This window comes from Rhizobium sp. 862_C5_N1_2, from assembly GCF_051811205.1.
GTDB lineage: Bacteria > Pseudomonadota > Alphaproteobacteria > Rhizobiales > Rhizobiaceae > Rhizobium > Rhizobium leguminosarum.
This window is the reverse complement of the sequence record NZ_JBPWPT010000001.1, coordinates 2416154-2642994: the sequence shown is the minus strand read 5'-3', so window position 1 is coordinate 2642994 and position 226841 is coordinate 2416154. Positions and strand designations below refer to the sequence as shown.

216 protein-coding genes, 8 pseudogenes, 1 riboswitch and 1 other annotated feature (1 of these 226 cut by a window edge) are annotated in these 226841 nt (G+C 61.0%); of the genes and pseudogenes, 120 read left to right on the top strand and 104 right to left on the bottom strand.

Annotated elements, in window-relative coordinates; all coding sequences use genetic code 11:
- The 3 genes from ACD590_RS13335 to ACD590_RS13325 form a co-directional block, all read left to right on the top strand.
- Positions 1-806, top strand: partial view of a helix-turn-helix domain-containing protein gene (locus ACD590_RS13335; RefSeq protein ID WP_439002744.1) — the 3' portion only. 415 nt of this gene lie to the left of the window's left edge; only the last 806 of its 1221 coding nucleotides appear in the window; the start codon falls outside the window, past its left edge; it ends in the stop codon at positions 804-806.
- Between the two features lie 48 nt (positions 807-854).
- On the top strand, positions 855-1487 hold the full coding sequence (locus ACD590_RS13330) for a Vgb family protein (RefSeq protein WP_115157653.1): 633 nt from the start codon (positions 855-857) through the stop codon (positions 1485-1487).
- 318 nt (positions 1488-1805) lie between these two features.
- Positions 1806-2720: a phosphotriesterase family protein gene (locus ACD590_RS13325; RefSeq protein WP_439002743.1), complete on the top strand. Its 915-nt coding sequence runs from the start codon at positions 1806-1808 to the stop codon at positions 2718-2720.
- 110 nt (positions 2721-2830) lie between these two features.
- Here ACD590_RS13325 and ACD590_RS13320 read toward each other — a convergent pair whose 3' ends face one another.
- Positions 2831-3364 (bottom strand): GNAT family N-acetyltransferase, encoded by a 534-nt coding sequence (locus ACD590_RS13320; RefSeq protein ID WP_439002742.1) that lies wholly within the window; start codon positions 3362-3364, stop codon positions 2831-2833.
- 86 nt (positions 3365-3450) lie between these two features.
- Here ACD590_RS13320 and ACD590_RS13315 point away from each other — a divergent pair, with 86 nt between their 5' ends.
- Both ACD590_RS13315 and ACD590_RS13310 read left to right on the top strand, forming a co-directional pair.
- On the top strand, positions 3451-5196 hold the full coding sequence (locus ACD590_RS13315; protein ID WP_439002741.1) for an ATP-binding protein: 1746 nt from the start codon (positions 3451-3453) through the stop codon (positions 5194-5196).
- A gap of 10 nt (positions 5197-5206) precedes the next feature.
- Entirely contained in the window at positions 5207-5608 is a 402-nt protein-coding gene (locus tag ACD590_RS13310; RefSeq protein ID WP_018242699.1) for a response regulator, read from the top strand.
- Positions 5609-5673: 65 nt separating this feature from the next.
- Here ACD590_RS13310 and ACD590_RS13305 read toward each other — a convergent pair whose 3' ends face one another.
- From ACD590_RS13305 to ACD590_RS13295, 3 genes are all read right to left on the bottom strand, one after another.
- Positions 5674-6045, bottom strand: coding sequence for a DUF4440 domain-containing protein (locus ACD590_RS13305; RefSeq protein ID WP_439002740.1), 372 nt, complete (start codon positions 6043-6045; stop codon positions 5674-5676).
- Between the two features lie 189 nt (positions 6046-6234).
- Positions 6235-8058: a HAMP domain-containing methyl-accepting chemotaxis protein gene (locus ACD590_RS13300; protein WP_439002739.1), complete on the bottom strand. Its 1824-nt coding sequence runs from the start codon at positions 8056-8058 to the stop codon at positions 6235-6237.
- A 199-nt stretch (positions 8059-8257) separates the two neighbouring features.
- Positions 8258-9670, bottom strand: a complete 1413-nt coding sequence (locus tag ACD590_RS13295; protein ID WP_439002738.1) for a PLP-dependent aminotransferase family protein — start codon at positions 9668-9670, stop codon at positions 8258-8260.
- 102 nt (positions 9671-9772) lie between these two features.
- Here ACD590_RS13295 and ACD590_RS13290 point away from each other — a divergent pair, with 102 nt between their 5' ends.
- Complete coding sequence (locus ACD590_RS13290; RefSeq protein WP_439003534.1) at positions 9773-10636, top strand: DMT family transporter; 864 nt, start codon at positions 9773-9775, stop codon at positions 10634-10636.
- A gap of 60 nt (positions 10637-10696) precedes the next feature.
- Here the strand turns inward: ACD590_RS13290 and ACD590_RS13285 are convergent, their stop codons facing one another.
- The 4 genes from ACD590_RS13285 to ACD590_RS13270 form a co-directional block, all read right to left on the bottom strand.
- On the bottom strand, positions 10697-11032 hold the full coding sequence (locus ACD590_RS13285) for an antibiotic biosynthesis monooxygenase family protein (RefSeq protein ID WP_018242693.1): 336 nt from the start codon (positions 11030-11032) through the stop codon (positions 10697-10699).
- Positions 11033-11554: 522 nt separating this feature from the next.
- Positions 11555-12082, bottom strand: a complete 528-nt coding sequence (locus ACD590_RS13280; protein ID WP_018242692.1) for a cupin domain-containing protein — start codon at positions 12080-12082, stop codon at positions 11555-11557.
- A 200-nt stretch (positions 12083-12282) separates the two neighbouring features.
- Positions 12283-12669: a cupin domain-containing protein gene (locus tag ACD590_RS13275; RefSeq protein ID WP_130729196.1), complete on the bottom strand. Its 387-nt coding sequence runs from the start codon at positions 12667-12669 to the stop codon at positions 12283-12285.
- Between the two features lie 117 nt (positions 12670-12786).
- Positions 12787-14004 (bottom strand): ROK family protein, encoded by a 1218-nt coding sequence (locus ACD590_RS13270; protein WP_439002737.1) that lies wholly within the window; start codon positions 14002-14004, stop codon positions 12787-12789.
- Between the two features lie 195 nt (positions 14005-14199).
- Between ACD590_RS13270 and ACD590_RS13265 the strand changes: the two genes are divergently transcribed.
- The 6 genes from ACD590_RS13265 to ACD590_RS13240 all read left to right on the top strand — a co-directional run bounded on the left by ACD590_RS13265 (position 14200) and on the right by ACD590_RS13240 (position 21124).
- Positions 14200-15474, top strand: a complete 1275-nt coding sequence (locus tag ACD590_RS13265) for an ABC transporter substrate-binding protein (RefSeq protein ID WP_439002736.1) — start codon at positions 14200-14202, stop codon at positions 15472-15474.
- Between the two features lie 133 nt (positions 15475-15607).
- Positions 15608-16492, top strand: a complete 885-nt coding sequence (locus ACD590_RS13260; protein WP_018242688.1) for a carbohydrate ABC transporter permease — start codon at positions 15608-15610, stop codon at positions 16490-16492.
- A complete protein-coding gene (locus ACD590_RS13255) occupies positions 16492-17343 on the top strand; it encodes a carbohydrate ABC transporter permease (protein WP_439002735.1) in 852 nt (283 codons plus the stop codon). Before ACD590_RS13260 ends, ACD590_RS13255 begins: the two co-directional genes overlap by 1 nt.
- A 46-nt stretch (positions 17344-17389) precedes the next feature.
- Positions 17390-18535, top strand: coding sequence for an ABC transporter ATP-binding protein (locus ACD590_RS13250; protein ID WP_439002734.1), 1146 nt, complete (start codon positions 17390-17392; stop codon positions 18533-18535).
- Positions 18536-18552: 17 nt separating this feature from the next.
- Complete coding sequence (locus ACD590_RS13245; RefSeq protein WP_168298984.1) at positions 18553-20691, top strand: beta-galactosidase; 2139 nt, start codon at positions 18553-18555, stop codon at positions 20689-20691.
- Between the two features lie 211 nt (positions 20692-20902).
- Positions 20903-21124: a hypothetical protein gene (locus tag ACD590_RS13240; RefSeq protein WP_018446301.1), complete on the top strand. Its 222-nt coding sequence runs from the start codon at positions 20903-20905 to the stop codon at positions 21122-21124.
- Between the two features lie 272 nt (positions 21125-21396).
- Here ACD590_RS13240 and ACD590_RS13235 read toward each other — a convergent pair whose 3' ends face one another.
- The 5 genes from ACD590_RS13235 to ACD590_RS13215 form a co-directional block, all read right to left on the bottom strand.
- Positions 21397-21642: a hypothetical protein gene (locus tag ACD590_RS13235; protein WP_155256924.1), complete on the bottom strand. Its 246-nt coding sequence runs from the start codon at positions 21640-21642 to the stop codon at positions 21397-21399.
- A gap of 1055 nt (positions 21643-22697) precedes the next feature.
- On the bottom strand, positions 22698-23357 hold the full coding sequence (locus ACD590_RS13230; protein WP_439002733.1) for a hypothetical protein: 660 nt from the start codon (positions 23355-23357) through the stop codon (positions 22698-22700).
- A 190-nt stretch (positions 23358-23547) separates the two neighbouring features.
- Positions 23548-25749 carry a M48 family metallopeptidase gene (locus ACD590_RS13225; protein ID WP_439002732.1) on the bottom strand — a complete coding sequence of 734 codons (2202 nt, stop codon included), beginning with the start codon at positions 25747-25749 and terminating at the stop codon, positions 23548-23550.
- Between the two features lie 155 nt (positions 25750-25904).
- Positions 25905-26834, bottom strand: coding sequence for a citrulline utilization hydrolase CtlX (gene ctlX, locus ACD590_RS13220; protein ID WP_439002731.1), 930 nt, complete (start codon positions 26832-26834; stop codon positions 25905-25907).
- 10 nt (positions 26835-26844) lie between these two features.
- Positions 26845-27900, bottom strand: coding sequence for an ornithine cyclodeaminase (locus tag ACD590_RS13215; protein WP_439002730.1), 1056 nt, complete (start codon positions 27898-27900; stop codon positions 26845-26847).
- 139 nt (positions 27901-28039) lie between these two features.
- Between ACD590_RS13215 and ACD590_RS13210 the strand changes: the two genes are divergently transcribed.
- A complete protein-coding gene (locus tag ACD590_RS13210) occupies positions 28040-28477 on the top strand; it encodes an Lrp/AsnC family transcriptional regulator (protein WP_018242678.1) in 438 nt (145 codons plus the stop codon).
- A 161-nt stretch (positions 28478-28638) separates the two neighbouring features.
- Here ACD590_RS13210 and ACD590_RS13205 read toward each other — a convergent pair whose 3' ends face one another.
- From ACD590_RS13205 to ACD590_RS13175, 7 genes are all read right to left on the bottom strand, one after another.
- The gene (locus ACD590_RS13205; RefSeq protein ID WP_003560625.1) at positions 28639-28977 is read right to left on the bottom strand and encodes a slr1659 superfamily regulator; all 339 of its coding nucleotides are present in this window, start codon (positions 28975-28977) and stop codon (positions 28639-28641) included.
- Positions 28978-28984: 7 nt separating this feature from the next.
- Positions 28985-29545: a slr1658 superfamily regulator gene (locus tag ACD590_RS13200; RefSeq protein ID WP_018242677.1), complete on the bottom strand. Its 561-nt coding sequence runs from the start codon at positions 29543-29545 to the stop codon at positions 28985-28987.
- 3 nt (positions 29546-29548) lie between these two features.
- Complete coding sequence (locus tag ACD590_RS13195) at positions 29549-31909, bottom strand: SpoIIE family protein phosphatase (protein ID WP_115157270.1); 2361 nt, start codon at positions 31907-31909, stop codon at positions 29549-29551.
- Complete coding sequence (locus ACD590_RS13190; protein WP_018242675.1) at positions 31906-33078, bottom strand: class I SAM-dependent methyltransferase; 1173 nt, start codon at positions 33076-33078, stop codon at positions 31906-31908. The genes ACD590_RS13195 and ACD590_RS13190 overlap by 4 nt, the downstream gene beginning before the upstream one ends.
- Positions 33075-33584 carry a hypothetical protein gene (locus tag ACD590_RS13185; protein WP_439002729.1) on the bottom strand — a complete coding sequence of 170 codons (510 nt, stop codon included), beginning with the start codon at positions 33582-33584 and terminating at the stop codon, positions 33075-33077. The genes ACD590_RS13190 and ACD590_RS13185 overlap by 4 nt, the downstream gene beginning before the upstream one ends.
- 75 nt (positions 33585-33659) lie before the next feature.
- Positions 33660-35315, bottom strand: a complete 1656-nt coding sequence (locus tag ACD590_RS13180; protein WP_018242673.1) for a putative bifunctional diguanylate cyclase/phosphodiesterase — start codon at positions 35313-35315, stop codon at positions 33660-33662.
- A 212-nt stretch (positions 35316-35527) separates the two neighbouring features.
- Complete coding sequence (locus tag ACD590_RS13175) at positions 35528-36406, bottom strand: LysR substrate-binding domain-containing protein (RefSeq protein WP_115157271.1); 879 nt, start codon at positions 36404-36406, stop codon at positions 35528-35530.
- 130 nt (positions 36407-36536) lie between these two features.
- Between ACD590_RS13175 and ACD590_RS13170 the strand changes: the two are divergent.
- Positions 36537-36922 (top strand): annotated as a pseudogene (locus ACD590_RS13170) (ectoine synthase).
- A 228-nt stretch (positions 36923-37150) separates the two neighbouring features.
- Here ACD590_RS13170 and ACD590_RS13165 read toward each other — a convergent pair.
- Positions 37151-37630: a DUF4168 domain-containing protein gene (locus ACD590_RS13165; protein WP_439002727.1), complete on the bottom strand. Its 480-nt coding sequence runs from the start codon at positions 37628-37630 to the stop codon at positions 37151-37153.
- Between the two features lie 459 nt (positions 37631-38089).
- On the opposite strand from ACD590_RS13165, the gene ACD590_RS13160 reads away from it, so the two are divergent.
- From ACD590_RS13160 to ACD590_RS13150, 3 genes are all read left to right on the top strand, one after another.
- A complete protein-coding gene (locus ACD590_RS13160) occupies positions 38090-38782 on the top strand; it encodes a type 1 glutamine amidotransferase domain-containing protein (RefSeq protein ID WP_130729187.1) in 693 nt (230 codons plus the stop codon).
- 258 nt (positions 38783-39040) lie between these two features.
- Positions 39041-39454 (top strand): GFA family protein, encoded by a 414-nt coding sequence (locus tag ACD590_RS13155; protein ID WP_047623313.1) that lies wholly within the window; start codon positions 39041-39043, stop codon positions 39452-39454.
- Between the two features lie 114 nt (positions 39455-39568).
- On the top strand, positions 39569-40012 hold the full coding sequence (locus ACD590_RS13150) for an SRPBCC family protein (RefSeq protein WP_439002726.1): 444 nt from the start codon (positions 39569-39571) through the stop codon (positions 40010-40012).
- Between the two features lie 50 nt (positions 40013-40062).
- Here ACD590_RS13150 and ACD590_RS13145 read toward each other — a convergent pair whose 3' ends face one another.
- Entirely contained in the window at positions 40063-40986 is a 924-nt protein-coding gene (locus ACD590_RS13145; protein WP_210067658.1) for a hypothetical protein, read from the bottom strand.
- A gap of 175 nt (positions 40987-41161) precedes the next feature.
- Entirely contained in the window at positions 41162-41335 is a 174-nt protein-coding gene (locus ACD590_RS13140; protein ID WP_018446286.1) for a hypothetical protein, read from the bottom strand.
- A gap of 618 nt (positions 41336-41953) precedes the next feature.
- On the opposite strand from ACD590_RS13140, the gene ACD590_RS13135 reads away from it, so the two are divergent.
- On the top strand, positions 41954-55231 hold the full coding sequence (locus ACD590_RS13135) for a VCBS domain-containing protein (protein WP_439020865.1): 13278 nt from the start codon (positions 41954-41956) through the stop codon (positions 55229-55231).
- A 184-nt stretch (positions 55232-55415) separates the two neighbouring features.
- Here the strand turns inward: ACD590_RS13135 and ACD590_RS13130 are convergent, their stop codons facing one another.
- Positions 55416-55586, bottom strand: coding sequence for a hypothetical protein (locus ACD590_RS13130; protein ID WP_018242662.1), 171 nt, complete (start codon positions 55584-55586; stop codon positions 55416-55418).
- 191 nt (positions 55587-55777) lie between these two features.
- Between ACD590_RS13130 and ACD590_RS13125 the strand changes: the two genes are divergently transcribed.
- Both ACD590_RS13125 and ACD590_RS13120 read left to right on the top strand, forming a co-directional pair.
- Positions 55778-55978 carry a hypothetical protein gene (locus ACD590_RS13125; protein WP_018242661.1) on the top strand — a complete coding sequence of 67 codons (201 nt, stop codon included), beginning with the start codon at positions 55778-55780 and terminating at the stop codon, positions 55976-55978.
- Position 55979: 1 nt separating this feature from the next.
- Positions 55980-56189: a hypothetical protein gene (locus tag ACD590_RS13120; RefSeq protein ID WP_130729184.1), complete on the top strand. Its 210-nt coding sequence runs from the start codon at positions 55980-55982 to the stop codon at positions 56187-56189.
- A gap of 99 nt (positions 56190-56288) precedes the next feature.
- Here the strand turns inward: ACD590_RS13120 and ACD590_RS13115 are convergent, their stop codons facing one another.
- A complete protein-coding gene (locus tag ACD590_RS13115; RefSeq protein ID WP_439002724.1) occupies positions 56289-57179 on the bottom strand; it encodes an SDR family oxidoreductase in 891 nt (296 codons plus the stop codon).
- 91 nt (positions 57180-57270) lie between these two features.
- Between ACD590_RS13115 and ACD590_RS13110 the strand changes: the two genes are divergently transcribed.
- On the top strand, positions 57271-58095 hold the full coding sequence (locus ACD590_RS13110; protein ID WP_018242658.1) for a helix-turn-helix transcriptional regulator: 825 nt from the start codon (positions 57271-57273) through the stop codon (positions 58093-58095).
- Between the two features lie 286 nt (positions 58096-58381).
- Positions 58382-59923: an Ig-like domain-containing protein gene (locus ACD590_RS13105; RefSeq protein ID WP_439002723.1), complete on the top strand. Its 1542-nt coding sequence runs from the start codon at positions 58382-58384 to the stop codon at positions 59921-59923.
- Between the two features lie 59 nt (positions 59924-59982).
- Here the strand turns inward: ACD590_RS13105 and ACD590_RS13100 are convergent.
- Positions 59983-60192, bottom strand: a pseudogene (locus ACD590_RS13100) (cell division protein FtsZ); the annotation flags it as partial.
- Between the two features lie 204 nt (positions 60193-60396).
- On the opposite strand from ACD590_RS13100, the gene ACD590_RS13095 reads away from it, so the two are divergent.
- Positions 60397-60675 carry a hypothetical protein gene (locus tag ACD590_RS13095; protein ID WP_018074348.1) on the top strand — a complete coding sequence of 93 codons (279 nt, stop codon included), beginning with the start codon at positions 60397-60399 and terminating at the stop codon, positions 60673-60675.
- Between the two features lie 103 nt (positions 60676-60778).
- Here ACD590_RS13095 and ftsZ read toward each other — a convergent pair whose 3' ends face one another.
- From ftsZ to ACD590_RS13075, 4 genes are all read right to left on the bottom strand, one after another.
- Entirely contained in the window at positions 60779-61798 is a 1020-nt protein-coding gene (gene ftsZ / locus ACD590_RS13090) for a cell division protein FtsZ (protein WP_012758070.1), read from the bottom strand.
- Positions 61799-62056: 258 nt separating this feature from the next.
- Positions 62057-62707: a hypothetical protein gene (locus ACD590_RS13085; protein ID WP_439002722.1), complete on the bottom strand. Its 651-nt coding sequence runs from the start codon at positions 62705-62707 to the stop codon at positions 62057-62059.
- Between the two features lie 150 nt (positions 62708-62857).
- Positions 62858-64243 (bottom strand): sensor histidine kinase, encoded by a 1386-nt coding sequence (locus ACD590_RS13080; RefSeq protein ID WP_439002721.1) that lies wholly within the window; start codon positions 64241-64243, stop codon positions 62858-62860.
- Positions 64240-64929, bottom strand: a complete 690-nt coding sequence (locus ACD590_RS13075) for a response regulator transcription factor (RefSeq protein ID WP_439002720.1) — start codon at positions 64927-64929, stop codon at positions 64240-64242. Before ACD590_RS13075 ends, ACD590_RS13080 begins: the two co-directional genes overlap by 4 nt.
- 145 nt (positions 64930-65074) lie before the next feature.
- Here ACD590_RS13075 and ACD590_RS13070 point away from each other — a divergent pair, with 145 nt between their 5' ends.
- Entirely contained in the window at positions 65075-65563 is a 489-nt protein-coding gene (locus ACD590_RS13070; protein WP_247265153.1) for a hypothetical protein, read from the top strand.
- 69 nt (positions 65564-65632) lie between these two features.
- Positions 65633-66046, top strand: coding sequence for a hypothetical protein (locus ACD590_RS13065; protein WP_047621180.1), 414 nt, complete (start codon positions 65633-65635; stop codon positions 66044-66046).
- Between the two features lie 119 nt (positions 66047-66165).
- On the opposite strand, the gene ACD590_RS13060 is transcribed toward ACD590_RS13065, so the two are convergent.
- The 3 genes from ACD590_RS13060 to ACD590_RS13050 form a co-directional block, all read right to left on the bottom strand.
- On the bottom strand, positions 66166-67152 hold the full coding sequence (locus ACD590_RS13060; protein WP_193443599.1) for an aldo/keto reductase: 987 nt from the start codon (positions 67150-67152) through the stop codon (positions 66166-66168).
- A gap of 177 nt (positions 67153-67329) precedes the next feature.
- A complete protein-coding gene (locus ACD590_RS13055) occupies positions 67330-67866 on the bottom strand; it encodes an ATP-binding protein (protein ID WP_193443601.1) in 537 nt (178 codons plus the stop codon).
- A gap of 107 nt (positions 67867-67973) precedes the next feature.
- The gene (locus ACD590_RS13050; protein ID WP_439002719.1) at positions 67974-69986 is read right to left on the bottom strand and encodes a BTAD domain-containing putative transcriptional regulator; all 2013 of its coding nucleotides are present in this window, start codon (positions 69984-69986) and stop codon (positions 67974-67976) included.
- Between the two features lie 176 nt (positions 69987-70162).
- On the opposite strand from ACD590_RS13050, the gene ACD590_RS13045 reads away from it, so the two are divergent.
- The 3 genes from ACD590_RS13045 to ACD590_RS13035 all read left to right on the top strand — a co-directional run bounded on the left by ACD590_RS13045 (position 70163) and on the right by ACD590_RS13035 (position 71654).
- Positions 70163-70426, top strand: a complete 264-nt coding sequence (locus ACD590_RS13045; protein ID WP_439002718.1) for a DUF1127 domain-containing protein — start codon at positions 70163-70165, stop codon at positions 70424-70426.
- A 319-nt stretch (positions 70427-70745) separates the two neighbouring features.
- Entirely contained in the window at positions 70746-71126 is a 381-nt protein-coding gene (locus tag ACD590_RS13040) for a VOC family protein (protein WP_439002717.1), read from the top strand.
- A gap of 45 nt (positions 71127-71171) precedes the next feature.
- On the top strand, positions 71172-71654 hold the full coding sequence (locus ACD590_RS13035) for a cupin domain-containing protein (RefSeq protein WP_439002716.1): 483 nt from the start codon (positions 71172-71174) through the stop codon (positions 71652-71654).
- A gap of 102 nt (positions 71655-71756) precedes the next feature.
- Here ACD590_RS13035 and ACD590_RS13030 read toward each other — a convergent pair whose 3' ends face one another.
- The 4 genes from ACD590_RS13030 to ACD590_RS13015 all read right to left on the bottom strand — a co-directional run bounded on the left by ACD590_RS13030 (position 71757) and on the right by ACD590_RS13015 (position 74644).
- Entirely contained in the window at positions 71757-72101 is a 345-nt protein-coding gene (locus ACD590_RS13030; protein WP_128400411.1) for a response regulator, read from the bottom strand.
- 1 nt (position 72102) lies between these two features.
- On the bottom strand, positions 72103-72651 hold the full coding sequence (locus tag ACD590_RS13025; protein ID WP_439002715.1) for a sensor histidine kinase: 549 nt from the start codon (positions 72649-72651) through the stop codon (positions 72103-72105).
- Positions 72540-73523 carry a PAS domain-containing protein gene (locus tag ACD590_RS13020; RefSeq protein WP_439002714.1) on the bottom strand — a complete coding sequence of 328 codons (984 nt, stop codon included), beginning with the start codon at positions 73521-73523 and terminating at the stop codon, positions 72540-72542. Before ACD590_RS13020 ends, ACD590_RS13025 begins: the two co-directional genes overlap by 112 nt.
- 125 nt (positions 73524-73648) lie before the next feature.
- Positions 73649-74644 carry an AraC family transcriptional regulator gene (locus tag ACD590_RS13015; RefSeq protein WP_439003533.1) on the bottom strand — a complete coding sequence of 332 codons (996 nt, stop codon included), beginning with the start codon at positions 74642-74644 and terminating at the stop codon, positions 73649-73651.
- 90 nt (positions 74645-74734) lie between these two features.
- Here ACD590_RS13015 and ACD590_RS13010 point away from each other — a divergent pair, with 90 nt between their 5' ends.
- The 6 genes from ACD590_RS13010 to ACD590_RS12985 all read left to right on the top strand — a co-directional run bounded on the left by ACD590_RS13010 (position 74735) and on the right by ACD590_RS12985 (position 80617).
- Complete coding sequence (locus tag ACD590_RS13010; protein ID WP_018242638.1) at positions 74735-75103, top strand: DsrE family protein; 369 nt, start codon at positions 74735-74737, stop codon at positions 75101-75103.
- A 182-nt stretch (positions 75104-75285) separates the two neighbouring features.
- Complete coding sequence (gene blh / locus ACD590_RS13005) at positions 75286-76566, top strand: bifunctional sulfur transferase/dioxygenase Blh (protein WP_439002713.1); 1281 nt, start codon at positions 75286-75288, stop codon at positions 76564-76566.
- A gap of 141 nt (positions 76567-76707) precedes the next feature.
- A riboswitch (cobalamin riboswitch) is annotated at positions 76708-76962 on the top strand.
- A gap of 178 nt (positions 76963-77140) precedes the next feature.
- Positions 77141-78157 carry an ABC transporter substrate-binding protein gene (locus ACD590_RS13000; RefSeq protein ID WP_439002712.1) on the top strand — a complete coding sequence of 339 codons (1017 nt, stop codon included), beginning with the start codon at positions 77141-77143 and terminating at the stop codon, positions 78155-78157.
- A 5-nt stretch (positions 78158-78162) separates the two neighbouring features.
- Positions 78163-79194 carry a FecCD family ABC transporter permease gene (locus tag ACD590_RS12995; RefSeq protein WP_439002711.1) on the top strand — a complete coding sequence of 344 codons (1032 nt, stop codon included), beginning with the start codon at positions 78163-78165 and terminating at the stop codon, positions 79192-79194.
- Positions 79191-79955, top strand: coding sequence for an ABC transporter ATP-binding protein (locus ACD590_RS12990; RefSeq protein ID WP_018447109.1), 765 nt, complete (start codon positions 79191-79193; stop codon positions 79953-79955). The genes ACD590_RS12995 and ACD590_RS12990 overlap by 4 nt, the downstream gene beginning before the upstream one ends.
- Before the next feature lie 98 nt (positions 79956-80053).
- Positions 80054-80617, top strand: a complete 564-nt coding sequence (locus ACD590_RS12985; protein ID WP_018242633.1) for a hypothetical protein — start codon at positions 80054-80056, stop codon at positions 80615-80617.
- Here the strand turns inward: ACD590_RS12985 and ACD590_RS12980 are convergent.
- Complete coding sequence (locus ACD590_RS12980; RefSeq protein WP_130716991.1) at positions 80614-81111, bottom strand: HIT family protein; 498 nt, start codon at positions 81109-81111, stop codon at positions 80614-80616. The genes ACD590_RS12985 and ACD590_RS12980 overlap by 4 nt on opposite strands.
- A gap of 221 nt (positions 81112-81332) precedes the next feature.
- Here ACD590_RS12980 and ACD590_RS12975 point away from each other — a divergent pair, with 221 nt between their 5' ends.
- Positions 81333-82256, top strand: coding sequence for an MYG1 family protein (locus ACD590_RS12975; protein WP_018242631.1), 924 nt, complete (start codon positions 81333-81335; stop codon positions 82254-82256).
- A gap of 131 nt (positions 82257-82387) precedes the next feature.
- Here the strand turns inward: ACD590_RS12975 and ACD590_RS12970 are convergent, their stop codons facing one another.
- On the bottom strand, positions 82388-83032 hold the full coding sequence (locus ACD590_RS12970; protein WP_113543558.1) for a LysE family translocator: 645 nt from the start codon (positions 83030-83032) through the stop codon (positions 82388-82390).
- 267 nt (positions 83033-83299) lie between these two features.
- Here ACD590_RS12970 and ACD590_RS12965 point away from each other — a divergent pair, with 267 nt between their 5' ends.
- The 6 genes from ACD590_RS12965 (at position 83300) to ACD590_RS12940 (ending at position 88346) form a co-directional block, all read left to right on the top strand.
- Positions 83300-83689: a c-type cytochrome gene (locus tag ACD590_RS12965; protein WP_018242629.1), complete on the top strand. Its 390-nt coding sequence runs from the start codon at positions 83300-83302 to the stop codon at positions 83687-83689.
- 148 nt (positions 83690-83837) lie between these two features.
- A complete protein-coding gene (locus ACD590_RS12960; RefSeq protein WP_018242628.1) occupies positions 83838-84656 on the top strand; it encodes a cytochrome c oxidase subunit II in 819 nt (272 codons plus the stop codon).
- Positions 84657-84714: 58 nt separating this feature from the next.
- The gene (ctaD, locus tag ACD590_RS12955) at positions 84715-86508 is read left to right on the top strand and encodes a cytochrome c oxidase subunit I (RefSeq protein ID WP_168332092.1); all 1794 of its coding nucleotides are present in this window, start codon (positions 84715-84717) and stop codon (positions 86506-86508) included.
- Entirely contained in the window at positions 86505-87224 is a 720-nt protein-coding gene (locus ACD590_RS12950) for a cytochrome c oxidase subunit 3 (protein ID WP_210067642.1), read from the top strand. Before ctaD ends, ACD590_RS12950 begins: the two co-directional genes overlap by 4 nt.
- 11 nt (positions 87225-87235) lie before the next feature.
- The gene (locus ACD590_RS12945) at positions 87236-87955 is read left to right on the top strand and encodes a heme-copper oxidase subunit III family protein (protein WP_018242625.1); all 720 of its coding nucleotides are present in this window, start codon (positions 87236-87238) and stop codon (positions 87953-87955) included.
- Positions 87956-87980: 25 nt separating this feature from the next.
- Positions 87981-88346 carry a cytochrome C oxidase subunit IV family protein gene (locus tag ACD590_RS12940; protein WP_018242624.1) on the top strand — a complete coding sequence of 122 codons (366 nt, stop codon included), beginning with the start codon at positions 87981-87983 and terminating at the stop codon, positions 88344-88346.
- 62 nt (positions 88347-88408) lie between these two features.
- On the opposite strand, the gene ACD590_RS12935 is transcribed toward ACD590_RS12940, so the two are convergent.
- Entirely contained in the window at positions 88409-89446 is a 1038-nt protein-coding gene (locus tag ACD590_RS12935; protein ID WP_439002710.1) for an AraC family transcriptional regulator, read from the bottom strand.
- 121 nt (positions 89447-89567) lie between these two features.
- Between ACD590_RS12935 and ACD590_RS12930 the strand changes: the two genes are divergently transcribed.
- From ACD590_RS12930 to ACD590_RS12910, 5 genes are all read left to right on the top strand, one after another.
- Positions 89568-91019, top strand: a complete 1452-nt coding sequence (locus ACD590_RS12930) for an APC family permease (protein ID WP_439002709.1) — start codon at positions 89568-89570, stop codon at positions 91017-91019.
- A complete protein-coding gene (locus ACD590_RS12925; RefSeq protein WP_439002708.1) occupies positions 91016-91189 on the top strand; it encodes a hypothetical protein in 174 nt (57 codons plus the stop codon). The genes ACD590_RS12930 and ACD590_RS12925 overlap by 4 nt, the downstream gene beginning before the upstream one ends.
- A 75-nt stretch (positions 91190-91264) precedes the next feature.
- The gene (locus tag ACD590_RS12920; RefSeq protein WP_439002707.1) at positions 91265-93253 is read left to right on the top strand and encodes a primary-amine oxidase; all 1989 of its coding nucleotides are present in this window, start codon (positions 91265-91267) and stop codon (positions 93251-93253) included.
- Between the two features lie 75 nt (positions 93254-93328).
- Positions 93329-94114, top strand: coding sequence for an ATP-grasp domain-containing protein (locus ACD590_RS12915; protein WP_439002706.1), 786 nt, complete (start codon positions 93329-93331; stop codon positions 94112-94114).
- 73 nt (positions 94115-94187) lie between these two features.
- Entirely contained in the window at positions 94188-94769 is a 582-nt protein-coding gene (locus ACD590_RS12910; RefSeq protein WP_439020864.1) for a dienelactone hydrolase family protein, read from the top strand.
- A gap of 94 nt (positions 94770-94863) precedes the next feature.
- Here ACD590_RS12910 and ACD590_RS12905 read toward each other — a convergent pair whose 3' ends face one another.
- Both ACD590_RS12905 and ACD590_RS12900 read right to left on the bottom strand, forming a co-directional pair.
- Positions 94864-95238 (bottom strand): VOC family protein, encoded by a 375-nt coding sequence (locus ACD590_RS12905; RefSeq protein ID WP_439002704.1) that lies wholly within the window; start codon positions 95236-95238, stop codon positions 94864-94866.
- Positions 95239-95246: 8 nt separating this feature from the next.
- Positions 95247-95423, bottom strand: a complete 177-nt coding sequence (locus ACD590_RS12900) for a hypothetical protein (protein WP_018242615.1) — start codon at positions 95421-95423, stop codon at positions 95247-95249.
- A gap of 263 nt (positions 95424-95686) precedes the next feature.
- Here ACD590_RS12900 and ACD590_RS12895 point away from each other — a divergent pair, with 263 nt between their 5' ends.
- From ACD590_RS12895 to ACD590_RS12855, 9 genes are all read left to right on the top strand, one after another.
- Positions 95687-96667: an SDR family oxidoreductase gene (locus ACD590_RS12895; RefSeq protein WP_439002703.1), complete on the top strand. Its 981-nt coding sequence runs from the start codon at positions 95687-95689 to the stop codon at positions 96665-96667.
- Between the two features lie 262 nt (positions 96668-96929).
- A complete protein-coding gene (locus ACD590_RS12890; protein WP_439002702.1) occupies positions 96930-98003 on the top strand; it encodes a helix-turn-helix domain-containing protein in 1074 nt (357 codons plus the stop codon).
- 173 nt (positions 98004-98176) lie between these two features.
- Positions 98177-99457, top strand: a complete 1281-nt coding sequence (locus ACD590_RS12885) for an efflux RND transporter periplasmic adaptor subunit (protein WP_439002701.1) — start codon at positions 98177-98179, stop codon at positions 99455-99457.
- Between the two features lie 11 nt (positions 99458-99468).
- A complete protein-coding gene (locus ACD590_RS12880; RefSeq protein ID WP_439002700.1) occupies positions 99469-100173 on the top strand; it encodes an ABC transporter ATP-binding protein in 705 nt (234 codons plus the stop codon).
- Entirely contained in the window at positions 100170-101309 is a 1140-nt protein-coding gene (locus tag ACD590_RS12875; protein WP_439002699.1) for an ABC transporter permease, read from the top strand. Before ACD590_RS12880 ends, ACD590_RS12875 begins: the two co-directional genes overlap by 4 nt.
- A 4-nt stretch (positions 101310-101313) precedes the next feature.
- Positions 101314-102516 (top strand): ABC transporter permease, encoded by a 1203-nt coding sequence (locus ACD590_RS12870; protein ID WP_439002698.1) that lies wholly within the window; start codon positions 101314-101316, stop codon positions 102514-102516.
- 139 nt (positions 102517-102655) lie between these two features.
- The gene (locus tag ACD590_RS12865; protein WP_439002697.1) at positions 102656-103627 is read left to right on the top strand and encodes a DMT family transporter; all 972 of its coding nucleotides are present in this window, start codon (positions 102656-102658) and stop codon (positions 103625-103627) included.
- Between the two features lie 420 nt (positions 103628-104047).
- Positions 104048-105535 (top strand): right-handed parallel beta-helix repeat-containing protein, encoded by a 1488-nt coding sequence (locus ACD590_RS12860; RefSeq protein ID WP_439002696.1) that lies wholly within the window; start codon positions 104048-104050, stop codon positions 105533-105535.
- 593 nt (positions 105536-106128) lie between these two features.
- A complete protein-coding gene (locus ACD590_RS12855; protein ID WP_439002695.1) occupies positions 106129-107622 on the top strand; it encodes a right-handed parallel beta-helix repeat-containing protein in 1494 nt (497 codons plus the stop codon).
- Positions 107623-107719: 97 nt separating this feature from the next.
- Here ACD590_RS12855 and ACD590_RS12850 read toward each other — a convergent pair whose 3' ends face one another.
- The 3 genes from ACD590_RS12850 to ACD590_RS12840 all read right to left on the bottom strand — a co-directional run bounded on the left by ACD590_RS12850 (position 107720) and on the right by ACD590_RS12840 (position 109327).
- Entirely contained in the window at positions 107720-108001 is a 282-nt protein-coding gene (locus tag ACD590_RS12850; protein ID WP_193443666.1) for a nodulation protein, read from the bottom strand.
- 136 nt (positions 108002-108137) lie between these two features.
- Entirely contained in the window at positions 108138-108782 is a 645-nt protein-coding gene (locus ACD590_RS12845; RefSeq protein WP_439002694.1) for an NrsF family protein, read from the bottom strand.
- On the bottom strand, positions 108779-109327 hold the full coding sequence (locus ACD590_RS12840) for a sigma-70 family RNA polymerase sigma factor (RefSeq protein WP_439002693.1): 549 nt from the start codon (positions 109325-109327) through the stop codon (positions 108779-108781). The genes ACD590_RS12845 and ACD590_RS12840 overlap by 4 nt, the downstream gene beginning before the upstream one ends.
- A 234-nt stretch (positions 109328-109561) precedes the next feature.
- On the opposite strand from ACD590_RS12840, the gene ACD590_RS12835 reads away from it, so the two are divergent.
- The 3 genes from ACD590_RS12835 (at position 109562) to ACD590_RS12825 (ending at position 111532) form a co-directional block, all read left to right on the top strand.
- Positions 109562-109831, top strand: a complete 270-nt coding sequence (locus ACD590_RS12835) for a pentapeptide MXKDX repeat protein (RefSeq protein ID WP_113543572.1) — start codon at positions 109562-109564, stop codon at positions 109829-109831.
- Positions 109832-109916: 85 nt separating this feature from the next.
- Complete coding sequence (locus ACD590_RS12830) at positions 109917-110759, top strand: cytochrome b/b6 domain-containing protein (protein WP_439002692.1); 843 nt, start codon at positions 109917-109919, stop codon at positions 110757-110759.
- On the top strand, positions 110756-111532 hold the full coding sequence (locus tag ACD590_RS12825) for a molybdopterin-binding protein (RefSeq protein ID WP_018242599.1): 777 nt from the start codon (positions 110756-110758) through the stop codon (positions 111530-111532). The genes ACD590_RS12830 and ACD590_RS12825 overlap by 4 nt, the downstream gene beginning before the upstream one ends.
- Positions 111533-111623: 91 nt before the next feature.
- Here ACD590_RS12825 and ACD590_RS12820 read toward each other — a convergent pair whose 3' ends face one another.
- The 3 genes from ACD590_RS12820 to ACD590_RS12810 form a co-directional block, all read right to left on the bottom strand.
- Positions 111624-112400 carry a protocatechuate 3,4-dioxygenase gene (locus tag ACD590_RS12820; protein WP_439002691.1) on the bottom strand — a complete coding sequence of 259 codons (777 nt, stop codon included), beginning with the start codon at positions 112398-112400 and terminating at the stop codon, positions 111624-111626.
- 330 nt (positions 112401-112730) lie between these two features.
- A complete protein-coding gene (locus ACD590_RS12815; protein WP_157213656.1) occupies positions 112731-113135 on the bottom strand; it encodes a cupin domain-containing protein in 405 nt (134 codons plus the stop codon).
- A 48-nt stretch (positions 113136-113183) separates the two neighbouring features.
- Complete coding sequence (locus tag ACD590_RS12810) at positions 113184-113939, bottom strand: SDR family oxidoreductase (protein WP_439002690.1); 756 nt, start codon at positions 113937-113939, stop codon at positions 113184-113186.
- A gap of 543 nt (positions 113940-114482) precedes the next feature.
- Between ACD590_RS12810 and ACD590_RS12805 the strand changes: the two genes are divergently transcribed.
- Positions 114483-116066, top strand: a complete 1584-nt coding sequence (locus tag ACD590_RS12805; protein WP_439002689.1) for a Na+/H+ antiporter — start codon at positions 114483-114485, stop codon at positions 116064-116066.
- A gap of 96 nt (positions 116067-116162) precedes the next feature.
- Here the strand turns inward: ACD590_RS12805 and ACD590_RS12800 are convergent, their stop codons facing one another.
- Entirely contained in the window at positions 116163-118064 is a 1902-nt protein-coding gene (locus ACD590_RS12800) for a potassium transporter Kup (protein WP_018242594.1), read from the bottom strand.
- Positions 118065-118402: 338 nt separating this feature from the next.
- Here ACD590_RS12800 and tyrS point away from each other — a divergent pair, with 338 nt between their 5' ends.
- Positions 118403-119668, top strand: coding sequence for a tyrosine--tRNA ligase (tyrS, locus tag ACD590_RS12795; RefSeq protein ID WP_439002688.1), 1266 nt, complete (start codon positions 118403-118405; stop codon positions 119666-119668).
- A 166-nt stretch (positions 119669-119834) separates the two neighbouring features.
- Here the strand turns inward: tyrS and ACD590_RS12790 are convergent, their stop codons facing one another.
- Positions 119835-121151: an MFS transporter gene (locus ACD590_RS12790; protein WP_018242592.1), complete on the bottom strand. Its 1317-nt coding sequence runs from the start codon at positions 121149-121151 to the stop codon at positions 119835-119837.
- Positions 121152-121342: 191 nt separating this feature from the next.
- Here ACD590_RS12790 and ACD590_RS12785 point away from each other — a divergent pair, with 191 nt between their 5' ends.
- The 3 genes from ACD590_RS12785 to ACD590_RS12775 all read left to right on the top strand — a co-directional run bounded on the left by ACD590_RS12785 (position 121343) and on the right by ACD590_RS12775 (position 124676).
- Positions 121343-122242, top strand: a complete 900-nt coding sequence (locus ACD590_RS12785; protein ID WP_018242591.1) for a LysR family transcriptional regulator — start codon at positions 121343-121345, stop codon at positions 122240-122242.
- Positions 122243-122579: 337 nt separating this feature from the next.
- On the top strand, positions 122580-123755 hold the full coding sequence (locus ACD590_RS12780; RefSeq protein ID WP_018242590.1) for an MFS transporter: 1176 nt from the start codon (positions 122580-122582) through the stop codon (positions 123753-123755).
- 498 nt (positions 123756-124253) lie between these two features.
- Positions 124254-124676, top strand: coding sequence for a TIGR02594 family protein (locus ACD590_RS12775; RefSeq protein ID WP_018242589.1), 423 nt, complete (start codon positions 124254-124256; stop codon positions 124674-124676).
- Positions 124677-124733: 57 nt separating this feature from the next.
- Here the strand turns inward: ACD590_RS12775 and ACD590_RS12770 are convergent, their stop codons facing one another.
- The 3 genes from ACD590_RS12770 to ACD590_RS12760 all read right to left on the bottom strand — a co-directional run bounded on the left by ACD590_RS12770 (position 124734) and on the right by ACD590_RS12760 (position 127644).
- Positions 124734-125519 (bottom strand): class I SAM-dependent methyltransferase, encoded by a 786-nt coding sequence (locus ACD590_RS12770; RefSeq protein WP_018242588.1) that lies wholly within the window; start codon positions 125517-125519, stop codon positions 124734-124736.
- A 323-nt stretch (positions 125520-125842) separates the two neighbouring features.
- Positions 125843-126163, bottom strand: a complete 321-nt coding sequence (locus ACD590_RS12765; RefSeq protein WP_026188445.1) for a low molecular weight protein tyrosine phosphatase family protein — start codon at positions 126161-126163, stop codon at positions 125843-125845.
- A 77-nt stretch (positions 126164-126240) separates the two neighbouring features.
- Positions 126241-127644, bottom strand: a complete 1404-nt coding sequence (locus ACD590_RS12760; RefSeq protein WP_439002687.1) for a pyridoxal phosphate-dependent decarboxylase family protein — start codon at positions 127642-127644, stop codon at positions 126241-126243.
- 313 nt (positions 127645-127957) lie between these two features.
- Between ACD590_RS12760 and ACD590_RS12755 the strand changes: the two genes are divergently transcribed.
- The 3 genes from ACD590_RS12755 (at position 127958) to ACD590_RS12745 (ending at position 130043) form a co-directional block, all read left to right on the top strand.
- Complete coding sequence (locus ACD590_RS12755; RefSeq protein WP_028733215.1) at positions 127958-128383, top strand: hypothetical protein; 426 nt, start codon at positions 127958-127960, stop codon at positions 128381-128383.
- Between the two features lie 134 nt (positions 128384-128517).
- On the top strand, positions 128518-129024 hold the full coding sequence (locus ACD590_RS12750; RefSeq protein WP_439002686.1) for a GNAT family N-acetyltransferase: 507 nt from the start codon (positions 128518-128520) through the stop codon (positions 129022-129024).
- Between the two features lie 98 nt (positions 129025-129122).
- Entirely contained in the window at positions 129123-130043 is a 921-nt protein-coding gene (locus ACD590_RS12745) for an ornithine cyclodeaminase family protein (RefSeq protein ID WP_439002685.1), read from the top strand.
- 9 nt (positions 130044-130052) lie between these two features.
- Here the strand turns inward: ACD590_RS12745 and dapB are convergent, their stop codons facing one another.
- Both dapB and ACD590_RS12735 read right to left on the bottom strand, forming a co-directional pair.
- Positions 130053-130877 carry a 4-hydroxy-tetrahydrodipicolinate reductase gene (dapB, locus tag ACD590_RS12740; protein WP_439002684.1) on the bottom strand — a complete coding sequence of 275 codons (825 nt, stop codon included), beginning with the start codon at positions 130875-130877 and terminating at the stop codon, positions 130053-130055.
- A gap of 87 nt (positions 130878-130964) precedes the next feature.
- Complete coding sequence (locus tag ACD590_RS12735) at positions 130965-131180, bottom strand: hypothetical protein (RefSeq protein ID WP_028733211.1); 216 nt, start codon at positions 131178-131180, stop codon at positions 130965-130967.
- Positions 131181-131368: 188 nt separating this feature from the next.
- Between ACD590_RS12735 and ACD590_RS12730 the strand changes: the two genes are divergently transcribed.
- Complete coding sequence (locus tag ACD590_RS12730) at positions 131369-131755, top strand: VOC family protein (RefSeq protein WP_439002683.1); 387 nt, start codon at positions 131369-131371, stop codon at positions 131753-131755.
- 209 nt (positions 131756-131964) lie between these two features.
- The gene (locus ACD590_RS12725) at positions 131965-132969 is read left to right on the top strand and encodes a carbon-nitrogen hydrolase family protein (protein WP_439002682.1); all 1005 of its coding nucleotides are present in this window, start codon (positions 131965-131967) and stop codon (positions 132967-132969) included.
- 239 nt (positions 132970-133208) lie between these two features.
- On the opposite strand, the gene ACD590_RS12720 is transcribed toward ACD590_RS12725, so the two are convergent.
- The gene (locus ACD590_RS12720; RefSeq protein WP_115157327.1) at positions 133209-133811 is read right to left on the bottom strand and encodes a histidine phosphatase family protein; all 603 of its coding nucleotides are present in this window, start codon (positions 133809-133811) and stop codon (positions 133209-133211) included.
- A 240-nt stretch (positions 133812-134051) separates the two neighbouring features.
- Between ACD590_RS12720 and ACD590_RS12715 the strand changes: the two genes are divergently transcribed.
- Positions 134052-134525, top strand: coding sequence for a VOC family protein (locus ACD590_RS12715; protein WP_115157328.1), 474 nt, complete (start codon positions 134052-134054; stop codon positions 134523-134525).
- Between the two features lie 79 nt (positions 134526-134604).
- Here the strand turns inward: ACD590_RS12715 and ACD590_RS12710 are convergent, their stop codons facing one another.
- Positions 134605-135006 carry a GFA family protein gene (locus ACD590_RS12710; RefSeq protein ID WP_047621108.1) on the bottom strand — a complete coding sequence of 134 codons (402 nt, stop codon included), beginning with the start codon at positions 135004-135006 and terminating at the stop codon, positions 134605-134607.
- A gap of 227 nt (positions 135007-135233) precedes the next feature.
- Here ACD590_RS12710 and ACD590_RS12705 point away from each other — a divergent pair, with 227 nt between their 5' ends.
- Positions 135234-137114, top strand: a complete 1881-nt coding sequence (locus ACD590_RS12705; RefSeq protein WP_439002681.1) for an ABC transporter ATP-binding protein — start codon at positions 135234-135236, stop codon at positions 137112-137114.
- A gap of 309 nt (positions 137115-137423) precedes the next feature.
- Positions 137424-138020 carry a demethoxyubiquinone hydroxylase family protein gene (locus ACD590_RS12700; protein ID WP_439002680.1) on the top strand — a complete coding sequence of 199 codons (597 nt, stop codon included), beginning with the start codon at positions 137424-137426 and terminating at the stop codon, positions 138018-138020.
- Positions 138021-138076: 56 nt separating this feature from the next.
- On the opposite strand, the gene ACD590_RS12695 is transcribed toward ACD590_RS12700, so the two are convergent.
- Positions 138077-138853: a phosphodiester glycosidase family protein gene (locus tag ACD590_RS12695; protein WP_439002679.1), complete on the bottom strand. Its 777-nt coding sequence runs from the start codon at positions 138851-138853 to the stop codon at positions 138077-138079.
- Between the two features lie 37 nt (positions 138854-138890).
- Entirely contained in the window at positions 138891-139805 is a 915-nt protein-coding gene (ubiA, locus tag ACD590_RS12690) for a 4-hydroxybenzoate octaprenyltransferase (RefSeq protein WP_283185270.1), read from the bottom strand.
- Positions 139806-140022: 217 nt separating this feature from the next.
- On the opposite strand from ubiA, the gene ACD590_RS12685 reads away from it, so the two are divergent.
- Positions 140023-140406 (top strand): VOC family protein, encoded by a 384-nt coding sequence (locus ACD590_RS12685; RefSeq protein WP_018447160.1) that lies wholly within the window; start codon positions 140023-140025, stop codon positions 140404-140406.
- A gap of 41 nt (positions 140407-140447) precedes the next feature.
- Here ACD590_RS12685 and ACD590_RS12680 read toward each other — a convergent pair whose 3' ends face one another.
- Complete coding sequence (locus ACD590_RS12680) at positions 140448-141278, bottom strand: class I SAM-dependent methyltransferase (protein WP_439002678.1); 831 nt, start codon at positions 141276-141278, stop codon at positions 140448-140450.
- Between the two features lie 132 nt (positions 141279-141410).
- Between ACD590_RS12680 and ACD590_RS12675 the strand changes: the two genes are divergently transcribed.
- Complete coding sequence (locus ACD590_RS12675; protein ID WP_439002677.1) at positions 141411-142001, top strand: TetR/AcrR family transcriptional regulator; 591 nt, start codon at positions 141411-141413, stop codon at positions 141999-142001.
- A gap of 96 nt (positions 142002-142097) precedes the next feature.
- Here the strand turns inward: ACD590_RS12675 and ACD590_RS12670 are convergent, their stop codons facing one another.
- Positions 142098-142271: a hypothetical protein gene (locus ACD590_RS12670; protein ID WP_018242568.1), complete on the bottom strand. Its 174-nt coding sequence runs from the start codon at positions 142269-142271 to the stop codon at positions 142098-142100.
- A 245-nt stretch (positions 142272-142516) separates the two neighbouring features.
- Positions 142517-143726: pseudogene (locus tag ACD590_RS12665) on the bottom strand (argininosuccinate synthase).
- 124 nt (positions 143727-143850) lie between these two features.
- Between ACD590_RS12665 and ACD590_RS12660 the strand changes: the two are divergent.
- The gene (locus ACD590_RS12660; RefSeq protein ID WP_166480190.1) at positions 143851-144318 is read left to right on the top strand and encodes an Lrp/AsnC family transcriptional regulator; all 468 of its coding nucleotides are present in this window, start codon (positions 143851-143853) and stop codon (positions 144316-144318) included.
- 17 nt (positions 144319-144335) lie between these two features.
- On the opposite strand, the gene ACD590_RS12655 is transcribed toward ACD590_RS12660, so the two are convergent.
- Positions 144336-144704 (bottom strand): hypothetical protein, encoded by a 369-nt coding sequence (locus ACD590_RS12655; protein WP_018242565.1) that lies wholly within the window; start codon positions 144702-144704, stop codon positions 144336-144338.
- A gap of 117 nt (positions 144705-144821) precedes the next feature.
- Positions 144822-145661, bottom strand: coding sequence for an SDR family oxidoreductase (locus ACD590_RS12650; RefSeq protein WP_439002676.1), 840 nt, complete (start codon positions 145659-145661; stop codon positions 144822-144824).
- A gap of 132 nt (positions 145662-145793) precedes the next feature.
- Between ACD590_RS12650 and ACD590_RS12645 the strand changes: the two genes are divergently transcribed.
- Positions 145794-146171 carry a winged helix-turn-helix transcriptional regulator gene (locus ACD590_RS12645; RefSeq protein ID WP_439002675.1) on the top strand — a complete coding sequence of 126 codons (378 nt, stop codon included), beginning with the start codon at positions 145794-145796 and terminating at the stop codon, positions 146169-146171.
- An 84-nt stretch (positions 146172-146255) separates the two neighbouring features.
- Here the strand turns inward: ACD590_RS12645 and ACD590_RS12640 are convergent.
- Positions 146256-147151: pseudogene (locus ACD590_RS12640) on the bottom strand (hypothetical protein).
- Positions 147152-147213: 62 nt separating this feature from the next.
- On the opposite strand from ACD590_RS12640, the gene ACD590_RS12635 reads away from it, so the two are divergent.
- Positions 147214-148089, top strand: a complete 876-nt coding sequence (locus tag ACD590_RS12635) for a bifunctional helix-turn-helix transcriptional regulator/GNAT family N-acetyltransferase (protein ID WP_439002674.1) — start codon at positions 147214-147216, stop codon at positions 148087-148089.
- Positions 148090-148346: 257 nt separating this feature from the next.
- On the opposite strand, the gene ACD590_RS12630 is transcribed toward ACD590_RS12635, so the two are convergent.
- The gene (locus ACD590_RS12630; RefSeq protein ID WP_018242560.1) at positions 148347-149378 is read right to left on the bottom strand and encodes an aldo/keto reductase; all 1032 of its coding nucleotides are present in this window, start codon (positions 149376-149378) and stop codon (positions 148347-148349) included.
- Positions 149379-149508: 130 nt separating this feature from the next.
- On the opposite strand from ACD590_RS12630, the gene ACD590_RS12625 reads away from it, so the two are divergent.
- Positions 149509-150129: a TetR/AcrR family transcriptional regulator gene (locus ACD590_RS12625; RefSeq protein ID WP_018242559.1), complete on the top strand. Its 621-nt coding sequence runs from the start codon at positions 149509-149511 to the stop codon at positions 150127-150129.
- Between the two features lie 69 nt (positions 150130-150198).
- Here ACD590_RS12625 and ACD590_RS12620 read toward each other — a convergent pair whose 3' ends face one another.
- A complete protein-coding gene (locus ACD590_RS12620; protein WP_018516424.1) occupies positions 150199-150852 on the bottom strand; it encodes an O-methyltransferase in 654 nt (217 codons plus the stop codon).
- An 88-nt stretch (positions 150853-150940) separates the two neighbouring features.
- Between ACD590_RS12620 and ACD590_RS12615 the strand changes: the two genes are divergently transcribed.
- Positions 150941-151585, top strand: coding sequence for a TetR family transcriptional regulator (locus tag ACD590_RS12615; protein ID WP_018242558.1), 645 nt, complete (start codon positions 150941-150943; stop codon positions 151583-151585).
- Positions 151586-151745: 160 nt separating this feature from the next.
- Here ACD590_RS12615 and ACD590_RS12610 read toward each other — a convergent pair whose 3' ends face one another.
- Both ACD590_RS12610 and ACD590_RS12605 read right to left on the bottom strand, forming a co-directional pair.
- A complete protein-coding gene (locus ACD590_RS12610; RefSeq protein ID WP_047621227.1) occupies positions 151746-151949 on the bottom strand; it encodes a hypothetical protein in 204 nt (67 codons plus the stop codon).
- A 280-nt stretch (positions 151950-152229) separates the two neighbouring features.
- A complete protein-coding gene (locus tag ACD590_RS12605; protein ID WP_439002673.1) occupies positions 152230-152871 on the bottom strand; it encodes a dihydrofolate reductase family protein in 642 nt (213 codons plus the stop codon).
- 89 nt (positions 152872-152960) lie between these two features.
- Between ACD590_RS12605 and ACD590_RS12600 the strand changes: the two genes are divergently transcribed.
- A complete protein-coding gene (locus ACD590_RS12600) occupies positions 152961-153482 on the top strand; it encodes a winged helix-turn-helix transcriptional regulator (RefSeq protein ID WP_027684032.1) in 522 nt (173 codons plus the stop codon).
- 25 nt (positions 153483-153507) lie between these two features.
- On the opposite strand, the gene ACD590_RS12595 is transcribed toward ACD590_RS12600, so the two are convergent.
- From ACD590_RS12595 to ACD590_RS12585, 3 genes are read right to left on the bottom strand one after another with little or no spacing between them, the layout of a single operon-like run.
- Positions 153508-154311, bottom strand: a complete 804-nt coding sequence (locus ACD590_RS12595; protein ID WP_439002672.1) for an ABC transporter permease — start codon at positions 154309-154311, stop codon at positions 153508-153510.
- Between the two features lie 2 nt (positions 154312-154313).
- Positions 154314-155114: an ABC transporter permease gene (locus ACD590_RS12590; protein ID WP_439002671.1), complete on the bottom strand. Its 801-nt coding sequence runs from the start codon at positions 155112-155114 to the stop codon at positions 154314-154316.
- Positions 155111-156130 carry an ABC transporter ATP-binding protein gene (locus ACD590_RS12585; protein ID WP_439002670.1) on the bottom strand — a complete coding sequence of 340 codons (1020 nt, stop codon included), beginning with the start codon at positions 156128-156130 and terminating at the stop codon, positions 155111-155113. The genes ACD590_RS12590 and ACD590_RS12585 overlap by 4 nt, the downstream gene beginning before the upstream one ends.
- 157 nt (positions 156131-156287) lie before the next feature.
- On the opposite strand from ACD590_RS12585, the gene ACD590_RS12580 reads away from it, so the two are divergent.
- Positions 156288-156830 (top strand): NADPH-dependent FMN reductase, encoded by a 543-nt coding sequence (locus tag ACD590_RS12580; RefSeq protein WP_439002669.1) that lies wholly within the window; start codon positions 156288-156290, stop codon positions 156828-156830.
- 14 nt (positions 156831-156844) lie between these two features.
- On the opposite strand, the gene ACD590_RS12575 is transcribed toward ACD590_RS12580, so the two are convergent.
- Entirely contained in the window at positions 156845-156991 is a 147-nt protein-coding gene (locus ACD590_RS12575) for a hypothetical protein (protein WP_018242550.1), read from the bottom strand.
- Positions 156992-157131: 140 nt separating this feature from the next.
- On the opposite strand from ACD590_RS12575, the gene ACD590_RS12570 reads away from it, so the two are divergent.
- The 3 genes from ACD590_RS12570 to ACD590_RS12560 all read left to right on the top strand — a co-directional run bounded on the left by ACD590_RS12570 (position 157132) and on the right by ACD590_RS12560 (position 160254).
- The gene (locus ACD590_RS12570; RefSeq protein WP_439002668.1) at positions 157132-157803 is read left to right on the top strand and encodes a response regulator transcription factor; all 672 of its coding nucleotides are present in this window, start codon (positions 157132-157134) and stop codon (positions 157801-157803) included.
- Positions 157800-159155 (top strand): sensor histidine kinase, encoded by a 1356-nt coding sequence (locus ACD590_RS12565; RefSeq protein WP_439002667.1) that lies wholly within the window; start codon positions 157800-157802, stop codon positions 159153-159155. The genes ACD590_RS12570 and ACD590_RS12565 overlap by 4 nt, the downstream gene beginning before the upstream one ends.
- Positions 159156-159354: 199 nt before the next feature.
- Positions 159355-160254, top strand: coding sequence for a DUF3313 domain-containing protein (locus ACD590_RS12560; RefSeq protein WP_439002666.1), 900 nt, complete (start codon positions 159355-159357; stop codon positions 160252-160254).
- Positions 160255-160383: 129 nt separating this feature from the next.
- Here ACD590_RS12560 and ACD590_RS12555 read toward each other — a convergent pair whose 3' ends face one another.
- The 3 genes from ACD590_RS12555 to ACD590_RS12545 all read right to left on the bottom strand — a co-directional run bounded on the left by ACD590_RS12555 (position 160384) and on the right by ACD590_RS12545 (position 162899).
- Positions 160384-160974 (bottom strand): GNAT family N-acetyltransferase, encoded by a 591-nt coding sequence (locus ACD590_RS12555; RefSeq protein ID WP_439002665.1) that lies wholly within the window; start codon positions 160972-160974, stop codon positions 160384-160386.
- A 154-nt stretch (positions 160975-161128) separates the two neighbouring features.
- Positions 161129-161617 (bottom strand): BA14K family protein, encoded by a 489-nt coding sequence (locus tag ACD590_RS12550; RefSeq protein WP_130716907.1) that lies wholly within the window; start codon positions 161615-161617, stop codon positions 161129-161131.
- Between the two features lie 364 nt (positions 161618-161981).
- Positions 161982-162899, bottom strand: coding sequence for an acyltransferase family protein (locus ACD590_RS12545; RefSeq protein WP_439020863.1), 918 nt, complete (start codon positions 162897-162899; stop codon positions 161982-161984).
- A 577-nt stretch (positions 162900-163476) separates the two neighbouring features.
- On the opposite strand from ACD590_RS12545, the gene ACD590_RS12540 reads away from it, so the two are divergent.
- Together ACD590_RS12540 and ACD590_RS12535 are read left to right on the top strand one after the other, a co-directional pair.
- Positions 163477-163689, top strand: coding sequence for a hypothetical protein (locus ACD590_RS12540; RefSeq protein WP_018447183.1), 213 nt, complete (start codon positions 163477-163479; stop codon positions 163687-163689).
- Positions 163690-164051: 362 nt separating this feature from the next.
- Positions 164052-164755, top strand: a pseudogene (locus ACD590_RS12535) (terminase small subunit).
- A 23-nt stretch (positions 164756-164778) separates the two neighbouring features.
- Here the strand turns inward: ACD590_RS12535 and ACD590_RS12530 are convergent.
- The 3 genes from ACD590_RS12530 to ACD590_RS12520 all read right to left on the bottom strand — a co-directional run bounded on the left by ACD590_RS12530 (position 164779) and on the right by ACD590_RS12520 (position 166347).
- Positions 164779-164988 carry a hypothetical protein gene (locus tag ACD590_RS12530; protein WP_018242541.1) on the bottom strand — a complete coding sequence of 70 codons (210 nt, stop codon included), beginning with the start codon at positions 164986-164988 and terminating at the stop codon, positions 164779-164781.
- A 197-nt stretch (positions 164989-165185) separates the two neighbouring features.
- Positions 165186-165470, bottom strand: a complete 285-nt coding sequence (locus ACD590_RS12525; RefSeq protein WP_130716903.1) for a hypothetical protein — start codon at positions 165468-165470, stop codon at positions 165186-165188.
- A gap of 40 nt (positions 165471-165510) precedes the next feature.
- Positions 165511-166347, bottom strand: coding sequence for an alpha/beta fold hydrolase (locus ACD590_RS12520; protein WP_018447187.1), 837 nt, complete (start codon positions 166345-166347; stop codon positions 165511-165513).
- Positions 166348-166957: 610 nt separating this feature from the next.
- Here ACD590_RS12520 and ACD590_RS12515 point away from each other — a divergent pair.
- Entirely contained in the window at positions 166958-167914 is a 957-nt protein-coding gene (locus ACD590_RS12515) for a S1C family serine protease (protein WP_130652624.1), read from the top strand.
- A gap of 12 nt (positions 167915-167926) precedes the next feature.
- Here ACD590_RS12515 and dusA read toward each other — a convergent pair whose 3' ends face one another.
- The 7 genes and pseudogenes from dusA to ACD590_RS12480 all read right to left on the bottom strand — a co-directional run bounded on the left by dusA (position 167927) and on the right by ACD590_RS12480 (position 176640).
- Complete coding sequence (dusA, locus tag ACD590_RS12510; protein ID WP_018447189.1) at positions 167927-168928, bottom strand: tRNA dihydrouridine(20/20a) synthase DusA; 1002 nt, start codon at positions 168926-168928, stop codon at positions 167927-167929.
- Positions 168929-169120: 192 nt separating this feature from the next.
- A complete protein-coding gene (locus ACD590_RS12505; RefSeq protein WP_003540801.1) occupies positions 169121-169333 on the bottom strand; it encodes a cold-shock protein in 213 nt (70 codons plus the stop codon).
- A gap of 217 nt (positions 169334-169550) precedes the next feature.
- Positions 169551-169730, bottom strand: a complete 180-nt coding sequence (locus ACD590_RS12500; RefSeq protein ID WP_439002659.1) for a hypothetical protein — start codon at positions 169728-169730, stop codon at positions 169551-169553.
- Positions 169731-169865: 135 nt separating this feature from the next.
- Complete coding sequence (locus ACD590_RS12495) at positions 169866-170333, bottom strand: DUF3828 domain-containing protein (protein WP_439002658.1); 468 nt, start codon at positions 170331-170333, stop codon at positions 169866-169868.
- Between the two features lie 229 nt (positions 170334-170562).
- Positions 170563-173297 (bottom strand): annotated as a pseudogene (locus ACD590_RS12490) (metal-binding protein).
- A 66-nt stretch (positions 173298-173363) separates the two neighbouring features.
- On the bottom strand, positions 173364-175034 hold the full coding sequence (locus tag ACD590_RS12485; RefSeq protein ID WP_439002657.1) for a cadherin domain-containing protein: 1671 nt from the start codon (positions 175032-175034) through the stop codon (positions 173364-173366).
- Positions 175035-175450: 416 nt separating this feature from the next.
- A protein-coding gene (locus ACD590_RS12480) for an IS3 family transposase (protein ID WP_115156737.1) occupies positions 175451-176640 on the bottom strand; the annotation gives its coding sequence in 2 pieces (ribosomal slippage) (positions 175451-176388 and positions 176388-176640; 1191 coding nt in all).
- A gap of 161 nt (positions 176641-176801) precedes the next feature.
- On the opposite strand from ACD590_RS12480, the gene ACD590_RS12475 reads away from it, so the two are divergent.
- Positions 176802-177503 carry a hypothetical protein gene (locus tag ACD590_RS12475; protein ID WP_439002656.1) on the top strand — a complete coding sequence of 234 codons (702 nt, stop codon included), beginning with the start codon at positions 176802-176804 and terminating at the stop codon, positions 177501-177503.
- A gap of 62 nt (positions 177504-177565) precedes the next feature.
- Here the strand turns inward: ACD590_RS12475 and ACD590_RS12470 are convergent, their stop codons facing one another.
- Both ACD590_RS12470 and ACD590_RS12465 read right to left on the bottom strand, forming a co-directional pair.
- Positions 177566-177952, bottom strand: coding sequence for a GNAT family N-acetyltransferase (locus ACD590_RS12470; RefSeq protein ID WP_439002655.1), 387 nt, complete (start codon positions 177950-177952; stop codon positions 177566-177568).
- A gap of 69 nt (positions 177953-178021) precedes the next feature.
- Positions 178022-178471, bottom strand: coding sequence for a hypothetical protein (locus ACD590_RS12465; RefSeq protein ID WP_439002654.1), 450 nt, complete (start codon positions 178469-178471; stop codon positions 178022-178024).
- 298 nt (positions 178472-178769) lie between these two features.
- On the opposite strand from ACD590_RS12465, the gene ACD590_RS12460 reads away from it, so the two are divergent.
- From ACD590_RS12460 to ACD590_RS12445, 4 genes are read left to right on the top strand one after another with little or no spacing between them, the layout of a single operon-like run.
- Positions 178770-179462, top strand: a complete 693-nt coding sequence (locus ACD590_RS12460; protein ID WP_439002653.1) for an iron-containing redox enzyme family protein — start codon at positions 178770-178772, stop codon at positions 179460-179462.
- Positions 179459-180013, top strand: a complete 555-nt coding sequence (locus tag ACD590_RS12455; RefSeq protein WP_439002652.1) for a hypothetical protein — start codon at positions 179459-179461, stop codon at positions 180011-180013. Before ACD590_RS12460 ends, ACD590_RS12455 begins: the two co-directional genes overlap by 4 nt.
- A gap of 4 nt (positions 180014-180017) precedes the next feature.
- Positions 180018-181097, top strand: a complete 1080-nt coding sequence (locus ACD590_RS12450; protein ID WP_439002651.1) for an ImmA/IrrE family metallo-endopeptidase — start codon at positions 180018-180020, stop codon at positions 181095-181097.
- A gap of 1 nt (position 181098) precedes the next feature.
- Positions 181099-181584 carry a hypothetical protein gene (locus ACD590_RS12445; protein WP_439002650.1) on the top strand — a complete coding sequence of 162 codons (486 nt, stop codon included), beginning with the start codon at positions 181099-181101 and terminating at the stop codon, positions 181582-181584.
- Here the strand turns inward: ACD590_RS12445 and uvrB are convergent, their stop codons facing one another.
- On the bottom strand, positions 181585-184578 hold the full coding sequence (gene uvrB / locus ACD590_RS12440) for an excinuclease ABC subunit UvrB (protein ID WP_439002649.1): 2994 nt from the start codon (positions 184576-184578) through the stop codon (positions 181585-181587).
- A 337-nt stretch (positions 184579-184915) separates the two neighbouring features.
- A complete protein-coding gene (locus ACD590_RS12435) occupies positions 184916-185422 on the bottom strand; it encodes a hypothetical protein (RefSeq protein ID WP_439002648.1) in 507 nt (168 codons plus the stop codon).
- Between the two features lie 244 nt (positions 185423-185666).
- On the opposite strand from ACD590_RS12435, the gene ACD590_RS12430 reads away from it, so the two are divergent.
- Positions 185667-186107: a GNAT family N-acetyltransferase gene (locus ACD590_RS12430; protein WP_168331944.1), complete on the top strand. Its 441-nt coding sequence runs from the start codon at positions 185667-185669 to the stop codon at positions 186105-186107.
- 196 nt (positions 186108-186303) lie between these two features.
- Here ACD590_RS12430 and ACD590_RS12425 read toward each other — a convergent pair whose 3' ends face one another.
- Positions 186304-188094, bottom strand: a complete 1791-nt coding sequence (locus ACD590_RS12425; RefSeq protein WP_439002647.1) for a glycoside hydrolase family 15 protein — start codon at positions 188092-188094, stop codon at positions 186304-186306.
- A gap of 865 nt (positions 188095-188959) precedes the next feature.
- Between ACD590_RS12425 and ACD590_RS12420 the strand changes: the two genes are divergently transcribed.
- The 3 genes from ACD590_RS12420 (at position 188960) to ACD590_RS12410 (ending at position 190388) form a co-directional block, all read left to right on the top strand.
- Positions 188960-189250 carry a DUF982 domain-containing protein gene (locus ACD590_RS12420; protein ID WP_439003532.1) on the top strand — a complete coding sequence of 97 codons (291 nt, stop codon included), beginning with the start codon at positions 188960-188962 and terminating at the stop codon, positions 189248-189250.
- Positions 189251-189396: 146 nt separating this feature from the next.
- The gene (locus ACD590_RS12415) at positions 189397-189786 is read left to right on the top strand and encodes a hypothetical protein (protein WP_047621056.1); all 390 of its coding nucleotides are present in this window, start codon (positions 189397-189399) and stop codon (positions 189784-189786) included.
- Between the two features lie 224 nt (positions 189787-190010).
- Entirely contained in the window at positions 190011-190388 is a 378-nt protein-coding gene (locus tag ACD590_RS12410; RefSeq protein WP_115157360.1) for a hypothetical protein, read from the top strand.
- Between the two features lie 98 nt (positions 190389-190486).
- On the opposite strand, the gene ACD590_RS12405 is transcribed toward ACD590_RS12410, so the two are convergent.
- Both ACD590_RS12405 and ACD590_RS12400 read right to left on the bottom strand, forming a co-directional pair.
- Positions 190487-190939: a DUF805 domain-containing protein gene (locus ACD590_RS12405; protein ID WP_026230793.1), complete on the bottom strand. Its 453-nt coding sequence runs from the start codon at positions 190937-190939 to the stop codon at positions 190487-190489.
- Positions 190940-191105: 166 nt separating this feature from the next.
- Entirely contained in the window at positions 191106-191873 is a 768-nt protein-coding gene (locus tag ACD590_RS12400; RefSeq protein ID WP_439002646.1) for an adenylate/guanylate cyclase domain-containing protein, read from the bottom strand.
- A 234-nt stretch (positions 191874-192107) separates the two neighbouring features.
- Between ACD590_RS12400 and ACD590_RS12395 the strand changes: the two genes are divergently transcribed.
- Positions 192108-194324 (top strand): adenylate/guanylate cyclase domain-containing protein, encoded by a 2217-nt coding sequence (locus tag ACD590_RS12395; protein WP_439002645.1) that lies wholly within the window; start codon positions 192108-192110, stop codon positions 194322-194324.
- A gap of 19 nt (positions 194325-194343) precedes the next feature.
- Here ACD590_RS12395 and ACD590_RS12390 read toward each other — a convergent pair whose 3' ends face one another.
- Positions 194344-194850, bottom strand: coding sequence for a YHS domain-containing (seleno)protein (locus tag ACD590_RS12390; protein ID WP_028733173.1), 507 nt, complete (start codon positions 194848-194850; stop codon positions 194344-194346).
- A gap of 96 nt (positions 194851-194946) precedes the next feature.
- The gene (locus tag ACD590_RS12385; RefSeq protein ID WP_439002644.1) at positions 194947-195591 is read right to left on the bottom strand and encodes an ankyrin repeat domain-containing protein; all 645 of its coding nucleotides are present in this window, start codon (positions 195589-195591) and stop codon (positions 194947-194949) included.
- Between the two features lie 208 nt (positions 195592-195799).
- Between ACD590_RS12385 and ACD590_RS12380 the strand changes: the two genes are divergently transcribed.
- The 5 genes from ACD590_RS12380 (at position 195800) to ACD590_RS12360 (ending at position 199656) form a co-directional block, all read left to right on the top strand.
- Complete coding sequence (locus ACD590_RS12380; RefSeq protein ID WP_439002643.1) at positions 195800-196588, top strand: DUF899 domain-containing protein; 789 nt, start codon at positions 195800-195802, stop codon at positions 196586-196588.
- 238 nt (positions 196589-196826) lie between these two features.
- On the top strand, positions 196827-197084 hold the full coding sequence (locus ACD590_RS12375; protein ID WP_439003531.1) for a DUF4087 domain-containing protein: 258 nt from the start codon (positions 196827-196829) through the stop codon (positions 197082-197084).
- Positions 197085-197216: 132 nt separating this feature from the next.
- Positions 197217-197594 carry a response regulator gene (locus tag ACD590_RS12370; RefSeq protein WP_018242500.1) on the top strand — a complete coding sequence of 126 codons (378 nt, stop codon included), beginning with the start codon at positions 197217-197219 and terminating at the stop codon, positions 197592-197594.
- A 79-nt stretch (positions 197595-197673) separates the two neighbouring features.
- The gene (locus ACD590_RS12365) at positions 197674-197925 is read left to right on the top strand and encodes a hypothetical protein (protein WP_018242499.1); all 252 of its coding nucleotides are present in this window, start codon (positions 197674-197676) and stop codon (positions 197923-197925) included.
- 138 nt (positions 197926-198063) lie between these two features.
- Positions 198064-198119 (top strand) — a sequence feature (sul1 is cis-regulatory element that is thought to sense ions involved in sulfur or methionine metabolism; They are found in Alphaproteobacteria).
- A 70-nt stretch (positions 198120-198189) separates the two neighbouring features.
- Positions 198190-199656 (top strand): SulP family inorganic anion transporter, encoded by a 1467-nt coding sequence (locus ACD590_RS12360; RefSeq protein ID WP_439002642.1) that lies wholly within the window; start codon positions 198190-198192, stop codon positions 199654-199656.
- Between the two features lie 73 nt (positions 199657-199729).
- Here ACD590_RS12360 and ACD590_RS12355 read toward each other — a convergent pair whose 3' ends face one another.
- Positions 199730-200653, bottom strand: a complete 924-nt coding sequence (locus tag ACD590_RS12355; RefSeq protein ID WP_028733169.1) for a LysR family transcriptional regulator — start codon at positions 200651-200653, stop codon at positions 199730-199732.
- Between the two features lie 100 nt (positions 200654-200753).
- Between ACD590_RS12355 and ACD590_RS12350 the strand changes: the two genes are divergently transcribed.
- Positions 200754-201635, top strand: a complete 882-nt coding sequence (locus tag ACD590_RS12350) for an NmrA/HSCARG family protein (protein ID WP_439002641.1) — start codon at positions 200754-200756, stop codon at positions 201633-201635.
- 292 nt (positions 201636-201927) lie between these two features.
- On the opposite strand, the gene ACD590_RS12345 is transcribed toward ACD590_RS12350, so the two are convergent.
- A complete protein-coding gene (locus ACD590_RS12345; protein WP_439002640.1) occupies positions 201928-202665 on the bottom strand; it encodes an SDR family oxidoreductase in 738 nt (245 codons plus the stop codon).
- Positions 202666-202758: 93 nt separating this feature from the next.
- Between ACD590_RS12345 and ACD590_RS12340 the strand changes: the two are divergent.
- The 6 genes and pseudogenes from ACD590_RS12340 (at position 202759) to ACD590_RS12315 (ending at position 209937) form a co-directional block, all read left to right on the top strand.
- Positions 202759-203654, top strand: a pseudogene (locus tag ACD590_RS12340) (AraC family transcriptional regulator).
- Positions 203655-203736: 82 nt separating this feature from the next.
- Positions 203737-204546 (top strand): class I SAM-dependent methyltransferase, encoded by an 810-nt coding sequence (locus tag ACD590_RS12335; protein WP_439002639.1) that lies wholly within the window; start codon positions 203737-203739, stop codon positions 204544-204546.
- Positions 204547-205049: 503 nt separating this feature from the next.
- Positions 205050-206300 (top strand): MFS transporter, encoded by a 1251-nt coding sequence (locus ACD590_RS12330; protein ID WP_439002638.1) that lies wholly within the window; start codon positions 205050-205052, stop codon positions 206298-206300.
- Between the two features lie 267 nt (positions 206301-206567).
- Complete coding sequence (locus ACD590_RS12325; RefSeq protein WP_003560330.1) at positions 206568-206915, top strand: DMT family protein; 348 nt, start codon at positions 206568-206570, stop codon at positions 206913-206915.
- 210 nt (positions 206916-207125) lie between these two features.
- Positions 207126-208637 carry a DUF1800 domain-containing protein gene (locus tag ACD590_RS12320; RefSeq protein ID WP_026230796.1) on the top strand — a complete coding sequence of 504 codons (1512 nt, stop codon included), beginning with the start codon at positions 207126-207128 and terminating at the stop codon, positions 208635-208637.
- Positions 208638-208752: 115 nt separating this feature from the next.
- Positions 208753-209937 carry a DUF1501 domain-containing protein gene (locus ACD590_RS12315; protein WP_439002637.1) on the top strand — a complete coding sequence of 395 codons (1185 nt, stop codon included), beginning with the start codon at positions 208753-208755 and terminating at the stop codon, positions 209935-209937.
- A 101-nt stretch (positions 209938-210038) separates the two neighbouring features.
- On the opposite strand, the gene ACD590_RS12310 is transcribed toward ACD590_RS12315, so the two are convergent.
- Entirely contained in the window at positions 210039-211028 is a 990-nt protein-coding gene (locus tag ACD590_RS12310; RefSeq protein WP_115157372.1) for an aldo/keto reductase, read from the bottom strand.
- A 159-nt stretch (positions 211029-211187) separates the two neighbouring features.
- Between ACD590_RS12310 and ACD590_RS12305 the strand changes: the two genes are divergently transcribed.
- The 5 genes from ACD590_RS12305 to ACD590_RS12285 all read left to right on the top strand — a co-directional run bounded on the left by ACD590_RS12305 (position 211188) and on the right by ACD590_RS12285 (position 215041).
- Positions 211188-212087: a LysR family transcriptional regulator gene (locus ACD590_RS12305; RefSeq protein WP_018242487.1), complete on the top strand. Its 900-nt coding sequence runs from the start codon at positions 211188-211190 to the stop codon at positions 212085-212087.
- 137 nt (positions 212088-212224) lie between these two features.
- Positions 212225-213313 carry an alpha/beta hydrolase gene (locus tag ACD590_RS12300; RefSeq protein WP_439002636.1) on the top strand — a complete coding sequence of 363 codons (1089 nt, stop codon included), beginning with the start codon at positions 212225-212227 and terminating at the stop codon, positions 213311-213313.
- Positions 213314-213338: 25 nt separating this feature from the next.
- Entirely contained in the window at positions 213339-213755 is a 417-nt protein-coding gene (locus tag ACD590_RS12295) for a carboxymuconolactone decarboxylase family protein (RefSeq protein ID WP_204361346.1), read from the top strand.
- Between the two features lie 71 nt (positions 213756-213826).
- Positions 213827-214309, top strand: coding sequence for a cytochrome P460 family protein (locus ACD590_RS12290; RefSeq protein WP_018447220.1), 483 nt, complete (start codon positions 213827-213829; stop codon positions 214307-214309).
- A 33-nt stretch (positions 214310-214342) separates the two neighbouring features.
- Positions 214343-215041, top strand: coding sequence for a DUF4405 domain-containing protein (locus tag ACD590_RS12285; protein ID WP_439002635.1), 699 nt, complete (start codon positions 214343-214345; stop codon positions 215039-215041).
- Between the two features lie 100 nt (positions 215042-215141).
- Here the strand turns inward: ACD590_RS12285 and ACD590_RS12280 are convergent, their stop codons facing one another.
- The 3 genes from ACD590_RS12280 to ACD590_RS12270 form a co-directional block, all read right to left on the bottom strand.
- Positions 215142-215624 carry an SMI1/KNR4 family protein gene (locus ACD590_RS12280; protein WP_113541968.1) on the bottom strand — a complete coding sequence of 161 codons (483 nt, stop codon included), beginning with the start codon at positions 215622-215624 and terminating at the stop codon, positions 215142-215144.
- Positions 215625-215817: 193 nt separating this feature from the next.
- A complete protein-coding gene (locus ACD590_RS12275; protein WP_018447223.1) occupies positions 215818-216405 on the bottom strand; it encodes a hypothetical protein in 588 nt (195 codons plus the stop codon).
- A 19-nt stretch (positions 216406-216424) separates the two neighbouring features.
- Positions 216425-216811, bottom strand: a complete 387-nt coding sequence (locus ACD590_RS12270; RefSeq protein ID WP_003560314.1) for an acyl-CoA thioesterase — start codon at positions 216809-216811, stop codon at positions 216425-216427.
- A gap of 290 nt (positions 216812-217101) precedes the next feature.
- Here ACD590_RS12270 and ACD590_RS12265 point away from each other — a divergent pair, with 290 nt between their 5' ends.
- From ACD590_RS12265 to ACD590_RS12250, 4 genes are all read left to right on the top strand, one after another.
- A complete protein-coding gene (locus ACD590_RS12265) occupies positions 217102-218919 on the top strand; it encodes a methyl-accepting chemotaxis protein (RefSeq protein WP_026188429.1) in 1818 nt (605 codons plus the stop codon).
- Between the two features lie 151 nt (positions 218920-219070).
- Entirely contained in the window at positions 219071-220381 is a 1311-nt protein-coding gene (locus ACD590_RS12260; protein WP_439002634.1) for an extensin-like domain-containing protein, read from the top strand.
- Between the two features lie 136 nt (positions 220382-220517).
- Positions 220518-220865 (top strand): hypothetical protein, encoded by a 348-nt coding sequence (locus tag ACD590_RS12255; RefSeq protein WP_003560309.1) that lies wholly within the window; start codon positions 220518-220520, stop codon positions 220863-220865.
- Between the two features lie 123 nt (positions 220866-220988).
- Complete coding sequence (locus ACD590_RS12250; protein WP_018242479.1) at positions 220989-221609, top strand: hypothetical protein; 621 nt, start codon at positions 220989-220991, stop codon at positions 221607-221609.
- Between the two features lie 25 nt (positions 221610-221634).
- Here ACD590_RS12250 and ACD590_RS12245 read toward each other — a convergent pair whose 3' ends face one another.
- A complete protein-coding gene (locus ACD590_RS12245) occupies positions 221635-222432 on the bottom strand; it encodes a class I SAM-dependent methyltransferase (protein ID WP_439002633.1) in 798 nt (265 codons plus the stop codon).
- A gap of 268 nt (positions 222433-222700) precedes the next feature.
- On the opposite strand from ACD590_RS12245, the gene ACD590_RS12240 reads away from it, so the two are divergent.
- Both ACD590_RS12240 and ACD590_RS12235 read left to right on the top strand, forming a co-directional pair.
- Complete coding sequence (locus tag ACD590_RS12240) at positions 222701-223096, top strand: Ohr family peroxiredoxin (RefSeq protein WP_047621029.1); 396 nt, start codon at positions 222701-222703, stop codon at positions 223094-223096.
- A gap of 117 nt (positions 223097-223213) precedes the next feature.
- Complete coding sequence (locus tag ACD590_RS12235; protein WP_047621028.1) at positions 223214-224257, top strand: DUF3095 family protein; 1044 nt, start codon at positions 223214-223216, stop codon at positions 224255-224257.
- A gap of 40 nt (positions 224258-224297) precedes the next feature.
- On the opposite strand, the gene ACD590_RS12230 is transcribed toward ACD590_RS12235, so the two are convergent.
- Positions 224298-224714: an NUDIX hydrolase gene (locus ACD590_RS12230; protein ID WP_168331922.1), complete on the bottom strand. Its 417-nt coding sequence runs from the start codon at positions 224712-224714 to the stop codon at positions 224298-224300.
- A gap of 231 nt (positions 224715-224945) precedes the next feature.
- Between ACD590_RS12230 and ACD590_RS12225 the strand changes: the two are divergent.
- Positions 224946-226232, top strand: a pseudogene (locus ACD590_RS12225) (epoxide hydrolase family protein).
- A 32-nt stretch (positions 226233-226264) separates the two neighbouring features.
- Here the strand turns inward: ACD590_RS12225 and ACD590_RS12220 are convergent.
- Positions 226265-226738 (bottom strand): MarR family winged helix-turn-helix transcriptional regulator, encoded by a 474-nt coding sequence (locus tag ACD590_RS12220; RefSeq protein WP_439002632.1) that lies wholly within the window; start codon positions 226736-226738, stop codon positions 226265-226267.
- Positions 226739-226841 lie beyond the last annotated feature (103 nt).

The window sequence follows — 226841 nt, the reverse complement described above, 5'->3', positions numbered from 1 at the left end:
CGCTGCCGCCGGCGGCAAGGGCCGCTCATGAGCTGGTGGTCGCGGGCATCGCGATCCGGCGCCTGCAGACGAATACGGCGCACGAGGCTCTCGACCGGGCGAGGCGGGCTGCACGCGAGGCCGGTATGCCGGTATTGACGGCGGAGGTGGAAAATGCCGCCCACGTGCTCAGCGCGCCGGTGGCGCGGCTGATCTCGCGCTGGCGGGAAAGCCCGCTGTTGCTCGAGGAGGTGGAAGAGCTGCTGGGTTCGGGCACGCTTGTCGTCGATGCCTGCCGCCACGTCGTGCGCGACGACCAGCTGTCGGTGTCGCTGGCAACGCGGCCCGTGCTCTTCACGCTCGCCCGGACGCTTGCCGAAGCCTGGCCGACGGATGTGGCACGCGGCACACTCATCGCGCGCGCCTTCCGCGGCAAACATGCCGATGAATCGCATCGCGCCCGGCTGCGCGTCGAGATCGGCCGGCTGCGCGCCGAACTGCGGGGACTGGCGGAGGTTTCGGCGACGAAACGCGGCTTTGCGCTTTCGCCGCGGCGTGCCGAAGAGACCGCCGTGCTGGCGCCGCTGGTCGAAGGTCAACATGGGGCGGTACTTGCCTTTCTCGCCGATGGCGAGGCGTGGTCGAGCTCGGCGCTCGCGATCGCGCTCGGCGCCAGCCCGCGCACCGTGCAGCGGGCGCTGGATTCGCTCGCCGATGAAGGCAGGGCGCAGTCGTTCGGGCGCGGGCGGGCGCGGCGCTGGATGAGCCCGCCGCTACCCGGTTTCCCGACGATCTTGTTACTCCCGGGACCGTTGCCAAGCGATTAGTATGGCTTGACTGATGAGGATGGCCTACGGGCGAACAGGATGGAAGAGATGAAAAAATCGGCTGCGACGATCATCCGTGAATATGGACCTTTTCCCGGTGCCGAGCGCGTCAACGGCGTCACCTTCGACGGTGAGCACGTCTGGTTCGCATCGGGTGACAAGCTGAATGCGCTCGATCCCGCAAGCGGCGAGGTGGTGCGCTCGATCGAGGTCGCATCGCATGCCGGCACGGCCTTCGATGGCGAGTTCCTCTATCAGATCGCCGAGGATGTCATTCACAAGATCGACCCCAAGTCCGGTCGTATCCTTTCCACCATCCCGGCGCCGGGCAATGGTGGCGATTCCGGCCTTGCCTGGGCCGAAGGCTCGCTTTGGGTCGGCCAGCACCGCGGCCGTAGGATCCATCAGATCGACCCGGAAACCGGCAAGATCCTCCGCACCATTGAATCCAACCGCGTCGTGACAGGCGTCACCTGGGTCGACGGCCAGCTCTGGCACGGCACCTGGGAGGGTGATGACAGCGACGTCAGGCGCATCGACCCCGAAACCGGAGAGGTGCTGGAGCGGCTGGAGATGCCCGAGGGCACCGGCGTCTCCGGCCTCGAATCCGACGGCGGCGACTGCTTCTTCTGCGGCGGAGGCGGCAGCGGCAAGATCCGCGCGGTGCGCCGGCCGGGGTGAGCGCGATGCGCCACCGTGGTGAGGCCCGGTCCGGCGAAGCGGGAGCAATCGATCCAGTGAACCGATTGCAGGGCCGAACGCCCTGAGCCATGCGAAGGGTTGGGAGAGGCAAGTTGACATGGGGAAGTAGTCGATGCGGCGTATCTTCCCCCCGGCGACAGTCAGCTCGCTAAGCCGGACGTCGATATCAAGGTCAGTCGTAAGAATTTCGATCAAGTGAGCGATTGATTTCATCACGTCACGATCTACTTTCGCGGCAGTGTCGAGGCTTGGGTCGAAGGCTGTACGCAAAGCCGGTATGATCGCGGGGGAGAGACTTTGAAACATCTGCGCACGACGCTCGGGCCTAAGAGCAGATCCGAACTTGGGATGATCCTCCCGCATGAGCACGTCTTCGTCGACCTCAGGACGCCGGACCAGCCCGGTTATGCCGAAGCAGACGTCGAAGACGTCGTTCGGTTGATGGCCCCCGAGATCGAGCGGATCAAGAAGCTCGGGGTGACGGCACTGGTCGAATGCTCGACGGGCGGCGTTGGACGCCGTGCGGATATCGATCTTGCCGTGTCGCTCGCGACGGATTTTCCGATCGTCGTTCCCACCGGCAATTACCGCGAGCCCTGGATTCCCGAATGGGTCCGCCAGGCTTCCGAGAAAGAGCTGGAGGCGTGGATGCTTCGCGAGCTGACGGAGCAGATCGACGAGACCGGGTTCCAGGCAGGCTGGATCAAGCTCAGCGCCGGCGATGACGGTATGACGGCGCTCGAGACGAAAATCCTGCGGGCAGCCGCGCGCGCCGCGGCGCAGACGGGCGCCGTCATCGGCAGTCATACGATCAGGGGACGGGTCGTTATGGATCAGCTCGATGTCATCGAGGCAGAGGGCTACAGGGCTGACAGGTTCATCTCGATCCATACGCAGGAAGAAAAGGACTTCGCCTATAATGTCGCCGTCGCCGAGCGAGGCGCCTGGATCGAGTATGACCATGTCGGCCGGGGCGGAGACAACGAGGTGGCGGAGCTGGTGATCAAGGCGCTGGAGGCGGGCTGCGGCGATCGCCTGTTGTTGAGCCATGACCGTGGCTGGTTCGATCCGGCGCTGCCGATGGGCGGGATACCCAAACCGTACACCCATCTTTCCACCGTCTTGCTGCCCGAGCTGAAACGGCGGGGCGTAGACGACGGAACCCTGATGCGCCTGACCCACGACAATCCATTCGAGGCATTCGCCCGATAGGGGAGTGGCTGGCCTAATTGCTCGAAAGGGTATTTGTTTCAAGTTCAGGCCGAAATATTGATCAGCCGGGCTCGCGGGGGCCTATTCAGAAATCGACGCGATACCGGGATCTATGCCGTGCCGCGCTCGTCGAACAAGAGCGCCATGCTGATCGCATCGATGAACCGACCGTCGATGCGTGCCGCACGTCGGACGATGCCTTCGCGGGCAAATCCCATCTTTTCGTAGAGAGCGATAGCACGGGCGTTGTCTTCATAAACATCGAGTTCAACCCGCGCAAAATCGGCGTCCTGCGCGGCTCTCAATGTCGTCTCGATGAGCCTTCGTCCCAGACCCTTGCCCCGATAGGCGGGAAGAATCCCCATTCCGAGTTTTCCGCGATGCGCGTGGGACGGGAAAAAATGTCGGCTGATGTCGCACCAGCCGAGGACCTGGTTTTCAGCGGTGGCGACGAATTGCGGATTGCCTTTTGCAATCATGTCCATCACGAACTCACGCATCTGCGGCAGGGGCGTTGCTTCCAGCATGGACAGGTATTTTTTCTCCCGCGCGACCACGTCGAGCGCATGATGAAAGCTGTCGATATGGACGGCAGCGATCGGCTCGATCCTGATGCCTGATGTATCCGACGATGCAGCATCCATGTGCTTCTCCTTCAACGATTGCGATGCCTATGGGGGGACCTGCCGCAGACCCGCACGGGAGCGCATAATTCACGGTCCGTCAACCTTTGCGTGTCAATTTCTGGGCAGCGGGCGCCATCAAAAGGTTGCAGGTATTGAAGGTCGGGCTCACATCGCACATTACGTTCGTCCTGGTGACGCTCACCTGCGCGGCGGCTGTGTTGCTGTGCGGATTTGCGTGGCTCGCAGCGGTGAAGGTCGATGATCTCTCGCTCCGTCGGCAGGCCGATTTCGTCCGACAGGGACTGGAAGAGCAGATCGCGGCACTTCCGCGGGAGCAGGAAAGCGTCACCAAATGGGACGATGCCTTCCTCTATACCAAACAGCGGAACCATGAGTGGCTGCTCGACAATATCGGCCAGTGGACCAACCGGTATTTCGGGCACGACAGAACCTACATCTTCGACGACACCAATCGCCTGATGTTCGCCTTCCGTGACGGCGCCGATGCCATGCCGCCGCGGCTCGGTGACGACGACGGCCAAGAAATGACTGCTCTCGCCGGAGAGATTCGCGCCGTTCTCGTCGAGCGGGCTGCAAAGCCCGGCGCTGAAGCGCTTGGTCAACTGGCCAAGGTTCGGACGATTATGATCGGCAACAGACCGGCAATTGCCAGTGCGCGTCCCATTCTGCCGAGCTCGGCCAGGATGCAGATCGAGGCGGGCCAGGAGTTCATCGCCATCTCGGTCAAGTTCATCGATGGAAAAACTGCCGAAAACATCGCCCATCATGCGCTGCTCGAAGGGTTGCATTTCGCGCCTTCGAAAGGTGAGGACGAGCGGGCGCAAGTGTTGGTGTCGTCCCATAACGGCGGCACGATCGGCTATCTCGTGTGGCCGCCTATCCTGCCCGGTTTTATGCTGCTTCATCAAATCGCGCCGGCAGGGCTCGGTTGCCTGGCGCTGCTGATCACCGTGGTGTTCTGGCTCGGACGAGGTCTGCATCGCACCTCGCTGACCCTGCTGGACAGCCAAGAGCAGCTCACCCACCACCGCAACCATCTGGAAGAGATGGTGGCCGATCGAACGGCCGAGATCGAAAGGCAGAGAGAGGAACTGGACCGCCTGCTGGTGCACGAACGCCAGGTGAATGCGCTCCAGCGCCAGTTCGTCGCCATGGCCTCGCACGAGTTTCGCACGCCGCTCGCCATCATCGACGCCGCTGCGCAGCGGCTCTGCCGCTCGACCACCAACGTCAGCGGCGATTACGTTCACGAAAAGGCCGGCGTGATCCGCAGTGCGGTGGTGCGCATGGTCGATCTGATGGAGAGTATCCTCGCCAGCGGGCGGCTCGAAACCGGACAGATCACACTGAAGCGGAGCGAAGGTGACCTGAAAGCGGTGCTCGTCACGTGCTGCGACAGGCAGCGCCATCTCAGCCGCACGCATGTGTTCCATCTCGATCTTGAGCCCATACCGGATGTATTGACGTTCGACCGCAGCGCGATGGAACAGGTCTTCACCAACCTGATTTCGAACGCCGTCAAATATTCACCCAACGCGCCTGACATTCATGTTCGCGCCCGGGCCGACGACAAGACGGTGGAGATCGCCATCTCCGACAGCGGCATCGGCATGGATGCGGAGGATCTGCCGAAGCTGTTCCAGCCCTATTATCGCGCCCGCAGCGCGACGGGCATTGCCGGGACGGGCATCGGTCTCAACGTCGTCAAGCAGGTTATCGAACTACACGGCGGCACCGTCGAGGTGACGAGCGAGCTTGGCAAAGGCACAACATTTACCATTCTTCTGCCAATAGAGTTTCTATTGTCGGATCAACAAGTCGCAGCTTAAGGAAGAGCTCATGGTTACAGTCCTGTGCATAGAAGACGAAGTCGAGATCCGGAACCTCCTCGTCGAAGAGTTGAGCGAAGCCGGCTACAGGACGCTCGAGGCCTCGAACGGCGCCGAGGGACTGGAAATGATCCTGTCGAAATGGCCCGATATCGTCATTAGCGATATTTCGATGCCGGTCATGGACGGGCACCAGCTTCTGGCGGAAATTCAGATCAATCATCCCGAGCTCTCCAACATTCCCTTCATCCTGCTGACGGCACTGACCGACCGGGAAAACACGCTAGCCGGCCTGCGCGGCGGAGCGGCGGACTATCTGACGAAGCCGCTCGACTTCGATCTGCTGCTCGCCAAGCTCGAAGGCTGCGTGACGCGCCTTGCCAATGACAAAGCGGTCCACCGGTCGTTCTGATGATCGACGGGGTTAGGGGGCGGCTGCGTCAATTCCACGCCTCGCGCGATTTTGACATTGGCGGCTCAGCCGGCAATGGTTCCCTGATGGAAGACGATCTTCCAGCTCCCGCCAGAGCTTTGCCAGATGGTGGTTCTGAGCGTCGTTCTGCCGGGTTCGTCCAGCGTGTAGTTCAGCAGATAGAGGTTTTCGGCGAGTCGGCGGATCGAGAAGTCCCGGCAGGGCCAGTCATGCCTTTCCGGCTGCTGGTAGCGCTCCAGTAGGTTAGCGATGGCGAAGTCGCGCTGGTAGATCCTGCCACTTGCGCCAATCTCGAAGAAATCCTCCGCCGTCATGGCTTCCAGATCGTCACGGCTCGTGCCGAAGGCACGCCGATGGAATATCGGCTCCCTCTGCCGAAGTTCGCCTAGAATGGTTTCGAGATCGAGATCAGACATCGTCAAATTCTCTAAATACGCGCGAATGTCGAACGATATCACTTTGTTCTCTCGCGGCGCCTTCGCGACAGCCCGCCTGCTCAGCAACGTTAGCTCGGACCAGCATCGAAGGTCGCGCAGGGAGGCGGCCCGCATTCCTGTTCGCAAAGCCGGTAGACTCCGTGCTTCGTGATGCGATCGTCCTCCGGCTCAAGCCGTTCTGCGACGCGCGTAAGCGCTGTCCTGCACGATATCGTTCAAATTGAATTGCCTGATCAACTGGCGAAGCGTGGCGCCTTCGTCGGCAAGCGATGCGGAAGCGGCGCTCGCCTCCTCGACCATGGCTGCGTTTTGCTGCGTGGTCTGGTCGAGGCTGTTGACGGCCGTATTGATCTCCGCCAGGCCGACGGATTGTTCCCGGGCGGAGACGGCGATTGCCTCGACATGGCGGTTGATGGCAACGATCAGCTCGCCGATGGTTTTCAACGCTTCGCCGGTTTTCGAGACCAATCCGACGCCGGCTGCGACTTCTCCCGCCGATGCATGGATCAGCGTTTTGATTTCCTTGGCCGCCTGCGCGGAGCGCTGCGCCAGTTCGCGGACCTCCTGCGCCACCACGGCAAATCCCTTGCCTGCCTCGCCGGCGCGCGCGGCCTCGACACCGGCATTGAGGGCCAAGAGATTGGTCTGGAACGCGATCTCGTCGATCACGCTGATGATGTTGGAAATCTGGCTGGAGGATTGCTCGATCCGACTCATGGCCTGGACCGCCTGGCTTACGATCTCACCTGATGTCGTCGCACCGGCATTCGCCTGCGCGGCCACCTCGCGGGCTTCCTCGGCGCGCTTGGAGGCGGATGCGACATTGGCTGTGATTTCATCGAGAGCAGCGGCTGTCTGCTCGAGCGCCGCTGCCTGTTGTTCGGTTCGTTTCGCCAGGTCGTTTGCGCTGTTGGCGATTTCATTCGAGCCGCCGTCGATATTGACGGCTGATCCCGCCACTTTGGCGAGGGTCTGGCAGAGTTTTGCGACGGCGCCGTTGAAATCCCCGCGCAGGCCCTCGAAATCCGCATCGAAAGGCTCGCTGATCTGAACGGTGAGATCGCCGCCGGCAAGTTGCTTCAGGCTCTCTGCCAATCCGTTCGTGGCTTGCGCCATGGCCGCAGCCCGCGCGCGCTCCGTTTGCTCGCGGCGCTGCCGCTCGGATTCCGTCAGCACTCGATTCGTTTCGATATTTTCATCGGCTCTGATCTTGGCAAGCGCCGTCTGCCGAAAGACCTCAACCGCCGCCGCCATCGCACCGATTTCGTCCGTGCGGCTGGAATAGGGAATCTGCGTGCCGGTGTCGCCAGAGGCCAGCCCGGTCATCGATTGCGTGATCTTCTTGATCGGACGCGAGATCTGGATTGCCACATAGGAGATCGCGCCAGCAACGATCGCAATCACGAGTGCCGTGAATACCGAGGTTGTCCAGAGAATGCCCAAGTACGTGGATTGACTGTTTTCGTAGGACGCCTCGGAGCCATTGACGTTTATCGTCAGCAATTCATTGGCCAGTTCTTCCGCGCGGTCGACGAATGGCTCCATGTCGGAATAGAAGATCGTCTTGGCAACATCGTTGTCGTTCTTGCGGGATTTTTCCAGCATAGGCTCGGACGATTTCTGGTAGCTCGCGGCCTGCTCCTCAATCTGCTGCAGCAATTGGCCTTCGCGCGGCGAGGATATGAGCGGCCGATAGGCTGCAATCGCATTGTCAAGCTCAGTGCGCTGAGAGGTAATCTTTACTTCTGCAGCGGCGATAGCCTGGTCGCTGATCGACATGATATGGTTGGCGTAGGCAAACTTCATGCGTTCCAGCTCGAAGCCGATATTGCGGGCTACCGAAACACTCGGCAGCCAGTTCTTGGCGATTGCCGTCGTGTCCTGGTTAACCTGCTGTACGCTCCTGAGGGAAAACAGCCCAAAGCTCAGGAAGATGAACGCAAATGTTACATTGATGATTGTCAGCGAGGTTCGAACCTTTGGCTTGCGCATGCAACACCTTCTTCGGAGCAATGATCAGGCCAAAGTTCTAGACTTGGTGATCGTTTGGCGTGTGCGAATTCTAACTCTCTGCATTTAAAGAAAAATGAATATATGTATGAGGCATAGCGGGCAGGCGGCTGTGTTCCCCGCGTCTTACGCGGATGACCACTAGTACGAGGACGGTTGCCGCCGAAGAGCACCCTTGTGCCTAATGCCTCTCTTTCGGTAGGAAGTCGCGGAGCGCCTCGAGGACGCGCGGGTCGAGCGTTTGCGACACGTTGAAGCGCATGAAATTCGTTGCCGATTGCGACAGGCTGAATGCGTTTCCGGGAGCCAAAACGATCCTCTTTTCCAATGCGGCCCGCGCCACATCAGCCGCATCGATGCCGTCGGGCAGCCGGCACCAGAGGAACATTCCAGCCTGGGGCTCCAGCCAGGGCGTTATGCCGAGATTCTTCAGCCGGGCCGAGACCTCGGTCATCGCCCGGGAGAGCCGGTGTCTCAGCGTCTCCATGTGTTTGCGATAGCTGCCGTCGCTCAAGACGTTCAGCACCAGTCCCGCCGTCAGCCGGCCGCCGCCGAAGGAGGTGGCGATCTTGAGGTCTGTGAGGCCGTCAATCCATTCTGGTTTCGCCACGACGAAGCCGCAGCGGGCCGAGGCCGAGAGGGTCTTCGAGAAGCTGCCGATGTGAATGACCCGCTCGAGCCCGTCGAAGGCGGCAAGGCGGGGTGCCGGCGTATATTCGAAATCGGCGAAGATATCGTCCTCGATGATGGCCAGGTCGAACTGGTCGGCGAGTTTTAGAACGCGGTGGGCGGTAACAGGAGACAACGTCGCGCCTGTGGGATTGTGGATGGCGGAGTTGGTGATGTAGAGCCGCGGACGCTCACCGGCGACGACTTGCGCAAAGGCTTCGATATCGGGACCGGACGGCGTGTAGGGCACACCAACGATCTTTGCCCGATGGGCGCGCAGCAGCGCATGGAAATTGAAATAGCAGGGATCGTCGACCAGCACCGTGTCGCCGGGTTCCAGCAGGAAACGGCAGAGCAGATCGATTGCCTGCGTGCCGGAATCGGCCAGCATGATTTGGTCGGGGGAGGCTTCGATCCCGCGTTCACCCAGGCGGCGGGAAATCAGCTGGCGCAGTTGCGGCAAGCCGAGCGGCGAGCCGTAATCGGCGAGCGCCGGCCCGTCGGCGCGGGCAAGCGTTCTGAGCCCGCGGCGCATGCTCTCCCCCGGTAGCCAGGAGGGCGGCAGCCAGCCGCAGCCAGGCTTCAGGTCGGCTTCGCCGGCCTCCAGCGATTGCCGCGATATCCAGAACGGATCGACCGCGCGGTCGAGCTTCGGTCCGGCCTCGGCAAGCGCAAAGGGCGCTGCCTGGTTGGCGACGTAGAATCCCGAGCCTGGTCTTGCCAGGATCGCGCCTTCGGCGACCAACCGTTCATAAGCGTCGACGACTGTCGATGTTGACAGCTTCAACGTCGCCGCCAGCCCCCGGACCGAGGGCAGCCTTGCGCCGGGCGTCAGGCTGCGGGCGGCGATGCGCTGCCTGATTGTTGCAACAACCATCTCCACGCGTGTCCGTCCTTCGTTCATCCGTATTGCCTTCCGCACCATTACAGTTTGACGAAATTGTATCAGACTGTGACTGTCATAACCATCCGTGTTGGCCGATAAGAGCGAGAGAATGAAGGAGTGCAGCGCATCATGGAGCGCGAGATGGACCGCATGGCATCGGGATGGATCAATGGTTTTATCGGGGTGGTGATCTTCAGCGGATCGCTGCCGGCGACGCGCGTGGCGGTGATGCAGTTCGATCCGGTCTTTCTCACCGTAGCGCGCGCGGCGATCGCCGGCATTCTCGCCCTTGGCCTGCTGATCGCTTTCAGAGAGAAGCGACCGAGCCGGCGTGACATTCTCTCCCTTGCAGTCGTGGCGCTGGGCGTCGTTGTCGGCTTCCCCCTGCTGACGGCGCTGGCGCTGCAGCATGTCACGTCAGCCCATTCGATCGTCTTCATCGGCCTGCTGCCACTCGCGACGGCGATCTTCGGCGTGGTCCGTGGCGGAGAACGGCCGAAGCCGGCGTTCTGGCTCTTTTCGGTTCTCGGCAGTGCGCTGGTGGGGGTATTCGCAATGACGCAGGGGCTGACGGCCTCGCCGGTCGGCGATCTCCTGATGCTGGCGGCAGTCGTCATCTGCGGCCTCGGCTATGCCGAAGGGGGCAGGCTTTCGCGCACGCTCGGCGGATGGCAGGTGATTTCCTGGGCGCTCGTGCTGTCGTTGCCGGTGACGGTCGCGGTCGCGCTTTTCCATAGGCCGGAGACCTTCTCTGGCATCGAAGCGCCGGCGCTGCTTGGCCTTGCCTATGTCTCGCTGTTTTCCATGCTGATCGGCTTCATCTTCTGGTATCGCGGCCTGTCGCAGGGCGGCATCGCCGCCGTCGGCCAACTGCAGCTGCTCCAGCCGTTCTTCGGGCTGGCGCTCGCCGCAACCCTGCTGCACGAGCCCGTGACCTGGGCCATGCTCGCCGTGACGGTTGCCGTCATCCTCTGCGTCGCCGGCGCCCGCAGGTTTGCGCGGTAGGCTTGTCCGTCGCTTTACAGAGGATACGTTTTAGGGGGCAAGATTCTTCAACGAGTCAACTCATGTCTCTTCAATATTGAATCCATAGGCTCGCGTGACGAGCGCAACACGGATTTCGTACCGAGTATACCAGTCTGACCGACCGCGATTTTGCGCCTGAATGTGATCGACGACTGATTTCCAGGCTCGAATGCTATCCTCATCCTTCCAATAGGAGATGAGTATGCCGAAACCGTCTGCCCCGCGAGCACTTTCGAAGCCGAGATAACCTGGCTGCTGTTTTGCAAGTTCCGTCATCGCATAACCCATCTCGCCATAGCCGTTGTCGAGCTTTGTTCGTTGAGAGGAAAAACTGACCATATAGTATGGCGGTTCAGGCAAAGCGGCGGTGGACATTTGGGCTCCGATCGATTGCTATGTGTGTGGTTTATCGCCGCGATCGCAATGACTGCTGTCGGCATACTGCGAAAGCGAGCAATCTTAGGCGCCGCGGATTGCCCCTCATCTTGAGTCATCCATCTGCCGTGACAGCTCGATGCCGTTTTGCCATGGTTGCGCCGGGGCTTCGGACTGAATACCATCCATCATGGTTCGACAAGTTCTCTTTGATCGGTATCAGCGATCCGTTGTGACGGCTGGGCTCTCGCTCGCTCAATGTCGGGAAAGCGCAAGAGTTGCTCTTATGGCTATGGCCCCCGGCCAGGTCTGCCAGCGGCAGGTGCTGGCCTCGACAATTTCGCTCACCCGTTTTCGTCGACCGTGGCAAATTGCGATGGCGGTGATCGCGGCATTTCTCGCGAGATCACCATCCACCTGCTGAATGCGGAGGCACCGCAGTGACCCGTCAAAGCTCCAAGCAGGCGTTGGTCTCCGCTTTGCGCGACGCCGACATTGCGACAAGCAATCACCCTGGCCGATCTATTCGCTGTTTCCGCGCCCCTTTGCTTCCCGCACCAGGTCCGGCATTCCATCGTGGGGACCGAGGGCGTGGGTGGGATGGTCATCCCACCAATCATCGTGCAGCGGTCGGCGGTGAGGGTGGAGCGGGTAGAAAATGCGGTTCTCGGCCTTGTGGCGCTCACCGACGACAAGGAGGTGCACCTCGGCTTGCGTGTTGTTGAGGAAACTATGGGCGATCCCGGTGCCGGCCGGAAATCCGACGGCGTCGCCCTGTTTCAGGCGATAGAGATGGCCGTCAAGCCAGACATCGGGCTCGCCTTCGAGAACGTAGACGAATTCCTCCTCGGCGCTCTCGGCATGCGGAAAGGAGGTGCGCCGGCCAGGCGGCAAGCGCTCGTGATGAATGCCCAATTTTGCCAGACCGAAATATCGTCCGAAAGGCGCGCCAATGCTCATCAGTTCGTCGTCATCGTCATAGTGCGAGTCGTCCGGCCGTTCGATCTCGCTCCAATGGACGATAAAGGACGGCCGCTCCAGCGTTGCCATGGTAATCCTCCTGAGTGTGAGAGGTTCAGATGACTGGGGATGCGAATTCCATCAATCCGTATGGCGATGCTGCCGTGAATGGAAAGCGACCGCAAGGGCGAAACGGCGCTCCCACGCAAGCGGCGCGGTCCTGAAGGTTCTGGGGTCAGCGCTTCGTGCAGCGGCGGCTCCCGATCCAGACGCGGGTTTCTACGACTGACTCACTTCGCAGGCACGACGAGCGTCTCTCCCTTGCGGACGATGTAGGTTGCCAATTCCGAAGCCTTGCCGCTGCCGACGTTCTTCGCCGAGTGAACGACGCCTGATGGAATGAAGAGGGATTGGCCGGCTTTAAGGGTAACCGGCTGTCTGCCTTCGAGCTGGTATTCCAGCGTTCCCTCAATGACGAAAGCGATCTCCTCGCCAGGATGTGAGTGATCGGGGGCGAGAACGCCCGGCGCGAAATCGACGCGGACCTGAATGGCCTCGTGGCCGGGCACGTCGATATCGTTCCTGATGAGATCGGTGCGCTGCAGCGGCTGTTCTGCATGTGCTGTTGCTGCGCCGCCGAGAGCAAAGGCGAGCGCGATAGCCTGGATCATTTTCATGTGGTCATCCTTTCTGGATTTAAACCAATCTCGACCATTGGGTCGCGTCCGGATTTCACCTGAGGATTGAACCAGGGATGTGTCTGAAACCTCCTATTTTTGTAATCCAGTGTATCACTACGCTGCCGACGACGAGTCCACAGGTCTGACGCCGGCGAGATTGGCGATGTCCGTGATGCCGCCGGAGGATTCGAAGTCGAATATTTTCTGGGTGACGAGGGCAGCGGCGCCCCGAGCCCAGGAATTGTCCTCCCAGTCGGGCAAGAGGGGCGGGGCGGTTCGGAAGGTCCGGGCAGCGAGGGCTTCACGCAGTGGCGTCAGGAAAGGCTCGCCGAGGGAGACGGCTTCGCCGCCGGCGACGATGACTTCGGGATCGGTGATGTTGATGAGATTGGCAAGGGCGGTGCCGATGCCGCGGCCGGAATCGGCGACGAGGGCGAGGGCGGCGGCATCGCCTGATGCGAGCGCAGCCGACAATTCCGGCAGTCCCAGCTCCTCGCGGCCGGTCGCTTCCCGCCAGCGTCTCAGCATCGATGCTTCGGAGTGATAGGCCATCAGGCAGCCGCGCTTGCCGCATTCGCAGAGCCGGCCGTTCTCCTCGTAGAGGGTGTGGCCGAACTTGCCGGCCGCGCCGTTTGCGCCGCGGTAGAGCTTACCGTCGATGACAAGCGCGCAGCTGATGCCGACGCCGACGGCGAGGACGGCCATGTTGCGATGCTGGCGGCCGAGCCCGAAGAGCTGCTGGGCAATGGCATAAGCGTTGGTGTCGTCCTCCAGCCAGACCGGTACATGGACACGGCTGGCGACGAGCGAGGCGAGGGGGACGTTGTTCCAGCTGAAGCGGTGGCTGCGCACGCAGGCCGTCTGTTCGTGATTGATGACACCGGGCATGGAGATGCCGATGCCGGCGAGCTTCGCATCCGGCCGGCCGGCGAGCTTTACCAGTTCTGGCACGGTGCCCGCCAGCAGGTCGGCGACCTTATCGGGGTCGTGGCCGTCGAGGTTTACTCGCATGGCGGCGACGGGGTTGGTGGCAAGGTCGGTTGCCACGCACTCCACCGAGTCGACCATCAGTTTGAAGCCAACGGCGAGTGCGTGCTCGTAGTTGATATCTACCGGGATCGGGCGGCGGCCGGTGAGGCCGGGCACGGTCTTCCCTTCGATGACGATGCCTTCCTCCAGAAGGTCGGCGACGACAAAGGTGACGGCGGCAGGACTTAAACCAATCACCGTCGCGATGTCGGCGCGGCTCCTCGGCCCCTCCCGCCGGAGAAGGTTGAGGATGAGGCGTCGGTTCATGGCTCTCGCCGTGGTCTGGTCGCCTTTTAACTTCACGATGCATTCCTTAATTTTGTAAATTAATTATTGCGGGCTGCAAAGATCTATGCATAAGTTCGGCCGCGGATCAACTCAGCCAGGCGGATTATCGCTGGAATCGCCGAGCGGATCGCAGCGTTGAATGCCTGGTCGGTCGTTTCATGGAGGAGGCGACGGTCGGGAGATGTTGATCGATCAACTGGGAGGAATTCAATGACATTTTTGAAGCAATTTCCGACGACCACCCGCAGACGCTTCCTGAAGGGCGCGGGGCTGGTTTCCGCCGCAGCGGTCACCGGCAGCTTTCCGATCCCGGCGATCGCGCAAGCCCAGGAGGTCACGATGATTTCCGCCGAAAACAATGGTGCCGCACTCGATGCGCTGAAGGCGATTGCCGCGGGCTTCAGCAAGGAAGCCGGCGTCAATGTCGTCATCAACAATATGGACCACGAGGCCCACAAGACGGCCATTCGCAACTATCTCGTCGCCGGCGCGCCCGACGTCTGCTCCTGGTTTTCGGGCAACCGCATGCGCGCCTTCGTCAAGCGCGGCCTGTTCGACGACATCTCCGACCTTTTCGAGAAAGAGAAATATAAGGACGTCCTCGGCGCGACGGCAGGCGCCGTCACCGACGACGGCAAGCAGTATGGCCTTCCCACCGGAGGCACGCTCTGGGGCTTGTTCTATCGCAAGGATGTGTTCGAGCAACATGGTCTGACCGTGCCGAAGACGGCCGAAGAGTTCATGGCCTATGGCGACAAGTGCAAGGCCGCGGGCATCACGCCGGTTGCGATCGGCACCAAGGAATTGTGGCCGGCGGCCGGCTGGTTCGACCAGATGAACCTTCGCATCAATGGCCTCGACAAGCATATGGCGCTGATGAACGGCGAGATGAGCTATCTCGATCCCGCGCTGACAGCGGTTTTCGACCAGTGGGAGGCGATGATTTCGAAGGGGTTCTTCACGGAGAACCACACGTCCTTCGGCTGGCAGGAGGCCGCGGCGCTCTTGGCGCAGAAGAAGGCCGGCATGATGAATCTCGGCGCTTTCCTGCGCTCGGCTTTCACCGCCGAAGATCTGCCACAGCTCTCTTACGCGACCTTCCCGGTGCTCGACGCCAAGATCGGCCACTACGAGGAATTCTCGGTCAACTCGATCCACATTCCCGCCAAGGCCAAGAACAAGCAGGGCGCGCGCGAATTCCTCGCCTACTTCTACAAGCCCGAGAATCTGGCGGCCTATCTGGAGCCGGGCGGCAATGTGCCGCCACGCCACGATCTGCCGCCAAGCAAAGACCCGCTGGTCAACGTCGCCGTCGAGACGATGAAGACGGTGCAGGGCACGTCGCAATATTACGACCGCGACAGCGACCCCGATATGGCGCAGGCCGGCCTCGTCGGCTTCCAGGAGTTCATGGCCAAGCCCGACCGGCGCAAGGCCATCCTGACGCGCCTCGAGGGCACGCGCAAGCGCATCTACAAGATCTAGCAGCTCTCCCAGGGGCGGCGGCGAACCGCTGTTCCCAAGGGGTGGAGGCTGTTTGCCTCCACCCCTTGGGGGAGGTGCGCCTCTGCTCCCGGAGCACGCATGAGTCTGCTCCTGTATTAATGAGGTTCTTGAGATGTTGATGTTATGGCGCCGCCAGCGCTGGTGGCTCACCCCGACTTTACTCATCGCGCCGGCGATATTGCTGTTCTTCACCGTCATCCTGCTATCGGCCGTCAGGAGCCTCTGGATCAGCCTGCACGACTGGGACGGCTTCGGCCCGATGGTCTGGATCGGCTTCGGCAACTACGTCGAGCTCTACAACGATCCGCAATTCTACGTGTCGCTGAAGAACAACCTGATCTGGCTGGTAATGTTCATGGCGGCACCGCCGATCGGGCTCGCCATCGCGCTGCTGGTCAACCAGAAAATTCGCGGCATGCGCTTCCTGAAGTCGCTGTTCTTCATCCCGCTGGTGCTCGCCTCGGTGACGGTCGGCGTCGTCTTCACCTGGGTCTATACGCCGGAGTTCGGGTTGCTCGCGCTGATCTTCAGGGCGTTCGGGGCGACGGCGCCGGCGGTTCTCTCCGACGAGCATTTCGTCACTTTCGCCATCGTGATTGCAGCACTCTGGCCGCAGATCACCTTCTGCATGGTTCTTTATCTCGCCGGGCTCAACAATCTCAGCGAAGAGCTGATCGGTGCCGGGCGTGTCGATGGGGCGAGGGGCTGGAACATGTTGTGGCACATCGTGCTGCCGCAGCTGACCCAGGTCACTTTCATCGCCATTGCCGTCACCGTGGTCGGGGCACTCAGGTCCTTCGATATGGTATCGGTGATGACGAATGGCGGCCCTTTCGGTTCGTCCTCGGTTCTCGCCTACCAGATGTTCGAACAGTCGATCTTCTCCTACCGCTTCGGTTACGGCGCGGCGATCGCCTCCGTGCTGTTTGTGATCATGGCCGCCTTCATAGTCTGGTACCTCAGCCGCATCATCCATACAGAAGAAAGGGGAGGCTGATGTATCCTCGTCCCATTCCCGAAGCCGACGTCTGGCAGCGCCGCCTCTATGTGTTCGCCGTCGTCATCGTCCTTCTGCTCTGGCTCTGCCCGCTGTTTGCGATCATCCTCACCTCGTTCCGTTCGACCGAGGATGTCATGGGCGGCAATCTGTGGGGATGGCCGACCGGCATCGGCGTGGTCGACAATTACACGGCTGTCTTCACGCAGACACCGATGGCCCGCTACTTCCTCAACAGCCTGACGATCACCATTCCCTCGGTGATCGGCGTCCTGGTGCTGAGCACGCTCGCCGGCTATGTGTTGTCGCGCTACCGCTTTCCCGGCAACATGCTGATCTTCGCGCTGTTCGTCGGCGGCAATTTCCTGCCGCACCAGATCATGATGATCCCGGTACGCGACCTGATGGTCCGGCTCGACCTGATCGACACCACGGCGGCGCTGATCATCTTCCACGTCGCCTTCCAGACCGGCTTTGCAACGCTGTTCATGCGCAATTTCATTGGAGCACTTCCCGATGAACTGTTCCAGGCGGCCCGCGCCGAGGGGGCCTCTCCTTTCCAGACGCTGGTGCATGTGGCGATCCCCTTGGTGCGGCCGGCCCTTGCCGCGCTCGCCATCCTGATCTTCACCTTCATCTGGAACGATTATTTCTGGGCCGTGGTGCTGACCGTCAGCGACTCCGTCAAGCCTGTTACCGCCGGCCTTGCCAATCTTCGCGGCGAATGGGTGTCGGCCTGGAACCTGATTTCCGCCGGCACCATCGTCGTCGCCGTGCCGCCCGTCGTCATGTTCTTCCTGATGCAGCGCCACTTCATCGCCGGCCTGACGATGGGAGCGGTGAAGGGATGAGCGATCTCCTAAAGTTCCAAGTTTCAACAGCAGAGAGCCAGGACGCATGACCAGTCTCGAACTCCGACAGATCAACAAGAATTACGGCGCCTATCATGCGCTGCGCGGCATCGATCTTTCCGTAGCGCAAGGCGAGTTCATCGTCATGGTCGGCCCCTCCGGCTGCGGCAAGTCCACGCTTTTGAAGTCGATCGCCGGCCTGGAGGAGATCTCCTCCGGCCAGATCCTGATCAACGGCCGCGACGTCAGCAAACAGGAGCCTGGGGACCGCGGCATCGCCATGGTCTTCCAGTCCTACGCGCTCTATCCGCATATGACGGTGGCGGAGAACATGGGCTTCGGTTTGCGCATGGCCAAGCGCCCGAAGGCCGAGATCGAGGCGGCGGTGGCGCGCGCCGCCAAGATCCTGAGGATCACCGACCAGCTGGAAAAGCGGCCGAAGCAGCTCTCCGGCGGCCAACGGCAGCGCGTGGCGATCGGCCGGGCAATCACCCGTTCGCCCGACGTTTTCCTCTTCGACGAGCCGTTGTCGAACCTCGACGCAGCACTTCGAACCCAGATGCGCGTCGAGCTCAGCAGCCTGCATGCCGAACTCGGCGCCACCATGGTCTACGTCACCCACGACCAGGTGGAGGCCATGACCATGGCGAGCCGGATCGTCGTCTTGAACCAGGGGATAATCGAGCAGGTGGGCTCACCGCTCGAACTCTACCGCAACCCTGACAACCTCTTCGTCGCGGGCTTTCTCGGTGCCCCGCGGATGAACTTCCTCGGCGTTACCATCGACGAGGTGTCCGGCCGCAATATCACGGTTTCGGCGCCGGGCCTTGTGCCGGTGACTGTCGAACTGGCGGAGGCCGCGGTGCCGCCGAAGGGCGCCAGCCTGACGCTGGGTGTAAGGCCGGAAAACATATCGTTGGTCGCCGACGCTGCCCAAGGCGGGGCGATCAACGGCGCGGTCCGACTGGTCGAGCATCTCGGGCGCGAAACCATCCTCTATATCGACGCCGGCAATCTCAGGACCATCGCCTCGGAAAGCGGCACCGGCAACATCACGGTGCAGCTCAGCTATGTCGCGCCCGTTACCGCCGACCAGAACGTGGCGCTGAAGCTCGACGCCAGCGAACTTTATCTCTTCTCGCCCGACGGCGGACGTACGATCAGCGCCCGCAAGACGATCCTCGACAGATAATCACAGGAAACATCACCGTGTCCGACAAGACCGCAAACCTTTCCGTATGGAACTCCGTCAAGACCGACCGCTTCCTCGTCGGCGCCCCGCATTATCCCGAGCACGTCGACGAAAGCTACTGGGAGCGCGACGCCGAGCGCATGGCGAAGGCCGGCTTCAACGTGGTCAGAATGGCCGAATTCGCCTGGCATATTCTCGAGCCGAAGCTCGGCACCTTCGATTTCGATCTGTTCGACCGTGCCATCGCCATGCTCGGGCGCTTTGGCATCGACACGATCATGTGCACGCCGACGGCAACGCCGCCGCGCTGGCTGAGCGTGGCGCATCCAGAGATTCTGAGGGTCGACGGCAAGGGCCGACCGATGAGCCATGGCTCGCGGCAGCATTGCGACACGGCGAGCCCGGTCTTTCGCGAACACAGCCGGCGCATCACCAAAGCGATGGCCGAGCACTATCGCGACAATCCCTTTGTCGTCGGCTGGCAGACCGACAACGAGCTGAATACCAGCATGCCGGAGAGTTTTTCGAAGGCGACGCTCACCGAATTCCAGGCCTTTCTGGCCGGCAGATATGGCGAAATCGACAAGCTCAACACGGCGTGGGGCGGCGATTTCTGGGCGACGGCCTATGACAGTTTCGACCAGGTGGTGCTGCCGATCGAGTTCGGCCCGACCTTCCCGAGCCCCGGACATCTCCAGGATTATCACCGTTTCCTGGCCTTTTCGACGGCGCGCTTCCAGCACGACCAGGTCGAGATCCTGCGCGCCGTGAAACCCTCCTGGTTCGTCTTCCACAATCTCGGGGGTCTCAGAGATATCGACTTTCGCGGCCAGTTCACCACCGATCTCGATTTCGTCGGCTACGATATCTATCCGATGCTCTACGACGAGTTCCAACGGCTCGGAAACCACGCCAAGGTCCAAGCGCTGCACCTCGATATCTGCCGCGGTTTTTCCGGCAACTACATCGTTCCCGAGCAGCAATCGGGCTTCGGCAGCCAGCCGGGCTTCTGCACGCTGACGCCGGAACCGGGCGAACTGCGCCGCATGGCGCTCTCCTCGGTCGCCCATGGCGCTGACGGGTTGATGTTCTTCCGCTGGCGCCCCGCGCATTTCGGCGCCGAGATCTATTGGATGGGCATCATCGACCACGACGACGTCGCCCGCCATCGCTATGACGAGGCGAAACGCTTCGCAACCGAGATGACCGCGCTAGCGCCCAAGATCCTCGGCACCTATGTGCGTATGGATGTCGGCATCGCCGGATCCGACTTCGACAATCAGGAAGCTCACAAGACCTATCCAATCGGCCTGCCGAGCCCACAGGACGATGCGATCCTGCTGCACCAATATTGCTACGACCGCGGCATTGCCTGCGGCTTCATTCATCCCGAGGACGATCTTTCCAAGCTCAAGCTGCTCTATGTCCCCCATTGGGTGATGTGGAAGGACGAATGGACAGAAAGGCTGAAATCCTTCGCCGAGCATGGCGGCACTGTCGTCATCGGCGCGCGCACCGGCACGCGCAACGAAGACAACCACGTCATCCGCGAGACCGCGCCCGGCACCTCGCTGTCTCAGCTCACAGGCGTGCGCGTCGAGGATTTCGGCCGTCTTGCTGCCCCCGGCGCCAACGGGCTGTTCGATGTGATGGAGCGTTCGGGCGGGCTTGTCATTCCTCCGAACAAGCCGGCGGAATCGCACCGGCGCGAGCGCCGCTTCAAGATTGGCAACCGCGAACTGGCCGCCGGCTATTTTTATGAAAACCTTGCGACCGACGGCGATGTCGAAGTGGTCGCGGCCTGGTCGAACCGCTATGCCGAGGGCCAGCCGATGGCGACGTCGCGCAAGGTCGGTAAAGGGCAGGTGGTCTATGTCGGCACCTATCTCACGCCGGATCTGACGGCAGCGCTTGCCGGGCGGCTGTTTGCACCCGTCGGCATCGAGCCGCTGATCGGCGAGCTTCCCGAGGGTGTCGAGGTGACCATGCGGATGAATGACGACCGTCGGCTGCTGTTCATCCAGAACTACACCGACCAGCCGGCGGCCATCGGCGGCGTCCCCGCTGGCCGTGATCTCCTGAATGATGAAAACCCCGTTGCCGGCCGGCTCGATCTCGAAGGTTATGGCTGCGCGATCATCGAATTGGAGGGATGAGCTTGCGCGCGCCGTCGAAGCTCAAGAGCTGCCTCACACCAACCCTCTCCCCCAAATGGGCGAGGGAACGTGCCTGAAGCTCCTTCGGCTCAATATCGGTCATCATCGGGGAGCACCAGTCTGGGGAAGGAAGGCGGGAACGCAATGAATTTACGGCTCGTCGTTGAATGCAGTTTCGTGGAACTCATGTCCTCGACATGGGCGGCAGGTGATGATCTACGCTTATCCTCGCTTGGATCAGGTCACGCGCAAAGATGTGAAATCGAAGATTTTGCAAACAGCTCTTGAGCTTTTCTCGAGCCAAAGACGTAGATTCGCCCCGGAGAACGCCCCCGGCAATTTCGGCTTCCTGGACCGCGATCTGGATTCGATCATCGGTGACCCGTCGCGTGGCTGCTTCAAGTGCGGAGAACTCTGCCATTGCTCATCATAGCACAGTCCGAAGATCGAAACTGAGATAGTTTAAACGCGCCTTCATGAGTGCTGCGCGCGCCTACACAAGCTCCCTGTTTACGAAAGGTCGAGCGGTCGCACCGGCTGGAAATGTGCTGCCACCTGCAAATACGGGGTTCCGCCTCGAGGTTTGCTGTCATGGCCTACAAAAACGGATGCCGTGTTTCGTCTCATCGCAACTGCGCGCCGCACTGGGAAACGACAGGGTCATGTCACTACTGTCTGTTTTTCAGGCGATCGCGACGTCGTTTGCTATATCCCCTGCATTCGCCGAAGTGCCGGCGGCAAAAGATCGTCTCGACGTTTCAGCGCCGACAACAATTCGTTTTCCGAGGATACGCCATTTCGAAACTCCGATTTGAGAAAGGTAAGCGCGGCACGCTTTTCTTCGGAGTCTGCAACAGCGTGGCTGCCCCGAAAGCCGGCACTTCGAAGGACTGTCCTGATAAGGCCGATGTCGGTTGGATCATCAATTTCTGACAAATGAGTGGAAGACACGACGTCCTCCTTGCTGGGGCTAGGGTAATTGCCCTCAAACAGCAGCGCCCGTGACATGGCTGCCGTCAGCTTTAAGGTGGTTACGATACCTTCAGTTTGCAATGATGCCCGCGGGCGGTGAACGTGGCATCACGCCGCCCGCCGATGCATCGAGAGCGACCGGGGCGCTGTTCGATGAGTTCCGCCGTGGGGATAGGGACCGGCGAGGCAGAGCCATAACCGGTTTCAACTCAGCCGTTCTGGGAACTCGTTTTGATCCGCCTTCGTTCCAAATCAGGCGTGAAGCCTAGAAAACACTGCTCGCAACAGCTGGAATGCTCGAAAGTTCTTTATGCGTTCACGTAAGTATCAGTAAGTGTGCATAAAGAAAAATAGTGAAATTATCAAACCGTTGAAAATAAAATTTATAAAAATACCTGAAGAATTCATCCTTTTTCAATCCATTGTATTCTGGATTCAATAGTATTATAATTCGTTTCCTCAACAATTCACTTGGCTCTTAACCGAAGGATTGGAATTCAACGCGATCAAGCGCCGAAATATCCGGCCGCGATCCGCTTGAGATGACCAGGCGCACTTTCGAGAAAATTACGACCAGCGAAATCGCAGAACGCGCCGCAAAAACCGTTCGCCTTAAAGCATGGGCGGCTGACCTCCACTGTGGTCATCCCGCGTTAAAGCCGGATGATCCTACATCCAGCAAGGTGAGCTCAAGCTTGGGCCGGAAGTTCGGGAAGGGTCTCATGATTCAGGTGGAGTGTCGCTTTTGGGTCGAGCGCAGCGTCGACGGCATCTGGGCTATGAGCGACAGGAGAACCTGTTTGCCCGCCCGGCCTTCTGATAAATAGGGAATAACGATGATGACTTGGCGTCGTGAAATTGTTCGATGAACTGGGCTGATAGAGGCGCATTCATCTTGGAGCAGTTTCAACAGAGGGTTCTGTGTCTGCAAAAAAAAGAGCATATCCGTACTCAAACAAAGCGGAAATGCTCTTTCGTAGTTTAGTGCGGAGCCATACTTGTCAGCTCCACACCGCTCGCACCTGAATTCTCGGCTATTCGTCTGATGTCACCGGCGCCGCGTTCTCCAGAGAGGTGCGGATTTGATCGATCTTCCCGTTTGCGTCGCCAACCCCCAAGATGGTTTTGGCTTCGTCCAAAACCGCCGGGCTGACTTCTCCGGTTTTCGTCGCTGAAGCCAATGCGTCCTCCAGCGCCTGATCCCCCAACAGAGGGTCATCGGCTGCGGGCTCGATTCCATTGTCGAGTTCATATTGGGCATAAGCCACGGCATAGGCCGCGATAGCGGTCATGCGTGGATCCGACGTATGCATCAGTGCCTTATAGTTCCGCTTCAAGGAGTTCAGACCCGCAAGCTGCGCCGACAGGTTTTTTTCTTTCGTGCCGATTTTAGTCTCGTCTGCCTTCGCGGACTTCGACTTGCTTGTCGCCTCGGTGGATTTGCCTTTCACGCCTTGAGATTTGGAGTTGCCGTGGTTTGAACTGCCACCCTGGCTGTTGCTGCCATGGTTGCCACTGTTTCCACTGCCGCCGCCGTGACCGCCACCATTGCCTCCACCATTGCCTCCACCGTTGCCGCCACCGTTTCCACCGTTCTTCGCCAGTGCGGTCATATCGATTCCGGCAATTGTTGCCGGGCTCGCCGCAAGAGCCAGCGAGAGCGCGGCCAGGGACGCTAAGGTTGCGATCCGCATTGTTTTCCTCCAAATCAGATCAAGCGCCGGGCAGATACACGGCTTGAGCAGATAGGAGAGGTTAGACGGTGATCGCGCATTGCACATCGGACCGAGGTCCGATGCCGCTCCGGCAATGGTCTTAGACGACCTGAAATGCTTAACGATTCCCTCTTCGCGCGAAGCGGCCATCGGTTGAGCTCATTGCTGCTCAGTATTTTCCGGCTGTCTCGTCTGCGGACGCATCGCGGGACGGGTGCAACATAGCGGCGGCGAGCTCCTGTCGGGCGTAAGCGGCCTCGTGATACCGGCCGACGAGTGCGCTGAAGTCGGCGGCCTTCATCCCTTTAATCCCCAGGGCACCCAGCGTGATGATGCGCTGCCGGCGGTCGATTTTGCTATAGATCGCACGCCAATGTTTTTTTGGCACTGGCGCATCCTGATTGAGCCAGAGGCGCAGGGCAAAACGGCTCGATGCGTAGACCGCGTAGCCCGCAACATCCGTCCAGGCAACCGGCTTGTCCAGTCTGGAGGCGAGCAATGCATCCGGGGTCAGCACCATGAGCGGTCGTGCCGCGCTCCGATACAGAAAGGCCGCGTAGAGAAGGGAGGTGACAGCGCCAAAGGCGGTGATCGCGGCGATCAGTGACTGTGCGAATTCATCGTAGCCGAGGCCCAATTGGCCGCTGAGAAAGACGACCGTCAGGCCAAATCCGGCGAAAATCATGGCGACGATCACCATCGTCCAGATCATCGGCTTGACGTTGTCGTAGACGACGGTCTCCTGTGAGGCCCCGGCAACCACCTTTTCAAGCACTTCGCGACGGCGGTCACGCATCATGCGCGCGTCGTCGATGAAATCCTTGCTCAACAGACGGCATAGTCCGGCCCAATCCGAAAACAGATCGTCCGCAAAAGAGCGAGCTCCCGGCTCCGGCTGACGCATCGCTCGTCTCAGCAGGTCATCGCCAATTTCCACACCGAGGGCCGATATCCGCTGGATCGTCGGCGGATGGCTGTCGGTCGGATGCGGTTGCCGATCTCCCAAAAGGGGCATCGGATCGCTCCATCCATTGGTGGTGACCAGTTCCGTTGTCTGCGCGACGAGGTCAGGCCAGGCATCATCGGAACCGGTATCATCCGGTCCGGCATATGCGCGCTGAAGAACATAGGCGACGGCGGGAGCGATAATCCCCGTGCGGATGAGAGCCGAGGCGGCGTCTGCCGGCGTCGCCAGCAGACTGCCGCTACGGTCAGCATCGAATTCTCGCAGCCGGCTCCAGTGTGCGACGGCATGATCGAACCGCTGCATGGCGTGAAAGCCGAGCTTCACCGCCGGATACAGGACGAAGCGACCACCGTCGGCGCGTCCAAGAGCTGCAAGAGCACGCCAGAGGCCTGCATAAATCGGCGTGAATTGCTGGCTATAGGTGGTGTCTTCGCCAGAAAAATGGGCGAGCTCATGGCCGATGATTGCCGCGATTTCGGCCTGGTCGAGAAGATCAAGATAGGCCGCAGGCAGATAGAGCGACCGTCCGGTCACCAGTCTGTCCTCAGGCCAGAGACGCAGCTGGCTCTCCGTTACGAAAAAGCCCTGGCCGAGGCCAACGATGATCGTGTCGGGCAACAAAGCGTGTTGCCGCCCGGCCAGGCTGCGGACGAAACGCCAAAGTTCCGGAGCCTCCGTTTCTTCGATGACGCGTCCCGCCGGGACAAGCGGTTCGGGTGTGAACAGGGCAAAGACATCTTTCAAGCCACGCAGCGCCGTGAAGGCGCTGTAGGCTGCGATGACGGCGAGGACGACGGCGACCGCGAAAAGCTTGGCACTGCCCGTGGTAAAATCTGCCCATAGTCCCATGCTGACTGCTTCGAACAGGGCCGCCGAAATGACGCCGATAGAAAACCCGATCACAACGGTCGCAAGAATGAACGGAAGGAGCGACCGCAGACGTTGAAAGCTCGCGATCAGTTGGCGTTGGGAGACGCGCGCGCGGATCCCGGAAATACCGGCCGCCATCAGTCCCAGCGCACCGCCGAAAAAAACAACTACGGCTCCGCCGATCGTTCCCCAAACCAGTGGCCGGCGGATCTGCGAGATTTCCAGCTCCTCGTCGGCCTGAGAAAGGGCTGCCTCGATTTGCGAAACGGCGACCAGGGCGGCAAGGGAGGTGGGCTCACCCGCTCCCTGGAAGGTCAGAATGGCTGTTGGATCGGATGCCGCGATGTTTTTCACCTGAGCCAGGGTCGTCGAGAGTTCGGCCGAAGAACGGCGCGCATGTTCAAGCGTTTCGGCTGCACGCTGTGTCTGCCAAATCCCCAAAGAGACCAGTGCGATCGGCAGGAGCAGCACCCATGCCGCCAGGCCGAGGCTTGCAATTTTGCGGGCTCCTTGTCGGCGGCTGGTTTGGTCCATGCTTGTTCCCCCCAATTTTTCCTCCCCCATTTGCGAGGTCAAAAAAACTTGGCCGGCGCCCGTTATCGAAAGGATGTCGACTTCATACAAGATGCCTCGCTGAGTTTCACGAGAGTGTCAAACGGCAGTCGCAATATTCCACCGTCAGCACGCAATCATCGCGGCGTCAGATGGATGCCTGCGAGCGTGCAGCGGACCGATCCACCGGCGCGCTCAATGGTCGGGATATCAAGCGCGACCAGTTCGGCGCTCTCTTCGATCGTGTTGCGTTGATCCCGGCTCAGGGATGCAAACGCCGTGGTCGAGAGCGCAAGGATACGCCCCGCATTTCCCTGGAGTTCGAGAGCGTTGCCGGCGAAGGAGGCGATCTGATCGTTGGTGAGTGCGATGACGCCGCGGCCGGAGCGCTCCAGTCTTAGAACGACCTCCCGGCGTCTTGCTGCATCGGTCATCATCTCCAGTCCGATCATGGCGAAGTCGGTGGCGATGCACATCAGGACATTGGTATGATAAACGGCGACGCCGTTTCCATCCCGCGCGTCGAATACCATCGGCTCGAAGTTGAAGTGGGTCGAGAAGCGTTCCAGCGCGATTGGATCGGTGCGGTCGGAGCGGACGGCATAGGCCACCCGATCGATGTGATCGAGAACCATGGCGCCGGTGCCCTCGAGAAACAGTCCGTCCGGCTCGAGGCCGGAATAGTCGATCACCTCCTGCACCCGATACTGGCTCTTCAGCATTTCGATGACGTCACTGCGCCGCTCGCGCCGGCGATTGACGGCCTTCATCGGATAGATCGCCACATGACCGCCGGCATGGGTGGAAAACCAGTTGTTGGGAAAGACCGAATCCGGTGTCTCGGTACCGGTGTCGTCGAAAAGATGCACGTTCACGCCATGGCTTCTGAGCACATCGGCCGCCCGGGTGATTTCGTCATAGGCCGCCAGTGAAAGGTCTTCCGTCGTATCCGGGCTGGACTGGAACAGGTTGTCGATGGCGGTCTCGGTATTCACGGTGAAGTGGTGCGGCCGGACCACGACGACTGCAGAGGGCGCCTGGACGGAATATGTGACGTGTCTTGGCATCGTCGCGCTCCTATGCCTGCCTTGCTCGCTGCAACATGCCGAACAGATCGCGCGGATCGTCCGGATCGGCGATGATATCGAGGTCCTGGTAAAGCCCGGTCCCCCTGAGCCTGTCACGGACATAACGAAGAGCGGAAAAATCCTCGATCGCGAAACCGACGCTGTCGAATAGGGTGATTTGACTGGCATCGCGGCGACCGGTCGCCTGTCCCGTCACAACCTGCCAGAATTCGGTGACAGGATAGTCGGCATCCATCTGCTGGATTTCGCCCTCGACGCGGGTCTGTGGCGGATATTCGACAAAGGTGTCGGCGCGCAACAGGATGTCGCGATGCAGCTCGGTCTTGCCCGGGCAGTCGCCGCCGATGGCATTGATGTGGACGCCGGAGCCAACCATGTTGTCGGTCAGGATCGTCGCGTACTGCTTGTCGGCGGTGCAGGTCGTAATGATATCGGCATTTTCGATAGCCGATTGGGACGAGCTGCAGGCGGTCACCGTCAGCCCCGTGCCTGCAAGGTTGCGGACCATCTTTTCCGTCGCCAGCGGATCGATGTCGTAGAGCCTGACGTGATCGATGCCGCAAACGGCTTTCATGGCAAGCGCCTGGAATTCCGCCTGGGCGCCATTGCCGATCATGGCCATCGTGCGGGCACCCTTAGGTGCGAGGTGCCGCGCGGCCATGGCTGAAGTTGCGGCGGTTCTCAGCGCTGTCAGCAGGGTCATTTCGGTGAGCAGTACCGGATAGCCGGTCGAAACTTCTGCCAGAAGGCCGAAAGCCGTCACGGTCTGCAGGCCTTGCGCCATGTTCTTCGGGTGGCCGTTTACATATTTGAAGCTGTAGATTTCGCCGTCCGAAGTCGGCATCAGCTCGATCACACCTTCGCCGGAGTGAGAGGCAACGCGCGGGGTTTTGTCGAACGATCCCCAGCGGCGGAAATCCGCCTCGATGACCTCGGTAAGTTCGGTCAAAACGGTTTCGATGCCGATGTGGTGGACAAGACGCATCATGTTCTCGACGCTGACGAAGGGTACGAGAGCTTTTTCCGATGGAAGGGGCGACGACATGCTGAGTTCCTCCTGCATATGCTCGAGGAGAAAGACTAACTGTCCTGCATGTTGGCCGAAAGTTCAAATCTGTGCTAATTCTGGCAGTAAATTGTGCATTTCGTTCAGTTCATTTGCGCGAATTTAGCAAGGAGGCAATATGACCATCGCGAAATACGCACCCGACGATCTGGATCGCCGGATTATCGCTCACCTCCGCGCCGATGGGCGCGCTTCCTTGAGCAAGCTTTCCGATGCACTCGGTGTCGCACGCGGCACAGTTCAGAACCGGCTGGATCGCCTGATGGAGACGGGTACGCTGCTCGGCTTCACCGTCCGGGTGCGGGAGGACTACGACGTCAACGCCGTGCGTGCCGTGATGATGGTCGAGGTTGTCGGCAAATCGACGACCCAGGTCATACGAAAGCTCCGTGGCCTGACGGAGATTTCAGCGCTGCACACGACCAACGGCAACTGGGACCTTGTCGCCGATATCCGGGCCGCAAGCCTTGCCGACTTCGACCGGGTTCTACGCGAGGTGCGCATGATCGACGGTGTCGCAAACAGCGAGACCAGTCTCCTCCTCAGCAGCGTCTGAGGGCTGCCAAGCGTGGGGCGACGCGGAGCCGCCATCACCACGGGCTGGCGCTGCGGGGGCTGGCGAAGAGCCAAGGATACTTCGAATTCGGCAGCTGTTGGCGTTGGCTTCGATTTATGACGGCGCGTCGAGGTGTGAATTGGCTCTCCTCCGAAAGAGAATCACGCCAAGCGCAAATCGAGAAGCGGGTGTAACTTCTTGAGATTCGGGAGGGACTTCGCCTGCCAAGGATATTGGTTGGTGCCTTTGACAACGAGCAGGAGGTCGCCCATCTTTCTGGCTTCAATAGTCAGCTTAGCCAAGAGATTTATGCCAGAGGAATTGAGGAATTCGAGACCCGTCAGGTTGAACGTCACCTGTTTGTGCCCCTCGTGGAGCAGGCCGAATACCAATGAGTAAATCGGCGCATAGGCGTCCGGTCCGGCCAGCCTGAATACGCCGTCGAAATACACTTCGTTTTTCTCAGCCCATACGCGGAAGTTTTCGTCGCTGATTTCCATTCTTCGCTCACAGATTGGAGGAGGGTGGCATCGCCACAGCCGCAGTCGTCGTCAGTATGATATGCCGGTCATTATTCCCTTCGAATGCCCATGCCATTTTTGCGTCATAGTCGCTCAAAAGCGTGAGCAACCCCAAGCCCGAACCGCTTGCTGCCGATATGGCATTGGTTTCGATTTGCTCAAGAAGAAGTTCCCCAGGGTCCTTCGATTGAAGGCGATGCAGCAGTAGCTGAAACCGAGATGATGTCACGCCATCGATCGTGTTCTTGACCCTTATTAAAAAGGTTCCGTCGAATATGCCGGCTTCAATGAGGATCTCCCCAGGCTGTCGAAACTTAACGGCATTTTCGATCAACTCATTGCTCAGATATCCGATGTCATGATGCGCCTGCACGTAGTCTTTCCTTGACCGTGAATAGGGCAGAGCCATGACTTCCGCGATGAAGTCCGAGGTCATTCCTGAGTGCTTCCATCCAAGCTGAAGCGGTCCATCGCTTAACGTAAGGCGAGTGCATGAATCCAGGCTTATGCCCACCAGAGATTCGATACCATATACCGTTGGCGTCATGTCTCACCTATGTCGCACTGCGAGAAGCGTGATGTCGTCGTAAATCTTCTGCGATCCGATAAAGAGCATTAATGTCGCTACAATTCCGGAAACGACTTTCTCAGCGCTCTGATCCTTCAGGCGAAGTGCTTCGCGGCACAGACGTTCGATGCCAAACAGTTCTCCCGCGTCGTTTTCGGCTTCTGTCACGCCGTCCGTATGCAGGAGTATGACGTCCCCCTTCTCGAACGCTATTTCACGGGTTTTAATGAAGGCAGAAATATCGGCTTCCAGCCCGATCGGTATGCCCAGATCCATGGTGTCTATGCGCTCGACCTTGCCGTTCGCCCGCACGACGACAACTTCCTCGTGTTGTCCCGACAGGATCATCTCTTTTCCGTCGTAGTCAAGAAACGCCAGAGTGAGATGCTTATCGATTTTAGTCCTCACTATATTTTTAAACAGGGCGCTGTTCAGGTCTGTGAGAAATTTGACTGCATCGGTGTTTCCGGCTTCCTGCAGGGCGCGGGCGACGGACTGAACCATCAACATCAATACGCCGCTTTCGAGCCCGTGTCCGGTGACGTCGCCGATGCCGATCTTCAATCGGTTTCCGCTCTTCAAGACGTCATAATAATCGCCGCCGACTTCTTCCGCCGGTCTCATATAGGCTGCGATCTCGAGGGCCTGAAACTCCTCAAGCTCCTGATGCAGCGGAAGAACCATGAGCTGGATTCTCTCGGCGACGGCGAGCTCTGTTCCGAGACGTCGATTTTCTCGCTGGAGCTGTGCGTTCAGTGTCGAAATCTCTTCCTTTGCATCTTCGATTTGAGCGGTTCGCTCTTCGACGAGTTGCTCGAGATTTTCGGTGTGATAGCTGATCTGCTCAGCCATCCGGTTGAATGCTTCCCCAGCCTCGCCGACCTCATCTTTACTTGCTATGGCCACCCTGACCGAATAGTCCTTCGCTTGTATCCGTCTGGCGGCATCTGCAAGTGCACTGATTCCGCCCGTTATTCGTTTCGAAGCCGCAAATACCGCGATCGTTACAATAAGCAGCGACATTAAGATCGCTAGAATTTGGTAGAGCACGATCCGGTTCGTAGCGTCCGAAATCTTGGCCTGGGCCGCATAGAGGGAGGCTTCGATTTCTCGTTCAGGCACAACCACTCCAAGAGACATTGCCTCTTGCCGAACCGGGCCGCTGAGCCAGAGATTGGTCGCGGGGAGCTTCTTCACGATAAAGATGTAGGGGACCTGGTTGCCGTCCTGCTGCAACAGCAAATGTTGGATGCCCTGTTCGCGGTCAAGGGCCAGTTTCGCTATGGCAGGCTGGGAGCTTCCCTTCAGGGAGCGCTCCAATCCGGTCACGCCGGTTCCGCTTGCATCGCTCGCAGAACGCAGACCGAGCGTTTTTTCGCCTGTGCTGTTGATCGCCACAACGTTTCCGTCGGACATTGCGAGGAATCCAAAGCCGGACTGGGCCACTTTCACATTTTCAACAGTCTGCGCGAGCTGGTCGAGTGTTATGTCCGCGCCAGCCGTCCCGGCGACATCCTTCCTGTCGGCTGTCCATAATGGATGAAAGAAACTGACGATCAGTTTCCCGGTAATGGCATCGGTATATGGAGCTGTCTGCGTTATATCGTCCGCGACCGGCCGCGTTTTCATATCCTTGGCCCAGCCCTGCCAGGACTCATAAAGTCCAGGAAAAAAGAAGTCCCAGAAATTGGCCTCGTTGTGACCCGGATAAAGGCGGTCGAAGGTTTGAGCCTGGTCGGTATAGGGCGCTGTCCTGAAGATTGGTCGTTCTTTCGATCCGATGTAATACATCTGCAGCTTCGAAGCACCGTGCTGCAGCAGGCTCGGTGCAACAAGGTCCAGAACCGCGCTCGTCTGGATATCGGTCTGGACGTCAGGCTTTGGGTTGTGGTCTTGTCCGAGCAAGTAACTCCAGACGCTGACAACCGAGACGGAGCCCGGAGCGTTCTGAGACCACTTTCCCGTCTGATCGTAAGCAAGGCTGACGCTGCTGGGCGATGTGCGAGCGATCGCCGCGCCGACGTCGGAATTACGCTCGGGATCGTCGATCTGCGCCTGGAGCACACCTGCCAAGGTGCTGACGTCGTTATGAACCTGCCGCAGGAGCAAACTCACCTGGGCTGCGGTGGAATCAGCATATGTACGAATGTATTCCTGGTTTGCCGCTTCAAGGCCCTGTCCGACTTCGAGGGTTGCGTCGCGCGACAGCCTCTGAACGTTCCAAAGTGCCAGCCCGCCGCTGACCAGCAAGTCAAAGAGGACTGCTCCACCGACGACCAAGATGAATTTTGCCCGAAATGAGCCTAGTCTTGTCGGTCTCTTCAATGATCTCTCGTCCATCATAGCGGCTTTCGGCCGGAGGCTGCCCAGATCGGCCAGCCTGCATAACCCTTGGGGTGAAGAGCAGCAAAGACATGATCTTTGAATCCCTGCCGGAACCTGCGAATAAAATCCAACGAGTCGCCCCGTCGAACGGCCATCTCACCCGCATAGACATTTTCCCAAGCTTCGATGATGTCCGCGAAGTCTTGGGGGTCCCCGTCAAGGTTGGTGACCATAAAGGAATCGACCTTGATACTATCGAACCCCGCGTCAGCGAGGAGATGGCGGCTTTTCGGCCCCATCTCGACATCCATGTCGAAATACCTGAACAATTTGGCGACTTCCTCGTAAGTCCATCTTATTGTTTCAGCATGTGGTTCGCCGAGACAATGCGAATTTTTTTCGTTCGTGATGTAGACACGGCCGCCAGGCTTACAGATGCGGTAGAGCTCCCGCAGCAGCATCTCGGGACGGTTGAAAATCTGCAGCGAATGTCGGCAGGTCACAAAGTCAAATTGATTGTCTCGCAGCAGCATTTGGGAGGCGTCACCATAGGTGTACTCGATTCCCTGTAGATCGAAGTCGGCAGCGACCCTGCGCGCATATTCGAGGCTGCGCACGGAATGATCCAGCGCGACAAGGCGTGCCGGTTTAAATTCCCTCTGAACCAAGGCCGCGAAATCCCCAATTCCGCAACAGATATCCGCGATGACAAGACCGCTGCGCAGGCCGTGGCGAGGCAACAGTTCACGTTCGTGCCTCCATGTCATTTTCGTCTGGGTGCGCAGAATGGGGATGAAAGTCTCGTCCTCGACAAAGCTCTGGCCCGGATAAAATGCCGAATCGTAGACTTCAACCGACAAGTTTGGTTGTGATGCCGCCAGCGTCTCGAACAAAGAGGTCGACCATGCCACCACGCTCGACGTGATGATGACGATCTTCCGTTCTGGCCTGGTCCGACAGCTTGCCGCGAGGACATCGGACAGGGTTACGAAGGCAGTCATGTTAATGTGCGTCAGACGTTTGACATTGAGGTAAACGATCCCGCTGTATTTTTCCAAACTTTGCTGCACCAGCTTGAGGGCATCGGCAATCTCAGTGGCGCTTTCCGGTCGCATCTTGCCAGACAGCAACAGCTCCTGATTTGTCGGATCAAAATGAACAGTGAAGGGCTGCGGGAGCAGGCTCATCGGAAGTCCTCGGCCGAGGGGAAATCCGCTATGATTTGTATCCCTTGTCCGCCGTCTTTCTCAATCCGGATCGTGGCGCGGAATATTGCTGCCAAATCGCTGAGCAAAACCGTCCCGTCGGACTTCATCACCAAGTATCCAGAGCCGGCGCCGGGGACCGGCTGGCGCTCACTTGATCTTGCATTGGCGTGCTTTCGGCCAAATGCTTCCCCGCCGGGAAAGACAATTCTCAGCCGATTGATTGTCGCGCTCCGATAGAGACTGAAACTTATCCTTCCTGGCTCGCTCGTTGAACGGAAAGCAAGTTCAATGAGCTCATTCGTCGCGACGGAAAGAAAATTGGAATATCGAGCGGGATCGCTGTGACCTTGGCCGAGAATGTCTGAGAGGTATTCGGTAATCCTGTCGCAAAACTGCCATCGGGATTTGAACATCGCAACGTTCAGTTCCAGCGATACCATCGGCGCAAATGCATGGTCATCGAAGCTAGCTGCTTCCTGTTCCAATACACCCTCCTTTCGTTTGCCTGGGGCGTCAGGTTGATGCACGCGATAGCTAAAGGCGCGGCGAAAATCGGTTGTTCACTGTGGTAGCGTGGGTCTTACGGATGTTTCCGCCCGGGTGATGAACTCGCCAATCGCCTCGACCGGAAGCGGCCTGCTAATCAAATAGCCTTGAAGTCTATCGCAGCCCACACCGCGCAACCATTCCGCCTGACCTGGCGTCTCAACCCCTTCGGCTGTCACCTGCATGTCGAGGTCATGGGCGAGGTTAACGATGCAGCGGACGATTGCCTGGCCTTTCAGATCACTTTCGAGGTCGGTGATAAAGTATTTGTCGATTTTGATCGTGTCGAAAGGGAATGTCTTCAGATAGCTCAAGGAAGAATATTCTGTCCCGAAATCATCAAGCGAGATTCGTATCCCTAGCACGTTGAGAGTATTCAGGGTGTCGATATTGTTGACGGTCCGCTCAAGGAGCACGCTTTCGGTTATCTCAAGCTCCAGACGGTCGGGTGGCAACCCGATTAAGTCTAGCGTTTGGGATACCCGATCAGTGAGGCCGCTTGTCAAGAATTCAGCCGCGGACACATTGACCGCGACGATGTAGTTCTGCGGCCACTTCATTGCCTCGCGACATGCCTGCTCCAAAACCCATGCACCTATTTCCGGCATGATTCCATCGGCCTCGGCCATAGGAATAAATGCCGTTGGTGGGATTTTCCCAAGTAGAGGGTGGTTCCATCTGAGCAAGGCTTCGAAGCCGACAATGCTGCCGCCCTCGGCGATGGGTTGGTACTCGATAGAGAATTGTTGTTGGACCAGGGCCATGCGAAGGCTGCGGCGCAGCAGTTCGCGTTGTTCCAGCAACTCAAGCATTGAGGGATCAAACGGTCTTGCGCGACCGCGTCCGTCCTTCTTCGCGGCGTAGAGTGCGACGTCGGACGCCTTCATCAGCTGCTCCGGATTTGTACCGTCCGGTGGGGCAGCAGATATGCCGATGCTGGCACCGACAAATAGCGCGATGCCATCTATCGTGAAGGGCTTTTTGAATGCATCAACCAAAGCTTCAGCTAGCTGGTGTCCTTTGGCGGGATGTCCCGGGCCCCTTGATATGACGGTGAATTCGTCACCCGCCAGTCGATAGGCTCTGTCGTCGCTGGTAAGGCACTCTTGAATGCGGCTTGCAGCAAGCTGAAGGAGCTTGTCGCCGGCCGGATGCCCAAGCGTGTCGTTAACGGGTTTGAAATCGTCAAGATCGAGTTGCATCAGGGACAGAGTCTCGTTCGAGCCTGCGGTCTCCCGTAACAACACAGCGAGGTCCTCGCTGAACTGGCGTCGGTTCGGCAGTCCAGTGAGCGGATCGTGGGTGGCCAGATGCAAAAGGGTCGCCCGCTCATCGTCGATAGATTCCTCGGACCGAACCACGGCAAACAGATCTCCGATCCGATAGATCGTCAGTCCGTGCGACGCTGGCGCGCCAAAATCCCCCGATATTTGCAAAGGCTGGGCACTGTCGCCCAATGAACGGAGGGCGAGTGTGATCGCCGATTTGTCCAATTCTGGAAAATGTTCCCAAAACGACGCTGCTGGTTTGACAGAATCAGGCAGCTCAGTGCCCAGCAAATTCTCGACGGGATTGAAATCGCGGTCAAAGAACAAAAGCCGGTCGATCGAGCTCGAAGCTCTCGCCTCTGTTTGTCCGAGCGCCGAGGGGGCCGCACGAATTTTCTGCATGTCCGAGGCCCTCCTTAGTCTCATGTCATAACCAGATATTGTAGCAAATTAGCTCCCACACAACTTGTGCACGCCAAGATTTACATTAGGCATTTCTGATTAACAATCCCCAACCTCGGCCCAACTCGCTCACGGATGGGCTTATGCCACATCTTTATTTTCGCGACCCATTTGCATCCATCGTCTCGGCGGCGACCCTTCGATAGGGGATCTCACGCGCCCGATCCGCACTCCGTCATGAACCAGTCGATAAAGCGGCGCACCGGCTTTTTCGCCCAGCTGTTCGATATGACGTAATAGCCTTGGTTTTCTGCCGTCGCGATGTCGGAAAGCACCAGCAGATCGCCGCGTTCGATCTCGCGGCGGAACACCTCGACAGGGCAGAGCGCCACGCCATGGCCGGCGACTACGGCCGTCGCCAGCATGTTGAAATCCTGGAATATCGGACCCCGGAGCGGCTCCGGCGCTTTCTGGCCGGCCTTGCGGAACCATTCCTTCCAGCCGTCGGCGGATTCGTCGTGCAGCAGATCGGCGCCGGCGAGCGAGACGTCGTCGACCGTCCAGTTGCGTTTGGCAAGGTAATGGCCGCTGGCGACGGGCTGGTTGCGGCGGGAGAAGAGCAGGCGGCTTTCCCTGCCGCCGCTCAGATCCTCGCCCATGGTGATCAGCACGTCCAGGCTCTCGTCGTCGAAGCGTTCTTCGGCGCGTGCATAGACGATCCTGAGGTCGAGATCGGGGTCGCTCTCCTGGAAGGAGGGCAGGGCCGGGACGAGCCAGCGGGAGGCGATCGAGGGAATGCAGCCGACGGTGATGGCCCGCATGTTGTGATCGCGCCGCATGTTGCCGGTCGCATGCGCGATCGCCGCCAGCGATCCTGACACGGCGCGGTAATATTCGCCGCCGGCTGCGGTCAGCGCGACACCGCGGCCCGATTTCCGCAACAGCTTGCGGCCGAGCCAGGTCTCCAGATGCTTGATCTGATGGCTGATCGCCGCATGGGTAACGTGCAGCTCGTCGCCCGCTTTCGAAAGGCTCATCAGGCGGGCCGTGGCTTCGAAAGCGCGCAGGGCGTTCAACGGCGGCAATTGCATTTGTAAAATTTCCTCACAGATGACGCAAGAATCATCATTTGAAAATGCCAGCCATTTCAATAGCTAATTGTCGTGAGCGATAAAAAAGAATCATCGCTGCATCTTCAATAATTTATCAGGAGAATCGGCGATGTTCGTCAGAAATCTGAAGGAGGTGGAGCTCACCGAGCGTTTCGTCGACTGGGGCAACGGCACGAGCCACCGCTTGCTGACCAAAGACGACGGCATGGGCTTTACGGTGTGCCATACCGTCGTTCGCGCCAATAGCGAACCCTGCTTCAGTACCGCAATCATCTGGAGGCCTGCTATTGCATCAAGGGCGAGGGCGAAGTGGAGGATATGGACGGCAACGTCTTTCCGATCCGCGCCGGTGATATCTATGTGCTGGACAAGCATGACCGCCATTATCTGCGCGGCGGCAAGGATCAGGATCTCATTCTGGTCAGCATCTTCAACCCGCCGCTGACGGGCACCGAACGGCACGACCTGAACAACAAGAGCGGCTCGCAATACTGAACGAAAGCATGATGCCGAAAAGTGTGAGCGGTTTTCGGACGAAATCATGCTCTCACTACATGATGTAGAACAGGATTCAGATTTTAGGCCGACCCGGCCTAATATCATCCTGTTCTAGCCGATCATTTCGTCGACTCTTAGGTGGAAAGCAGAGCCCGTCAAATGGCGGGCACTGCTTCCGGCGTGAACGGCAAGACGTCCGTGGCGACTTACAGCGCCGCGCGCAGCCTATTGCTGCTGCTGCTGCTGTTGGCCCGGCGGTGGCGTGCCGATTTTTTCCAGAACTTTCTTGGCCAGAGCCGGGTCGCTCTGCGCGGCCGTCAGGATCGACGAGTATTCCTCGACGGAGATGTCGGGAGAAGCCTTGACGGTGTCGACCATCTGCTTCTTGGCCTCCTCCTGCAATTGTTGCTTGGCAGTCTCGTCCTTCGTCGCGCCGATCTTGGCCGAATATTCCTGCCTCACCTTGTCGACCTGCAGATAGGCAACGGCGAAGGCCTCGATTTTCTGATCGCTGACGGCTGCTGTCGCACCGGTGCCGCCCTGCTGTCCCTGCATCGGCGTCTGGCCTTGAGCCGGCGGCTGCGCCTGTGCCGGCTGCTGTTGCGCCTGGGCCATGTCGACAGCGGATGCCGGGCTGAAAGCAAGCAGACTGAAGACCACAGTGCTCAATGTTGCGACAGATGTGTAACGATTGATCATATTCATTCCTCTTCAAGTGCATGATTTGATCGGCAGCAAGACCGCCTCGGTCGATCGCTCAGCCGCTCAAAGGCCGGCGAGGTCGCGACGATGGAACCTTTAAGAGGGCACGGTGCGGCGGTAACGGGGCGATTTGCTGACGATTGAGCGGCGGCTTTGTGACCGCCGGCATGTCGACTGGTGCGGGAAATTCCAGCGCGAGCCGGTCAGCCCGGGGTCTCACGCTGCTCTTTCCAGCGCGGGTCTTGGTCGGCTCAGCCCAGACAAACGGATGTCACGCGCGACCTCCGTTTGCCTGGTTATGCTTCGGCTAAAGCAATTCTAGCAAACGCTGCGCGGGAGAGCTTGTTTCGCAGCGCAGCCGCTCTATGTCCTCTCCCGTTTCAGCATGAGATGCAGGCAGTATTTACCGTAAAACCGGGCGCCGACGGTGTTGTCCGGCGGCTGGCTTGAAGGAGCTGAGCAATGAAAATTCTCATGGTTCTCACATCGCATGATCAGTTGGGAAACACCGGCAAGAAGACGGGATTCTGGCTCGAGGAGCTTGCTGCTCCTTATTTCGTTTTCCGCGACGCCGGGGTCGACATCACACTCGCTTCGCCGAAGGGCGGCCAGCCTCCGCTCGATCCGAAGAGCAATGAGCCGGCGTTCCAGACGGAAGACACGAGACGGTTTGAACGAGACGCGGCGGCAATGGCTGCGCTCGCAAACACCATCAAGCTTTCTGAAATCGACCAGGCGGACTATGACAGCGTGTTCTTCCCCGGCGGGCACGGTCCGCTTTGGGATCTGACGAACGATCGCAATGCGCTGTCGCTTATCGAGGACATGCTTTCGGCGGGAAAGCCTGTGGCGCTCGTCTGCCATGCACCCGGTATCCTGACGAATGTGAAGGCGCCGGATGGAAAGCCAATCGCCAAGGGCCGGGCCGTCACGGGGTTCACCGATTCAGAAGAAGAGGCCATGCACCTGGTCGAGGTCGTTCCCTACCTGCTCGAGGACGTCCTGAAAGAGCAGGGCGCAAAGTTTTCGAAGACGGCGGATTGGGGCGTGCATGTCGTCCAGGACGGCCTGCTGATCACGGGCCAAAACCCGGCTTCGTCAAAACAGGGCGCCCGGACGCTGCTTGATGCCTTGGGAAAAAAGGCCGCGGCTTAAGCACTTCAGCCCCTGGGCATGATTGCCGCCCGGGGGCGAGATCTCCTCATTCGGCTTGTGCCGACGCCGGCCGCAGGTGGGTTTCGACGACCTCTGCGACACCAGCGCATCGGCCCGAAAATCGGAATTGATTGTCGGGCCGATGCGCGGATTGAAAGAGTTAGAGCGTCCTTTGTGCGTCAGAAAGGACGCGCGGCGCGCTGAGGCGGTGGAGTGCCAATCGCACGACGTTCGAACACGGGATGGGAGGCATCTGACATGACCAGGAAATATACCGGGCAATGCGCCTGCGGCGCAGTAAGATTTGCCTTCGACACGGACCCGAACTTTGTCGCCAATTGCCATTGCCTAGACTGCAAGAGGGCAACGGGCGGCGAAGCCGCCACGTTCTTCGCGGTGCCGCAGGAAGATTTCACCGTGATCAGCGGTAGCCCGAAGGCGTTTCATTACATCGCCGATTCAGGCAAGGGGCTCGACCGCAACTTTTGCCCCGATTGCGGCGCCAGATTGTTCAGCAGCAACCTCGAGAGCTTCCCCGGCCTCGTCTTCGTGACGCTTGGCAGCCTCGACCGGCCCGAGCTGATCAAGCCGGGGGTCGAAATGTTCACCCGGCGCCGGCTCGCCTGGGCAAGGCCGCTCGATCTTCCGCAGTTCGATGGCATGCCTGGTTGAGCTGCGACGCCGGATCGAATTCTTCTTGAAGAAAAATTCGATCCAGTGTCGGATCGGCCAAGCCACGCCCGTCCTAGGTTCGTCCATTCCGTAAATCCAAAAAGGATCACGACCATGCCGAGTACCATACGCCTGCACCGCGTTCTGGCGACCACCCCGGAGAAAGTCTATCGCGCATTCCTGGAGGCGGACGCGCTTGCCAAGTGGCTTCCGCCGAACGGCTTCCTCTGCACCGTGCACCATTCGGAGCCGGTTGTCGGCGGCACGTTCAGAATGTCCTTCCGCAACTTCACGACGGGCAACAGCCACGCCTTCGGCGGCGAATATCTCGAGCTCGTCCCGGGCGAACGCCTGCGCTACACCGACAGGTTCGACGATCCCAACCTGCCTGGCGAAATGGAAGTCACCGTGACGCTGAAGAAGGTTTCGGTCGGCACCGAGGTGGATATCGTGCAGGCCGGCGTGCCCGACGTCATTCCGCCCGAGGCTTGTTATCTCGGCTGGCAGGAGTCGCTGCGAAACCTTGCCAGGGTTGTCGAGGCCGACATCCAGGAATAGCGCAAGATCGCGCCGGTCGGACGACAACCGTCCGGCATCGGCGACATCAATCAATCCCCATGTTTGGCCAGGGCGTTGCGGGCGGCCGCAGCGCCCCAGTCGTCGGAAAGGTCCTGCCCCTCGATTTCGGCTTCCTTGATCGGCGTTGCCAGGATCAGCGGCGCGGAGCCGAAAGGCAGGCCGTCGATCCGGCCTGCGTCACGGCTGAGCACGATCCGGGTCATCGGGCGGTAATCCTCGGTCAGCCGGCAGAACAGGATGGCGCCGTGCTTCTCGACATCGCGGGCGACACGATAACCGTCTGCCACGAGGTCGCCGATGTTGATCAACAGGTTCGCCCAGTTTTCGATCCCGGCCGCATCCAGTGTCGCGGCGTCGAATTCCATGAAAACCTCGCACTCGACGCCGTTCTCAGGCTCGGATATGCCGGCCCAGGGGGTCGACAGCCCGTCGGTGGCAAGTGTCAGCCTTCCCGGCGCATGGATGGCGAGGATCCGGCGGTGCGGGCCGAACCATTTCGTCTGGGCGTGAATGTTGGCCGTTCCGCGCTCTGCGGCAAAATCCTCCTGGACTGTACCGCGGCTCTGCCAGAAGACGCGCCGCGTAGCGGCAGCGGTTTCGTAGATCGGGTCGTCGGGGCCGCGCGGCACGATCGTTCGGTCATAACTCGTTTCGAGCGTGATCTCTCCCCGCATGAAGGGGAACTTCGGCTTCCTCCAGCGGATTATCACCTTGTTGAAGCGGGGCATCCCTGATGCACCGAGCTTTTCAACGACATCAGAGATGATATCGAGCGGATGCCTGGAGGCCTCAGGGACATAGTTTCCCTCGGCATCGCGGTAGCCGCCCGTCCGGGAGGAATGCCCTGCCTGCATCGTGGTGGCTGTCCATTCGCCGCTGACCGCGCCCGCCGGCGCCTTGTCGAGAGCCGGTGCAAGTTCCCGGATCGCATCGTCAATCGAATAGAATGCCACGTCGCCCTCCGCCTTCGCCCAAAGATCGCATCCCCCGCGGCCGCTCGGCCGCGAGCAGAAGCTAGCGCGGAGGCGTCGCCGATCAATAGCGAGGTGGACGTCGCGAGCAGGGGAGGCGCCCAGATCCCTGGGCGCAGGAGAATTCTTCACTTAGGTGCGGTGAGGCCCGCGGCGCTTATTTGCTTCCGTTGTTCGGGCGCGCCTTGGCGCTGTCGTTGTTGGTCGACGAGGCGGTTTTTCCGTCTGGTTGCTGCCCGAAATATGTCCCGCCGAGATGGCCGCCGGCGCTGGTGTTCCTCACCTGCCGTTCGGCGCGTTTCTGGAGTTCACGAACGTTGGTCTTGCTCATTTTCGGCTCCATGTTTGAGGTGGACATTTGGTCAACCGATGGCGGACGACACGGTTCCATATTTTTGCGGAGGGCGGTGTCCTTTACGTCGGCGGCGGGCTTGGGGGAACGTTTGCTCACCCGTCGTCGGTGTCCCGCTTCGCTGCCGCTCACCCGATGGAAATATTCGCACGTCGGACATTTGGAGCTCCTTCTTTTGGCTTCGTTGTAGAAAGACGATCCGGGACAACATCCCGATGAAATGATCGGCGTGGAGCAGCCGGTGCCGACCTAAGCGAGGAAAAGCGGAAAGGCTCTAAAGTTTGGGCCTGCGCTTCGCAAGCGCCTTGCGCGCCGCCATCCCACTCCACTGCTCGTCAGGATCGAGGTCTGCGACTTCGGCGTCTCTCGCAGCGAATTCCTGGACAAATTTACCATCGCAAGAAAATCGTCTTTCATTCCACAGTATATGTGTTAACACTTTATTAGGGATGGGGAGTATTCCGGTTCTGATTTAAGAAATATGGGCATTGTTGCCGATAATATCGGCACGACCGCATGTTCAAGGCGTGTCATGCTGGTTTGCTAATCTTGAATCAATGCCGGGTTACTTGTTTTGTATTATGGGGGGTTATTTTGATGGGTACGCAAAGCACCGGCGGCGGCAGCACGACTTCTTTCTCCAATACGCCGCAGGCGAAGGATGACTCTTACATCTGGACAGAAGACCAACTGCTCAGTCTCCAGCTCTACAATGCGGCCACCAAAACCATAACCCTCGACGTCATGTCGAATGATCTTGGCGGGAATGCCAAATCCCTCTTTTCGGTCGACGACGGTGATGGCAATCCAATTACCGCCGACTACGAGCTTCTTGCGAAAGACGTCGGAGCGAATGGGGCATCTGCCTGGGAGAAGACCCTGCTCGGCAATTGGGTCAGGATCAATAATGGAAAGATCGAATACCGTCTTAGTGATGGAAGCGGCATCGCGGGCTCGGGCGCGGATATCAACACGCTGTCTGCCGGTGAAATCCTCAAAGATAGTTTCGTCTACGCGATACGGCTCGGCAATGGCACGCTGAGCGAGGCAAATGTCTCGATCTCGCTCACCGGCGCCAACGATGCGGCTTCGATCGTCGTCGATGCGACGGTCACCGACGATCGGGCGACGGTCGAGGCGGGTGCGGCCGGCAGCGGCGATCCGAATGCCTCCGGCAAGCTGACGGTCAGCGATGTCGACGACGGCGAGGCGGCGTTTGCCGCCCCGGCCTCCCTCAACGGCATCTATGGCAGCTTCACCTTCAATGCCGCCAGCGGCAGCTGGACCTATACGCTCGACAATAACCGGGCCGCGACGCAGGCGCTCAACCAGGGCGACGCCGTCAGCGACACGCTGAGCGTCAGCTCGCTCGACGGCACGGCCAGCCACAACATCGTCGTCGCCATCACCGGCGCCAACGATGCGGCTTCGATCGTCGTCGATGCGACGGTCACCGACGATCGGGCGACGGTCGAGGCGGGTGCGGCCGGCAGCGGCGATCCGAATGCCTCCGGCAAGCTGACGGTCAGCGATGTCGACGACGGCGAGGCGGCGTTTGCCGCCCCGGCCTCCCTCAACGGCATCTATGGCAGCTTCACCTTCAATGCCGCCAGCGGCAGCTGGACCTATACGCTCGACAATAACCGGGCCGCGACGCAGGCGCTCAACCAGGGCGACGCCGTCAGCGACACGCTGAGCGTCAGCTCGCTCGACGGCACGGCCAGCCACAACATCGTCGTCGCCATCACCGGCGCCAACGATGCGGCTTCGATCGTCGTCGATGCGACGGTCACCGACGATCGGGCGACGGTCGAGGCGGGTGCGGCCGGCAGCGGCGATCCGAATGCCTCCGGCAAGCTGACGGTCAGCGATGTCGACGACGGCGAGGCGGCGTTTGCCGCCCCGGCCTCCCTCAACGGCATCTATGGCAGCTTCACCTTCAATGCCGCCAGCGGCAGCTGGACCTATACGCTCGACAATAACCGGGCCGCGACGCAGGCGCTCAACCAGGGCGACGCCGTCAGCGACACGCTGAGCGTCAGCTCGCTCGACGGCACGGCCAGCCACAACATCGTCGTCGCCATCACCGGCGCCAACGATGCGGCTTCGATCGTCGTCGATGCGACGGTCACCGACGATCGGGCGACGGTCGAGGCGGGTGCGGCCGGCAGCGGCGATCCGAATGCCTCCGGCAAGCTGACGGTCAGCGATGTCGACGACGGCGAGGCGGCGTTTGCCGCCCCGGCCTCCCTCAACGGCATCTATGGCAGCTTCACCTTCAATGCCGCCAGCGGCAGCTGGACCTATACGCTCGACAATAACCGGGCCGCGACGCAGGCGCTCAACCAGGGCGACGCCGTCAGCGACACGCTGAGCGTCAGCTCGCTCGACGGCACGGCCAGCCACAACATCGTCGTCGCCATCACCGGCGCCAACGATGCGGCTTCGATCGTCGTCGATGCGACGGTCACCGACGATCGGGCGACGGTCGAGGCGGGTGCGGCCGGCAGCGGCGATCCGAATGCCTCCGGCAAGCTGACGGTCAGCGATGTCGACGACGGCGAGGCGGCGTTTGCCGCCCCGGCCTCCCTCAACGGCATCTATGGCAGCTTCACCTTCAATGCCGCCAGCGGCAGCTGGACCTATACGCTCGACAATAACCGGGCCGCGACGCAGGCGCTCAACCAGGGCGACGCCGTCAGCGACACGCTGAGCGTCAGCTCGCTCGACGGCACGGCCAGCCACAACATCGTCGTCGCCATCACCGGCGCCAACGATGCGGCTTCGATCGTCGTCGATGCGACGGTCACCGACGATCGGGCGACGGTCGAGGCGGGTGCGGCCGGCAGCGGCGATCCGAATGCCTCCGGCAAGCTGACGGTCAGCGATGTCGACGACGGCGAGGCGGCGTTTGCCGCCCCGGCCTCCCTCAACGGCATCTATGGCAGCTTCACCTTCAATGCCGCCAGCGGCAGCTGGACCTATACGCTCGACAATAACCGGGCCGCGACGCAGGCGCTCAACCAGGGCGACGCCGTCAGCGACACGCTGAGCGTCAGCTCGCTCGACGGCACGGCCAGCCACAACATCGTCGTCGCCATCACCGGCGCCAACGATGCGGCTTCGATCGTCGTCGATGCGACGGTCACCGACGATCGGGCGACGGTCGAGGCGGGTGCGGCCGGCAGCGGCGATCCGAATGCCTCCGGCAAGCTGACGGTCAGCGATGTCGACGACGGCGAGGCGGCGTTTGCCGCCCCGGCCTCCCTCAACGGCATCTATGGCAGCTTCACCTTCAATGCCGCCAGCGGCAGCTGGACCTATACGCTCGACAATAACCGGGCCGCGACGCAGGCGCTCAACCAGGGCGACGCCGTCAGCGACACGCTGAGCGTCAGCTCGCTCGACGGCACGGCCAGCCACAACATCGTCGTCGCCATCACCGGCGCCAACGATGCGGCTTCGATCGTCGTCGATGCGACGGTCACCGACGATCGGGCGACGGTCGAGGCGGGTGCGGCCGGCAGCGGCGATCCGAATGCCTCCGGCAAGCTGACGGTCAGCGATGTCGACGACGGCGAGGCGGCGTTTGCCGCCCCGGCCTCCCTCAACGGCATCTATGGCAGCTTCACCTTCAATGCCGCCAGCGGCAGCTGGACCTATACGCTCGACAATAACCGGGCCGCGACGCAGGCGCTCAACCAGGGCGACGCCGTCAGCGACACGCTGAGCGTCAGCTCGCTCGACGGCACGGCCAGCCACAACATCGTCGTCGCCATCACCGGCGCCAACGATGCGGCTTCGATCGTCGTCGATGCGACGGTCACCGACGATCGGGCGACGGTCGAGGCGGGTGCGGCCGGCAGCGGCGATCCGAATGCCTCCGGCAAGCTGACGGTCAGCGATGTCGACGACGGCGAGGCGGCGTTTGCCGCCCCGGCCTCCCTCAACGGCATCTATGGCAGCTTCACCTTCAATGCCGCCAGCGGCAGCTGGACCTATACGCTCGACAATAACCGGGCCGCGACGCAGGCGCTCAACCAGGGCGACGCCGTCAGCGACACGCTGAGCGTCAGCTCGCTCGACGGCACGGCCAGCCACAACATCGTCGTCGCCATCACCGGCGCCAACGATGCGGCTTCGATCGTCGTCGATGCGACGGTCACCGACGATCGGGCGACGGTCGAGGCGGGTGCGGCCGGCAGCGGCGATCCGAATGCCTCCGGCAAGCTGACGGTCAGCGATGTCGACGACGGCGAGGCGGCGTTTGCCGCCCCGGCCTCCCTCAACGGCATCTATGGCAGCTTCACCTTCAATGCCGCCAGCGGCAGCTGGACCTATACGCTCGACAATAACCGGGCCGCGACGCAGGCGCTCAACCAGGGCGACGCCGTCAGCGACACGCTGAGCGTCAGCTCGCTCGACGGCACGGCCAGCCACAACATCGTCGTCGCCATCACCGGCGCCAACGATGCGGCTTCGATCGTCGTCGATGCGACGGTCACCGACGATCGGGCGACGGTCGAGGCGGGTGCGGCCGGCAGCGGCGATCCGAATGCCTCCGGCAAGCTGACGGTCAGCGATGTCGACGACGGCGAGGCGGCGTTTGCCGCCCCGGCCTCCCTCAACGGCATCTATGGCAGCTTCACCTTCAATGCCGCCAGCGGCAGCTGGACCTATACGCTCGACAATAACCGGGCCGCGACGCAGGCGCTCAACCAGGGCGACGCCGTCAGCGACACGCTGAGCGTCAGCTCGCTCGACGGCACGGCCAGCCACAACATCGTCGTCGCCATCACCGGCGCCAACGATGCGGCTTCGATCGTCGTCGATGCGACGGTCACCGACGATCGGGCGACGGTCGAGGCGGGTGCGGCCGGCAGCGGCGATCCGAATGCCTCCGGCAAGCTGACGGTCAGCGATGTCGACGACGGCGAGGCGGCGTTTGCCGCCCCGGCCTCCCTCAACGGCATCTATGGCAGCTTCACCTTCAATGCCGCCAGCGGCAGCTGGACCTATACGCTCGACAATAACCGGGCCGCGACGCAGGCGCTCAACCAGGGCGACGCCGTCAGCGACACGCTGAGCGTCAGCTCGCTCGACGGCACGGCCAGCCACAACATCGTCGTCGCCATCACCGGCGCCAACGATGCGGCTTCGATCGTCGTCGATGCGACGGTCACCGACGATCGGGCGACGGTCGAGGCGGGTGCGGCCGGCAGCGGCGATCCGAATGCCTCCGGCAAGCTGACGGTCAGCGATGTCGACGACGGCGAGGCGGCGTTTGCCGCCCCGGCCTCCCTCAACGGCATCTATGGCAGCTTCACCTTCAATGCCGCCAGCGGCAGCTGGACCTATACGCTCGACAATAACCGGGCCGCGACGCAGGCGCTCAACCAGGGCGACGCCGTCAGCGACACGCTGAGCGTCAGCTCGCTCGACGGCACGGCCAGCCACAACATCGTCGTCGCCATCACCGGCGCCAACGATGCGGCTTCGATCGTCGTCGATGCGACGGTCACCGACGATCGGGCGACGGTCGAGGCGGGTGCGGCCGGCAGCGGCGATCCGAATGCCTCCGGCAAGCTGACGGTCAGCGATGTCGACGACGGCGAGGCGGCGTTTGCCGCCCCGGCCTCCCTCAACGGCATCTATGGCAGCTTCACCTTCAATGCCGCCAGCGGCAGCTGGACCTATACGCTCGACAATAACCGGGCCGCGACGCAGGCGCTCAACCAGGGCGACGCCGTCAGCGACACGCTGAGCGTCAGCTCGCTCGACGGCACGGCCAGCCACAACATCGTCGTCGCCATCACCGGCGCCAACGATGCGGCTTCGATCGTCGTCGATGCGACGGTCACCGACGATCGGGCGACGGTCGAGGCGGGTGCGGCCGGCAGCGGCGATCCGAATGCCTCCGGCAAGCTGACGGTCAGCGATGTCGACGACGGCGAGGCGGCGTTTGCCGCCCCGGCCTCCCTCAACGGCATCTATGGCAGCTTCACCTTCAATGCCGCCAGCGGCAGCTGGACCTATACGCTCGACAATAACCGGGCCGCGACGCAGGCGCTCAACCAGGGCGACGCCGTCAGCGACACGCTGAGCGTCAGCTCGCTCGACGGCACGGCCAGCCACAACATCGTCGTCGCCATCACCGGCGCCAACGATGCGGCTTCGATCGTCGTCGATGCGACGGTCACCGACGATCGGGCGACGGTCGAGGCGGGTGCGGCCGGCAGCGGCGATCCGAATGCCTCCGGCAAGCTGACGGTCAGCGATGTCGACGACGGCGAGGCGGCGTTTGCCGCCCCGGCCTCCCTCAACGGCATCTATGGCAGCTTCACCTTCAATGCCGCCAGCGGCAGCTGGACCTATACGCTCGACAATAACCGGGCCGCGACGCAGGCGCTCAACCAGGGCGACGCCGTCAGCGACACGCTGAGCGTCAGCTCGCTCGACGGCACGGCCAGCCACAACATCGTCGTCGCCATCACCGGCGCCAACGATGCGGCTTCGATCGTCGTCGATGCGACGGTCACCGACGATCGGGCGACGGTCGAGGCGGGTGCGGCCGGCAGCGGCGATCCGAATGCCTCCGGCAAGCTGACGGTCAGCGATGTCGACGACGGCGAGGCGGCGTTTGCCGCCCCGGCCTCCCTCAACGGCATCTATGGCAGCTTCACCTTCAATGCCGCCAGCGGCAGCTGGACCTATACGCTCGACAATAACCGGGCCGCGACGCAGGCGCTCAACCAGGGCGACGCCGTCAGCGACACGCTGAGCGTCAGCTCGCTCGACGGCACGGCCAGCCACAACATCGTCGTCGCCATCACCGGCGCCAACGATGCGGCTTCGATCGTCGTCGATGCGACGGTCACCGACGATCGGGCGACGGTCGAGGCGGGTGCGGCCGGCAGCGGCGATCCGAATGCCTCCGGCAAGCTGACGGTCAGCGATGTCGACGACGGCGAGGCGGCGTTTGCCGCCCCGGCCTCCCTCAACGGCATCTATGGCAGCTTCACCTTCAATGCCGCCAGCGGCAGCTGGACCTATACGCTCGACAATAACCGGGCCGCGACGCAGGCGCTCAACCAGGGCGACGCCGTCAGCGACACGCTGAGCGTCAGCTCGCTCGACGGCACGGCCAGCCACAACATCGTCGTCGCCATCACCGGCGCCAACGATGCGGCTTCGATCGTCGTCGATGCGACGGTCACCGACGATCGGGCGACGGTCGAGGCGGGTGCGGCCGGCAGCGGCGATCCGAATGCCTCCGGCAAGCTGACGGTCAGCGATGTCGACGACGGCGAGGCGGCGTTTGCCGCCCCGGCCTCCCTCAACGGCATCTATGGCAGCTTCACCTTCAATGCCGCCAGCGGCAGCTGGACCTATACGCTCGACAATAACCGGGCCGCGACGCAGGCGCTCAACCAGGGCGACGCCGTCAGCGACACGCTGAGCGTCAGCTCGCTCGACGGCACGGCCAGCCACAACATCGTCGTCGCCATCACCGGCGCCAACGATGCGGCTTCGATCGTCGTCGATGCGACGGTCACCGACGATCGGGCGACGGTCGAGGCGGGTGCGGCCGGCAGCGGCGATCCGAATGCCTCCGGCAAGCTGACGGTCAGCGATGTCGACGACGGCGAGGCGGCGTTTGCCGCCCCGGCCTCCCTCAACGGCATCTATGGCAGCTTCACCTTCAATGCCGCCAGCGGCAGCTGGACCTATACGCTCGACAATAACCGGGCCGCGACGCAGGCGCTCAACCAGGGCGACGCCGTCAGCGACACGCTGAGCGTCAGCTCGCTCGACGGCACGGCCAGCCACAACATCGTCGTCGCCATCACCGGCGCCAACGATGCGGCTTCGATCGTCGTCGATGCGACGGTCACCGACGATCGGGCGACGGTCGAGGCGGGTGCGGCCGGCAGCGGCGATCCGAATGCCTCCGGCAAGCTGACGGTCAGCGATGTCGACGACGGCGAGGCGGCGTTTGCCGCCCCGGCCTCCCTCAACGGCATCTATGGCAGCTTCACCTTCAATGCCGCCAGCGGCAGCTGGACCTATACGCTCGACAATAACCGGGCCGCGACGCAGGCGCTCAACCAGGGCGACGCCGTCAGCGACACGCTGAGCGTCAGCTCGCTCGACGGCACGGCCAGCCACAACATCGTCGTCGCCATCACCGGCGCCAACGATGCGGCTTCGATCGTCGTCGATGCGACGGTCACCGACGATCGGGCGACGGTCGAGGCGGGTGCGGCCGGCAGCGGCGATCCGAATGCCTCCGGCAAGCTGACGGTCAGCGATGTCGACGACGGCGAGGCGGCGTTTGCCGCCCCGGCCTCCCTCAACGGCATCTATGGCAGCTTCACCTTCAATGCCGCCAGCGGCAGCTGGACCTATACGCTCGACAATAACCGGGCCGCGACGCAGGCGCTCAACCAGGGCGACGCCGTCAGCGACACGCTGAGCGTCAGCTCGCTCGACGGCACGGCCAGCCACAACATCGTCGTCGCCATCACCGGCGCCAACGATGCGGCTTCGATCGTCGTCGATGCGACGGTCACCGACGATCGGGCGACGGTCGAGGCGGGTGCGGCCGGCAGCGGCGATCCGAATGCCTCCGGCAAGCTGACGGTCAGCGATGTCGACGACGGCGAGGCGGCGTTTGCCGCCCCGGCCTCCCTCAACGGCATCTATGGCAGCTTCACCTTCAATGCCGCCAGCGGCAGCTGGACCTATACGCTCGACAATAACCGGGCCGCGACGCAGGCGCTCAACCAGGGCGACGCCGTCAGCGACACGCTGAGCGTCAGCTCGCTCGACGGCACGGCCAGCCACAACATCGTCGTCGCCATCACCGGCGCCAACGATGCGGCTTCGATCGTCGTCGATGCGACGGTCACCGACGATCGGGCGACGGTCGAGGCGGGTGCGGCCGGCAGCGGCGATCCGAATGCCTCCGGCAAGCTGACGGTCAGCGATGTCGACGACGGCGAGGCGGCGTTTGCCGCCCCGGCCTCCCTCAACGGCATCTATGGCAGCTTCACCTTCAATGCCGCCAGCGGCAGCTGGACCTATACGCTCGACAATAACCGGGCCGCGACGCAGGCGCTCAACCAGGGCGACGCCGTCAGCGACACGCTGAGCGTCAGCTCGCTCGACGGCACGGCCAGCCACAACATCGTCGTCGCCATCACCGGCGCCAACGATGCGGCTTCGATCGTCGTCGATGCGACGGTCACCGACGATCGGGCGACGGTCGAGGCGGGTGCGGCCGGCAGCGGCGATCCGAATGCCTCCGGCAAGCTGACGGTCAGCGATGTCGACGACGGCGAGGCGGCGTTTGCCGCCCCGGCCTCCCTCAACGGCATCTATGGCAGCTTCACCTTCAATGCCGCCAGCGGCAGCTGGACCTATACGCTCGACAATAACCGGGCCGCGACGCAGGCGCTCAACCAGGGCGACGCCGTCAGCGACACGCTGAGCGTCAGCTCGCTCGACGGCACGGCCAGCCACAACATCGTCGTCGCCATCACCGGCGCCAACGATGCGGCTTCGATCGTCGTCGATGCGACGGTCACCGACGATCGGGCGACGGTCGAGGCGGGTGCGGCCGGCAGCGGCGATCCGAATGCCTCCGGCAAGCTGACGGTCAGCGATGTCGACGACGGCGAGGCGGCGTTTGCCGCCCCGGCCTCCCTCAACGGCATCTATGGCAGCTTCACCTTCAATGCCGCCAGCGGCAGCTGGACCTATACGCTCGACAATAACCGGGCCGCGACGCAGGCGCTCAACCAGGGCGACGCCGTCAGCGACACGCTGAGCGTCAGCTCGCTCGACGGCACGGCCAGCCACAACATCGTCGTCGCCATCACCGGCGCCAACGATGCGGCTTCGATCGTCGTCGATGCGACGGTCACCGACGATCGGGCGACGGTCGAGGCGGGTGCGGCCGGCAGCGGCGATCCGAATGCCTCCGGCAAGCTGACGGTCAGCGATGTCGACGACGGCGAGGCGGCGTTTGCCGCCCCGGCCTCCCTCAACGGCATCTATGGCAGCTTCACCTTCAATGCCGCCAGCGGCAGCTGGACCTATACGCTCGACAATAACCGGGCCGCGACGCAGGCGCTCAACCAGGGCGACGCCGTCAGCGACACGCTGAGCGTCAGCTCGCTCGACGGCACGGCCAGCCACAACATCGTCGTCGCCATCACCGGCGCCAACGATGCGGCTTCGATCGTCGTCGATGCGACGGTCACCGACGATCGGGCGACGGTCGAGGCGGGTGCGGCCGGCAGCGGCGATCCGAATGCCTCCGGCAAGCTGACGGTCAGCGATGTCGACGACGGCGAGGCGGCGTTTGCCGCCCCGGCCTCCCTCAACGGCATCTATGGCAGCTTCACCTTCAATGCCGCCAGCGGCAGCTGGACCTATACGCTCGACAATAACCGGGCCGCGACGCAGGCGCTCAACCAGGGCGACGCCGTCAGCGACACGCTGAGCGTCAGCTCGCTCGACGGCACGGCCAGCCACAACATCGTCGTCGCCATCACCGGCGCCAACGATGCGGCTTCGATCGTCGTCGATGCGACGGTCACCGACGATCGGGCGACGGTCGAGGCGGGTGCGGCCGGCAGCGGCGATCCGAATGCCTCCGGCAAGCTGACGGTCAGCGATGTCGACGACGGCGAGGCGGCGTTTGCCGCCCCGGCCTCCCTCAACGGCATCTATGGCAGCTTCACCTTCAATGCCGCCAGCGGCAGCTGGACCTATACGCTCGACAATAACCGGGCCGCGACGCAGGCGCTCAACCAGGGCGACGCCGTCAGCGACACGCTGAGCGTCAGCTCGCTCGACGGCACGGCCAGCCACAACATCGTCGTCGCCATCACCGGCGCCAACGATGCGGCTTCGATCGTCGTCGATGCGACGGTCACCGACGATCGGGCGACGGTCGAGGCGGGTGCGGCCGGCAGCGGCGATCCGAATGCCTCCGGCAAGCTGACGGTCAGCGATGTCGACGACGGCGAGGCGGCGTTTGCCGCCCCGGCCTCCCTCAACGGCATCTATGGCAGCTTCACCTTCAATGCCGCCAGCGGCAGCTGGACCTATACGCTCGACAATAACCGGGCCGCGACGCAGGCGCTCAACCAGGGCGACGCCGTCAGCGACACGCTGAGCGTCAGCTCGCTCGACGGCACGGCCAGCCACAACATCGTCGTCGCCATCACCGGCGCCAACGATGCGGCTTCGATCGTCGTCGATGCGACGGTCACCGACGATCGGGCGACGGTCGAGGCGGGTGCGGCCGGCAGCGGCGATCCGAATGCCTCCGGCAAGCTGACGGTCAGCGATGTCGACGACGGCGAGGCGGCGTTTGCCGCCCCGGCCTCCCTCAACGGCATCTATGGCAGCTTCACCTTCAATGCCGCCAGCGGCAGCTGGACCTATACGCTCGACAATAACCGGGCCGCGACGCAGGCGCTCAACCAGGGCGACGCCGTCAGCGACACGCTGAGCGTCAGCTCGCTCGACGGCACGGCCAGCCACAACATCGTCGTCGCCATCACCGGCGCCAACGATGCGGCTTCGATCGTCGTCGATGCGACGGTCACCGACGATCGGGCGACGGTCGAGGCGGGTGCGGCCGGCAGCGGCGATCCGAATGCCTCCGGCAAGCTGACGGTCAGCGATGTCGACGACGGCGAGGCGGCGTTTGCCGCCCCGGCCTCCCTCAACGGCATCTATGGCAGCTTCACCTTCAATGCCGCCAGCGGCAGCTGGACCTATACGCTCGACAATAACCGGGCCGCGACGCAGGCGCTCAACCAGGGCGACGCCGTCAGCGACACGCTGAGCGTCAGCTCGCTCGACGGCACGGCCAGCCACAACATCGTCGTCGCCATCACCGGCGCCAACGATGCGGCTTCGATCGTCGTCGATGCGACGGTCACCGACGATCGGGCGACGGTCGAGGCGGGTGCGGCCGGCAGCGGCGATCCGAATGCCTCCGGCAAGCTGACGGTCAGCGATGTCGACGACGGCGAGGCGGCGTTTGCCGCCCCGGCCTCCCTCAACGGCATCTATGGCAGCTTCACCTTCAATGCCGCCAGCGGCAGCTGGACCTATACGCTCGACAATAACCGGGCCGCGACGCAGGCGCTCAACCAGGGCGACGCCGTCAGCGACACGCTGAGCGTCAGCTCGCTCGACGGCACGGCCAGCCACAACATCGTCGTCGCCATCACCGGCGCCAACGATGCGGCTTCGATCGTCGTCGATGCGACGGTCACCGACGATCGGGCGACGGTCGAGGCGGGTGCGGCCGGCAGCGGCGATCCGAATGCCTCCGGCAAGCTGACGGTCAGCGATGTCGACGACGGCGAGGCGGCGTTTGCCGCCCCGGCCTCCCTCAACGGCATCTATGGCAGCTTCACCTTCAATGCCGCCAGCGGCAGCTGGACCTATACGCTCGACAATAACCGGGCCGCGACGCAGGCGCTCAACCAGGGCGACGCCGTCAGCGACACGCTGAGCGTCAGCTCGCTCGACGGCACGGCCAGCCACAACATCGTCGTCGCCATCACCGGCGCCAACGATGCGGCTTCGATCGTCGTCGATGCGACGGTCACCGACGATCGGGCGACGGTCGAGGCGGGTGCGGCCGGCAGCGGCGATCCGAATGCCTCCGGCAAGCTGACGGTCAGCGATGTCGACGACGGCGAGGCGGCGTTTGCCGCCCCGGCCTCCCTCAACGGCATCTATGGCAGCTTCACCTTCAATGCCGCCAGCGGCAGCTGGACCTATACGCTCGACAATAACCGGGCCGCGACGCAGGCGCTCAACCAGGGCGACGCCGTCAGCGACACGCTGAGCGTCAGCTCGCTCGACGGCACGGCCAGCCACAACATCGTCGTCGCCATCACCGGCGCAGATGATGGTCCAGCTAGGCAGCCGCCGACCGACATTAAGCTGACACCTGTCGTTCCGGCGGATAGCGTTAACTTCAATAGTTTTGAGTTCAGTGGGCTGCTGACGGCGACTGATCCCGACGCAGGTGGATTCAGCTTCAGCATTGCCTCGCAGTCGAATCCGGGCTTGTTTTCGATTACCGGCAATACGCTTCATTCGGATGCGCTATCGACGAACGGTACATTTTCAGTGACGGTAACGGCAACGCAGACCGGTGATCCTATAGGCCCGGCCTTCGAAAAGACCGAGACGTTCACGATTATCACCGGTGGCAATGGCAACTCGGTGGACAATCCGACCGGTGGAACGGGCGACGATATGCTCTACGGCGGCGGCGGTAACGATATGATGTTCGGGCTCGGAGGTGACGACACTCTTTTCGGCCAAGACGGCAACGACACCCTAAACGGTGGTGCTGGCAACAACACCCTGACCGGAGGCGTGGGAAATGATACCTTCTTTTTCCAAAAGTTTGCCACCACCACGAACCATATGACTGACTTCAACGCTGGGACGAATAGCACAACCGTGGACAGGTTCCAGTTGGACGTCGGAGGCGGCACGTTCGAGTTCGCCGTCGGCAACAACAATACAAGCGTGGACAATGTGAAGGTGGGAAACAACGGCACGATCAATGTTGCCGGAACGGAGGTTGCCGTCAAAACGGACGTGAGCGTCACGAACGCAACCGTCCAGAGCACCATCAATGGTTACAGCAACATAACCACAGGGGCATTGTTCGTGTTCCACAACACGGATCTCGGCCATGCGGCGGTCTACTACGATCAGAACCCAAGTTCAGCCGGCGGCGCGGTGCTGGTTGCTGAATTCGACAACATCACCACCCTCAGCGGGCTTACAAATTTCAACTCGGGCGACTTCTTGTTTAGCTGAGGCGGTCTGTGATCGCGACCAGCATTCACCGCAGACGCAGCCCAATGGAGACCTCGCCTGCGGCGTACGTACTCGGGCCTGACGGGGAGGTCCCGGACGTTTGTGCGCCCAGCGCGCTGGGCGCGACGGATTCATCGGATGGTGGATAGCATCAGGTCACACGCGTTGCGGCAGCCTGCCGACCTCAATTGCCGTCGTTGGGCCGTGCCTTGGCGCTGTCATTGCTGCTGTCCGAGGCGGTTTTTCCGTCCGGCTGTTGGCCGAAATAGGTGCCGCCGAGGTGGCCGCCGGCGCTGGTGTTCTTGACCTGCTGTTCGGCGCGTTTCTGAAGTTCACGGGCGTTGGTCTTGCTCATTTTCGGCTCCATATTTGAGGTCGACCTGTGGTCAATGGAGGTCGACACTGTTCCATATTTTTCTGCGCCAACCGCCGGGGCCGGCTGTTCGGTGAGAGCAAAAGATCGGCCGACTGGCTGGCATTTGTGAGACTGGGCGGGAACAGTTCAGGGTTTTGCCTGTTGTTCGAATTCAACATGGAGAAACGAACATGGGCATGACGACACCGAAAGACGGCGCCCCCGGCACGACCGACCAGTCACCCCGCTGGGAAGGGCCGAGGGGGAATAAGCCTCGCGGCTACATGAAGGCCAAGGATGATCCGGATCGCGACCGTGACGCGCATGGCGAAAACAATCGCGACCCCGAGACCAGAGATCTCGGCGATGCGCTGAAGCAGAAGGGCGATTGACATGGCCAGCCCCGAGAAAGACGCGACCGGCCAGTTCGCCAAGTCGCGGGCCGACCGGAAGAGCACCGGCGTCGCCAGCGCCAAGCCGACCGTCATCACCGGCTCCGAGGATGCGACGGTAAACAAGAACCCGCCCGGCAAGAAAAAGCCTGAGAAGGATTGGGACATTAATTACGATCCCGCCGATAGGAACGAGAGCCGGTCGCACTAGCTCGGGCTGTCGCTGGTTCTCCTCACGAGCCAAACCGGGAGGCATTTCCGTTTTCTCCAGTCACGGAAATGCTCCATTTTATATGCGGGCACGGTTACGCTACCCACCGAAATAGGCCGGATGGTCGATATCGGCGAGGAGGCCGGGCTGTTGCGGCTGCCAGCCGAGCAGTGCGCGGGTATGCTCGCTCGAGGTCGGGATGTCGAAGCCGGCGAACATGCCGAACCAGCCGAAATGCTCGGCCGCTTCTTCCCGTGAGAGCGAGACGGCGGGCACATCGAGCCGCCGGCCGATGACCTCGGCGATCTGCCTGAAGGGAACTCCCTCTTCCGCGACTGCCAGGAACGGGCCGCCGACGGCGCCGCGCTCCAGCGCCAGGCGATAGACACGGGCGGCATCGAGCCGGTGCACGGTCGGCCAGCGGTTCTGCCCTTCGCCGATATAGGCCGAGACGCCCTTGCGCCGGGCCAAATCGATCAGGATCGGCACGAAGCCGTGGTCGCCATGGCCATGCACCGAGGGCGGGAGCCGGACGGTGGAGGCGCGCACGCCGCGGGCGACAAGCGATACCGCGGTGATTTCGGAGGCGCGAGGGTAGGTCTCCGACGTCGGCATGGGCGGATCCTTCTCGGTGCCGACACGGCCGGGGGCAAAGCCGAGGCCGGCCGTGACCAGCAGCGGACGATCGGAGCCTTGGAGGGCTTCGCCGAGCGCCTCGATGGCGCGCCGGTCGGCGGCGCAGTTCTCGGCGAATTTCGAGAAATCGTGGTTGAAAGCCGTGTGGATCACGGCGTCCGCCTCAGCGGCACCGCTCTTCAGACTTCCCAGGTCGTCGAGCGTGCCGTGATGGACTTCGGCACCGGCTGCCGCCAGTTGATCCGCTCCCTTGTCGGAGCGGGTGAGGCCGAGCACCTTGTGGCCGGCGGCGATCAATTCATCGACGACGGCCGAGCCGACCCAGCCGGTGGCTCCAGTGACGAATATGCGCATGTGATATCTCCAGTTTTTGCCGGAGACACATATTGGCTCTGCCTGTATCATGGTAAAGTAGTGACATTATCATGGTATAAAGGCTAACAGGATGGGTAAATTCATCACCTCGGATAACCGGCTCGGCGCCTATCTGAAGGGTCGCCGCGTCAGGCTCGATCCCGCCGCCTTCGGCTTTGCGGGGGAGCGGCGGCGCACGCCGGGTCTGCGGCGCGAGGAGGTGGCGAGCCGCGCCAATATCAGCCCGACCTGGTACACCTGGCTGGAGCAGGGGCGCGGCGGTGCGCCGTCTGCCGACGTGCTCGACCGAATCTCGCGCGCGCTGATGCTGACCGATGTCGAGCGCGAGCATCTCTTCCTCATCGGCCTCGGCCGCCCGCCCGAGGTGCGTTACCACAGGCAAGAGGGCGTGACGCCCAGGCTGCAGGGCGTGCTCGATGCGCTGGACCCGAGCCCTGCGCTGATCCGCACTGCGATCTGGGACGTCGTCGGCTGGAACCGGGCGGCAACCGTGCTTCTGACCGATTACGGCGCGCTGCCACCTGAGGAGCGCAACGTGCTCCGCTTCATCTTCCTCGATCCGCGCGTGCGCGCCGCCCAATACGACTGGGAAAGTGTTGCCCGTTTCGTCGTCGCCGCCTTCCGCGTGGATGCGGCCCGCGCGGGTGCCGCGGCCGAGGTCGAGCCCCTCGTCGACGAACTCTGCCGCAAGAGCCCCGAATTCCTAGCGATGTGGCGCGACAACGACGTGCGCAGCCACGGCGAGGGCGCCAAGCACATCAAACACCCCATCCTCGGCCCACTCGCTTTCGAATATTCCGCCTTCCAGGTGGATGGCCGGCCGGATCTCAGCATGGTGGTGTACAACCCGGCGACGGCGGAGGATACGGCGAAGATCAAGGGGTTGGTGGGCTGAGGCGAGGGCAATTGGTCGATCGATGGTATTGCGGTCTTCATCGCCTCAGTCCCGACAAATCTGCAGTCATTCTGTGGATAGGCGCGCCCAAGATTTGAGCCGCGCGGATGGGGGATTTCAATGAATTCATATCTGCCGCGGTCTTGGGCGCCGCTTCGGGCTTGCTAGCATGACAAAGCTGTGAAAGGCTAAAATACCACTCCTGCTAGAAAATTTATTGACCGACCCGGTTTCAGCTGCTTTCCTCCCGATAGACCAAGGCGAATGGAGCTTGAAGGAGATATCCATGGCAGTGCTTGCAAAACCTGTGGCGGTCGATGATGTCAGGAGCGCTTCCGAGAATGATGTGATCTCAGGCAATCTGCTGGATAATGATCTGGTAGGGGGCTCCGGCAACATGTTTCTCAACTTCTTCGACGGCGAGAGGGTGCTTGCCAAGAAGGATGGTGCGATTACCGATATCGAGGGTGAATACGGCACGTTCCACGTCAAGGCAGACGGCTCTTACACCTATACGCTGAACGAGGCGGCCAAGGCGGGCTTCGTTGACGGAATGACGCTGACGGAGACGATCGGCTACAAAATCTCCGACGGCGCCGGCAATACCGATGTCGGCCATTTCACGCTCGACATTCACGGGGTCACGAGCCCGCCGGTCGCGGTCGACGACGCCTTCTCGTTCCGCGAAGGAAGCGAGATGGCCGGCAACGTGCTTGCCAATGATCACGCTGGAGAGGCGGGCACGCTTTTCCTGCGTTCGGTCGAGGGCACGAGCATTCCTGCCGGTCAGGGGCAAGGGCAGACAACCGACGTGGCGGGTGAATTCGGCACCTTCCATTTCGCAGGCGATGGAAGCTTCACCTACGATCTCGATCCGGCCGTAAAGGCGGGCCTCAACGACGGCGAGCATATCACGGAGAAACTCCAATATTACAAGGTCTCCGACGGCGCCGGTCACGCGGATGCCGGCGTGATCACGCTGACCGTCGACGGCGTGACGGACGGGAAGTCGTTGAACACCAATCATGTCGAGGCCCAGGCGGATGTGGTGCGCCCCTTCCAGGACCATTACGAACTCCAGGGGGTCGCGATCGATCCGCTAACCGGCAAGTATTACGTCAGTTCCGGCCATGGTTTCCCAGATGGTTCCATGGTGAGCATTTACGACAACGCAGCCGCATTCGAAGCCGACCATGCCAGCGGCGCCATCTCTCTCGGCGACTATGACAAGGGCGAATTTGACATCGGCGGAACCTATTTTTCGGTCCGCGGCGGCGAGATCATCGGAAGAACCAACGAGGCGAGAGGCGAGGAGGACCCTTTCCCCGATCAGACTTATCTCGCAAAGTGGGATGCCGCCGACGGATCGCTCGATCAGAAGGGCGACCCGATTCCCGGCCTTATCGGCAAGAACGGGGCGGGTACGTTCGACTGGGGTGGATACACGGCCGTCAATACGATGCAGGATTCGACCGGCATTTACGTCGTCGGCCGCATCGATGATGCTACCTGGCAGGTCTCCAAGATCGATCCCGACACGCTCAACCCGATCGAATCCAAGACCTTCGCGGCCGGCGGGCTCGGCTACGGCTTTGCCGTCGACGGCACGTTCTTCTTCGGCGATTCCTCCAGCAGCGAGCATATCGGCACGGCCTTCGACTTTGAAACCGGGGTCAAGACAGCGGTCGACGTCAACATCGCCATACCGGGAGACGACTTGATCACCAACGTGGTCTATGATTCAGCGGCGGATAATCTCTACATCACCAACACCGGGATCGACGAAATCTCCGTGGTGCACAATATCTCGGACGTCCTGTTCATCTAGCGCATCAGCCCGAAAATCGGAATCGATTTTCGGAAAGCACGATGCGAGGATTGAAAGTGTTAGAGCGTCCTTTGTGCGTCCGAAAGCAAGCACGGCGTTCTATTCCTTACCGCTCGAATGCCGACCCCGCCCGTTCTCTTCACGGCGGGGCCTTTAACGGCGGCGTGAGGCGCGGATGCGGGCAGCGGGCTGCCTTCCAGGCCGGTCGCTACCACTGAGACGCGGAACTTGCCGTCGAGGCTGCGGTCGAAGATCGCCCCGACGTATGCAGTCTTGTCGTTGCGGACAAGGCCGCTCTCCTGCCAGTACGAGGCGTCTCCGGCTGTCCTGGCAGCAAGAGCGGCGGGCCGTGCGGAACATGGATGGCGGCCGACGCCTTCAGCCGGCCGCGTGGACCGGTCTCGGCCGATGATTTGGAACCATGATCCCGCCGTACTGTTTAACAGGAAGGCGCGGAAGCGCCGATAACGGGGATGCCGATTGCCGGCCAACCCGGTAATGACGATCGGCCTTTCGGTTCGCCTATGGAGGAGCACGACATGCAAACGACCCGATCGAAAGAACTGGCGGACGAATACCTGCGGCTTGGCGGCAAACGGCTGGCCAAAATCGATGACAATATCGTCAAGATCCGCCACTGGGATGATGACACGCCGGAGGCCGAGGCCTTCTGGCAGAAGCACATTGAGCCGTTGGATGACAAGCGCCGCGTAGAGGTCGAAACGCACCTTCCGACGATCAACGACCGGTGATCGCGGCGATTTCGCCGGAGCGCAGGACATTGAAGCACGACAGCGCCGCGCGTCTGAAAAGACGCGGCAGGCTGTCGTGCTCGGATATGTCGCGCCGCTGCGCTTACTGCAGCGTGCGCGTCTGGATCTGTTCGGCGGCGTGAGGCGCGGATGCGGGCAGCGGGCTGCCTTCCAGGCCGGTCGCTACCACCGAAACGCGGAACTTGCCGTCGAGGCTGCGGTCGAAGATCGCGCCGACGACGATATCGGCGTCTTCCTGCACTTCGTCACGAATGCGGCTTGCCGCTTCGTCCACTTCGAACAGCGTCATGTCCGAACCGCCGGAGATCGAGATCAGTACGCCCCTGGCGCCCCGCATCGAGATATCGTCAAGAAGCGGGTTGGCAATTGCCGCTTCCGCCGCCTTCATCGCGCGGCTTTCACCGGAGGCTTCGCCAGTGCCCATCATGGCGCGGCCCATGCCTGACATGACCGACTTCACGTCGGCAAAATCTAGGTTGATCAGGCCTTCCTTGACGATCAGGTCGGTAATGCAGCCGACGCCGGCATAGAGCACGCGGTCGGCGGTCATGAAAGCATCGGCGAACGTCGTTTTTGCATCGGCGATGCGGAAAAGGTTCTGATTGGGAATGACGATGACCGTATCGGCCGCCTGGCGAAGCGCCTCGATGCCGATTTCCGCCATCCGCATGCGGCGGTTGCCTTCAAAGGTAAAGGGCTTGGTGACGACGCCAACCGTCAGGATGCCTGCGGCACGCGCAGCGCGGGCGATGACAGGTGCAGCACCCGTGCCTGTGCCGCCGCCCATGCCGGCGGTGACGAAGCACATGTGCGAGCCGGCCAGGTGATCCATGATCTCATCGAGCGACTCTTCGGCAGCCGCATGGCCGACCTCCGGCAACGAACCGGCGCCGAGACCCTCCGTCACATTCGCGCCAAGCTGGATGCGGCGCGTCGCCTTGGAGGTGGCCAGCACCTGAGCGTCCGTGTTCGCAGCGACGAATTCGACGCCCGCCAGCTTTTCCGCGATCATATTGTTGATCGCATTGCCACCACCGCCGCCGACGCCAATGACTGTAATATGCGGCCGTAGTCCAGAAATGCCGCTCTTGGCGTCCGTCATCGCGCTCTCCTTTGATGCTTCGTTCATGCCCACCCTCGTTTGCGGACGGCGAATCGTGCGTCCACGATACGCGAGCAACAAGGCAGAGGCGAGGCGAAAGACGTCGCGACGGGAGCGGTGATAATCGGGATGGGGCTTGATGGCGGCATTGAGGGAGGGAGCGTTGTGCCGGGAACTGACAATTGCGCTTCAGGCATAAGGTCCTCCTCCCAATGTTAACCCATGCCAGTCCTACGCTTAACAGCGCAGAGTGAGACACTATCCGCTTTTGAATTCAGCCAGAGCGGGGTCGAAGATGACTATTCCCCGGTTCTCCCATTCATCAGGATTGAAATCAGAAAGAAAACCATCGGGGGTAGGATACAAACATCTTACAATCGGACCGGTGGGAAGCATCTGCAGGTAGAAAATATTCTCGAAGACTGGAGCCGGATTGAGTGCTTTCAGCTTCATTTTGGCCAACGCAATAGCCTGGTCGGGCGCGTCAAAGGGCTCGTGGGTCGGATAGATCAACAGGTGAGTAGGGATTGACACAACCTGATAGTGATTGGACTTGCTTGTAACGCGCTCGACCAACACCTCTGCATACTGGCCAAACGTCCGAAGCTTGTTTCCGGATTTGAACGGGTTTCCTTCGCCGTCGTGCAGCACAAGCTCCGTTAGTTCGAGCTTTACCCGCCCGCCCGGTAGGTCAAGGGTGAAGTCGACGTCGTTCTCGGGATTCTGATGCCACCGGAACGCCACACCAGTCTTTGTCTTCCAGGCTTCGGCAAACAATTCAACCACGCGGAGTTCAATGGCGTCTTTGCTTGTCCCTAGCAGGTCACGCAGGAATTCGCCCGAAGCGTTTCCATCGTCCTCAACTATGACCCGATAGCGTCCTTGGTTACCGGTCGGCTTCTTCGCCATTGTGTTTCCTCAAGGTGAGCGAATTTTTGTAGAATTCAATGACGATTCTTTCTGGGAAAGCGGCGACGATGCTAACGTCTTCGTTTGCCAAAGACACCAAAGGCTTCAAGAACTTGTAGCATTGCATCAACCGTCTAGGCGATGCGGGCGTCAACTTCCTCCCGAAGCAGCGACGTGTGTTACCGCCACCGGCAAACATAGCACACACCTCAACCCCACCATCCCATTCGCCTCCAACACCAGCGACCCACCGTAAAGCCCCGCGAGCTCGTTGACGATGCTGAGGCCAAAGCCGTTGCCGGGGACGTGTTCGTCTTCGCGGACGCCCGGCAGGAGGACGGCGGCGAGGCGGGCCGGGGGGATGCCGGGGCCGTCGTCTTCGATGGTGATGCGGGCGGTCGGGCCGTCGCGGCGGGCGCGGAGGGTGACGCGGGAGGCGGCCCATTTGAAGGCGTTGTCGATCAGGTTACCGAGCATTTCCTCGACATCGCTTTCGTCGCAGGCGACCCGCAGGCCTTGGGCGATATCGGTGTCGAAGGCGATCTTGCGTTCGGCATGAATCTGGCCGATCGCCCGGTGCAGATCGGCGACCGATGCCGCCATCTCAGTGCTGGCGACATTGTCCGACGAGGCCATCACCCGGCGGGCGGCGGCGAGGTGGTGCTTGATCCTGTTGTCGATCCGGGCCGCGAGGCTGCGCAATGCGCCTTGCGGATCGTTTTTCTCGTCGAGCGCCAGCAGCAGGCTCGCCACCGGTGTCTTGAGGCCATGGGCAAGGTTGGCGAACTGCATGCGTGTTGCCGCCAGCCGCTCTTCGTTGGCCGCCAGCAGCGTGTTGGTTTTCAGTGAGAGCGGCGTAAGCTCGACGGTCGCCTCATCGGGCAGGCGGGCGCGTTCGCCCCGGTTGATGGCATCGATATTGGCCGCCATGGATTTCAGGGGGCGCAGGCCGAAGCGGATCTGCCAGAGCGTACCGGCCATCAGCACGAGGCCGAGCAGCAGCATACAGGGCACAAGCCAGAAGAGCGCGCGGAGCGCCGGACCGACGAGGGCGATCATTGGTGCCGTCGCGGTGATCGTCAGCGTCATGCCGTCGATGCTGCGCACCGCCTGGCGAAGATAGAGCGGCCCTCTTCCCCGATCACCGCCGCTGCCTGATGTCGGCATGCCCATCAGCACATGACGCAGATCCTGCCGTGGCGGCGGTGCGTCTATCGTGCCATTCATCAGGGAGCGGGAGGTCAGGCGTTGCCGCCCGTCGTCGATCTGCCAGTACCAGCCGGAGGAGGGGCGATCGAAGGGCGGCGCATCGAGCGGCGTGGAGAGGGCGATCCTTCCCTCAGCGTCGCGCGTCACCGCGCCGGCAAGGGCGCCGATCTGGATGTCCAAACGCTGGTCGAGCTGCTCGCGCACCACCGTTTTCAGCGCCAGCCAGAGCACGATGGCGGCCACAGCGAGCGCCAGCGTCACGAAGATGCCGGAAAACATCAGCAGCCGGCCGGCGATCGATCTCGGCTTGAGGGACGGGGCCTTCATGGCGCCACTGCTGCCGTCAGCATATAGCCGCGGCCGCGCACCGTCTCGATTCGGCCACGCATCGTCTCGATGCGATCACCCCCGAGCTTCTTACGCAAGCGGGCGATGATGACTTCGATGGAATTGGAGTCGACTTCGGCATCGCCGTCATAGACGCGCTCGGTGAGTTCGCGCCGGTCGACGATCATCTCCTTGCGCAACATCAGACAGGAGAGCACCCGCCATTCCAGCGCCGTCAGCTTCAGCGGTAGTCCGTCGAGCTCGAAGGTGCCGAGCTGCGCATCGAAGACCAGTGCGCCGCAGACGAGCCGCGAGGCGGCATGGCCGGACGCCCGGCGCACCAGAGCGCGCAGGCGCAGCACCAGTTCTTCCACCTTGAAAGGTTTGGCGAGGAAATCGTCGGCGCCGGCCTTGAAGCTCGAGACCTTGTCCGGCCAGCCGTCGCGGGCCGTCAGCACCAGAACCGGCAGATTGCGATCGCCCTCGCGCCAGCCATTCAGCACGCTGACGCCATCGATCTTCGGCAGGCCGAGGTCAAGGATCGCGACATCGAAGAGTTCGGTGAGCCCCGCATGGAGAGCGTCCTCGCCGTTGCGCGCGATATCGACGACGAAGTTTTCCGATCGCAGCACGGCGGCGATCCGGCCGCTGAGGTCTTCATCATCTTCGACGAGCACTACGCGCATGGGGCAGGGCTTTCATCGAAGGGTATCTCTGGGGACGGGCCAAAACTATCGGGCCGAGCTTAACTCAATCTGAACGGAGAGGTTCAGGCAGGCGAGGGGGTGTGGCGGTTAGATTGCCGCCATTACTGAAGCAAGGAGCAGATATATGCCTGATGAAGACCAGGACAACGGACATCCCGAAGGCGCCGCCACGCCTATGCCGCCAGGATACCGCCGGCGCCGGCTGGCGATCCCCGTGATCGCGGCCGCCGTGGCGCTTGTCATCGGTGCTGCCGGGGGCGCCGGCGCCGTGAAGATGATGCGTCCCACGCCTGAAATGGCGCCGCTGACGCCCGTGGCGATTTCGGCCATGCCGGCCACCAGCCTCGTCACCATCAAGGGCAAGGTCGCCGAGATCTACGGCAACAAGTTTGTGCTGCAGGACGACAGCGGCAGGGCGCTTGTTGAAACGGGCCGGGCCGGCGAGGGTCGCGCTCTCGTCACCCCGGATGAAGCCGTCACCGTGCAGGGTCGCTTCGACGATGGCTTCGTGCATGCAAGCTACCTCGTTCGCCAGGACGGACGAACCGAAGCGCTGCGACCGCCGAAAGGTCCGCCGCACAGACGGTTTGCCGATTTCGATCACAGGCCCTGACGGGCGTGAACCAAAGCCGCGCTGCGGTGTTTACAGACACGCCTCATAACTCCGAAAGGAAAGCTTCTCATGCAACGACTTCTCCTATCAGGCCTTGCCCTTGCCGCACTGGCTGGCACCGCCTTCGCCCAACAGCCGCCCGCTCCGCCATCCGCCGGAACTCCACCGGCAGCGGCCGAACCCGGCTCGCCGCCTCCGCCGCCATCTCCGTCTGCCTCTGATGACGATGAGCAGATGACGGACCGGCCGGATGCGCGGCCGGGAGATCGCCCCGATTACCGCTGGCATGGTCGGAGAGGCGACATGGGCTTCCGTGGTTTCCGCGGTCATCGCCCGCCGCCACCACCGCCGTCCAAGGCAGCCCATTTCCGGATTGAAGACGGGAATACCCAGATCGATCTCAAATGCGCCGAGGATGAACCGATGAAGGCCTGCGCCGATCTGCTGCTCCAGGTGATGGACCGCCTGCAGAGCCAGGACTGATCATCCGCGCCTGAGGCGGGTGCCACACGATGATGCAACCGTCCGCGATTTCTCGCGGGCGGTTTGCGGGTTTCTCGAAGACGTCAGCGACTGGGGGCCAACGGGCATTGGCCTTCGGCTCACCGCGTGACGCGGGCTGCCGATGTTGCGGAGTAGCGATCGCCGTGGACCTCGATGCCTGAGAAGACCGCGTCGATCTCGGCCAGTTCCTCCGATGTGAAGGTGATGTCGGCGGCGGCGATATTCTCTTCCAGCCGGTGCAGCTTGGTGGTGCCGGGAATGGGGACGATCCAGGGCTTGCGCGCCATCAGCCAGGCGATGGCGATCTGGGCCGCAGTCGCGTTCCTGCGGCCGGCAATCGCCTCGATCGCATCGACCACCGGCTGGTTTGCCTTGCGGTTTTCGGCCGAGAGGCGCGGATTGGTCTTGCGGTGGTCGTTGCCGCCTTCGAAACTGGTGTTCTCATCCATCTTGCCGGTGAGGAAGCCGCGGCCGAGCGGGCTATAGGGCACGAAGCCGATGCCGAGTTCTTCGACGATGGCCAGGATTTCCCGTTCCGGGTTACGCCACCACAGCGAATATTCGCTTTGCAACACGGTGACGGGCTGCACGGCATGGGCGCGGCGGATAGAGTCGGCATCGGCTTCGGAGAGACCGAAATGCAGCACTTTGCCGGCGCCAATCAGATCCTTGACCGTGCCTGCCACCTCTTCGATCGACACGGCAGGGTCGACCCGATGCTGGTAGAAGATATCGATGCGATCGGTGCGAAGCCGCGTGAGGGCTTCTTCGACGACCACTCGGATGCGTTCCGGCCGGCTATCCAGGCCCACATCAGGCCGGCCCTCCTTGAAGCCGAATTTCGTCGCGATCACCACCTCATCACGGATCGGCGCCAGCGCCTCGCCGACGAGATCTTCGTTGGTGAACGGCCCGTAGGCCTCTGCCGTGTCGAAGAAGGTCACGCCCCGCTCATGCGCCGCCCGCAAGAGCGCAATGGCATCGCCACGCTCCATCGCCGGCCCGCGATGATAGTTCAGCCCCATGCAGCCGAAACCGATCGCCGAAACGTCGGGGCCTCTTTGGCCGAGCTTGCGTTTGATCATGCGGATGTCCTCCTCAGGTTTGATCGTAACCTAAGGGCAAAGGCTGGTATCGATTAGCCGGTGATATCGGCATGGGCTTATGAATTGGGTTCATGAATGTCGCCCGACGAACTGGAAAGCGGCGAATTGCAAAGGGCGGGCGAGGGCTGGTTTGCGCTGAAGGCCGATGGCGTGACGTCATGACGCCAGCCGGAAGGCTCCGCTCTGCACGGCTTCGATAACCGCGCCCAGCGTCTCTTTCCTGTCGTGCCCATCCGTCGACAGAACATGTCGCTCAAACGCACCCAGCGATGAGAACTGTCGATGGAGCTCTGCAATAGGGCCGGGATCGGTCAGCGTATCGCCGCCACGCTCCCGGCAGCGCCGGATGGCGACATCGAGCGGCGGACGCAGAATGAGGTAGTGGAGGGGTGCCGCGATTTTCCGGAACGGTTCCAGGAACCACGGCCCGACAATGCCGTCCACGACCACGAAGTAGCCGCCGCCGGCATAGCCCGCCGCCGCCTTCGTCAACACGTCGACGACAACGATATTCTGTTCATGAGCTTCCGGCAGATAGGGCGGGATCACGCCGTTCTTGATGAAATGCCAGAAGTCGTCGGAATGAAGATGGACCTTCGGCGAGCCGGGCTCGCTGGCAAGCGCCTCGGCCGTCGTGGTTTTTCCCGAGCCCGGCGGCCCGGTGAGAATGAGAACTTCGCCCGTGTGATCCATCGCGTGGCAATTTCGCACGAAGCAGCATCGTTTCGCAATTAGCCGATAGGCGGTGGGTAATAGCTCGGTATGCCCCCTTCGTTCCGATGACGCCGCTGAAGCGGCAGCTACTCCGGCAGTCCCGCCATCCTGAGAGCCTCAATATATCGATTGCGATCGTCCGGTCGCCGGAATGGTGGCAGCACGTCGGCGAGATTGGAAAGCCGGAGGGCGGGGTCCATCAGGCACAGGCGAGTGATCGTTTCCCCGGCTTGCGCAAGCCGTCCGGCCATGGCCTGGCCCGCCGCCATCACGCGCATGGCGCTCGGGTAGTTCGGCTGGTGCCGTAGCGATTTTCCCGCCCAAGCGGCGGCGTCGTCATAATGGCCAGCGCAAAAATGCGCGAGGCCGGTGTTGAACTGCCAGGCGAACAAGCGCGGATCCAAAGGGCTGAGGCGCATGGCAAGAGCTGCGTGTTCGACGGCCTTATCGGGCTCACCGAGGCAGGCCTTCACCCAGCTGCTGACGCCGAGCGCAGCGGCCAGGTTCGGGTTGAGAAAGACTGCGCGATCGATGCAGGCCGCACTGTCGTCAAGGTCACCGCCGACATAACCGATGACATATCCGCCGTAAGTGAGCGCAACCGCATCGTCCCAGCCGAGTTCGACCGCTCTGCGGGCCAGCCGGGTGGCTTCGGCGGTTTCCTCTGCGGGATTGAGCATCCAGCCGTTGCTCTTTCGGGTGGCGTAGCAGCGCGCCGCTCGGGCATGGGCTATGGCGAATTCCGGGTCACGCTCGATCGCCTTCATAAAAAGCCGTAGGGCCTCGTCGATGACCGATCTGTTGGTGATCGTCCGGTCGAAGGCCGCCAGGCCGCGGAGATAGTAGTCGTAGGCGTCGAGGCTCTCGGTCGGCTTGCGTTTGGCGCGCTCGATCTCAGCCTCCTCCACTTTCGGCGTTATGGCGCCGACGATGCTCGAGGCGACCTGATCCTGAAGATCGAATACATTCGCCAGGGTTCCGTCAAAACGATCGGCCCAAAGATGTGTACCGGTCGACGTATCGATGAGCTGCCCGGCAATGCGGAGGCGGTCACCCGTCCGGCGCACACTTCCTTCGACCACATAGCGTACGTCCAGCTCGCGTCCGACCTGCTTTATGTCGACCGCCTGACCTTTGTAGGTGAAGCTCGAATTCCGTGCGATGACATAGAGGTGGCGGAATTGAGCGAGCGCGATGGTGATGTCCTCAACGATGCCGTCGGCAAAATATTCTTGCTCCGCATCACCGCTCAGATTCTGAAACGGCAATACGGCAACCGATGGCCGGTCGTGATGTTTCGCCGGGGCTGGGAAGACCTGCGGCTGTAAGGCCACGTCGAGGCTGGGTGCCGTCCGCTGATGTTCGGATCCCTGGCGCGATTGCAGCGAAGCGGCCAGGGAAAAGGTCTCTGCCTCGGGTTCTGCCTGAAGATGCTTCTTCAAGAACGCCCGACAGGCTTCGAACTGGCGCAAGGCCGCGTTTTCGTGACCCCTGAGAGCGTGGATCCGCATCAGCGCCCGATGGGCGGCCTCCACGGTCGGGTCCACAGCCAGCAGCCTCTCGGCGAGCCCTTCGCAAGCCGATTCTTCCGCGGAGCCCGGCTCGGAGAACGCGAGGCTCAACCGCTCCACCAGCTGCAGCGCCTTGCGTTGATATGTGCTCCGATAGGGTCCAAACCACTCATCCAGCCCGTCCGGAATGGCCTCGCCTGCGAGCACCTCGCCGCGGTAGAGATCGGCGGCGAAGGCGAGATCGGCCGTCCGACCGGCCTCCAGTTTACGGTCGAAGATCGAAATGTCGGTTTCATCAGGACCTGTTATCAGCGCAACGGTCTCCTGATCCCCGTCGATGTAGACGGCGGCATCTCGCGCACTCGGGAACGATCGTCTGATATCCACCAGCGCCTGCCGCAGGCTATTGCGGGACTGCTGACTGCCTCGTCCCGGCCAGAAGGCTTCGGAAAGCAGTTCCCTGCGATGGCCACGGCGGCCTGCAAGCGCCAGGGCAGCAAAAAGAAGTGACGTCTTGCGCGTGGTGAAGCGGATTTGCCGGTGCTCCCGGGACGTCACTTCAAGGCCACCCAGCAACCTGATGCGCACAGATCGTCTCCCAGATTTCGGCCGCCACCGCAGAATAGCATTTCGGCAGATAGATTTAACACCGATTTAGCGGCGGCTTGTCGAAGTTTTCCTGGTCGTTCACGCTGAACCGAACAGCCGCAATACGTCCGCGTGTCAGCCTCCCATCTGCAAATCTCACAAATGGGAGACTGAAAATGGCTCACACGGAAACTCACGCCGGCATCAGCGCGCCGAAAGGACAGTTGTTCGGGTTCAGGTCCAACAGCGTCGCAATGATCGTCGCTGCCCTGAGGAAGTGGCAGCGGAGCGTCGCAAGACGGAAAGCATTGGCAGACATGACGCCCGACCAACTGAGGGACATCGGCCATCCCCGGGATGACATCGGTCATCCCCGGGTCAATCGACCCGTGCTCGAAATCAAGGCAGGGCTGATGACGGAGTTGATGTCGATGCGATAGTCGGAACGTTCCACCGTGCGGACGCGTCGGCTGTCGGTCGACAAGGCGAGGATCCAAGGCGCAAGCTTTGACCGAAGGCAATCATTGATTCCTCCCAGGATGTAATGCCGATCGATTTTCAGCATGCACAGCCCCGTCAATGATTGGCGGGGTTTTTTGCTGTTCGGCGGCAGGTGGGCTGTGGGTGTGGGCGAGTCCGCTCTGTCGGGGCAGGGGACTGCTGATCTAGCATTCCCCCTTCGCCATCAGAGTCGTCGCTTTTTTCCGCCGCGGCGATTTCGACTATGATGGGGCGCTGGAACGATAGGGAGGGCACGGCATGATCGATCATATCACCATCGCAGTGAGTGACCTTGAGAAGAGCAAGCTGTTCTATGAGCGCGCTTTCGACCCTCTGGGTTATCGCCTCTCCTTCGGAAAGGAGGGCGTGTTCTGGGCCTTTGATGTCGGCGGCAGTCTGTTCGAAATCCAGCGCACTGACGACAAGCCGCCTCTGACGCGTGTGCACGTTGCCTTCCGGGTTCGGAGCAGGGCGGAGGTCGAGGCGTTTTATCGGGCCGCGCTCGACGCCGGCGCTCGGGACAATGGCGCGCCCGGCCCGCGGCCGGAATATGAAGAGAACTATTATGCCTGCTTCGTTCTCGATCCCGACGGATACAATATCGAAGCGATGCTCAATGAGCCGGTGCCGCAAGGGTGAGGCGCAGGGCTCCGCCCAAAGACTGCAATCGAGGGGGAGGTGGATATGTCGAGTTTCAGGAACGCCGTCGTCTCTTTGCCCGGCAAGGAGCGCGTGGCGAGGACGCCCTTTGGCGCGAGGATCGTCATCCATGCCACGGCCGCCGAGACCGGCGGCGCGTTCGGGATGTGGGAAACCTTCACACCGCCCGGTCATGGCCCGGCCCCGCACACGCATACGCGGGAGACGGAAGTCTTTCGGGTCATCCGCGGGCTCTATCGATTCCAATGCGGCGACGAGGCGTTCGACGCGCCTGTGGGAACCGTCGTCGTTCTGCCGCCACATGTGCCGCACAGCTGGCGAAACATAGGCGACGAACCCGGCCAGATGTTCGGCACGGTCAAGCCAGGCGGCTGCGAGCAATTGTTCATCGATATCGAGGCTTTTGGTGCTGATACGCCCGAGAAAATCGCGGTGATCGAAGCGCGACTGGGGATCATCAACGACATCACGCTGGCCCTCGGATTGACAGGCCCGCAACCGCGCTGATCGATCATCAGGGTGTTGATCGGATCCTCAGCCCTGCGCCATCGTCCGCCACAACAAGTCTCATTGGGGCGGCTTTTGGCTGGGCGTCGGCCCTCTTGGGTCTCAGCCGACAGTTTCGATGACAGCGGCAAGATCGGCAGTTGTGAACGGCTTGGTCAGCACCGGCCGGCCGGCAAAGGCGGGATCAATACCCGCTGGCCCATATCCGGTTGCAAAGGCAAACGGGATACCGCGCTGCTGAAGGACTGCCGCCACCGGGAATGACTGATGCCCGGCGAGGTTCACATCGAGAATGACGAAATCAAGATTACCGTCGCCGGCAACCTCCAGCGCCGTGGGCAAGCGCGCGGCTGTCGCGACCACTTCGTGACCGAGGTCCATGAGCATGTCCTCGATCATCATGGCGATGGTCATTTCATCTTCAACGACAAGGACGCGTTTGGCCATGTCATTCATTCCGCAGACGGTCTGCGGGAGCGTCGAGACGGAAGGAAAAACCCGTTTCGGCGAACGAGATATCCACACTGCCTCCGGTCTCCGCGGCAAGGCCGCGCTGGATGAGGACCGTGCCGAATCCCTTCCTTTTCGGCTGCTCGACACGCGGTCCGCCATGTTCGTCCCAGTCTATGCGGTAGCGTTGCGTTCCGTCGTCGATGATTTGGAGGGAGCATTTGACGCTGACGGCGCCGCCATCATTCGACCATGCGCCATGACGGACAGCGTTTGTGCCGAGTTCGTGAAAGGCCATGGTCAGCGCCAGGGCCGTTTTTGCGGAAACCCGGATATCGTCTCCGGTCAGCTTCCATCGCTCGCCGTCCGGCCGATGCGGAACGGTCGCCTGGTCGAGCGTCTGTTTCAACGACGCGCTGCTCCACAGTTCGCCTGTCAACAGATCATTGGCACGGCCGAGCGACACCAGCCGCGCCGTGAAACTGTCCAGTGCACGAGGGATGTCTTCAGCATCGCGGAAGGTGCGGTACGCAAAAGCCTGCACCATCGCCAGATTGTTCTTAACGCGATGGTTGAGCTCATGAACGATAAGTTCCAGCTGTTGCTGCTTGCGTCGCCGCTCGGTGATATCGGTCGCGGCCCCAAACCATTCGACGTACTGCCGTCGGCCCGCCGGACGCGATGCTCACATTCGAAAACACCCTTGCTTGTGATGGCCTCGTCGATCACCGCCTGGATCGCGGGAATGTCCTCGGGAAACAGATAGGCCTCCTGCCACGCGACAGTTGGATTGGCCGTGTCTGCGAGAACGTTGCGCCCGTCGAGCTGCTGCATCTCCTTCCAGTCGGCGCTCATACGGTAGACGATGTCGGTCGTCGCGGTCGTGAACGCCCTGAACCTCTCTTCGCTCTCGCGCAGCCGACGCTGGGCAAGGACGCTTCTCGTGGTTTCGACGACGATCGCGATGACGCCGGCGGGTTTTCCGCTTTCGTCGAGGACGGGGGAATAGTCGAGGTTCATCCAGGCAGGAGCCGGACTGCCGTGGCGCAACAGCGTCAGCTCCTGATTCTCGTAGGCGAGTGTTTTCCCTGACAGTCCGACTTTCATTACATTGTCATTAAAGTCGGCAATTTCGCTCCAGCCCTCGCGGACCTTCGAACCGAGAAGATCGGGATGACGGCTGCCTGCGAACACGGAGTAGGCGTCGTTATAGATCATCACGCCGTCTTCGCCCCATAGAAGAACGATTGGCACGGGTGAAAGCAGGAGCATGTTGGTGGCCGTCTTCAGACTTTGCGGCCAGAGGTCGAGAGGACCGAGCGGCGTTTTGCTCCAGTCGCGGGTCTGGATCAGCCGGCCAATTTCCCCGCCACCGACAGGAAAGCGAGCTGTGAGTGGCTGAGGGGATTCGGAATCCAAGGCTCGCTCCAAATTTTGATGGTGTTTCTAATTAGCGCATCCCTTGATTTTTTCCACCCATGGATGTCGTGGCTTCTCCCTACCAATCTCTCTTGAGCATTGGCGCCTATTGAACCGATCAGCCTCTACGCCTGCGCCATCGCCCGCCACGCGGCCGGCGGGGTGGCGAAGGCGCGGGAGAAGGCGCGGTTGAAGGCGGCTTCGGTGGCATAGCCGGCCTCATAAGCTATCGCCGCGATCGGCTGGCCCGATGTGGCGAGTGCGACGCTTGCGAGGTAAAGCCGCCAGTCCCTGATATAGCGGATCGGCGAGGTCGAGAGCACCGTCTGGAAGCGATCGGCGAGGGCGCTGCGCGAGAGGCCGGAGGCCGCCGCCAGTTGCTCCAGCGACCAGTCGCGTCTGGGATCGTCATGAATGAGGGAGAGGCAGCGCGAGAGCGCGGGGTCGCCGAGCGCTGCCAGCCAGCCGACGGAACGCGACTCGGCCATCATGATCTGATGGCGCAGGATCTCGATGAAGATGATTTCGGTCAGCCGCGGCAGCATCGAGACGCCACCGGCGCGCGGCCTGTCGACCTCCTCGACCATCTGGCGGATGGTGGCGCGCAGCCAGTCGCCGTCATTGGCTGCTCGTGTCCTGACATGGATCAGCCTGGGCAGCGCCTGACGCAGCGGCGCAAAGCTCAGCCCGTCCCATTGCAGATAGCCGCAGAGCAGCCGCACGCCTTGCGCGGCCTCGCCGTAGCGCAGCACGGGAATCTCACGCCACGGCTTTTGCGGCAGGTCGCGGGTCGGCAGCACCAGCTTGCCGTCTCTTCCCGCGCCGAGCTGATGTCCGGTGCCGAAGGGAAAGACCAGCACGTCGCCCGCCTCGAGATCGGCCTCTTCACCTTCCGTCTTCAGCCAGCAGCGGCCCTCCACAACGATGTGAAACGGCATCGTGCCCGAAGCCTTCGCCGAAAGGCTCGCCAAGGCCGGCGTGGCATCGGTCTGCCAGTCGCCCGTCGGCATGAAGCAGAACTGCAGTGATCCCGACAGGCGGATCGTCGACAGCAGCGCCGACAGCACGTCGTCACGCGCGACACCCGCAGCGCCTGGATTTTCGGACAAGGCTTCACGCATTCCGGCCAAATACGCGCCCCGCGCACCCTCCTATCATCAGCTCGTTCAAACCGGGTGAACGCTGTTCACCCTGACAAACGGGAGAATACTATGCAAACCCAAAGCGACAAACTGGTCGTGCTCGTCACCAAAGGCATCGAATCCGAACTGTCCTCCGTCGCCTTCACCATTGCCAATGGCGGCATCACCGCCGGGCTGAAGGTCTCGGTGTTCCTCACCAGCACCGGGATCGACCTGGTGCGCAAGGGCGGCCAGCGCATGACGCATGTGCCGCCGCTCGATCCGCTGTCGAGCCTGATCGAGAATTTCCAGCAGCGCGGCGGCACGATCTGGGCTTGCCCGCCCTGCGTGACCTCGCGCGGCTACACGCAGGAAGACTTGCTCGACGGTGTCGTCATCGTCGGCGCCAGCGCCATGCATGCCGAGATCAAGGAAGGTGCTGCGACGCTGTCGTTTTGACGATACTCGGCCGGGATGGGCGGGAGTTTGGGCGGCGTCTCCCGCCGGTTTCGTCAGGCTTTGCGGATCGGCGACAGGTGCAGAGAAATACCAAGCGCCTATTCTTGCGTTCGGCAATATACTTGTGAGATTGTGTCGATATACGTGCGATAATGCCTGGTGCGGGCAGCGCGGGGGCTTCGATGACATCCGTGAGGGTCAATGAGCTGATATCGGTGGCGGGGCAGCCCGACGCCGCAGGTTTTGCCGCCTTCGCGGCTGATGGCTTTGCCGCCGTCATCAATGCCCGGCCGGATGGCGAGGAGCCGGGGCAGCCGGGCAATACCTCGGAAAAGGCTTCCGCCGCCGCCGCCGGGCTCGCCTACAGCTTCGTGCCGGTGAAGGGGACCGAGATCACCGAGGCCGATATCCGCGCCTTCCAGGCGGCGATGGCGCAGGCGAAGGGACCGGTCGTCGCCCATTGCAAGAGCGGCACACGGGCATTGACGCTCTACGCGCTGGGCGAGGTGCTCGACGGCCGGATGAAGCCCGGAGATGTCGAGGCCTTCGGTCAAAACCTCGGCTTCGATCTTGCCGGCGCGCGCCGCTTTCTGGAGAAGCGGGCAGGGCAGGCGGCTCATGTGAAGGCCTTCTTCGAGCCCCGCACCTCCACTGTGCAATATGTCGTTTCCGACCCGGCGACGAAACGCTGCGCCATCATCGACCCAGTGCTCGATTTCGACGAAATGTCGGGGGCGACGGGAACGGCCAATGCCGACGCCATCCTCGCTCATATCAAAAGTGAAGGGCTGACGGTCGAGTGGATCCTCGACACGCATCCGCATGCCGATCATTTCTCCGCCGCGCATTACATCAACGGAAAGACCGGTGCGCCGACCGCGATCGGCGCTCATGTCACCGACGTCCAGACGCTCTGGAAGGAGATCTACAACTGGCCGGCGCTTAAAACCGACGGCTCGCAATGGGACCAGCTGTTTGCCGATGGCGACACCTTCGAGATCGGTGCGCTTAAAGCCCGCGTGATGTTTTCGCCCGGGCACACACTCGCCTCAGTGACCTATGTAATCGGCGACGCCGCCTTCGTGCACGACACAGTGTTCACGCCGGATTCCGGCACGGCGCGAACCGATTTTCCGGGCGGCAGCGCCAGTGCCCTCTGGCACTCGATCCAGGCCATCCTATTGCTGCCCGAGGAGACCCGGCTCTTTTCCGGCCACGACTACCAGCCCGGCGGCCGCCACCCGCGCTGGGAAAGCACGGTGACCGCCCAGAAAAGCGCCAATCCTCATATCGCAGGCATCGACGAGGCCGGCTTCATCGCGCTGCGCCAGGCGCGCGACCGCACGCTGCCGAAGCCGAAGCTGATGCTGCATGCGCTGCAGGTCAATATTCGCGGCGGGCGGTTGCCCGAGCCGGAGGGGAACGGCCGGCGGTATTTGAAGATACCGCTGGATGCGTTGTAGAGGCGGCCGGGGCTGGGAGTGGGCGCCTTTGCCCCAGGTGCGGTAGGCTTCGGCGATGCGGCGGGCGGAGGCGATCGCAACATATTTATCCGCTGGTGGGATGGCTCCTTCGGAATCATCATTGACGTCGTGCAGGTCTGCGACGTAACTGGGTTCGACGGTTCCCTGAAGATGACTCCAAGGGGATTAATAGGGAACACGGTGAGGACGACCCAGTAGGGACCGAGACCGTGGCTGCCCCCGCAACTGTAAGCGGATTGTCGATCATCTCAGGAGTGGCCAGCGACTGGCCATCTCTGAAGGGCCCATGGCCCTGCCACTGCGGATATCGCGGGAAGGCGGATGTAACGACGGATATCCGCAAGCCAGGAGACCTGCCGTCAATCACGATCCAATCAACCGGGCGGGGATGCCCGGACAAGGAACAGATATGATTGACCTGCTGAACCTTCGCCGAATTCCGGCATGCATCCGTCTCGATTGGGCCTCCTGCGGCTAGGGCACGCCTAAGCGTGCTTTCGGTCCGCGCACATGCGCGGAACGGCCGTCATTTTTTCCTTCATCGAGGTTTTCCATGCGCCAGATTCTCGCCGCCATGACATTTGCCTTCGGGCTCGCCGGCCTTGCGGCACCAAGCCTTGCCGCGACCCACTACCCCCTGACCGTCAGTAATTGCGGCCAGCAGGTGACTTTTCAGAAGGCGCCCGCCAGGATCGTTTCGATCGGCCAGGGCATGACCGAAATTCTTTTCTCGCTCGGCCTTGCCGACAAGGTCGCCGGGACGGCCGTCTGGGTCGGTCCAGTCCTGCCGCAATATGCCGAGGCCAACAGCAAGATAAAGCGACTTGCCGACAACGATCCGAGCTTCGAATCCGTCGTCGGGCAGGAGCCCGACCTAGTGGCGGCCGAGTTCGAATGGCATGTCGGCGCGCAGGGCTCCGTCGGCAAGCGGGAGCAGTTCAAGGATCTCGGGATCAATACATATCTCGCGCCGGCGGATTGCGTCGCCAAGGTCAACACCGATGGCGGCGACGGCGTGCGCGGGGAATTGTTCACGATGGAGCTGATCTACCAGGAAGTCGCCGAGCTCTCGGAGATTTTCGACGTGAAGGACCGCGGCGATGCGCTGATTTCGGCGCTGAAGAAGCGCGAGGCGGATGCCGTCGCTTCGATATCGGGCGCATCGGGCAAGAACTTGCCCGTCGTCTTCTGGTTCTCCAGCAAAGAGGTCAACGGCGATGCCTTCATCGCCGGCAAGAACAGCGCGCCCGCCTATATCCTGAAGACGATCGGTGCGAAGAACGTCGTCACCACGGAAGAGGAATGGCCGCTGGTCGGTTGGGAAACCATCGCCCAGGCGAACCCTGCCGTCATCGTGCTCGCGACCATGGACCGCCGCCGTTACGCGGCTGACGATCCTAAGGTCAAGGTCGATTTTCTTGAGAACGACCCTGTGACCAAGGAGCTCGACGCGGTCAAAAACAAGCACTTCGTGATGATGGACGCGCAGTCGATGAACCCGACGATCCGCACGATCGATGGCATCGAGACATTGGCGAACGGCATCAAGTCCTTCGGCCTGGCGCAGTGAAGGCAATGTCGGTCAGGCAACAGGGATGGTGGGCGCTTGCCGCGCTCACCATTGTAGCACTTCTCCTGCTCGGGCTGATGATCAGCCTTGCCGTTTCCATCGGCGAGATCGCAATTCCCGTTGCGACCACGGCGGAGGCGGTCTCGAACCGGCTGTTCGGAACGAATTTCGAGATCAGCCGCATCCACCAGGGCATCGTCTGGGATTATCGTCTGAGCCGCGCGCTCGTCGCGGCCAGCGCCGGCGCATCGCTCTCGCTCTCCGGTGCGATCCTGCAGGCGCTGCTGCGCAATCCGCTGGCCGAACCCTATGTGCTCGGCATCTCCGCCGGCGCCTCGACGGGCGCCGTCTGCGTGATGATCCTCGGCTTCGGCTACGGTATTCTCGGCCTCTCGAGCGGCGCCTTCATCGGTGCGGTGATCGCCTTTCTGCTGGTCGGCTTCCTGGCAACGGGTGCGGGAGGAAGCGGCGAGCGCATCATCCTTTGCGGCGTCGCCGGTTCGCAGCTCTTCAATGCGCTGACCTCCTACATCGTGACGACTTCGGCGAATGCCGAGCAGGCGCGCGGCATCCTGTTCTGGCTTTTGGGTTCGCTCAGTGGCGTGCGCTGGCCCGATGTCTATCTGTCGGTGCCGATCGCGCTTGCCGGCTTCATCATCTGCATGGCCCATGTGCGGGCGCTGGACGCCTTCGCTTTTGGCACGGATGCTGCCGCCTCGCTCGGCATTGCCGTACGCCGCGTCCAAATCGTGCTGTTCGGCATGACGGCGGCGATGACGGCAAGCGTCGTCAGCATGGTGGGTTCGATCGGCTTCGTTGGCCTCGTCATCCCTCACGCCGCCCGCTTCCTCGTCGGGCCGGGGCATGGGCGGCTGCTGCCGGCAACAGCGCTCGGCGGTGCGATTTACATGGTCGGCGCCGATATTGTTTCGCGCGTCATCATACCGCAGCAAATCCTGCCGATCGGCGTCGTCACCGCACTCTTCGGCGCGCCGGCCTTCGCCATCATCCTCTATCGCGTGCGAGGGAATGCATGAGCATCAGCGTCGACGAGGTAAGCTTTGCCGCCGGCGATACCGTCATCGTCAACGGCGTCAGCCTAACGGTGGAAAGGGGCAAGGTGTTCGGCCTGCTTGGGCCGAACGGTTCCGGCAAATCGAGCCTTCTCAGATTGATTTGCCGGCTGCGCAAGGTTCGCAGCGGCGTCATCCGGCTGGGTGATGACGATATATCCTCGCTGTCGCGCGCAGCGCTTGCGCGGCGCGTCGCCTTCGTCGAGCAGCAGACGACGACGGATACGCAATTGACGGTGCGCGACGTGGTGCGGCTCGGCCGCACGCCGCATCGCGGGCTGTTGTCGTCCTGGGGCGCCGGAGACGACGCAGCCGTCGACGAGGCCCTGTCGCGGACGGGCATGCGGGAGAGGGCGGGCCAGCTCTGGCAGACGCTGTCGGGCGGTGAGCGCCAGCGCGTCCATATTGCCAGATCGCTGGCGCAGGCGCCGAGCGAACTGCTGCTCGACGAGCCGACCAACCATCTCGATATCCAGCATCAGCTCGACATTCTCTCGCTGATCTCGAAGCTCGGCATCACCTGCATCGTCGCACTGCACGATCTCAATCTGGCGGCGATGTTCTGCGACAGGCTGGCGGTGCTTCAGAAAGGCGAGGTCGTCGCCTCGGGGGCGCCGGAGGAGGTGCTGACGGAGGATATGATCGGCCGGGTCTTCGGCGTTCGCGCCCATGTCCAGAAATCGGCCGTGCACGGCCGGCATCATATCCAATACGTCATGGATTGAGGAATGGCGGGGAATTTCGATCTCAAGAGGAGGTATGGCCTCGCTAGCCTTTTTCCCGGACTGGCGTATTATTTCTTGCGGTCGAATGGAGTTTCGAGATGCTCGAACGAAATCAGCTTCCCCTGCGCCCTGTCGCACCCGGCTTCGCTGTCGCCTGGGTCGTCGTCATTTCAGGTGCGAGCGTCGCTCTCAGCCTGCTTTTCGCCTGCATAACGCCCTTCGTGGCCTTGGCGGCGGTATCGGCTGTCATTCTTCCCCGGCGGATGGCGGTGACGGCGGTTCTGCTGGCCTGGCTTGCCAACCAGATGGTCGGATATCTCGTGCTCGGTTATCCCCAGACCTGGGACAGTTATGCCTGGGGTCTGGCGATCGGTATCGCGGCATTTGCGTGCCTGGCTACGGCGCTCGGGGTACTTCGTCTGTCGACAGATCTTACCGTTACGATGGCCGGCGCCTTCCTGGCCGGGTTCGTTGCCTATGAAGGCGCGCTGTTTGCTGCAACGGCGGTGCTTCCGTCAGGTGAGGGCGCGTTTTCGGCAGCGGTGGTGGCGAATGTTCTGCTAATCAATTCTCTGGCGGCGATCGGGCTCATCTGCCTGCATGCCGGCGCGGCGGCCAGCCGGGCGCTTGTCGCAAGACAGCCGGGAACGGTGTTGTCTTAGGCTTCAGGCGCCGAAAACCGCATTGTCTCCCGCAGCAGCTCGATGGCCTCTGAGACCGATGGCCCTTTGACCGGTGGCGGCTCTGCGCGTTCGCAGAACTCGCGCCAGACAAATAGCGTCAGTTCCGCGCCATCCGTTGCGGTTTCCCCTGGTCCCTCCGCGAAATTCTCGAGCAGACGATAGCGAGCGTCCTTCCAGAACAACTCCTCCACCCAGTCATATATCGGGATCACATGAAAATGGATCGGGTAACCAGGCGTGTGCCCGTATCGGCCGATATAGACGCGCTGAGCATTCAATTGCTGTTTCAAGGCACTTTGAGCTCTTGCGAGCAATGGGCCGAATTCAGCCAAAGCATCTTCGGACAAATCCGACAGATCGTTGGTGTCGGTCTTGGAGCTGATCATGAGGTAACCGGGAAGGGCAGAATTGATGCGGTGGTTCACAAACCATCCTGCCGTCTCGGCGACGTGAAAGTGCTGGGGAATCTCCACGGACTTACTCCTGATGCACCCTTCAGGGGCTTCGATGAATCCCGCTAGAGGCCGGTATCGCGGTGACGTCAGAAAGGACGCTGTAACACATTGGATTGCTGCATCATTTTATTCTTAAATCGACTCCGATTTAAGGTATGGGTTGAGATAGCAGCCAGCAACGGTTATTTGGTGCCGACCTGCAAGCGGACTCTCCGCGAACGACAAGGCGCATAGCTCCCATGATCCCCGATTTCCTCGTCACCCATTCCGGTGGCTTTCATGCCGACGAATTGCTGTCGAGCGTCATCCTGACCCGGCTTTTCCCGCAGGCGCGTATCGTCCGCAGCCGGGCGCCGGAGTGGATCACGCCGGGCGAAGACCGGATCATCTATGATGTCGGCGGAGCCTATGACCCTGCAGCCGGGATGTTCGATCACCACCAGCGCGGCGCGCCGCTGCGCGACGATGGCCAGCCCTACAGCTCGTTCGGCCTGATCTGGAAGCATTACGGCCGTGATTATCTCACAGCCTTCGGCCTTCCCGAAGCACATGTGGAAGCGATGCACGGCTCTTTCGACGCCAGCTTCGTGCTGCCGGTCGATCTGACTGATAATGGCGCGCTCAGCCCCTCGGGGCCGTTGGCCGGGTTGACGCTGCCGGCGCTGCTGGAGACCCTGAAACCGGTTTTCGACGAAGCGGACCCTGAGGCTGATAACCGCGCCTTCCACGCCGCTCTTGCCATCGCCCGCAGTTTCGTTGAGGCCAGGATCGCCCAGAGTGCCGCAAAATTGCGGGCCGAGGCGATTGTGCATCGGGCAATCGAAGCTGCGGGGCAGGGGCGTGTTTTGGAATTGCCGAGGGGCATGCCTTTCCGTCCCGCCATCGTCAAGGCGAGCGCCGATCACCTGCTGTTCGTCGTTCATCCGCGCGAAAAGGACTGGTGCGTGACCGGCATTCGCCGCGCCGAGGAGGGGTTCGAGCTCAGGGCTGATCTGCCGGCGGCCTGGGCCGGGCTCACCAATGGCGCACTGGAGGCGGTTTGCGGCATAGAGGGCGCAAGCTTCTGCCACAACGGCCGCTTCATCGCCGCCGCCAGGACCCGCGAGGCGGTGCTTGCCATGGCCGATTTGGCGGTCAAGGAGGCGCTTTCAATCGGGGCGTAGTTAAATGGCGGCGGTTGAGGTTGCGCGAGGCCAGTATGATAGCCAGTCCCGGCGGCAGGTCGCTGATCCTGTTGCCGCCCTCCGGACGTTCGCCCAGCCTTTCCGTGACGAAGGCGGTTTGCCTGTCTTCGCTATCCGGCCTGCAATGTCGCCATCTTGGCGCCGAAGCCGATGAAGACCACGCCTGTCGCGGCTTTCAGCCAGCGCTGGAAGCGCTGGTTGCGCGCAGCTCTGGCGAGCCTCGCAAAGAGCAGAACCATCGAGCCGAACCAGATGACGTTGAGGCTGGCATGGACGGTGACCAGAAGGAAAGCCTCGCCGATCGCGGCCCGGCCATTGGCATCGTGATAGATGAACTGCGGGAAGACCGCGAGGTAGAACATCGACACTTTCGGATTCAGGGCGTTGGTGAGGAACCCCTCGAGGAAGGCGCGGGGGAGGTGCCTTACCTTACGGGAAGGGGCCACTGACGTCACGGAAGCATAACCGCGCCAAGCACCGACCAGCGCCTTGATACCGATCCAGCAGAGATAGGCGGCGCCAATCATCTTGACGACGAGGAAGGCCTGCGCCGACTGCGCCAGCAGCAGCGAGATGCCGCAGATCGACAGGGTGCCGTGCACATAGAAGGCGGCGACGAAGCCGGCAATATTGGCGAAACCGGCGCCACGCCCCGAGGCCGGCACCGTCTTGGCGATGAGGATGCCGTTGGGCCCGGGGGAGATGATCAGCAGCGCGGTGACGAAAGCAAAAGACAGAATTTCAGCAATCGACATTGCGCGCCTTTCCTGGGCTGGTTTCGAGGGCGGCCTTGAAGCCGACGGTCAAGTATGTCGTCGCCGATACCCGCGTCAATATCCAATCCTCGAGGGTGACGGACCCTCCCGGGAGGACTGGACCAGGCCTGGCCCGCGTCCCAATTGTGGAAGCGATTGACTTGCTATCGTGAAGGACTAAGCTTTACGCCATACAACCACCACTCACACGCGAGAGATAACGGAGGGTGTGAGTGGCTGGCAACCTTGAGGAGGATGAGGTTTGCCATGGATTACCGTGTTGTTCTGCTGATCGGCGCATTCGTGATTGCTCTTTTCCCTGGTAACGCCGGGGCGCAGGAGGGCGATGCAACGGCGGGTGCCACCGTTTTCAAGAAATGCGCGACCTGTCATGTCGCCGATACCGATACGAACAAGGTCGGCCCGTCGCTGAACAAGCTGTTCGGCAGAAAGGCCGGGACGCATCCGAATTTTGCCTATTCGGCCGGAATGAAGGCTGCCGGCGAGGGTGGTCTCGTCTGGGACGAGACAGTGCTGCGCGACTATCTCCACAATCCGAAAGCGAAGGTGAAGGGCACGAAAATGGCCTTCGTCGGCGTGAAGGACGACAAGGAGATCACCGATCTCATCGCCTATCTCAAGCAGTATTCCCAATGATGGGCAGCAATACTCCAAACGACGGTTCGCGGCCGGCGGCGCATGCCTAAATTGCCGTAATTGCCGATATTTTCTATCTGTGCGATAATAAAACAGACTTTTTTACGGAATGCGGTTTCACGGGTCGACTGCTCAGGGAGGAGCGGAAATGGCTGTCGTGCTGATCCTCGTCCTGATTGTCGTCGGCTCCGTGCTGTTCCATGTGCTGAGCCCGTGGTGGTGGACGCCGATCGCGTCCAACTGGACCTATATCGACAGCACCCTCGTCATCACCTTCTGGATCACCGGCATCGTCTTCGTGGCGGTGGTTTCGTTCATGGCCTATTGTGTCTTCCGCTTCCGGCACAAGCCGGGCAACAAGGCGCATTATGAGCCCGAGAACCGCAGGCTGGAATTGCTGCTGGGAGGAGGAACGGCGCTCGGCGTCGCGGCGATGCTGGCACCCGGCCTCATCGTCTGGAACCAGTTCATCACGGTGCCTGCCGATGCCGCATCGGTTGAGGTCGTCAGCCAGCAGTGGCTATGGAGCTTCCGGCTGCCCGGAGCCGACGGAAAGCTCGGCCGCGCCGAGACGCGCGACGTCACCCCGGAAAATCCGCTCGGCCTCGACAAGAATGACGCAAGCGGTCTCGACGACGTTATCATCGAGGGCGGCGAGTTGCATCTGCCGATCGGCAAGCCGGTGCACATATTGCTGCGCTCCGTCGATGTGCTCCACGATTTCTATGTGCCGGAATTCCGCGCCAAGATGGACATGATCCCCGGCATGATCACCTATTTCTGGTTCACGCCAACGCGGACGGGGACCTTCGAGATTCTCTGCGCCGAACTCTGCGGCGTCGGCCATCCGCAAATGCGCGGCACCGTCGTCGTTGACGAGGATGCGGACTATCAGACCTGGCTCGGGCAGCAGCAGACATTCACCCAGTTGACGGCGTCATCGGAAGCGTTGCCGCCGGCAAACTGAACCGGTCAGGCGGCGTGCCGGTTCAAGGAACCGGCGGGGAAAAGGGAGGAGAGAGATCATGGTCGAGATTCCATCCGGAAGCATTCCATCCGGTAGTGCTGGCGCCATCCCCTCCGCCGAAGTCGAGGATGTCGAGCTTTATCATCCACATAGCTGGTGGACGAAATATGTGTTCAGCCAGGATGCCAAGATCATCGCCGTGCAATATTCGATCACCGCCATCGCAATCGGCCTGGTGGCGCTGGTGCTCTCCTGGCTGATGCGGATTCAGCTCGCCTTTCCCGGCTATTTCGCCTTCATCGATGCCGATCACTATTACCAATTCATCACCATGCACGGCATGATCATGGTGATCTATCTCCTGACTGCGCTCTTCCTCGGCGGCTTCGGCAATTATCTCATTCCGCTGATGGTCGGCGCGCGCGACATGGTCTTCCCTTACGCGAACATGCTGAGCTACTGGATCTATCTGCTTGCGGTGCTGATCCTCGCCGCCGGCTTTTTCGCGCCCGGCGGCCCGACGGGGGCGGGCTGGACGCTTTATCCGCCGCAATCGGTTCTGTCAGGCACGCCTGGCGGCAAGGACTGGGGCATCCTCTTGATGCTCTCCTCGCTGATCGTCTTCATTATTGGCTTCACCATGGGCGGGCTGAACTATGTGGTGACCGTGCTGCAGGGGCGGGCGCGCGGCATGACGTTGATGCGGATGCCGCTCACCGTCTGGGGCATCTTCACCGCGACCGTGATGGCGCTGCTTGCCTTTCCCGCGCTCTTCGTCGCCTGCGTCATGATGATGTTCGATCGCGTGCTCGGCACGAGCTTCTTTATGCCCGCCATCGTCGAAATGGGCACGCAGCTGCAGCACGGCGGCGGCAGCCCGATCCTGTTCCAGCACCTCTTCTGGTTCTTCGGGCATCCGGAGGTCTATATCGTCGCACTCCCGGCCTTCGGTATTGTTTCGGATCTGATCAGCACGCATGCGCGCAAGAACATCTTCGGCTATCGCATGATGGTCTGGGCGATCGTCATCATCGGGGCGCTGAGCTTCGTCGTATGGGCGCACCACATGTATGTCAGCGGCATGAACCCGGCCTTCGGCTTCTTCTTCGCCACCACGACGCTGATCATCGCCGTCCCGACGGCGATCAAGGTCTACAACTGGGTGCTGACGCTCTGGCGCGGCGACATCCACCTGACGCTGCCGATGCTTTTTGCGCTCGCCTTCATCGTCACGTTCGTCAATGGCGGTCTGACCGGCCTCTTCCTTGGCAACGTCGTCGTCGACGTGCCGCTGTCGGATACGATGTTCGTCGTCGCGCATTTCCACATGGTCATGGGTGTGGCGCCGATCCTCGTCATCTTCGGGGCGATCTATCACTGGTATCCGAAGGTCACGGGACGCATGCTGAACGACGTGCTCGGCCATATCCACTTCTGGATCACCTTCCTCGGCACCTATGCGATCTTCTTTCCGATGCACTATCTCGGCCTGCTCGGCGTGCCGCGACGCTACTTCGAGATGGGAGAGACGGCCTTCGTTCCGCCTTCGGCCCATACGCTGAACATCTTCATCACCGTCATGGCGCTGATCGTCGGGGTCGGGCAGATGGTTTTCCTGTTCAATCTGGTCTGGAGTCTTTTCCGGGGCAGGGAGTCCGGTGGCAATCCATGGCGGGCAACGACGCTCGAATGGCAGACGCCGCAGACGCCGCCCGCGCATGGCAACTGGGGCAAGGATCTGCCTGTCGTCTACCGCTGGGCCTATGACTACAGCGTGCCGGGGGCGGCCGAGGATTTCATTCCGCAGAATGTACCGTCAGGCGGCGGCGTAACCCGGGAGGTCCACGCATGAACGTCATCCTGGTCTTCCTTGCCGCCATCGGCGCCGTCATCATCTGGTGGCTGGCAGGGCAACGGCTGACCTCGAAGCCCTGGCTGGAAACCGGGTCAGTACAGCTGCCGGCTCATGACGGCGTCGACCGGCAACAGTCGCCCGCGCCGGCAGTGAAAATCGGTCTCTTCGTGTTTCTCGGCGTCGTCGGCGCCGTCTTCAGTCTTGCCGTCAGCGCCTATTTCATGCGCATGGCGTCCGCCGATTGGTGGGCAATGCCGGTTCCGCGCCTTCTCTGGGTGAACACCGCAGCACTCGCCTTGAGCAGCGCCGCGCTGCAATGGGCCAAACGAGAAGCGGGGCATGGCCGCATGGAAAACCTGCGGCCGGCGCTTGCCGCCGCGTTTGTCCTTGCCGTCGCTTTTCTCGTCGGACAGGTCCAGGTATGGCGGGAGCTGGTATCAGCCGGCTACGTGCTTGCCGACAATCCTTCAAACAGCTTCTTCTACATGCTGACCGGCCTGCACGGCCTGCATATCCTCGGCGGGCTTGCCGTGCTTTCGCACACGACGGTCAGGGCATTCTCTACCGACATTGCGCCGGAGAGGCTGCGCCTCAGCGTCGATCTTTCCGCCATTTATTCGCATTTCATGCTCGCCGTCTGGCTCTTGCTCTTCGCGCTCTTTGCTGGCTGGGCGAATGATTTCGTCGATCTCTGCCGCACACTTCTGAACTAGGAGATTTGCAGATGGCACAGACTATCGGGATACACGGTGAGCCAGACGTAAGGCCCGCCGGCCTGCGCGGTGTCGCCGCCGATTTCAGCTCGGATCAGCGCGCCTTCAAGACCGCCTCCTGGGGCAAGGCGATGATGTGGATCTTTCTGCTCAGCGACACCTTCGTCTTCGGCTGCTTCCTGATCGCCTATATGACCGCCCGCATGTCGACGCCCGTTCCATGGCCCAATCCGAGCGAGGTCTTCGCGCTGCATATCGGCGGCCAGGACGTGCCGCTGATCCTGATTGCGATCATGACCTTCGTGCTGATCTCCAGCAGCGGCACCATGGCGATGGCGGTCAATTTCGGCTATCGCCGCGACCGCCGCACGACGGCGATCCTGATGCTGCTGACGGCCGTTCTGGGCGCATGTTTCGTCGGCATGCAGGCCTTCGAATGGACGAAGCTGATCACCGAAGGCGTGCGTCCCTGGGAGAACCCGTGGGGGGCGGCACAGTTCGGATCGACCTTCTTCATGATCACCGGCTTTCACGGCACCCACGTGACGATCGGCGTTATCTTCCTCCTCATCGTCGCCCGCAAAGTCTGGCGCGGCGATTTTGACCAGGAACGGCGCGGCTTTTTCACGAGCCGGAAAGGCCGCTACGAGGCCGTTGAGATCATGGGCCTCTACTGGCACTTCGTCGACCTGGTCTGGGTCTTCATTTTCGCGTTTTTTTATCTGTGGTAGGGCTTCTATCTGTGGTGAGGTCGTCATGAGCGAAACAACGGCGCATGCACAAAGCCAAACGGTGCACGCACAAGCACACACCGGACAGCAGCACCCGATCCGGCTCTATCTCCTGGTCTGGGGCCTGCTCTTCGTGCTCAGCGCAGCGTCCTACATGGTCGATTATCTCGGCGTCCAGAGCTACTTGAGGTGGACGCTGATCCTGCTGTTCATGATGCTGAAGGCCGGTCTGATCGTCGCCGTCTTCATGCACATGGCCTGGGAACGGCTGGCGCTCGTCTATGCCATTCTGCTGCCGCCGCTGCTGGTGCTGGTTTTTGTCGCGCTGATGGTATCGGAAGCGGACTATACGATCTTCACTCGGCTCGCCTTCTTTGGGGCTGGGCCGTAGGGCAGCAATCGGCGGTCTTCGTTGTCGGTCCGATCGTATTTGCTTTACTTTTACATCTTCGATCAACGTCTCGAAGATAGGTGGTTTCCCTTCTTCTCCCAGGACCGCAGCGCACGCCAGAGCACCGTGTTGTCTGCATAACCTAGCACACGCGCAATCTCGGACATCGGTGCGACTTGTTGGTCGCCGAGATAATGGGCGGCGAGTGTTTGGCGGTGCTGGCGAACGAGATCGCGAAGCGACACGCCTTCCTCCGACAGTCGGCGCTGCAGGCTTCGCGGCGACATCTTCAGTTCGGCGGCGAGGGTTGCGACCGTGATCGGCCTTTGGCCGAGATAGATGCTGATCAGAGCCTGGACCTTTTCCGTGACGACATCACCGGCCGCTGGCTCGTTGACCAGATCGCCGATATGCCGTTCCAGGATTTCGATCAGGCTTTTGTCTTCCGAACGGTACACACGATCGGCATCCGCCTTGTTCATGACGATCCGGTTGCCGGATTGGCCGAACAGGATGGGCGCGCCATAGATGCGTTCCAGCACGCTGGCGTCGCGCGGGGTCTGATGCTCGAGCTGGATTTCGATCGGCCGCCAGCCACGGCGGAAGCACGACCGGACGAGCTGACACGAGGCGGCAATCGTGAATTCGCTGTCCTGCCGGCGTGGCCACATGCTGGGATCGACGATCCGGTAGGTCCAGACAAAATCGCCATTCTCCTCGAACACGCCGGAACTGGTCGCGCCCTGGACCGCGTTGACATATTTCGACAGCCGTTCGAAAGCGCTGCGAATGGTCGGCGAGAGCGCAAAGAGCATGCCGATAGGGCCGATGTCGGCGGGCTTGAATCCGGTGCCCATGCGGGCTCCCAGTGCCGGTTCGCCGGTTATGGTCGCCGCATCCTCGAACAGCGCGACATAACGCGCCATGGGCAGGACAGCATAGGGGTCTTCCAGTTGCGAGCGCAGAATGCCGTGTGAAGCCAGAAGAAGGTCGGTTTTCCCGGATCTTTTATCGATTTGTTGCACCAGCGGGATCAAAACGGAGGCTCGAATTGAAGCAACTGCGGGCATGCGGCTGATCAAATGCGATGCAACTGCCATTTTCAGCGTCTCCGGTGACCTTCGTGGCGCGAATTATCGATTCATTGGCATAAACTGCAATTTCGGGGCCAGATCGCCGCGCTTACCTTCTTCGCAACAGACAAGCAAAGAGGGGTTCTCCATGACACTTGAAGCAAGCATGCCCGCACCATCATCGCCGGAGCGTCGTCTGGCCAAGGACTCGGTGGGCCTCGCCCACATCGTGTTCTTCGTCGTTGCTGCGGCCGCGCCGCTCACGGCCGTCGTCGGCGCTTCGCCGGCCGCCTTCGCTTTTGGCAATGGCGCAGGCGTCCCCGGCGCTTTCGTGCTTGCCGGCCTGCTCTACCTGCTCTTCTCGGTCGGCTTCACCGCCATGAGCCGGCATGTGGGCGGGGCAGGAGCCTTCTACACCTATATCACCCATGGCATCGGCAAGCCGGCTGGCGTGGGTGGCGCCTTCATGGCGCTGGTCACCTATAGCGCGGTTCAGATCGCCATTTATGGCCTGTTCGGTTTCTTCATGGCCAATGCCATAGCGCCGCTTGGGTTGGTCCTGCCCTGGTGGGCTTGGGCCTTCGCAGCACTCGTCGTCGTGCTGGTCTGCGGTCAGCGCAACATCGCCTTCTCAGGCGCGATCCTCGGCGTCTGCATGATTGCCGAAATCGCCATATTGCTGGTTCTGGATCTTGCCATCGTCGTTTCAGGCGGCGGACCAGAAGGCATCAGCTTCTCCTCCTTTGCGCCATCGTCGGTCTTCGCGCCCGGTCTTGGTGTGGCGCTGGTCTTCGTCATCGGTTCCTTCATCGGCTTCGAAGCTACGGCCATTTTCGGCGAGGAAGCCGAAGATCCGGAAAAGACCATTCCCCGCGCCACCTATGTTGCCGTGCTGCTCATCACCCTCTTCTATGCCTTTTCCACCTGGGCAATCGTGCAATTCTACGGTCCGGGCAAGGTGCAGGCTGCTGCGGCTGCCAGCCTTGACAGCTTCTACTTCACCGCCGCCAATTCCGTGCTTGGCGCATGGTCGAGCCAGGCGATGAACGTGCTGCTGATCACCAGCCTGTTTGCCTGCATCCTGTCCTTCCACAATACGCTCAACCGCTATTTCTTCGCCCTTGGCCGTGAAGGCCTGGCCGCACAGGTGCTTGGCAAGGTTCACGCCAAGCATGGCTCACCCTATGCTGCAGGTCTGCTGCAAAGTCTGATCGCGGGCGTCGTCCTTGCGCTGTTCGTGATCTTCGGCGCCGATCCTTACACCGTCGTGTTCTCGTGGATGGCGGCGCTTGCGGGTATCGGTATCCTGCTGGTGCAGGTGCTTGTCTCGGTCGCGATCATCACGTTCTTCCGCAAGACGCCGAACAGCTACAGCGCCTGGACCACAATGACCGCTCCGATGCTCGCGCTCCTCGGCCTCATGGGTTCGCTGGTGCTGGTCAGTTCCAATCTTTCACTCCTTTCCGGCAGCGAAAGCCTGATCGTCAAGGCTTTCCCCTATGCCATGGTGCTGGTGGGCATTCTTGGCGCGCTGTTTGCGATCCGGATCAAGAGATCCAAGCCCGCTCTCTACGCCTCGCTCGGAAAGGTCTTCAAATGAGTGCCGTTGCTGAATGTACACCCGTCGATCGCCTTCTGGTTCTCGCGGTCGCGATCCTTGCCGGCGCAACATTGCTGGTTGCCGTCGAGGCCCACGCCTTCTGCTCGGTGTTCTGCATTCATCCAAACCTGATGATGATCGATACGCAGATCTGCTCCGGTCGATCCTGATCACCGCAGCTTGCGACGCGCCATGGTGCGTCGTCTCTCCCGAAACCAAGAGGCCCGAAACCAAGAGGTATACCAATGGACGCCGTTGTCGCAGTCACCCATCCGCTCGATCCCCTGAGCCTCGCTGAGATCGCTTCTGCCGTTGCCATACTCAAGGATAGGCAGACACTCGCACCCACCTTCCGCTTTCCGATAACCCGGCTGGAGGAGCCGACCAAGGCGGATCTTGCCGCCCATCGCCTGGGCGACAGGCTGCCGCGCCTCGCCTTCATCCTGGCAATCGACATCAGCAATGGCGAAACCTTCGAGGGCATCGTCGACCTGACTACCGGCACGGTGTGCTCCTATAACCGGCTGCCTCTCGATGAACCGCCCTATGGCCAGCCGCCGATCATGCTGTGCGAATTCGAAACCGTTGAAGGCACCGTCAAATCCGATCCGCGCTGGATCGCTGCCGTCAAGAAACGCGGCATTACCGACGAGGATATTCCGCTCATCCAGATCGATCCTTTTTCCTCGGGCTATTTTGGCCGCGAGTTCGAGAAGGGAAAGCGCATCGTCCGCGCCGTGTCCTATTGGCGCGAGGATATCCGTGACAACGGCTACGCGCATCCGATCGAGGGCGTGGTGGCTGTGGTCGATCTGATCACCAACCGAGTGGTCGATCTCGTCGACGACGAGAAGATCATTCCGGTCCCGAGGAAGAAGCGCAATTATGGCCGCGAAACCTTCCCGGAACCGCGGCCCGATCTCAAGCCGCTGAATATCGTTCAGCCGCAAGGGCCGAGCTTTACTGTCGACGGCTGGAAAGTCGAATGGCAGAACTGGAGTTTCCGTGTCGGTTTCACCCCGCGCGAGGGCCTCGTTCTGCATGAACTCGGCATCAAGGATCAGGGTAGGCTTCGGCCAGTCGTCTTTCGCGCCAGTGTCACTGAAATGGTCGTGCCTTACGCCGACCCGACCGCGAACCACTATTGGAAGAGCGCCTTCGATGCCGGCGAATATGGCCTCGGACGCCTGGCCAATTGCCTCGAACTCGGCTGCGACTGCCTCGGCCATATTCACTATTTCGACGTGCCGGCGGCGGATGATTTCGGCCAGCCCTTCACCATGAAGAACGCCATCTGCATGCATGAGGAAGATTACGGCATCCTCTGGAAGCATTACGAATTCCGCAACGGTATTTTCGAAGTGCGCCGTTCGCGCCGCCTCGTCATCTCCTTCTTCGCAACCGTCGGCAACTACGATTACGGCTTCTACTGGTATCTCTACCAGGACGGCACGATCCAACTCGAAGCCAAGCTCACCGGCATCATCCAGACGGCGGCGGTCGCGACCGGCGAAACCTATCCATGGGGCGGCATGGTCGATGACAATCTCGGCGGTCCGACCCACCAGCATTTCTTCAATGCGCGCCTGCACATGGATGTCGACGGCGGCGACAATACCGTGACCGAACATGAGTTCGTGCCGCGTCCCTGGGGTGAAGACAATCGCTATGGCAATGTCTTCGATACCAGGACCCGTGTGCTGAAGCGCGAACTCGACTCCCCGGCCCTCGCCAATGGCGAGACCGGCCGTTACTGGAAAGTCTCCAACCCCAACATCCAGAACAGTGTCGGCAAGGCGCCAGGCTACAAGATTGTCGTCATGCCGTCGCCTGTCATGCTTGCCCAGCCGGATTCGACCGTTGCCCAGCGCGGCGGCTTCGCCAAGAAACACATCTGGGTCACCGCCTTCGATGCCAGGGAAAAATATGCAAGCGGCGATTACCCAAACGTGCACGCCGGCGGCGACGGTCTGCCTGGTTATGTCAAGCAGAACCGTAATATCGAGAATGCCGATGTCGTGCTCTGGCATTCCTTTGGCCATACCCATGTCTGCAAGCCCGAGGATTTTCCGATCATGCCCGTGGAATATGCCGGCTTCACGTTGAAACCGAACGGCTTCTTCGCGTCCAACATCGCCATGGACCTGCCGCCGGAAGGAAACGGCCAAAGTGTCGACAGTCGCCTCCAGCCTTCGCCCGACGACATCGGAAACGGTTCCTGCTGCCACACATAGCTGTAATACTACGGCTGTTCCTTTTTAAATTGCTTTTTGATAGTCCGACGGATTGTAAGAAAGGCAGGGAACAGAATGCAGTGGCTTCTCCAGCAGTTCGAAGATACCAACAAGCTGGCCGAGGCGCTCGACCAGCTCGAAATCTCCTACACATGGCACAAGGTCGTACCGTTTGTCGGCGAGCTCATCCCCGAGCCGGTCGTTGCTGATCCGGGTTCAGTGGTCATGTTCGGCTCCTACACGCTGTGGAAGAACGCCGAGGCGAACGGTTACCGGCCGGGTGTTTTTAAACTGCGTCCTTTTGTTCACGAACAGGCGTGGCACCCTTACCTCCTCAACGGTGCTGATGCGCTGTTCCTGACACTCCAGGATGTCCCCCAGCGTCTGGCGGATGACGGCAGGGATTGGTTCCTGCGCCCGGTCGACGACAGCAAGGAGGAGCCCGGAAATGTTAAATCGACCGGCGAGATCATCCGCATGGCAGAGAGGGTGGTGGCGCTCGACGAAGATGAAATCCCCAAGGGTTCACTTCGTCACGACACGCTGCTGATGCTCACCGAGCCCGTTCGCATCCTGCGCGAATGGCGTCTCTGGGTCGTCGACGGTCGGATCGTCACCTATTCGCTCTACAAAGACGGATCGCGTGTCGTCCATCGCCACGAGATCGATGACGATGCGCTGGACTTCGGGCAGCGCATGGTCGACATCAACCCCGGCTACTCCCAAGCTTATGTCATCGATGTCTGTCGGACAGAAGAGGGACTGAAGCTGCTCGAGACGAACTGTCTCAATGCTGCCGGGTTCTACGCCGCAGATCTCGTGAAGCTGGCGAGGGCGATCGACGGCCTGGCCCGCACCTGACGTCTTTCCGGCGAGGGAATGACGCTGTAGAGTTGCAGAATGTTGGCCCGACTATCCCACCCGGAGGCTCCGTATGGCTGAGGTCCTGTTGTTTCACCACGCACAAGGGCTGACCCCGGGTGTGCGCGCGGTCGCCGATGACATCAGGGCAGCCGGCCATATCGTGCACACGCCTGACCTGTTTAACGGACGCACATTCCCGAGCATCGAAGAGGGTCTCGCCTACATCGGGGAGATCGGATTCGACGAAGTCAGGGAGCGCGGTGTCCGGGTCGCCGACGAATTGCCGCCCGGGCTCGTCTATGCTGGGTTCTCGTTCGGCGTGCTGCCGGCGCAGAAGCTGGCGCAGACACGGCCCGGCGCCCGAGGGGCGTTGCTCTTCTATTCCTGCCTGCCGATCAGCGGCGAGTGGGCCTTCGGACCCTGGCCGGACGGCGTCGCGGTGCAGATCCACGGCATGGACAACGATCCGATCTTCACAGGTGAGGGCGACATCGACGCCGCCCGCGAGATCGTCGCGAAGGTCGAAGACGCGGAGCTTTTCCTGTACCCAGGCGATCAGCACTGCTTTGCCGATTGCTCGCTGCCGTCCTATGACGCCGATGCGACCGCGCTGCTCACCCTCCGCGTGATCGAGTTCCTGAATCGCGTCTGATCCAGACATTCCGCGAGAGATCCGGTTTGGCTCCGGCAAGCCGTCCTGAGATGGGTGCCGTTCATCCTGCGTCGCGGCTTCGGCGCGGCGCGGACTATTCGGACGCCACGCAGAAATTGTTGCCTTCGGGATCATTCAAGACCGTGTAGCCATCTGCTTCCCGGACGAAGGTCGCTCCGAGGGATAAAAGCCGCTCTACCTCCCTGGCCCGATCGGGGGTGGCAATATCGAAATGAAGCCGGTTGCGGGCGGGACGTTCCCCCTGGCGGAGGTGGAAGCAAAGGCGGGTTCCGGGACCTTCGACCATCACGGTCGGGTCAGTTTCTGGCGTCAGTCCGAGAGCGGCCAGGCGGGCCAGTTCGTCGTCGTCATATGGCATCACTTCGTAGCCTTCGAGCGCCTCCGCCCAGAACTGGGCGACACGCGAGGGAATGTCGCAATCAATGACGATTTCTTTCAGCCTTGCCATGGAGCTCTTCAAGAATTGTTCGGCCGGCGATGGCAAACGCGTTCAACGACCGCGCCGCCGACTGCCGGCAGCAATGCAAAAAGCACGAGCTGCGGTGTCTCCGTCAGCCCCAACAGGCCAGACATGAGGAAGGCGACCAGCAAACCTGCCAGCGCCCCAGCTGCATAGGGCAGATAATCTTTCAAGAGAGCCTCGGTCTTGTGCTGATATCAAACATTAGCTGCGTCATTCGCTTGAGATAGAGATCTTTGCGTTATCGGCAATGGTTGGCTGCGGTCGAACCTCACGCCGACCGATCGGCCTATGCGGAATGTCACAACGTTGATAGGGGGCAGGTCGATCAAACGATGTGACCCGGTGCGCCTGATTTTGCAGGAGACGACCATTTTCTTTCGCGCTATGAAGACTGACCGCATATCCCGCCACATCCGACACCGAGGTCCTTCCCATGGCTTTGAAAATCCTTTTCGTTGGCGGTACCGGCCAGATTTCATATCCGTGCGTCGAGCGCGCTGTGGCCCAGGGTCACCATGTCAGCGTCTACAACCGCAGTTTGAGAGGCGACCCATTGCCTGCGGGGGTTACCTCGATCGTCGGCGATCTCGCGGCACCCGCCTATGTGGACTTGTCCAAAGCCAATTATGACGTTGTCTGCCAGTTCATTGCCTTTACACCCGATCAGATCGCGCGCGATATCGATGTGTTTGCGGGGCACTGTAGCCAGTACATCTTCATCTCTTCGGCCTCGGTCTATGAAAAGCCACCGCGCCACTACGTGATTACCGAGCAGACACCGGCGATCAACCCCTACTGGCGCTATAGCCAGGACAAGATTGCCTGCGAGACGCTGCTCAAGAATTCCCAGAATCTCGCCTGGACCATCGTCCGTCCCAGTCACACCGTTCGCACGGGCCTGCCCATCATGATGGGCGACAGCGATGTCATGGCGAGACGCATGCTGGATGGTGAGCCCACCATCGTGGCGGGCGATGGCCATACGCCCTGGACGCTGACCCGCTCGGTCGATTTTGCGGTGCCCTTTGTCGGACTTTTCGGCAAGCCAGCGGCGCTGAACGAGATCTTCCATATCACCTCCGACCGCGCCCACATCTGGAACGATATTCAAACGGCGATCGCCAGATTGCTGGATGTCGAGGCCAGGATCGTACACGTGCCGACGGACACCTTGGTCCGCTACAATCCGGAGTGGGTTGGACCTCTCCGGGGCGACAAGGCGTGGTCGGCAATCTTTGACAACTCAAAGGTCAAAAGCGTGGCAGGCGACTTCACCTGCGCCGAGAGCCTTGATGAAATTCTGGCGGAGCCGATCATGCATCTCAAGCAGCGCCTGGCCAAGAATCGCCCGCCAAGGGGCGATCTTGATGCTTTGGTCGATCGGATTTGTGCTGCACAAAGCGCTCTCGGCTAGGCAGGTCTCGTAGAGCAACTTTCCGAAAGACACGGCGCAGGCGGTTGTGCCTGCGCTGATCACCCGGACTTGCGATGTCGCCGATCTCGACAGCCTGTCGGGTTGGCTGGAAAACATCCATGCAGACCTCAACGGCGGATTGAGAGTTGCGGCCGGCGGCCCAAAGGGTCGGAGGAGGTATCACGGCAGGCATTCACAAAAATCCCAGCCTAAAACGCGTCCTAAAACATGATGGAGGTCGCGCCGGGCGAGGATCTCGGCAATGATGGCCATCTATTCGCCACTCCGATCCTACCAGGCCATGCTGTTCGTTCCGCTTCCCTTCGTCGTTGCCCTTCTGCTGCTTGTCCTCTTCGTCACCGTCCTCCGGCGCGACGAGGAGACGCAGCCCAACCGGCCGTTTCTGGCACTGATCCTCCTCGCCGTGCTGCAATCCGTCCTCTCCGGGCTGCGCTGGGGCTACGGGGTGCAGGCTGTGGGTGTGATCGCGCCCGTCACCGCGGCGATGGTGCCGCCGCTTGCCTATGCCGGGGTTTCCAGGCTGGTGAGGACGAGCCGGCGGCCGCTGGCGGCGCGGATTGCGCTGCATGCCGTGCCCGCTGCCGTCATCCTCTTGTTGATGGTGGTCTGGCGGGATGTAATCGATATCGCGCTGGTGCTTGTTTTCGTTGGTTATGCCCTGGCGATCCTGCTTCTGATGCGGCCGGGCGCGGATGCGCTTCGGCTTGCGCCCTTCGAGGGAGCGGTGCCGGCCTATCGGGCAATCATCTTCGCGGCGGCGGCGCTGTGCCTGTCGGCCTCGGTCGATATCTTCGTCTTTCTCGACTTCACATGGACGCATGGCGAGCATGCGCTGACGCTGATCAGCGCCAGCAACCTTGCCGTCCTTGTCATCCTCGGCATTGCGGCCGCCGCCGCCAGCCGAAGCCGGGCGCCGGCCGAGACGATGGAGGCGGCGCTGAAGCTCGAAACGACCGAGGACAAGGAGACGATCGCCACGGTCGATGCGCTGATGGAGGCAAAGAGGCTCTATCGCGACGCCAATCTCAATCTCGACCGGCTGGCCCGCAAGGCCGGCATTCCCGCCCGCCAGATCTCGACGGCGATCAACAGGGCGATGGACAAGAACGTCTCGCAATATGTCAATGATTACAGGATCGGCGAGGCCTGCCGGCTGCTTGCCTCTACCCAGAAATCGGTGACCGAAGTGATGTTCGAGGTAGGCTTCCAGACCAAGTCAAATTTCAACCGCGAATTCCGCCGAGTTACGGATATGACGCCGCTTGCCTGGCGGCAGAAAAAGGGCGGCGCGGGCTTCCCTCCAGTGTCATCCTGAAGTGACGCCAGTCCTCTTCCGCCTCGTCCTGAGGCGCCCCTAAGGGGCATCGAAGGACGGGGCTGGGCCACCGGCACTTCATCCAGCCAGCATGCAGCCTGCACCCACACAATCACCCGCCCTCGTGGTTCGAAACGGCCCTTCGGGCCTCCTCACCATGAGGGCTGACCCGGATGCCCCGCGCTGCCACGTACACAATCGCGATCGAGGACTGTCTGGAACGTGTACGAGGTCGCGATTTCAGCCGGATCGGCGATGCTTGCGGCATGAACACGACATCAGAACATGACCGAGACCTTGCCGCCAAGCTGAGATCACTTTCGATCGAGCCCGCGGCCTTCAAGACAGAGCCGCCGGAGCGCCGTGCCCGGCGGCGAGTGATCCCTCGAGCAATGCTGGCCCTTGCTGCGACGGCATCGCTGGCGGTGGTTCTTTTCTATCGGCCGGAGACGCTGGAGCGCATCGAGACCATGCTTGCAGGCTTCGAGGACAGCGACTCTGCGATATCCGCTGGTGGAGAGAAGGCGCCGGCCGAGGGCGGCGCTGCTGCCGAGCGCGGACGGGCGTTGCCTGCCGATGAAGCAGCGAGCCCGGCCTTGCCAATCCGGGAAGTCACCGGCTCCGGCTACGTCGTGGCACCCGATATCGCCACCGTCTTTTCCAAATATGAGGGCCGGATCATCGCCGTCGAAGTCGAGGCGGGCGGCAGGGTCGCGGCGGGGCAGGTGCTGCTGCGGCTCGATGATGCGGGAGCCCGCTTTGCGCTTCAGGGGGCCGAGATCGCCCGGCAATCGGCGGGGTTGGCGCTGGCGGCGAAGACTATCGAATTGGCGCAGGCGCGGTCTTCCCTGACGCGCGCCGTGCGGCTGGCTAGGCGCGATGCGATGTCCGCGCAGACGCTGGAGGAGGCGAAGACGGCGTTCGACACTGCCGAAAATGCCGCCCTCCAGGCACGGCAGGATGTGGCCAAGGCGGATCTCGATATCGAGAGGGCGCGCGAGCAGGTGGAGGCACTGGCCGTCCGGGCGCCGATATCAGGCACCGTCACGCGGCTTGACGCGCATGTTGGTGACACCGTGCTGTCGCGCGAAGACAGCGTGCGGGAGAATGAAAGCCTGCTTGCGATTGCCGACATGACAAACATGGTCATCGATGCCGATGTGGCCGAGGCCAACATTGCCCTGATGCGGCCGGGCTTGCGTGGCGAGGCGGTGCTCGACGGCTTTCCCGACCAGCCGTTTGCGGTCGAAGTATCGAAGATCGCGCCCATGATTTCGCGGGAGAAGGGGACGGTGACGCTTCGCCTGTCGCCCTCCTCGCCGCCGCCAGACATGCGCCCCGCCATGGCCGCGCGCATCCGCCTTGTGGTGGACGAAACAACAACTTTCGGCCCGCAGGCGGGCGGACCTGCGACCTTTCGGCCGCAGGCCGCGGATATCACAGACCATCAGTAAGGAGCAGAGCGATGATCGACTCTCAAGAACCCTATATCGCGCTTCGCGGCGTCCGGAAGGCATTCAGGATCGGCGCGGAGACGATCCCGATCTTTTCCGGGCTCGACCTTTCCATCGCGCGCGGCGATTTCATCGCCGTCATGGGGCCGTCGGGTTCGGGGAAATCGACGCTTCTCAACATGCTCGGCGGCATCGACAGCCCTGATGCCGGGAAAATCAGGATCGGCCGCAGCCATCTCGAGCAGATGGGCGAGGGCGCCAGAGCCGCATGGCGGGCGCATGGCATGGGCATCGTCTTTCAGTTCTACAATCTGCTGCCGATGCTGAATGCCGGCGAGAATATCGAGCTGCCGCTGCTCTTGAAGCCGCTCGGGCGAAAGGAGCGGCACGCCCGCGTCGAGACCGTGATGGAGCTCGTCGGTCTTGCGGGCCGGCAGCGGCAGTTTCCATCGAGCATGTCCGGCGGGCAGCAGCAGCGCGTCGGTATCGCGCGCGCCATCGTCGGCGATCCCGACCTTTTGCTCTGCGACGAGCCGACCGGCGATCTCGACCGGAAGTCGGCCAACGATATCCTGGAGATGCTGGGCTTTCTCAATCGCGAGCTTCATAAGACCATCATCATGGTCACGCATGATCCCGAGGCCGCCGCCTTCGCCCGGCGCACGCTGCAACTCAACAAGGGCGAATTCGTCGAGCAGCAAGGGAGGGGCCGATGACCTTCTTCCAGCTCATGCGGCGCAATGCCTGCCGCAAGCGGTTCAGGGCAACACTACTGATGTTCTCGGTCGGCATCGCCTTCCTGATCTATGCCCTGACGGCGAGTTTCCTCGGCGGCAGCCAAGGGGCGGCCGGCGCCAGCGACAATCTGCTCGGCGTCTTCAACAAATCGGGCCGGGGGCTGCCGCTGCCGTTCGCCTATCTCAACCGGATCGCTGCGGATGGCGATGTCGCCGCGGTCGCCTATACCGCGCGCATGCGTGGGTTCGTTGAGGTGGAGAAGAATGTCGTCATGACGAGCGCGGTCGATCCACGCTCGATTGCCGCTGCCAATGGCGACGAGCTTGGGCTGACGTCCGCGCTGATCGCAGCGCTCGAAGAGGGCCGCGACCGGGTGCTCGTCGGCCGGGCGTTGGCGGAGGCGCAGGGGTGGTCGGTCGGCCAGCGCATCAGCGTCACCAGCCAGCTGATAAAGGCCGATGGCAGTCGTGACTGGAGCTTCGTGATCGCGGGTATCTTCGAGGGTGCGAATGCCAGCACCGACACTTATTTCATGCTCGCCCGCTACGACACGATCAATGCAGCCCGAGCGCGCGACAAGGATACGGTCGACGCCTTCGTGGTGCGCCCGCGCCAGGGCGTGTCGCCGGGCGTGCTGGCGGCGCGGATCGATGCACTGTTTGCCAACTCGGCGGCGCAGACGCGGACGCAATCGGAAAAGCAGTTCCTCGAAGCCTTCCTGCGTCAGTTCGCCGACGTTGGCCTGATCGTCAGCCTCGTCGTCGGCGCGGCCTTCGTGACCATCCTGATGATTACGGTGAACACCATGCTCTCTGCCGTGAGGGAACGCAGCTTCGAGATCGGCGTCATGAAGGTGCTGGGCTTTTCCCAAGGCCGGATCATGACTCTGGTGCTCGGCGAGACGCTGTTCATCTTCGCAACCGGTGGGGCGGGCGGACTCCTTCTCGCCTGGCTTGCGACGCTGTTGATCGGGCCTGAATTCGGCTTTGCCTTCAGTCTGTCGGTGCTGTTGAAGTCCGTCACCATCATCGCTGGTCTCGGGCTCCTGACCGGGCTGCTGCCCGCCATCAACGCCATGCGCCTGCCTATCGTCAACGCCTTCAGATCGAGATAGTCCAATGTCATCAGCACTCAAGCAGATATTTCTCATGATCAGAGTCAATCTCGGCAGCCTGCCGCGGCGGCTCTGGATCTCGCTGTCGATGGTGTTGTCGGTCGCGCTCGTCGTGGCGGTGCTGTCGGGGTTTCTCGCCATGGCACGCGGTTTCGAGAGTGCGCTGGAAGGCGCCGGCTCAGCCGGCATAGCGGTCGTCCTTGGCGGCGGCACCAACCAGGAGACCGGCTCGGACGTGCCGGCCGAGGCGATCCGCAGCCTAAGTGCCATGACCGGCGATATCGGTGTGGCGCGCGACGCGGTGGGTGGATTGGCGCTGTCGCGCGAGGTCATTGTTCCCGTCGATGTCATCAGGGCAAGCGATGGCGCCGAGCAGACATTGTCGCTACGCGGCATGGATCCGGCCGGCTCTGGCTTGCGCGATCGAGCGATGCTTTCGCAGGGGCGGCTGTTTTCCCAAGGCGCCCGTGAAATCGTCGTCGGTGCCCAGATTGCCGATGAGTTCTCCGGCTTCGCTGTCGGCGACAGGGTGCAGCTCGGCGCGGTCGATTGGATTGTCGCCGGGCATTTCACCTCGGGCGGCAGCGCCTTCGAATCCGAGATCTGGGCGGATCTGGAAGCGGTGCAATCGGCCTTTGACCGGCAGGGACAGGTGCAGAGCCTGCGTATGCGCCTCGATGGGGCGGGTGGTCTGGACGCACTGAGACAGCATCTTTCCGCAATTCCCGGCGCCCCACTCACTGCGGTCTCCGAGGCCGATCTCTATGCCGCGCAATCCGAGCGCACCAGCCGCCTCATTCGCCTGTTCGGCTGGCCCCTCGCGCTGCTGATGGCGGTGGGCGCAACGGCCGGCGCTTTGAATACGATGATGAGCTCGGTCTCTGACCGCACCGTCGAAATCGCCACGCTGCGCCTGCTGGGTTTCGGCCGCCTGCCGGCCTTCACTGCCACCTGGGTCGAGGCCATGCTTCTCTCGGTCGCCGGGGCAGCGCTCGGCATCCTCGCCTCATGGCTCGCCTTCAATGGCTGGCAGGCAAGCACGATGGGCGCCAACAATACCAAGATAGCCTTCCAGCTCGACGTCACCACCGACGTGGCGCTGACCGCCGGCCTACTGGGCCTCGCCATCGGCGTGATCGGCGGCGCGTTGCCGGCGCTTGCGGCGACACGATTGCCGCTGACCTCGGCTTTGAGGGCGAGGGGGTAGAGGCTGGCTGTCTGAACCTTCCGGGCGGCTCACATCATCACGGCGACCCGTCCTGATCGGCCCGATGGAGACATCCGCAACAGGCGGAGCGCCGCCGCCTCATCTGTGCAGCCCACCGAAACTGTGGCATAACTGAGCCATGGCAATGAATGTCTTGGCGGTCCATCGCGACACAGTCGGGACGGAACAGGGGGCAGGCAATTCGCTTGCCGCCGCCTATTCCGTGGGCGTTCTCTGCTGGCTGCTGTCGGCCGGCGTCTATATCGCAGCTAAATGGGTTTCTGCCGAGATGCCGCCCTGGGCGCTCTGCTTCTGGCGCGTGCTGATCGCCTTCGCGATCCTGATTCCGATCGTGCGCCGGCATTTCGCCGATATGGTCGCACTGGTGCGGGCTCGCGCTCTCGAACTGCTTGCGATTGGCGGCATAGGACTCGCGATCTGCCAGGGCATGATTTTTGTCGGCCTCGAACATGCCGATGCCACCACCGCCGGCATCATCATCGCGCTGATCCCGATCATCACCATGATCCTTGCCCGTTTGATGCTGGCCGAGCCGATGGGACGCTGGCAGGTGATTGGATCGATCCTGGCCTTTCTCGGGATCGTGGTCATTATCATCAAGGGCAGTCCGGCCGCGCTGATGCGGCTCGATTTCAACCCGGGTGAACTGTGGATCGTCGCCGGCGCGTTCTGTTTCAGTCTCTACACCGTCCTGCTCCGCCGCGCGAAATTCGACATGAATCGCCTTGCGCTCCTGGTGCTGCTGCTCGGTGCGGCGGTGCTGACGGCGCTGCCCTTCTACTTGTTCGAGCTATTCTCAGACGAACGCTCGACGCTCAATGGCAGCGGGCTCATCGCGCTCGCCTATGTCGCGATCCCTGGCGGGGCGGTCATGTACTATCTCTTCAATCGCAGCATCGAGGCACTTGGGGCGGCTCGGGCCGGCGTCCTCCTCTACATTCAGACCATCTTCATCGCCGTGCTCGCCTATCTGATCCTCGGCGAGCAGTTGCAACGCTATCACCTCGAAGGCGCGGCACTCATCATCGCCGGCTTGCTTCTCATCATCCTGCTGAAGCCGAAGATCAAGGCCGAAGCGGCTAGGGCCTGAGGTCCCACCATCGCTGCGACATGGTTGCCGCTGACTTCGGCTTTGAGGGCGACGGGGTAGGGTTTCACCTTGGAGTGCGCCTTTCGCTTACGCTCAAGGCGTTCGTCGCTGGCGCTCCTCCCCCTGAGCGCAAGCGAAGGCACGAATCACATGGCGCACAGACCGAAGGCGACGTACGCCTCGCGCAAACACGCCGCGATTTATTCACCTCGAAGTCGCCGATTTCTTGGCCCAAGTTGTAACTTTCGTCACACCAGGCCATTGCCTGTGGAATAAGGCCTGCGAGGCGCTCATTGCCCCATTGACAACATCTTGTCGCCTTTTTGCCGTGGCCGGTTGCCCCCGCCGCATCCGATCGGCCGATCCTGGACGATCCCGGCGGCGACATTAGCGATCCGACGAACAGGGCAACATGGCGATATGACAGTCTACTATGTGAACTCAGCGACTGGCTCCGACCGCAACGGTGGAACGGGCCAGAACTCGGCTTTTGCGACTTTGTCCAAAGTGGAATCCTTGAAACTGAAACCCGGCGACAGCGTGCTTCTTGCCAAGGGGAGCGTGTTCAACGAGCAGTTCGATATCAAATATTCCGGCAGCGACAGTGCGCCGATCAAGATCGGCAGTTACGGGACGGGTGCTGCACCCGTCATCCACAGCAGCGGCGACGGCATCCACAGTCTCTATGCCTCGAACATCGTCATCGAGAACCTGAAGATATCGAACACCGGGACCGCCGGTATTTATGGCGGCAGCGTCACGAACTGGACGGTCCGTAATGTCGAGATCGCCAAGACGGGAATGTCGGAAAATGCCGGCGCCGTCACCTTCCGCAACAGCACGAACGTCACGGTCGAAGACAGCAAGATAACGGGCGTCAAGGGCGACGGCTTCTGGATTGAAAAGGTCGCCGGCGTCAAGCTTCTCGACAACACCGTGACCAGCGCGAACGGCTCGACCGCCGATGCCGTGCAGGTGAACGACAGCAGCAATATTCTGATCAAGGGCAACCATCTCGACCAGACGAACGCCGATAGCCCCAAGGGCGTGATCGCGCTGGTGCGGGCCACCGATGCCGTGATCGAGGACAATGTTCTCACCGGCGGCGGCTTCGGTATCAGCGCGCCGGCCGGCAAGAATGTCGCCATCCGCGACAACGACATATCCGGATTTCACGGCTACGACTGGTCCTTCGGCGTCGGCCTTGGCGATCAAGGCAATGCGCGGGACTATGATATTTCAGGCAACCACATTCATGACGGCGCATGGGGCGTTGCCGTCAGCGGCGCGAGCGGCACCAGCTATACCCGCACGAATATCAAGGTGCACGACAATGTCTTCGACGACCTCTCGCAGGCGGCGCTGAAGGTCGATAGGCCGGCCTCCGGCTCCTTCACCCACAATACGATCGAGACCGGCACCACGGCCACCGCCATATCGCCGTCCATCGTCGACGCACACACCTTCACCGTTAGTAACAACCATACGGTCGCCAATGTCGAAACGGTGCTGGCGAGCCCGGTTGCCAAGACTGCCGCAGTCACGGAGGCGTCCGCGGATCCGGCTGTTGTCGCCGTCCATGACAATTTGAAGATCTTTACCGATACGGGCGAGGCCCATCGCGGCAATCTTCTCGAAAACGACAGCTCTGACAACGACACCCTGGTTCTGCGCCGATTCGGCGACGAAAGCGTCGGCAAGCACGGCCTGACGCTGACCGGCGACTACGGCGTCATCCACGTGGACCGGGAAGGCAACTATGCCTACACGCTCGATGAAACGAAGCTTCCCGACCATGACGGCCATGTGAGCGAGTCCTTCAGCTACGGGATCAACGACGGAAACTCGCACCACACCGACGGCGATACGCTGACCGTCTACATCCATATGGATAACTTGCTGGGCTGAGGGTGCGAGGCTGCAATGACACAAGGAGAAATCCCGGAAAGTTTCCGGGATTTCATGAGCAGCCGTCAGCCCCGTGCGGAGCGCGGACGCGTTTTTTCATGCTCAACCGCAAGTTTTCGCCGGCCGCTTCGTTGCCGCGGGATCGGATTCAGGCAACGACGGAACGAGCACAACCTTCGCCGCAGCTGCAACCCGGTCGTGCATTGGCGGAGCAACGCCTTCCTGGATGCGCACCTCGTCCTTGCCCGCGGAACGTTGCGGTGTCTCATAATGAACCGCAGCTGCATTCAAATGCACCGGAAAGCCTGCAAAAGCGTGTTCACTGTCAGCTCCGGTGACCATTGGTCGCGGGCTGCGATACGGCTCATTCACCTTTCGGTCGTTGTTCTGTAGATTATTTTCTTATAAGTTGTAGCCTCTAATATACCGCCACCGCCAGGCGTTTCTCGGGACCAAGGCAGGCCCACAGGGTCTGCCAACCGCCGTGAAGGCAATACCGAAGGCCCTCTTGATGGCCTTTAACCCCGACCGCATCCGATCCACGCGTTGCAGCCGATGCAGACGGCTGCGCGGCAATTCGAGAACAAGGCGATATGACAATCTATTATGTGAATCCGGCGATAGGCTCCAACGGCAACAGCGGAACGAGCGAGGACACGCCGTTTTCGTCGTTCTGGGCGGTGGAAAACTTGAAGCTGCAGCCGGGCGACAGCGTGCTGCTCGCCGCCGGAAGCGTGTTCAACGACCAACTCGATCTGAAATATTCCGGCACAGTGAGTGCCCCGATCACCATCGGCAGCTACGGGGTCGGCGATGCGCCAGTCATCCATAGCCCTGGCGATGGTATTCACAGCCTTTATGCATCGAACATCGTCATCGAGAATATCAAGATCTCGGACACCGGCGGGGCAGCCATCTATGGCGGATATGTTTCGAACTGGACCGTGCGCAATGTTGAGGTCGATCATACCGGCTTGGCAGGCAAGGCCGGTTCGATCACCTTCCGGACCGGCTCGAACATCACCATCGAAAACAGCACGATCAACGACGTGAACGGCGACGGCGTCTGGATCGAGAAGATCAACGGCGTCAATTTTCTCAACAACACCGTCACGAACAGCCATGGCACCACGGCAGATGCCGTCCAGATGAACGACAGCAGCAATATCCTGATCAGCGGGAATTATATCGACCAGACGGGTGCTGCCAGTCCAAAAGGCGACATCACGCTCATCCGGGCGGTGAATGCCGTGGTCGAGGATAATATGCTGGTCGGCGGCGGCTTCGGGGTCAGCGCGCAGGCGGGCACGAACATCGCCATCCACGACAACGATATCTCCGGATATGGCGGTTACAGCTGGTCCTACGCAATCGGCCTTGGCGACACGGGCGACACGCGGGACTACGATATATCAGGCAACTATATCCATGATGGCGTATGGGGCGTGGCGATCAGCGCTGTCGGCACCCCCACTTACGTTCGCGAAGATATCGATATTCACAACAACGTCTTCGACGACCTGTCACAGGCGGCGCTGAAGGTCGACAGGCCGGCATCCGGCTCGTTCCACGACAATGTCATCGCCAGCGATGTCACGCCCTACAGCATCTCCCCCACCATCATCGCCGCGAACACCTTTCCCGTCAGCAACAACACGACGCTCGACGAGGCCCAGGCGACGATGCTTGCGAGCAGCGATAGTCTCGCGGTCGGCGATCTGACGCACACGGACACGGCGCCTGCGCTTGTCGCAACCCATGACAGCCTGAAAATCTCGTCCGATCTGGACGCCGCCCATTACGGCAATCTCCTCGAAAACGACAGCTCGGCCAACGGAACCCTGCTGCTTCGCCGCTTCGAGGGCGAATACGTCGACAAGGACGGCGTGACGCTCACCGGCCATTACGGCACCATCCATGTCGATAGTGATGGCGATTACACCTATACGGCCGACGCGGCGAAACTCGCCGGGCTCAGCGGAGAGGTGAGCGACACCTTCCACTACAAGATCTCGGATGGGACTTCGCTGCATTTCGACACGGATACGCTGAGCATCTCCATCCATGTGGATGACCTGCTGACCTGATGGGGCGTATCGCCCCGTTCGATGCCGCGGTGGGCGGCCATAACCTTATCGGCGGCGCTGAATCATCACGGCGATCCGCGCCGGCGCTTGCGAAGTCTCATTGATCGCCGAGCAGGATCCTGATGACGTCGACTTCGATTTCCGCGCAGATGATCTCGTATTCGGTGATGATTGCAGGATCGGCCGATCTATCCCGGCGCATGCGATCGAGGACCGCGCAGGCTTCGCCATAGGCGCCGCATAATTCGTAAAAATGGGGCTGGCTCGCCGCGGCCGATCTGATCGTTCCCCGCGTCGCAGGCAGCCTCATCATCAGCCTGGCCAGCCCCTGTTCCGCGGCTTGCCGGGTGATATGGGCTACGCCTTCTTTCCTGACCATGCCGTCATTCCTCGCTGCCTGTGTTTTCTTATCCGGGGGGTACGCAGTACTCATCCCCGGAGTAGTACGCAGGAATGCTGCATCTGGTTTCATGCCGGATGAAGGATTGTGGACGCTGCGCCGCAAGCAGCCAGTGCTACCAGCGCAGGAGGCGGGGCCCGAGCACCGCGCCGATCGCACCGGTCAGGAGGATGCCGAGCGAATACCAGAGGGTGACGAAGGGTAGGCCGTTTTCCGTGCAGAACCAGGAATAGACCCAGGCGCCGGATGCGCCGGCGGCAATGCCGGCGATGAAGCCTGTCACCCCGAGGTTGCTCGGCGCGCCGCCACGCAGCACCCAGGTATTTGCGATCAGGATCGGCATGGCAAAGGCAAAGATCAACAGCGGGCAATGCAGGGCGGAGGAGCCGAGCACCAGCACGGGGTAGCTTGCGGCCGGCGACAAAGCGAGCTGGATGACCGCCATGACGGCGAGGGCGAGTACGATAGCCGCGGCAACCCCGAAAAAGCGGCCTTCCGAGCCATCCGGCCGGTATAGGCGATAAACGGCTGCGAAGGCGGCGATTGCGAGCAGGGCGTTGTAGGCGGACTTGATCCAGAAGACCGGCAGCATCAGCGCCTGCGCCATGTCGGTGCGAAGGCCGACGACGACCAGCATAAGCAGCAGCGAGATTGCCAGAGCAGGCAGGATGGCGAGCGCGAAGCGGCGTTCGAGTGCATGCCTCGGCACCGGCTTCAGATCCCGGACAAGGCTGTCGATCACGTCCTCAGTCTCTCTCACATTCCACCTCGCAATCTTGCCGCCAGCGCCTTGATGCCTCTGTGAACGCCGACCTTGACCGCCGATTCCGACTGTCCGGTGCGGCTTGACGTATCGGCCACCGACCGCCCCTCGAGCTTGACCTGACGGATCAGATCCTGCTGGTGCTGCGGCAGGCCGCTCAACAGCCGTTCGACATCCATGCGCGCTGTAATCGCATCCTCCCTGAAATCGTCTTCGATCTCCTCGTCCAGCTCCATTTCCGCCCTGTACCGGCCGCCATGCTTTCGGTGGTGGTCGATCAGCTTGTAACGGGCAATCGAGAAGAACCACGCGGTGAACGGCCGCTCCCTGTCATAGGTCGACCGGCGCGAATGCAGCGCCAGCAACGTCTCCTGCACGAGATCTTCCGTGTCGGATTTCGCGGTAGTGCCGATCCGCCCGCCATAATAGCCGACGAGCAGGGCCCGCAACGTCACGAGCAGACGTCGATAGGCCGCCTCGTCCCCGTCAAGGGAAAGAAGCATCAGCATCTTCAGTGCTTGTTCCGAATGGGCGCTCGTCATCTCGTCTGCAATGTCATTCGCGTGGATGACGCTTTGGTTACAGGTCGATCAAAAATCTTCCGGCGGCAATTCAAAGTGTACAGCGTCCTTTGCGCGTCTCTAAAAGACGCGCGGCCCTGTAGCGCTATCACATAAGCGTGAGGGCTGTAACCGCCTTCGCAAGGGGATCGAATTCAGGACTGTGAGCCGTCGGCGGGTGCTGGCGGATATGTCAATCGATCCGAGGAGACCCTCATGACCAAGATCCTTTCCAGCCTTGCCGCCTGCACCTTCGTCATCGGCCTGTCGCTCGCCGGCGTCGCCAACGCCCAAAGCAGCGATGCCATGAAGAAAGACAGCATGAAGACCGACACGATGTCGAAGGATGCGATGTCGAAGGATGCGATGAAGAAGGACAACATGGCGACCGGCAGCACCAAGGCCGACTGCATGCACAATGCGGGCATGGAGAAGGACACGATGAAGAAGGACACGATGATGAAGGCCTGCGATGCGATGAAGTAAGTTTAGCCGCGGCCGCTGAAACTTTATCGCCGGCGGCCGCGTCTTTTCTCGCGAAGACCTTTCACGCCGATCCGGAGGAATTACGATGGCCACGACCGATGCCGGCATGGCGAGCGGACGCACGCTCTTCTACCGCCATAGCCTGCTGGTGCGTCTGTCGCACTGGGTGAATGTGCTGTGCATGACGGTGCTGCTTTACAGCGGCCTGCAGATCTTCAACGCGCATCCGGCGCTCTATTGGGGCCAGTACGGCGCCGACGACGATCCGTCCTTCATTTCCATGGAGGCGGAGCAGGAAGGCGATGTGCTGAAGGGTGTGGCGCACTTGGGCGGATTGAGCTTCGATACGACGGGTATTCTCGGGGTTTCGAATGTCGACGGCGAGGCTGCGGTACGCGGTTTTCCGAACTGGCTGACCTTGCCGAGTTACCAGGATCTGGCTTCTGGCCGGCGCTGGCATTTCTTCTTTGCCTGGCTGTTCGTCATCAATGGCTTCATCTATCTCGCCTATGGTTTTATCAGTCGGCATTTCCGCCGCGATCTGCTGCCGGCGGCCGAAGAGCTGAAGCCTTCGCATCTCGGCCATGAGATCGTCAGTCACGTCCGGCTGCGCTTTCCCAAGGGGCCTGAGGCACGCCACTACAATACACTGCAGAAACTCGCCTATGTCGCCGTAATCTTCGTGCTGCTGCCGCTGATGATCGGGACCGGGCTTACCATGTCGCCAGGCTTCAATGCGGTTGCGCCCTGGCTGCTCGATCTGTTCGGCGGCCGGCAATCGGCCCGTACGCTGCATTTCCTGACCGCCTTCTCGCTCGTTGCCTTCGTCGCGGTGCATGTGGCGATGGTGCTGGTTTCGGGCGTGTTCAATAATCTGCGCTCGATGATCACCGGTTATTACGACATCGGGCAGGGAGGAAAGTCATGAGCCGCATCATCACCAGACGTCGCTTCCTGATCGGCGCGAGCATGACGGCATCGGCGCTGGGGCTTGCCGGCTGCGACGCCCTCGTCGAAAGCGATCGGACGAAATCGGTGCTCAAGATCGCCGAAGGCTTCAGCATGAAGACGCAGCGCTTCCTGCTCGGTGACGACGCACTCGCCCGCGAATTCACGGAAGCCGATATCTCGCCGACCTTCCGCGCCAATGGCACGAGCATGCCTGATAATACCCGGTATATCGACTGGATGAACCAGCGGTTTTCAAGCTGGAAGCTCGAGGTCGGCGGGCTGGTCGACAAGCCGATGCAGCTGTCGCTGGCGGAGCTGAAAGCCCTGCCGGCGCGCACGCAGATCACCAGGCATGACTGCGTCGAAGGCTGGAGCGCGATCGGCAAATGGACCGGCGTGCCGCTCGGCGCGCTGCTGCAGTCGGCGGGTCTGAAACCTGAGGCCCGCTACATCGTCTTCCACTGCGCCGACGAATACGAAAAGACGCTGGATGGCAGTGGCTGGTACTACGAAAGCATTGATCTCGTCGATGCGTTCCACCCCCAGACGATCCTTGCCCACACCATGAACGGCCGCGATCTCGAAGTCGCCCATGGTGCGCCGCTCCGACTCCGGGTCGAACGCCAACTCGGCTACAAGCAGGCAAAATACCTGACCGGCATCGAAGCTGTCGCCGATCTCGGCCAGCTTTACGGCGGCAATGGCGGCTTCTGGGAGGATCGCGGTTATGAATGGTATGCGGGCATATAGGCGGCGTGCTCCGACCGACATGCCGACTTTGACCTCTTCCCCGTGCCGGATTCCACGGCCGGGGAGGTAGTCGTGGTCGAGGGGGCGGAGCTCAGACAGAAAGGCCGATCGTGATGGTGGCGGATAGCACGCCGCCGTCGAGCTTCTCGAAATCGAAGATGTGATCGGCAGCATCCTCCGGGATGATGCCGTCCTCGTCGTTGCGCGTATCGCGGGCAGGGCGCCCGAGATAGTCGGGATGCTCGCCATAGATGATATCGCTCAGCGTATCGTCGAAATAGATCTGGCTGACGAGAAGCTCCTTGCCCTCGACAAGGATGCGGCAGTGAACATGCGGCGTGCGGCCCTGATACCATCCGGGATAGGCCGTCAGGAAGCTTGCCTGCCCATTTTCATCCGTCAGTTGGCGGCCGCGAAAGGCAAGCCCGCTGATCGCCTCGGCATCGCCAAGTGTACACATCTGCGCAGCCTCGCGGCCGGAATAGATGCCACGGTGATCGGTATGCCAGATTTCGATATCGGCGTTTTCGACCGGTCGGCAATCGGCCGCATGGACGATACGAATGGCCAGCCGCTGGGGCAGCCCAGCCTTTCCTTCCGAGACGTCCTGACGGGTCGGAATATTGTTGACATGGCAGGGGCCGAGGGTCTGGGCGACGGTCACGACGCAATTCGGACTGCTGCGGAAGAGCGGCGCGGGCAGCTTTTCCACGGCGATCGACTTTGTGCCGCCGCTTAGAAAATCCGTTCCCTTCCAATCGAATGTCCTGGCGGCAACAGTGATATGCCGCCGTGGCCAGATTGCCGCCGCAGCCACGGATGATGCCACGATAGCCGCACCTCCAAGCACAAGGGTTCGCCTTTTCATCTGTCTTCCTTTGCCTCAAGACGCAGGATTTAAGGAGGGTAGACCAGAAATTCCAATTAAACCTGAGCAGAAAAGCTTTATGCCTGTCAGCTCAGCGAGTTTGTCCATGAGCTGGTCCTGGAAGGCCGGGTCCAGAACGTCGGCGGCGGGCCTGTGCCGTTCGCGGTGATACCAGTAGCCACCGGTTCTGGTGGCGGTATTACGTCATCCTCGGCCTTGTGCCTGACATTTTGCTGCGCGGTCTGCAGATGCTCGGGACCAGCCCGAGCATGACGAAAGAGGAGTTGGTCGCCTCAGGGACGCGCGGGTTCGCCGCTGTTCTACGGAATGTCACTTCACCGGCATGACAACCGGAGCGTCCTTCTTCTTCAGCAGCACGACGATGAACTTCGCCGGTTTGGACTTGCTCGCATTGCGGCTGACCAGGTGAATGTCGGAAGGACCTTCGTAAAAGGTCTCTCCCGGCGACAAGGTGACTTCTTTTTCGCCCTTGACCTGCATCACGATCGAGCCCTCCAGAACGTAGACGAATGCATTCGCCTCATGTTTGTGAATAGGCGAGGAACCTCCCGGCCCATACTCGACCGATATCATCAGCCCTTCCTTGCCGGGATAATTCGGAAGGTCCTTTTTCATGAGCGGTGTGACGGCAGCGCCGTCTTCGGCGGCAACCGCCAAAGTGCCAAATAGGCAAACCGTGGCCGACACGCATAGCGATAACAAAGCTGAATTCATTGTCGTAATCCCTCTGCTTGTTGAATGCCGATGTGGATTTGCCTGGACTTACGTCGGCCGTTGGGACTGTCGAAACCAATCCGCAAAGTCGATCTTGCCGAGCCTCGCGCCCTCGCCGGGCACTAGCGAGCGATCGTCTAGTTCAGACCCGAAGTAGCGCGCATGAGCGTCTGCCTGGACTCTCCTCGGATCGTTGATGGCCTTCAGATACCGGGCAACGATCTCGTGCATGTGACCGCGCTCGGGACCGGCAATCTCGATCGTGCCGTTAAGCGGCTTTGAAAGCGCGACATCCGCCATCGCATCGGCAACGTCATCCGATGCGATGGGCTGGAAAGCTGCGGGAGAAAGACGAGCGACGGTGCCGACGGTCGCTTCATCAGCGATGCCCTTCAGGAATTCGAGGAACTGCGTCGAATGGACGATCGTGTAGGGGATCGGCGATGACTTGATGAGTTTCTCCTGGGCGAGTTTGGCACGGAAGTAGCCGTTCTCAGGCAGGCGCTCCGTTCCGACGATGGAGAGCGCAATATGGTGCTTGACGCCGGCCTTGGCTTCCGCGGCGAGCAGATTGCGGCTCGAGGTTTCGAAGAATTCGAGAGCCGCCTTGTCCTCCCACGATGGAGAGTTTGCAAGGTCGACGACGACATCGGTGCCGGCCAGCGCTTGCGCCAGGCCCTCGCCGGTGATGGTGTTGACGCCGGTGCTTGGCGAGACGGCCAGCACCTCGTGGCCTTTAGCGCGCAGACGCGCCGCGGTCTTGGACCCGATGAGCCCAGTGCCGCCGATAAGAACGATTTTCATGACGAACCTCCCTGTTGACGCCCTTTCGAGCCAGATGTCTCAGATCTAGATCACGCAAGTCGGAATGAGCCGCGAAAGACGTTTGAGGCTGGACAAGTCGAAGTCGCCGTATGTCGTCGCCATGGCGGAGGTCATCCCAGACCGAACCTGGCATCGCGGTGCCGGGCAGAATCCTCCTTAATGCGATTAGGCGCAACTCAAATGGCGAGGGCGTGGAGATTCAGCGTCGCCACGTGACATGCGCCGGGCGGGTTATGAGGCGTGATTGAGGTGAGAGTGGTTCCAAGCAAGATCAATACGGCTAGCCCTCAAGGAAATCGTTAGGTGTCGACCTGGCGTTGATAACACAAAGCGAAAATTGTCTCCGCCTGCCTCTGGAGCAGCCGTTGCCAGGCCGGCGGCGTTTGCAGCGCCACGCGTCTTCTCAGATGTGCAAGAACGCTGTAACACTTTGAATTGCTGCATTCTTCCCTAGATCGATTTCGATTTAAGGAAGAATGCCGTAGGCATCCAAGATTAGTTTCCGAGCCGGGGCAGAGGCATATGGAACCAACCCACTTGTTCGAGCTCGTCATCGCGATGTTTCTTGCGATCATCGCGCTGCACTATGCGGCCCACAGGCTCGGATTGCCGCCGTCCGTGGCGTTGCTGACGGGTGGTGCTTCGCTGGCGTTTGTGCCGGGGCTGCCGGCGATATCAATTGATCCCGGGCTGGTGCTGGTCATCTTCCTGCCGCCGCTGTTGATGGACGGCGCCTGGTCCATTGCCGCCGGGCGGTTGCGGCGGCATGTGATCGGCATCGCCTCGCTTGCCGTCGGCGCGGTGTTCTTCACCTGCGCGGTCGTCGCCGTTGTGGCCCACCTCATCTTTCCGTCGCTTCCCTGGGCGGCGTGCGCTGCCCTTGGCGCGATCGTTGCGCCGCCTGATGCGGTTGCGGCGCGCGCTGTGCTGCAGCGGGTCAGGCTGCCGCGGCGGCTTCAGATTCTGCTGGAAGGCGAGAGCCTGCTCAACGATGCCAGCGGCCTGGTTCTCTTCCGCTTTGCCGTTGCCGCTGCCGCGACGGGCGCCTTCAGCGCGGGGGAGGCGGCCGGCAGCTTCCTCGTGCTGGCGCTCGGCGGCGCCGTCGTCGGCATCGTTGTGGGAACGGCATGGTACAAACTTGTCCGGGGTCTCGGCGACGAATATCTCATCATCGCAGCCTCGGTGCTGCTCGGCTGGATTGCCTATCTGCTCGGCGAGCAGCTGCATGTTTCCGGCGTCATCGCCACGGTTACCGCCGGCCTGATCATGAGCTGGCACCAGCACACCGTGCTTTCAGCCGCAATGCGCATGCGCGGCATCTCGTTCTGGACGGTGATGATCTTCCTGATGGAAGCGGCGGTGTTCATCCTGATCGGGCTGTCGCTCCGGGATGTCGTCGAACGCGGCGGCGGCTTTGCCACCGTGATCGCGACCATGGGATTGCCGATGCTGGCGATCCTCGTGGCGCTCGTGCTCGCGCGTTTTGCCTGGGTCTTCGCCGCCGATTTCGTCATCAGGTTATGCACTGCCCTGGGGTTCACACGCGCCGCGCCGCTCGGCGTCGGCGGCGCCACCGTTCTCAGCTGGGCGGGCGTGCGCGGCGTGGTGACGCTTGCTTTGGCGCTGAGCTTGCCGGAAGGATTTCCCGGCCGCGACTTCATCCTCGTGACGGCCTTCGCCGTCATTCTCGGAACTGTGCTCATACAGGGCACGACATTGGGGCGGGTGATTGCCTGGGCGCGGCTGGTGGAGCCGGAGTCGGAAAGAGCGCGCCTGACGATGAGCCAGGCCGAAGCCGCCATGGCGCAGGCGCAGTTCGGGATCGTCCAGAGCCTGGCATATGATGCGGAGGGGAAACTCATCCATCCGCAATTGCTGGAGCGCTACCAGCGCCGGGCTACGTCGATCGTCGACTATGCCGAGAGAACCGAGCACTACATACCGGTGCTGCATGCGCACTTCGACGTCGTTCTCGAAGCAGTTGCCACGGGACGCCGGGAACTCATCCGCCTCCACCGCGCCGGCGAGATCGATGATGAGACATTGCGCGAGCTGGAACAGGATCTCGATCTCGAGGAATTGAGCGCGATCTCGGCCAAAGCCTGAAGTTCAGCGCCTCGCGCTTTCGCCATCATCGTCAACGCATTGCGATACCGGGGCTGATACCGGCGCGATCCTTATGTCGCCGAGCGGCGTCCTGACCTAAATGGCGATCTGTTCGCCGAGTTCGACGACGCGATTGGACGGCAAGTTGAAATAGTCGGAAGGATCAATCGCCAAGCCTTCCAGCGCCATGAATATGCGCTCCTGCCAGGCGGGCAGCCCGGTGTTCGGCGTCCTGACGAGGTTCCGGCGGCCGAGATAGAAGGAAGTCCTCATGATCTCGAACTTGAAGCCGCCCTCCCGGCAAAGAGCCAATGCCCTGGTGACATCTGGGTCGTCCATGAAGCCGAAGGTGATGTCGAGGCGCACGAAACGCGGCGAGAGTTGGCTGATCTTGATGCGGCGGCTGTCGGGGACATAAGGTTCGTCCTCGGTCCACACGGTCAGGATGACGTTCTGTTCGTGGAGCACGTGGTTGTGCTTGAGATTGTGGAGCAGCACGTTCGGCGTCCGGTCCGGAACGCTGGTCAGGAACACTGCCGTTCCCGGAACGGTGACCGGCGAATGGTCCGACTTTCGCTCGATCGACCTGATGAAGGAATCGAGCGGGATCTCGTTGTTGGCTCGCAGCCTCTTCAGATAGGCCTGGCCTCGGGTCCATGTCCACATCAGGATCATGATTGCCAGCGCAAGGGCGACCGGAACCCAGCCGCCATCGTAGATCTTCAGCAGATTGGCCGCCAGGAACATGACTTCGATGGTGAAGAGCGGCAGCAGCCAGGCGGCGGCGAGCACGAGGGAGTAGCCCCAGACGACCCGAAGGAACTGGAAGACCAGCATGGTCGAGATGACCATGGTTCCAGTCACGGAGATGCCATAGGCGGTCGCCAGCGACTCGGAGTCGCCGAAGGAAAAGATCAGCATCAGCACGCCGACCAGCAGGAGAAGATTGACGGCGGGCACGTAGATCTGGCCGGTGTTGGTCTCCGACGTGAACTTGATCCTGAGTCTCGGCAGGAAGCCGAGGTGAACCGCCGAGCGGGACAGCGAAAATGCGCCTGTTATCACCGCCTGGCTGGCGATGATCGTCGCCATCGTCGCCAGAAGAACCATCGGCGGCAAGGCCCAGTCGGGATACATCAGAAAGAACGGGTTGCCGGCCGTTTCGGGATGGGCGAGAACCAGCGCGCCTTGCCCGAGGTAGTTCAGCAACAATGCGGGAAAGACGAGTACGAACCATGCCATCTGGATCGGGCGGCGTCCGAAATGCCCGAGATCGGCATAGAGCGCCTCGGCACCCGTCACCGTCAGAAAAACGGCGCCGAGCACGATGAGGCCGACGCTGCCGGCATGGGTGAGGAACAGGAATGCATTGGCCGGATTGAGCGCGGCCAGAATCCTCCAGTCGTCGCCGATATGGATGAGGCCGCCGGCCGCCATGGCCAGGAACCACAACACCGTGATCGGCCCGAAAAGCTTGGAGACGGCCGCTGTTCCCCTCGACTGGACGGCAAAGAGGACGACCATGATCGCTGCCGACGCAAGCGGGACGTATTCGGCAAAGGCGGGTGTGATCAATTTCAAGCCCTCGAGCGCCGACATGACCGACAAAGCAGGCGTGATCATCGCATCGCCGATGAAGAGGGCAGCGCCGATCAGGCCGGCGAAGAAGAGCACCGGCACGTTTCGTCCCATCTTCTTCATCAGGAGGGCAAGGAGCGAAAGCGCGCCGCCTTCGCCGTCATTGTCCGCCCTGAGAAGGAAGAGCACATATTTGAAGGTCACGATGATCGTCAGCGTCCAGACCATCAGCGAAATCAGACCGATGACCTCGGTCTCATGCACGCCATCGGCGGCAAAGGGCCTCAACGCCTCGCGAAAGGCATAGAGCGGGCTAGTGCCAATATCGCCATAGACGACGCCGACCGCGCCGATGACCAGTCCGACAAAGCCCTTCCGGCCGACGCCATCCCCCGTCTTATCCATATGCGTCGACGTCATGGTTCCCCGCTCATGCCACTTGCCTATGAGAACAAACATATGCCGCATTGCAGAACGGCAAGCAAATTGATGCGGGTGCGAGTATTTTTGTGGGGGGCGGATGCGGGGATGGGAGCGTTGCGATCCGTTCAATGTCGTCAGTTCGCATCCCCTTGCGATTGCGCTGTCGCATGGTAAAAAGGATGCATGACCTGCGCCCTGAATCTTTCGAGCTTCTATTACACGCTGCTCCCATAGAGCGGCGCAAGGTCATATTCCTGATACTCGAGACGCCGCACGGTCGGCGGCACGTGTGTCAACAGTAGGTCTCCGGCTGATCGGCACAAATGGAGACCCTCGTGATACTATCGTCGCAGTCCACCGGACCTAGATCCGACTTTCTTCGCACTCTGAGCGAGCGCGGCTTCCTGCATCAATGCACCGACTTGGAAGCACTCGACAGCTGGCTTTGTTCAGGAGCCGGCACAGCCTATAACGGCTTCGATCTCACCGCCGACAGCCTGCATGTCGGGCATCTCATTCCGATCATGATGCTGCGGTGGTTCCAGAAGACCGGCAACAAACCCATTGCTTTGCTCGGCGGTGCGACAAGCCGCCTGGGCGATCCGAGCTTCCGCGACACGTCGCGTCCCTTTCTTAACGAAGAGCAGATCACGAAAAACCTGATCGGCATCCGGCGTGTCTTCGAGCGGTTCCTCGCTTTCGGGGAAGGTCCGACAGATGCTGTCATGGTCAACAATGCCGACTGGTTGGGCGGGCTCAACTATCTCGATTTCCTGCGCGATATCGGGCCGCATTTTTCAGTCAACCGGATGCTTACATCGGAGAGTGTGCGCCAACGGTTGGAACGGGAGCAATCGCTGACATTGCTGGAATTCAACTACATGGTCATGCAGGCCTACGACTTTCGTGTCCTCGCAGAAAGCCGCGGCTGCCTGCTTCAACTTGGTGGGTCCGACCAGTGGGGCAATATCGTCAGCGGCGTCGAATTTGGACGGCGGATTGGCGGACGCGCCCTGTTTGGATTGACTGCCCCGCTGCTGACGACGTCGTCGGGCGCGAAGATGGGCAAGAGCGTTTCGGGGGCGGTTTGGCTAAACGCAGACCGGTTGTCGCCCTATGAGTTCTGGCAATTCTGGAGAAACACCGGGGATGCGGATGTGGGTCGTTTTCTCAGGCTGTTCACCGAGTTACCCTTAGGTGAAATTGCACGCCTCGATGTGCTTCGGGATTCCGAGATCAACGAAGCGAAAAAGATCCTTGCCGACCAAATCACCAGCCTCTGCCACGGGGCAGATGCGGCAGCGCAAGCTTCCGAAACCTCCCGGCGCGCTTTCGAGGCGGGCGAGGTCCCGGCCGGTCTCCCGACGGTCAGGCTGCCGGATAGCCTTCGCGGCAATTTTCCGCTTGTCGACGCCATGGTTGTTGCCGGGCTCGCCAAGTCGAAAAGCGAAGCACGGCGGTTGATCGTCGGCGGCGGGGTTCGGGTGAACGGTGGCGGTGTAAACGACGAGGCAATGCGGCTTTGCGACTCCGACATCCAGGACGGCGTGATCCGGCTATCAATTGGCAAGAAGCGACACGTCCTCCTTCAGTTGGTTTAGTGTCGTGTCTTCAATTCGGGGAGCGGGCCAAGTCGACCACTTCGTCGCGCTCCCCATTGATACAGGCTTGATGTGGCAGCGTGTGTGGCCGCGGTCTTCATTCAACAAGAAAGAACAGCCGCGGGCAGAACGCCATTTTTCACCCGCACGACCGCGAACCGCCTGCTCAAGCCGCTCCAGGCTGTCTCGCCACTTCGTAGCGAGCCCGGCTCAGGCTGACCAGGCTCGCTATTGCCGCGCAGCCGCCCGCAGTGACGACCGCAAATTCGAGCGCGCTCGACAACGGCAATGTTGCGAAGATGATCGACATGCAGATCCCACCCAGGGTTTGGCCGAGAAGCCGCGCGGTGCCCTGCATGGCGCCGGCGGCGCCGCTTCTGGCTTTCGGTGCCGACAGAAGGAGAATTCGGTTGTTCGGCGTCTGGAACAGTCCGAAACCGAGGCCGGCGATCACAGTACCGACGAGAAACGCGATACCTCTCGGGTCGGGCGGGGTGAATCCGACCATCAGTAGGCCCAGGGCGAGCAGCGCGCCGCCGATGGCGCAAAGCCATGCCGTCTTGAAGCGGTTTGCCAAACGTCCCGAAATGGGCGCGATGATCGCGGTCGCGGCAGGCCAGGGCATCATGTATAGACCGGCCAAAACCGGCGTCATGTGCAACGTGTGTTGAAGGTAAAAGGGTAGCGCGATGTAGCTCAGCATCTGGCCGCAGAAGCACGATATCGAGGCGATGATCGCCACGCGGAATGCCGGTTCCGCCAGCAGGTCCGTGGGAACGATTGGTGCGTCACTGTTCCGTTCAAGGCGCAGCAGGACGAAAAGGCAGGCCAGCGAGGCGGCAATGAGGACGGCACCGCTTATCGGCGCGATCGCTATCCGGTCGGCGCCGCAGAAGAAAAGGATGAACATCAGCGTGTTGGCCAGCATCACCTTTGCGTTCAGCTTTCGCTTTGCGCCCTGAATTTGCCCGAGCAGACCGCCGCCGAGCAGAACGATGGCGCCGAGTGGTATATTGACTGCAAACAGCCAAGGCCAGGTCGTGACGGAAAGGATGGCGCCGGCAATGCCGGGGCCGGCAGCGGAAGAAATGGCGATGACCATGGCATTGATGCCGATGATCGGACCCAGCATGTGCTGCGGCACAGCCGAGCGCAGGTTCATCATGGCAAGCGCCATGATCGCGCCACCTCCCAAGCCCTGCGCGAAACGAGCGAGGATCAGTAAGGGAAGGTCGCCTGCGAAGGCGCAGGCTGCGGAAGCCGCGGTGAACAGCGCGACGCCGATCAGGAAGACCCGCCGCGCGCCGTAGATTTCACCCAGCGCACCACATGGAAGAATGGCAACAAGCACGGCCAGCTGATAGGCCGAGACGACCCATACGGTGTTACCCGCCTCCGCGTGCAGTGAGACCGCGATCGAGGGTAAGGCGACATTGGCAATGGCTCCGTCCAAAACGACAAGAACAAGCGTAAGGAGCAACATGGCAATAGCCAGGTACCGTCGAGGCGACGCCAGGCCGTCTTGAGAAATTGGTGCGGCGTAGGTGAGGGACATGAGAATTCCTCGATGTTTGTTGGACGGTCGACTACTTAGGCTTTGCTGATTGCCCGCGCCAGACGCAACAAAATCAATCGACCGTTGCGTAATGCGCCATGCCTGAATAGAATTGAGCCATGTCTGATCTCGATCTTAACCTCTTGGTGGCACTGGATGCGTTGCTGCGCGAGCAGAGCGTATCGGCCGCCGCCCGTCGGCTTGGCCTCAGCACGTCCGCCATGAGCCGGACGCTGTCACGGTTGAGGACCGCGCTGGGTGATCCGATCCTTGTGCCGGCCGGGCGCGGCATGGTTGCGACGCCTCATGCCCTGGCGATTGGTGCCGAGGTACATTTGTTGAAAGAAGCCGTGCAAGCCGTGCTTAGTCCGCCGTCGACCGTCGAGATTCGGGAGGTGCGGCGCCACTTCACGATCCGTGCCAATGAAGCATTCGTGCTTCTCTACGCCGCGGGTCTGAGCGCCGCTGTGACGAACGCTGCGCCGGGGATAAGGCTTCGCTTTGCGCCGAGATCGGACAAGGACGTTCAGGCTTTGAGGGACGCGGCGATAGATTTGGACATCGGCGTCCTCCCGCGAGACAGCGGGGAGTTGCGTTGCCAAACTCTTTTCGAGGATCGGTATGTCGGTCTCGCAAGGGTAGGGCACCCGATATTCGATGCTGATCGGCTAACGGCCGAGCGCTATGCCGCCTGGGGTCACGTGCTCTTCTCGATGCAAGCGGATTTCGCCGGTCCGATCGACAGGGCGCTCGCCGAATTGGGCCATGTCCGTGATGTCAGACTGATCGTGCCAAGCTTTCCGGCAGTGATAGCAGTTGCGGCGGCATCCGATTTGATCGGCTCGATTCCGAAATCATATTGCAAGTCCGCGGCGATAAGCCATATCAAGACCTTTGACCTGCCTGTGGCTGTGTCGGGTTTCACCATCGTGCAGGCGTGGCACCCCCGCATGGACGCAGATCCCGTGCATCGCTGGCTGAGGGCGCTGATTTTTGAGACGTTCCACTCGATGAACTGAGTACGTGGCCCGTCAAAGCAAGCGCTTCGTTCCCGTTCCGCAGACGTGATCCCGCGATCTTATGCAGTGCAGCCTCCCGTTGATGCAGGGAGCGAGAATTGCTGCTGGGCAGCGCCGAATGATGATCGCTGATGGCGCCAATAAGCGGACACCAGTCGTGAGCGGCTGCTGTGAAATTACCGGCGGCTGCATCATGCTGACACTGGCTGTCAGCAAAGGTGGTCGATAATCCTGAGACCGCGGGTGTCCGAGCCAGTCGCCATTTCGTCGGAATGTCCGGCTATGCCGTCGGATGCCTGGGCTTCAATCCCGCCCCAATCGGAGCAGAGTCCCCGAGATGAAGCCGCACCACCGTATTTTCTTCATTCAGTTTGCCGTGGCCCTTTCCCTGGGGGCGTTTGTTTCGCGGCTGCCCGACCTTCAGCTTAAGTTCAGCCTTACGGAAGGGGAGCTTGGCCTTCTGCTCGCCGTCATGTCCTCCGGGGTTCTCTGCGGGTTGACGGTTTCGGTGAGGTTCATCGAGAGGCTCGGTGCGCGCACCACCGCTTTCGTCACCGTCTTCGGTGCGTCGTTTTTTTTCGCGCTGATCCCCTGGATGCCTTCAGCTCTCCTGGCGGTGCCATTGTTCTTCATTGCCGGCGTTTTCACCGGAGCATTCGAGATCAACGCCAATATCGAAACCGATCGCCATGAGGCGCTGCTTGGGTACCGCATCATGAGCCGGGCTCACGGTATGTGGAGCCTCGGCTTCTGCATCACCGCCCTTGTTGCCGCCGGCATGCGGCAGGCTGCCGTCTCCATCGAACTGCATACCTTCATCGTCCTCGTGACGGTCTTGATTGCCGGGTCGATCGTCTTCTCCGGGATCGAGAATGCGCCCCGGCGGCAGGACGCTCACTCCGGAGATACGCCGATCATCGCTTTTCCCACGATCGGACTGCTCCCCCTTTGCCTTGTCGCCGCAGCTCCGCTTCTTGCCGAAGGCGCAAGCGTCGACTGGTCGGCGATCTATATGCGGGACGTCTTCGCGGTCGAACCCTTCGTCGGCGGGCTCAGCGTGACCATTTTCTCCTCGTTCATCGCCATCGGGCGGCTCAGCATGGACCCTGTCATCGACCGCTTCAATCCGCGCCCGGTCGCAATCACTCTGCTTGGGATCGCGGCCATCGGTGTTGTCATGGTTGCGACGGCGACACACCCTGTTGTCGCGCTCGCAGGCTTTGGCCTGACAGGTATTGGCTGCTCTTCAGTTTATCCGCTTGCCATCTCGGCTGCGGCCCGACGCACGGATCGACCCGCACCCGTCAACGTTGCAGCGCTTGGGCAGACGACGTTCCTTGTGTTTTTCGCCGGGCCGCCACTGCTCGGTTTCGTTGCCGAACACTTCGGCATCCGCTTTTCGTACTGGGCGGTCGTCCCTGTTCTCGCCGCAGCATTGCTGGTCACCAGGGCACTTGCCGCTGATCCTGCCCCGGTCACAGGCCAACCCGAACCGGCGCAACCACGCGGTTGACACGCCACGCCGGCCTCCGCTCTCCTAAGCTCGTTCACGTCCGCACCGGAGGGCAACCTCCGGCTTTCGCTGGTGAATCGGGCGAGCGCAATGTATTTCCCATCGCGCCCAAGTATTATAAGTGGCCATCGGAAATATAGCTCGTATAGGTGAGGAGCTAATTCCGCGTACTGTCGTCAACTCTTGGCCAATGGTTTTGCTGCTCAAGCATTGCGGACACAGTCCATCTCGTCTGAATGGACCTGATTTGGATGGCGAAACTGCAGCCTTTCGGCCCGACAAAACATATGTTTTGTCGGGTTGTGATGGCCGTGTCCGGCCCCAAGGGGAGGCTCGCCGACGGAGTTCTGCGCCTCGCTTCGGACAAATTTCCGCCGCCAAAATGCCAGTATTAGTTGTTTCTAAATCACGCCATAATTCGCATCTACGTTGCCGCGCCTGTTTTATTCTTCGCCACATTTCGGAATTTCAACATTATACAAACAATGGTGGGTAACTATGAAGGTTATTCTCGTCATCGTCCTCACGGTGCTTGCCGTGCCCTGTGAGGCGGACATGCTCGGCACGGCGTCCAAGTACAAGAGCATGCATGAACGCTCCATCTCCTTCCTCAGCATCAATCCGCGCAGGGTGTCGTGGTGCGGTGCGTTCCTGGCCTTTGTCGCCAAGCGATCTTCGCGGGAACCGCCGCCCAACCCCAATATGGCGGCGTCTTGGAGAAAGTTCGGCAAGCCGGTGTTCTTCCGCGCCGCCAGGCGAGGGGATGTCGTGGTGATCCGCACCGGTCGACGCTTTCATGTCAGCCTGTTCGATCACATCGACCAGCGCCGCCAGTACGTCTACCTGTTTGGCGGCAATCAATCCAACCGGGTGCAGCTGTCGCGCTATCGCGCCAGCTCGGTGGTCGCCGTGCGACGATGATGTTGGGTGAGAACTCACCCTCCTTCCAAACCTCGATGGCGGCGGGAAAAACAGGCCCTACGCCTTGCGCGCCCTGATATGGAGGAAGATCGGTGCAATGCGGGTATCGGCGACCACTGGCTCGGCGAGAGCCACCTCGACTGACGCCATGGGCTCGCCGAAGGCTTCGATCGTCAGTCCCGATTCGACGATCATCGACACCCAGGTCGACAGCGTCCGGTGAAAGCGGGGGACGGCAAACGGCGTCAGCGTCGCCCGTTCGGCCTCGGGGATGGAGGAGAAGATCCAGCGATCGATCCGGCCGTCGCTCTCGTCGAAATAGTCGGCGATCTCAACCGCGACGGGCTCGCCGGCCTGATTGCGGATATTGCGGCGTGTCGGCGGCACGAAACAGGGGTGCAGGATCGAAAACTGCAGGAAGCCGCCCGGCTTCAGGACCCGGTGGATGCCCTTCAGCACCTCGCGCTGGTCGGCCATGTCCATCATCGACATGAAGGCGGTGACGAAATCGAAGCTCGCCTCCGGGAAATCGATGCTCTGGCCGTCGCCGAGCACATAGTCGATGCCGAGCGGCGCTTCTGCCTCGCTCTCGCGGGCATAGCGAATGAAGGTCGGGGCGATGTCGAGCCCGGTCATGCGGGCGCCGAGGCGGGCGACGGCGCGGGTATTGGAGCCTTCGCCGCAGCCTAGGTCGAGCCCCGCTAAGCCGGTGACCGACGGCAGCATGCCGAGAAAGGCCGGTGTGTTCAGCGCGTCGCGGTATTTGTCGTAGCCGGCGCGGCTGTAGATCGTCCAGGTCTCGGCATTGCTCTCCCAATGGGCGGCGACATCATTGGCGTTCATGGCTCTCCTCCTTGTGCGATCGGAACGGGCGGGGAGCTATAAGCGGAGCGTGTGGCAATGGGAAGACGGGCGGTCCACTGTAAGCGGTTCACGCCTATGGATCATGACCAAGTTCGCGTGCACTATCATTCGATCGAGAGGATAGGGGGCTGCTGTGTCCGACGAAGTGATCATCCGCGAGCTGGTCGGCCTCGATCAGACGATGACAATTTTCCCGCGGCCCCCGCAGCTTGGCCGCAAGTGCCACCACTAGCGCAAAGCGGGACGGACGGAAGAATTGCCCGCCTTGTGCTGGCGGCGATTTTACGGTCGCATGAACAGGCTTAGAGATGCCGGGGCACCTTTGCCTTCAGCAGCTGCACGAGCGCGGGGTCCATGAAATCGTAATCATCAGGAATATGAAGGCAGATCAACCGCTTGTCCTTGAGAGCTGACCGGTACTTGCCCTGGACTTTCGCACGGTGAGCCTTCTCCATGACAAAGACGATATCGGCCCATTCGACCAGCTCGTTCGATAACGGATTTTCGGCATCCTTGTTCGTACCTGCCGAGGAGACTTCGATTTCAGGCCAGTTCGCGAAGACCTGTTCGGCCGTCGGGCTGCGAAGCTTGTTCTGACTGCAGACGAACAGCACGTTTTTCACGTTTCTATCTCTCTTCAAGTGAATAGGGCCGGCGATAGCACAATTCCGTGTCCGGGCGAACCAAGGGAGTTGATGCATCACCCTCGGCTGACACTCTTGAACGCAGCGATGATGCTTTGTGCGGCGAGTTGCGCCTCATCTGACGTCGTCTGGAAATTGGTGACGGAGAGGCGCAGGACGTCGCGGCCGCGCCATTTGGCGCCGCCGGCGAAGATCATGCCGTCCGCCTGGATCTTTTCGATCGTCTTTCGCGTCAGCGCGTCGCCCTCTTCGGAGGGCAGGTCCGTTCCGAAGCGGATGACGAGCTGGTTCAGCACGACGTCGTTCAGTATGCCGATGCCCGGTTGCCGCGACAGGAGATCGGCGATCAGCCGCGCTGAGGTGCAGCACTGATCGATGAGGGTGGTGATGCCGTCGCGGCCGAGATGTTTCAGCATCGCCCAGGTGGCAAAGCCGCGTGCCCTTCTCGAAAGCTCGGGCACGTAATGGGAGGGATCGCGTTCGCCTTCGCCGGCGAGCGGCAGATAGCTCGCGGCAATCGTCATGGCGCGGCGATGAGCGAGTTCGTTACGGACGATCGCATAGCCGCAATCATAGGGCGTCTGCAGCCATTTGTGGCCGTCGGTCGCCCAGCTGTCGGCCGCTTCGATGCCGCGGCTGAGGTGGCTGGTCTTCATCGATGCCTGCGCCCAGAGACCAAAGGCACCATCGACATGCACCCAGGCGCCTTTCGCCTTCAACAGCGGGATGATGGCGGCGAAATCGTCGAAGGCGCCAGTATTGATCTGCCCCGCCTGGAGAATGGCGATGACGGGACCGGTGACCGTATCGAGCGTGCCCGCCAGCGCGGCCGGGTCTATCCGGCCTACCGGATCAGTGCGCACACGCAGCACGCGATCGTGGCCGAGGCCTAGGAATTGCAGCGCGGAGAATACCGTCGTGTGGGCATCGTCGCCAATCAGCACGGTAATCTCGGGGGCGCCGAACAGGCCGTTGGCATCGGCATCCCAGCCCACCTGGCGCAGCACCTCGCCGCGCGCGGCGGCAAGGCAGGTGAAGTTCGCCACCGTCGCACCCGTGACAAAACCGACCGAGCTTTCGGCCGGTAGATGCAAGAGATCGAGAAGCCATCTCGCCGCGATGGTCTCGACGGCGGACGCGGCCGGGGCAACGGCATGGTTTCCGGCATTCTGGCCCCAGGCGCTGGTGAGGAAATCAGCCGCGACGCCGACCGGATGGGAGCCGCCGATGACCCAGCCGAAAAAGCGCGGTCCTGTGGTTGCATGCAGCCCGGGTTCGGCGCCGTCCGAGAGACGCCTGATGACATCAAGCATATCGGAACCGGCTGCCGGCAGCGGTTCGTCGAAACAGGCAAGCGAGGCTGCGTAGTCGTGGGTGGGCACGTGGCGGGCGGGCGCTGCCTGCCGGAATCCCGCCGCAAGGCGGGCGGCTTCCTGAAACAGAGATGCAATTGCCGTCATGCGGATCCCCCTGCCGCCATCGATCCTGGAGGGGCACACCCTCGAAAGCAGGCTGCCGGCACACGCAATCTAGCCGATATCGCCGGGGCTGTCTTTGCCGTGGGCGATCCCGGATATGGGCTCCGGGGTCTTCCTTGGGCTTGCCCAGACCTCAAGATAAATTGAGCATCGGGGATGCGCTTCCTAAATATCTACAATAACTACCTTATCCCGTTCTGTCCATTTTTGAAATTTCGTGGCTCTTGTTGAAAATGATTGCCTTTTTTTAAGTATCGTTCAATAATGAGGAAATATCATTTGCACCATTGTCAAGTTGGTGCTGCCAATTAGCGAGGGATGTGCACTGAAATATTTCCTTCTCTACGCGCTGACGTGCACGTTGGTCGGGATAGTTCTTCTCTTCATTATCCGTGAAGTTGTGCCATTCGCGATCGACAAGCCAACCGAGCAATCGGCGGCCGGACCAACCGGTGAGCCGTTGAACGCGGCAACCGGCGAGCCGGCGCCCGCGGAAACCGGGGAGTCGGTGCCCGGGCCAACAACCGATCAATCCGCCGTCCAGCCAGCCGATCCCTTGGTCGTCCGGTCTACCGGCCAGCCGGTCGACGGGCCAGCCCGTGAACCGGTGGTCGGGCCAACCGGTGAACCGGCTACGGGGCCGACCGATCAATTGAGGGGCGGTCCGAGCGGTGAACCGGCCGTCCGGAAGGGCGGTCGGCTGGGGAGCCCGGCGCAGTGATCGGCGCTTGAGATGATTGATTTCCGTTCGATCTCGTAACTCCGAGCATTGGCTGAAGTACGAAGCTTGCTGACACTGGTTGACGGCTGGAGCCATCTGTATTGAGAGTAGCTCTCATCTTGCAGGAGGTCCCGATGGATGGAAGCGGCACGACGATCAGGCATATCCAGGCAGACGAAGTGGAGGCTTTCCGGCGCATCCGTCTGGAAGCGCTTCGCACCGAACCGTCTCTCTTTGCAAGCCGCTACGAAGACTGGGCGGCTCTTTCTCTCGAGGAGTGGCGCAACCGCCTGAACGAACCGGTTTTCATCGCCTTTCAGGATGGCGAACCCGTCGGCATAACGGGCCTGCTCCGGCAGCGGTCGAGCAAGATGGTTCATCGCGCGACGATCATCATGGTCTACGTCAGACGGAGCCTGCGTGGAACGGGGCTTGCCGCGAAGCTGCTCAGCGCGGTGGCCGATCACGCGCGCGATATCGGCATCCTGCAGCTGGAGCTCTTTGTCAGCGCGGAGAACCCGGCGGCAATACGGTTCTATCAGCGGGAAGGCTTTTCCGAGATCGGCAGAATTCCCGGTGGGGTTCTGGAGGAGGGCAGGGAGATCGACGACGTCATGATGGCTCGCCGTCTGGTCGGTTAGCTCTCACGCGATGTTTCGGCGCATATCGGTTTGCCTGAGCTATTGACCTCAAGCGGGGTTGGGGTTGCAGGATGCCGGTATGGGCTGGAGGGTTGGCTGTGACGAAAATCCTGAAAGACGAGGATCTTGTCGGTATCGGGTTGATGGCGGTCGCGATCGATGCGCTCGAGACAGCTTTTCTCGCGAGAGCCGGCAATCGGCTGATCTCTCCGCCCCGGCATCATGTCTCGTTTCCCAATCGGGGCGATCTCGTCTTCACCGTCGGTGGCATCCTTGGCGAGAAACCGCTCGCGGGCTTTCGGGTCTATGAAACATTCGACGGGGTGGAGCATTCGCAGATCGTCGCTGTGTGGTCGGCCGATGACGCCAGGCTCAAAGGCATCGTTCTCGGAGAGCGCCTCGGTAGCCTCAGAACCGGTGCGATCGGAGGTCTCGCGATCCGCCACCTCAGCGCGCCGGATGCCAGGACCGTCGGGATCCTCGGTAGCGGAGCCCAAGCGCGAACCCAGCTTGCCGCGGCTGCCACCGTTCGGAAACTGGACCGCGCTCGCGTCTATAGCCGCGACGCAAAAAAACGAACCGCCTTCGCAGCTGAGATGCAGCAGGCCTTGGGCATTGAGGTGGAGCCTGCCGGCAGCGCCTCTGAAGCCGTTGATGGTGCCGACATCGTCATCTGCGCGACGACGAGCCAAACACCGGTCATCCATGCGCGGGATTTGAAGCCCGGGATGCACGTCAACACCGTTGGCCCGAAAACACAGGAGGGATACGAACTCGGCCTAGATATCGCCGATGTCGCAGCCGTGATCGCGACGGACTCTCCCGAACAGACGCGCGCCTATGCTTCGCCCTTTTTCCTCGCCGGCTCCGGCAATGAGCATCGCATGGCCGATCTTGCCGATATCATTGCCGGGAAAGCGGCCGGTCGGGGATCGCCTGGCGATACGACCCTGTTTTGCTCCGTCGGGCTGGCCGGAACCGAAGTCGTCGTCGCCTCGGCAATCCTTGATAGCTTATAGGCCAGTTTCTCAGGCCAGCCCGAGAACATCTCCCATTGTGTATTCGCCGGGTGCGCGCCCTGCGACCCAGCGGGCGGCGGCAAGTGCGCCGCGGGCGAACATGCCGCGATCGAGAGCCGAATGGGAGAGCGTCACGACTTCCTCGGCGGCGGCAAACAGGACGCTGTGTTCTCCGACGATCCCGCCGGCGCGCAAGACGGCGAAGCCGATTTCGCCGGTCGGGCGCTCACCGGTGATGCCGTCACGCCCGCGCCGCTCGACGGATGCGAGGGAAACCCCGCGGCCCTCGGCGGCGGCTTCGCCGAGCATCAGCGCCGTACCGGACGGCGCGTCGATCTTCCTGTTGTGATGGGCTTCGAGGATTTCGATATCCCAGGCATGCGCGGGAAGGGCGCGGGCCGCCTGGGCGACGAGGCCGACCAGCATGTTGACGCCGATGGAGAAATTGCCGGAGCGCAGGATCGGAATCGTGCGAGCAGCCTCTGCGATCCGTTCGAGTTCATCCGGCTCGAAACCCGTCGCCCCGATCACCAGGGCCGGTCCACCGGCAAAAGCGCACAAGCCGGCAAGTTCGGCGGCAGCGTTTCCCGTCGTGAAATCCAGGATCACGTCGGCCGCTCCGATCGCGGCCGACCGGTCGATCAGCCCGGCGCCGATGGCGCCCTCACGGCCGATGCCGCCGACGAACGCAAAATCCGGATCGGCCGCCAGCAGCGGCAGGATGGCGCGCCCGATGCGACCGTTCGCGCCGGCGACGGCTATATTGATTGGTGATATCACGGTCTTTCCTTGGCTCGCGATGTTTTCGGCTGAGCGGCTATTTACATCCAGCATTCGTGCCGGAGAAGGCGACCTGCAACTATTGCATTCCGCTCCCGGCGCAAAACCGTATCTCCTGTTGTCCGTTTGGTCGTCTGACGCTTACCAGTTGCCGGGATCGGCGGTGTGATCGATGCTGGCGAATTCGTCGGCCTTGTGCCGGTCCAGCTTCACCTCCGTTGTCGCCTTCGTCTCGTCGGTGACGGAGTAGCGGTCGGGGATCGGTCCCGTTGATAGTTCCTGATACATGAGCAAGGCGGCCTCCTCGGCGGTATCGGCCTCGATCTCTCGGGTGATTGATACGGTGAACTTGTGCATGGCTTCGGCCCTCTCGATCGATGCGGCGTGCGCAGTTTGCACAGTCTGACACGAGTTTTGTGTCGATGACACTAAAACTGCTCGCTTAGAATTTGATTCATGCGATGGCTTCAGGTCTTTGTTTTTATGAATGTCGTGGTGCCCGGCGCCAGACAGTTTCGGGCGAAGTCAGCTGAGGGGGATAGGTCATGCGCCTGAATCAGGTAACCGTTACGATGCCTGACCTTGATGCGGGCTGGAACTTCTACTGCATTCTCGGTCTCAGACCCGTCGTCGACGCCCGTCCCCGGTATGGGCGCTTTGTCTGCCCGGACGGAGACAGCATCTTCTCCTTGCATCAGGGCGTAAGTGGTGATGGCGGAACCACGGTGTATTTCGAGTGCGAGAACCTGGACGAGACGGTCGGCAGTCTCAGCGAAGCCGGTCTTCGTTTCGTGAGCGGGCCGGAGGACAAGGGTTGGCTCTGGCGTGAAGCGGAGCTGTTCGACCCCGGCGGCAACCGCATCATTCTCTATTTCGCCGGTTCGAACCGCCTCGATCCGCCGTGGCGGGTGGATCAAGGTCGGCCCGCTTGAGGTAGGTGCTCGGCCGTCCCCGAATTGACGAATCGCGGCCGCCTCGGCATCTTTGGCTCGGCGTGGCCTAACGCCGAACCTCTCCAGACCTTCCCCAGCAGGGTCTTCAACCGGAGGCAAAGGGACTTTCGTCTCGGGTCGTGATCCTTGGTCCTGATGTTTCGGGCCTGTTGCTGGGGAACGATGTCCGGAACGTGAGAGGCCCTGACATGACTGAGAATGGAAATTTCAAACGGCGGGTGCGTGCGCGCGCCGCCAAGACGGGTGAATCCTACACCACCGCCCGCATGCATGTTCTCCCCAAGTCGACGAATGACGCAGCGCCGGAGGCAAGACGCCTGCGTCTGGCCGTGGCGCAGACTACCTATGCGGACGATCCCCGCGATATCGAGAAGCTTCGCTGGAGCGGCCAGGAGATGCGCCTGCTGATGCGGCAGGCGCGGGAGGCGGGCGCGCGGCTCGTCCATTTTCCCGAAGGAGCGACATCATCGCCCAACAAGCGCATCATGTCGGAAATCGGGCCGCGGGAGATCGGGCCCTCCGATTGGCGGCGGTTCGAATGGGCCGTGCTTCGCGAGGAGTTGGATTCAACGCGCAGGCTGGCGCACGAGTTGGGGCTCTGGGCGGTCATCGGCTCGGTGCATCCGCTGACGGCGCCGCACCGGCCGCACAACAGCCTCTATGTCGTCTCCGACCGCGGCGAACTGGTGACGCGCTACGACGAGCGCCTACTGTCGAACACCAAGATCTCCTTCATGTACACGCCGGGTTCGATCCCCGTGACCTTCGAGGTCGACGGCATCCGCTTTGGTTGCTCGCTCGGTATGGAGTGCCACTATCCGGAGATTTTTAGCGAATATGAGCGGCTCGACGTCCATTGCGTGCTGTTCTCGACAACAGGCGGTTCGCCGGCCAATGAGCCGTCCTTCGCCGCCGAGGCACAAGGGCATGCGGCGAGCAACAGCTACTGGGTCAGTTTCTCGATCCTTGCTCATCCCGGTCAGGCTGATCCGGCCTCTTCCGGGATCGTCGCGCCCGGCGGCCGATGGGCTGCGCAATGCCCTGCGGAAGGAACGGCGGCGCTATCGCTTGCCGATATCGACGACAATCCCGGCGATCTTTCCCGGCCGTGGCGGCGCAAGGCGCGGAGCGGCCTCTACGAGCCGCACCGCGTGGCCGGCGACCCGCGCAGCGATGCGCGGGATAGGTTTTAGAGCCGTATCAAACCTCATCCATGCGACGCGTTTGCCCAATGATTTTCCTGTGACACAGGCGCGTTAAATTTTATCACCGGTGGCTCGACTCCATCGGTGATGCAGCACCAAAAGAGCCTTGTTCTGAGGGCATGGAGGTTGATGGTCGCAAGTCGAGGTGTCAATCTCTGGCATTGAGCCGCGTTATAATCAGCAATGACGTTTGGCGACCGGAGCCGTCACTCAGGGATGTACCCTTCCTAAGCGACAACGCCGGATATTATATCAGCCGAAGCGCTTACCAGGCTGAACTCAGCGTCGGAAAGACGATAAAACCCGTCTTGGGGAACGGGCAGTTCCAACATTTCCAGCTTCGATAGGCCGGCATATACGCCACGAACCAATCTGCCGAACAGCCCGTGAGAAATCGCAATTGTCGGTTCATGAATGTCTGCGATCCAGTTCTTTGCTCGCGCACAAGCGGCATCGAAGCTCTCCCCGTCTGGAGATCTGAAATACCAATCAAAAGCGTCGGACCCGTCCAGCATTCCTGGAAACTCGTTGTCGATCTCGAACTTGGTCATGCCGTCCCAAGAACCGACGGTCACCTCCATTAGCCGCGATTCCGGACGAGCCGTCAGCGGCAATGCACGTTCGATGCGAGCCGCGGTCTCTTGTGTTCTGCCGAGAGGGCTGACGTGAAGCTGGAACGATCGCTCGCTGCCTGCAATTTCCTTCTTCAAAAGCTTCGCCATTTGTTCGGCCTGTTCGATACCGCGCTCCGTCAGCGGTGAATCTTTTTGGCCCTGGAACCGACCCAAGGTGTTCCAAATGGTCTCGCCGTGGCGAAGCAGGTAAATCACTGGTGTTGTCCTATGCCAAAAAGATGGTCGCAGCGGCCAAGTGATGCGACAGATCAATAATGACTGCAACTGATCCGATCCATATGTGCCAGGTCTTCTACTGTCGGCCGAACTCGGTACTTCGACCGTTTAGCAGCGTTCGGCAGTGCCGGCGTGAAATCGCTCGGACTGGGCTGGAGAAAGACGGTTTGCCTCTTATTTCACTGAAAAATGCGAAACGAAGAGCGAGAGGACCGCGCAATGGCAAAGAACACGATCTGCGTATGGTACGACAAAGAGGCTGAGGCGGCTGCCCGCTTCTATGCCGCGACTTTTCCCGATAGCGCCGTGGGTGCCGTTATTCGTGCACCGGGAGATTATCCTGACGGCAAGCAGGGAGACGTACTGGTCGTGGAATTCACCGTTGCGGGCATTCCTTGCATCGGCCTGAATGGCGGCCCTGTATTCAAACACAACGAAGCCTTCTCATTTCAGATCGCGACCGACGATCAGGAGGAAACCGATCGCTATTGGAACGCCATCGTCGGCAATGGCGGCCAGGAAAGTGAGTGCGGCTGGTGTAAAGACAAGTGGGGCGTGTCCTGGCAGATTACGCCGCGCGTCCTCTCCGAAGCGCTCTCGGCAGGCGGTGGCCAGGCAAAGCGCGCTTTTGACGCGATGATGACCATGAGGAAGATCGACATTGCGGCGATCGAGGCGGCGCGGCGCGGCTGAGGCAGCTTCGCGCAGAACGATCCTTTGCCAGGGCTCGGATCTGGTGTGATCCGGCCCGATGGCGATCTTCGCAGTCGGCTCAGAACCAGAGGTCGCGTACGCAGCGCCCTTTGGAAGGCAGGTCCTCAAACGTGTCCAGGCCGTCGAAATGATCGATCGGCAGGTCCTGAACGAGATCGGCCGGCGCAAGACGCATGTTGACGGCCATACGCCGACGGCCATCCTTTCGAAGCCGCAGGCCGCGCCAGCTCAAGACACAGGCGCAAGATGGGCAGAACAAGATCTCGAGAGACGGCTCGTCCCTGTCGGCGCGGGTGTAGGAGGCGGTCTCACCGGTGAGAGCGATGCGCTCTCCTTCGTAGTCATAAGCCCACAGTGTGCCGTAGCGTCTGCAGAGCGTGCAGTTGCAGGCGGTGATCGAGCCGGGATCACCCTCAAGTGTCCAGCCCGCCTTGCCGCAATGACATGAGCCCGTCAGCATGAGCGTAGGTTCCGTCCTGTACCATACAGCGATCGCAATCTGCCCCAATCCCGTGACGACCGCAATTGGCGCTTTTCGCCGCCGCCTGCTTCCAGCGGTTGCGAACCGATACCTCCAGGCGGCAGATTTTCTGAAATTTCTAATTGAGATTGCAGCCGGAAGATGTTTTTCTGCGACCCAGCGTAGCTGAGTCCACGCCTCTTCCCGATTTTTGATCCGAGTGGCCCATGTCGATTTCAGATGCGATCTATCGTCCCTTCGAAACCTTGATCCGGCCGCTCGACATCCCCTACCGGCCGATGCCCACCAAAGGGCCCGTGGCAGTCCTCATACACTTCATCGCGATGTTTCGGGGCGTCATCATCACCATGGCGCTGACCTCGATGGCCATCGAAGCCATCAACCTTACGATCATCTGGGGTCTTTCGGTCATTGTCGACGGCGTGACGACACAAGGCGTAGAACTCTTCGTCGACAGTAATTTCCGGCTGCTGGCAGTCCTTGCCTTTCTGCTTTTTCCGGTGATGCCCATTCTCTTCTACATCACCAATATTCTCAACTCACACACGATCGGCATCAGCCTGCCCGTTGCGATTCAATGGCAGGGGCACAAGGCCGTCGAGCGGCAGGACCTCGCCTTCTTCCATGATCTTTTCGCCGGCCAGGTCGCATCCCGGCTCGGTCAGGTCGCCAATGCCGTTCAGCAACAGATCCTGATCGCATTCCAGACGGCACCGCGCTTTCTGCTTCAGATCATCGGCTCCGTTGTTCTTCTGCTCGCGCTCTCCTGGCAGCTTGCGCTGCCAGTCATCGTCTGGGTTGCCTTCAACGTGCTCTTTGCGATCAAGGTCGTTCCGGATTTTACGGAGCGCGCCCGCCGCTCGGCAAAGCAGAACAGCCTCATCTCCGGTGCCCTGACGGACATCTACGGCAACATCCAGATGGTCAAGCAGTTTGCAGCTGAAGACAGCGAGGCCGGTGCGCTAAGAAAGATCATGTCCAAGGGGGTCGATACGCTTCACCACGAACAGCGCATCTACCGGACAACCGAACTCGTCGTCATCAGCCTCAACATGGTGCTCTGGCTTGTCATGCTCGGCATTGGTTTCTGGGGGCTGTTTGACCGAATCCTGACCGTGGGCGATTTCGCCGCAACGGTTTACATCCTCCAACGCCTCTCGGCAGGGTCCTTCACCTTCCTGCAAATGGGACAGCAGATCTTCCGCGCGCTCGGCACGATCAAGGATGCCATGCCGGTCATGACAACACCGCCCACCATCACCGATCGGCCGGATGCGGCCGAACTGACGGTCAGCCGTGGGGAGATCCATTTCGAGAACGTCCGCTTCGCCTACAAGTCCGGCAAACCTGTCATCGATGACCTGTCGCTGACGGTTCGGCCCGGCGAAAAGGTAGGGCTCGTCGGCCTCTCAGGTGCTGGCAAGACGACGCTGGTCAGCCTGCTGCTGCGTTTTTACGACATAGAGGACGGCGCGATCCTGATCGACGGGCAGGAAATCCGCGCGGTCACGCAGGCAAGCCTTCGCCGCGCCATCGGCGTCATCGCGCAGGACGTCGCGCTGCTGCATCGTTCGGTCGGCGACAATATCCGCTACGGCCGGCCGGAGGCGACGACGGACGAGATCGAAGCGGTGGCGAAGATGGCCAGCGCCGATGTCTTCATAACCGATCTTTCCGACGGCGAAGGCCGCAGCGGCTATGATGCCTTCGTCGGTGACCGCGGGATCAAACTCTCGGGCGGCCAGCGCCAGCGTGTGGCGATCGCCCGCGTTCTCCTGAAGGACGCGCCGATCCTGGTGCTGGACGAGGCGACATCCGCCCTCGACAGCGAATCCGAAGCCGCCATCCAGGAAAGGCTGAACCTCGTCATGGAGGGAAAGACGGTGATCGCCATCGCCCACCGCCTGTCGACCATTGCCAGGATGGACCGGATCGTCGTGCTCGATCACGGGCGCATCGTGGAGGAGGGCAGGCCGGACGAACTGGTCGAACGCGACGGCTTGTTTGCCCGCCTGTGGAAACGCCAGACCGGCGGCTTCATTCCCGAGGACATCGACGAACCCTTGCCGGTCTCGCCTGCGACCTAACCGAGCCGCTGGCCCTCCCGTAAGCTGGGGTGACGTCAGCGAACTAAGAGCAGGCGGCCGCCGATCAAAATGAGATCGGCGCCCATCACGCATTTGATGTTAGCCTTGAACCGCAGGAGGCTGGCGGATACGCGCCGCCATTCCGTAGCGAAGGCGCATGCCGACGAAATCGCCCATTTTGCCGCGGCAGACTGAGCAGGCCGGCGCCGAAAGCGTACGGGATCGTCACTTTATCGGTCGCCGCACCCTTGACGACCGCGGCGAGCGTCCGGCCTATTTGCCGGCAAGGAACCGAGGAGCAGGGTGGCCATGATCAATACGTCGAGCAGGTCGGGCGTGCGCGACCGCGACGTCACCATCCGTCGCATTCTCAAGGTCAACCATGCGGGCGAGTTCGGCGCTATCAGGATCTATGGCGCCCAGATCCTGGTGGCCCGGCGGCTGTTCCCCGACATCGTGCCGATGCTTGAAGAGATGCGTAAGGACGAGATCGACCATTGCCGCCTGTTTCGCGAGGCCATGCCTGCAAGGGGTGCCAAGCCTTGTCGCGTCATGTCATTCTGGAGCCTCGGCGGTTCTGTGCTCGGCCTCCTGACGGCGCTTAGTGGGCGCAACATGATCTGGATCTGTACCGAGGCGGTCGAAAGCACGGTCCACCGCCATCTCGAAGACCAATTGGCTTTCCTTCAAAAGCGCGATCCCGAGCTTCATGGCCTCATCGGGTCAATTCAGGAACAGGAACTGGCGCACCTCACGAAGGCCGAAAACAGCCAGACAAGGCGGGGCTTGAGCCACGCGCTGTTCCTGCCCGTCGTTGGTGCCCTTACCGACGTGATGATCTGGCTCTCGACTTGGGGAGACTCGAGCTGGATGCGCGCCGAAATGGCGCGTGTGAGGAGAGGCTAGTCTCGCCGTGCAAACGACGATTGCTGCTGTCGGGCCTTTGGCCAAATGCGAGTGCGCTACTCGATAAGCCCGAAGATAGGGCCGTAGCCGCCGTGCCAGGACCAGTCGTTGCGGCCCATTGCCGGATTGTAAAGTCCGACGCCTCGTCCGCCATCGAGAAACAAGGCGTCTGCGCATTTCAAATGATCGCGGAAGAGGCGTGCAAAATCATGGAAATTCACTCCGTCTTCGCTGATCGCGAAACGAACCGCGCCGCGCTCGCAGGTTCCGACACCGCTGCGGCGGGTCCGGTCTGTCGAGCCGACGATGAAGATCGGGTTCAGCTTGTTGGCGATGACAAGCATCGGACCGGACTGGGTGGCGAACCGCGCATTGGGCCGGCGTTTCAGAAATTCATCGGTCGGGAGTATCCCGGCGCTTGCCTCTCCCAGAAAGAACACGCCGTTCGGCTTCTTATAGAAATTCGGCACCTGACCGGCTGAGCTTTCGGCCTCTGTCATATTGGCGGGGTTCAATTCCCTGCTGTTCTCGACATAAAGTCCTATCGGCGAAAAATCCGTCCGGTACATACCGGCGTTAACGGCAAAAGTCAGCGTTCGCCCCTTGACGCGAACGGCTTCGGCTAGGCTTGAAAAAGCGCGGTATGGCGCGCCATCAGCATTCTTCCAGAACAATCGCAGGTCGGCCTTGCCCGGTTCCAGAGTGCAGACAACGTATTTCGCCTCTTCGAAGCTTTCCTGCTCGCATGGTTGCGCATGCGCCTGATGCAGGGATGTCATCGTTGCTGTCAGCATGATGGCCGCGGCGAGCACGCTGTGTTTGAGATAGGTCATCGGTGCCGCGTCCAATCTTTCAAATCCATCAAGCCGCTTACCATGTTCCAGTGAATGCCGTGCAGGCGAGCAGCACCCCCGTCAGGATGTTCGCCAGGAACAGGCGATAATTCATGTCTGGGCGGGCAAGATCGATCCGCCGGGTCTGCCAGGCAAGATGGACGGCGATCACCAGCATTCCGACAGTATAAGGCGGCGACATTTCCAACAGCCAGCCCCCGAGCGACCACGCGCCGACCGCCAGAGCATAGAACAGGCCGATAAAGGTCTTGCCGTGCCGGCCGAACAGAATTGCCGTCGATTTCAGGCCAAGACGGGTGTCATCCTTTAGATCGACATAGGCATAGATCGTATCATAGCCGATCTGCCAGGCGATGGCCCCGGCCCACATCAGCACGGCGCCGACCGGGATATGTCCGGCAGCCTCGGCCCATGCCATCAGCATCCCCCAATTGAACGCCGCCCCCAGGACGGCCTGCGGCCAGTAGGTGAAGCGCTTGCAGAGCGGATAGACAAAGACGAGCGGCAGCACATATATCGCGATGAGGCGGGTGTAAGGCGTCAGGAAAAACAGAAGCGAAGCCGCCAGTGCGAGTTCAACGGTCAGGAAGATAAAGGCCGGCAGCGTGGCGATCTCTCCGCTTGCCAAGGGCCGAAAGCGGGTCCGCTCGACATGGCCGTCAAACTTCCGATCAGCGATGTCGTTGACCGTGGAACCGGCGCTTCTCATCAGAAGAGCGCCGAGAGAGAAGATCGCCAATTGCCTGAGGTCCGGGAGACCGTGGGATGCCTGGATAAGGGCGGCCCAGCACGGGAAGAGCGTCAGCCATATTCCGACCGGGCGATCCAGCCGCGCCAACCGCGTATATGGCCGCCATGCGGCCGGCAGCCGGCGATCCACCCAGTCGCCACGGTGGATATCGCTGAGATCGGGGCGGCTCAGAGTCGTCATGATGTGATCCAAATTTCCTGTCGCAAATAGCCGTGAAGCCTCAGGTTTTAGTCGCCATCGGCGTTGCCCAGAATAGAAATTTTTGCAGCTACGGCAATAACCGTCCGTTTGCGATTGGTCGCTGACCTTCTGCGGAAAACGCGGCTATATGTTCTTGTTGTGTTCACATGCTTGCGATATGAATTCTCCCGATCTTGGAGCAGCGAAAGGGAAGATCATGAGTGTCTACGCAACCGTCGGCGCAATCGATTCCGTCAAATCGAATGGCTTCTATGATGCGAGCTTGGCAACGATCGGATGGAGCAAACATCGAGAGTTTCCCGGATGGAGCGCCTATTCCGAAGGCGGGAAGGGTGAAGGTTTCGTTCTATGGGTTTGCAAGCCGTTCGACGGCGAACCGGCGAGCGCCGGAAATGGCTCGATGGTTGGTTTCATGGCCAAGTCCCGCGCCGAGGTGGACGCTTTTTACGACGCTGCCATGACCAACGGCGGAACGGACGAGGGCGCGCCTGGTCTACGTCCGCACTACGGACCGAACTGGTATTCCGCTTACCTGCGTGACCCCGCCGGAAACAAGATTGCTGTCGTCTACGACGGCTGAGGCCAGCTCGATTGCCGTAACTCGACATCTCGGGGATTTCCCTATTTCCCGGCGAATATGACGTGGGGACCGGCGCCGCGATCCGGCGCATCCCTGGGGAGGCCGAAGAAGCGTTTTGCCATTTCGGTCGGGCCGACATCCTCCAGGGATGTGAAGCCCAAGCTCAGCAGTCGGTTCGCAAGGTCCTCGGGATCGAAGTGCGTCAGCCATGGCTCGCCGACCGCGGCCGTGCGCGCTCCCATTTCCGCGGCGCGGGCACGGCGTTCGGGCGAATAGTTTTCGAGGGGTTCGCTATAGTCGAAGACGATGGATGCGCTCGGCAGGCCGACGACGAAGCGTAGCAAGGCAAAGACTGACGCCTCCCTGAGATAGGGCACGACGCCAAGCCAGATGAAGAAGGACCGCGTCTCGGGCTCGAGGCCGGAATCGATGAGACGCGCTTTCAAATCCTCATGTTCGAAATCGACAGGAACGAATGTTGGTAGGCTCTGCGTCAGTCCGGTCTCGTCAAGCCGCATCTGCTTCCAGCTTTGCGTGGCGGGATGATCGACTTCGAAGACCTTCAGGCCGGCATGGGGATTGCGCAGCGCAAAGGTGTCGAGCCCGGCGCCGAGGATGACGGCTTGCCTGACGCCCCTTGCAAAGGAGAGGGCAAGGCAATCTTCGGCATATCGGCTTCGCGCCGCCATAAACAGGCGAAAGGATCGTGTGGAGGGGTCCTGGGCTTTCAGGTCTGCTTCTGCGCAGGCCACCTCGCCGAGGATGCGGCGGGCATAGGGGTCTAAGAAGATGGCGCCGCCATCCACGCTCTGGTGCGCTGCTCGATAGGCTGCCGCACCCATCGCAGTGCGGCTTGGTTCCGATGCTCGCATGAAAGCCTCTTTCTCTGTAAATCTGCTGCTGGCGCGGGCAGGAAGCTTGCCGGAACCCGAACCGCGGCGGATACCTTGTCATCGCGGGAAGGCTAGGGTATGATTTTAACGATGTAAAGATTAGATCGAGACATGGCCACGCACGACGGATCGACCCGCTACCATCATGGCAACCTACGCCCCACGCTGCTGTCCGTGGCGAGGGCGCTACTGGAGGAGGCAGGCCCGGCTGCGCTGAGCATGCGGGAGATCGGTCGCCGCGCCGGCGTCTCGGCTCCGGCGGCGTATCACTATTTCAACAGCCTGGATTCCATCGCGGCAGCACTCGCCGAACAAGGGTTTGTCGAACTCAGCGAAAGCATCGATGCCGCCCTAGCCGGTCCTCGGCGCAATTTGCTTGGCGGCGGCATCGCCTATGTCGCCTTTGCCCGCGCGAATCCCGGTCTCTACCGGCTGATGTTCGGGGAGGGTTTTCAGGCCTATTCCAAGGGAAACGAAGCGATACGCGCCCTGCGGATGCAGGTCTACCGGCAGATGAAGGACGACCTGGAAAAGCGCCTGACGCCCGAGGACGTTCCGAACGCCGCGCTCTTTCTCTGGTCTCTGACGCATGGCCTTGCCTTGCTGATGATAGACGGCCAGGTCGAACCCGGCGCCGATCCCGACGCAAAGGTCGAGGATATCCTGAAGCTCGCCGGCATGGGGCTGCCTGCCGCGAGATAAGCTGTCGACGCGCTCGGCTTCATCCATCTCCGCGTGGGCGATCCAGCCAGGATTGCTTCGACCCTATTGTCGACGGCGATGCGGCGACATTAATCCCTACCAGGCGGTACGGGCGGTGCCGAGCGCTGTTGTATGAGAGGATGAGACCTGGGCGACGTGCGCCTTGAGCGACACGACGCAGTTTCCCGGAAAGCTGAGATTGTGCAACGTCAAGTGTTTCAGCAATGTCTCCGCATCGCGCTTTTCGGTTAGCGGAAATGTCACAGTCATGCGAGTTCTCCAACGAATAAACTGAGCATCCGAAAAAATTAATGTCTAAATTCTTGTGCGCCGCAACAAGAAAATTTTAACGATAAAATTAAAATCGATTAGCTTGCCGAGCGGCTTTTTTAAAATCGTTTGAAATTGGATTCGCGCTTCTCCGTGGATGCCTTGACTGCCCCGGTCAGCCACGAAGGAAGGTGCCGTAAATGTGGGCATTAGTCGTGAGCGTTAGTGCACTGAAGATCGAGCGGTCATCTGCCGTTGCGGGCCGCCCAGCTCCTGAGCCGCAAGCCGTTGAGCCTGATGAAACCTTCGGCATCATGATGATCGTAGGCGATGGCGCTTTCCTCGAAGGTGACGAGGTCGGCGGAGTAGAGTGACAAGGGGGAGGTGCGCGAGACGACCGAAGCGCTTCCCTTGTAGAGCCTGAGCGTCACTTCGCCGCTGACGAAGGTTTGGCTTTGGTCGATCAAGGCTTGCAGCATTTCCCGCTCGGGCGCGAACCAGAAGCCGTTATAGATCAGCTCGGCGTAGCGGGGCATGATCTCGTCCTTCAGATGCGCTGCGGCGCGATCGAGCGTGATCGATTCAATGCCGCGATGCGCAGCGAGCAGGATCGTCCCTCCCGGCGTTTCGTAAATTCCCCTCGACTTCATGCCGATGAAACGGTTTTCGACCAGATCGAGCCGCCCGATGCCATGCCTCGCCCAGTCCATTGAGTTCGGTCAGCAATGCGGTCGGTGTCATGGACTTGCCGTTCACCGAAACCGGATCGCCCCTCTCGAAACTGATGGTGATGATCTCGGGCGTGTCGGGAGCGTCGACGGGATCGACCGTGCGCTGATAGATATGATCGGGCGCGACCTCCGCCGGATTTTCGAGAATCTTGCCCTCGGTCGAGGTATGCAGCAGGTTGGCGTCGATCGAAAACGGCGCCTCGCCGCGCTTGTCGCTCGGCACCGGGATATGATGCTTCTCGGCATATTCCAGAAGCTGCATGCGGGAGCGGATGTTCCATTGGCGCCATGGAGCAATGATCTTAATCGACGGGTCGAGCGCATTGACGGCCAGCTCGAACCGGACCTGATCATTGCCCTTGCCTGTCGCACCGTGGGCAACTGCATGCGCGCCAACCTCCCGGGCTATGCCGACCAGATGCTTGGCAATTAGCGGCCGTGCGATGGAACTGCCCAGCAGATATTGCCCCTCATAGAGCGCGTTCGCCCGCAGCATTGGAAAGACGAAATCGCTGACGAACTCCTCACGCAGATCAACGATACGGATGTCCTTGACCCCTGACATCTCCGCTTTGGCGCGTGCCGGCTCGAGCTCCTCGCCCTGGCCGAGATCGGCGGTGAAAGTCACCACCTCGCATCCGTAGGTTTCCTGCAACCATTTGAGGATGATCGAGGTATCCAGGCCGCCCGAATAAGAAAGCACAATTTTATCTATCTTCGTCATTTACCCATCTCCATCTCAATGGTGGAACGATAGGCCAAGTCCTGCGCAATGAGCTTGCGAAGCATCCGTAAAATTGCGAAAGTTTGGCATATTATGCCATTGCTGAATCAATCGGAGCTATAAAATGCCAGTCATCATGGACCCGATCGATCGTCATATCCTGCGCGTAGTTCAGCGTGACGGGCGTATTTCGAACGTCGATCTGGCGAAGGAGGTAGGCCTATCGCCGTCACCGTGCCTGCGCCGCGTCCGGCTGCTGGAAGAGGCCGGAATCATTGATCGCTACGTTGCCGTGCTGGACCCTGCAAAGGTCGGGGCGGGGCTGACGGTTTTTGCCCGCGTCTGGTTCAAGACCCAGGACGCCGAGGTCACGCTCCGCTTCGCCGAAGCCGTCAGGCGGTTTCCCGAGGTGATGGAATGCTACCTGACGACAGGGGAATGCGATGCCGTGCTTCGGATCGTCACCGCCGATCTGCACAGCTACTGGCGTTTTCAGGCCGATCACCTGACGCGCATCCCGAGCGTCCTCAGCGTCAAGACCGACGTGCCGATGGAAACGCTGAAGCGAAGCTTCGAGCTGCCGTTGGGATAGGCGTCGTGGCTCGATCCCTATCCTAGGGGAGAGGCGTTCCGGTTCCTTGCCAGCCAGGCGAGGCCGGTGACCAGGAGCAGGATCATCACGGCATGGGTGATGTAATCGAGCGTGGTTCGCGGGCCGACGCCGACGGCGATGGTGAAGGCGCCGACGAGGGTGCCGAGGAGGGCGAAGGACTGGGCCGAGATCGCAGCCGTGCGGCTCCACGGTCGGTCAAGGCTGAGCGAGATCAGGCCGAGAAGGAGGACGGCCGATATCACCGCTTCAGCAATCATCGCCTGTCGGTGTTCGTGGCCTTCGAGGACGAACCCGGCATGGGTGAGCGAGGCAGTGGCATAAAGACAGATTTCGATCAGGAAGAGGATCGCGAGGGCTGAACGCATGGCATGGCTCCCTGAGGGATGTCGCCTGGGGCGGCTGCAGCGGCGATTGCCGGACTTCCGTTTATCATTGCATGGAGGGCAGACGGCGGACACCGCCGCCTGCGACTTTGTTTGCAATTACGCCTTCAATGCTGCGGCATAATCTGCCGCGTAAGTCTTCAACGAACGCGGTACCTTGCCCGTCAGCGTCTCGACATCGCCGGTCACGACGGCCGTCCAGCCTTGGCGAACCGGATAGAAGATTGAAGCGAGGAAGCTCGCATAGTCGGCCGGTACACCAGCGCCGGTGAGAATGCCGATGAAGGTGTCGTCCGTGATGGCGTTGTAAGCGATCGGCTTGCCGATGACCGCGGAAAGGATGGCGGCGGCCTCAGCATAGGACAGGGCTTCCGGCCCGGTCAGGTTGAACGCCTTGCCGTCGAAGGCCGCGGAGGTAAGGGCGGCCACGGCGCTTGCCGCGATGTCGCGGGCGTCGATGAAGCCGGACTTACCCTCGGCGGCCGGAAGCGCGATCTGGCCATGGTCGATGCCGGCCTTCCAGAAGGTGTGAAAATTGTCGGCGAACCAGTTCGGGCGCAGGATGACGTAAGGTGTGCCTGATCTTTCCAGGGCGATCTCGACCTGGCGATAGGGAATGGAGTCGTCGGCGTCGACGCCGAAAACGCTCTGGAACACGACCTTTACCTTGCGGCTAGCGGCCGCTTCGATGATGGGCAGCAGCAGACCCTTGGCATCGACATAACCGGAAGGCAGAAGCACATGGGCGCGGTCGACGCCCTCGAAGGCTGGGCCATGGGTTTCCGGCTTGCCATGGTCGAAGATGACGCCCTCGGCGCCCGCCACGGGCTTGCCCGTGCGGGAAGCGGCCTTGACGGCCTCGCCCTTCGCCAGAAGCCCATCCACCAGATGTTTGCCGACGGTGCCTGTCGCGCCGAGAACAAGAATCTTGCTGCTCATGTCACTCTCCTTGGTATCTATTGGAAACTATCTTTCCATAGGTTAGATACAGGGAAATTCGGATTAGAAAAGAGAGCACTTTTTTTCTCACATGGTTTCCTCCGGGAAACCGCACCGGGAAGGAAAGAACAGATGACGGCGATGCAACAGGCCTACAATGTCTATGAGGACCGCTGCCCGACGCGGCTGGTGCTGGATCGGCTGGCGGATAAATGGGCGCTGCTCATTCTCGACCGGCTGGAAGCCGGGCCGGTGCGTTTCAACCACATCCGCCGCGACATCAAGGGCATATCGCAGAAGGTTCTTGCGCAGACGCTGCGGAAGCTGGAGCGCAACGGGCTGATCTCGCGCACGATCTTCCCGACCGTGCCGGTGACCGTAGAATATGCGCTGACGCCGCTGGGGCGCACGCTGACGAATACCGTTTCCGCCCTTGCCCACTGGGCGGAGAAGAATATGGACGCCATCTTTGCAGCACAGCGTGCCTATGACGAAACGCACCCAGTTTGACAGCTCGGGAAAGGAGCCGCGACGGCGATCTAGACTGCGCGCCGCCGCTCCTGAGTGTCTGGGCCAGAGGGACCGGCGAGAGAATCACTCGACCTGGATATGAATATGGTCGTCGTGGCGGGCGGCGCGGCAGCCTTGAAAGCGGATATGGCTGTCGGTGATCCCAAGCGCGTTCTTCAGATGCGGCTCGATGAAGATCTTTTGCAAGCCGAAGCGCGTCACACCTTTGTTCGTCAACCAGCCGATCGCGGCCGATGTGCGCTGCTCCTCGATCCGATAGGCCGGGAACAGGGGCTGCAGCGCATCGAAGTTCCAGCGGGTGGTGAGCCAGTCGTTGCGCCCTTCGCATGGCAGTTCGTCGCCGGGGGCGGGTTGCTCGAAGGCGAAATAGCCGATCGGAGAGCGAGTGGCGCCATTCAGGAAGGTACCGTCCACGTCCTTGTAATAATAGCGAAGTCGAGCTTTTTCCCGTCGGCATGCGACAGATGCGGCAGCAGCGGAAAGCCTCTCACGAAGGGGAAATTGGCATCCAGCGCGACCGTGACGGTTCCCGGAAATTCCTTATCCATGTGGGCGGCAAGCGCGTTTGCCAGATCGCGCATGTCCGGGGTGACGTAGTTGCGGTTTAGCAGGCAATAGATCGGGGAGCGGACCATGAGCCTGTCTGCGGCGCCGGCGACGCAGGAGAGGGGAACCCGTCCGAAGATCGGAGCGGCGAGGCTTGCGGCAAGCGTGGCGCTGCCATAGCAAAGCAGGAAGATTGTAAGCTTTGCCGGAAATCGCCGTAGGCCGCAGGCGCGTGAGGCGGCCAGCGCCACGGATAGGCGATGCCGCCGATCTGCGTCAGCAACGTCAGAATGAGAACGATCACGGCGTGGAAAGCAAAACGGAACACGGAAGGGGCGGCCTTGGGAACGTTGCCATTCCCATAGGCGAGGGGATAGTGGCGCGCAAGGCGGATGGCGGGGTGCGCGGCTCATTTGCGCGTCCCTTGGAGTGCTTTGAATTGACAGGATCAATTATCTGACTAAAGTCAGACAATATGACTTGCGATCCTATCTCTCGTGTCCGTCGCTTCAACCGTGCCGTCACCTCCGAAGTCGGCGCTCTCGATACGTCTTTCCTCGGACGCGGCCGTCCGCTGGGTGCTGCCCGCGTCCTCAATTCGATCGGCCGGGGGCAATCGGATGTTGCGGTGATCCGCGATTATCTCGGTCTCGACTCCGGCTTGATGAGCCGTCTGCTGCGCAGTCTGGAAGAGGAGGGTCTCATCGAGACGATGCCGAACCCTCAGGACGCGCGTCGCCGCGTTGCCAGGCTGACCGAAACCGGCCATTCCGAGTTTCGGGCTTATGAAGCGCTTTCCAATGCGCAGGCGAAAGCATTTCTGGCGCGCCATCGCCGCCCGGACGAATTGCTGCGCGCCATGGATATCGTCGCTTCCTCGCTGAGACGTGAGCAGATCGTGCTCGAGGAGAAAGACGCTCGGCACGAGGACGCCAGCTATTGTCTTAACGAATACTACGGCGAACTTGCACGCCGCTTCGAGAAGGGTTTCGATGTAGCGTTTTCTCGCGATCCCGACGCCAAGGATATGATCCGTCCGCACGGTGCGTTCCTGGTCGCCATCTCGGATGGCCTGCCGATCGGCTGTGTCGGGCTGAAGGGCAATGGCGGTGAAGTCGCGGAGATCAAAAGGCTCTGGGTCGCCCCATCCGCGCGTGGCCTTGGGCTCGCAACGCGCCTTATGACGGCCGCCGAGAACATCGCCCGCGAGCTGTCCATCAAGCTCCTGCGTCTGGATACGAATAGCGCTCTGCCCGAGGCAACACGGCTTTATCGCGGAACTGGCTGGAGCGAGATCGACCGTTTCAATGATGACCCATACCCGGACACGTTCTTTGAAAAACGCCTTTAAGCGAAGGTCGCTTTGTGCTGCCAAAATGTTGATCGTGCGAACGTCCGAGTTTTTGGCCCTTCGGCAATTTGAAACGGAACACCAGTCAAGGTGATAGCAGATGTTCCCCATTCTCCTCCCTCCTTCCTGTGGCGAGCACAGGAAGGAGGGAGGAAGGCGCCGCCTGGCCCTTCGCATGGCTCAGGGCGCTCGGCCCTGCAATCGATTCACTGGATCGATCGCTCCTGCTTCGCAGGACCGGGCCTCACCCCTGAGAATCAGGCAGCGAAGCGCTCGGCGGGCGGGCGGCGGCGCAGGTTCGGCTGTGTCACCGCAGGCGGGTTGTAGGCTGCCTCCAGCGGGCCGGTGTCGGTGCCGGGCGGGACGATCGCGTCGATCCGGTCGAGGATTTCGTCCGTCAGGCTCACCCCGGCGCCGGCAAGCAGATCGTCAAAGTGCTCCATCGTGCGCGGGCCGATGATTGCCGAGGTGACGGCGGGATGGGCGATAGCGAAGGCCATCGCCATGTGTGCCAGCGAAAGCCCTGCCTGCTGCGCGAGCGGGATGAGCCGTTCGACCGCGTCCAGCCGGCGCTCGTCGTTCATCTGCCTGGGGAAGCGTTTGGCGCGGGCGCTGTCGGGTTGCGGTGCACCCTTGCGATACTTGCCGGTGAGCATGCCCATCGCCAGCGGGCTCCACACCATCGCACCCATTCCGTAACGCTCGCAGGCGGGCAGAACCTCGCGTTCGATACCGCGGTTGAGGATCGAATAGGGCGGCTGCTCGACGCGGAAGCGGGCCAGCCCGCGGCGCTCGGAAACCCATTGCGCCTCGACGATTTCCGAAACGGGAAAGGTCGACGATCCCAGCGCCCGCACCTTTCCCGCCCGCATGAGGTCGGTAAGGGCGGATAGCGTCTCCTCGATGTCGGTATCGGGCGCTGGCCGGTGGATCAGGTAGAGATCGATATGGTCGGTCTGCAGGCGGCGCAGCGTCTCCTCGACCGCCCGCGTCAGCCAGCGGCGGGAGTTGCCCTGGCGGTTTGGGTCGTCGCCCATCGGCAGATGCGCCTTGGTGGCGAGCACGACGTCGTCGCGCCGGCCCTTGAGCGCCTTGCCGACGATCTCCTCGGATTCGCCGCGGCTGTAGATATCGGCGGTGTCGATGAAGTTTATGCCGGCATCGAGCGCCTTGTGGATGATCCGGATCGAATCCTCGTGGTCGGGATTGCCAGCAGCGCCGAACATCATCGCGCCGAGGCAATAGGGGCTGACCTTGATGCCGGTTCTTCCAAGCGTGCGGTATTGCATGGTCTGTTCCTTTTATTGGGGAGGCGGACTTCGTGCGCGTCGATGTGGCCAACACCGTCACGCCATGTTACATAAGCGGAACCGCATTCCGTTTATATACGGAACAATGTTCCGTTTCGCAAGTGAGTGAATGATGAGCGACGAGAGAAAAGAGCAGGAGGACGGCCGGCGAGCTGGGGAAAGAGCGGAGAAGCCCGTGCGCGCCGACGCCAAACGCAATCTCGACGGACTGCTTCAGGCGGCAATGACGGTATTTGCGAGTTCTGGCGTCGACGCCCCAGTGCGCGAGATTGCGGAGAAGGCCGGCGTCGGCATCGGCACCGTCTACCGGCATTTTCCCGAGCGTTCCGATCTTGTCGTCGCTGTCTTCCGCCGCGAAATCGATGCCTGCGCCGACGCCGCGCCGATCCTTGCAGCCGAACATGCGCCGGGCGAGGCACTGGCCAGATGGATGCAGCGGTTCGTGGATTTCATCGCGGCCAAGCGCGGGCTTGCGGCGGCCCTGCACTCCGGCAACCCGGCCTTCGATCCCTTGCCCGCCTACTTCCAGCAGCGACTGCATCCCGCCCTTCGTTCGCTTCTCGACGCCGCCGCTGCCGCCGGCGAGGTGCGCACCGATATCGCTGCCGAGGATCTTCTGAATGCGGCTGCGAGCCTCAGCATGCACGCCTACGCCCAAGGGCCTGAACATGCCCGGCGCATGGTTTCCCTGCTGGTCGACGGGCTGCGCTACGGCGCGGTTCCGAGATGAAGATGCGCCGATGAAACGGGCTGTCGCCCGCCGCCGCTATGCTTTGGGGCGGGCGACAGCCTGGGATCATCAGGTCCGCATCGACAGCTCAATATCTTCTTCGAATGGCGTCGAGAGGTAGCCGGCTGCGGGCGAGCGTACGCGGGCGAGGTATTCCGGGCAGAGGTCGGCATTGTCGGCGACGATAAGGGCGCCTGGCCTCAGGCGGTCTTCGACCAGTTCCAGGATATCGCGATAGAGCGCCTTGGCGCCATCGAGGAAGAGCAGGTCGATCGTCTCCGGGAGATCGGTGCTCAGGGTCTTAAGGGCATCGCCTTCGCGGATCTCGACGAGGTCGATGAGGCCGCCGGCCGTCAGGTTGGCGCGGGCGCGGACCAGCTTCGACGGCTCGAACTCGCTGGTGATCAGCCGGCCGCCGCCATTGTCGCGCAGCGCGGCTGCGAGATGGAGGGTCGAGATGCCGAAGGATGTGCCGAATTCGACGATCGTACGTGCGCGGCTGCTTCGCGCCAGCATGTAGAGCAGCGCGCCGGCCTCCCTGGAGACGGGAAGCCAGAGATCCCTGAGGCGCCCGTAAAGGTCGAGATATTCGGTCTTGCTGCCGATCAGGCGCATTCGCTCATCACCTGACAGGGCCGACATTGCCGGGCTCGTCGCCGTGGCGGCCTCTTCGAATAGGCCATCGAGCAGGGGCGCCAGCGGGGCGGTGGTCAGTGTCGTCATGTCATATCTCCTTGGTGACAGGATCTTGTGTGGAGTGAAAAATACGAGTAATTCGTCGCATCTGCTATTCGCATTGCGGAGCGCTGCCATGACCGATCGCCCAAGAGCCCGGATTTCCTCGCGAAAACAGCCCAAGCAGGCCCGCTCGGCGGAACTCGTGGCGGCGATCCTGGATGCCGCTGCTCAGGTTTTGGCGCGGGAAGGCGCGCAACGCTTCACCACGGCGCGGGTGGCCGAAAGGGCGGGCGTCAGCATCGGATCGCTCTACCAGTATTTCCCCAACAAGGCGGCGATCCTCTTCCGGCTGCAGAGCGACGAATGGCGGCAGACAACGGACATGCTCGGCGGCATCCTCGCCGATGCGCAAAGGCCGCCGCTCGAACGGCTGCGCCGCCTCGTCCATGCCTTCCTCCGCTCGGAGTGCGAGGAGGCGGCGATGCGCGTGGCGCTCCATGACGCAGCACCCCTTTATCGCGATGCGCCGGAGGCGCAGGCGGCGAGGGCATCGGGGGACCGCATCGTCGAGCTATTCATGCAGGAGGCTTTACCCTACGCGCCGGAGGCGACCCGGACCCTTGCCGGCGACCTGATCACCACGACGCTCGGCACGGTGGGCAAGCAGTTCTCGGAGGCACCCCGAAGCGCTGCCGAGATCGACGCCTATGCCGACGCCATGGCCGATATGTTCTGTGCCTACCTCGAACAGCTTGGGGCTGGCCGGGACGGGGCATGATGTTCCGGCTGCGCTCCATTGGGCCCGGTGCTCCCAACACCCTGGCACTCCGGGGGGCGCTGGCGCGAGGTGGCGGTGTGAGGGGATGGCAAGCGAAAGCGCTGCATTCCAGCGCCTGTCATCGCAGAATGCTATGGTGCCTCAATGGATGGAGTAGGTCCTACTGGTGGTCCAGTTGCTTCGACAGCGCGGCAAAAAGCCTGTCGCAGTCGGTGTTCATCTGGACGAGATCGACGGCGACGGTGATGGCGTGGCGTCCTTCGATGCTGTCGATGTCGAGCTTCCTCTCGCAGCACCATTGCCGAACGGCATCGGTGACGATGGTTATTTCATCATCATTGAGCGAGATGAGCGACAGGAGCATCTTCGTACCCTCCATGAAGCGGCAAGAGCACCTATGGTCTCTCAAGCGGTCGTGTCGATGTTCCGATGGCGTTTACTCTACGCTCATTCCGCGGCAATACCACGGCCATTTTGACACGGCTTGGTGACAGCCGAACGATCCCGGCAGGCGGCCGTGAGCGGGTCACCTGCCAGGATTATTTGATCTTCTGCAATGGGATTTTCGTCTTGATGTTGCGGACGCCTTCGATGCGGCCGAGGTATTCCATCTGGACGCGCCTAGGATACCGACCGGGGCGCGTTTATTTCGCGAGCACGATATGCGTGGCGTGTTCGGTTGCGACATGCTCGGCAACGCGGAAGCCGAGGGCCGGGAGGTCGATGCCCGTGAACATCGCTTCGCCCTTGCCGAGGACGACCGGCGAGATGGCGAAATGCAATTCGTCGATCAGGCCAGCCTGCAGATATTGGCGGACGGTGCTGACGCCGCCACCGATTTTCACGTCCTTGTCGCCGGCCGCAGCCACCGCCTTGTCAAGCGCTTCCTCGATGCCGCCGGTGACGAAGTGAAACGTCGTGCCGCCCTCCATGGCGATCGGTTCGCGGGGATAATGCGTCAGGATATAGGTCGGCGCGTGATAGGGCGGGTTCGGTCCCCACCAGCCTTTCCAGGCGTCATCCGGCCACTCGCCGCGGATGGGGCCGAACATGTTGCGCCCGAGAATGAAGGCGCCGAAATTGGCCATGCCCCGAGCCGCATAATCCTCGTCAACGCCTTCGGAACCGCCGTCCTTTCCGATCATGGCGCGAAAGGTGCGGGTGCGGAAAAACCATTCGAACATCTCCGTCCCCCGCTTGCCCAGCGGATCGCTCATGCTTTGCTCCGGCCCGGCGCCGAAACCATCTACGGAAAGGGAAAATGCTGCGACACGAACCTTGGGCATGCTCTCCTCCATATGATTGCAATTTGAAACTGGTTGCGTTGTCGCATAAGTGCTCCTATATTGCAACCAGTTTTTGAAAGGAGAATATCGTGGATATCGAACTGCGGTCGGGTTGCCCGATCAACCTGACGATGGAAGTGCTGGGCGACCGGTGGAGCCTCATCATCATCAGGGACATCATGTTTGGCAATCGCCGCCATTTCCGCGATCTTCTGACTCATTCGGAGGAGGGGATCGCCTCCAACATTCTCGCCGCCAGGCTGAAGCGTCTGCTTTCGCTAGGGTTCATCAGCAAGCGGGACGATCCGAGCCACAGTCAGAAAGCGATCTACAGCCTCCTGGAGCCGGCGATTCAGCTCGTTCCCGTCTTCGCCATGATCGGCGCTTGGGGGCGGCGCCATCTACCTGTGAGCGAGGAACTGAGCATCCGCGCGCAGCTTCTCGAAGAAGGCGGGCCGCCGCTCTGGGACGAGTTCATGGACGATCTCAGGCAGATCCACATCGTCGATCCGATCGGTGGCGCCAACGGAACATGCACCTCGCCCGTGCTGGCGAAGCTGACGGCGGCATTCCTAGAGGTTCGCGCGAGATCATTGTCGCAGGCATCCTGAATATACAGGAAAGCAGTCGGCCCGATCAGCCTCCGGCGCCCTGGTATTTGCCTGTGGCGTAGCGCCAATGAGCGATTGCTATCAACACCCAAATCGGGCCGGCCACAAGAGATGCTGGCCCGGCCCAATCCCCGAGGATCGGGATGGGCTTGCCGAGCAGGGCGCCGACAGGGACGGAACTGGTCAGGGCGAGCGGAACCGCGGTGATGAGGATGGTTTGTATGCCGCCGGGGAAAATGTTGAGCGGGTAGCGCGTCAATTCCCAAAAGCCGAAGAAGATCGAGAAAAGGTGGTTGGAGCGTACCCAGATCAGCGCCGTGGCGCCGATCATGGTAATAAGGGCAGCGGTCAGCAGCGTTGCGCTGATGAGCGCAGCAACGAGGAACGACACGGACCAGACCGACCAGGCGAAGTCGACGGACAGGACCGCCCAGCCCATCAGCACCACCGCGAGGATGACGTGGCCGGTATAGCCGATGTTGAGGCCGGAAAAGACCAGGTAGGCCCAGGGGCTGAAAGGCTTGACCAACAGTGTGTCGAAAGTGCCGAGCCGCACCAGTTCTTCGAGATCGCGCAATTGCACGAAACTCATCGCGGCGCCGAGCGAATAAGCGAGCAGCTGGAAACTAAAGAGCAGGGCAAGCTCCGGCCAGGTCCAGCCGCCGAGCGTGTCGAAGCGGGCGAGCAGGATGCCGATGGTGGCGAAGACGCTGCCATAGGAAAGGATCTGCGCAAGACGGTCGAGCCAGAAGGCGCCGCGATATTCCATCTGGGAGCGGACATGCATCCGGACCAGCAGCGGAAGGACGCGCAGGTGACGAATGAGCACAATCAACCTCCCTGCACGGTGATGCGGCCGGAGGCCCGGCGCCACAGCCAGCTGACGCCGGCAAGGAACAACGCGGCCCAGACAAGGCCCAGGCCGAGATGGAGCCAGACATCGGCGGTAGAAAGCCTGCCGAGATAGACGGCATTGGGATAATAGACCACCCAGGCGAAGGGCAGGTGGCGGGCAATCGCAGCCAGCGGTTCCGGGAAGAACCAGAACGGTATCAGCAGGCCCGAGAACAATTGCAGAAGGGCGCCCAGGATCCAGTCCAGCGAGAAGCTCGTCATCAGCCAGAAGGCGACGAGGCCGAAGAGCGCCGACATCAGGAACAGCAGCGTAAAGGATAGCGCCCAGAAGGCGATGAACATCAGGCCATCGAACAGGCTTGCCGGCGGCAGCATGCCGTAAAACAACGCGGTGAAGGCGACGGTCGGAATGACCTGGGTCATCAGGCGATAAACAAAGCTGCCGCATTCGTTGGCGAAGAGATAGAGCGGATAGGATAAGGGCTTGAGCAGCCAGACCGCGACATCGCCTGTTTTGAGCGACCGGCCGATCTCGCCAATGATCCTTTCGGGGCGGGTTGCGCCCATCACGGCGCCGCCGAGCAGGGCATAGGTCACCATCTGCTGCAGGGAGACCCCGTCGACCACGATTGCGCCGGCGCCGGCATAGGCCGCCTGCCAGATAGCGACACGCGCAAAGACCTGCACGAGTTTGCCGAAGATATTGGCCCATACTTCGTTGCGGTAGGCGAGTTGCGAATGGAAGGAACTGCGCGCGAAGGCGAAATAGGCGCTCATGATGCCCGGGCCTTGGCATTGCTACGCCGGTCGGCGTTGCGGCGCTGGTAGAAGGTGCGGATGACCTCTTCGATGTCGGGCTCGTGCAGCGCCACGTCCTTGAGGTCGCGTCCGCTGCCGACCTCCGACAGGATTGCGACCAGCGAGATGTCTTCTCGCTCGATAAGATAGTTCTTGCGCAAGCCCTCGTCGCTGACGAGAGCCGCTGTGCGCAATGGCAGCGGTCCAGGGTCACTGGCAAATTCGAGTGTCAGCCGCCGGGCAGAGCCCAATGCCGCGCGCAGGCTCTTCAACTCGCCGTCGAAGATGAGCCTGCTGTGATCGACCATGATCAGCCGCGGGCAGATGGTCTCGATGTCCTGCAGGTCATGGGTGGTGAGAATGATGGTGACGCCGCGCTCGCGGTTGATTTCGGCGAGAAAGCGCCGAACCGCATCCTTGGCGACCACATCAAGACCGATGGTCGGTTCGTCCAGAAAGAGGATCTTGGGGTCGTGCAGCAGTGACATCACGATCTCGGCGCGCATGCGCTGACCGAGGCTGAGCTGGCGCACCGCGCGGTCGAGAAAGGGCGTCAAGTCGAGCAATTCGCTGAATCGCCGGAGATTATCCGCATAACGCGCGACGGGAATATCATAGATGCGCTGGTGCAAGGTAAAACTGTCTACCAACGGCAGATCCCACCACAGCTGGCTGCGTTGGCCGAAGACAACGCCGATCTCGCGCGCATTGTCCATCCGCTTGAGATGCGGCGTCCGGCCGAGCACCGAGAGCGTGCCGGCGCTCGGCACCAGGATGCCGGTCATCATCTTGATCATCGTGGATTTGCCAGCGCCATTGGGGCCGAGATAGCCAACGGCTTCGCCCGCCGCGATGTCGAAACCGATGTTGGAAACGGCCAGGACTTCCGTATATTCGTTGGTCACCAACGTTTTCAGCGCGCCCAGCAAGCCCGGAAATCGCTTGTGCTGCCGGAAGCGTTTGCTGACGCCCCGTGCCTCGATCAAAGCCGTCATGTGTATTTCCTCGAGGGTAATTCCAGCCGATTCGGCAGCAGCATCCAAGCTAACGCGGGGTTCGGCCAGTTCAAGCAAAAGTCGCTTTTTTCGCGTTACTCAATCGAACCTGGCCTTTTGCGTTGACAGCCATGATCAATCGATTCCTGTTAGGATCATGAGGATTCTCGCAATATCCGGCAGCGCCCGGCTCAATTCCACCAATACGGCTATGCTGCGGGCGATCCGTGCCATAGCGCCCAGTGACATCGAGGTTTCGATCTTCGATGGCGTCGGACGGTTGCCGGTATTCTCGCCTGACCTCGAGGGAGAATCTCTACCGGAGGCGGTGCGGGATTTCATAGATGTGATCGCCAAGAGCGACGGGGTGATCATTGCCAGCCCGGAATATGTGCGATCCATCCCCGGCGGCCTCAAGAATGCGATCGACTGGCTCGTATCAGGAGATGAGATCGTCCATAAGCCGATCGCCTTGCTGCACGCCTCGCATCGAGGTGATGACATGCTGGCGGGTCTTCGCACCGTTCTTGCGACCATCACCGACCGTTTCGCGGAGGATATCTTCCTCCGGCTCCCTTTGATGAAACTGGATCCAGCCGAGGTGCTTCGAAGCATCGAGACAGCGGAGAACCGTTCCAGAGTGCAGGCCTATCTCCACGCATTCTCGGCCTATTGCAGTGCAGACGCCGAGACTGCCTGAGGCTCGCCTCTCCATCATCGAACCTCCATCAGAAGGCCGCTCTCGAACGCCGATTTGTCGTGAAGCGTGTGCAGAATGACGAGTGGGGCAGCGAGCAGTGCAGCGAGGATGAAGGCGGAGAGGAAGTGTCTCGTCAGGAGACGAAGGATAGGTCGGATCATCTTGATCTCCAGCTGCCGCGAATATTCCTTGTGCTGGACCTCAACAATTGCAGCAGCATGACCGGCTGCCTTGCAAGCTCCGCAATGCTGCTGCAACCCTTGTGGCAGACAGAGGGGGTGAGCGAGACAATGGACGGGCGATGCGGATACTGCTGATAGAGGATGAGAGGGAGCTGGCCGAGGCGCTGTCGGCCGCGCTCGGCAAACATGGGATCGTCACCGACCACACGATGCATCTGGCAGACGCCGTCGAGTTGACGCGGCAGAACCTCTACGATGCGATCCTGCTTGACCGGCGCCTGCCTGACGGGGAGGGGCTGAGCTTCATTCCGGAGCTCAGGCGGACGGGCAAGGATACGCCGATCATCGTGCTGACGGCGCGCAACGAACCGAAGGAGCGGATTGAAGGCCTCGACCTGGGGGCGGACGACTATCTCGGCAAGCCGTTCCTGGTCGACGAGCTGATGGCGCGGTTGAGAGCCGTGCTGCGGCGGTCGCCTGAACTGGCCGAACTCAAGATCACTGCCGGACGGATGGTGATCGACCCGCTGCATCTGAGCGTCACCGTCGATGCCGTGCCGCTGGACCTGCCCCGGCGCGAACTTCTGGTGCTGGCGGCACTCGCAAGGCGCAAGGAGAAGACCGTGCTGCGCTCGACGCTCGAAGCGGCTGTCTACAACTACGAAGAGGAAATCCAGTCGAACGCGCTCGACGCGCATATATCGCGGCTGCGCAAGCGGCTGATCGATGCTGGCGCCGGCGTCGCGATCCATAATATTCGCGGCGTCGGTTACCTCATGAAGGAAGAATGATGACCAAGGCGCAATACACCAATCCGTCGCTTTGGTGGCGGCTGAGCTGGCAACTCAGCATTGTATTCGTCGCCGTGGTGGCGGCGGTGATCTTCGGTCTCTGTGTTTATGGTGCGAGGATCCTTTCTCCCAACGTCGCGCTGGAGGATCATGTCACCGCGGTACTGGCCCGGTCCGTCGCGCTCGATGCGCAGGGCCAGCTTGAAATACGCGATACGCCAGAGCTGGCGTCGCTCAAGGAGCAGTATGACGGGCTTTGGTATGTCGCTGCCACGACGGACGGTTCTTCGGTATCCTATGGCGCCATTCCTGCAGCCTATAGTGAACTTGCGCATCTCACCCATTTGTTCCAGGGCGCAGACATCAGGGGATCGGTCGGCACCAACGAGATCGCGTCCGTTGAAAACGTGGAGACTGCCATAGGCGAGCTCCGAGTTCTGTTTGGCGGCGTCGCCGACAAGGGTTGGCCCGTTCTTGTCCTTATGGGCGCCGTCTATCCGATCTATGTCTCGCTGCTCACCGTCGCCTTGCCGGCGGTTTTTCTTGCCGTTCCGCGAATTGTCAGGCGTGCCCTGGCCAGTGTCAGCGAGGTTGCCCGCAAGGCATCGGAGATCGAACCTCGCCGCTACGATGCACGCCTGCCTCTGGACGGCATCCCCAAGGAGGTGGCCCCGCTGGTGATTGCCTTCAACGAGGCGCTTGACCGGCTGGAAAATGAATTCCGCAAACGGCAACACTTCCTTATCGATGCCGCGCATGAACTCAGGACGCCGATCGCGATCATGCAGACGCGGATCGACGGAACACCCGAGGGCCAGGACCGCAGGCGATTGCTCGATGACGTCGCGCGCCTCGCCGAGACTGCCGAACAACTGCTCGATTTCGAGCGTAACAATCAGGCGATCGATCTGCACGAAACGATCGATCTCGTCGAAGTCGCCCGAACGGTCGTTGCCGATCTCGCGCCGCTGGCGATTGCCGACGGCTATCAAATCTCATTTCTATGCGAGGCGGAGAGCCTTGAACGCCGGGGCAGCCCTTCCGCGCTGCCGCGGGCGGTGAGCAACTTGGTGCGCAACGCCATCGACCACGGCGGCAACACGGGGATGATCACGGTTTCGGTATCGCGCGCACCTTCCGGCGGCGGCCGGATCACCGTCACCGACGAAGGGCCGGGTATTCCGGCCGAACATCGGGAGCTGGTGTTCGAGCCTTTCTATCGCGTCACCCCGAAAAGCAGGGGCGCCGGTCTCGGCCTCAGCCTCGTCAAGCAGGTCGCCGCAAATCATGGCGGCGAGGTCAGCATCGAGAGCAGTGCTGTCGGGACGCGAGTGGTGATCGAACTCGCATAGGTCAGCCTGCTTGAGCAGCATCCGCCCTGGTTTTGACCAGGAAAGGCTCTGGGAAGCGATCTGTAATGTTGCGGCAATTGTCGACCGCCACTTTCGCCCGACACTAGAGCGCCGCGCGTCCGACAAGACGCGCTAGGACGCTCTAGCACTTTAAACTGCGCATGATCCTTTCCGAAAATCGATTTCGATTTTAGGGGTTATGCGCTATCGGCGACGGAGGCCAGACAGCGTGCGCAGCAATCAATTCCCATTTTCCTTCCCACTGGCGTCGAGAGGCTTGTCTCTCGCACTGCCGCTGGCGCTCGCCATGGCCGCGGCCGGTTGCAGCTCGGTGCCACTGAAGGAGGCCGGCACGCTTTCTTCCTACGGCAATCTCGGCGCGCCGAAGGGCAAGCTGTCGAAATCGCGCGTCTATGTCGATGGGACGCGCCTTAGCCCGGCAAAGACGGTGAGCATCGTGCCGACGACCTTCGCCTTCAACGCCGCGACCCGCGTCAAATCGGACGCCGACCGCGTGATGGTGGCGAATGCGCTGGACCGGGCGCTCTGCATTTCGCTCAGCGACAAATATCAGCTGGTCTCAGCCGGCCAGCCGGCGGACCTGACAATCCGCTCGGTTGTCACCGACATCGTGCCGACCAACAAGGCGATGGCCGGTGTTTCGACCGTCGTGACCGTCGGTACCGGTTTCGTGCTGCCGGTCGGCGTGCCGCGGCTGCCGGCCGGCCTGGGCGGACTGGCGGTCGAGGCGGAAGCCGTCGACAACGGTGGCGTGCAGCGGGCGGCCATCGTCTGGTCGCGCGGGGCAAACTCGCTGCAGAACAACCCCCGCGTTTCCGAAGTCGGCGACGCCTATAGCCTGGCTTCGAAATTCAGCAGCGAGTTTTCCCGCATGCTGATCAAAGGCAAGGAGCCGAAGGGATTGGATATCTCGCTGCCATCGGGGCAGCGGATGAAATCGTGGCTCGGCGGAAAACCGAAATACGCCGCCTGCGACGCCTTCGGCCGACCGCCCGGACTGATGGGGGCTGTGGCTGCCAAATACGGCGCGCCGCCGCAATGGACCGAGAAGAAGCCGAAACCGGCCGCGACCTATTGAGAGACGATGTGCGGCGGCGCCGACTGCCCCCGCGACCAGCACTCAGCCCGCCCCAGGCTGACGGGACGGACGGAGCAAAGGCGGGCAAGGCCTGTGCTCCGTCCGTCTGGAATTCCGTCGTGCTTCATTTCAGCTGGTGGCTCCGGGCCTCAGCCAGAAATACAGTTTGATCTGATCGGGCCTGTCGGAGGGATGCGGGCCGCGCATGAACAATTCGCCGCCATTGCGCTCGATCACCCGCCGCGAGGCGTCGTTGTCCTCGTTGCAGAGGACGACCAGGCGGTCGAGGCCTTCCTTCGATGCCACAGCCATCAGAAGGCTCAGCGCGGTGGTCGCGTGGCCATTGCGCTGTTTCCACGGTACGACGGAATATCCCACATGGCCAGACACCTCGGGCGGCAGCTCCTCGGTGCCCGCTTGAAAGCGGAGGCTGATGCTGCCGCAGAATTCTCCGTCCCAGATCCAGAACAGACGGGTGGTGAGAGGCGGCGATCCGAATCCAGCCCGCTGTCTACCATCAGGAATGAGATCGTGGAGAAACCCTAATCTGTTCTGGCGCAGCCGCTGAAGCTCGCCGTGAACATGGGCCTCATTGCCCGCGCGGCGCGGATCGGGAGACCAGCCGGCGGCAAGCGCCGCTTCGAAACCCGACAGGTTTTCCAGATCCGGCTGCAGCAGGACGACGCGGCCGGCGGACTTTGCTGTTTCTCCAGACGTCATCTAGCACCTAGGTTCGCGTCGCCTAACCAAGTGTGCGCCCCCCATTCGCGCAGACAAACACGCCCCACTGGCGATTGGAAGCCGTGCAACGGGCTTTCGGCCATCAAAAAAGCCCCGCATTTCATGCGAGGCTTGCTCTGATGGATAGGTCGGACTAGCGGCACTGGCGGCGCGGGCCGTAGTTCGGCTGGTAGGTATTGTCATAGGCGCGGTAGGACCGATAGCGGGAGTAGCAATAATCGGCATGTGAACTGTACCCTTGCGAGGTATAGGCCCGCGGCTGCGAGGCAATGATGCCGCCGATGAGGGCGCCGGCCGCCAGACCGCCTATGATGGCGCCGGTGTTGTCATTATGGCGCCAGCCGCGATCGTAGCGTCGATACGAGCCATAACGGTCGTCGCGATAATAATCCCGGTTGCGGTAGTGGTGACGGTTGCGATACCACCTGCGATTATTGCCGAACTGACCCGGGCAGTTCGTGAAGTTATTGCAGCCGACGGTCATGATGCGGGCATCGGTATTTCCCGGTGCCGGCTGCGCCGCCGATTGGACCGGGCTCGGCACGAAGGCCGGGCCTGCCGAGGCCGGCATTCCGGAGAAGGCCGTCGCTATCGACAGGGCAATGATGGCGAATCTGTTCATTTTACTCACCTTGGGTCAACGGATGTATCGAGGGGGTAACGCAGCGGAAGGGAATAGGTTTCATTTTGGGATGGAATGAGGCGGCTTATGTGCGTTTTTGCTAACATAATACGCGCCTGTGCACCACTACCGGACGGCAGGAACCGACCGGTCCTAAAACGCTGGACAGCTTCGCCAACGCCAATAGGCGGGAATGTCTGAAAAGATCGCACCGACGACGCGGCGCAGACGAACTTTACTCTTATCGGAGCTCAATGTCGGACGGCTCGTTCGGGGGGCGGCATGTGCGTCGAAAGCGCGACATTGATGGCACCAGCGTGCGACACCATCCGTCGGGCATACGCCTGGCCCTTCGGCTATCCGATCATGCGGCAGCCAGCCGGCTCGTCAGCCTTTTCGACCAAGCCATCACTGGGCGCTCCACCATGGTCCACGATACCAAAGCGGTGAGTACGGATAACGATCCAGCGACGAGCATCGTAAGCGGGCCGCGCGAGAAGAAGTCACCGACGCCAAAACGGGCGCTCAATGCAAAAAGAACCGCCCAGGCCGGAAGATGGAAGAGATAGGCGCCGTAGCTGATCCGGCCCAAGCCGCTGAGAGATCTGTTCGCAAGGATTTTGAGAAACTGCCCTTTTGAAGCCAAGGCCACGATTGCGGCCAGTGGCAACAGGAGGGCGGCCTCGAGGACGACCCATTGAACGAGGTTTCCCAAGTCAAAAACGATTTGCATAATAAATCCAGCCAAACCGACCGGGACTGACAACCAGAGGAGCCATCGCGGAGCGCTCCACCCTTCTTCAGACAGGAACGACAAAGCGGCACCGGCCGCCAGCGCATCGATTGAATCGAAAGTCAGCAGAGTGGCTTCATCAACCTTGCCGAGGGCAAATGCGCAAACCCGGTAGGCGACGGTGCAGGAAACAAGCGCGCCGCAAAATTTCAGAAAATGGCGGGACGGCAGCGCCAGGATCACAAAAGGCCAAATCAGGTAGAATTGCTCTTCGACTGCAAGTGTCCAAAGGTGCGCTAGCGCCCAAGGCTCGGACCCGTGCGTTGCATACCAAATATTAGAGAGGAACAATGCATGCCACGGCAACGACTCCTGCATCATCGGGAGTCGTAACGGGCCTGATGCCAGCCAGCAAAATCCAAGCGTCAGGAAATAGGGTGGCCAAATTCTCGCTGCTCTTCGCGCGAAAAACACAGTTATCTCAACCGCGTGATGATCGTGTCCCTTAGCGGCTAACAGAATGTTTGTGATGAGGAATCCGCTCAACACAAAGAAGAACCGAACTCCAAGATGGCCAAGGTTCGAGCTTCCTCCCAAAATGAGAATAAAACACTGACAGAAGTGCAATAGCTCGTAACCCGTCTAGCTGAGGCTCCCGCAATCGACACACCGACGCTTCAATATCACAAAAGATACAGGACGTTTCCTTGGCGGCGATAATAAAGCTCTTCGAAAATTGCGATGTCAAATTACTCCTGCGGCGCATCGCTACCGGCTGACCTTGCTGGAGCTACACAGCAGGCTGCCGGCGCAGCACTACTCGCTCTATAACGACAGGCGGAAATCAACGGGCTGGAGGCGCTGAGCGAGAGGCTGGCGCGGGCCGGGGTCTGACACGGGTGCCAGGGATATCGTCATTGGATGTCATCGAAGGACGTTGACGCCATAGCAATCTCTCTTGAAATCATAGAGCGGTTTCCGGTGTTCAATATTAAAACGGCGGTCAACCTCATGTGTAACGAAGTATTAACTTCGTTTGGTAACCAGATATTAAGACTTTCCTTGAGCCGTGTTGCTGTTTCTGTTTTCGTACGCCGGCAAATACTCTGAGATAAGGGTCTTCCACATGGCGCAACCGACGCAATACATCATCATGGAGCCGCTGGGTGGCATGACCGATCTCGACTCCATACGCATGAGGCTTGCCGAGATCGGGCTGGCCCGCGAGGCGTTCTCCCTGGATTCGGATGTAGGCCGGCTCAGGCTGACCTTCTGGGAGCCGGATCGAATTGAGGCATTGCGCATATTGGCGCGGCTGGATCATTCCAATCCATGTTGATCGGGCACCCTCCGGGAAGAGAGAAACGTGACGTGCGCGATCGGCAGAGAATAATTTTGAAGGGGAGCAAAGACAAAATGACAACGATCAGTTTTCAACGTCCGAAGCCATCGGTGTGGAGCCGCGTGGTCGAGGCGCTTCGTGCGCTGTTTTTCGCTGGCGTATCCGGAGAATGGCATTGGCACGGCAATGTCATGCGTCGCCGGCTTTCCCACGGCACGATTGTGACCAGAGAGCCGACTCCGGGGGAGATTTACAACAGGGACAGAGGTCTGGCTTCGTAGGGCCTTCCCCGCGGCGCGCTTTTCACCTTGCCACCATCGCCCGCTACCATCGCCCTCTCTTCGAGGGTACGATCACCAATGGCAGAACTGACGCCGAAGCAGCGCCTGTATGTGGCGGAATATCTGAAGGATTTGAATGCGAAGCACGCGGCGATGCGGACGGGGTATAGCGGAAAGTCGCGTGCCAATGGCAATCGCTTGATGCGAATGAGGCTGTGCGGGCGGAGATTGAGAGAGCATTAGCGCCACGTCTTGCCGAGATGGAGACTTCCGCCGAGTGGGTGCTTGTCGCCATTGCCTACGTCGCGTTTGGTGATGTCCGTGACGTGTTCGATGACCAGGGGCCGCTGAAGGCGCCTTCGGAGTGGGATGAGCGGACGGCGGCAAGCGTTGTGGGGCTGGAGATCGGCACCTCGGCCAAGGGCAAGGGGGAGGTGGTGCATGCGGCGAAGATCAAGCGGGCGGACCGGTTGCGGGCGCTGGATATGCTGGCGCGGCATCACTCGCTCTATAACGACGGGATATTTTTACAATCATTCGCGATCCCGCAACGCGGTTTCAGCCGCTGCAGATTGCGGTCGCATCCGGCCACGGCATCGGCAAATCGGCCCTCATGGGCGATGTCCTGCTGGAATGAGGCGACGCTGGAGACGGACGGCCAATACCGACACGCAGACGCACCAAGACGGCCGGAGATATCGGCAAATGGGTTCCGCTCTTCGATCGCGTGCTGGCGACCTCGGTCCGCGCCCGGGAAAAGGCGGTGTCGGACTCGCAGCTAGCTCGACGTCTCGCGCTATCAGGCTCACGTTCCGCCGGCCAGCAATCGGAGCTGGCTTTCGTCGTGCACACCCTGGCGGTAAAGCTCGATGATGAGGGCGCCCAGACGGTCGGCTTCCTTGCTTGATCTGTCGATCTTTGACCCGCTACAGAGAGCTTCATGAACACGCCTGCACACATCCAGATCTTCGGAGGCGAGCGGTTCGTCCCGTGTGCTGAACAGCTTGTCTGACATCGCAATTTGCCCTTTTTGGATGCCGTGAATCGCTTTCGTGAAAAAAAGATAATTTCGCGATCTTTGCTCCGCAAGATGGGCGAAGGTCCGAAATTCAAAAACAGTTCGGGTCCTCGCACGGCAAGACGCGGGTGAGGGCGGCAGGGCATGGATATGAGATCGATCGGCGTGCCGATCGGATAGTGCGAGTGTGGGATCTACTTGGTTGCGGGGTCCTTGGCGCCCTGCTTTGACAGGCGCAGCTCTTTCAGCCGCTCGGTTTTTTCCCGGCGGGCCCGCTGCTCCGCCTCGATGGTTTCCTTGGCGGCTCGCTCGGTGTTTTCGAAACGATCCTGCCGGTAAGCCTTTGATGAGGGTTCACGCTCTCTTTTCATGGCCGCTAAACGCAAATCGGCGAAAACGGTTTCATGGGAAAATGAGTCATTGGCTGTCGATCGACGACGTGGCCAGAACGCCGGCGTGGAGGATGGCAAGCCGCTCATGGTAACCGGGCGCCTTGTCGGCGCCCGGTAACATCACGGATCAACCTTTGATGAAGGCAAGGATGTCGGGATTTATGATGTCGGCATGAGTAGTGCACATGCCGTGCGGGAATTTCTCGTAGACCTTCAGCGTGGCGTTCTGCAGCAGCTTGGCCGAGAGCAGGGCGGAGTCGGCGATCGGCACGATCTGATCGTCGTCGCCGTGCATGACGAAGGTCGGCACGGTGATGGTCTTCAGGTCTTCTGTGAAGTCGGTTTCCGAAAAGGCCTTGATGCCGTCGTAATGCGCTTTGGCGCCGCCGATCATGCCCTGGCGCCACCAATTGTTGATGACCGGTTCCAGGACCTTCGCGCCCGGGCGGTTGAAGCTGTAGAACGGGCCGGCCGGCAGATCGTAATAAAACTGCGCGCGATTCGCGGCGAGCTGCTTGCGCAGGCCATCGAAGACTTCGATCGGCAGGCCGCCGGGATTGGCATCCGTCTTCACCATGATGGGCGGCACGGCGCCGATGATGACGAGCTTGGCGACACGGCCCTGCGGCTGGCCGTGGCGGGCGACATAATGGGTCGCTTCGCCGCCGCCGGTGGAGTGGCCGACATGGACGGTGTTCCTGAGATCGAGATGCTCGACGACGGTTGCGGCATCGGCGGCGTAGTGATCCATGTCGTGACCGTCGCCCACCTGGGTGGAGCGGCCGTGGCCGCGCCGGTCATGGGCGACGACGCGGTAGCCCTTCTCAAGGAAGAACAGCATCTGGGTATCCCAGTCGTCGGAGCATAGCGGCCAGCCGTGATGGAACATGATCGGCTGGGCGGTCTTCGGCCCCCAATCCTTGTAGAAGATCTCGACGCCGTCCTTGGTTGTGACTGTGCTCATCTTTCGGCTCCATTGGTTGGGGTTGGATTCATGCGGTCAGAAGTTTGCGCCGTTGCCGGCAGAATTGGCAAGGCCACGAGCGCCGTTGCGCCGGAGGCTTGGGGCAAGTAGGTCGCGCCTTAGGGGATAACTCGGCTCTGAATATGCTGATGTGCTAATTGAATGGCTCTTTCTATTCTATTGATATGACTGACGTTTGTATGTCTCTGCGCGACGGGCGCACAGCACCGCCCATCTCGTATGAAGGAACGGGGATTTGGCGATCCTCGCCTGGCTGCTTCGTGCTGCGAACATTCTTTTGATCCGCGGTATGTCGGCCTGTTCCACTCCTCAGGCAGGTTCGTCATGGGTAGCGAAGGCAGCTGATTTGACGGGCGAATGTCTGCAATGAGCCAATTTTTGGCCGTGCGTTCAAGATATCTGTTCGGGTAGTTCAGCATATCTATCCGGGTAGGCGTGTTGGCATTCTCTGCGTTGCGCGCATTGCAGACCGCCGCCGGCGCTCACTTGAACGCGGGTCTATGCCCAACCATCTAATCCTCACACAACACCAATCGCGACCGCTTCGCCGGCGGCGGGACGGCCGTTATTGCCGCCTGAGGATCAAATAATGGGTTACATGGATAAGGACATAGCGCCTCAGAATGATGGGGCGCTGATCGATGCCTATTCGCAATCGATCGCTGCAGCAGTCGATATCGTCGGGCCGGCGGTCAGCCGGATTGAGAGGGTGGGTGGCCGGCAAGGGCACGGGTCGGGCTTCGCCGTCTCGCCTGACGGTCTGATCGTCACCAACAACCATGTCGTCGACGACGCCAAGGTGGTTCGCATCACCACGCCCGACGGCTTCGTTACCGAGGGCCGTGTGCTTGGCCGGGATGTGGATACCGATATCGCCCTCATTCGCGCCAATACAAGCACCGGCGCCTGGGCGAAGCTAGGAGATTCCCAGCGCCTGCGCAGGGGGCATATCGCAATCGCGATCGGAAACCCGCTCGGCTTCGAATGGACGGTTACCGCCGGTATCGTCTCGGCGCTCGGCCGGTCGATGCGGGCAGCAAGCGGCCGGCTGATGGAGGACGTCATCCAGACCGACGCGGCGCTCAATCCCGGCAACTCCGGCGGGCCGCTGGTGTCTTCGGGCGGAGAGGTCATCGGCGTCAATACCGCCGTGATCCAAGGTGCGCAGAGCATCGCCTTTGCCGTGGCGTCGAATACGGCCAATTTCGTGGTTTCGGAGATTCTCCGTTATGGCCAGGTCAGGCGCGCCTTCATCGGCATATCAGGCGATACGATTGTGCTGCCGCGCCGGGTGGCACTCGCCGCGGGCACGGCAAAAACGACCTCCGTTCGCATCCGGCGCGTCGAAGCCGATGGGCCTGCGGCAAAGGGAGGGCTGCAGGAGGGCGATTATATCCTCGCCATCGACGGCAGCCCGGTCGGCGGCGTCGACGATATCGTCCGATTGATGGATGGCAGCAGGATCGGCAGGGATACGGAGATCCTGGTGTTCTCGGTGGCCGGCCGGATCGAGAAGAAGATCTTGCTACCGATGGCGCGGTTGTGACGCCGCTTCGCGTCAGGCGCTGACCGCCTCCTGATCTGTTCCCGAAAAATCCACCGCCGCAAAGGCGGCCGCCAGCACTTCCGGTCCTGCGCCGGTTTTGGCCGCGTCGGTCGACAGGATCTGGCGGTAGCGCCTTGCGCCCGGCAGGCCGGTGAAGAGGCCGACCATGTGGCGCGCCACGTGCTGCAGCCGGCCGCCGCTGGCGATGTGGCGTTCGGCATAGGCCATCATCCGGTCACGCAACGCTTCCCAGTCCGGTTCGGCCGCAGGCGCACCGAAGAAGCGCTGGTCGATGTCGGCAAGGATCGCGGCATTCTGGTAGGCGGCGCGGCCGAGCATGACGCCATCGACATGGGTTAGGTGGGTTGCTGCCTCGTCGAGCGTGCGGATGCCGCCATTGATGCCGATGAAGACATCGGGCCAGCGTTGTTTCATTCGGTAGACGATGTCGTAGTCGAGCGGCGGGATTTCGCGGTTTTCCTTGGGGCTCAGGCCCTTCAGCCAGGCCTTGCGCGCATGGATCCAGATCGCATCGGCGCCGGCATCGAGAACGCGGGTGATCAGCTCGGGCAGCGCCTGTTCCGGCTCCTGCTCGTCGACGCCGATCCGGCATTTCACCGTCACCGGCACGGTCGCAACCCTCTTCATCGCCGCGATGCATTCGGCCACTGTCTCCGGCGTCAACATCAGGCAGGCGCCGAAGGTGCCCGACTGCACACGGTCGGAGGGGCAGCCGACATTGAGGTTAATCTCGTCATAGCCATAGGGTTCGGCGATCTGCACCGCGTCGGCAAGCTTTGCCGGGTCCGATCCGCCGAGTTGCAGCGCCAGCGGATGCTCGGCGGCGTCATGACCGAGCAGCCGCTCGCGCGGGCCGTGGATGATCGCATCGGCCACCACCATCTCGGTATAGAGCAGCGCCTCGCGGCTGATCTGCCGGTGGAAATAGCGGCAATGCCGATCCGTCCAGTCGATCATCGGGGCGACCGCAAAAATTGGCCTCTTCTGCGTCATAGATGTTCCATCGTTCGTTGTTCCCGGGCGCCGCACTGCGGTGCCCCGCTGCCTCAATGCAGCGCCGTATGGGCGGGATCATCCATAAGCGCGCATATAACATTTGCCGATGCGATCGACAAATCGAACGCCAAAAACAGAAACAGCGCCCCTTGCGGAGCGCCGTTCATGCCGCGTGAACGGAAGTCTGACTTACGAAGCCGAGATGTTGACGGCCTTCGGGCCCTTGCCCATGCGGTCCGGCTCGGTGTCGAAGGTAACCTGCTGGCCTTCGCGCAGCGACTGGATGCCAGAAGCCTGCAGCGCAGAGATATGGACGAAAACGTCCTTTGCGCCGCCATCCGGCGTGATGAAACCAAAACCCTTGTCCTGGTTGAAGAATTTTACGGTGCCCTTGGTGGCCATTGGGATCGTCCTTTTCCCTTAGTCTGTGTAGTATCCGCGCCCCCGAGAGGAAGCGGACGGCTTTAGCTTTCGCCCCGATCGATTGGGACGAAGGGTCAGTCGGAGAAGTCACGTACGGGGAAAGAACGTCTACGTAGGCGGGTATTCCCGCGCCGCCTTCCAAACGGAAGGGATTACCACATCAGTCCAGTCACCGGCATGCAAATGCCCGAGTAAGTCAATTCGTGCCAGCATTTCGGGCAAAAAGCAAGCGGGATTCTTTTGGCATACCTGCATCGATGTCGGGAAATGCCGAAGATTCAGATACTTGACGGTGGGTTAACGGATTTTTGCCCGGCTGTGCCATCGTGGGATTCCGTGCCGAAACGGGATGACGGGCGGATTCGATATCCGGCATGGATTTGTTCGTGGGGCGGTCGGGTCGACAGGCACACCGATCAGCCCTCATGGTGGGTGAGGAACGGAGCAATCGATTGCAGTGACAAACGCAGGGTCGCCTCGAACCACAAGGGCGGGTGACTGGGCCGCCCGCCTACTGCGCGTCACCCAGCAACGCGCTCAGGCTCCATGGATTATCACCCTTCTGATTAGCGATGTCGTCGACCTTCCAGCCGCCATGTTCACGCACCAGGGTGTAGCAGAGCGTCACCTCTTCGCCGTTTTCGAACTGCACCTCCACCTCGGCCTTATCATCCAGCAGGATCGGTTGGCCGATCCTGACGTCGTTCGCTGCGCCGTCCTGGCCTGCGATGACGGGATCGAAGTCGATTGCGCCGATATCGCCCTCCGGTGTGTTATCGAGATCGGTCTGGAGGAGCTTGTTCAGGTGGTCGGAGAAGAAGGCGGAATAGGGCGAGGGCGCCTCGGCGTCGCTGTTGTCGGTGTCGTAGCTATAGAGCGCCTTGAGCAGCGCCTTCGGCGTCTTGTAGGTTGCCGCCGATGCGGGCAAGGCTGCGAGCGCCGCCATGGCCAGGGCGAGGATGAATGTGGGCAGGCGCATGCGGGCTCTCCTCGGATCGGCAGGAGTTATAGCCGAACCGGGTGCGTAGGGGGAGCAGCAATTTGGATCGGGCGCTCAGCCCGAACTCCCGCTTCTACCCAGTGGGGAAAAGAGATTCGGCGGGGCGCCTTGTTCCGCCTCATCGACACGGGGAGCTTGCTGACCGCAAGCCCCCCGTTTTTAAAGCCATTGGCGACGTATTGCGTCGCCGCTTGGAATCAAGCCGCAGTTAGATCAAAGCGTCGTGCAGCAGGCTCGAAACCGACGGCTCGAAGACGTCCTTCACGGCGAGCGTGAAATCGTGGCTGGTGGCGTTTCCAGCCGCGTCATAGGCCTCGGCGGTGAAGGTCAGGCTGTGGGTGCTTTCGTAGTCGATCGCAGCCTTTGTCTGGATCTTGTTGCCGACCAGCTTGAAGATGCCGTCGGCATCGTCCGTCAGCCGCCATTTCACGGCGCCGCCTTCCGGATCGACCGCCGTGAGCAGGCCGACCGAGGTGCCGATGGCGATATTCTCGGAGACCGAGCCGCGCGAGAAGGCGAGCTTGGTCGGCGCCTGGTTGACAGGGGCTTCGTTGACGTCGAGGACGTTGATCGTGATGTCCTTCTGGACGGTAACCTTGCCGTCCGAAACAGCGACCTTGATCGTATGCGACTTGTCCGTCTCGTAATCCAGAGCCTTCGAGGTGACGATGCGATTGCCCTTTATCCGGAAGTGATCGTTCGCCCCGTCAATCAGCGTATAGGTGAGCGCGTCGCCATCGGCGTCCTTGGCGCTGAGCAGGCCGACCGTGGTCCAGATCGGTGTGCTCTCCAACAGGGAAGTTTTCGAGAGCTGTATATTGGTGGGCGCGCTGTTGCTGCCGTCGGGCGTGAACTTTCCCTTGGCGAAATCGTAGACGCCGTCGGCAAAACGGGCGAATTCAACATCGGTCAGCGTATCCTTGCCCTCCAGGGCGCTTGTCAGGATGTGGCTGCCATTGTTCAATGCGAAGGAGTAGTTGGCGAAATTGCCTGAGAAGACCGCCGTATCGATGCCCGCACCGCCCAACAGCACGTCGTTGCCGGCGCCGCCTTCGAATTTGTCATTGCCGCCGGTTCCGAAGAAATAGTCGTCGCCGCCGCCGGTCTTGACGTCGATGCCGAAGGCGGTGCCGAAGATGTCGACGTGGCGGTTTGCCAGTTCGTCGGAGAGATCGGCATGGGCGCTGTCCGTCAAAGTCAGTGCGAGGACTCGTTCTCGTAGCCCGGCTTCTCGTAAATGACGATCTTGTCGAAGCTTTCGAACTGGGCGGCCGAAGCGAGAACCTCGGCTCCCGCCGTTTCAAGAATTTCGACGTTCTTGATCGTTAGGCCGGCAAGCCCGATGAATTCCATGCCAGGGCCTAACGTGGGCTTGATAACTTGCAGCGTGTCGGTGCCTGCGCCACCGTCGATCACCCCGGAAATCGCGGAAGAATGTGTCTGCAGGTTGATGGCATCATTGCCATCGCCGGCGTCAATATCGAAGGTCTCAGGAGCGGTGGAAAGATTATCCCCATCAGTGATCTTGTCGTCGCCGGTTCCACCCCGGATAACGTCATTTCCAACGCCGCCGAAGATCTGGTCGTTGCCTGCGCCGCCGGTCAACGTGTCATTGCCGGCATAGCCGTTGATCACGTCGTTGCCTGCGCCACCATCGAAAGTATCGTTGCCGGCGGTTCCCTCCAAGTGGTCGTTGCCGCCGCCCGTCGTCACGTCGATACCGGAGGCGCTGCCGGTGATGTAGGCCCCACGGCTTGCCAGTTCGTCGGAAAGATCGACATGGGCGCTGTCCGTCAACATCAGACCGAGGCCAGAGTTCTGGTCGCTGGGGCTGTTCGAGAAGACGATCTTGTCGAAGCTTTCGAACTGCGCGGACGAACCGGCAACCATCGATCCCGCCGTTTCAAGGATTTCGATGTTCTTGATCGTCAGGCCCTGCAGCCAGGGGGCTCGCAGAATATCAATTCCAGAACCGCCATCGATTGTTCCGGAAAGTACATGAGTGTTGGTCTGCACGGTTATGGTATCTGCGCCGTCGCCCGCATTTATGTCGAAGGTTTCAGGGGAAGATCCGAAGAGCTTACCATCGGTGATCGTGTCGTTGCCCGTGCCGCTCCTGATGATGTCATTTCCATCATTGCCATAGATGATGTCGTCGCCGGCGCCGGTGTCGATGATGTCGTTGCCGGCGGTCCCGGTGAAGTAGTCTCGCGTGCTTCCAGTCGTGACGTTGATACCGGAAGTGTTAAGGGCGCCAGAGATGAAGACCTGATCGGCTATCAGCTCTTCGGAGAGGTCGACATGGCCGCTGTCCGCCAAATGCAAGTAGAGGCCAAGTTGGGAGGTAGTGGTGATCTTGTCGAAGCTTTCGAACTGCGCGGACGATCCGGTAACACCGTTTGACCCTGTTCCGAGAATCTCGAAGTTCTTGATCGTCAGGCCCGTCATATCCTCGGTCTGCAGCGTGTCGGTGCCGGCGCCGCCGTCGACTGTTCCGGATATCTGGACGAAGGGGCCTTTTTCCAAAATCACGGTGTCGTTGCCAATGCCCGCATCAATATTGAAGACTTCAGCGACGTCGGCAAAATAATCACCATCGCCAATCGTGTCATCGCCCGCGCCCCCCTTGATCACGTCATTGCCGGTCCCACCGAAGAGTCTGTCATTGCCGTCACCACCATTCAGCGTGTCTGAGCCCCCACCGCCCAATATGGTATCGTTGCCTGCGCCTGTCGTGATGACATTGGCGCTGCTCGATCCTGTCACCTCGGCGGAAACCGATCCCAGCTCATCGGCCAGGTTTGCCACCCCGGAACCCGAGACAGAGAGGGTGACAGCGGCGAGAGGAGTGGCGTTAGAGTAGCGGATAATATCGTACGCTTCGAATTCAGCGCCCGTCTTGGTAACCGTGGCGCCATTCGTGTCCAGAATATTCAAGGCCATATTCAAACTTTCAAAAGGATGGATGTTTGCCGACACATTTCTGCGTCGGCGGCAATCGCGTTGCGGCTAAATCAACGCCTCATGCGACAAGCTCGAAACCGATGGCTCGAAGACGTCCTTCACGGCGAGTGTGAAATTGTGGCTGGTGGCGTTTCCGGCCGCGTCGTAGGCTTCGGCGGTGAAGGTCAGGCTGTGGGTGTTTTCGTAGTCGATCGCCGCCTTCGTCTGGATCTTGTTGCCGACGAGCTTGAAGATGCCGTCGGCATCGTCCGTCAGCCGCCATTTGACCGCGCCGCCTTCCGGATCGACCGCCGTGAGGAGGCCGACCGAGGTGCCGATGGCGATATTCTCGGAGACTGAGGTGCGCGAGAAGGCGAGATTGGTCGGCGCCTTGTTGACAGGGGCTTCGTTGACGTCGAGGACGCTGATCGTGATGTCCTTTTCGACCGTAACCTTGCCGTCCGAAACAGCCACCTTGATCGTGTGCGACTTGTCGGTCTCGTAGTCCAGCGCCTTCGAGGTGACGATGCGGTTGCCCTTTATCCGGAAGTGATCGTTCGCCCCGTCGAGCAGTGTATAGGTGAGCGCGTCGCCATCGGCGTCCTTGGCGCTGAGCAGACCGACCGTGGTCCAGATCGGCGTGTCCTCGGAGAGGGCGGTTTTCGACAGCTGGATATTGGTCGGCGCGCTATTGCTGCCGTCGAGCGTGAACTTTTCCGTGGCGAAATCGTAGACGCCATCGGCAAAGCGCGCGAATTCGACGTCTGTCAGCGTATCCGTCCCTTCCGCGGCGCTTGTCAGGATGTGATCGCCATTGTTCAATGCGAAGGAATAATTGGCGAAATTGCCGGAGAAGATCGCGGTATCGATGCCGGCGCCACCATTGATGGCGTCGTTGCCGGCGCCGCCCGTCAATTTGTCGTTGCCGGCCTCGCCATTGATAATGTCGTTGCCGCCATTGCCGTCGAAAATGTCGTTGCCGTCGGTGCCAAAAAACTCGTCGTCGCCGCCGCCGGTCTTGACGTCAATGCCGGAGGCATAGCCATGGATGAAAGATCCGCGATCTCCCAACTCGTCGGAAAGATCGAGGTGGGCACTGTCCGTCACTGCCAATGAAGGGTTAAAATTGGGGAACGGATCGCTCGACCAGACGATCTTGTCAAAGCTTTCGAGCTGCGCGCTTGAACCGGCAACCCAAACGCCCGCCGTTTCAAGGATTTCGATGTTCTTAATCGTCAGACCCTGCAGCGACGGGGCACGCAGCGTATCGATCCCGGCGCCGCCATCGATCGTTCCGGAAAGTGAAACGAATGTATCCACGGTTATGGCATCGTCGCCGTCGCCCGCATCGATGTTATAGACCGCAGGGGTAAAGCTGAAGCGGTCATCATCGGAGATCGTATCGTTGCCTGCGCCGCCTCTGATGACGTCATTTCCGACGTCGCCCCAAAGCATGTCATTGCCGTCCCCGCCATTCAGCGTGTCTGCGCCGTCGCCACCTGAGATGGTGTCGTTGCCTGCGCCCGTTGTGATCGTGTTATCGCCGCTCGAGCCGGTCACGTTCGCGGAAACCGAGCCCAGTTCGTCGGCCAGATCTGCCGCGCTAGAATCGGACACGACCAGAGTGACGGGCGCGGAAGGATTTGCGGCGGAGTCCCGGATGACGTCGTACGCTTCGAATCCAGCGCCGGTCTTAGTAACTGTGGCGCCGTTCGTGTCCAGAATATTCAGGGCCATATTAAACTTTCCAATAGATGCGTTGTATTCTGTAAAAACCAAAAATCCCCGGTGGGAACGGTTGTTGCTGGTTCAATCAACGACAACCGCGTGGGGAATATTGCTTACCTTTGCCAATTGCTAACCAATTTTTCAATGCAGAATTGTGTATTTTCGATGGATTTTTAATGGAAAAATAAGATTTAATTGACGAGAGACCAGTTTGAATTTGAGAACTCAAAGTCGATTTTTGGCTTTCTAAATATATATCGTTTCGTTTGCCGATATGACGCGCCCTGGGTATAAAGCCGCGGGAAAATTGTGTTCCCGGCGAGATTCTTCAGCGTTGCCATTAAGCGCGGCCATCGGTGCTATAACTCCCCACTCGATGACAGGTTTCGGGCTTGCGTTTGAGGGCTTGACCTGCCACTGAACTTTCATCCAGCGGCGACTAGAGCCCCGGCGGTTTTGAATACGCCAAGTGGCGCGGTGTGAGCAACCGGCGGAAACGCGAAGCTTTCATCTTGCGCAGCGTTGGAGCCGGTTGCGGCGATGGTCCCGGCAAAGTCTGCCGGGGTTTGGTATCCGAGGGATGAGTGCGGCCGAAAATGGTTGTAATCGTCGGCCCATTCAGCAATGGCGCTTCGGGCATGATCGAGGCCGAAGAACAGGCTTTCGTTGAGCAGTTCGTCGCGCATGCGCCCGTTGAAACTCTCGACATAGCCATTCTGCATCGGCTTTCCCGGCGCGATGTAGTGCCACTCGACCTTGTGATCTTTCGACCAGGCGAGGATGGCATTCGACGTTAGTTCGGTCCCGTTGTCGGAGACAATCATTCCGGGCTTGCCGCGTCGTTCGATCAGCGTCGTCAGTTCTCGGGCGACACGTCGACCGGAGATAGATGTGTCCGGGATCGCTGCCAGGCATTCGCGCGTCACATCATCGACAATGTTGAGCACGCGGAAGCGTCTGCCGCAGGCGAACTGGTCGTGGACGAAATCCAGCGACCAGCGGGCATTGGCCTTCGCTTCGACCAGGATCGGTGCACGCGTGCCGACAGCACGCCGCCGGGCCTTTCGCTTGCGAACGGAAAGCCCTTCCTCGCGATAAAGACGGTAGATGCGATTGACGCCGGACGGCTCTCCATCCCGCCGAAGCAGGATGAACAGCCGACGGTAGCCGAAACGCCGTCGCTCATTGGCGAGGTCACGCAGCTTCGCTCGCAGATCGACCTCCGGCGGTCGATTGGACCGATAACGGATCGTCTTGCGGTCGGCGGATACGATCTGGCAGGCCCGCCGTTCCGAAAGACCCATGACGGCCTTCAGATGCGTGACGGCTTCACGCTTGGCGGCAGGCCCTACCATTTTTTTGCAAGAAGCTCGCGGAGCGCGGCTGCATCAAGCATCTGTTCGGCCAACAGCTTCTTCAGCCTGGTATTCTCGTCCTCAAGCGCCTTCAGCCGCTTCGCCTCGGAGACTTCCATGCCGCCATATTTGGCTTTCCAGTTATAAAACGTCGCTTCTGAAATCCCGTGCTTGCGGCAGAGGTCGGCCGCCTTCGCGCCAGCCTCCTGCTCCTTCAGCACACCGATAATCTGCTCTTCCGTAAATCGCTGCTTCTTCATTCGTCCGTCCCTTAATAGGCCGGACTCTAATCCATTCTGGAGGAAATTCGCAGTGGCAGGTCAGGCTGCGCGCTTCGGCGCGGCCGGTCTCAGACGAGCTTGATGAGGCTCGCCTCGGTGGGGTAAATCCGTCAGCGCGGTAAAGGGATTCGCCAAGCTTTTTGAGTACAGCAATATTTGACAATTCGACCGCCTATGCGGCAAGGCAGGTTTCACAGGTGGCCAAAATAACGTTCAGGAGCACGCTGGAACCAGGGCTGGCGGATCTCGGTTTTCACAGGGTTGAAAAGTTCCTGTATCGGTCGGATGGCCACGGCGCCATTCAACATTTCCTGGAGTTCCAATTGTGGGGCGGCCCGCTGAACTATGTTTTATGCGATTTCGGCATGGCAAGCGCGGATGGGCATCGCTTTGCCGTGGAGTGCCTGAAATTATATGGCGGCGTTAGTTACTCATGGCAGAACTGGGTGCCGCGCGTCTTCGGTGTTTGGTGTCAAGTCGGTCGGTTCTGCGGGTGGGGTCCGAGAAGCTCTTTGAAGCTCAACAAGAGCGAAATGCACAATATTTCTGATCGAGCCCTGCGGGACATCAGGGATATGATCTTGCCGAAAGCGAAGGCCGTTACCAGCCTTGAGGCCTTCGCAGATCAGATATTGAAAGACGAGCCTTGGCTACCCTGGATTACTTCCCACGGAGCGATGCGAGCTGCCGAGTATATCTATGCCGCGCGACGGATCGGGACCGATCCGTCGACCATCCTCTCCGCTATCGAGCCACGCGCCCATCCAGACGTGAAGAGTGGACTCGGTCGGAACGTCGATGCTTTCGCTTTTATCGAGAGCGTGTTGTCACATAGGTTATAGGCTGTCAGCGTCACGCCCGGTCGGGCGCTAGCCAAAGACTCGCCGCCTTCGCTGCGGAAGCATTACGCGAGCTTGATGAGGCCCGCCTCTGTCGGGGCAAATCCGCAGGCGCGGTAGAAGCCGGTCAGATGCGGTTCGAAATCGACATGCAGCCACGCAGCGCCCCGCTCCCGCGCAATCCGCGTCGCTTCCCTGACCAGCCGCGTCGCGATCCCCTGCCGTCGCATATCAGGGTGAACCGAGGTGTCGAGGATGAAGGCATGAATGCCGCCATCCCAAGCGACATTGACGAAGCCGACGAGCCTTTCGTCGTGGTAGGCGCCGATATGGGTGAGGCTGCGGGAGAGGATGGGGGTGAAGTCGCGCGGGGCAGGGGCGCCCCAGGCGGCGGACCAGAGGGCGTTGAATTCGGCGGCGGAGGGGAAGGGGTCGATGCGGAGTTCTGGCATGGGTGGCGGCTCCTTCCTTCATGCTGGCGGTGCTTTGGTTGGCGGCCCTGGCGAGTGTCCTGATATAACCTAAACCTGCCCCCATATTTTCCGCAGTGGTGTTCCAAGGCATTCAGCCATCTTCCCGTCCTGTTCCCCGGTGGTATCGCCGATTCCTAGATTGTGGGCCTCGAGAGCAAAGCGGCCGAACGCGGCGGGCCAGACATACCGCAGGTCGTTCAATGATACGGTGGCGCCGCAGCAAGGGGCCACGGTGTTGAGGCCTTTGAACCTATCGGCAGAAGCGGTTTCCATCGCCTCTCCCCACCATTCCTCGGCATCCGCGCCGCAGGCGCTGCACTCCACGCCAGACCAGTTTTCGCCGGGATCGTAGAACCTGACCTCATCCTCGAAGTTCGATTTCACCTCGTCCGCCCCGGGAACGGTTGTTTCCAGCAAGGAGACCGCCTTGGTGGCGTTTTCCGGGGCAGGTTGCCAATACGGGTTGGCTGGGATGTAGCGTAGGATGGTGTCGGACATTGTTGGTTTCTTTCTGGGCACAAGTGTTTTGCTCATCGAACTGCGACAGGTATTCGATGCTTGAGGGGTTATTTGCAAGACCCAGGGGCATTCGTTGCGGTCTTCAAAAACGAGATTTACTAGCGGGCTCTTCAGATAAGCGCTGTCGGAAGCCGAAGTATTCGGCTTAGTGCCGTGACTCGCGGTAAGCCACTCGCAAGACAGGATCGCGTTTAATAAGGTTCTGTGTGCAAATTCTAATTCCGGTTGCAGACTCAACGAACTTAGCGATAGTTATTTACGGCTCTTGGAGGGAAGCATGGATCGCACAACTGCGCTGTCTTACTATCAGCTATTCCCGTTTCATGATCATCCTTTGTGGAAGTCTATTATCGAGGGCAAATTTAGCCGTGAGCAAGTGCTTCAGGCTGAAATGCAGCACTATATTCGATCAGAGATTGGTAAGATTTATCGCGAGCATTCAGCCATAGCAGCCAAGCATCTGGACGCAAATATATATGAGTTGCTCCATGAAACAGTGGTTGAGGAGTGTTACGGCGTGGATGGCGGCCCGAGCCATGCCGAACTCATAAAGCATTTCTTGTTGGAAAATGGTGTGTCACCAACGGACTTGCGCCATGCGGTTTCAACGCCGGGTAATGTGGCAGCGATTGCCATATATAGAGATATCGCGGAGCGGGGGCCGGTTCACCATATGATAGGCGCTGGGTGTGTCGAACATTATTATAGTAAGTTATGTCCGAGGATTTTTGATGCTTATGCCAACATCTATAAATTTAAGCCTGGATCATTCGAAACCTACGAGATCCATGGACCAATGGATCAAATCCACGGCGAGCGAGCGCTAGAGATTTTAAAGTCTCCCTTAGCGCAAGCGATGGCGAACGACCTTTCGCTGGCGGTGAGGGATGCGTTTGTAGCAACGAGTCTTCACTACGATGGGATGTTTCAGGCTGCGACACAAACCCAAGTTTATTGGAGCGGGACGTGAAGGGCTATATCTACAAACTCTATAAAGGCGCTGACCCTCATAAAGGTTGGACCTTCAACGATCCTATCTTTGGCAAGAAGGCTTCCCTTGGTGCCTGTATGCCAAATATCAGAGGTGCCGTCGAACTCGGAGATTGGATTTTTTGTATCAGCGGGAAAATCGTCGAAAAATCCCCTTACATCGTGGGTGGATTTCAGGTTGATGAAAAAATATCGGCGATAGAAGCAAATCTTAAATATCCCGAATTTCGCTTGCAGAAGAACGAATTTGGCCAAATTATCGGAAATATAATAGTAGATGACAATGGAGATCATCATCCTCTCGACGATCATGACAAGTTTGAAAAGAGACGAGAGAATTATGTTCTCGGAAAAAACAAAATATATATAGAAAGCCCGCAGTCCGTTGAGAGGAGCCGTCAGAAGACGCTAGAGGTATTGCAAAAAACCTTTGGAAAGAGTGCGAACCGGATAGACGACCTTGTTCCAAGGTGGCGGAAGCTCGATGAGGGGCAGATCGAAACGTTGGTAGGTGAGCTTAAGAAGATATAAAACGGTGACGGCACTTCTAGATTATTTATTGGCGAGGAAGATCGCCAAAGAAAAAGTTGCCGATGCAGGCATCGCGCTGCATCGCGTCGAAGAATTGTACGGCGACGCCGAGCCGACGATTGATGAAATAAGAAAAGTCTCCAAAGCCTTCAAGGTGGCCGCCCGCGATCTTATTCTTCCTGTTAATTTTGATCTTACCGATCGAACGAAATTTCGTTCGAATTTCAATTACAGTCCAGATGATCTAAGTTATTATGAAGCTTGTCTCATCGAAAATAGATTTACTGAAATAGCGTCGGAAATTTCTATAAAATCTACACTACCTTTTTTCGTAGATTTTCAGAAAACAAATGACTCAGCGGAACAGTTGTCACGATTGTTTCGAATCAAGTTCATCGGTGCCGATTTAGAGTCTCCGCTTTTCGATTTGCCGACTATTTTGTATGAAAATTTTAAGATTATTTTATTTACATTTTCTTCTCGGGAGATCGATGGAGCTTCATACCGAAGGAGCAATTCTGCAATAATATCTATTGCAGAGCGCAATGATATCAGGATGATGTACACGCTCGGACATGAGCTATGCCATCTCCTTGTTGATATCAATGACCATAGCAACTCTGAAGCTTGGATTGACGAAGATGTTTTTGCTCCAAGCAACGCAGAGGTGAGAACGGCGGAATACTTTGCAAATGAGTTTTCTGCGTGTTTGCTGATCCCACTTGAAGGTCTCTTGAGCGAAATCAAAGCGATTAATGCGCGCATTGATGGTCCAGGATCACTTACGGCTTATCATGTCGCAAGTATTGCTCGAAAGTTTGGTACCAGTTTTAGTGTGGCTGCTAGACGCTGTGAAACCCTAGGGCTCATAGATCCCGGTGCCGCATCCATGCTGGAAGGCGCGGTAAAGAAAGGGTATAAATCCGCAGAAATATTTGCTGACGCTGTTGATATACCAAGGCGCCCAACTGTTGATTGGAAGCAGCCAGCAAACGACATAATAAAAGAACTCGATAATTTGTTTATTTCTGGTGATCTATCATGGACGAGAGTGCACGAGCTTCTCAATTTGAAGATCATGTAGAATGCACATAATCGATACTTGCGCTCTTATAAACATATTTAATTGTCAGCTATCGGCGGCGGCGATCGGGCAATTTAAAGGCAGTATCTGTGTGCAGGGATTGGTGGAAGACGAGTGCGAGTCGATCCGGGTAAAGTTGGAGTCCTTAATAGGAGACGGTCTTATTTTTCGATTTGATGGCTCGAACATTATGGGCAGCGACGTTGCTTCGATGGCCACGGAATATGCCATTGGCATTGGGGAATCGGAGTGTTTGGCAATTGCCAAGAAATACGAATTTAATTTTATCTCGGACGATAAGCGTGCTCGCCATGCTGCCATGAAAGCTATTCCGACGGCGGCGGTAACTGGCAGTATCGGCCTGCTCTGTAGTCTCTTGGATGCGAATGCGATAAACCAAAACGATGCCGATCAGGCGTTGCTCGATATCCGCACCTGCGGTGGTCACGTACCCAATTTCGATTTCAAAACACGCAGAATTTGTTGATCACCGCCCCGGCCGCCCAGTCTTCCCCTTCGTCCTGCTCTTGCGCTTCTGCTCGCCCGGGTCCTCATAACTGCCCACGCCCGTCTTCCCGCGCACGACCGGCCGCACGTCATCGCGGTCCGGCTGGCCTTCAAGCAGCGGTGAAAACCGCTTGGTGCCCTTGGCGGCTTCCGGCTTTTCCGGCAGCGCCCCAATGACCGGTTTTTCCGTTCGGCCGACCGTCATTTCGTCGAGGTCGTTTTTGCGGAAGAGGGTCTCCTTTGCAGGTTCGGCGATGTCGCGGCCCATCTCATCCAAGGCGGGTTTGCGGAAGAGAGGGGTGGTGGTGTCGGTGCCTGGGCCCATGTCGTCGATTGAGGGTTTGGCGAAGTAGGAGGGGGCGGCCCCCTCATCCGCCCCGCGGGCACCTTCTCCCCGCTGGGGAGACGGGGATTCGCGGCCCGCTTTTCCGTTCCTTTTGCCGCCTTCCATTGCCTTCGCTTCTTCGCGCGCCATCGGGTCGTCCATAGCGGCGAGTTCCACGGCCTTGAGGCGTTTGATTTCGTCGCGGAGGCGGGCGGCTTTTTCGAAGTCGAGGTCGGCGGCGGCGTCGCGCATGCTTTTTTCGAGCGCGTTGAGATGGGTCTGCAGGTTGTTGCCGACGAGGTTGCCGCCATCGGCGAAGCCCTTGCCCGAGACGCCCGAGATGTCGGCGCGGACGTGGTCGCGTTCGTAGACGGAGTCGAGGATGTCGGAGATCCTGGCCTTGACCGATTCCGGCGTGATGCCGTGCTCCTGGTTATAGACCATCTGCTTTTCGCGGCGGCGGCTGGTTTCCTCCATCGCCCGCTTCATCGAGCCGGTGACCTGGTCGGCATAGAGGATGACCTTGCCGTCGACGTTGCGCGCGGCGCGGCCGATCGTCTGGATCAGCGAAGTTTCCGAGCGCAGGAAGCCTTCCTTGTCGGCGTCGAGAATGGCGACGAAGCCGCATTCGGGAATGTCGAGGCCTTCGCGCAAAAGGTTGATGCCGACGAGCACGTCGAAAGCGCCGAGGCGGAGATCGCGGAGGATCTCGATACGTTCAAGCGTGTCGATGTCGGAGTGCATGTAGCGGACGCGGACGCCCTGCTCATGCAGATATTCGGTCAGGTCCTCGGCCATGCGCTTGGTCAGCACGGTGCAGAGGGTGCGGTAGCCCTTGGCCGCGGTCTCGCGGATCTCGCCGAGCACGTCGTCGACCTGGGTGCGGGCCGAGCGGACCTCGACCGGCGGGTCGATCAGGCCGGTCGGTCGGATCACCTGTTCGGCGAAGACGCCGCCCGACTGCTCCATCTCCCAGCCGCCAGGGGTGGCCGAGACAGCGATGGTGTCGGGGCGCATGGCGTCCCATTCCTCGAAGCGCAGCGGCCGGTTGTCCATGCAGGAGGGCAGGCGGAAGCCATATTCAGCCAGCGTCGCCTTGCGCCTGAAGTCGCCCCGGTACATGCCGCCGATCTGCGGCACGGTGACATGGCTCTCGTCGATGAAGACGAGGGCATTGTCGGGAATATATTCGAACAGGGTCGGCGGCGGGTCGCCGGGGTCGCGGCCGGTGAGATAACGCGAATAGTTCTCGATGCCTTGGCAGGAGCCTGTGGCTTCGAGCATTTCGATATCGTAGCGGGTGCGCTGCTCCAGGCGCTGGGCCTCCAGCAGACGGCCGGCCTTCTCCAGCTCGGCCAGGCGCAGCCTGAGCTCCTCCTTGATCGACTTGATAGCGCCGTTCAGCGTCGGGCGCGGGGTGACATAGTGCGAATTGGCGTAGATCTTCACCGATTTCAGGTCGCCGACCTTCTGGCCGGTGAGTGGGTCAAATTCGGTGATGGCGTCGATCTCGTCGCCGAACATCGAGATGCGCCAGGCGGCATCTTCCAAGTGGGCGGGGAAGAGCTCGATCGTATCGCCGCGCACCCGGAAGGAACCACGGGTGAAATCCATATCGCGGCGTTTGTATTGCTGGGCCACGAGGTCGGCCAGCAGCTGGCGCTGGTCGAGCCGGTCGCCGACCGACATCTGGAAGGTCATCGCCGTATAGGTCTCGACCGAGCCGATACCATAGATGCAGGAGACCGAGGCGACGATGATGCAATCGTCGCGTTCGAGCAGAGAGCGCGTCGCCGAGTGGCGCATGCGGTCGATCTGCTCGTTGATCGAGCTTTCCTTCTCGATATAGGTGTCGGAGCGCGGCACATAGGCTTCCGGCTGGTAATAATCGTAGTAGGAAACGAAATATTCCACCGCATTGTCGGGGAAAAAGTTCTTGAATTCGGAATAGAGCTGGGCGGCCAGCGTCTTGTTCGGCGCCAGGATGACGGCCGGGCGCTGCGTCGCCTCGATCACCTTGGCCATGGTGAAGGTCTTGCCGGAGCCGGTGACGCCGAGCAACACCTGGCTGCGGTCGCCATTCTCCAGGCCTTCGACGAGATCGCGGATGGCCGTCGGCTGGTCGCCGGCCGGCTCGTAATCCGACTGCATGCGGATGGCGATGCCGCCTTCGGATTTGTCGGGCCGGGCAGGGCGGTGCGGTGTCCAGATCTTACCGTTCTTGTGCAGCGGATTGCCGCTCTCGATCAGCGCCGACAGCGCCTCGACCGTGGCAGTGACGGCGGTGCCGGCCTGCAGCGACGAGGCCTCCTCCAGCGTCGTATCCATGCCGGAGACGGGATTGAGGCCGGCGGCCGCGCGCGTCTTCGGGTCGGTCGAGCCGCCCATGGAGGTGCCGCGCGCCGATTTCGAGGCGCTGACGCCGCCGTCGCTGGTTTTCGTCCTGGCGGCGATTTCCACCTTCTTGCGATGTTTGCCGGCCTTGGAGGCGATCTGGCGCTGGGTCTCGACGCCCGAGGTTTCGGCATCGGCCTCCAGCTGCTTCACCCAATCGGCAACCGAGCCTGAGAGGGGGGCTCCCTCAAAATACGATTGAGGGGCTTCCTCGAAGCCATTCGGGGCGGGGGATTTCTTCGGAGATCTGGCCATGGCGGGAATATGGAGAGAGTCACCGCGAAAGGGAAGAGGGAAAGAGTACAAAAGGGAAACGAACTGTGTGTTCGGAAGTTGGAATAGTGAGGGGGCAATTCTTGCTCCCTCTTCTCCCCAGCGGGGAGAAGGTGCCCGTAGGGCGGATGAGGGGGCCACACGGCACGCCATTCATTGCGCTTCGCTTGCGCTCAGCGTATTCGCGGCTTTGCCGCTCACCCCCTCATCGCCTCGCTATCGCTCCGGCACTTCTCCCCGCTGGGGAGAAGAGATTCGTGGCAGCGCCTTGGTCCCCGCCTGACGGCATCGCGGGTGCGCCAATAGCGGTCGTGCACACTCAAGGCTTGGTCTCCGTCGAGCAACTCATATTCGCATTGAAGAAATTGAGATGAATGCCGAATTTTCCGGCAGTACTGCTGAGCTGGACGGTGACGCCTTCCCCCGAGGGTGAAGTGAATCTGGCGTCGATATTCGATATCCATGTCCGCCCAACCGGGAATGTCACAATGGTCGTTGCCGGCTCGCCATATTTTATTCGAAAGTCTTGCACGATCAATGCAAACTCATGAAGTTCGCCGTCGCGGTGCTGTTGGATAGAGGCGATTTTGTCGTCGCATACGAAAAGACCGAGATTCGACCCTTCCACGACCCATTGACCGGGAAGGAAAGAAGAAAGCTCCTTCAATTTCCAACCTTTTTCGCTCGCATTCCGTTGGGCATCGGCAAACGAGCTACCCAATTTGAAATCGTGCAAGTCGTCCGGCGTTTGCGCGCAAGTTGCGCCGCTTGACAGTGCCGTCAGGGCAAAAGCAAAGCTGCAAATTAAAAGCAGTCCATTGGGCATGAAGGCCGGTCCCCGTCTCGAATGTTCAACGCAGAAATTGTTAAACAGATTGGGAATACCGCCGCAACGCTAACAATTAGGACGATCGCCAAAACGGGAAAAGCCGGAGAAACGCTATCCTATGGGATAACTGAGATCGCGGCTTGCTCCCTCTTCTCCCGTCGTCGATCGAGCGGCCAAGAGCGTGCTTGCGCCATGCCTCTCTGCAACGTATCGGTGCGTAATCGAGGGAGCGAGGAGCGCAATGATCCGCATTTTGCAAGACGACGACCAAGCGCAATGGCGTGCGTTGTGGACGGAATATCTGAACTTCGATGGCAGCACACTTGACGCCACCGTCCATGATCACACCTGGACTCGTCTTTTAAAAGAAGGGGAACCGATGCACTGTGCGCTGGCCCTGGCTGGTGGCAAAGCGGTGGGCTTCGCGCATTATATCTTCCATCCCTCGACCTGGAGTCTCAGCAATTCCTGCTATCTACAGGATTTATTTGTCGCGCCGACGGTTCGCGGGAAAGGTTATGGCCGAGCGCTGATCGCCCATGTGTGTGAACAAGCGGCTGCGGCTGGATCGTCGCGCGTGTATTGGCAAACGCAGGAGGATAACGCCCCGGCGATCGCGCTTTATGAAAAAGTCGCCGAGCGCTCGGGCTACATCCAGTTTCGCAAGTCGGTTCCGAGCTGAACTCTGGGTGGTGTCTCTTAAGGGCGCTAACCTCGCCTTGGGCAGTGACGGCGACGGCAGCTTCCCCCATTCCTGTGACATCCCTCGGGTTAAACCCGAGGACAGGAATGGGGGTGGAGGGATGTCGCCGCCGCTGCCTCACCACTACGCCGAGTGTTCTTCCGCCGGTCTCCCAACAACCAAGCCGAGCATATCATCAAGCCGAACGCTGGTCTGCCGGCCCCTCCAGCCGCGCGAGGTTCAACGCGCTGTTGATCAACCCGATATGGCTGAAGGCCTGCGGGAAGTTGCCGAGCATGCGGCGGGCGGCGGGATCATATTCTTCCGCCAGAAGCCCGACATCGTTGCAGATAGAAAGCAGCCGCTCGAACAGGCGCAGCGCATCGTCGCGGCGGCCGATCATGCCGAGGGCGTCGACGAGCCAGAAGCTGCAAGCGAGGAACGCGCCTTCGCCTGGCGGCAGGCCGTCGTCCACCTCCTGCGTCTCGTAGCGCAGCAGCAGGCCATCGCGCAGCAGCTTGCGCTCGATCGCCTCGACTGTCGCGACATAGCGCGGATCATCAGGCGGGATGAAGCCGACCATGCCGAGATGCAGCAGGCTGGCATCAAGCGCCTTGGAGCCGTAGGCCTGCACGAAACAGCCGAGTTCGGGATCGAAAGCCTTCTCGCAAACCTCGGCATGGATGTGATCTGCGAGCGTGCGCCAACGTGCGGCGGCCTCGGGCTCGCCGTCCGCCTCGGCAATCTGGACGGCGCGGTCGAAGGCCACCCAGGCCATGACCTTCGAATAGGTGAAATGCTGGCGCTGGCCGCGCACCTCCCAGATGCCTTCATCGGGCTCCACCCAGATTTTTTCGAGAAAGGGCAGAATGGCCGCCGCCAGTTCGCGTTCGCGGTGATGCGGCGGAAGCCCGCCCTTGCGGGCCTGCAGTATGGCGTCGGCCACCTCGCCATAGACATCGAGCTGCACCTGTTCGGCAGCGGCATTGCCGATGCGTACGGGTGTCGAGCCCTCGTAGCCACTCAGCCAGGGAACCTGCCATTCCAGCAGATTGCGCTCGCCAGCGACGCCATACATGATCTGCATCTGCGCCGGGGCACCGGCGACCGCCCGCAGCAACCACTTGCGCCAGGCGCTGGCTTCCTCGTAATAGCCGAGTTTCATCAGGGCGAGCAGGGTCAGCGTCGCGTCGCGCAGCCAGCAATAGCGGTAGTCCCAGTTGCGCGGCCCGCCGATCTTTTCCGGCAGGGAGGTTGTCGCCGCGGCGACGATGCCGCCGGTCGGCATGTAGGTCAGTGCCTTGAGCGTGATGAGCGAGCGTTTGACCTGTTCCGTCCACCGGCCTACTTTCGGGCAGGTCGCGGCAAAGGATTGCCAGAATTCCTCCGTGTCCGGCAGCGCATATTCCACCTGCCGCTGAGCCGGCTGCGGCATATGCGAGGGGGACCAGGTCAGGGTGAAGATCTGGCTCTCGCCAGCGGCAACCTGGAAGGAGCCGACCGTGCTCAGGCCGCGGCCTTCGAGCGGGACGGCGCAATTCAGGGTTAGCCTGTCCGGGCCGGCAATGGCGGTGATGCCGCCATCCTCGCCATGCGTGACCCAGGGAACGGTTCGGCCGTAATCGAAGCGAAGGTTGAGCTCCATATCGAAGGCGACAGTGCCGCTCTTGCCCTCGACGATGCGCATCAGATCGCTCGTGCCATCGCGAAGCGGCATGAAGTCGATGAGAACGGCGGTGCCGGTCTCTGTCTGAAACTCGGTTTCGAGAATGAGCGTATCGTTGCGGTAGCGGCGCGTGACGTGGACATTTTCACCTGACGGTGACAGCGACCAGAAGCCGTTATCTTCGGCGCCGAGCAGGGCGGCAAAACAGGCGGGGGAATCGAAGCGCGGAAAACAGAGCCAGTCGATCGAGCCGTTCTTCGAGACGAGTGCGGCGGTTTCGCAATCGCCGATGAGCGCGTAGTCCTCAATGGGTACCGACACCGGAGCCTCCTTTGCATAGCAGTCGGGCTTTTAGGTAGAGGCCGTGCGCGGAGGTCAAGCGCGGAAACTACCGGGGCGGTAGGCGTAGCGGCTATCATGGAAACTCCGGATATCAATTGTGGGAAGATCTCCGACCGCAGCTTTGACTGCCGCGCTCTGACGGATGATATCTGCACGGAGAGCGCGTTTCCCTTGTTCGCCATTGCCCAGGTGAATTCCGACGACCGCCGCGCGTCCGGTCGCCGTCGTGGTCAAGAGCGGACCTCCACTAGCGCCACTGCCGGAATCGCAAAGGTGGCGAAGCTCCGGACCACCCGACGGATTGACCTGACACAGGCTGAGGACGAATTGGTTACGGTCGCTTACGAAGCCGGTAAACCGAGCCGAAAAGCGGCGCGCCCTCAAAAGACGATTGAGGGGCTTCCTTCAAACCGTCAGGGGCGGGGGATTTCTTCGGAGATCTGGCCATGGCGGGAATGTGGAGAGCGTCAGCGCGAAGGGGAAGAGGGAAAGAGTACAAAGGGGAAACGAACTGTTTGTTCGAACGCGTGAATAGTTTTCAAATTTATGGCGCTGCGAAGCCGGCGCACCGCCCCCGTCCTTCGAGGCCCCTGTGGGGCACCTCAGGGTGAGGCTCCCTGAGCGTTGGCGCGGCATGCTCCAACGCGCCTTATGCTGAGGTGCGCAGCCCGCAGGGCGAAGCCTCGAAGCACGCGCCGCAGCGTGGCTGCCGGCAGCCATTGCTTTAGCCTTGATGGATTACCGGCGCCCGTGATGTCCGACGGCGATCATCCGGCCCCTACTGGAACCGAGATCGGCCTCGCGCAGTTAGTTTCTAGTCACTTCACCTCTAGGTGCTACTGCCATTAGCGATCATTCTGCCTTCTGGGAAACCCCCATTTCGATCGACCTTGATACCGGCGAACGGCTGGTTCTGCGCTCACCGCAGGATGCGCTTTATGCACTCGTCTCGGACTGGCCGGTCAATGCCGGCGTCCACCAGCAAAGGGCGATCGATTTCTGCCGCGCCTGGCTTGCCGGGCGGATGCCGGCCGAGACGGTGCGGCAGGCCTTTATCCTGGCGGCGCTGGAAGCCGGGGTGGCGATCAACGATGATGATGGGGCCGGAAGCTCTGTTGGGAACCCTTTAGTGTAGGTGCCGGCACTAATATCCACGTCACGCGGCCGGCATCCTGCAGCCGCGACAATATTCCTATGATGTATTGCAAATATTATTCTCGCTGTGTTTGTAGGAATACGCAGCGTTTATTTGCGCTCCGATTCTTTTAGGGATTCAGCTGAATGAAAATGAAAGTCCTTGTTTGCGCCACGCTGCTGGCTCTCGCCGGCTGCAATGCGCCGGTGTCGCAATCCGTTGCGGATTCCCAGCGTCCTCCCTCAAGTGACGTCCGGCAGAATTTCATTAACATCGTGTTCAAGAGAACCTACAGGCATGAAGCGGGAGAAATCGTATGGGCCCGCATCTCCAGCGTGGTTCTGCTCGATCCTGAAAAAAAGATCTATGCATACTGTGTGCGGGTGGTGCCCAAGCGCAGCTGGGGAGATTGGGCCTATCTCGGCGTCTCCTTCACGGATGGCAAAATATTAGGCGCGACGGTGAATGATAATCGCTGCCGCGACAAGCGGCTGCGCTACTACCCGTTCCCTGAGATGAACGGCATGAAGACCTGACGAAGGAGCGAGGGCTCCGGCCGCTTCGCCGTTTGAGGTTTTGTCGAGCGGCGGCGCGACATGCTTCCAGCGTCCCGAATGCGCGGCATCCTCCAACCTTCCTCATGCGGAGGTGCTTAGCCGCAGGGCGGAGCCTCGAAGTACGGGATGTGACGTTGCTGCTTGAAGCCATCGCCTTTTGGAAAAGGCCGATCTATCGACGTCGAAGTAGGAGATTCAACTGAATGAAGATCAAATTCCTTGCTTGCGTTGCCCTGCTGGCACTGGCCGGCTGCCAAACTCCGGCGCCGCAGTCCGTTGCAGATTCGCAGCGTCCGCCCTCCAACGCGGTTCGACGCGAGTATGTCGACGCTCTGCGGGGAACCATTAAAGCGGGGAACTTCGTAAAGGCCGAGATTTCCAGTGTGGTTCTGCTTGATCCGAAAAAGCAGATATATGCTTATTGCACGCGCACGACGGAACGTGCCTACCCAAACTGGTCCTATATCGGCCTGGGCCTGCAGCACAACATGATACTGTATCTGAAAAAGAATGACTATCGCTGCCACGACGAACGGCTGCGTTACTATGATTTTCCGGAATTGCGTAACATGAAATACTGATAGAGAGGCGAGGCGCCTGGCAGCCTCGCTATCACCTTCCGGCGGCGGTCCTGCTCAAACCGTGGAACCATTCCCACGCTCGCCGGCACACCATATTTTCAAAAGACGGACGCCCTGGAGTGATCCGCAGCCGGCGCTCTGCAATACCACACGATGACGGCAATCGTTCCAATGGGAAACAGTATCCCAAGAAGCTGGTGCCATCCGCTTCGGTTGATGTCGTGAAAACGCCGAGCGGCCATCGCGATTGAGGGAAGAAACGTCGCCAGCGACCAGATCCAGTTCAATGTTGCGGTTCGATCAACAAGGTACAAAGCGATGCTGACGAGTGCGACAAAGAGCGCCGAAAACCAGAATTCCGATCGGCTGGCTCTGCCGGTGAAATCCACATATTTCTTGAAGTAGCTGCTGATCGCCTGGCCGAAACCCATTGCCTGCGGCAGGCCGCCGAAGCGGTTCGGCCCGGCGGGTGGGTTTCTGAAAATGAAGAACAACGGCAAGGTTAGCGGGATCAAGACGACCAGCCAGTGAAAGAGAGAAAAACTACCCATGAGATACCCCAACGATTTGAATGGCATAGAGATAAGCAATGTTCGTTGCCGGAAGATTAATTGGCTTGCAATCTGACGCCTTCGGCAATCACAGCGTGAGAAGCGGCGGCTGCCACGTTGAGGACAGTATAGACGCTTGGAAGAGGTTGGCAGTTCAGCTGGCAGTTCAGCGTTTGACCAACACACGCGCCTGCACCGGCTGCTCGATGCCCTTCAGCACAAGCATGCGCGTTTCGGCGCCCGCGGCGAGATCGGCAGCCTTTGCCGCCGTTTCGGCCGAGATCAGGATCTCGCCGGCGGCGGCCCGGGATTCCAGCCTTGCGGCCTGATTGACGACGCCGCCGATCGCGGTGAAATCGCTTCGGAAGCTTGAGAATTCGCCGATCTGGACCTCACCGGAATGGATGCCGACGCCGAGGCCGAGAGTGCGGTCGGGCAATGCCTCGAGCGCCAGACTGTTCAGCGCGGCGGCGCAGTTTTGCTGGATCTCCTGCGCAGCCAGGATCGCCGCGCCGGCGTGATCCCTTCTGACGATCGGAAAATTGAAGATCGCCATCAGGCCGTCGCCCATCTGCTTGTTGACGATGCCGTCATGCGCCCAGATCGCTTGCGCGCAGCGATCCTGGAACAAGCTGACAATCTCGCTCAGCTGCACCGCCTCGATGCGCTCCGAAAGATCCGTGAAGCCCCTGATATCGGCAAACAGGATGGTGGCGTCGACGGTGATCTGGCGCTGCTTCTTGACATATTGGAAGGAGCGCTCGCAGATCGTGCAAATATCCGGGTTCATCTTGCTGCGGGTGATGCCGAGGGCGCGGAAGGGCAAGGCAAGCGCACCGCCGATCGGGATCGGCATATGCATCTGGTCCCAACAGCCGCGACAGATCCTGGCGCTGCCGTGCCTGGTTGGCTCCGTAGAGGAGGCTGTCGTCATATCTCGCAATCCATCGCTTGAGAGAGCCAAAAAAGAAGCTTCCGATACTCGGTTGATTTTGGCAACTCTCCCAATCATCGAAGACAACGATGGCTTGAAGTATTTCGTCCGGCGCCATCCTTATCGGACAAATCGCCGCCAAGTTGAATATCGTGCGGCCCGGCGATAGCATCGCGATGGAACCTCCTGTAGGATATTGTTAACAATACATTCGCTCTCCAGGAAAGACCGGGGATGGAGCGCCGTCTTGCAGCAATCCTGATCGCTGATGTCGTCGGTTACAGTCGATTGAGCCAGATCGACGAAGAGGGCACCCGCGTGCGTTTTCAGGCGGACCAGAATGATGTCTTCGAGCCGGCGATCGAGCGTCATCACGGCCGGCTGGTCAAAACCATGGGCGATGGTCTGCTGGTCGAATTCCAGAGTGTCGTCGATGCCTTGCGCTGCGCAGTGGAGGTTCAGCAACTGAAAGCCACGCAGACTGCCGCGGCGCTGCCTGAGCACAGGCTCGAGTTCCGGATCGGCATCAATCTCGGTGATATTATTGTCGAGGGCGAAGATATCCAGGGTGACGGCGTCAATATCGCCGATCGAATACAGGCGTTGGCGGAGCCAGGCGGCATCGCCATATCAGGCACGACATACGACCAGGTGAAATCGAAAATCCCGGTCGGTTTCGCTTCGCTCGGCGAACAGCGGTTGAAGAGCATCACCGAACCGGTCCGGGTCTATCGCGTCCTGCTTGACCCCACTGCTGCCGGCAAAACCCTCACAAACCGGAGGCGCCTGCCGAGACGCCGGCTCTTTGCAGGCATCGCAGCGGCCGTCGTCCTTGCTGTTGCGGGCGCAGCATTCTGGTGGCAGCCATGGATGCCGGCAAAACCGGCGGGGCCCGGTGAACGTTTCGCCTATCCGCTGCCGGACAGGCCCTCGGTCGCTGTTCTGCCTTTCATCAATGTCAGTGGCGACAACGAGCATGACCATCTCGCAGAGGGTCTGACGGACGACCTGATCACCGAATTGTCCAAAGTATCGGGTCTCTTCGTCATCGCCCGTCACTCGGTCTTCGCCATCCAGGACTCCGTCGGCAAGATTCAGGATGTGGCCGCCGAACTCGGCGTTCAGTACGTGCTCGAAGGGACATTGCAGCGTGCCGGGCCACGGCTGCGGATCAATGTCAAACTGATCGACGCGGTCACCGGCCTGTCGCTCTGGGCCGAGCGCTACGACCGCCAGTATGCCGACCTCTTCGCCGTTCAGGACGATGTGATCGGCAAGATCATCTCGGCCCTGTCGGTTAAGCTCAGCGCCCGCGAGCGCGATCAACTGGCCCGGATCCCGACCGAAAATCTCGAAGCCTATGATTATTACATGCGGGCCGAGCAGGAGGGCTTCATCTTCAGGGATGTCGACACCTATCGCCGGACCTTGTCCTTCTACCAGAAGGCGATCGACCTTGATCCGGGCTTTGCCAATGCCCATGCGGGAATCGCCCGCGTCGCCGTCGATGTCTGGCGCAACGACTATAATTACCTCTGGTCGGCCGCCGTCGCTCGCAAGATTGCCTATGACGCCGCCGGGCAGGCTCTCAAGCTGGATCCCAGCAATGCCAGGGCGCACACCGTTCTTGCCCTGCTGCAATGGGTGGACGGGCGCGAGACGGAGGCCAGGAATTCCGCCAGCATGGCGGTTGCGATGGAGCCGAACGATGCGGAGGCCGCCGCCAACCTCGCTCTCATCCTGGTCCACACCGGAAGCAGCGGGCAGGCCGTCACTGAGATGGAAAAAGCTTTGCGGCTCGACCCTTCGCCGGCGTCGAGCTTTCAGCTGCTGGCGGGGATCGTCTTTTACACCGCAGGCGACGATCGGCGCGCGATCTCGCTGATAGAGCCGACGCTCGCCGGCCTGCCGAAGGTCGAGCCGGCACGCGAATATCTGGCGGCGGCCTATGCGGATCAGGGCAATGAAACCAAGGCAGCGGCGGAGACGGCAAAGCTGCTGGAACTCTTCCCGGAAAGCAATCTCACCTATTACGGTTATCTCTATGATTACTGGCGGGACGGCGATCTGCAGCGCCATCTGGCCGGATTGCGCAAGGCCGGCATTCCCGAATGGCCCTTCGGTTTTACAGGCAATCAAGCCGACAGGCTCGGCGAGGCAGAGCTGCGCAATCTCGTCGACGGCAAGAGCTGGACCGGCAAACACAAGAACGGCACGGATTTCATCCAGTATTTTGACAAGGCCGGAAATACCGCCTATCGCAGCGCGAATACCAACATCACCGGCATGGTCGAGGTGCGGGGCGACAGAATCTGCGAAAAATTCGACGGCTATTTCCTCGACCGGATGGTGTGCGGATATGTTTACCGCAACACGTCGGGTGAGCAGGGCAACAGGCAGTACATACATGTGACGCCGCGCGCCCTGACATTCTTTTCACCCGCACCCTGAGGGGCCAGGCATGGCGGCTTCATTTCGTAGCCGGTTGCTGCCAGACGGTATGCATCTTCTCCGAAATCAGTGTCTGCTGAACCTCGGACCAATGTTTCTTCGAGTCGGTCACCTTGGTCGGGTTCTTCTCCATGCCTTCTGCAGCCCCGGGATCATAGCTCAGATACAGTTTGCCATCGATGATCCGCCAGGCCTTGGGATCGATATTGGTGGTCACTGTCCCGAAAGACACGCCGTCGGCGCAATAGCCGCCATATTGCGGCGCATATCTGGACGGATCGCCCTTGAAGAGATCGCGATTTCTAGCGCTGGCGAAATACCAGGTCGCGCCAAGCCAGTGGTAGGAATATGTCTCGGATCCTTCGATGGCCTGGTTTTCAGTGAAATAGGCGACCGGGTCATAGCCCTTGATCGCGACATCGCCGAAATAGCCGGTATTGACGAGATCTTCCGCCGCCATAACCTGAGTGAAGGGGGGCTGAAGGAAGGAAAGCAGCATGGCCGCAGCGCCAACAGCCACGCCCATGCGCTTTCCGTATTTTTGCACATGGCCGCATTTTTGCACATGATAAGACATAACAAGCTCCGTTCCCGGACGCGGTCTGTTACCTCAAGCGAAATGCTATTGCCGTTTGGTGCATTCCTTGTAGAGCGGTTCGCCCACAAGCTCGGCTTTCTGGCAAACAGCACCGGCTTCCATGAGTAATTTGGCCGTATCCCAATGCGCCCGCCACCCGGCTTGAGTGAGAGGCGTGTACCCGTTTCTTTCCGTCGCTTCGACATCCGCATTATTGGTCAAGAGAAAAGCCACTATCTCCGTACGGCCTTCTTCGGCGGCGCCGTGCAGCGGCGACATCTGATAGAAATTCTTCCTGTCGTTGACATCAGCTCCCTCTGCGACAAGCAGTTTCACCACCTCCAGATTTCCTCCATAGGCTGCCGCATGCAGTGCCGTCAGCCCACCCTTGTTGCGAACTTCGATGTCGGCGCCGCGATCCAGCAAAAGAGCGACGACATCGGCACGGCCCGCCAATGACGCGATAATCAGCGCCGGCTCGCCCGCCTCATCGGGCTCCGACAGATCGGAGCTCTGGCTCAGCAACTGTGTGACGCGGGCGATATCGCCGTCCTTGGCCGCGTCGTGCAAAGGACCTGCCCATGAGGGCATAACGCCAATGATAAGCGCAGCAACAGTCGCGATAAAAACATTCACGGGCATGATCTCGGTTTGATCAGGGTTCGTATGCGCCGTGTTGCGTTCTAGCACGCGGCCCATTCGTAAACAAGATTACGCTAATGGACGCGCTCCCGGCCAGCACCACGCACGCGCCACGGCTGTGAGCGACGGCTCCAGGGAATACGGTCACACTTGTTACTCCCCCTGTTTGATTTCCGATGCGAAACTATCTCAGACCAATGCGCGATGAACCGGCTTCCAAGCCCGGGAAATCGCCCTAATGAGGAGATTGAAAGCCATGACTGTTTCAGCCGAGAATGGAAAAGGCGGACAAGCCATACATAAACCACCGGTCGTGTCGCCACAGGCTTGGGAGGCGGCGCGCGAGCAACTACTTGTGAAGGAAAAGGCTGAGACCCGCGCCCGCGACGCGCTGGCCGCCGAGCGCCGTCGCATGCCGTGGATGGCTGTCGAGAAGGGTTATGCGTTTGACGGACCGCAGGGCAAGGTCAGCCTGCTCGACCTGTTCGACAACAGACACCAGCTCATCCTCTACCGCGCCTTCTACGAGCCCGGCGTGTTCGGCTGGCCCGAACATGCCTGCCGCGGCTGCTCGATGGTGGCCGACCAGGTCGCCCATGTCGCCCATCTCAACGCCCGCGACACGACGCTGGTCTTCGCTTCGCGCGCGCCGCAGGCCGACATTGCCCGGCTGAAGGCGCGGATGGGCTGGACGATGCCGTGGGTCACGATCACCGACAGCTTCGACAAGGACTTCGGCGTCGACGAGTGGCACGGCACCAACGTGTTCTACCGCGACGGCGAGCGCATCTTCCGCACCTATTTCATCAACAACCGCGGCGACGAGCAGATGGGTGGCACCTGGAACTACCTCGACATCACGCCGCTCGGACGCCAGGAGGTCTGGGAGGATTCGCCGAAGGGCTATCCCCAGACCCCGACCTACAAGTGGTGGAACTGGCACGACAGCTATATGCCGGACGCCGAGCCCGATAAGAAATGGGTAGAGGTGTCAGATGCAGGGGAGGCGGCGTTTCGGGCCGAGAGCGCAAACGAGAAACCGTGAGCGCGGCGGATTGCGGCCGGCGAGCTCCGATCCGTCGTGCCGCGCCTTCGAATCTTCGCGTCGCCCGCCATAGAGCCGTTGCCTTGCCGCTCACGGCCCATGCATAGTGGCCTGCGACGCGGAGGGGCCGATGAGAAGATTGCATGTGCTTGTTCTGATGATGATTCTGACGCCCGCCGCAGCGCAAGCCGAGCAGCGCTGCGGCTGGCTGGACAATCCCGCCACGCGGACCTAGTCGCTGAACGATGCCGATGGCGGCTGGGGCATCATGGACAATACAGGCGGTCCGACGGCTGAGGGAATGGATGAGATTCCCGACCTGACGAATGGCGAATATATCTACACGAATGCCGGTCACGGCTATGCCTGCGCCTGCATGAACGTCGATACGGATGACGAAAGGGCGATCACCCGGATTCATTCCGTGCGGCAATTGCCGCTTTCCCGATGCCGGAGCGACCGCGCCATCGGCTGGTTCCTCCACAAGGACCAATAGCAGAACCGGTAACGCGGCGCTGCCCGCCGATCGCCAAATTATTCTTCTCAAAGTGGAAACATTCCGGGGACGGTTGCGTTGTACCCGCTACCGGTAGTGCGCCTAACTGCCCGTCTATGAGGAGGCTTATTCATGAAGGTCATGATTGTAGAAGACGAGAATTTTATCGCTCTGGAACTCGAACGCATTGCGCAAGAGGCTGGACACCAGACCATCGGCCCGGTTTCGACGGTGGAGCAGGCTCTCGCCCACGCTCAGAGAAGTGATGTCGCGCTCGTCGATCTCAGTCTCTCCGACGGGCTGAGCGGCGCTCAGCTCGCGCGCCGGTTGATCGACCGACATCGGGTTGACGTCATCTTCGTGACCGGTAGTCCCGAGAATGTCGGTCACGGTATCGAAGGCGCGCTTGATGTGATCTCCAAGCCCTTCACCGATGAGAGGATCGCCAGCGCACTCTCGCGGGCGGAGCAGCGACGCAAAAACTTCGACAGCAGCAAGACTGCTTTGTGAACAGCAGCAAGCTGCGTTGTGATAAGAAGGAGATCGACGTCGTTCAGGCCGCTACTGCCTGCCCGAGGAGATAGTCCGGATGAAATACGCGCTCATTGGCGTTCTTTTCGCCCTCTCGGCCTGCGCCAGCGCAGGGGATCCGCAGCCGCTTCCGGGCAGCCTCACCTATGGCGGAAAGGTCCTCCATTCGCCCTATCGTCCGGGAACGGTGGTCAAGAATACCTTTCTTGGCGATTTCGGTTACCGTGTGTTCGAGACCTATGTCGTTCAGCCGGACGGGACGCTCAAGCTGACGTCGCAGAGCACCGGGCCGGACTTCCTTTGGCAGTGAGGGCTCCGCAATCCAGAGGGGCGCGAGGAGCGCGCGCTTCGGGTGTCTGAGGCTGGTCGTCGACTTTCGCGTTTCTCATTTCAGCGCAATTGAATGTTGCGCTGCGATAAAAATCTCGTCTATACAACAGGCATTCACCACGGACCCGGTGAGACCCCGGGTGGCTCTTCTGGCCGCCGATCCGCCAGACAACGCAAAACCTGCATGCCATCACGCGACCGCTCGACAGAGTAGGGCCGGACATGCTTTGCGAGAATCCATCCTATGCTGCTTTCCTCCATCCGTCGTGATTGGTCCGCCAATCCCATGCGCGAAATGCTTGCCGGAGCGGTGGCGACTTTCGCTCTGATCCCCGAGGTGATCGCTTTCTCGTTCGTGGCCGGGGTCGATCCCGAGGTCGGGCTGTTCGCCTCTTTCGTGATCGGCATCGTCATCGCCTTTACCGGCGGACGCCCGGCGATGATTTCGGCCGCCGCCGGATCGGTGGCGCTGGTCGCGGCACCGCTGGTGCATGCCCACGGCTTGCCCTATCTCTTTGCGGCCGGGCTGGTGGCGGGGTTAATCCAGATCGCCTTCGGCCTGCTGCGGCTTGGCGTGTTGATGCGCTTCGTGTCGAAATCCGTCCGCACCGGCTTCGTCAATGCGCTGGCTATCCTGATCTTTGCCGCGCAGATGCCGCATATTGTCGGCGCCGGCTGGATGGAATATGCCGTGCTGATTGCCGGGCTTGTCATCATTTACCTGACGCCGCGGATCACCACCGCGATCCCGTCGCCGCTGATCTGCATCCTGATCCTGACCGTCGCTTCGATGGCGCTCGGACTTCCCGTTCTCACCGTCGCCGACCTCGGCAAGCTGCCGGATTCGCTGCCTGTTTTCGGCTGGCCGGCGGTGCCGCTGACGGTTGAAACGTTTCGGGTCATCGCCGGACCTGCATTTGCCATCGCCATGGTCGGGTTGCTGGAATCAATGATGACGGCGAGCGTCGTCGACGATCTCACGGATACGCCAAGCTCGAAGAACCGTGAATGCACTGGTCTCGGCCTCGCCAACGCGGCCGCGAGCCTGTTCGGAGGTATCGCCGGCTGCGGCATGATCGGCCAGACGGTGAGCAACGTGAAATATGGTGGGCGCGGCCGGCTCTCGACGCTATTTGCCGGCGCGTTCCTGCTGATCCTGATGGTGCTCCTGAAGCCGTGGGTCTCCGAGGTTCCGGTCGCCGCGCTGGTGGCGATCATGGTCATGGTGTCGATCGACACGTTCGACTGGTCGTCGCTTAGATCCGTTGTGGTTCATCCCAGGATGTCGAGCGCCGTCATGGTGGCAACCGTTGTCGTCACCGTCTTCACCGCCAATCTGGCGCTCGGGGTGACGGTCGGAGTGCTGCTCAGCGGCGTGTTCTTCACCTTCAAGGTTGCCGGCCTGCTGCGCGTTGACGTGGCGCCCGACCAAGCTGCCGGGCGGTTGACCTATCGCGTGTCCGGCCAAGTGTTCTTTGCCTCCGCCGACGTCTTCGTCGAAGCCTTCGACGTTCAGGATGCGATCGGCAGGTCTGTGCTGATCGACGTGTCCGAGGCACATTTCTGGGACATCACCGCCGTTGCCGCACTCGACAAGGTCGTCCAACGGTTCGGGGCGCACGGCATTGCAGTGGAGATCATGGGCCTCAACCAGGCGAGCGCGACCTTGATCGGAAGCCTCGACAGCAAGGTGGTGCTGAAAGAGGTGTGACGGCGCGAGAGCGGGCGGATTTCCTAGAGCATGATGCCGAAAAGTGTGAGCGGTTTTCGGACGACATCCTGTTCTAGCGCGAGACGATCGCGAAATCATCGCCGCCGCCGATTCCCGTGGCGTTCAGCCGTCTGACGGCCAGTTCGATGAATGCCTTGACCAAAGGCGGCAGGTGTCGGCTGCTGGGATAGACGACATGCAAGCCGCCGGCCGGGGTCGTATAGCCGTCGAGAACGCGGTGCAGCCGCCCGTCCTTGATGCAGGCTTCGGCGAATCGGTGCGGCAATTGGGCGATGCCATGGCCCGCGATCGCGGCGGCCATCACCGCCTGCATCTCGTTGGCGGCGAAGCGGCCCGAAACCGCGACCGTTTCCTGACCGTGCGGACCTTCCAGCAACCATTGCGCATGTGTGGCCTGGCCGGCGATGACGCAGTCGTGGCGGGCGAGATCTTCAGGCACACCAGGTGGGCCGCAGCGGGCGAGATAATCCGGGTTTGCGCAGAGAAGGCGGTGCATCGAACCGAGTTTGCGGGCCACCAAGGTAGAATCTTCGAGGACGCCGGTGCGGAAGGCGAGGTCTATACCGCTTTCGACGAGGTTCAGCCTGTCGTCGGTCAGGCGCAGCTCGACGCTCGTCTTCGGGTAGGTCGAAAGAAATTCGAAGATTGCATCCTGGAGGAAGTGGCCACCGAAGCCGACCGGCGCCGATATACGGATCGTGCCGGCAGGCTCGGCCCTCTCTTCGGCAAGCCGCTGGTTGGCGCCCTCGATCGTGCGCAGCGCCTGGCTGCTTTCTTCGTAGTAGAGACGCCCTGAAGCCGTCAGGTTGAGGCTGCGGGTCGTGCGCTGCAGAAGCCGGATGCCGAGTTCGCGCTCGAGTGCGGCGATACGGCGGCTGACCGTCGTCTTCGGCATGCCGAGCAAGCGCGCGGCGGCGGTGAAGCTGCCCGATTCGACGACGCGGGCGAAAATCATGATATCGTTGAGATCGAGCATTGTATCCTGGTATGGTACGATGTTTTCCAATTATACGCCATTATGGTTCAATACGACAGGCCTTACCTCTGCTGCATCAGTCACAACAAGGAGAAGACAGATGAGCAATACACGAAGCGTACTGGTCACAGGCGCCACCGGCCAGCAAGGCGGCGCGGTCGTGCGTGCGCTGATCGCGCGAGGCCACCGCGTCAAGGCAATCAGCCGCCGGCCGGAGAGCGATGGCGCAAAGCGGCTGGCTGCGGCAGGGGTCGAGGTCGTCGCCGGCAATCTCGATGACGGGGCATCCGTGGCGGCGGCAGCAGAGGGCGTCGACGCGATGTTCCTGATGGGCAACAGCTACGAAGCCGGAACGGACGCGGAAACCCGTCAGGGCATTGCCGCCGCCGATGCGGCAAAGGCCGCCGGCATCGGCCACCTGATCTATTCGTCCGTCGCCGATGCCCACAAGAAGACCGGCATACCGCATTTCGACAGCAAGTATCTCGTCGAGAAGCACATTGCAGGCCTCGGCATTCCCTACACGATCAACGCGCCCGTCGCCTTCATGGAGAACACCGTGGCGCCCTGGGCGATCGACGGGCTGCGCCAAGGCGTCTATGCCGCAGCGCTGCCGCCCGCCCGCGTGCTGCAACAGGTCACCATCGATGACATCGGCGCTTTCGTCGCGACCTTGGCCGAGAGGCGCGAGCAGGTGTTCGGCAAGCGTTTCGATATTGCCGGCGACGAATTGTCCGGCGCGCAGCAGGCGAAGATCCTGTCCGAGGTGCTCGGCCGCCCAATCACTTACCGGGAATTGCCGATCGCGGCGATACGGCAGCAGAGCGAGGATACGGCGCTGATGTTCGAATGGTTCGACCGTACCGGCTACGACGCCGATATCGCCGCCCTGCGCCGCGACTTCCCCGATGTCGGCTGGCACAGCTACGCCGACTGGGCACGCGGTTTTGACTGGAGTGTGCTCGATAAGGCGGCTGGGTGAGTTCGCTGTGACACCGGTGATCTGACCGGTGTCACCGACAGGTGATGATGGCCTTGGCCACACTCTCCGTCATCCTTGAGCTATACACTTAAGCCGCGGATCAACGCCATGGCCGCTCACGGGTGCCGCGTGGATGCTCGGGTCAAGCCCGGGCATGACGGAGAGCAAAGGCATGTCCGAACTCTACATCGCAGAATTGAAGCGCGCTGGACTGGCAGATCGACCGTTCCACGCCGCATGGCGATTGTCCTGCTGTTCAAGATCGACGGGAGCCGTCGCTGCCAACGATACCTCACGCCTGAGCGGTCGGCCTAACAACGATGTCGCTGATATCGACATCGGCGGGTTGCTCGATGGCGAAGGCTATGGCGCGGGCGATGGCATCGGGTGAAATTGCCATCTCGTCCATGCGCTTTGCCATCTCGGCCTTGATCTCTGGGCTGGTCATGGAGCCGGTGAAATCGGTTCTTATAAATCCCGGCGAGATGTTGGTGACGCGCAGATGCGGGCCGGCCTCCAGCCGCAGGCCTTCGGCGATGGTGCGCATGGCGTTCTTCGTGCCGGCATAGACGGCCATGGTCGGCTTGACGATGAGGCCGGCGGTCGAGAGCGTGTTGACGAAGTGGCCGGAACCCTGCCGGCGGAACACCGGCAAGGCCGCGGCGATGCCATAGAGCGGGCCCTTGATGTTGACGTCGATCATCTCCTCCCAATCCTCGACCCGCAGTTCATCAAGAAGGGAGATCGGCCCGATGCCGGCATTGTTGATCATCACGTCGATCCTACCATAGCTGTTGCAGGCAAGCGCCACGAGAGCTGTGAGGTCCTCGCGCTTTTTCACGTCCATGGCGAGGCAGACGGCCTCGCCGCCGTTTTCGGTGATACGTCGCGCCAGGGCCTGCAGCCGGTCGGCGCGGCGGGCTCCAAGCACGAGCTTTGCGCCGCGCCCGGCCAGCAGCAGCGCCGTGGCTTCGCCGATGCCGCTGCTGGCACCCGTGATTGCAATAACCTTGTCCTTGATATCAGGCATCTTCGTTCTCCTTTGTGCTTTTGAGGATTGCAGGTGCTGCCTGGAGAATCTATGCTGGTTGCTCCATGATTTCGTCGAGATCGTCCATAACCCATGATCGATCCCTTGTCCGATGTCTTTTCGCTGCTCGAGCTAGAGAGTGCGCGCTGCACACGTTTCGAGGTCGGAGGGCAATGGGCGTTTCGTTTTCCGGCCAAGCCCGCGCTCAAGTTCGTTGCTGTCCTGCGCGGCGCGTGCTCGATCGTTCTGCCGGGTGAGCCGCCATTTTCGCTTGTCGCGGGCGACACCTTCCTGCTTGCCAATGCGCCCGCCTATGTGATCGCCAACGATCTCGATAGGGAGCCGGAGGACGGGATCGCCTTCTTCGACTGGGAGCATTCCAACATCGCCCGGCACGGCGGTGGCGAGACCGCGCTGATCGGCGGCAGCTTCGTCATCGGAGGCAGCAACGCCCGGCTGCTGCTCGACGCGCTACCGCCGTTCATTCATATCCCGGCCAGCGACCGCGGCGCCGCACTCCTCAGCTCGACGACGAACTCGAGGACGGGCAGATGGGCTCGACGCTGATGACGCGGCGCATGGGCGACATCCTGCTCGTGCAGGCGCTGCGGGCCTATGTGGGCCGGGAGGGTGCTGCCGAAACGGGATGGATCGGCGCGCTGACAAATCCGCAGATCGGCGCGGCGATCAGCCTGATCCACAACAGCCCCGGCCATCGCTGGACGGTCGAGGCGCTGGCGACCCGGATCGGCATGTCGCGCTCCGCCTTTGCGCAACGTTTCAAGGAACTGGTCGGCGTTGCACCCCTCGACTATGTCACGCGCTGGCGCATGCATCGCGCCCGCGAAGCCCTGCGCCGGGAGGATGTCTCGGTCGCCGGCCTTGCCGCGGCACTCGGATATTCCTCCGAAAGCGCCTTCGGAAACGCGTTCAAGCGTGTGTTCGGGCGCGCACCGAAGCGCTACTGGTCGGACGCGAAGGTCGGGTGAGAAGGCTGTTCCGCTTGCGAGGGTTGCTGGGGAATCCTATTGTCCGTCGACAGACCATCGTCCTTGAAGGGGGGAGACTTCAATGCCGTCGAGTTTCAATGTCGAAAGTGCCGATGGTTATGAGCGGCTGATGGGGCGCTGGAGCAGGCGGCTGGCGCCGATGCTGGTTGATTTCGCTGGTCTTGCGGATGGCGATCGCGTGCTGGATGTCGGCTGCGGCACCGGCAGCCTTGCATTCACGCTGGCGGAAACGCCGGGTCTGCAGGAGATCGTCGCCGTCGACTATTCGCCGGTTTTCGTCGAGGCCGCAACGCGACGCAACACCGATCCGCGGATCACGATCCGGCAGGCCGATGCCTGCGCACTGCCGTTCGAAGATAATCGCTTCGACAGAGCGATGTCGCTGCTCGTGCTGCATTTCGTGCCAGAGGCGGGAAAGGCGATATCCGAGATGCGACGTGTGGTGCGCCCGGGCGGCGTGGTCGCCGCCGCCGTCTGGGACCATTATGGCGGCATGTCCGGCATGCGGATGATGTGGGATACGGTGGCGATGCTCGACGAAAACGCTCTGCCCCTGCGCCGCAAATATTGTTTCCAGCCGATGATGCGGCCGGGGGAAATGCAGGAGAGCTTCATCGCGCAGGGCCTGGCCAATGTCGAGGAGACCTCGCTGCTGATCCGGATGGAATATCTTTCCTTCGAGGATTACTGGGATCCGATCGCCGCCGGCGAAGGACCGCTCGGCAAATATGTCGCGGGGCTTGACCCGGCGAAGCGAAAGGCGGTCGATGCCGCCGTCAGGGCCGCTTACGAGGCAGGCGAGCCGAATGGGCCGCGGTCGTTCGCATCGGTGGCGTGGGCGTGCCGGGGCAGGGTGCCGGGCGGCGGTTAGGTTGGTTGTGATGACCGGCCGTTGCGGCCGCATCCGCCTTCCTGCCGATTGGACTGAGTGCCCGCTCCGCTATCCCTCATTCCCGTGCTCGTCACAGGAATCCAGTGCGCCCAGGTCCCTGGGCGCAAGAGACTCCTTCGTCGTATGACAATTAACCACGGCGCAGACGCGCCGTGGCTGGATTCCTCTGACAAGCACAGGAATGAGGTAAGAGAGGTTGTGGGTTCCCGCTGGCGTCGATGACAAAGGAAAGGGGTCGAGGTTCCCATGTCGGGGAATGGGAGCGCCCGATGCTGCCGCGCCTCTGCAAGGCAGCGTCGATCACGTAAAACGTGATGGAACTAGGCCAATATCGCTGACATTATCCCCGCTGTCTCGACTGCGACCGAGCGCTCCCCGCGCAACAGCAGCCCTTGACAGCTCACCCGCCCGTTTCGGGCACCCCTTCCGACGGCATCCGGAATTGCCCGCCTCGCCGCCGCTTTCGGACGGAGGAATATCAGATGTCCGCTTTGGAAAGCCTGCGCCGGCTGACGCCGCAGCAGCGCAACACCGTGATCGCCAGCTATCTCGGCTGGACGCTCGACGCTTTCGATTTCTTCATTCTCGTCTTTGTTCTCAAATATATCGCCGAGGAATTCCATACCGACGTTCCCGCCGTCTCGGTGGCGATCTTCCCGACGCTTGCCATGCGGGCGCTCGGCGCATTGATCTTCGGGTTGGCCGCCGACCGCTACGGGCGACGCATCACGCTGATGGCCGACGTGCTGCTCTATTCGCTGTTCGAGTTCCTGACGGGCTTTTCCACGGGGCTCACGATGTTTCTTGTGCTCAGGGCGCTCTATGGCATCGCCATGGGCGGCGAATGGGGCGTCGGCGCCTCGCTGGTCATGGAGACGGTGCCGGAGGAAAGCCGCGGCATCGTTTCCGGCATCCTGCAGGCGGGCTATCCCTCGGGCTATCTGATCGCCTCGATCGTGTTCTTCCTGCTCTTCCCGGTCATCGGCTGGCGCGGCATGTTTTTTGTCGGCGCGGTGCCGGCGCTGCTGGTGCTCTACATCAGGCGCAATGTCGAGGAAAGCCCAGCCTTCCTGAAGCGGCAGGCCAAGGGGCGGCGACCATTCCGGACGGTGCTGCGCGAGAATATTCCGCTGTTCATCTGGGCAGTGCTCCTGATGACGGCGTTCAACTTCTTCAGCCATGGCACGCAGGATATCTACCCGACTTTCCTCGAAACCCAGCGCAACTATTCGAGCTATACGGTCGGCGCCATCGCCATCGTCTACAATATCGGGGCGATCTGCGGCGGGCTGTTCTTCGGCGCACTGTCGCAGCGGATCGGCCGGAAGAAGGCCATCGTCATCGCCGCGCTGATCGCGGTACCCGTCGCGCCGCTCTGGGCCTATGCGCCGGGGCCGGTGCTGCTCGCCATCGGCGCTTTCCTGATGCAGTTCTTCGTCCAGGGCGCCTGGGGCATCGTGCCGGTGCATCTGAACGAGCTGTCCCCGGACGAGGTGCGCGGCACCTTTCCCGGCTTCGCCTACCAGCTCGGTAACCTGCTCGCCTCGGGCAATGCAAAGCTGCAGGCGGGGCTGGCCGCCCGCTGGGACGGCGACTATGCCTATGCGCTCCTGATCGTCGCGGCCGTGGTGGCGTTCATCGTCGCGGCCCTTGCCGGCTTCGGCTACGAGAAGAAGGATGTCCGCTTCGGCACGGAGGAGGCCGAGGAACCGCATGGCGCGATGCGAATCTAGCGCTGCCTACGGTTATGAAGGCCGGCGGCGATGTCGCCGGCCTTTCAGCTCTTGAGCACTTTGCAACCGCAGATGCGATCGTAAAACGTTGACCGCAACAGGGTGATGCTGGAAGGCAAGCCGCTGCGCAAGTTGCCGCTGATCCCAATCTGTCATGAGACGATTGGTCCGAGCCTTGAGGGCTTGCCGTCGGATGGCGGCGTGCTAGGTAAAGCCCGCCGACATCTCACCGGCTCGATCCTTCCTCCACAGCCCCCGAGTTTCTCCATGTCCTTTTCTCCCGCCGCCGTCTGGCCCGTCGTCATGCTGTTTGCCTCCAACATCTTCATGACCTTTGCCTGGTACGGGCATCTGAAGCACAAGAGCAGCGCGATCTTCCTCGCCATCATCGTCAGCTGGGGCATTGCCTTCTTTGAATATTGCCTGGCGGTGCCGGCGAACCGCATCGGATCGGCGGTCTATACGACGGCTCAGTTGAAGACGATGCAGGAGGTGATCACGCTGATCGTCTTTTCCGGCTTCTCGATTTTCTGGCTGGGCGAGAACCTGACCTGGAACCATGCGATCGGCTTTGCCCTGATCGCAATTGGTGCATCCTTCATCTTTCGTGCATAAACTTTAGCCTTTTCAACAGATTACAAATCGTCCATGTCTAGATATCGCCACATTTCCTACAGATTGGCGTCGCAATCGGCTGGCAGCCTGTCACCTCAAGCATTTCCGGGCACGGAAATGCTCTGGCTTTTGTTTGACGCAATTCCGGACACAAAACCGCGACGCACTTTTGTTGGAATTGCTTAAGCGGTGATCATGAGGTGAACGGCCATGAGCCTGTCTTTCCCAACCATGGCGGCGATCCGGTTCGGTTATGGCTTCCGGCCGGGCGAGGCGCCGCCCAGCAGCAAGGACGAGCTCATCGGCCAGCTGCGCAAGGGGGAGGCGGCGATGCCGGACTTTCCCCTCGGCGGCCCAGACATGCGCCACCAGGCGATTCTCAGCCTGCAGCAGCAGCTCAAGCAGATCCGGCAGGACGCCAAGACGGTGACCGACGATACGACGCAGCGCGAGATCCGCAAAGGGGTGCAGCATCAGGCGCAGCAGCAGTTTCAACATGATGCGAACCTGCGGCTGATGCAGGCGGTGTTGTCGCCGTACGGCTTCTACGAGCGGCTGGCGACCTTCTGGACCGATCATTTCTCCACCAGCGCCAACAAGAGCCTGCCGATGCGCCTCATCGTGCCGCTCTACGAGGCCGAGGCGGTCCGGCCGTTCATATCAGGCAAGTTCGGCGATCTGCTGCGCAATGCCACCGCCCATCCGGCCATGCTGATCTATCTCGACCAGGCGGATTCACTCGGGCCGGATTCGGCCGGCGGCATGAAACGCAACAAGGGGCTGAACGAAAATCTCGGCCGCGAACTGCTGGAGCTGCACACGCTCGGCGCCGGCAGCGGCTATAGCCAGGCGGACGTCACGGCGGCTGCCATGGTACTGACGGGGCTCACCATCGACCGCAAGGAGATGGACATTGCCTTCCGGCCAAATATATCAGAACCCGGCTCGCATGAGGTGCTCGGCGTCAGCTATGGCGGGCGCAGGCGCTCGCGCGACGATTATCTCGACATGCTCGACGATCTCGCGCTCCATCCGAAGACGGCGGCGCATATCAGCCGCAAGCTCGCGGTGCATTTCATCTCCGACCAGCCCGACGAGGGGATGGTGTCCGACATGGCCGAAGCCTGGAAGAAAACGGATGGCGACCTCACCGCCGTCTACACTGCGATGCTCGACCATCCCGCCGCCTGGCGCGACGAGGGCGCCAAGGCGCGCCAGCCTTTCGACTACGTCGTCGCCGGCCTGAGGGCTTTGAATGCGGGACCGGTCAACGGCGTCGTCGGCAGTTTCCTGGCCGCCAACCAGCAGGGTACCGACGAGGGCGACATGGCAGCGAACACGCCTGGCATGGCAGGAGCGCCGGTGCCGACGGATCCCGCCGGCGAGGCGAGGGAGAAGCGCCTCAAAGCCTTCCAGACGGCGCGGGCGCTGGGGCAGGGGGCACTCAAGCGCATGGGGCAGCCGACCTGGCTGCCGCCGAGCCCGGCCGGTTTCGAGGAAGGCTTCTCCGCCTGGATCACCGGCAGCCAGCTCGCTGAGCGGCTGGCCTGGGCAAGGCGGGCCGCGGCCCAGTTCGGTCGCGACCAGGATCCGCGTGAATTCCTGAAGTCGACGCTTGCCGATGCCGCCCGCGACGAGACGATCCGCGTGGTATCGCAGGCGCCGAACAAGATCAGCGGGCTGACGCTGGTGCTGGCATCGCCCGAATTCAATCGCCGCTAAGCAGACTTTCGTTGGCAAGCCAACGCTTCGTCTGCTTAGCTTTTTGGTTTTGTCGCAGGTTCTGGCCGGAAAACCGTTGGACACTTTTCCGGAACCTGCTTAGGAGGCCCCGCCCATGACGCTGCCCACGAACCGGATTTCGCTGTCCCGCCGCGGCTTTCTGACCTCTGCCTGCTGTCTTGCCGCCGCCCCCATCTTCACGCCGGTCACTTTCGCGGCGATGCCGGGTGACAACCGTTTCGTCACCATCGTGCTGCGCGGCGCGATGGACGGGCTGGATCTTGTGCAGCCCTATGGCGATGCCGGCTTTGCGGCGCTCAGGCCGACACTGGCGCTGACGCCCGATACCGGGCTTCTCGATCTCGATGGCCATTTTGGCCTCAATCCAGCGGCCGCCGAGCTGATGCCCCTGTGGAAGAGCCGGGAGCTCGCCTTCGTGCATGCGGTGTCGACGCCCTACCGCGACCAGCGCAGCCATTTCGACGGGCAGGACATGCTGGAATCCGGTGGCGAGCATGTCGCCGAGGAAAAGACCGGCTGGCTGAACCGGGCGCTCGCCGTCATTCCGCGCTCGGATGCGCGCAAGGCGATCGACATCAACACTTCGACGGAGCTGATCCTCTCCGGACCCAACAATGTCGATGTCTGGGCGTCGGATTCCAATCTGGCGCCGGCGCGCGACGAGATGCAGTTCCTGGCGCGGCTCTATGCCGGCGATCCGCCGTTCGCCGAAGCGCTTGCCGAGGCGACGCGGGCCGACAGCGCCTCGATGATGGTCGAGCCGGAGGGGCTGCGCGGCGCCAAGATCGCCGATGTGGCGGCGCTCGCCGGCAACATGCTGAAGGGCGATTACCGCATCGCCAGCTTCTCGATCAGCGGCTGGGACACGCATATCGGCCAGGCCGGCCAGTTCAAGCGGCCGGTGCAGGACCTTTCGCAGGCGATCAATACGTTGAAGACCACGCTCGGGCCTGAGATCTGGGCAAAGACGGTGGTGCTTGCCATGACGGAGTTCGGCCGCACCGTGCGCCAGAACGGCTCAGCCGGCACCGACCACGGCACCGGCGGCTGCGCGCTGCTTGCCGGCGGCGCCATCAACGGCGGCCGCATCCTCGGCCGTTGGCCGGGCATCGGCGACGGCCAGTTGCTCGACGACCGCGACCTGATTCCGACCGCCGACGTGCGCGAGCTCGCCGCGGCGATGCTGTACCGGCAGTTCGATGTGTCTGCCGATGATTTGACGGGGAAGATCTTTCCGGGACTGGGGTTCGACAAGGGATCGCAGTTTCTGCGGGGGTAGGCCCGATCTCGCAAAGCGTGGGCGATCGATCCAGTGAATCGATCGCAGAGGCCGAACGCCCTGAGCCCAAGCGAAAGGGCGGGCGGCATCGGCGACAAGCCTTATCGGCCGGTCATCTTCAGTGCTGCCTCGGGAAGCCGCTCGCCTTGGACTTCGATGCCGGAGAGGGCTGCGTCGATCTCGGCGAGGTCGTCGGCGAGCAGGTCCACGTCTACCGCCCCGAGATTCTCTTCCAGCCGATGCTGCTTCGTTGTTCCCGGGATCGGAACGATCCATGGCTTTTGGGCCAGCAGCCAGGAGAGGGCGATCTGTGCGGGTGTTGCGCCCTTGCGATCGCCGATCCGCCTGATCAGGTCGACGAGCGCAAAATTGGCCTTGCGCGCCTCAGGTGAAAAGCGTGGCACGATGTTGCGGAAATCGCTCGCATCGAACTTGGTGTTCTCGTCGATCTTGCCGGTCAGGAAGCCTGCGCCGAGCGGGCTGAAGGGCACGAAACCGATGCCGAGTTCCTGAAGGACGGGCAGCAGTTCCGCTTCGGGGCCGCGCCAGAAGAGCGAATATTCGCTCTGGACGCCAGTCACTTTCTGAACGGCATGGGCGCGGCGGACTGTCTGAACGCCGGCTTCGGAAAGGCCGAAATGTTTGATCTTGCCGGCCGCGATCAGGTCCTTGACGGCGCCCGCCACGTCTTCGATCGGCACGTCGGGATCGACGCGGTGCTGGTAGAACAGGTCGATGCGATCCGTCTTCAGTCGGCGCAGCGAGGCATCGGCAACCGCCTTGATATGATCGGGGCGGCTGTTCGTGCCGCCGCGGCGTTCACCGGTTTGCTGATCGATATCGAAGCCAAATTTGGTGGCGATGACCACCTGGTCGCGGATCGGTGCGAGCGCCTTGCCGACAAGCTCTTCATTGGCAAAAGGGCCATAGGCTTCGGCCGTGTCGAAGAAGGTCACGCCCTGCTCATGGGCGGTGCGCATCAATCTGATCATGTCGCCTTCGTCGGCGGGCGGGCCGTAGGCGACGCTCATGCTCATGCAGCCGAGACCGAGTGCCGAGACTTGGAGATCGCCGATATTGCGTATTTTCATGGTCGTATCCGCGCTTGTTTTGCGAGGCGAAGGCGAAGAAGCGTCATCGGACGCAGCGGCTGCCCCAGGTCTCGCAGTTGAGTTGACGTGAACTTAGTCCTCGTGTCAGCTTTCGATTAGATGCTGTAATGCGCATGGACCTATAAGGCGGACTAATGAATGCCCCAGGACAACAATTTCAACGAACTCGTCGCCTTTCTCACCGTCGCCAGGGAACGGAGCTTCACCAGGGCCGCCGCCAAGCTCGGCGTGTCGCAATCGGCGTTGAGCCAGACGGTGCGCGGTCTCGAAGAGAAGCTGGGGCTTCGCCTCTTGACCCGCACGACCAGAAGCGTGTCGCCGACACAGGCAGGGGAACGTCTGCTGGAACGGGTTGGACCGAGATTTGAGGAAATCCAATTCGAGATCGCCGCCTTGAGCGAAATGCGCGAGCGGCCGGCTGGCACTATTCGCATCACGGCAGGCGAGCATCCTGCGATTTCCGTTCTCGCCCCGGCATTGGCGCGATTTCTTCCTGATAATCCCGATATCAATGTCGAGGTGATCGTCGACTACGGCCTGACCGACATCGTCGCGGAGCGTTACGACGCCGGCATCCGGCTCGGCGAGCATTTGGCGAAGGACATGATCGCGGTTCGGATCGGCCCCGAGGTATGCATGGCGGTTGTTGGCGCGCCCTCCTATTTCGACCACCATCCGCGCCCTGATGTCCCGCAAGATCTGACGGCTCACAACTGCATCAATATGCGGCTGCCGACGCACGGGACGATATATCCCTGGGAGTTCGAGAAGGACGGACGTGAACTGCGCGTCCGTGTCGAGGGCCAAACGGTGTTCAATAACATCGCCATGCGGATCGGCGCCGTGCTGGACGGGTTGGGACTGGCCTACATGCCCGAGGACCAGGTTCAGTCCTACATTGAAGACGGGCGGCTGATTCGGGTTCTGGAGGACTGGTGCCAACCCTTCCCTGGATACCATCTCTACTATCCGAACAGGCGGCATGCATCTCCCGCCTTCACCCTGTTCGTCGATGCGCTCCGCTATAGAGGAAAGTAATGCCGATTTTATTCCATCACGGCTTATCAACAGCTCGTGATTAATTAGTCCGCCTAATAGACCCTAGCTGTCCGAGGCGTCTAATCCTTTCGGTCCGTTGCCGTTACCTTCTCGCCATCTGAAACGAAGAAGCCTACATGCGATATGGATTGTCCAACACCCTGGCCGCATTGCTGCTTGCCTCAGCGCAGCTTGCCGCGCCATTGGCGACAGCTGCCGATGCGGTAAAGCCCGAGCCATTGGTTATCCAGGAGCAGGGCAGCTTTGCCGTCGGAGGAACCAGCACGACGGCGCCCGGAACTTTCGACCCGCTGAAACCTCTCGATCCCTCGGGGCAGACCTATCACGGCGATCATGCCTTTGTCTTCTATCAGGTGCCGGCAAACCCGCGTCAGTACCCGATCGTGATGTGGCACGGTGCCGGACAATTCTCCAAGACCTGGGAGACGACGCCCGACGGCCGCGAAGGCTTCCAGAACATCTTCCTGCGTCGAGGTTTCTCCACCTATCTCGTCGACCAGCCGCGCCGGGGCGGAGCGGGACGGAGCATGGCCGAGACAACAGTGAAGCCGACGCCAGACGAGCAGCTCTGGTTCAACCAGTTCCGTGTCGGCATCTGGCCGAACTATTTCGACGGCGTGCAATTCTCCCGTGATCCGGAAGCGCTGAACCAGTATTTTCGCGCGATGACGCCGAACACCGGGCCGTTCGACATGGACGTCGTGTCGAATGCGGTGGCAAAGCTGTTCGAGAAAATCGGTCCCGGCATTCTTTTCACTCACTCGCAGGGCGGCGGACCGGGCTGGCTAACGGCCATCAAGAACGACAGGGTTAAAGCCATCGTTGCCTTCGAACCCGGCAGCAGCTTCGTATTCCCGGCAGGCGAGGTCCCAGCCGATATGCCGAGCGCCTTCGACACGCTGAAGGGCGTGCCGGTGCCGATGGACGACTTCATCAAGCTGACGAAGATCCCGATTATCATCTACTACGGCGACAACATTCCCGACCAGCCGACGACGATGCCGGCACAGGACAGCTGGCGGGTGCGCCTGGCAATGGCGCGTCTGTGGCGCGACACGGTGAACAGGCATGGCGGCGATGTCACCGTCGTGCACCTTCCCGAAATTGGCATCCGCGGCAACACCCACTTCGCGTTCTCCGACTTGAACAACGTAGAGATCGCCGATCTGGTCTCGACGTTCCTCCGCGAGAAGAAGCTCGACTGATCCCGGAAATCATGAGGTGAAGACCATGAAACAACTGTTGGGAAACCTGATGCTGTCGGCAGGCATGATGCTGGCCGTTCTGCCGGGCGTCGTCAGTGCTCAGACACCGGCAGAAGGGGACGACAAGTCCCGGCGCTCACGCGCCCAGCAGCTGATGGGCGCGACCGCGCCGAAGCTGGCTGAACTGACCGACGACGTCCTCTATGGCGACATATGGGAGCGCCCGCAGCTGTCGAAGCGGGATCGCAGCCTGGTCACTGTTGCCGCGCTGATCGCTATGAACCGTCCCGACCAGCTCAGATCCCATCTTGCCATGGCCCGCCAGAACGGTGTGACCGAGGACGAGCTGATCGAGACGATCACCCACCTTGCCTTCTACGCCGGCTGGCCGAATGCGGTCTCGGCCGTTGCCGTCGCGAAAGACGTGTTCGGACGTGAATGAGACGAGGGGCCTTCCGCTTTTGCCGAAGCCGGTCGCCCGAATCTTCCGCACAAAACCAGGAAAAGACATCCATGCGTCATCTCATCAAGCGCATTTCCATCCTCTTTGCCATGGCCGGCGTCGCGGTTCTGGTCGGGTGGAAGGTCGACGCCGAGCCGAACCGGACGACGCTGCCCGAATTGGCTGGCCTCGTTCATTACACGACCGTCAGGCGCGGCAACGTGACTGAGCACATCATGACGACGAACGAAGCGATCCAGGCGGTGAAGAACGGGCAGCCTGTTCCAGACGGTACGCACTTCGTGCTGGTCGATTACCGTGATGGGGAAGTCTATCGCACCTTCGTCATGGAAAAGGGTCCCGGCTGGGGCGGCGATTATGACGAAGACCGTCGCACTGGCGACTGGCAGTTCCAATGGTTCAAGCCGGACGGCAGCGTCAACATGGCCGAGAACACGGCGCGGTGTCAGTCCTGTCATTCGTCCAGGGCCGACGAAGACTTCCTCTACACTCTCGACGCTCTCAAGGAATTTGACGGAGCCGTCATTGACTAGGCCGGATCGAGACCCCGGCGAGGGCGTCGCATCGTGAGTGCTTTTTTCGTGATCCGCCTCGTGCTCGACTTGACCGCGGCCGGACTGCTTTTTGTCGCGCTCGCCTATTGGTGGCTCGACAACACCACGCATGAATTGATCGGCACGGGTATGTTCATTCTTCTCGTCTCGCACAACGTCTTCAACAGACGCTGGTGGGCGAGGCTTCCGAAGGCGGCGCGCGGCAGGCCGAGTTTTCTGACAATCGCTTCGAATATCTCGATCGCCTTGGCGATATCAGCATTGCTGGTGACCAGCGTGCTGATTTCCCGCTCGGTGTTTGCTTTCCTTCCCTTGAGCGGCGGGCGGACGGCACGCGAAATTCACATCCTTGCGGCCTATTGGGCGTTCATCCTCGCTGCCGTCCATCTTGGCCTTCACTGGTCGATGATCATGGTGGTCACTGGCAAGCTCTTACGGGTTGGGCCGCCAAACGCGATCCGGACCGCATGCCTTCGTGCCGTTGCGGGCGCAATTGCCGCATACGGCATTCACAGCCTGTTCGTCATGGGAATCGGAGACCGGCTCATGGCCCGGCCGTCGATCGATTTCTGGGACTTCCAGGAGTCCACGATCGGGTTCTTTTTGCATCACATCGCGATACTGGGGGCGTTTGCATGTGCTGCGCATTATGCGGCCGCTTGGTTTCGTTGGGCGGGTGGGGTGTGGCGGGTGACGGATGCCGGCCAGTGATGTTTGTGACGGCTGTGGGGATATGGAGTTTGCGGCTGCCCGGCCCTTCGCTTGGGCTCTGGGCGTTCGCTGCTGCAATCGATCTGTATCCGCCACAAGCCTAATCGCGATGCGTATAGAATTCACAATCCGACATCAATTTGAAAAGAAACTCGTCAAAGGAATCGGCGAACTTTGTAACTCCAAACGGAAAATAAATGGCATCTTCGCCTTTCTTGAAAACAAGAACAGAACTGTTGTGAAGTTCGAAGCAAGGTATTTCATCATCATCGATAAATTCCGGATAGATTAGCCAATCTACCGTTTCCCGCCTCAAAATTTCAGCAATCTCGGAAGGGGACGGGAAGCAATTGTAGTAAGCTATAGTTGTTTTATGCGTGATATCCTCTGTCAGGCGCCCGGCTCCAATCTCTATGAGGAACCTTTCGTAGACCTCAGGAATCACCGGCCCAAATTCATCCTTAAATCTTGCAATCTCTGCCGGATCGACACGTTTTAAAAAATTTTCTGAGATGCGGTCATACACTGCGGCCGGATCATGCGAGAATTGCTTGTACCAAGCCCAAACCGTCTTAGCTTCCATCTTGGTCTCCGTGTTTGGGTATATGCGTAGAATCTAGACGTCAGATATTCACCAGAGACCCGAACTTCTTCCAACAAGGACAGAAATGAGGAAAAGTGGGTGGGTGCCGCTGCCCGGCCCTTCGCATGGCTCGGGGCGTTCGGCCCTGTGATCGATCCACTGGATCGATCACTCCCGCGAGCGGGACCGGGCCTCACCCTAGAACATCATAGAGGCGGAAGATGAAGCTTATCTGGTAGATCAGGTTGGCGATGACGAAGGTGGCGTGGAAGCGGCGGTTGGGAGTCCAGGCGGCGATGGTGCAGAGGATGATGTAGACAATGTTGCGCGCGGGATATTCCCAGCCGAGAGAGAGGATGCGTTCATGACCTTTGATCGCCGTATCGAGAATATCGACGGCGTAGGTCAGGCCGAGGATGCCGAAGAACCATTTGCGCCGGGAAATGAAATATTCTTCGTAGCCGCCATATTCGTCGAGCGAGGCAGGAAAGAGCAGGGCGCAGAGCAGGAAGAACAGGCTGCAGAAGCAGATCAGGAAGAGATAGATGCCAAAGCCGATGGCCGGCACGGCCTGCAAGCGATATTCCCACCACCAGATATGGATGATGAACAGGAACATCGACAGCGCCCAGCCGAGATGGATGGGGTAGACCTTGGCCTTGGCTGGATGCTGGACGATGCCGGCAACGCCGGTCAGCACCCTGGCGAGCGAAAGGCTGATGACCATGCCCATCACCACCTTGATGTGAAGGAAGACCTCCGGCGAGCTGACCGTTTCCATGTTGTCGATCCCCGGCCTGTCACTCCTCGGGGACTTGCTTGGGCTTGCCCTCTTCGTCGAGCGCCACCATGATGAAGGTGCCGGCCGTCACTTTTTCCATTTTGGCATAACGGGCGCGGTTCGCCCAGGCTTCGACGCAGAGCGTGATCGAGGTGCGGCCGACGCGCTCGATATCGGTATAGACCGACAGCGTATCGCCGATCTTGACCGGCAGCTCGAAAGCCATCTCCTTGACGGCGGCAGTGACGACACGGCCCCTGGCGCGCTCAGTGGCGCGGATGCCGGAGGCAAGGTCCATCTGCGCCATGACCCAGCCGCCGAAGATATCGCCAGCCGGATTGGCATCACCGGGCATCGCAAGTGTGCGCAGCGTCAGTTCGCCTCTCGGCTTGGCGGCATCGGTCATCAAGTTTTCTCCATCTGGGTGCGGCGTCGGGCCGGCGATTCACTGGAGAGTACCCTAGTGCAAAGGCCGTGGGCTGTAAAAGACAGCAATGCCGGGTGCTAGAGGCAGCCGGCGGGAAAAATCTTGCCGCCTTTGCCGATTGAAATTTCATTCGATTTCAAATGGTTGAATTTTACGGCTGTCACCTGACCTTACGTTATTTAATTGCCTTCTAATTAAGCTTTACGCTCCAGTAATTCCGGCAATTCAGAATGCGATCGATCTCAAATACAAGAATCGCCGGGAACCTCATGCGCAACGTCAAGATTTCCACCCGTCTCTACTGCCTCGTCGGATTCACGCTTGCCGTGCTTGCGGCGACGATGGTCTTCTTTCTGAACTATTCTTATTCCGAGCTGGAAGCGGAGCGGAAGGCGGGGCTGGCGCAAATGGATGCGACGGCGCTCGGCATCTTCGACAAATATTACAAGATGGAACAGGCGGGCACGATGACCCGCGAACAGGCGCAGGCGGCCGCCAAGGACGTGATCGGCGCGATGCGCTACGGCGCCGACGGTTATTTCTGGATCAACGACATGCGTCCCACCATGGTGATGCACCCGATCAAGCCGCAGCTGAACGGCACCGATATCTCCCAGATGAAGGATCCGACGGGCAAGTTCCTGTTCGTTGAGTTCGTCAACAAGGTGAAGAAGGACGGCAAGGGCTTCGTCGATTATCTTTGGCCGAAGCCGGGCGCCGACCAGCCAGTGCTGAAGTATTCCTATGTCGCCGGTTTCGAGCCCTGGGGCTGGATCGTCGGCACCGGTGTCTATGCGGATGATCTTGCCGCGCTCTATCGCCAGAACGCGATGTGGGCCGCAGTGCTCTGCCTGCTTGGCGCCGCCGCCACGATCGCGATCGCCTATGCCATCGTGCGCAGCGTCACGGCGCCGATCGCCCGGCTGAAGGCAGCGATGAACGCGATTGCCGCCGAAGAAGCATCGGTGGAGATCGCCGGCAGTGACCGTCGCGATGAGATCGGCCAGATGGCCAAGGTGCTGCTGGTGCTGCGCGACTCCGTCGATGAGCGTAGCGCGCTGCGCGGGCGGGAAGACGATAGGCAGCGGCAGATCGAGGAAGAGCGTCGCGGCAACGAGGCAAGTCTGCGTTCGGCGTCCGAGCGGCAAACTCTAGCGATGCAGGCGCTCGGCGTCGGCCTGGAGAAGCTTGCGGGCGGTGACCTGACGGTTGCGATCGGCGATATCGGCGAGGATTACGCCAAGCTGAGGGGCGATTTCAACGCCGCTGTCGATGCACTGAACGGCGTGATCCATGCGATCGCCGAATCGAGCCATGTCGTCAACGAAAGCGCTTCCGACATCAGCGAGGCGACCGGCAACCTGTCGAAGCGCACGGAGCAGCAGGCGGCCGCACTCGAAGAGACGGCGGCAGCGCTCGACGAGATCACCGCGACGGTCAAGACGGCATCCGAACGGGCGAACGAGGCGCGCGAGATGGTGGCCGAGACCAAGGCAAGTGCCGGAAAATCCGGCGAGATCGTCCGCAATGCGGTGACCGCGATGGGCCGGATCGAGGATTCCTCCAACCGCATTGGTCAGATCATCTCGGTCATCGACGAGATCGCCTTCCAGACGAATCTTCTGGCGCTGAATGCGGGCGTCGAGGCCGCACGTGCCGGCGAAGCGGGCCGCGGCTTTGCGGTCGTTGCGCAAGAGGTGCGCGAACTCGCCCAGCGTTCCGCCAATGCGGCCAAGGAGATCAAGGAACTGATCAGCCGATCGGCGACGGAAGTCGAGGGCGGGGTGGCGCTGGTGCGCTCGACGGGCGAAGCGCTGCTGGAAATCGAGGCGCTGGTCAATCAGGTTAACGACCACGTCGCCTCGATCGCCACGGCGGCACGCGAGCAGTCGACCGGGCTGAACGAGATCAACGGTTCCGTCAACCATATGGATCAGATGACCCAGCAGAATGCTGCAATGGTCGAGGAGACGACGGCGGCAAGCCGCACGCTCGCCGACGAGAGCACCCAGCTGAAGACGCTGCTTGCGAATTTCCGCCTGCGCGGGGAGCAGTCAGCAGGAACCCGATACACACGGGCAGCGTGAGGAAGCGGAGAGATCAAAGGCCGGGAAACCGGCCTTTTTCAATTCCGTCGCGTTCAGATTGTGCCGGTAAGTTTTCATTCACCGTTTTTAATTAAAATTAGAGTGAGTTTTTTCGGTCACTGCCCAGCCAGCCTGCGGAAGCGATAAGAGTATGGCGTTTGTTTCCTTTCCTCGGCGAACCCTTTTGCCCGTTATCCTTTCGGCGGCGCTGACCACCTGTTCGATCAGCGACGGACTGGTGCCGCCGGCCAATGTCGACAACGGCACCAGGGTCAGCTCGATCTCGCCCGCGCGGGCGCCAGCGGCGCGCATGGCGCCCTCGGTCCGAATGGCACCTGTGGAAAGTCAGGCCTCCTATCCGATTTCCAGCGCGCCCGTTGGCCAGGGCTCCGTCGATTACCTTGACACGCCGAACCTTGCCGGTACCGGCCACGCTGCACGAGCCGCTCCGCCGCAAACCGCACCGGGGCGCAAGCTGCCGATGATCGACAGTGACGAGGCGCTGGCGCAGCAGAACCAGAACTGGGGCGGCACGCAGGATCTTGCGATCCCATCCGGCGGCGTCAACATGGATGATGAGCTCGGGGCCGAGCCGGTCGTCGGGCTGGCGCAGGAACAACAGCAGCAGATCGCCGAGGGCAATGCCACCGAGCCTGTTGTCGACGGCATCGGCACCGAAAATCCGACGCAGCTCAACCAGCCTATGCGCCAGCCCGCGCAGCAACCAATGCCGCAGCCGGCTGCGCAGACGCAGATGAGCCGGGCGCCCGCCTGGAACGACGGCAGCCCGGTGGTGGCGCCGACCCGTGTTCCCGAAGAGGACGAGAGCGAAGAGGTCGCGATGCTGCGGCCGAACAATCCGATGATGAGCGAGCCGGCGGCACCCGTCGATCCCAGCGTCATGCCATCGTCCGAGCTTGCCTGCCGGCGCGAGCTGAAGCGCATGGGCGTGCTCTTCGACGACAAGCCGCCGATTTCGAACGGCCCGGCCTGCCAGGTGCCTTATCCGGTGTCGCTGAAGGGGCTTTCCGGCAATATCGGCGTCCGCCCGGCTGTAACGCTGAACTGCCAGGTGACGCTCGCCTTCGCCAAATGGGTCAAGAACGAACTGGCACCGTCCGCCCGCTACCGTTACTGGTCCGGCATCAAGACGATCCAGCCGCTCGGCGGCTATTCCTGCCGGCGCATGAACAACAGCCGGCAGAAATACAATCCGATGTCGGAACACGCCCGCGGCAACGCCATCGACGTCGGCAAGTTCGTGCTGAAGAACGGCCACGAGATCGACGTGCGCAAGAAGGGCCTGTTCTCGCTGCGCGAGGGGCGGCTGCTGAAGGCGGTGCGCAGCGACAGCTGCCGCTATTTCAACACCGTGCTGGGGCCTGGCAGCAACCCGGAGCACTGGAACCACTTCCACTTCGATCTTCGCTCCCGCAAAAGCGGCAAGGCCTATTGCGACTGATGCATGTCCTCCTGAACCATGCGGCGGATGCTGATGTTGCGGCCGCAATTGGGCCGGCTGGCAGAAAACGGTTCATCCCCGCCGCAGGGCACGCTATAGATCGGCCAGGCGGATTGCCGTTTCGAGAGTTTGATCCATGAGCTATGATTTCCACGTCGGCCAGAAGGTCGTCTGCATCAACGATACCTTCAAGCATGTCAGCATCGACCAGCTCATCCGCAAAGGCGAGATCTATACGATCCGCTGGGTGGGCGAATATACCCATTATATCGACGGCACCTTCATCGGGGTGAAGCTTGCGGAAATCAATCGCGGCAATGACGACGGGCCGGAGGGTTATGGTGCTGCCGACATGCCCTATCGCGCGACGCGCTTCCGGCCGTTGGTGAAGGACAAGATCGGATCGCTGCGCAAACTTCTGGCCCCGACGCCCGATGCGCCGGTGGAACCGAAGGAAAAAATCAGGAAGAAAGAGAAGGTCTGAGCGCCGCTCGGCGACATCGGCATTTCCCCGACTTTATGCGCGCGACATCAACGCCGTGATGACGCGATTGTGCCTTCAGGGTGCCTGTGCAACAGTCCGCGTCGGACATGTTGAGGAGGGGCCGTGAGACCGATTTCGAGAATTCTGGCGCTTTGCGCCGCCATCGCCATCATGATCTCGGCAGCGGGGGCGGCGTCAGCCGATCCGCTGGTTTTCAACTATCATGGATGGCAGGTCGATCTCACCAACGCCAAGGGCGCGGAGCCCGACCGGGAGATGGTCGCGGCCGTCAAGCGGCAGCTCGACATTGTCGAGCATGTCGATCTTAAACCCGATGTTCTCACCTTCATGCGCACGATCAGGATCTGGGCCAACCCAGCCGCCGCAAAAGCCGGGCCCGGCCATTACAGCAGCAAGACCGGCATCGACCTGCGCGTCAAAAGTCTTGCGCCCGACAAGCCGATCATCCTGCATGAACTTCTGCATGCCTACCACGACCGGATGCTTCCGGGCGGATTCGACAATCCCGATGTCAAGCAATTCTTCGATATCGGCCGGCGGGTCTGGCCGGGCGATTCCTACATGATGAGCAATGGTCACGAGTTCTTCGCGGTCACGGCCAGCGTCTACCTGTTCGGTGACATCGATCGGCCGCCTTATTCGCGCAGCCAGCTGCGAGAGCAGCAGCCGCGATACTACCAGTGGCTCGCCACGCTGTTCGACGACGGCCGGCCGCGCTCGTAACGTCGCAGCAGATGCAGTGATCGGATCAGGCCGTCTTCCTGCTCAAGAACAGCGCAGTTTCCTTGCGGACCTCAAGCACGCCGTTGCACTGCCTGAACGCATCGGCAATGGCTTGACGGAACCTGGTGAGCTGCAGTTCGCCGGCGCCATCGCCGGGTGGATAGGAGGTGAGCGCCAGGAATACATCCTCGGGCTCAGTGATCCGCAGGCTTGCCGGATGCTGCGACATGCTCACGTTTCCAAATTGCGACCGCATCAATCGTTCGGCAGCGTCATATCCGAAGGCTTCGGCAGCCGGATCGGATGGGGCACTGCCGAATATGGTCGTTAGCTCGTAGATCTCGCGCATATTGCCGGCGCCGTTGGTTGTGACCGCGAGTAAGCCGCCTGGTTTCAGCACTCTTGACATGTCCGCGATGCCGGCGGCCGGGTTGGGCAGGTGATAGAGCATATGCATCGCGACCACGGCATCGAACACGCCATCTTCGAAGGGGAGCGCGGCTGCGTCGGCTTGGCAACCCCGGACGGAGCCGAATGGCAGGGCGCTGCAACGCGCCACCGCCTCGTCGACCATGCCTTGTGAAAGGTCGGCGAGCGTCAGGTCAAGATTCTCCGGCAGCAGACCTGCCGTTGCTGCCCAGAACCAGGCCGGCCCGCAGCCGACGTCGAGGACACGAGCGCCTGGCTTCAGGGACAACCGCGCCGCAACCCATGGAAACCAGGCCGTCTCGGCGATGGTGTATTGGCTGTGCAGCCGAGCCCGCGCGGTGAGCTTCCGGCTGTCCCCATACTGTCCCGCATTGTCTGCTGTTATGGAGGACATGTCATCTCTGCGGGCTTTTCACGGGCGCCACCTCGCGCTTGCCGGCAGAACCTATAGGGGGCTCTGTTCCCGGGCAAGACGTGACTTTGCTCAGCGGGTAGGTCTGCTCGCGCAGCTGCCGTCGAGGATTGCCTTGATGTGATGGGTTTGGCGGAGAAACAAATCGTATCCGATTAAATCGGAATGTTGTTGACATCGGTTTTGGTGCGGCGTATTAGAGCGCATCCGATTTAATCGTATGCGTAATAAAAACCGAAAGGATATCACCATGACCGAGAAGCTTCTCTTTACCGGCAAAACCCACATCTCCGGCGGCCGCAACGGCTCTGCACGCAGCAGCGATGGCACGATCGACATCAAGCTGCCGCAACCGCATCCAGCTGCCGAAAACCTGTTCGGCATCGCCTGGTCGGCCTGCTATATCGGCGCCATCGAGTTCGCCGCCTCGCAGCGGAAGATCACGCTGCCGGCCGGTCCCGAGGTCGATGCGGAGATCGATCTTAACGTCGATAACGGTTCCTTCTTCCTCAGGGCGCGCCTCAATGTCAGCCTGCCCGGCATCGATCGCGACGTCGCGCAGGAGCTGATCGAGGCAGCCCATGGCATCTGCCCTTATTCCAAGGCGACACACGGCAATATCGACGTCGAAACCAAGCTTGTCTGAGCGCGGAAGGGTAGACCTCACCGCCAGAGGATTTGATGCTGAGGGCCTGCCGATCGCCGGCAGACCCCTTCCTGAGATAGCAGGCACCGGAAATCTTGCCGATCTGGAGAATACGCCATGATCAATAGCCACGCCCAACCGCACCAGGCCTATGACGAGTTTTCGCTCGTGCTCGATCCTGATGTCTATGAGCCGTTGCCCGATGACTGGCTGATCGGCATCACCGACGTCGTCAGCTCGACCGCGGCGATCCGGTCAGGGCGCTATGAAGACGTCAACTATGCCGGCGCATCTGTTATCGCGGCGCTCGGCAATGCCTGGGGTTCGTTCGATTTCCCCTTCGTGTTTCGTGGGGATGGGGCGGCATTCGCCTTGCCGCCGCACGGCATCATGGCCGCGACCTCGGCGTTGCGGCAGGTCGCGAGCTTTGCAAGAAGCGATCTCGATCTTTCCCTTCGGATCGGGCTGCTGACCGTGCGTGAAATCCGCAATAGTGGGCGCGACGTCAGAATTGCCCGCTATGCGGCTTCGGAAAAAGCGACCTATGCGATGTTTGCAGGGGGAGGGCTCAAATGGGCGGAGCAGCAGATCAAGAGCGGCCGGTATCTGGTCAAGCCGGGCCGCTACGCGACGAAGCCTGATCTGGCTGGCCTCAGCTGTGACTGGACCCCGTTCCCAAGCCAACGTGGCGAGATCCTGTCGCTGCTGGTCGAGCCAAGCGACCATATCAGTCCCGAGGTCTTTGCGGCGCTGGGGAAACGTGTGCTTGCGGTTTTCGATGCCGCGCCGCGCCAGTCTCATCCGCTTCCCGGCGGTGTTCCTTTGTCAGGAGAAAGTGGGAAGCAGGTCGATGCGAAAGGCTGGTCGGAGGTCGCCGCCAATTCGGATTTCCGCAAGTTCGACGACGGTTTGCGCCTGACGCTGGACTGCACGCCGGAACAGATCGACAGGGTCGAAGCGATCCTCGTTCCGGCAAGGGCGCGCGGCGAGATCAACTTCGGACTGCACCGCCAGTCGCATGCGCTGATGACTTGTCTCGTGCCATCGGACAGGCCGGATTCGCACCTGCATTTCCTCGACGGGATGGGCGGCGGTTATGCGAGGGCGGCCGAGATGATGGAGGCTGGTGCGCTTGGCGACGTCCAGCATCATGCGCGCTGAAACCCGTTCAGCCGGCGAGACGTCGTGACCGCCAAGAGACCTAAGCGGGTGTGCCTGGTTCCCGCATGGCCAGGTTTGCCAGCATCTCAGTGAGCTGAGGCAAGGCCAATTCGGCTTCTTTTTCTATCGCGGCGGCGGTGAACCATCTGAGCTCGGTGTGTTCATCACCGATAAGTCGCGGCCGGCCGTGCCATTTATCGACGTGATAGACATGGAACGTGACGGATGCTTCGGGCGGGCCTCCCGATCCGAACCGTCCTGCAAACTGCCAGAGCTCCGGCGTCACGCCTATTTCTTCCATCAATTCCCGGCACATTGCCGTCTCGGCGTCTTCACCCTCTTCGATATGGCCGCCCGGGAGGCTCCAGCGATCCGGGTGCACCTTGCGCTCCGAACTGCGCCTGGCCAGAAGAACGGTTCCGTTCCGGCTCAAGACGCCCATCGCGATGTCGGGCATGCATTCTCCTCTCCTCATCAATCTCGCGCCGATGCTGCCCGCAGCCACGGCTCTTTGCAATGACCAGTCGTCCATCGAGACAGTCGAGGTACAGCCTGACAGGGTAAGTTGACCCCTGTATTGCCCGGGCGCATAGTCCCCGGACAGACGCGAATGACCTGCTGCTGCGAACGAGGTCGGTCAGTCGATCTTCGTCCGTTTCCGAACAGATCAAACGGAGAGGAGAGCGTCATGCCACCCACATCCCTATCAACGCCCACGCGGCGCGAGCTGCTTGCGGCCACGGCCGCCGCCGGAGCCATGACCATGCTTGCAGGGACGCGCATCGCGCAGGCGAATGGTGATGGGCTTATCCCCTTCAGCGTCAATTTTCCCGAGGATCAGCTTGACGATCTGCGCCGGCGCGTCGTGGCCACCCGTTGGCCTGACAGGGAGACCGTCGCGGACGATACCCAGGGCGTGCAGCTTGCGACAATCCAGAAACTCGCGAAACATTGGGCGACGGATTACGACTGGCGCAAGATGGAGGCGCGGCTCAATGCTTTGCCGCAATTCATCACCGAGATCGACGGGCTGGATATCCACTTCATTCACGTGCGCTCCCAGCACAAAAATGCGCTGCCGTTGATCGTCACACATGGGTGGCCTGGCTCGGTCATCGAGCAGCTGAAGATCATCGAACCGCTCACGGATCCCACGGCGCATGGCGGGAGCGAAGAGGACGCATTTGACGTGGTGATCCCGTCTTTGCCGGGCTACGGCTTTTCCGGGAAACCGACGGGGTCGGGGAACTGGAACCCGCCGCGCATCGCGCACGCCTGGGTGACGCTGATGCAACGTCTCGGCTACACGAAGTTCGTGGCGCAGGGTGGCGACTGGGGCAACGCGGTCACCGAATTGATGGCGGTGCAGGAGCCGCCGGGATTGCTCGGCATCCACACGAACATGGCGGCCACGGTTCCGGCTGACATCGCCAAGGCTCTTGCCGCCAGCCGACCTGTCGCCGGACGAAAGGCGCGCCTTCGATCAGCTCGACGATTTCTACAAGAATGGGCTGGGCTATGCCATCGAGATGAACAACCGGCCGCAGACGCTTTACGGCATCGTCGACTCGCCGGTCGGGCTTGCGTCGTGGATGCTCGATCACGACATCCGCAGTTACCGGCTAATCGCCCGCGTTTTCGACGGAGAGCCCGAGGGGCTGACCAAGGACGATATCCTCGACAACGTCACGCTCTACTGGCTGACGAACCCGCAATCTCCTCGGCACGCCTCTATTGGGACAACGCGCACCATCCGTCGGGCGGGTTCTTCGACCCCAGGGGCATCAAGATCCCGGTGGCGGTCAGTGCTTTTCCCGATGAGATCTACCAGGCGCCGCAGAGCTGGGCGGAGAAGGCCTATCCGAAGCTCATCCACTACAACCGGCTGCCGAAGGGCGGTCACTTCGCCGCCTGGGAACAGCCGATGGCTTTCACTGCCGAGCTTAGGACGGCGTTCCGGCCGCTGCGGCAGTAGACCCGGCCCGGATCAGGCGACTGATGCCGCGATCACGATTTCCCCGGTTCGCCCTGCGTTGACCGCAGCAGGTTGTCGCGTAGCGTCGTCACCGATTTCTGCACGACGGGAAAGTCGTCGCCGAGGCCGATGGCGCCAAGCAGCGCGTTGCCGGGATCGGTTTCAACCAGTTGGCGTCCTGCCGGCGTCAGGCTGACCCGCACCTGCCGTTCATCGGCGGGATCGCGGTGACGGGTGATAAAACCATTCGACTCCAGCTTCTTGAGGATGGGAGTCAGGGTGTTGGATTCGAGGAACATCTTTTCCCCCAACACGCCGACGGTCTGGTCGTCCTCTTCGGAGAGGGCCACCATAGCGATATATTGGGTGTAGGTCAGGCCAAGCTCGTCCAGGATTGGCTTATAGGCGCGGCCGAAGGCGAGATTTGCCGAATAGACCGCGAAGCACAGGAAATTCGAAAGTTTCCGGTCGTCCTTGCCCGCCGGCGGGGAGGCGGGCGCGGGCATATCCGGCCCCTTAGCTGCTTTAGATGTCGGCATCGGTCCATCCTGTCCGGGCTTTCTAACGATGAGACCTATATAAATCGTATCCGATTAAATCGCAATGGTG

Coding starts and splice junctions, on each gene's coding strand:
- ACD590_RS13085 (WP_439002722.1), bottom strand. CDS start 62,707: ATGGCGAAGAAGCCGACCGGTAACCAAGGACGCTATCGGGTCATAGTT.
- ubiA (WP_283185270.1), bottom strand. CDS start 139,805: ATGACGACTCTGAGCCGCCCCGATCTCAGCGATATCCACCGTGGCGAC.
- ACD590_RS13160 (WP_130729187.1), top strand. CDS start 38,090: ATGAAAATTCTCATGGTTCTCACATCGCATGATCAGTTGGGAAACACC.
- ACD590_RS12710 (WP_047621108.1), bottom strand. CDS start 135,006: ATGCTGACGGGCTCATGTCATTGCGGCAAGGCGGGCTGGACACTTGAG.
- ACD590_RS12635 (WP_439002674.1), top strand. CDS start 147,214: ATGACTTGCGATCCTATCTCTCGTGTCCGTCGCTTCAACCGTGCCGTC.
- ACD590_RS12995 (WP_439002711.1), top strand. CDS start 78,163: ATGTCGGTCAGGCAACAGGGATGGTGGGCGCTTGCCGCGCTCACCATT.
- ACD590_RS12380 (WP_439002643.1), top strand. CDS start 195,800: ATGACTGTTTCAGCCGAGAATGGAAAAGGCGGACAAGCCATACATAAA.
- ACD590_RS12260 (WP_439002634.1), top strand. CDS start 219,071: ATGGCGTTTGTTTCCTTTCCTCGGCGAACCCTTTTGCCCGTTATCCTT.
- ACD590_RS12525 (WP_130716903.1), bottom strand. CDS start 165,470: ATGAGCGGCTTGCCATCCTCCACGCCGGCGTTCTGGCCACGTCGTCGA.
- ACD590_RS13000 (WP_439002712.1), top strand. CDS start 77,141: ATGCGCCAGATTCTCGCCGCCATGACATTTGCCTTCGGGCTCGCCGGC.
- ACD590_RS12405 (WP_026230793.1), bottom strand. CDS start 190,939: ATGGGTAGTTTTTCTCTCTTTCACTGGCTGGTCGTCTTGATCCCGCTA.
- ACD590_RS12970 (WP_113543558.1), bottom strand. CDS start 83,032: ATGTCGATTGCTGAAATTCTGTCTTTTGCTTTCGTCACCGCGCTGCTG.
- ACD590_RS13320 (WP_439002742.1), bottom strand. CDS start 3,364: ATGGATGCTGCATCGTCGGATACATCAGGCATCAGGATCGAGCCGATC.
- ACD590_RS12310 (WP_115157372.1), bottom strand. CDS start 211,028: ATGAAAATACGCAATATCGGCGATCTCCAAGTCTCGGCACTCGGTCTC.
- ACD590_RS12830 (WP_439002692.1), top strand. CDS start 109,917: ATGGCCACGACCGATGCCGGCATGGCGAGCGGACGCACGCTCTTCTAC.
- ACD590_RS13055 (WP_193443601.1), bottom strand. CDS start 67,866: ATGGATCACACGGGCGAAGTTCTCATTCTCACCGGGCCGCCGGGCTCG.
- ACD590_RS12760 (WP_439002687.1), bottom strand. CDS start 127,644: ATGACGGCAATTGCATCTCTGTTTCAGGAAGCCGCCCGCCTTGCGGCG.
- ACD590_RS12750 (WP_439002686.1), top strand. CDS start 128,518: ATGGATGGAAGCGGCACGACGATCAGGCATATCCAGGCAGACGAAGTG.
- ACD590_RS12585 (WP_439002670.1), bottom strand. CDS start 156,130: ATGACGGCTTTGATCGAGGCACGGGGCGTCAGCAAACGCTTCCGGCAG.
- ACD590_RS13280 (WP_018242692.1), bottom strand. CDS start 12,082: ATGGCAACGCTGGAGCGGCCGTCCTTTATCGTCCATTGGAGCGAGATC.
- ACD590_RS12985 (WP_018242633.1), top strand. CDS start 80,054: ATGCTCGAACGAAATCAGCTTCCCCTGCGCCCTGTCGCACCCGGCTTC.
- ACD590_RS12990 (WP_018447109.1), top strand. CDS start 79,191: ATGAGCATCAGCGTCGACGAGGTAAGCTTTGCCGCCGGCGATACCGTC.
- ACD590_RS12500 (WP_439002659.1), bottom strand. CDS start 169,730: ATGCCGGATATCGAATCCGCCCGTCATCCCGTTTCGGCACGGAATCCC.
- ACD590_RS13140 (WP_018446286.1), bottom strand. CDS start 41,335: ATGAGCAAGACCAACGTTCGTGAACTCCAGAAACGCGCCGAACGGCAG.
- ACD590_RS12275 (WP_018447223.1), bottom strand. CDS start 216,405: ATGGAAACGGTCAGCTCGCCGGAGGTCTTCCTTCACATCAAGGTGGTG.
- ACD590_RS12580 (WP_439002669.1), top strand. CDS start 156,288: ATGAGGATTCTCGCAATATCCGGCAGCGCCCGGCTCAATTCCACCAAT.
- ACD590_RS12695 (WP_439002679.1), bottom strand. CDS start 138,853: ATGACCTATCTCAAACACAGCGTGCTCGCCGCGGCCATCATGCTGACA.
- ACD590_RS12895 (WP_439002703.1), top strand. CDS start 95,687: ATGGCTTTGAAAATCCTTTTCGTTGGCGGTACCGGCCAGATTTCATAT.
- ACD590_RS12415 (WP_047621056.1), top strand. CDS start 189,397: ATGAAAATGAAAGTCCTTGTTTGCGCCACGCTGCTGGCTCTCGCCGGC.
- ACD590_RS13265 (WP_439002736.1), top strand. CDS start 14,200: ATGACATTTTTGAAGCAATTTCCGACGACCACCCGCAGACGCTTCCTG.
- ACD590_RS12805 (WP_439002689.1), top strand. CDS start 114,483: ATGGAACCAACCCACTTGTTCGAGCTCGTCATCGCGATGTTTCTTGCG.
- ACD590_RS12825 (WP_018242599.1), top strand. CDS start 110,756: ATGAGCCGCATCATCACCAGACGTCGCTTCCTGATCGGCGCGAGCATG.
- ACD590_RS12920 (WP_439002707.1), top strand. CDS start 91,265: ATGGACGCCGTTGTCGCAGTCACCCATCCGCTCGATCCCCTGAGCCTC.
- ACD590_RS12810 (WP_439002690.1), bottom strand. CDS start 113,939: ATGAAAATCGTTCTTATCGGCGGCACTGGGCTCATCGGGTCCAAGACC.
- ACD590_RS12940 (WP_018242624.1), top strand. CDS start 87,981: ATGAGCGAAACAACGGCGCATGCACAAAGCCAAACGGTGCACGCACAA.
- ACD590_RS12330 (WP_439002638.1), top strand. CDS start 205,050: ATGTCCGCTTTGGAAAGCCTGCGCCGGCTGACGCCGCAGCAGCGCAAC.
- ACD590_RS12870 (WP_439002698.1), top strand. CDS start 101,314: ATGTCATCAGCACTCAAGCAGATATTTCTCATGATCAGAGTCAATCTC.
- ACD590_RS13130 (WP_018242662.1), bottom strand. CDS start 55,586: ATGAGCAAGACCAACGCCCGTGAACTTCAGAAACGCGCCGAACAGCAG.
- ACD590_RS12320 (WP_026230796.1), top strand. CDS start 207,126: ATGAGCCTGTCTTTCCCAACCATGGCGGCGATCCGGTTCGGTTATGGC.
- ACD590_RS13045 (WP_439002718.1), top strand. CDS start 70,163: ATGGCTCACACGGAAACTCACGCCGGCATCAGCGCGCCGAAAGGACAG.
- ACD590_RS12780 (WP_018242590.1), top strand. CDS start 122,580: ATGAAGCCGCACCACCGTATTTTCTTCATTCAGTTTGCCGTGGCCCTT.
- ACD590_RS13030 (WP_128400411.1), bottom strand. CDS start 72,101: ATGGCCAAACGCGTCCTTGTCGTTGAAGATGAAATGACCATCGCCATG.
- ACD590_RS13200 (WP_018242677.1), bottom strand. CDS start 29,545: ATGACGCCAACGGTATATGGTATCGAATCTCTGGTGGGCATAAGCCTG.
- ACD590_RS12410 (WP_115157360.1), top strand. CDS start 190,011: ATGAAGATCAAATTCCTTGCTTGCGTTGCCCTGCTGGCACTGGCCGGC.
- ACD590_RS12550 (WP_130716907.1), bottom strand. CDS start 161,617: ATGAACAGATTCGCCATCATTGCCCTGTCGATAGCGACGGCCTTCTCC.
- ACD590_RS12730 (WP_439002683.1), top strand. CDS start 131,369: ATGCGCCTGAATCAGGTAACCGTTACGATGCCTGACCTTGATGCGGGC.
- ACD590_RS12335 (WP_439002639.1), top strand. CDS start 203,737: ATGCCGTCGAGTTTCAATGTCGAAAGTGCCGATGGTTATGAGCGGCTG.
- ACD590_RS12645 (WP_439002675.1), top strand. CDS start 145,794: ATGACGGCGATGCAACAGGCCTACAATGTCTATGAGGACCGCTGCCCG.
- ACD590_RS13035 (WP_439002716.1), top strand. CDS start 71,172: ATGTCGAGTTTCAGGAACGCCGTCGTCTCTTTGCCCGGCAAGGAGCGC.
- ACD590_RS13175 (WP_115157271.1), bottom strand. CDS start 36,406: ATGCAATTGCCGCCGTTGAACGCCCTGCGCGCTTTCGAAGCCACGGCC.
- ACD590_RS12840 (WP_439002693.1), bottom strand. CDS start 109,327: ATGACGAGCGCCCATTCGGAACAAGCACTGAAGATGCTGATGCTTCTT.
- blh (WP_439002713.1), top strand. CDS start 75,286: ATGACATCCGTGAGGGTCAATGAGCTGATATCGGTGGCGGGGCAGCCC.
- ACD590_RS13095 (WP_018074348.1), top strand. CDS start 60,397: ATGCCGATTGCCGGCCAACCCGGTAATGACGATCGGCCTTTCGGTTCG.
- ACD590_RS12220 (WP_439002632.1), bottom strand. CDS start 226,738: ATGCCCGCGCCCGCCTCCCCGCCGGCGGGCAAGGACGACCGGAAACTT.
- ACD590_RS12715 (WP_115157328.1), top strand. CDS start 134,052: ATGGCAAAGAACACGATCTGCGTATGGTACGACAAAGAGGCTGAGGCG.
- ACD590_RS13275 (WP_130729196.1), bottom strand. CDS start 12,669: ATGAAAATGATCCAGGCTATCGCGCTCGCCTTTGCTCTCGGCGGCGCA.
- ACD590_RS13075 (WP_439002720.1), bottom strand. CDS start 64,929: ATGCGCGTAGTGCTCGTCGAAGATGATGAAGACCTCAGCGGCCGGATC.
- ACD590_RS12265 (WP_026188429.1), top strand. CDS start 217,102: ATGCGCAACGTCAAGATTTCCACCCGTCTCTACTGCCTCGTCGGATTC.
- ACD590_RS12305 (WP_018242487.1), top strand. CDS start 211,188: ATGCCCCAGGACAACAATTTCAACGAACTCGTCGCCTTTCTCACCGTC.
- ACD590_RS12880 (WP_439002700.1), top strand. CDS start 99,469: ATGATCGACTCTCAAGAACCCTATATCGCGCTTCGCGGCGTCCGGAAG.
- ACD590_RS13300 (WP_439002739.1), bottom strand. CDS start 8,058: ATGCGCAAGCCAAAGGTTCGAACCTCGCTGACAATCATCAATGTAACA.
- ACD590_RS12950 (WP_210067642.1), top strand. CDS start 86,505: ATGAACGTCATCCTGGTCTTCCTTGCCGCCATCGGCGCCGTCATCATC.
- ACD590_RS12430 (WP_168331944.1), top strand. CDS start 185,667: ATGATCCGCATTTTGCAAGACGACGACCAAGCGCAATGGCGTGCGTTG.
- ACD590_RS13285 (WP_018242693.1), bottom strand. CDS start 11,032: ATGTCCACCGCCGCTTTGCCTGAACCGCCATACTATATGGTCAGTTTT.
- ACD590_RS12295 (WP_204361346.1), top strand. CDS start 213,339: ATGAAACAACTGTTGGGAAACCTGATGCTGTCGGCAGGCATGATGCTG.
- ACD590_RS13120 (WP_130729184.1), top strand. CDS start 55,980: ATGGCCAGCCCCGAGAAAGACGCGACCGGCCAGTTCGCCAAGTCGCGG.
- ACD590_RS12355 (WP_028733169.1), bottom strand. CDS start 200,653: ATGCTCGATCTCAACGATATCATGATTTTCGCCCGCGTCGTCGAATCG.
- ACD590_RS12800 (WP_018242594.1), bottom strand. CDS start 118,064: ATGACGTCGACGCATATGGATAAGACGGGGGATGGCGTCGGCCGGAAG.
- ACD590_RS12325 (WP_003560330.1), top strand. CDS start 206,568: ATGTCCTTTTCTCCCGCCGCCGTCTGGCCCGTCGTCATGCTGTTTGCC.
- ACD590_RS13025 (WP_439002715.1), bottom strand. CDS start 72,651: ATGGTGCAGGCTTTTGCGTACCGCACCTTCCGCGATGCTGAAGACATC.
- ACD590_RS12930 (WP_439002709.1), top strand. CDS start 89,568: ATGACACTTGAAGCAAGCATGCCCGCACCATCATCGCCGGAGCGTCGT.
- ACD590_RS12400 (WP_439002646.1), bottom strand. CDS start 191,873: ATGACGACAGCCTCCTCTACGGAGCCAACCAGGCACGGCAGCGCCAGG.
- ACD590_RS12965 (WP_018242629.1), top strand. CDS start 83,300: ATGGATTACCGTGTTGTTCTGCTGATCGGCGCATTCGTGATTGCTCTT.
- ACD590_RS13110 (WP_018242658.1), top strand. CDS start 57,271: ATGGGTAAATTCATCACCTCGGATAACCGGCTCGGCGCCTATCTGAAG.
- ACD590_RS12610 (WP_047621227.1), bottom strand. CDS start 151,949: ATGCTCCTGTCGCTCATCTCGCTCAATGATGATGAAATAACCATCGTC.
- ACD590_RS13295 (WP_439002738.1), bottom strand. CDS start 9,670: ATGGTGCGGAAGGCAATACGGATGAACGAAGGACGGACACGCGTGGAG.
- ACD590_RS13225 (WP_439002732.1), bottom strand. CDS start 25,749: ATGGACCAAACCAGCCGCCGACAAGGAGCCCGCAAAATTGCAAGCCTC.
- ACD590_RS12705 (WP_439002681.1), top strand. CDS start 135,234: ATGTCGATTTCAGATGCGATCTATCGTCCCTTCGAAACCTTGATCCGG.
- ACD590_RS12815 (WP_157213656.1), bottom strand. CDS start 113,135: ATGAATTCAGCTTTGTTATCGCTATGCGTGTCGGCCACGGTTTGCCTA.
- ACD590_RS13165 (WP_439002727.1), bottom strand. CDS start 37,630: ATGAATATGATCAATCGTTACACATCTGTCGCAACATTGAGCACTGTG.
- ACD590_RS13330 (WP_115157653.1), top strand. CDS start 855: ATGAAAAAATCGGCTGCGACGATCATCCGTGAATATGGACCTTTTCCC.
- ACD590_RS12855 (WP_439002695.1), top strand. CDS start 106,129: ATGACAATCTATTATGTGAATCCGGCGATAGGCTCCAACGGCAACAGC.
- ACD590_RS13230 (WP_439002733.1), bottom strand. CDS start 23,357: ATGCGGATCGCAACCTTAGCGTCCCTGGCCGCGCTCTCGCTGGCTCTT.
- ctaD (WP_168332092.1), top strand. CDS start 84,715: ATGGTCGAGATTCCATCCGGAAGCATTCCATCCGGTAGTGCTGGCGCC.
- ACD590_RS12300 (WP_439002636.1), top strand. CDS start 212,225: ATGCGATATGGATTGTCCAACACCCTGGCCGCATTGCTGCTTGCCTCA.
- ACD590_RS12785 (WP_018242591.1), top strand. CDS start 121,343: ATGTCTGATCTCGATCTTAACCTCTTGGTGGCACTGGATGCGTTGCTG.
- ACD590_RS12850 (WP_193443666.1), bottom strand. CDS start 108,001: ATGGTCAGGAAAGAAGGCGTAGCCCATATCACCCGGCAAGCCGCGGAA.
- ACD590_RS12660 (WP_166480190.1), top strand. CDS start 143,851: ATGCCAGTCATCATGGACCCGATCGATCGTCATATCCTGCGCGTAGTT.
- ACD590_RS12605 (WP_439002673.1), bottom strand. CDS start 152,871: ATGCCCAAGGTTCGTGTCGCAGCATTTTCCCTTTCCGTAGATGGTTTC.
- ACD590_RS13060 (WP_193443599.1), bottom strand. CDS start 67,152: ATGATCAAACGCAAGCTCGGCCAAAGAGGCCCCGACGTTTCGGCGATC.
- ACD590_RS12685 (WP_018447160.1), top strand. CDS start 140,023: ATGAGTGTCTACGCAACCGTCGGCGCAATCGATTCCGTCAAATCGAAT.
- ACD590_RS12735 (WP_028733211.1), bottom strand. CDS start 131,180: ATGCACAAGTTCACCGTATCAATCACCCGAGAGATCGAGGCCGATACC.
- ACD590_RS12565 (WP_439002667.1), top strand. CDS start 157,800: ATGATGACCAAGGCGCAATACACCAATCCGTCGCTTTGGTGGCGGCTG.
- ACD590_RS13290 (WP_439003534.1), top strand. CDS start 9,773: ATGGACCGCATGGCATCGGGATGGATCAATGGTTTTATCGGGGTGGTG.
- ACD590_RS12270 (WP_003560314.1), bottom strand. CDS start 216,811: ATGACCGATGCCGCCAAGCCGAGAGGCGAACTGACGCTGCGCACACTT.
- ACD590_RS12675 (WP_439002677.1), top strand. CDS start 141,411: ATGGCCACGCACGACGGATCGACCCGCTACCATCATGGCAACCTACGC.
- ACD590_RS12280 (WP_113541968.1), bottom strand. CDS start 215,624: ATGGAAGCTAAGACGGTTTGGGCTTGGTACAAGCAATTCTCGCATGAT.
- ACD590_RS12520 (WP_018447187.1), bottom strand. CDS start 166,347: ATGAGCACAGTCACAACCAAGGACGGCGTCGAGATCTTCTACAAGGAT.
- ACD590_RS12445 (WP_439002650.1), top strand. CDS start 181,099: ATGCACATAATCGATACTTGCGCTCTTATAAACATATTTAATTGTCAG.
- ACD590_RS13135 (WP_439020865.1), top strand. CDS start 41,954: ATGGGTACGCAAAGCACCGGCGGCGGCAGCACGACTTCTTTCTCCAAT.
- ACD590_RS12470 (WP_439002655.1), bottom strand. CDS start 177,952: ATGCCAGAACTCCGCATCGACCCCTTCCCCTCCGCCGCCGAATTCAAC.
- ACD590_RS12435 (WP_439002648.1), bottom strand. CDS start 185,422: ATGCCCAATGGACTGCTTTTAATTTGCAGCTTTGCTTTTGCCCTGACG.
- ACD590_RS13305 (WP_439002740.1), bottom strand. CDS start 6,045: ATGTCTGATCTCGATCTCGAAACCATTCTAGGCGAACTTCGGCAGAGG.
- ACD590_RS12670 (WP_018242568.1), bottom strand. CDS start 142,271: ATGACTGTGACATTTCCGCTAACCGAAAAGCGCGATGCGGAGACATTG.
- ACD590_RS13180 (WP_018242673.1), bottom strand. CDS start 35,315: ATGCAGAAAATTCGTGCGGCCCCCTCGGCGCTCGGACAAACAGAGGCG.
- ACD590_RS12505 (WP_003540801.1), bottom strand. CDS start 169,333: ATGGCCACCAAGGGCACCGTAAAATTCTTCAACCAGGACAAGGGTTTT.
- ACD590_RS12915 (WP_439002706.1), top strand. CDS start 93,329: ATGCAGTGGCTTCTCCAGCAGTTCGAAGATACCAACAAGCTGGCCGAG.
- ACD590_RS12360 (WP_439002642.1), top strand. CDS start 198,190: ATGCTGCTTTCCTCCATCCGTCGTGATTGGTCCGCCAATCCCATGCGC.
- ACD590_RS12775 (WP_018242589.1), top strand. CDS start 124,254: ATGAAGGTTATTCTCGTCATCGTCCTCACGGTGCTTGCCGTGCCCTGT.
- ACD590_RS12495 (WP_439002658.1), bottom strand. CDS start 170,333: ATGCGCCTGCCCACATTCATCCTCGCCCTGGCCATGGCGGCGCTCGCA.
- ACD590_RS12905 (WP_439002704.1), bottom strand. CDS start 95,238: ATGGCAAGGCTGAAAGAAATCGTCATTGATTGCGACATTCCCTCGCGT.
- ACD590_RS13250 (WP_439002734.1), top strand. CDS start 17,390: ATGACCAGTCTCGAACTCCGACAGATCAACAAGAATTACGGCGCCTAT.
- ACD590_RS12630 (WP_018242560.1), bottom strand. CDS start 149,378: ATGCAATACCGCACGCTTGGAAGAACCGGCATCAAGGTCAGCCCCTAT.
- ACD590_RS12255 (WP_003560309.1), top strand. CDS start 220,518: ATGAGCTATGATTTCCACGTCGGCCAGAAGGTCGTCTGCATCAACGAT.
- ACD590_RS13125 (WP_018242661.1), top strand. CDS start 55,778: ATGGGCATGACGACACCGAAAGACGGCGCCCCCGGCACGACCGACCAG.
- ACD590_RS13115 (WP_439002724.1), bottom strand. CDS start 57,179: ATGCGCATATTCGTCACTGGAGCCACCGGCTGGGTCGGCTCGGCCGTC.
- ACD590_RS12620 (WP_018516424.1), bottom strand. CDS start 150,852: ATGACGACACTGACCACCGCCCCGCTGGCGCCCCTGCTCGATGGCCTA.
- ACD590_RS12575 (WP_018242550.1), bottom strand. CDS start 156,991: ATGATCCGACCTATCCTTCGTCTCCTGACGAGACACTTCCTCTCCGCC.
- ACD590_RS12725 (WP_439002682.1), top strand. CDS start 131,965: ATGACTGAGAATGGAAATTTCAAACGGCGGGTGCGTGCGCGCGCCGCC.
- ACD590_RS13310 (WP_018242699.1), top strand. CDS start 5,207: ATGGTTACAGTCCTGTGCATAGAAGACGAAGTCGAGATCCGGAACCTC.
- ACD590_RS12350 (WP_439002641.1), top strand. CDS start 200,754: ATGAGCAATACACGAAGCGTACTGGTCACAGGCGCCACCGGCCAGCAA.
- ACD590_RS13105 (WP_439002723.1), top strand. CDS start 58,382: ATGGCAGTGCTTGCAAAACCTGTGGCGGTCGATGATGTCAGGAGCGCT.
- ACD590_RS13080 (WP_439002721.1), bottom strand. CDS start 64,243: ATGAAGGCCCCGTCCCTCAAGCCGAGATCGATCGCCGGCCGGCTGCTG.
- ACD590_RS12790 (WP_018242592.1), bottom strand. CDS start 121,151: ATGTTGCTCCTTACGCTTGTTCTTGTCGTTTTGGACGGAGCCATTGCC.
- ACD590_RS12515 (WP_130652624.1), top strand. CDS start 166,958: ATGGGTTACATGGATAAGGACATAGCGCCTCAGAATGATGGGGCGCTG.
- ACD590_RS12460 (WP_439002653.1), top strand. CDS start 178,770: ATGGATCGCACAACTGCGCTGTCTTACTATCAGCTATTCCCGTTTCAT.
- ACD590_RS13260 (WP_018242688.1), top strand. CDS start 15,608: ATGTTGATGTTATGGCGCCGCCAGCGCTGGTGGCTCACCCCGACTTTA.
- ACD590_RS12975 (WP_018242631.1), top strand. CDS start 81,333: ATGATCCCCGATTTCCTCGTCACCCATTCCGGTGGCTTTCATGCCGAC.
- ACD590_RS13015 (WP_439003533.1), bottom strand. CDS start 74,644: ATGCGTGAAGCCTTGTCCGAAAATCCAGGCGCTGCGGGTGTCGCGCGT.
- ACD590_RS12390 (WP_028733173.1), bottom strand. CDS start 194,850: ATGGGCGTGGCTGTTGGCGCTGCGGCCATGCTGCTTTCCTTCCTTCAG.
- uvrB (WP_439002649.1), bottom strand. CDS start 184,578: ATGGCCAGATCTCCGAAGAAATCCCCCGCCCCGAATGGCTTCGAGGAA.
- ACD590_RS13040 (WP_439002717.1), top strand. CDS start 70,746: ATGATCGATCATATCACCATCGCAGTGAGTGACCTTGAGAAGAGCAAG.
- ACD590_RS12700 (WP_439002680.1), top strand. CDS start 137,424: ATGATCAATACGTCGAGCAGGTCGGGCGTGCGCGACCGCGACGTCACC.
- ACD590_RS12655 (WP_018242565.1), bottom strand. CDS start 144,704: ATGCGTTCAGCCCTCGCGATCCTCTTCCTGATCGAAATCTGTCTTTAT.
- ACD590_RS12625 (WP_018242559.1), top strand. CDS start 149,509: ATGATGAGCGACGAGAGAAAAGAGCAGGAGGACGGCCGGCGAGCTGGG.
- dusA (WP_018447189.1), bottom strand. CDS start 168,928: ATGACGCAGAAGAGGCCAATTTTTGCGGTCGCCCCGATGATCGACTGG.
- ACD590_RS13215 (WP_439002730.1), bottom strand. CDS start 27,900: ATGTCGTCGCCCCTTCCATCGGAAAAAGCTCTCGTACCCTTCGTCAGC.
- ACD590_RS12960 (WP_018242628.1), top strand. CDS start 83,838: ATGGCTGTCGTGCTGATCCTCGTCCTGATTGTCGTCGGCTCCGTGCTG.
- ACD590_RS13010 (WP_018242638.1), top strand. CDS start 74,735: ATGCAAACCCAAAGCGACAAACTGGTCGTGCTCGTCACCAAAGGCATC.
- ACD590_RS12230 (WP_168331922.1), bottom strand. CDS start 224,714: ATGCCCGACATCGCGATGGGCGTCTTGAGCCGGAACGGAACCGTTCTT.
- ACD590_RS12485 (WP_439002657.1), bottom strand. CDS start 175,034: ATGGCCCTGAATATTCTGGACACGAACGGCGCCACAGTTACTAAGACC.
- ACD590_RS13240 (WP_018446301.1), top strand. CDS start 20,903: ATGATCTACGCTTATCCTCGCTTGGATCAGGTCACGCGCAAAGATGTG.
- ACD590_RS12875 (WP_439002699.1), top strand. CDS start 100,170: ATGACCTTCTTCCAGCTCATGCGGCGCAATGCCTGCCGCAAGCGGTTC.
- ACD590_RS12245 (WP_439002633.1), bottom strand. CDS start 222,432: ATGTCCTCCATAACAGCAGACAATGCGGGACAGTATGGGGACAGCCGG.
- ftsZ (WP_012758070.1), bottom strand. CDS start 61,798: ATGACGGACGCCAAGAGCGGCATTTCTGGACTACGGCCGCATATTACA.
- ACD590_RS12370 (WP_018242500.1), top strand. CDS start 197,217: ATGAAGGTCATGATTGTAGAAGACGAGAATTTTATCGCTCTGGAACTC.
- ACD590_RS12560 (WP_439002666.1), top strand. CDS start 159,355: ATGCGCTATCGGCGACGGAGGCCAGACAGCGTGCGCAGCAATCAATTC.
- ACD590_RS12945 (WP_018242625.1), top strand. CDS start 87,236: ATGGCACAGACTATCGGGATACACGGTGAGCCAGACGTAAGGCCCGCC.
- ACD590_RS12570 (WP_439002668.1), top strand. CDS start 157,132: ATGCGGATACTGCTGATAGAGGATGAGAGGGAGCTGGCCGAGGCGCTG.
- ACD590_RS12935 (WP_439002710.1), bottom strand. CDS start 89,446: ATGGCAGTTGCATCGCATTTGATCAGCCGCATGCCCGCAGTTGCTTCA.
- ACD590_RS12530 (WP_018242541.1), bottom strand. CDS start 164,988: ATGTCAGACAAGCTGTTCAGCACACGGGACGAACCGCTCGCCTCCGAA.
- ACD590_RS12770 (WP_018242588.1), bottom strand. CDS start 125,519: ATGAACGCCAATGATGTCGCCGCCCATTGGGAGAGCAATGCCGAGACC.
- ACD590_RS13255 (WP_439002735.1), top strand. CDS start 16,492: ATGTATCCTCGTCCCATTCCCGAAGCCGACGTCTGGCAGCGCCGCCTC.
- ctlX (WP_439002731.1), bottom strand. CDS start 26,834: ATGCCAAGACACGTCACATATTCCGTCCAGGCGCCCTCTGCAGTCGTC.
- ACD590_RS12865 (WP_439002697.1), top strand. CDS start 102,656: ATGGCAATGAATGTCTTGGCGGTCCATCGCGACACAGTCGGGACGGAA.
- ACD590_RS13205 (WP_003560625.1), bottom strand. CDS start 28,977: ATGGAAATCAGCGACGAAAACTTCCGCGTATGGGCTGAGAAAAACGAA.
- ACD590_RS12235 (WP_047621028.1), top strand. CDS start 223,214: ATGATCAATAGCCACGCCCAACCGCACCAGGCCTATGACGAGTTTTCG.
- ACD590_RS13155 (WP_047623313.1), top strand. CDS start 39,041: ATGACCAGGAAATATACCGGGCAATGCGCCTGCGGCGCAGTAAGATTT.
- ACD590_RS12925 (WP_439002708.1), top strand. CDS start 91,016: ATGAGTGCCGTTGCTGAATGTACACCCGTCGATCGCCTTCTGGTTCTC.
- ACD590_RS12395 (WP_439002645.1), top strand. CDS start 192,108: ATGGAGCGCCGTCTTGCAGCAATCCTGATCGCTGATGTCGTCGGTTAC.
- ACD590_RS12820 (WP_439002691.1), bottom strand. CDS start 112,400: ATGAAAAGGCGAACCCTTGTGCTTGGAGGTGCGGCTATCGTGGCATCA.
- ACD590_RS12650 (WP_439002676.1), bottom strand. CDS start 145,661: ATGAGCAGCAAGATTCTTGTTCTCGGCGCGACAGGCACCGTCGGCAAA.
- ACD590_RS12240 (WP_047621029.1), top strand. CDS start 222,701: ATGACCGAGAAGCTTCTCTTTACCGGCAAAACCCACATCTCCGGCGGC.
- ACD590_RS13150 (WP_439002726.1), top strand. CDS start 39,569: ATGCCGAGTACCATACGCCTGCACCGCGTTCTGGCGACCACCCCGGAG.
- ACD590_RS12885 (WP_439002701.1), top strand. CDS start 98,177: ATGCCCCGCGCTGCCACGTACACAATCGCGATCGAGGACTGTCTGGAA.
- ACD590_RS12615 (WP_018242558.1), top strand. CDS start 150,941: ATGACCGATCGCCCAAGAGCCCGGATTTCCTCGCGAAAACAGCCCAAG.
- ACD590_RS13190 (WP_018242675.1), bottom strand. CDS start 33,078: ATGAGCCTGCTCCCGCAGCCCTTCACTGTTCATTTTGATCCGACAAAT.
- ACD590_RS12315 (WP_439002637.1), top strand. CDS start 208,753: ATGACGCTGCCCACGAACCGGATTTCGCTGTCCCGCCGCGGCTTTCTG.
- ACD590_RS12590 (WP_439002671.1), bottom strand. CDS start 155,114: ATGAGCGCCTATTTCGCCTTCGCGCGCAGTTCCTTCCATTCGCAACTC.
- ACD590_RS12365 (WP_018242499.1), top strand. CDS start 197,674: ATGAAATACGCGCTCATTGGCGTTCTTTTCGCCCTCTCGGCCTGCGCC.
- ACD590_RS12290 (WP_018447220.1), top strand. CDS start 213,827: ATGCGTCATCTCATCAAGCGCATTTCCATCCTCTTTGCCATGGCCGGC.
- ACD590_RS13065 (WP_047621180.1), top strand. CDS start 65,633: ATGCAACGACTTCTCCTATCAGGCCTTGCCCTTGCCGCACTGGCTGGC.
- ACD590_RS12910 (WP_439020864.1), top strand. CDS start 94,188: ATGGCTGAGGTCCTGTTGTTTCACCACGCACAAGGGCTGACCCCGGGT.
- ACD590_RS13195 (WP_115157270.1), bottom strand. CDS start 31,909: ATGATGGACGAGAGATCATTGAAGAGACCGACAAGACTAGGCTCATTT.
- ACD590_RS12540 (WP_018447183.1), top strand. CDS start 163,477: ATGGCGCAACCGACGCAATACATCATCATGGAGCCGCTGGGTGGCATG.
- ACD590_RS12680 (WP_439002678.1), bottom strand. CDS start 141,278: ATGCGAGCATCGGAACCAAGCCGCACTGCGATGGGTGCGGCAGCCTAT.
- ACD590_RS12890 (WP_439002702.1), top strand. CDS start 96,930: ATGATGGCCATCTATTCGCCACTCCGATCCTACCAGGCCATGCTGTTC.
- ACD590_RS12835 (WP_113543572.1), top strand. CDS start 109,562: ATGACCAAGATCCTTTCCAGCCTTGCCGCCTGCACCTTCGTCATCGGC.
- ACD590_RS12555 (WP_439002665.1), bottom strand. CDS start 160,974: ATGACGTCTGGAGAAACAGCAAAGTCCGCCGGCCGCGTCGTCCTGCTG.
- ACD590_RS12345 (WP_439002640.1), bottom strand. CDS start 202,665: ATGCCTGATATCAAGGACAAGGTTATTGCAATCACGGGTGCCAGCAGC.
- ACD590_RS12465 (WP_439002654.1), bottom strand. CDS start 178,471: ATGTCCGACACCATCCTACGCTACATCCCAGCCAACCCGTATTGGCAA.
- dapB (WP_439002684.1), bottom strand. CDS start 130,877: ATGCTGGATGTAAATAGCCGCTCAGCCGAAAACATCGCGAGCCAAGGA.
- ACD590_RS13070 (WP_247265153.1), top strand. CDS start 65,075: ATGCCTGATGAAGACCAGGACAACGGACATCCCGAAGGCGCCGCCACG.
- ACD590_RS12860 (WP_439002696.1), top strand. CDS start 104,048: ATGACAGTCTACTATGTGAACTCAGCGACTGGCTCCGACCGCAACGGT.
- ACD590_RS13210 (WP_018242678.1), top strand. CDS start 28,040: ATGACCATCGCGAAATACGCACCCGACGATCTGGATCGCCGGATTATC.